This window comes from Njordella calcicola (assembly GCF_056494125.1).
Map to the genome: position 1 here is coordinate 2,825,903 of NZ_CM151396.1, position 230,686 is coordinate 3,056,588.

The 230,686-nt window shown below is 51.6% G+C and carries 184 protein-coding genes, 23 tRNA genes and 2 pseudogenes (1 of these 209 only partly in view); 96 read left to right on the forward strand and 113 right to left on the reverse strand.

Going from position 1 to position 230,686, the window contains the following annotated elements:
• Window positions 1-197: 197 nt before the first annotated feature.
• The 6 genes from SH302x_RS10540 to SH302x_RS10565 all read right to left on the reverse strand — a co-directional run bounded on the left by SH302x_RS10540 (window position 198) and on the right by SH302x_RS10565 (window position 9,337).
• Window positions 198-1,400 carry a DUF1559 domain-containing protein gene (locus SH302x_RS10540; protein ID WP_479368674.1) on the reverse strand — a complete coding sequence of 401 codons (1,203 nt, stop codon included), beginning with the start codon at window positions 1,398-1,400 and terminating at the stop codon, window positions 198-200.
• Between the two features lie 496 nt (window positions 1,401-1,896).
• Entirely contained in the window at window positions 1,897-3,450 is a 1,554-nt protein-coding gene (locus SH302x_RS10545) for a sigma-54 interaction domain-containing protein (RefSeq protein ID WP_479368675.1), read from the reverse strand.
• 15 nt (window positions 3,451-3,465) lie between these two features.
• Window positions 3,466-4,071 (reverse strand): hypothetical protein, encoded by a 606-nt coding sequence (locus SH302x_RS10550; protein ID WP_479368676.1) that lies wholly within the window; start codon window positions 4,069-4,071, stop codon window positions 3,466-3,468.
• A gap of 5 nt (window positions 4,072-4,076) precedes the next feature.
• Window positions 4,077-5,636, reverse strand: a complete 1,560-nt coding sequence (locus SH302x_RS10555) for an OprO/OprP family phosphate-selective porin (RefSeq protein WP_479368677.1) — start codon at window positions 5,634-5,636, stop codon at window positions 4,077-4,079.
• A gap of 249 nt (window positions 5,637-5,885) precedes the next feature.
• Window positions 5,886-9,023: a S8 family peptidase gene (locus SH302x_RS10560; RefSeq protein ID WP_479368678.1), complete on the reverse strand. Its 3,138-nt coding sequence runs from the start codon at window positions 9,021-9,023 to the stop codon at window positions 5,886-5,888.
• A gap of 50 nt (window positions 9,024-9,073) precedes the next feature.
• On the reverse strand, window positions 9,074-9,337 hold the full coding sequence (locus SH302x_RS10565; RefSeq protein WP_479368679.1) for a hypothetical protein: 264 nt from the start codon (window positions 9,335-9,337) through the stop codon (window positions 9,074-9,076).
• A gap of 85 nt (window positions 9,338-9,422) precedes the next feature.
• On the opposite strand from SH302x_RS10565, the gene SH302x_RS10570 reads away from it, so the two are divergent.
• Window positions 9,423-9,944, forward strand: a complete 522-nt coding sequence (locus SH302x_RS10570; protein ID WP_479368680.1) for a hypothetical protein — start codon at window positions 9,423-9,425, stop codon at window positions 9,942-9,944.
• A gap of 80 nt (window positions 9,945-10,024) precedes the next feature.
• Here the strand turns inward: SH302x_RS10570 and SH302x_RS10575 are convergent, their stop codons facing one another.
• Entirely contained in the window at window positions 10,025-10,648 is a 624-nt protein-coding gene (locus SH302x_RS10575; protein WP_479368681.1) for a DUF937 domain-containing protein, read from the reverse strand.
• Window positions 10,649-11,074: 426 nt separating this feature from the next.
• On the opposite strand from SH302x_RS10575, the gene SH302x_RS10580 reads away from it, so the two are divergent.
• From SH302x_RS10580 to topA, 7 genes are all read left to right on the forward strand, one after another.
• Window positions 11,075-12,148 carry a nucleoside hydrolase gene (locus SH302x_RS10580; RefSeq protein ID WP_479368682.1) on the forward strand — a complete coding sequence of 358 codons (1,074 nt, stop codon included), beginning with the start codon at window positions 11,075-11,077 and terminating at the stop codon, window positions 12,146-12,148.
• Window positions 12,145-13,059 (forward strand): ribokinase, encoded by a 915-nt coding sequence (gene rbsK, locus SH302x_RS10585; protein WP_479368683.1) that lies wholly within the window; start codon window positions 12,145-12,147, stop codon window positions 13,057-13,059. The genes SH302x_RS10580 and rbsK overlap by 4 nt, the downstream gene beginning before the upstream one ends.
• 49 nt (window positions 13,060-13,108) lie before the next feature.
• Window positions 13,109-14,089: a sugar ABC transporter substrate-binding protein gene (locus SH302x_RS10590; protein ID WP_479368684.1), complete on the forward strand. Its 981-nt coding sequence runs from the start codon at window positions 13,109-13,111 to the stop codon at window positions 14,087-14,089.
• A 33-nt stretch (window positions 14,090-14,122) separates the two neighbouring features.
• Window positions 14,123-15,787, forward strand: a complete 1,665-nt coding sequence (locus SH302x_RS10595; protein WP_479368685.1) for a sugar ABC transporter ATP-binding protein — start codon at window positions 14,123-14,125, stop codon at window positions 15,785-15,787.
• Window positions 15,784-16,734, forward strand: a complete 951-nt coding sequence (locus SH302x_RS10600) for an ABC transporter permease (protein WP_479368686.1) — start codon at window positions 15,784-15,786, stop codon at window positions 16,732-16,734. Before SH302x_RS10595 ends, SH302x_RS10600 begins: the two co-directional genes overlap by 4 nt.
• A 27-nt stretch (window positions 16,735-16,761) precedes the next feature.
• Complete coding sequence (locus SH302x_RS10605) at window positions 16,762-17,226, forward strand: gamma-glutamylcyclotransferase family protein (protein WP_479368687.1); 465 nt, start codon at window positions 16,762-16,764, stop codon at window positions 17,224-17,226.
• Window positions 17,227-17,452: 226 nt separating this feature from the next.
• The gene (gene topA / locus SH302x_RS10610) at window positions 17,453-20,212 is read left to right on the forward strand and encodes a type I DNA topoisomerase (protein WP_479368688.1); all 2,760 of its coding nucleotides are present in this window, start codon (window positions 17,453-17,455) and stop codon (window positions 20,210-20,212) included.
• A 152-nt stretch (window positions 20,213-20,364) separates the two neighbouring features.
• Here the strand turns inward: topA and SH302x_RS10615 are convergent, their stop codons facing one another.
• The 10 genes from SH302x_RS10615 to SH302x_RS10660 all read right to left on the reverse strand — a co-directional run bounded on the left by SH302x_RS10615 (window position 20,365) and on the right by SH302x_RS10660 (window position 33,227).
• Complete coding sequence (locus SH302x_RS10615) at window positions 20,365-21,600, reverse strand: CpaE/TadZ family protein (protein WP_479368689.1); 1,236 nt, start codon at window positions 21,598-21,600, stop codon at window positions 20,365-20,367.
• Window positions 21,601-21,645: 45 nt separating this feature from the next.
• Complete coding sequence (locus tag SH302x_RS10620; protein WP_479368690.1) at window positions 21,646-23,133, reverse strand: type II and III secretion system protein family protein; 1,488 nt, start codon at window positions 23,131-23,133, stop codon at window positions 21,646-21,648.
• A 192-nt stretch (window positions 23,134-23,325) separates the two neighbouring features.
• A complete protein-coding gene (gene cpaB, locus SH302x_RS10625) occupies window positions 23,326-24,381 on the reverse strand; it encodes a Flp pilus assembly protein CpaB (RefSeq protein WP_479368691.1) in 1,056 nt (351 codons plus the stop codon).
• A gap of 323 nt (window positions 24,382-24,704) precedes the next feature.
• Complete coding sequence (locus SH302x_RS10630; RefSeq protein WP_479368692.1) at window positions 24,705-25,160, reverse strand: chemotaxis protein CheX; 456 nt, start codon at window positions 25,158-25,160, stop codon at window positions 24,705-24,707.
• A 57-nt stretch (window positions 25,161-25,217) separates the two neighbouring features.
• A complete protein-coding gene (locus SH302x_RS10635; protein WP_479368693.1) occupies window positions 25,218-26,042 on the reverse strand; it encodes a CheR family methyltransferase in 825 nt (274 codons plus the stop codon).
• An 81-nt stretch (window positions 26,043-26,123) separates the two neighbouring features.
• Window positions 26,124-27,257, reverse strand: a complete 1,134-nt coding sequence (locus SH302x_RS10640) for a protein-glutamate methylesterase/protein-glutamine glutaminase (RefSeq protein WP_479368694.1) — start codon at window positions 27,255-27,257, stop codon at window positions 26,124-26,126.
• Window position 27,258: 1 nt separating this feature from the next.
• Window positions 27,259-27,627, reverse strand: coding sequence for a response regulator (locus tag SH302x_RS10645; RefSeq protein ID WP_479368695.1), 369 nt, complete (start codon window positions 27,625-27,627; stop codon window positions 27,259-27,261).
• 190 nt (window positions 27,628-27,817) lie between these two features.
• Window positions 27,818-29,902 (reverse strand): methyl-accepting chemotaxis protein, encoded by a 2,085-nt coding sequence (locus SH302x_RS10650; protein WP_479368696.1) that lies wholly within the window; start codon window positions 29,900-29,902, stop codon window positions 27,818-27,820.
• 53 nt (window positions 29,903-29,955) lie between these two features.
• Window positions 29,956-30,393: a chemotaxis protein CheW gene (locus SH302x_RS10655; protein ID WP_479368697.1), complete on the reverse strand. Its 438-nt coding sequence runs from the start codon at window positions 30,391-30,393 to the stop codon at window positions 29,956-29,958.
• A 92-nt stretch (window positions 30,394-30,485) separates the two neighbouring features.
• The gene (locus tag SH302x_RS10660) at window positions 30,486-33,227 is read right to left on the reverse strand and encodes a chemotaxis protein CheW (RefSeq protein WP_479368698.1); all 2,742 of its coding nucleotides are present in this window, start codon (window positions 33,225-33,227) and stop codon (window positions 30,486-30,488) included.
• Window positions 33,228-33,681: 454 nt separating this feature from the next.
• Here SH302x_RS10660 and SH302x_RS10665 point away from each other — a divergent pair, with 454 nt between their 5' ends.
• From SH302x_RS10665 to SH302x_RS10680, 4 genes are all read left to right on the forward strand, one after another.
• Window positions 33,682-34,056, forward strand: a complete 375-nt coding sequence (locus SH302x_RS10665; protein ID WP_479368699.1) for a response regulator — start codon at window positions 33,682-33,684, stop codon at window positions 34,054-34,056.
• A 60-nt stretch (window positions 34,057-34,116) separates the two neighbouring features.
• Window positions 34,117-34,608, forward strand: coding sequence for a chemotaxis protein CheX (locus SH302x_RS10670; RefSeq protein WP_479368700.1), 492 nt, complete (start codon window positions 34,117-34,119; stop codon window positions 34,606-34,608).
• Between the two features lie 278 nt (window positions 34,609-34,886).
• On the forward strand, window positions 34,887-36,557 hold the full coding sequence (locus SH302x_RS10675; RefSeq protein ID WP_479368701.1) for a TlpA family protein disulfide reductase: 1,671 nt from the start codon (window positions 34,887-34,889) through the stop codon (window positions 36,555-36,557).
• Window positions 36,558-36,632: 75 nt separating this feature from the next.
• Window positions 36,633-37,925 (forward strand): glutamate-5-semialdehyde dehydrogenase, encoded by a 1,293-nt coding sequence (locus tag SH302x_RS10680; RefSeq protein ID WP_479368702.1) that lies wholly within the window; start codon window positions 36,633-36,635, stop codon window positions 37,923-37,925.
• 85 nt (window positions 37,926-38,010) lie between these two features.
• On the opposite strand, the gene SH302x_RS10685 is transcribed toward SH302x_RS10680, so the two are convergent.
• Entirely contained in the window at window positions 38,011-38,637 is a 627-nt protein-coding gene (locus SH302x_RS10685; RefSeq protein WP_479368703.1) for a 3-keto-disaccharide hydrolase, read from the reverse strand.
• A gap of 480 nt (window positions 38,638-39,117) precedes the next feature.
• Here SH302x_RS10685 and SH302x_RS10690 point away from each other — a divergent pair, with 480 nt between their 5' ends.
• Window positions 39,118-39,900: an RNase H family protein gene (locus SH302x_RS10690; protein ID WP_479368704.1), complete on the forward strand. Its 783-nt coding sequence runs from the start codon at window positions 39,118-39,120 to the stop codon at window positions 39,898-39,900.
• Between the two features lie 75 nt (window positions 39,901-39,975).
• Complete coding sequence (glgB, locus tag SH302x_RS10695; protein WP_479369262.1) at window positions 39,976-42,240, forward strand: 1,4-alpha-glucan branching protein GlgB; 2,265 nt, start codon at window positions 39,976-39,978, stop codon at window positions 42,238-42,240.
• Between the two features lie 312 nt (window positions 42,241-42,552).
• Here glgB and SH302x_RS10700 read toward each other — a convergent pair whose 3' ends face one another.
• Complete coding sequence (locus SH302x_RS10700) at window positions 42,553-42,921, reverse strand: Rid family hydrolase (protein ID WP_479368705.1); 369 nt, start codon at window positions 42,919-42,921, stop codon at window positions 42,553-42,555.
• Between the two features lie 125 nt (window positions 42,922-43,046).
• On the opposite strand from SH302x_RS10700, the gene SH302x_RS10705 reads away from it, so the two are divergent.
• The 4 genes from SH302x_RS10705 (at window position 43,047) to SH302x_RS10720 (ending at window position 49,870) form a co-directional block, all read left to right on the forward strand.
• Window positions 43,047-44,540, forward strand: a complete 1,494-nt coding sequence (locus SH302x_RS10705) for a hypothetical protein (protein WP_479368706.1) — start codon at window positions 43,047-43,049, stop codon at window positions 44,538-44,540.
• A gap of 468 nt (window positions 44,541-45,008) precedes the next feature.
• Window positions 45,009-46,625, forward strand: a complete 1,617-nt coding sequence (locus SH302x_RS10710; RefSeq protein ID WP_479368707.1) for a PQQ-binding-like beta-propeller repeat protein — start codon at window positions 45,009-45,011, stop codon at window positions 46,623-46,625.
• A gap of 55 nt (window positions 46,626-46,680) precedes the next feature.
• The gene (locus SH302x_RS10715; RefSeq protein WP_479368708.1) at window positions 46,681-48,711 is read left to right on the forward strand and encodes a hypothetical protein; all 2,031 of its coding nucleotides are present in this window, start codon (window positions 46,681-46,683) and stop codon (window positions 48,709-48,711) included.
• Window positions 48,712-48,760: 49 nt separating this feature from the next.
• Window positions 48,761-49,870, forward strand: a complete 1,110-nt coding sequence (locus tag SH302x_RS10720) for a leucine-rich repeat domain-containing protein (RefSeq protein ID WP_479368709.1) — start codon at window positions 48,761-48,763, stop codon at window positions 49,868-49,870.
• Window positions 49,871-50,020: 150 nt separating this feature from the next.
• Here SH302x_RS10720 and nadA read toward each other — a convergent pair whose 3' ends face one another.
• Window positions 50,021-51,163, reverse strand: coding sequence for a quinolinate synthase NadA (gene nadA, locus SH302x_RS10725; RefSeq protein ID WP_479368710.1), 1,143 nt, complete (start codon window positions 51,161-51,163; stop codon window positions 50,021-50,023).
• A gap of 366 nt (window positions 51,164-51,529) precedes the next feature.
• Between nadA and SH302x_RS10730 the strand changes: the two genes are divergently transcribed.
• From SH302x_RS10730 to SH302x_RS10775, 10 genes are all read left to right on the forward strand, one after another.
• A complete protein-coding gene (locus SH302x_RS10730; protein WP_479368711.1) occupies window positions 51,530-51,718 on the forward strand; it encodes a DUF1328 domain-containing protein in 189 nt (62 codons plus the stop codon).
• 181 nt (window positions 51,719-51,899) lie between these two features.
• Window positions 51,900-52,436: a sigma-70 family RNA polymerase sigma factor gene (locus SH302x_RS10735; protein WP_479368712.1), complete on the forward strand. Its 537-nt coding sequence runs from the start codon at window positions 51,900-51,902 to the stop codon at window positions 52,434-52,436.
• On the forward strand, window positions 52,429-54,075 hold the full coding sequence (locus SH302x_RS10740) for a FecR family protein (protein WP_479368713.1): 1,647 nt from the start codon (window positions 52,429-52,431) through the stop codon (window positions 54,073-54,075). The genes SH302x_RS10735 and SH302x_RS10740 overlap by 8 nt, the downstream gene beginning before the upstream one ends.
• Window positions 54,076-54,082: 7 nt before the next feature.
• On the forward strand, window positions 54,083-57,289 hold the full coding sequence (locus SH302x_RS10745; RefSeq protein ID WP_479368714.1) for a DUF1549 domain-containing protein: 3,207 nt from the start codon (window positions 54,083-54,085) through the stop codon (window positions 57,287-57,289).
• Window positions 57,290-57,305: 16 nt separating this feature from the next.
• Window positions 57,306-58,766, forward strand: coding sequence for a DUF1501 domain-containing protein (locus tag SH302x_RS10750; RefSeq protein WP_479368715.1), 1,461 nt, complete (start codon window positions 57,306-57,308; stop codon window positions 58,764-58,766).
• 16 nt (window positions 58,767-58,782) lie between these two features.
• Window positions 58,783-62,115: a DUF6797 domain-containing protein gene (locus SH302x_RS10755; protein ID WP_479368716.1), complete on the forward strand. Its 3,333-nt coding sequence runs from the start codon at window positions 58,783-58,785 to the stop codon at window positions 62,113-62,115.
• Between the two features lie 103 nt (window positions 62,116-62,218).
• Window positions 62,219-63,544 carry an ATP-binding protein gene (locus SH302x_RS10760; RefSeq protein ID WP_479368717.1) on the forward strand — a complete coding sequence of 442 codons (1,326 nt, stop codon included), beginning with the start codon at window positions 62,219-62,221 and terminating at the stop codon, window positions 63,542-63,544.
• A 3-nt stretch (window positions 63,545-63,547) separates the two neighbouring features.
• Window positions 63,548-64,999: a sigma-54-dependent transcriptional regulator gene (locus SH302x_RS10765; protein ID WP_479368718.1), complete on the forward strand. Its 1,452-nt coding sequence runs from the start codon at window positions 63,548-63,550 to the stop codon at window positions 64,997-64,999.
• 144 nt (window positions 65,000-65,143) lie between these two features.
• Window positions 65,144-66,358 (forward strand): FG-GAP repeat domain-containing protein, encoded by a 1,215-nt coding sequence (locus SH302x_RS10770; RefSeq protein WP_479368719.1) that lies wholly within the window; start codon window positions 65,144-65,146, stop codon window positions 66,356-66,358.
• Between the two features lie 287 nt (window positions 66,359-66,645).
• Window positions 66,646-68,508 carry a GMC family oxidoreductase N-terminal domain-containing protein gene (locus tag SH302x_RS10775; protein WP_479368720.1) on the forward strand — a complete coding sequence of 621 codons (1,863 nt, stop codon included), beginning with the start codon at window positions 66,646-66,648 and terminating at the stop codon, window positions 68,506-68,508.
• Between the two features lie 238 nt (window positions 68,509-68,746).
• Here SH302x_RS10775 and SH302x_RS10780 read toward each other — a convergent pair whose 3' ends face one another.
• Entirely contained in the window at window positions 68,747-69,673 is a 927-nt protein-coding gene (locus SH302x_RS10780; RefSeq protein ID WP_479368721.1) for a DUF4142 domain-containing protein, read from the reverse strand.
• A 364-nt stretch (window positions 69,674-70,037) separates the two neighbouring features.
• Window positions 70,038-71,792 (reverse strand): alpha/beta hydrolase, encoded by a 1,755-nt coding sequence (locus SH302x_RS10785; RefSeq protein WP_479368722.1) that lies wholly within the window; start codon window positions 71,790-71,792, stop codon window positions 70,038-70,040.
• Window positions 71,793-71,920: 128 nt separating this feature from the next.
• Between SH302x_RS10785 and SH302x_RS10790 the strand changes: the two genes are divergently transcribed.
• Entirely contained in the window at window positions 71,921-73,825 is a 1,905-nt protein-coding gene (locus SH302x_RS10790) for a glycerophosphodiester phosphodiesterase family protein (protein WP_479368723.1), read from the forward strand.
• 61 nt (window positions 73,826-73,886) lie between these two features.
• Here the strand turns inward: SH302x_RS10790 and SH302x_RS10795 are convergent, their stop codons facing one another.
• Window positions 73,887-74,870: a hypothetical protein gene (locus tag SH302x_RS10795; RefSeq protein ID WP_479368724.1), complete on the reverse strand. Its 984-nt coding sequence runs from the start codon at window positions 74,868-74,870 to the stop codon at window positions 73,887-73,889.
• A gap of 335 nt (window positions 74,871-75,205) precedes the next feature.
• Here SH302x_RS10795 and SH302x_RS10800 point away from each other — a divergent pair, with 335 nt between their 5' ends.
• From SH302x_RS10800 to SH302x_RS10825, 6 genes are all read left to right on the forward strand, one after another.
• On the forward strand, window positions 75,206-75,922 hold the full coding sequence (locus SH302x_RS10800) for a MotA/TolQ/ExbB proton channel family protein (RefSeq protein ID WP_479368725.1): 717 nt from the start codon (window positions 75,206-75,208) through the stop codon (window positions 75,920-75,922).
• Window positions 75,923-76,080: 158 nt separating this feature from the next.
• Complete coding sequence (locus SH302x_RS10805; protein WP_479368726.1) at window positions 76,081-76,251, forward strand: hypothetical protein; 171 nt, start codon at window positions 76,081-76,083, stop codon at window positions 76,249-76,251.
• A gap of 416 nt (window positions 76,252-76,667) precedes the next feature.
• The gene (locus SH302x_RS10810) at window positions 76,668-76,883 is read left to right on the forward strand and encodes a helix-turn-helix domain-containing protein (RefSeq protein ID WP_479368727.1); all 216 of its coding nucleotides are present in this window, start codon (window positions 76,668-76,670) and stop codon (window positions 76,881-76,883) included.
• Between the two features lie 54 nt (window positions 76,884-76,937).
• Window positions 76,938-77,783: a type I restriction-modification system subunit M N-terminal domain-containing protein gene (locus SH302x_RS10815; RefSeq protein WP_479368728.1), complete on the forward strand. Its 846-nt coding sequence runs from the start codon at window positions 76,938-76,940 to the stop codon at window positions 77,781-77,783.
• Window positions 77,780-78,979 carry a PDDEXK nuclease domain-containing protein gene (locus SH302x_RS10820; RefSeq protein WP_479368729.1) on the forward strand — a complete coding sequence of 400 codons (1,200 nt, stop codon included), beginning with the start codon at window positions 77,780-77,782 and terminating at the stop codon, window positions 78,977-78,979. Before SH302x_RS10815 ends, SH302x_RS10820 begins: the two co-directional genes overlap by 4 nt.
• A gap of 43 nt (window positions 78,980-79,022) precedes the next feature.
• Window positions 79,023-79,571: a DUF3037 domain-containing protein gene (locus SH302x_RS10825; RefSeq protein ID WP_479369263.1), complete on the forward strand. Its 549-nt coding sequence runs from the start codon at window positions 79,023-79,025 to the stop codon at window positions 79,569-79,571.
• 231 nt (window positions 79,572-79,802) lie between these two features.
• Here the strand turns inward: SH302x_RS10825 and SH302x_RS10830 are convergent, their stop codons facing one another.
• The 3 genes from SH302x_RS10830 to SH302x_RS10840 form a co-directional block, all read right to left on the reverse strand.
• Window positions 79,803-82,769, reverse strand: coding sequence for an O-antigen ligase family protein (locus SH302x_RS10830; protein ID WP_479368730.1), 2,967 nt, complete (start codon window positions 82,767-82,769; stop codon window positions 79,803-79,805).
• A 234-nt stretch (window positions 82,770-83,003) separates the two neighbouring features.
• On the reverse strand, window positions 83,004-84,620 hold the full coding sequence (locus SH302x_RS10835; protein ID WP_479368731.1) for an aspartate:alanine exchanger family transporter: 1,617 nt from the start codon (window positions 84,618-84,620) through the stop codon (window positions 83,004-83,006).
• A gap of 54 nt (window positions 84,621-84,674) precedes the next feature.
• Window positions 84,675-85,058, reverse strand: a complete 384-nt coding sequence (locus SH302x_RS10840; protein ID WP_479368732.1) for a group I truncated hemoglobin — start codon at window positions 85,056-85,058, stop codon at window positions 84,675-84,677.
• A 383-nt stretch (window positions 85,059-85,441) separates the two neighbouring features.
• Here SH302x_RS10840 and SH302x_RS10845 point away from each other — a divergent pair, with 383 nt between their 5' ends.
• The 4 genes from SH302x_RS10845 to SH302x_RS10860 all read left to right on the forward strand — a co-directional run bounded on the left by SH302x_RS10845 (window position 85,442) and on the right by SH302x_RS10860 (window position 89,328).
• Window positions 85,442-86,806, forward strand: a complete 1,365-nt coding sequence (locus SH302x_RS10845; protein ID WP_479368733.1) for a hypothetical protein — start codon at window positions 85,442-85,444, stop codon at window positions 86,804-86,806.
• A gap of 303 nt (window positions 86,807-87,109) precedes the next feature.
• On the forward strand, window positions 87,110-87,868 hold the full coding sequence (tpiA, locus tag SH302x_RS10850) for a triose-phosphate isomerase (protein ID WP_479368734.1): 759 nt from the start codon (window positions 87,110-87,112) through the stop codon (window positions 87,866-87,868).
• A gap of 31 nt (window positions 87,869-87,899) precedes the next feature.
• Window positions 87,900-88,307, forward strand: a complete 408-nt coding sequence (locus SH302x_RS10855) for a nucleotide pyrophosphohydrolase (protein WP_479368735.1) — start codon at window positions 87,900-87,902, stop codon at window positions 88,305-88,307.
• Window positions 88,308-88,449: 142 nt separating this feature from the next.
• Window positions 88,450-89,328 (forward strand): hypothetical protein, encoded by an 879-nt coding sequence (locus SH302x_RS10860; protein WP_479368736.1) that lies wholly within the window; start codon window positions 88,450-88,452, stop codon window positions 89,326-89,328.
• A gap of 149 nt (window positions 89,329-89,477) precedes the next feature.
• On the opposite strand, the gene SH302x_RS10865 is transcribed toward SH302x_RS10860, so the two are convergent.
• The 3 genes from SH302x_RS10865 to SH302x_RS10875 form a co-directional block, all read right to left on the reverse strand.
• On the reverse strand, window positions 89,478-93,734 hold the full coding sequence (locus tag SH302x_RS10865; protein ID WP_479368737.1) for a PAS domain-containing protein: 4,257 nt from the start codon (window positions 93,732-93,734) through the stop codon (window positions 89,478-89,480).
• 310 nt (window positions 93,735-94,044) lie between these two features.
• Window positions 94,045-96,399, reverse strand: coding sequence for a hypothetical protein (locus SH302x_RS10870; protein ID WP_479368738.1), 2,355 nt, complete (start codon window positions 96,397-96,399; stop codon window positions 94,045-94,047).
• 217 nt (window positions 96,400-96,616) lie between these two features.
• Entirely contained in the window at window positions 96,617-97,564 is a 948-nt protein-coding gene (locus SH302x_RS10875) for a universal stress protein (protein ID WP_479368739.1), read from the reverse strand.
• Between the two features lie 766 nt (window positions 97,565-98,330).
• On the opposite strand from SH302x_RS10875, the gene SH302x_RS10880 reads away from it, so the two are divergent.
• From SH302x_RS10880 to SH302x_RS10895, 4 genes are all read left to right on the forward strand, one after another.
• The gene (locus tag SH302x_RS10880) at window positions 98,331-98,633 is read left to right on the forward strand and encodes a hypothetical protein (protein ID WP_479368740.1); all 303 of its coding nucleotides are present in this window, start codon (window positions 98,331-98,333) and stop codon (window positions 98,631-98,633) included.
• 162 nt (window positions 98,634-98,795) lie between these two features.
• Window positions 98,796-102,011, forward strand: a complete 3,216-nt coding sequence (locus SH302x_RS10885) for a putative inorganic carbon transporter subunit DabA (protein ID WP_479368741.1) — start codon at window positions 98,796-98,798, stop codon at window positions 102,009-102,011.
• Complete coding sequence (locus SH302x_RS10890; RefSeq protein WP_479368742.1) at window positions 102,008-103,390, forward strand: proton-conducting transporter transmembrane domain-containing protein; 1,383 nt, start codon at window positions 102,008-102,010, stop codon at window positions 103,388-103,390. Before SH302x_RS10885 ends, SH302x_RS10890 begins: the two co-directional genes overlap by 4 nt.
• A complete protein-coding gene (locus tag SH302x_RS10895; RefSeq protein ID WP_479368743.1) occupies window positions 103,387-104,829 on the forward strand; it encodes a proton-conducting transporter transmembrane domain-containing protein in 1,443 nt (480 codons plus the stop codon). Before SH302x_RS10890 ends, SH302x_RS10895 begins: the two co-directional genes overlap by 4 nt.
• Before the next feature lie 139 nt (window positions 104,830-104,968).
• Here SH302x_RS10895 and SH302x_RS10900 read toward each other — a convergent pair whose 3' ends face one another.
• Together SH302x_RS10900 and SH302x_RS10905 are read right to left on the reverse strand one after the other, a co-directional pair.
• Window positions 104,969-105,994 (reverse strand): zinc-binding dehydrogenase, encoded by a 1,026-nt coding sequence (locus tag SH302x_RS10900; RefSeq protein WP_479368744.1) that lies wholly within the window; start codon window positions 105,992-105,994, stop codon window positions 104,969-104,971.
• A gap of 12 nt (window positions 105,995-106,006) precedes the next feature.
• Window positions 106,007-106,699 (reverse strand): orotidine 5'-phosphate decarboxylase / HUMPS family protein, encoded by a 693-nt coding sequence (locus SH302x_RS10905; protein ID WP_479368745.1) that lies wholly within the window; start codon window positions 106,697-106,699, stop codon window positions 106,007-106,009.
• 447 nt (window positions 106,700-107,146) lie between these two features.
• Here SH302x_RS10905 and SH302x_RS10910 point away from each other — a divergent pair, with 447 nt between their 5' ends.
• Together SH302x_RS10910 and SH302x_RS10915 are read left to right on the forward strand one after the other, a co-directional pair.
• Complete coding sequence (locus tag SH302x_RS10910; protein WP_479368746.1) at window positions 107,147-109,039, forward strand: RHS repeat-associated core domain-containing protein; 1,893 nt, start codon at window positions 107,147-107,149, stop codon at window positions 109,037-109,039.
• 3 nt (window positions 109,040-109,042) lie between these two features.
• Complete coding sequence (locus SH302x_RS10915) at window positions 109,043-109,495, forward strand: PDZ domain-containing protein (protein ID WP_479368747.1); 453 nt, start codon at window positions 109,043-109,045, stop codon at window positions 109,493-109,495.
• A 1,432-nt stretch (window positions 109,496-110,927) separates the two neighbouring features.
• Here the strand turns inward: SH302x_RS10915 and SH302x_RS10920 are convergent.
• Window positions 110,928-111,104, reverse strand: coding sequence for a hypothetical protein (locus SH302x_RS10920; RefSeq protein WP_479368748.1), 177 nt, complete (start codon window positions 111,102-111,104; stop codon window positions 110,928-110,930).
• Window positions 111,105-111,392: 288 nt separating this feature from the next.
• Between SH302x_RS10920 and SH302x_RS10925 the strand changes: the two genes are divergently transcribed.
• Window positions 111,393-111,896, forward strand: coding sequence for a SixA phosphatase family protein (locus SH302x_RS10925; protein ID WP_479368749.1), 504 nt, complete (start codon window positions 111,393-111,395; stop codon window positions 111,894-111,896).
• A 31-nt stretch (window positions 111,897-111,927) separates the two neighbouring features.
• A complete protein-coding gene (locus SH302x_RS10930) occupies window positions 111,928-112,632 on the forward strand; it encodes a metallophosphoesterase family protein (protein WP_479368750.1) in 705 nt (234 codons plus the stop codon).
• Here the strand turns inward: SH302x_RS10930 and SH302x_RS10935 are convergent.
• The 16 genes from SH302x_RS10935 to SH302x_RS11010 form a co-directional block, all read right to left on the reverse strand.
• On the reverse strand, window positions 112,607-114,145 hold the full coding sequence (locus SH302x_RS10935) for a family 43 glycosylhydrolase (RefSeq protein WP_479368751.1): 1,539 nt from the start codon (window positions 114,143-114,145) through the stop codon (window positions 112,607-112,609). The genes SH302x_RS10930 and SH302x_RS10935 overlap by 26 nt on opposite strands.
• Window positions 114,146-114,776: 631 nt before the next feature.
• Window positions 114,777-115,328: a hypothetical protein gene (locus SH302x_RS10940; RefSeq protein ID WP_479368752.1), complete on the reverse strand. Its 552-nt coding sequence runs from the start codon at window positions 115,326-115,328 to the stop codon at window positions 114,777-114,779.
• Between the two features lie 9 nt (window positions 115,329-115,337).
• Entirely contained in the window at window positions 115,338-116,129 is a 792-nt protein-coding gene (gene purQ / locus SH302x_RS10945; protein ID WP_479368753.1) for a phosphoribosylformylglycinamidine synthase I, read from the reverse strand.
• Window positions 116,130-116,205: 76 nt separating this feature from the next.
• Window positions 116,206-118,785 (reverse strand): ATP-dependent RNA helicase, encoded by a 2,580-nt coding sequence (locus SH302x_RS10950; protein WP_479368754.1) that lies wholly within the window; start codon window positions 118,783-118,785, stop codon window positions 116,206-116,208.
• 229 nt (window positions 118,786-119,014) lie between these two features.
• On the reverse strand, window positions 119,015-119,668 hold the full coding sequence (locus SH302x_RS10955; protein WP_479368755.1) for a septation protein SpoVG family protein: 654 nt from the start codon (window positions 119,666-119,668) through the stop codon (window positions 119,015-119,017).
• 39 nt (window positions 119,669-119,707) lie between these two features.
• Complete coding sequence (gene ispE, locus SH302x_RS10960; protein WP_479368756.1) at window positions 119,708-120,706, reverse strand: 4-(cytidine 5'-diphospho)-2-C-methyl-D-erythritol kinase; 999 nt, start codon at window positions 120,704-120,706, stop codon at window positions 119,708-119,710.
• A 35-nt stretch (window positions 120,707-120,741) separates the two neighbouring features.
• Window positions 120,742-121,452, reverse strand: coding sequence for a BamJ family beta-barrel-assembly machinery protein (gene bamJ / locus SH302x_RS10965; protein ID WP_479368757.1), 711 nt, complete (start codon window positions 121,450-121,452; stop codon window positions 120,742-120,744).
• Between the two features lie 179 nt (window positions 121,453-121,631).
• Window positions 121,632-121,817 carry a hypothetical protein gene (locus SH302x_RS10970; protein ID WP_479368758.1) on the reverse strand — a complete coding sequence of 62 codons (186 nt, stop codon included), beginning with the start codon at window positions 121,815-121,817 and terminating at the stop codon, window positions 121,632-121,634.
• Window positions 121,818-121,984: 167 nt separating this feature from the next.
• Window positions 121,985-122,440, reverse strand: a complete 456-nt coding sequence (locus SH302x_RS10975; protein WP_479368759.1) for a hypothetical protein — start codon at window positions 122,438-122,440, stop codon at window positions 121,985-121,987.
• Window positions 122,441-122,627: 187 nt separating this feature from the next.
• Window positions 122,628-124,199: a hypothetical protein gene (locus SH302x_RS10980; protein ID WP_479368760.1), complete on the reverse strand. Its 1,572-nt coding sequence runs from the start codon at window positions 124,197-124,199 to the stop codon at window positions 122,628-122,630.
• Between the two features lie 131 nt (window positions 124,200-124,330).
• Window positions 124,331-125,494 (reverse strand): baeRF3 domain-containing protein, encoded by a 1,164-nt coding sequence (locus tag SH302x_RS10985; protein WP_479368761.1) that lies wholly within the window; start codon window positions 125,492-125,494, stop codon window positions 124,331-124,333.
• A gap of 62 nt (window positions 125,495-125,556) precedes the next feature.
• Window positions 125,557-125,907 (reverse strand): HPF/RaiA family ribosome-associated protein, encoded by a 351-nt coding sequence (locus SH302x_RS10990; RefSeq protein WP_479368762.1) that lies wholly within the window; start codon window positions 125,905-125,907, stop codon window positions 125,557-125,559.
• Window positions 125,908-126,387: 480 nt separating this feature from the next.
• Complete coding sequence (locus tag SH302x_RS10995) at window positions 126,388-127,671, reverse strand: nickel pincer cofactor-dependent isomerase, group 22 (protein WP_479368763.1); 1,284 nt, start codon at window positions 127,669-127,671, stop codon at window positions 126,388-126,390.
• A 218-nt stretch (window positions 127,672-127,889) separates the two neighbouring features.
• Complete coding sequence (locus tag SH302x_RS11000) at window positions 127,890-128,057, reverse strand: hypothetical protein (protein ID WP_479368764.1); 168 nt, start codon at window positions 128,055-128,057, stop codon at window positions 127,890-127,892.
• A gap of 15 nt (window positions 128,058-128,072) precedes the next feature.
• A complete protein-coding gene (locus tag SH302x_RS11005; RefSeq protein ID WP_479368765.1) occupies window positions 128,073-128,636 on the reverse strand; it encodes an RNA 2'-phosphotransferase in 564 nt (187 codons plus the stop codon).
• Window positions 128,599-129,162 (reverse strand): DEAD/DEAH box helicase, encoded by a 564-nt coding sequence (locus SH302x_RS11010; protein ID WP_479368766.1) that lies wholly within the window; start codon window positions 129,160-129,162, stop codon window positions 128,599-128,601. The genes SH302x_RS11005 and SH302x_RS11010 overlap by 38 nt, the downstream gene beginning before the upstream one ends.
• Before the next feature lie 800 nt (window positions 129,163-129,962).
• On the opposite strand from SH302x_RS11010, the gene SH302x_RS11015 reads away from it, so the two are divergent.
• From SH302x_RS11015 to SH302x_RS11065, 11 genes are all read left to right on the forward strand, one after another.
• Window positions 129,963-130,481 carry a hypothetical protein gene (locus tag SH302x_RS11015; RefSeq protein WP_479368767.1) on the forward strand — a complete coding sequence of 173 codons (519 nt, stop codon included), beginning with the start codon at window positions 129,963-129,965 and terminating at the stop codon, window positions 130,479-130,481.
• 6 nt (window positions 130,482-130,487) lie between these two features.
• The gene (locus SH302x_RS11020) at window positions 130,488-131,624 is read left to right on the forward strand and encodes a DEAD/DEAH box helicase (protein WP_479368768.1); all 1,137 of its coding nucleotides are present in this window, start codon (window positions 130,488-130,490) and stop codon (window positions 131,622-131,624) included.
• 93 nt (window positions 131,625-131,717) lie between these two features.
• Window positions 131,718-132,542, forward strand: coding sequence for a hypothetical protein (locus SH302x_RS11025; RefSeq protein WP_479368769.1), 825 nt, complete (start codon window positions 131,718-131,720; stop codon window positions 132,540-132,542).
• Between the two features lie 108 nt (window positions 132,543-132,650).
• A complete protein-coding gene (dinD, locus tag SH302x_RS11030; protein WP_479368770.1) occupies window positions 132,651-133,490 on the forward strand; it encodes a DNA damage-inducible protein D in 840 nt (279 codons plus the stop codon).
• Window positions 133,491-133,562: 72 nt separating this feature from the next.
• Entirely contained in the window at window positions 133,563-133,790 is a 228-nt protein-coding gene (locus tag SH302x_RS11035) for a hypothetical protein (protein WP_479368771.1), read from the forward strand.
• A 75-nt stretch (window positions 133,791-133,865) separates the two neighbouring features.
• Entirely contained in the window at window positions 133,866-134,024 is a 159-nt protein-coding gene (locus tag SH302x_RS11040; protein ID WP_479368772.1) for a hypothetical protein, read from the forward strand.
• Window positions 134,025-134,270: 246 nt separating this feature from the next.
• Entirely contained in the window at window positions 134,271-134,657 is a 387-nt protein-coding gene (locus SH302x_RS11045; RefSeq protein WP_479368773.1) for a hypothetical protein, read from the forward strand.
• Window positions 134,658-134,754: 97 nt separating this feature from the next.
• Entirely contained in the window at window positions 134,755-135,138 is a 384-nt protein-coding gene (locus SH302x_RS11050; RefSeq protein WP_479368774.1) for a BlaI/MecI/CopY family transcriptional regulator, read from the forward strand.
• Window positions 135,135-137,213, forward strand: coding sequence for a M56 family metallopeptidase (locus SH302x_RS11055; protein WP_479368775.1), 2,079 nt, complete (start codon window positions 135,135-135,137; stop codon window positions 137,211-137,213). Before SH302x_RS11050 ends, SH302x_RS11055 begins: the two co-directional genes overlap by 4 nt.
• A gap of 439 nt (window positions 137,214-137,652) precedes the next feature.
• Window positions 137,653-138,051, forward strand: a complete 399-nt coding sequence (locus SH302x_RS11060; protein WP_479368776.1) for an ArsR/SmtB family transcription factor — start codon at window positions 137,653-137,655, stop codon at window positions 138,049-138,051.
• Entirely contained in the window at window positions 138,048-139,190 is a 1,143-nt protein-coding gene (locus SH302x_RS11065) for a cysteine desulfurase family protein (protein ID WP_479368777.1), read from the forward strand. Before SH302x_RS11060 ends, SH302x_RS11065 begins: the two co-directional genes overlap by 4 nt.
• Before the next feature lie 46 nt (window positions 139,191-139,236).
• On the opposite strand, the gene SH302x_RS11070 is transcribed toward SH302x_RS11065, so the two are convergent.
• From SH302x_RS11070 to SH302x_RS11100, 7 genes are all read right to left on the reverse strand, one after another.
• Complete coding sequence (locus SH302x_RS11070; RefSeq protein ID WP_479368778.1) at window positions 139,237-139,857, reverse strand: YdeI/OmpD-associated family protein; 621 nt, start codon at window positions 139,855-139,857, stop codon at window positions 139,237-139,239.
• 103 nt (window positions 139,858-139,960) lie between these two features.
• On the reverse strand, window positions 139,961-143,443 hold the full coding sequence (locus tag SH302x_RS11075; RefSeq protein WP_479368779.1) for an MASE1 domain-containing protein: 3,483 nt from the start codon (window positions 143,441-143,443) through the stop codon (window positions 139,961-139,963).
• A gap of 75 nt (window positions 143,444-143,518) precedes the next feature.
• Window positions 143,519-143,767, reverse strand: a complete 249-nt coding sequence (locus SH302x_RS11080; protein WP_479368780.1) for a hypothetical protein — start codon at window positions 143,765-143,767, stop codon at window positions 143,519-143,521.
• Between the two features lie 469 nt (window positions 143,768-144,236).
• A complete protein-coding gene (gene tcmP / locus SH302x_RS11085; protein WP_479368781.1) occupies window positions 144,237-145,385 on the reverse strand; it encodes a three-Cys-motif partner protein TcmP in 1,149 nt (382 codons plus the stop codon).
• A gap of 5 nt (window positions 145,386-145,390) precedes the next feature.
• Window positions 145,391-146,194 carry a DUF5131 family protein gene (locus SH302x_RS11090; RefSeq protein WP_479368782.1) on the reverse strand — a complete coding sequence of 268 codons (804 nt, stop codon included), beginning with the start codon at window positions 146,192-146,194 and terminating at the stop codon, window positions 145,391-145,393.
• Window positions 146,195-146,321: 127 nt separating this feature from the next.
• Window positions 146,322-146,621: a hypothetical protein gene (locus SH302x_RS11095; RefSeq protein ID WP_479368783.1), complete on the reverse strand. Its 300-nt coding sequence runs from the start codon at window positions 146,619-146,621 to the stop codon at window positions 146,322-146,324.
• 77 nt (window positions 146,622-146,698) lie between these two features.
• Window positions 146,699-150,529 (reverse strand): protein kinase domain-containing protein, encoded by a 3,831-nt coding sequence (locus SH302x_RS11100; protein WP_479368784.1) that lies wholly within the window; start codon window positions 150,527-150,529, stop codon window positions 146,699-146,701.
• A 123-nt stretch (window positions 150,530-150,652) separates the two neighbouring features.
• Between SH302x_RS11100 and SH302x_RS11105 the strand changes: the two genes are divergently transcribed.
• On the forward strand, window positions 150,653-150,958 hold the full coding sequence (locus tag SH302x_RS11105) for a hypothetical protein (RefSeq protein ID WP_479368785.1): 306 nt from the start codon (window positions 150,653-150,655) through the stop codon (window positions 150,956-150,958).
• 197 nt (window positions 150,959-151,155) lie between these two features.
• On the opposite strand, the gene SH302x_RS11110 is transcribed toward SH302x_RS11105, so the two are convergent.
• Window positions 151,156-151,719: an ECF-type sigma factor gene (locus SH302x_RS11110; RefSeq protein WP_479368786.1), complete on the reverse strand. Its 564-nt coding sequence runs from the start codon at window positions 151,717-151,719 to the stop codon at window positions 151,156-151,158.
• A gap of 368 nt (window positions 151,720-152,087) precedes the next feature.
• Here SH302x_RS11110 and SH302x_RS11115 point away from each other — a divergent pair, with 368 nt between their 5' ends.
• Together SH302x_RS11115 and SH302x_RS11120 are read left to right on the forward strand one after the other, a co-directional pair.
• On the forward strand, window positions 152,088-155,357 hold the full coding sequence (locus SH302x_RS11115; protein WP_479368787.1) for a CHAT domain-containing protein: 3,270 nt from the start codon (window positions 152,088-152,090) through the stop codon (window positions 155,355-155,357).
• Between the two features lie 139 nt (window positions 155,358-155,496).
• Window positions 155,497-158,286, forward strand: coding sequence for a CHAT domain-containing tetratricopeptide repeat protein (locus SH302x_RS11120; protein WP_479368788.1), 2,790 nt, complete (start codon window positions 155,497-155,499; stop codon window positions 158,284-158,286).
• A 21-nt stretch (window positions 158,287-158,307) separates the two neighbouring features.
• On the opposite strand, the gene SH302x_RS11125 is transcribed toward SH302x_RS11120, so the two are convergent.
• Both SH302x_RS11125 and SH302x_RS11130 read right to left on the reverse strand, forming a co-directional pair.
• A complete protein-coding gene (locus tag SH302x_RS11125) occupies window positions 158,308-158,709 on the reverse strand; it encodes a hypothetical protein (RefSeq protein ID WP_479368789.1) in 402 nt (133 codons plus the stop codon).
• A 111-nt stretch (window positions 158,710-158,820) separates the two neighbouring features.
• The gene (locus SH302x_RS11130; protein WP_479368790.1) at window positions 158,821-159,585 is read right to left on the reverse strand and encodes a hypothetical protein; all 765 of its coding nucleotides are present in this window, start codon (window positions 159,583-159,585) and stop codon (window positions 158,821-158,823) included.
• Between the two features lie 387 nt (window positions 159,586-159,972).
• Between SH302x_RS11130 and SH302x_RS11135 the strand changes: the two genes are divergently transcribed.
• The 4 genes from SH302x_RS11135 (at window position 159,973) to SH302x_RS11150 (ending at window position 162,934) form a co-directional block, all read left to right on the forward strand.
• Window positions 159,973-160,377, forward strand: a complete 405-nt coding sequence (locus SH302x_RS11135; RefSeq protein ID WP_479368791.1) for a hypothetical protein — start codon at window positions 159,973-159,975, stop codon at window positions 160,375-160,377.
• Window positions 160,378-160,572: 195 nt separating this feature from the next.
• On the forward strand, window positions 160,573-161,466 hold the full coding sequence (asd, locus tag SH302x_RS11140; protein WP_479368792.1) for an archaetidylserine decarboxylase: 894 nt from the start codon (window positions 160,573-160,575) through the stop codon (window positions 161,464-161,466).
• A gap of 290 nt (window positions 161,467-161,756) precedes the next feature.
• Window positions 161,757-162,752: a hypothetical protein gene (locus SH302x_RS11145; protein ID WP_479368793.1), complete on the forward strand. Its 996-nt coding sequence runs from the start codon at window positions 161,757-161,759 to the stop codon at window positions 162,750-162,752.
• Window positions 162,749-162,934, forward strand: coding sequence for a hypothetical protein (locus tag SH302x_RS11150; RefSeq protein WP_479368794.1), 186 nt, complete (start codon window positions 162,749-162,751; stop codon window positions 162,932-162,934). The genes SH302x_RS11145 and SH302x_RS11150 overlap by 4 nt, the downstream gene beginning before the upstream one ends.
• A gap of 164 nt (window positions 162,935-163,098) precedes the next feature.
• Here SH302x_RS11150 and SH302x_RS11155 read toward each other — a convergent pair whose 3' ends face one another.
• On the reverse strand, window positions 163,099-164,619 hold the full coding sequence (locus SH302x_RS11155) for a hypothetical protein (protein ID WP_479368795.1): 1,521 nt from the start codon (window positions 164,617-164,619) through the stop codon (window positions 163,099-163,101).
• Complete coding sequence (locus tag SH302x_RS11160) at window positions 164,612-164,809, reverse strand: hypothetical protein (protein WP_479368796.1); 198 nt, start codon at window positions 164,807-164,809, stop codon at window positions 164,612-164,614. The genes SH302x_RS11155 and SH302x_RS11160 overlap by 8 nt, the downstream gene beginning before the upstream one ends.
• Before the next feature lie 142 nt (window positions 164,810-164,951).
• Here SH302x_RS11160 and SH302x_RS11165 point away from each other — a divergent pair, with 142 nt between their 5' ends.
• Both SH302x_RS11165 and SH302x_RS11170 read left to right on the forward strand, forming a co-directional pair.
• A complete protein-coding gene (locus tag SH302x_RS11165) occupies window positions 164,952-166,121 on the forward strand; it encodes an ISL3 family transposase (protein ID WP_479368797.1) in 1,170 nt (389 codons plus the stop codon).
• A 35-nt stretch (window positions 166,122-166,156) separates the two neighbouring features.
• Complete coding sequence (locus SH302x_RS11170) at window positions 166,157-167,389, forward strand: ISL3 family transposase (protein WP_479363897.1); 1,233 nt, start codon at window positions 166,157-166,159, stop codon at window positions 167,387-167,389.
• Window positions 167,390-167,511: 122 nt separating this feature from the next.
• Here the strand turns inward: SH302x_RS11170 and SH302x_RS11175 are convergent, their stop codons facing one another.
• The 10 genes and pseudogenes from SH302x_RS11175 to SH302x_RS11220 form a co-directional block, all read right to left on the reverse strand.
• Window positions 167,512-167,994: a hypothetical protein gene (locus tag SH302x_RS11175; RefSeq protein WP_479368798.1), complete on the reverse strand. Its 483-nt coding sequence runs from the start codon at window positions 167,992-167,994 to the stop codon at window positions 167,512-167,514.
• A gap of 142 nt (window positions 167,995-168,136) precedes the next feature.
• Window positions 168,137-168,850: a hypothetical protein gene (locus tag SH302x_RS11180; RefSeq protein ID WP_479368799.1), complete on the reverse strand. Its 714-nt coding sequence runs from the start codon at window positions 168,848-168,850 to the stop codon at window positions 168,137-168,139.
• Window positions 168,851-168,970: 120 nt separating this feature from the next.
• Window positions 168,971-169,375: a hypothetical protein gene (locus SH302x_RS11185; RefSeq protein ID WP_479368800.1), complete on the reverse strand. Its 405-nt coding sequence runs from the start codon at window positions 169,373-169,375 to the stop codon at window positions 168,971-168,973.
• A 110-nt stretch (window positions 169,376-169,485) separates the two neighbouring features.
• Entirely contained in the window at window positions 169,486-170,169 is a 684-nt protein-coding gene (locus SH302x_RS11190) for a hypothetical protein (RefSeq protein ID WP_479368801.1), read from the reverse strand.
• Window positions 170,170-170,969: 800 nt separating this feature from the next.
• Window positions 170,970-171,260: pseudogene (locus tag SH302x_RS11195) on the reverse strand (macro domain-containing protein); the annotation flags it as partial.
• Window positions 171,261-171,302: 42 nt separating this feature from the next.
• Entirely contained in the window at window positions 171,303-171,626 is a 324-nt protein-coding gene (locus tag SH302x_RS11200) for a hypothetical protein (RefSeq protein WP_479368802.1), read from the reverse strand.
• A gap of 290 nt (window positions 171,627-171,916) precedes the next feature.
• The gene (tnpC, locus tag SH302x_RS11205) at window positions 171,917-173,659 is read right to left on the reverse strand and encodes an IS66 family transposase (protein WP_479363298.1); all 1,743 of its coding nucleotides are present in this window, start codon (window positions 173,657-173,659) and stop codon (window positions 171,917-171,919) included.
• A gap of 72 nt (window positions 173,660-173,731) precedes the next feature.
• On the reverse strand, window positions 173,732-174,121 hold the full coding sequence (tnpB, locus tag SH302x_RS11210; protein WP_479363297.1) for an IS66 family insertion sequence element accessory protein TnpB: 390 nt from the start codon (window positions 174,119-174,121) through the stop codon (window positions 173,732-173,734).
• 26 nt (window positions 174,122-174,147) lie between these two features.
• On the reverse strand, window positions 174,148-174,531 hold the full coding sequence (gene tnpA, locus SH302x_RS11215) for an IS66 family insertion sequence element accessory protein TnpA (protein WP_479364062.1): 384 nt from the start codon (window positions 174,529-174,531) through the stop codon (window positions 174,148-174,150).
• Between the two features lie 84 nt (window positions 174,532-174,615).
• The gene (locus SH302x_RS11220) at window positions 174,616-175,074 is read right to left on the reverse strand and encodes a hypothetical protein (RefSeq protein WP_479368803.1); all 459 of its coding nucleotides are present in this window, start codon (window positions 175,072-175,074) and stop codon (window positions 174,616-174,618) included.
• Between the two features lie 667 nt (window positions 175,075-175,741).
• Between SH302x_RS11220 and SH302x_RS11225 the strand changes: the two genes are divergently transcribed.
• The 3 genes from SH302x_RS11225 (at window position 175,742) to SH302x_RS11235 (ending at window position 177,919) form a co-directional block, all read left to right on the forward strand.
• The gene (locus SH302x_RS11225; protein WP_479368804.1) at window positions 175,742-176,317 is read left to right on the forward strand and encodes a hypothetical protein; all 576 of its coding nucleotides are present in this window, start codon (window positions 175,742-175,744) and stop codon (window positions 176,315-176,317) included.
• 23 nt (window positions 176,318-176,340) lie between these two features.
• Window positions 176,341-176,676 carry a hypothetical protein gene (locus SH302x_RS11230; RefSeq protein ID WP_479368805.1) on the forward strand — a complete coding sequence of 112 codons (336 nt, stop codon included), beginning with the start codon at window positions 176,341-176,343 and terminating at the stop codon, window positions 176,674-176,676.
• A gap of 229 nt (window positions 176,677-176,905) precedes the next feature.
• A complete protein-coding gene (locus SH302x_RS11235; RefSeq protein WP_479368806.1) occupies window positions 176,906-177,919 on the forward strand; it encodes a DUF1214 domain-containing protein in 1,014 nt (337 codons plus the stop codon).
• A 43-nt stretch (window positions 177,920-177,962) separates the two neighbouring features.
• Here the strand turns inward: SH302x_RS11235 and SH302x_RS11240 are convergent, their stop codons facing one another.
• Both SH302x_RS11240 and SH302x_RS11245 read right to left on the reverse strand, forming a co-directional pair.
• Window positions 177,963-178,172, reverse strand: a complete 210-nt coding sequence (locus SH302x_RS11240; RefSeq protein ID WP_479368807.1) for a hypothetical protein — start codon at window positions 178,170-178,172, stop codon at window positions 177,963-177,965.
• Window positions 178,169-178,561 carry a histidine phosphatase family protein gene (locus SH302x_RS11245; RefSeq protein ID WP_479368808.1) on the reverse strand — a complete coding sequence of 131 codons (393 nt, stop codon included), beginning with the start codon at window positions 178,559-178,561 and terminating at the stop codon, window positions 178,169-178,171. Before SH302x_RS11245 ends, SH302x_RS11240 begins: the two co-directional genes overlap by 4 nt.
• Here SH302x_RS11245 and SH302x_RS11250 point away from each other — a divergent pair.
• Window positions 178,555-178,812: a hypothetical protein gene (locus SH302x_RS11250; RefSeq protein ID WP_479368809.1), complete on the forward strand. Its 258-nt coding sequence runs from the start codon at window positions 178,555-178,557 to the stop codon at window positions 178,810-178,812. The genes SH302x_RS11245 and SH302x_RS11250 overlap by 7 nt on opposite strands.
• 44 nt (window positions 178,813-178,856) lie before the next feature.
• On the opposite strand, the gene SH302x_RS11255 is transcribed toward SH302x_RS11250, so the two are convergent.
• The gene (locus SH302x_RS11255; RefSeq protein WP_479368810.1) at window positions 178,857-182,858 is read right to left on the reverse strand and encodes a protein kinase domain-containing protein; all 4,002 of its coding nucleotides are present in this window, start codon (window positions 182,856-182,858) and stop codon (window positions 178,857-178,859) included.
• Window positions 182,859-183,043: 185 nt separating this feature from the next.
• On the reverse strand, window positions 183,044-183,649 hold the full coding sequence (locus tag SH302x_RS11260) for an ECF-type sigma factor (RefSeq protein WP_479368811.1): 606 nt from the start codon (window positions 183,647-183,649) through the stop codon (window positions 183,044-183,046).
• A 241-nt stretch (window positions 183,650-183,890) separates the two neighbouring features.
• Between SH302x_RS11260 and SH302x_RS11265 the strand changes: the two genes are divergently transcribed.
• Window positions 183,891-184,592, forward strand: coding sequence for a hypothetical protein (locus SH302x_RS11265; protein ID WP_479368812.1), 702 nt, complete (start codon window positions 183,891-183,893; stop codon window positions 184,590-184,592).
• 826 nt (window positions 184,593-185,418) lie between these two features.
• Here SH302x_RS11265 and SH302x_RS11270 read toward each other — a convergent pair.
• The 5 genes from SH302x_RS11270 to SH302x_RS11290 all read right to left on the reverse strand — a co-directional run bounded on the left by SH302x_RS11270 (window position 185,419) and on the right by SH302x_RS11290 (window position 187,925).
• Window positions 185,419-185,492, reverse strand: a tRNA-Thr gene (locus tag SH302x_RS11270).
• 154 nt (window positions 185,493-185,646) lie between these two features.
• Window positions 185,647-185,880 carry a hypothetical protein gene (locus SH302x_RS11275; RefSeq protein ID WP_479368813.1) on the reverse strand — a complete coding sequence of 78 codons (234 nt, stop codon included), beginning with the start codon at window positions 185,878-185,880 and terminating at the stop codon, window positions 185,647-185,649.
• Window positions 185,881-185,995: 115 nt separating this feature from the next.
• Window positions 185,996-186,373 (reverse strand): ATP-binding protein, encoded by a 378-nt coding sequence (locus SH302x_RS11280; protein ID WP_479369264.1) that lies wholly within the window; start codon window positions 186,371-186,373, stop codon window positions 185,996-185,998.
• A gap of 693 nt (window positions 186,374-187,066) precedes the next feature.
• A complete protein-coding gene (locus tag SH302x_RS11285) occupies window positions 187,067-187,432 on the reverse strand; it encodes a DUF6992 family protein (protein ID WP_479368814.1) in 366 nt (121 codons plus the stop codon).
• 280 nt (window positions 187,433-187,712) lie between these two features.
• On the reverse strand, window positions 187,713-187,925 hold the full coding sequence (locus SH302x_RS11290; RefSeq protein WP_479368815.1) for a hypothetical protein: 213 nt from the start codon (window positions 187,923-187,925) through the stop codon (window positions 187,713-187,715).
• 341 nt (window positions 187,926-188,266) lie between these two features.
• Between SH302x_RS11290 and SH302x_RS11295 the strand changes: the two genes are divergently transcribed.
• On the forward strand, window positions 188,267-188,674 hold the full coding sequence (locus SH302x_RS11295) for a hypothetical protein (RefSeq protein WP_479368816.1): 408 nt from the start codon (window positions 188,267-188,269) through the stop codon (window positions 188,672-188,674).
• Between the two features lie 39 nt (window positions 188,675-188,713).
• Here the strand turns inward: SH302x_RS11295 and SH302x_RS11300 are convergent, their stop codons facing one another.
• Entirely contained in the window at window positions 188,714-190,336 is a 1,623-nt protein-coding gene (locus tag SH302x_RS11300) for a hypothetical protein (RefSeq protein WP_479368817.1), read from the reverse strand.
• 495 nt (window positions 190,337-190,831) lie between these two features.
• Window positions 190,832-191,185, reverse strand: a complete 354-nt coding sequence (locus SH302x_RS11305; RefSeq protein WP_479368818.1) for a hypothetical protein — start codon at window positions 191,183-191,185, stop codon at window positions 190,832-190,834.
• 129 nt (window positions 191,186-191,314) lie between these two features.
• On the opposite strand from SH302x_RS11305, the gene SH302x_RS11310 reads away from it, so the two are divergent.
• Together SH302x_RS11310 and SH302x_RS11315 are read left to right on the forward strand one after the other, a co-directional pair.
• Entirely contained in the window at window positions 191,315-191,773 is a 459-nt protein-coding gene (locus SH302x_RS11310) for a nucleotidyltransferase family protein (protein ID WP_479368819.1), read from the forward strand.
• A complete protein-coding gene (locus SH302x_RS11315; protein ID WP_479368820.1) occupies window positions 191,760-191,990 on the forward strand; it encodes a hypothetical protein in 231 nt (76 codons plus the stop codon). Before SH302x_RS11310 ends, SH302x_RS11315 begins: the two co-directional genes overlap by 14 nt.
• A 370-nt stretch (window positions 191,991-192,360) precedes the next feature.
• Here the strand turns inward: SH302x_RS11315 and SH302x_RS11320 are convergent.
• The 4 genes from SH302x_RS11320 to SH302x_RS11335 form a co-directional block, all read right to left on the reverse strand.
• A tRNA-Thr gene (locus tag SH302x_RS11320) sits at window positions 192,361-192,434 on the reverse strand.
• 133 nt (window positions 192,435-192,567) lie between these two features.
• A complete protein-coding gene (locus SH302x_RS11325; protein WP_479368821.1) occupies window positions 192,568-193,557 on the reverse strand; it encodes a hypothetical protein in 990 nt (329 codons plus the stop codon).
• Window positions 193,558-193,680: 123 nt separating this feature from the next.
• Window positions 193,681-194,322 (reverse strand): HNH endonuclease, encoded by a 642-nt coding sequence (locus SH302x_RS11330; RefSeq protein ID WP_479368822.1) that lies wholly within the window; start codon window positions 194,320-194,322, stop codon window positions 193,681-193,683.
• Between the two features lie 527 nt (window positions 194,323-194,849).
• Window positions 194,850-194,921: transfer RNA gene (locus tag SH302x_RS11335), tRNA-Arg, on the reverse strand.
• A 126-nt stretch (window positions 194,922-195,047) separates the two neighbouring features.
• Between SH302x_RS11335 and SH302x_RS11340 the strand changes: the two genes are divergently transcribed.
• Complete coding sequence (locus tag SH302x_RS11340; protein WP_479368823.1) at window positions 195,048-195,815, forward strand: hypothetical protein; 768 nt, start codon at window positions 195,048-195,050, stop codon at window positions 195,813-195,815.
• A gap of 131 nt (window positions 195,816-195,946) precedes the next feature.
• Here the strand turns inward: SH302x_RS11340 and SH302x_RS11345 are convergent.
• The 14 genes from SH302x_RS11345 to SH302x_RS11410 all read right to left on the reverse strand — a co-directional run bounded on the left by SH302x_RS11345 (window position 195,947) and on the right by SH302x_RS11410 (window position 197,779).
• Window positions 195,947-196,017: transfer RNA gene (locus SH302x_RS11345), tRNA-Ala, on the reverse strand.
• A 93-nt stretch (window positions 196,018-196,110) separates the two neighbouring features.
• A tRNA-Val gene (locus SH302x_RS11350) sits at window positions 196,111-196,183 on the reverse strand.
• An 11-nt stretch (window positions 196,184-196,194) separates the two neighbouring features.
• A tRNA-Leu gene (locus SH302x_RS11355) sits at window positions 196,195-196,270 on the reverse strand.
• Between the two features lie 170 nt (window positions 196,271-196,440).
• Window positions 196,441-196,523: transfer RNA gene (locus SH302x_RS11360), tRNA-Leu, on the reverse strand.
• 9 nt (window positions 196,524-196,532) lie between these two features.
• Window positions 196,533-196,606: transfer RNA gene (locus SH302x_RS11365), tRNA-OTHER, on the reverse strand.
• Between the two features lie 13 nt (window positions 196,607-196,619).
• Window positions 196,620-196,704, reverse strand: a tRNA-Tyr gene (locus SH302x_RS11370).
• Between the two features lie 14 nt (window positions 196,705-196,718).
• Window positions 196,719-196,792: transfer RNA gene (locus SH302x_RS11375), tRNA-Leu, on the reverse strand.
• A 9-nt stretch (window positions 196,793-196,801) separates the two neighbouring features.
• Window positions 196,802-196,875: transfer RNA gene (locus SH302x_RS11380), tRNA-Leu, on the reverse strand.
• A gap of 181 nt (window positions 196,876-197,056) precedes the next feature.
• Window positions 197,057-197,129: transfer RNA gene (locus tag SH302x_RS11385), tRNA-Leu, on the reverse strand.
• 72 nt (window positions 197,130-197,201) lie between these two features.
• Window positions 197,202-197,274, reverse strand: a tRNA-Val gene (locus SH302x_RS11390).
• A gap of 111 nt (window positions 197,275-197,385) precedes the next feature.
• Window positions 197,386-197,458 (reverse strand) — tRNA-Asp (locus SH302x_RS11395).
• Window positions 197,459-197,471: 13 nt separating this feature from the next.
• Window positions 197,472-197,544: transfer RNA gene (locus tag SH302x_RS11400), tRNA-His, on the reverse strand.
• A 2-nt stretch (window positions 197,545-197,546) separates the two neighbouring features.
• Window positions 197,547-197,620 (reverse strand) — tRNA-Gln (locus tag SH302x_RS11405).
• A gap of 84 nt (window positions 197,621-197,704) precedes the next feature.
• A tRNA-Asn gene (locus SH302x_RS11410) sits at window positions 197,705-197,779 on the reverse strand.
• A 47-nt stretch (window positions 197,780-197,826) separates the two neighbouring features.
• On the opposite strand from SH302x_RS11410, the gene SH302x_RS11415 reads away from it, so the two are divergent.
• Complete coding sequence (locus tag SH302x_RS11415) at window positions 197,827-198,186, forward strand: four helix bundle protein (protein ID WP_479368824.1); 360 nt, start codon at window positions 197,827-197,829, stop codon at window positions 198,184-198,186.
• A gap of 18 nt (window positions 198,187-198,204) precedes the next feature.
• On the opposite strand, the gene SH302x_RS11420 is transcribed toward SH302x_RS11415, so the two are convergent.
• The 6 genes from SH302x_RS11420 to SH302x_RS11445 form a co-directional block, all read right to left on the reverse strand.
• A tRNA-Gly gene (locus SH302x_RS11420) sits at window positions 198,205-198,275 on the reverse strand.
• A 114-nt stretch (window positions 198,276-198,389) separates the two neighbouring features.
• A tRNA-Lys gene (locus SH302x_RS11425) sits at window positions 198,390-198,462 on the reverse strand.
• A 96-nt stretch (window positions 198,463-198,558) separates the two neighbouring features.
• Window positions 198,559-198,631, reverse strand: a tRNA-Ile gene (locus SH302x_RS11430).
• Between the two features lie 7 nt (window positions 198,632-198,638).
• A tRNA-Lys gene (locus tag SH302x_RS11435) sits at window positions 198,639-198,710 on the reverse strand.
• A 421-nt stretch (window positions 198,711-199,131) separates the two neighbouring features.
• Window positions 199,132-199,204: transfer RNA gene (locus SH302x_RS11440), tRNA-Glu, on the reverse strand.
• A gap of 161 nt (window positions 199,205-199,365) precedes the next feature.
• Window positions 199,366-199,437 (reverse strand) — tRNA-Phe (locus SH302x_RS11445).
• A gap of 578 nt (window positions 199,438-200,015) precedes the next feature.
• On the opposite strand from SH302x_RS11445, the gene SH302x_RS11450 reads away from it, so the two are divergent.
• Window positions 200,016-200,315: a hypothetical protein gene (locus SH302x_RS11450; RefSeq protein ID WP_479368825.1), complete on the forward strand. Its 300-nt coding sequence runs from the start codon at window positions 200,016-200,018 to the stop codon at window positions 200,313-200,315.
• Between the two features lie 623 nt (window positions 200,316-200,938).
• Here the strand turns inward: SH302x_RS11450 and SH302x_RS11455 are convergent.
• Entirely contained in the window at window positions 200,939-201,094 is a 156-nt protein-coding gene (locus SH302x_RS11455) for a hypothetical protein (RefSeq protein ID WP_479368826.1), read from the reverse strand.
• A 571-nt stretch (window positions 201,095-201,665) separates the two neighbouring features.
• Between SH302x_RS11455 and SH302x_RS11460 the strand changes: the two genes are divergently transcribed.
• The 5 genes from SH302x_RS11460 (at window position 201,666) to SH302x_RS11480 (ending at window position 209,918) form a co-directional block, all read left to right on the forward strand.
• Window positions 201,666-205,136 carry a chemotaxis protein CheB gene (locus SH302x_RS11460; RefSeq protein ID WP_479368827.1) on the forward strand — a complete coding sequence of 1,157 codons (3,471 nt, stop codon included), beginning with the start codon at window positions 201,666-201,668 and terminating at the stop codon, window positions 205,134-205,136.
• Window positions 205,133-208,114, forward strand: a complete 2,982-nt coding sequence (locus tag SH302x_RS11465; protein WP_479368828.1) for a PAS domain-containing protein — start codon at window positions 205,133-205,135, stop codon at window positions 208,112-208,114. Before SH302x_RS11460 ends, SH302x_RS11465 begins: the two co-directional genes overlap by 4 nt.
• Window positions 208,115-208,393: 279 nt before the next feature.
• On the forward strand, window positions 208,394-209,326 hold the full coding sequence (locus tag SH302x_RS11470; protein WP_479368829.1) for a PA4780 family RIO1-like protein kinase: 933 nt from the start codon (window positions 208,394-208,396) through the stop codon (window positions 209,324-209,326).
• A gap of 41 nt (window positions 209,327-209,367) precedes the next feature.
• A complete protein-coding gene (locus SH302x_RS11475; RefSeq protein ID WP_479368830.1) occupies window positions 209,368-209,697 on the forward strand; it encodes a hypothetical protein in 330 nt (109 codons plus the stop codon).
• Window positions 209,698-209,720: 23 nt separating this feature from the next.
• Entirely contained in the window at window positions 209,721-209,918 is a 198-nt protein-coding gene (locus SH302x_RS11480; protein WP_479368831.1) for a hypothetical protein, read from the forward strand.
• 415 nt (window positions 209,919-210,333) lie between these two features.
• Here the strand turns inward: SH302x_RS11480 and SH302x_RS11485 are convergent, their stop codons facing one another.
• Together SH302x_RS11485 and SH302x_RS11490 are read right to left on the reverse strand one after the other, a co-directional pair.
• A complete protein-coding gene (locus SH302x_RS11485; protein WP_479369265.1) occupies window positions 210,334-210,825 on the reverse strand; it encodes a transposase zinc-binding domain-containing protein in 492 nt (163 codons plus the stop codon).
• Between the two features lie 349 nt (window positions 210,826-211,174).
• Window positions 211,175-211,357 carry a transposase zinc-binding domain-containing protein gene (locus SH302x_RS11490; protein WP_479369266.1) on the reverse strand — a complete coding sequence of 61 codons (183 nt, stop codon included), beginning with the start codon at window positions 211,355-211,357 and terminating at the stop codon, window positions 211,175-211,177.
• Window positions 211,358-211,522: 165 nt separating this feature from the next.
• Between SH302x_RS11490 and SH302x_RS11495 the strand changes: the two genes are divergently transcribed.
• Window positions 211,523-211,747 carry a hypothetical protein gene (locus SH302x_RS11495; protein ID WP_479368832.1) on the forward strand — a complete coding sequence of 75 codons (225 nt, stop codon included), beginning with the start codon at window positions 211,523-211,525 and terminating at the stop codon, window positions 211,745-211,747.
• 265 nt (window positions 211,748-212,012) lie between these two features.
• On the opposite strand, the gene SH302x_RS11500 is transcribed toward SH302x_RS11495, so the two are convergent.
• Window positions 212,013-213,077 carry a LysR family transcriptional regulator gene (locus tag SH302x_RS11500; RefSeq protein ID WP_479368833.1) on the reverse strand — a complete coding sequence of 355 codons (1,065 nt, stop codon included), beginning with the start codon at window positions 213,075-213,077 and terminating at the stop codon, window positions 212,013-212,015.
• A 57-nt stretch (window positions 213,078-213,134) separates the two neighbouring features.
• On the opposite strand from SH302x_RS11500, the pseudogene SH302x_RS11505 reads away from it, so the two are divergent.
• From SH302x_RS11505 to SH302x_RS11535, 7 genes and pseudogenes are all read left to right on the forward strand, one after another.
• Window positions 213,135-214,728 (forward strand): annotated as a pseudogene (locus tag SH302x_RS11505) (arylsulfatase).
• Between the two features lie 72 nt (window positions 214,729-214,800).
• The gene (locus SH302x_RS11510; protein WP_479368834.1) at window positions 214,801-215,787 is read left to right on the forward strand and encodes an HAD family hydrolase; all 987 of its coding nucleotides are present in this window, start codon (window positions 214,801-214,803) and stop codon (window positions 215,785-215,787) included.
• Window positions 215,788-215,821: 34 nt separating this feature from the next.
• Window positions 215,822-216,814: an HlyD family secretion protein gene (locus SH302x_RS11515; protein WP_479368835.1), complete on the forward strand. Its 993-nt coding sequence runs from the start codon at window positions 215,822-215,824 to the stop codon at window positions 216,812-216,814.
• Between the two features lie 35 nt (window positions 216,815-216,849).
• On the forward strand, window positions 216,850-217,422 hold the full coding sequence (locus SH302x_RS11520; RefSeq protein WP_479368836.1) for an HlyD family secretion protein: 573 nt from the start codon (window positions 216,850-216,852) through the stop codon (window positions 217,420-217,422).
• Window positions 217,423-217,648: 226 nt separating this feature from the next.
• Window positions 217,649-218,476 (forward strand): DUF2887 domain-containing protein, encoded by an 828-nt coding sequence (locus SH302x_RS11525; RefSeq protein WP_479368837.1) that lies wholly within the window; start codon window positions 217,649-217,651, stop codon window positions 218,474-218,476.
• Between the two features lie 257 nt (window positions 218,477-218,733).
• Window positions 218,734-219,585: a DUF2887 domain-containing protein gene (locus tag SH302x_RS11530; protein WP_479368838.1), complete on the forward strand. Its 852-nt coding sequence runs from the start codon at window positions 218,734-218,736 to the stop codon at window positions 219,583-219,585.
• A 256-nt stretch (window positions 219,586-219,841) separates the two neighbouring features.
• Window positions 219,842-220,645: a DUF2887 domain-containing protein gene (locus SH302x_RS11535; RefSeq protein WP_479368839.1), complete on the forward strand. Its 804-nt coding sequence runs from the start codon at window positions 219,842-219,844 to the stop codon at window positions 220,643-220,645.
• 217 nt (window positions 220,646-220,862) lie between these two features.
• Here the strand turns inward: SH302x_RS11535 and SH302x_RS11540 are convergent, their stop codons facing one another.
• Both SH302x_RS11540 and SH302x_RS11545 read right to left on the reverse strand, forming a co-directional pair.
• Window positions 220,863-221,414 (reverse strand): ATPase, encoded by a 552-nt coding sequence (locus tag SH302x_RS11540; RefSeq protein WP_479368840.1) that lies wholly within the window; start codon window positions 221,412-221,414, stop codon window positions 220,863-220,865.
• Complete coding sequence (locus SH302x_RS11545) at window positions 221,411-221,788, reverse strand: TA system antitoxin ParD family protein (RefSeq protein WP_479368841.1); 378 nt, start codon at window positions 221,786-221,788, stop codon at window positions 221,411-221,413. Before SH302x_RS11545 ends, SH302x_RS11540 begins: the two co-directional genes overlap by 4 nt.
• Between SH302x_RS11545 and SH302x_RS11550 the strand changes: the two genes are divergently transcribed.
• On the forward strand, window positions 221,787-222,014 hold the full coding sequence (locus tag SH302x_RS11550) for a hypothetical protein (RefSeq protein ID WP_479368842.1): 228 nt from the start codon (window positions 221,787-221,789) through the stop codon (window positions 222,012-222,014). The genes SH302x_RS11545 and SH302x_RS11550 overlap by 2 nt on opposite strands.
• 226 nt (window positions 222,015-222,240) lie before the next feature.
• On the opposite strand, the gene SH302x_RS11555 is transcribed toward SH302x_RS11550, so the two are convergent.
• Together SH302x_RS11555 and SH302x_RS11560 are read right to left on the reverse strand one after the other, a co-directional pair.
• Window positions 222,241-223,038 (reverse strand): nucleotidyltransferase domain-containing protein, encoded by a 798-nt coding sequence (locus SH302x_RS11555; protein WP_479368843.1) that lies wholly within the window; start codon window positions 223,036-223,038, stop codon window positions 222,241-222,243.
• Complete coding sequence (locus SH302x_RS11560) at window positions 223,035-223,961, reverse strand: nucleotidyltransferase domain-containing protein (RefSeq protein WP_479368844.1); 927 nt, start codon at window positions 223,959-223,961, stop codon at window positions 223,035-223,037. The genes SH302x_RS11555 and SH302x_RS11560 overlap by 4 nt, the downstream gene beginning before the upstream one ends.
• A 304-nt stretch (window positions 223,962-224,265) precedes the next feature.
• Here SH302x_RS11560 and SH302x_RS11565 point away from each other — a divergent pair, with 304 nt between their 5' ends.
• The 4 genes from SH302x_RS11565 to SH302x_RS11580 form a co-directional block, all read left to right on the forward strand.
• Window positions 224,266-225,702, forward strand: a complete 1,437-nt coding sequence (locus SH302x_RS11565) for a hypothetical protein (protein WP_479368845.1) — start codon at window positions 224,266-224,268, stop codon at window positions 225,700-225,702.
• A 689-nt stretch (window positions 225,703-226,391) separates the two neighbouring features.
• On the forward strand, window positions 226,392-227,837 hold the full coding sequence (locus tag SH302x_RS11570; RefSeq protein WP_479368846.1) for an SWIM zinc finger family protein: 1,446 nt from the start codon (window positions 226,392-226,394) through the stop codon (window positions 227,835-227,837).
• A gap of 146 nt (window positions 227,838-227,983) precedes the next feature.
• Window positions 227,984-229,783, forward strand: coding sequence for a HEAT repeat domain-containing protein (locus SH302x_RS11575; protein ID WP_479368847.1), 1,800 nt, complete (start codon window positions 227,984-227,986; stop codon window positions 229,781-229,783).
• Between the two features lie 54 nt (window positions 229,784-229,837).
• Window positions 229,838-230,686 carry the 5' portion of an ATP-binding protein gene (locus tag SH302x_RS11580; RefSeq protein WP_479368848.1) on the forward strand. The gene runs 276 nt beyond the window's last position, so 849 of the gene's 1,125 nt are visible here — the first part of the coding sequence; its start codon is at window positions 229,838-229,840; its stop codon lies beyond the right edge, outside the window.

Below are 230,686 nucleotides of genomic sequence, written 5' to 3' on the forward strand. Positions count from 1 at the left end.
AATGATTTATTCCTAATGAATGTTAGTTCTTATTTGATCTATTGAGAGACGGTCTCAAATTCCTATCGTCTTCAGCATCGTTCGCTCGCGAATGCTGTATATCCATAAGTGCGGCCTGCAGAGTTTGCAGGCCGCATCAATTTGACTGGTTACAGAACGATGCTCAAGCTTCGAACTGCAGGTTGCGCCAGTCTCTACTACTGAAAAGCTCGTCCGATACTTGGCTCAATGCCGCCACTGTTGCGGCTGTTGAGTGCACCGGCTACGCCGATGTCAATCTCTTGATCCAAGAATTTCACCGAACCATCGCCCAACAAGACGTGCAGTCCACCTGGATGGAACGAGTATGGTTGGCTTGAACCCTCGGTGCCATAAGGAATAGCAATTGCCGTCGTGCCAGGGCCATTGACTCTGGCTAAGCGGTTTGGCGGAGCCGTCGCGAACCCAGTTGCAACATACGGATCGTTTTCATGATCGAAACCATTGGTACGATTGATGTACAATCCAGGTAACTGAGTCCCTTCCTTGTTGGAACCTTCCAACAGAATGTCCGACGCTGGTCTGGCCCAACCGCCACCATTGGTGTGGTGAGCATACAAATCATCACTTACTAAGTTTCCATTACGGTAGATGAAAGGTCGCCCCGCAGACTCCCAGATAGCAATCGTGTTCGAAAGACCATCGGTAATCTCCTTGAAACTCAATTGCGAGTTCTTCGGAAAGAAGCCGTTAGTAATCTTCTCACCGGACGACGTCGGCGCTGAACTGGAACGAATCACAATAGGAGTTGCCAGCGTCTCACCGAAGTACTCCAACGCCGGCGAGTTCCCTACGGATGCAGCATAGTCACCCGTTGCAGCTATGCCTTGCCAGGTCGTCACACTACCTTTGAACTGATCTGGATTATGATCAAGTAGATTGTTGTGACGGGGTGCTGAAGGGCATTGCAACACCGGCAATTGCGTCGGAGTAACGCCTGGATTAATTGTCAGCCGTTGAAAAGCATCCGCAAAATCTGCTGGCGGTGTCGAATTATTGACCGTTGGATTGATCGATGGTCCACCGATGACATTACGGAAATGGCTCCAGTTCACAGACGAGTCGTATTGGCTGTACAAAGTCGTTTGCTCAAGATATGGCAAGAGTTGTACGTACAGGCCATAACGCACGGTCGATGCTGCAGAAGGACGACCACTGCTTGGCAGTTTGTTTCTCGCAGAGTGGAACGAATGGATGGCTAAACCCACTTGCCGTAGATTGCTTTGGCAATTGGAACGACGAGCAGCTTCTCGAGCGGTTTGCACCGCCGGCAGTAACAAGCCTGCTAGAATTCCGATGATCGTGATGACCACCAATAGCTCTACTAATGTAAAGCCTTTTCGATAACGAAACTTCGACATAATTATTTTCCTTGAGGTACTCGAGCACAGGCTGGCCACTACTGGGCCGCCAGATGCATAACAGTAAATTGAATCGAGATACTTCCACCCACGGATTGAGTGAGGCAGAAGCAATGAAGCGGCTCCTCCATGCGAAATTTTGGTCAGAGCCTTGAACAACACTTGTAAGCCGCCCGTATGTCAGGTCAGCCAGCAGACGCAGATCGTCTACTAAGAACAACAACAGCCAGCGTTATCGCTTAGCGATAAACGGAACTGGCAAAACACCACCTTCCCTGAAATACCTTCCACAATCAAGCTCTCCCGGCTAACGCACTTACAACACGGAGATGGTCGCTCAACGGCGAGTCTCTCTAACCACCATGACCCACTTAAAAGCGAATGGTGTGCCAATGACTAAATCGCGAACTATTCGCCAGAAGAACCGTTAAAACAAGCAAATACGATATGGCGACTGGTAAATGTGATAGATGGCTGGGGAATAGCCTAGATAGAATTAGTCTTCGTCGTCGCGATATTTCGTCCAATCGACACCCAGTTTGCGCATGCGAGCTCGCAGCGTGTGAGGATTGATTTTGAGCAAAGCAGCCGCGCCCTTGCGGCCTTCGACTCGACCGTGAACCAGTTGCAACACGCTTTCAATGTGCTGTTTGGCGACTTCATCCAGGGATAAAACCTGATCCAGTCGCTTGGTTCCTGCCGGAATCGAAATCGGCTTGGGAGATGCGACTTCTAGTTTTCCGTATCCCAAGGCGGTATCGACATCGAGTGATCTTCCGCCGCCCAGGATGACAGCCCTGTCGATGACCGCGCCCAGTTCTCGGATATTTCCTGGCCAATCGTAGCTCTGCAACGCTTGGAGGTTACGTTCAGTTGCGGCCACATAGGGCAAGCCGAATCGATGTGCGGCTCGCTCGGCAAAATGTTCGACCAAGGGAGGGATGTCATCGCGTCGTTCACGCAATGGCGGTAGCAGAATGGGGAACACCGCCAAACGATACCATAAGTCCTCACGAAACTTCCCTTCGCGAACCATGCTCGCTAATTCCCGGTGCGTGGCGGCGACCACCCGCACGCTGACATGGATAGGGTGGTTGCCCCCTACTCGTTCAACAAAGCCATCTTGCAGGACCCGCAGGAATCGAACTTGAGCTTCCAGCGGCAATTCGCCAATCTCGTCTAGAAACAGGGTGCCGCCATCGGCCCGCTCAAACCAACCTTGGCGAGACTGCTCCGCGCCGGTAAAACTGCCTTTCTCGTGACCAAACAGTTGTGAGTCAATCAGTTCAGCAGGAATCGCTCCGCAATTGACACGAATAAACGGCCCTTGCTGGAACTTCCCTCGTACGTGAAGTGCCCTTGCAATCAGTTCTTTGCCCGTTCCCGTTTCGCCGAGGATCAACACGGGGACATCGGAACCGGCGACCAACGAAACTCGCTCCATCACCATCCGCAGCCCGTTCTGCTCGCCGACAATGATATCTGTCAGTTCCTTCCGCCCCAGCTTTTGCAGCAACGCTCCTCGATCCGATTCGGCAGCGGCCCGCAAAGTTGTTATCTCATGTACGTGCAGATCATTGTCCAGCGCAACCGAAAACGGTTCGCGCAAAGCCGTCAATGTTTTGATCTGATCGCTAGTAAACGCCTCTTCCGATTTCGGGCAGACAATCAAGACACCTTTGGACCCATACCGGCCGCTTAACGGAATTAGCAAACTGGAAGAGTCGACGGAATCGGGTAACAGCAATTTGGCTAGCCCGGTGGCTCGTTTCTTCACCTCCAGCGACTGCGACTGTTGGCACCAATCTTCAATGCGTCGCGTTTCTGATTTTGTGAGGAGAACTCGATCCTCTGCCAGCTTTCTGCTCTTGCCGGTCATTTCTCCAGCGATCGTAAAGATCGATTCGGGTGAACTGCCCAAGCGGCGAACGAGGATCTGGCTGATCGGGACGCGTTTGGCGACGAGTTTCGAGATTGCAACTGTCGAGTCGTGCAGTTCGATATGCTTACAAGCTTCCCGCCAAATCTCGATCAGAAAGGAATCTTGCATACGGTACTGACGGTTCTATTGACGGATGACGGGTTCAATGAAATCAATCCCTGTGAGCTTCGGAGGCTTGGGGACTTCTAATTCTGCTGATATTTCTATCGCTTTTTCTTTCGCCCGGCAACTCTCACATAAATCTTCCACAACCCACTTGAAACCCTTCACCGTCTTCGTCTCGGTGCTCTTCATCAGCTTCTTTCGCGTGTGGATTTGAGCATGTGAGCTAGGGAACCAGTCGCGCCACACTAGCGACGCAGGTTTGCTTTTGACATTCTCCGCCTTGTTGGCTACGCAATCATTGCACGCTGGTTCACAGTGCATGCAGCCAACATGGCCAGGACCTGAAATGCAAAAGTCTTCTTCTGCAATTCCCCAGCATACCGTGCTCACCTTACGCTCTTGTTCCACAAGTTTGCAAACCTTTCGACATCCATCGGAGCAACCGCACTGGCAACAAGCATGAGGTTTTCGTCCCAGCAATGTGCTCAAATGTTGACTCAGTTCGTCACAGAAGCCTTGAGCGTAAAGCGGCCCACCGGCGCCAATCCATGCCGAACTTGCTACTAGAAGTACGACGAAAGGACTAGCAAGGTAGAAGGGGTTCATCTTTGAAATATTAAACATTAACGTCACCAATTGAAGTCGAAGCGCATGCCCAGGATATCGCCTTCAACGGCAGCGAAGGTCGTGTCCTCGGTCGTATAAGGGTGAATCCAATCGAACATGCAACGCACGCGGTCATTCCAGTACCAATTGAAACCAAACGACATGTCGTTGTATTGGCCAGCACTCACATTGTTCAGATCAAGATGTGACCAACGCGCCTTCAATTCAATCGCCCCCCAACTTATTCCGGCTGGAGTGATGAAGAAATTGGAGTGTGGAACGTTTCGGCCGAACTGCGCTCCATGTTGTCCAAATTTTTCATAGGTCCGTGATTCGCCGGTCACAAAGTAGCTGATGTGTGCATAGGTCCCATTGACAGTTGGCGACTGGCCATCCAATTGATTGATGGTCGTAAGGAAGGATTCTGTTTGCAAAGTCACACGGCCTACGACAAAAGCATTTTCCAAGTTGATTGTCGTATAGTCTTCGGCAGCAAGGACGCCGCTGTCGATCAATCGAACGCCTTCTCGGATCTGAGGCCTAGCCCGGAATCGAACTCGATTATCGCTATCGTGTGTGTACATTACGCCGAAGCCAGTATGCCACAAGTAACGTCCATTTGTGGTTTCGTCGTAATAGGGCAAATAGACGACTCGACCGCTCACGCGATAGCCTTGGTTGTCATCGATCTTTTCTTTTAAGCCTTCACTAACACTGTCGATAAAAAAACCAGTGGCCCAAGACAATCGCTCGTCCTGGGTGCTATTGTAGATCGCAAAGCCAACTTCACGATCCGCCGCGAAAATACCTTGGGTCGGAATCGATCGTTCTAGAAAAATGTTAAACGTGTCGTTGGTAACCTGCTCGAGACTGAAGGGCACAAAGAAGTTTCCAAAACGCAGACGCCCAATCAATGGTATCTCATTCATGGTTAGGTAAGCGTCTTTAACATCGGGCGAGATGACGTTTCCGATAGGGCTTTCACCGATCGACTCGGGCTCCAATGTCATTTGCAAACGAAAGTCCAGCACACCGTAGCCTTTGCCGTCGGCCAATAATCGCAAACGCCGGAACTCGGTGTAGTTGCGAGAATCAGGGATCGCATCGTCCGCTTTGGCCCAAGTGACAAAGTCTGTTTGAACATGCCCGCCCAGGCGAACTTCCCATTTGTCATTGGAAAGGTCAGTCCACTTCTTCTCTTGCTTCGTAGCATCCTCTTTAGCCGGCGCAGAGCTCGCCTTTTTCTTGCGTTGCTCTTCAGCGACTTCCAACAATCGCAGGCGTTCTTTCAGTTGGTCTAACTCGTCAAGTTGGATACTGTCTAGACTCGCTGAATCCGTTGCAGTTTCCTGGGACGCAGCATGATCCTCAAAGACGAGATACGGGGCCGCGCTTACCGTCGGATGAGCCAGTTCGGATTCCCATGGAGGTAAGCTGCCATATCTAAGCGGTTGCTGCAGCGAGAGTTGCTCGCCCGCGTGGATGTATGTGGCAGCAAGCAACAGTCCCCATGTCCAGCCCAATGCACAGCCTAGCGCTAGCGTTATTCGCTGCGTGCTAGTTGTTCGATGCGATGGGAGCATGTGCTGGTTTTCCTGCAAGAGATAAGAACGCCATAGCTAGCGTACGACAAGGAGCTCTCCTCTGGTGGACCAGTCAAAGAATTCGATTCTTCCGTTTATACCGATTCTTCCATCGGCTAGCTGGAGTAACAAATCGAAGCAAAATCTCAGCGAGTACCAACAATTCAAACCTGGATTCAAGCTGATGTTGTGCAGCTTGGTCAGATTGCGCAGCTTCGCATTTGTCGGCCAAGGTATTCAGCCCACCGCCTAGCCTTGAGCATCCAGATCTTCAAAGAATTTTCGCAAGCTGACGGCTTCCCGCTCCTTGTCCATCAGTCCAAGTGTAACCGGATCCACGGCCTGGATTGCGACTATATCGTCCGTCAACTCCGTAAGCCAACGCGACTGATGCAAAGTGGAGGACTGAAAGTTGTCCTCTGGGGCTGTTGCACTTTCGAACTGACTTAACCCTGGACCCTCATTACGCTCGGTCCCCAGCGCTGCGTGCAGATTGTTGGTATTGCCCACACCGGAAAACTCGACTGCCTGACGCAGATCGGTTCGCAAGTCCTTGATCTCGCCTAACACGTTGTGCAGCGCTGACTCACCGTCGGTTAATGCAGAATCGGTTGCCAGCACTGGAGGATTCGAGCTTTCGATGGTTTCGGGCTGAGCTGCAGTTGCTACGGTACTGAACTGCAGGAAAGCGGTTTGTACGGTGTTGAATCCGCGTGCAGTGCGAGCCCATTGTTCGTGTTGAAACGCAATGAAATCGCTTCCGATATGGTTGGTGGCATTCTGTGGGGAAAAGATCGATGCGGTATCATGGCCGCCGGCGGACGATATCGATTCAACTGATTCAAAGAACCTTGTATAGGCAAAATAGTTTGTGCCAACGATCGAAGCACTATCGCCGTTGGTTGCGAAATGATCGTTGCCCACTGAATCGTAAAGGACTGCGGTGTCGAAGCCGCCAGCAGTTCCGTACGCATAGACTCGCTCGAAACCGGTTACGAAATTAAAATATCCTGGTCCACGCATACTCGTGAACTGAGGCCGAATGCTTAGATAATCATCACCTGCAGAATCGAACAGATAAGCTTGGTCATTCCCGCCACGCGAAGCATCGATATAAAGTCGTTCGGCTTGTGTCACTACAAATCGATAGCCTACGCCGTCCATTTCAAATCGATTAGGGCGAATCGTCAGTTGGTCATTGCCGTCGGTATCAAAAGCATAGACGCGATCGGGGCCGCTGATTCCATTGAATTCGACATACTCTGATCCAGTCCAATCGACGCGCAAGCCATTGGACACCAGCGAACCGTGGTTGCTATACATGTGCACGGTCTCGGCCGCTGCACTGCCAGTGATGAGCAACCGATCAGCCCCACCGCTTTGGTTAATCATCAGCGAACTGATTGCACCGTTGGCGTATCGGTACTCGATGGCTCCAACGCCGACCCTGATGCCAGCGGAGAGATCTAACGTCACCTGGTCGTTGCCATTGGTTCCCTGGACCGTCAAGTTCGATCCAACTAGGTTCACAGCGTTGACGATATCCATCCGAGCGGTCCCGGCGGCGAAGTTGGTTTGGACCAGAAATCGAGTCGATGCGGGTGCCTGATGATCAATTCGCAGGATGCCATTTTCCACTGTTGTATCTACATCCAACGCTCGGCCGTCGCTGGCAAAAAGCCGCAGTGAATTGAGCGAATGGTTGCCGCTGACTTGAATGGACAGCAACCCATTGTTGGTGGTTTGTATCGCATAGAGCCCGCCTGCGGTCGCATTGAACGTATCGATGTCCACTGCGCCCAGTTCAACGGGAGTACCGATAGGTCCAGTATTTTGCTGTACCGGAGCGAAATCCCAATCAATTCTAAAGCGGCCAATTTGATTATTATCGGTGATCCCGAATGAATAGCTTTGGCCAGCCTCCACATTGAGCGTAACACTTCCGCTTGCATTCTGCGTAAATTGCTGCGAGCCGTTCCACAGAATCCACTGCGAGTCGGTCAATCGCGATGAATCAAAGCTCATTTCCAAAATGCCTGATTGCACGGCAGTCCAGCGATAGACGTCGACGTCGCCAATCTGATTGATGAAACCATCGATAGAACCACTGGCCTGCGAACTGGTTTGCAACTGGAAAGCGGACTGCAGAGTGTTCCCAACGTCATCGTCGGGAATGATCGAGTCCAGTGCCCTGAGGATGTTTAGGCGGCTGTAGGTACTGTTCGTGATCGAATCGAAGATCGAATCTGCGGTGGAGAATAAAGTGTGACGAATCGCATCCACGGTAACATTGTTGATGCCGACGATTTCGTACGCTTCACGAATAAGCGCCGCAGCACCCGCCACATAGGGGGCTGAGAAACTGGTTCCATTGACATTGGTGTAATCGTTCGCAATGTCATCGCTGCCCAACATAAAGTCAGGGACTGTGCTTGAGATGTTGCGTCCCGGAGCAGCCAAGGTGTCGGAGTCTCGTTGGCTGAAATCGGACAGTTGACCGTTGGCATCGACGGATGCGACTGGCAAAACAAATGGACTGGATGCAGGATAAGCGGTACCCGGTGTACGGTACTTTGAGAACGCGTTACCTGCGGATGCAATAACGAGGATTCCTTCATCGCGCAACATCTGCAATTCGTCTTCGAGAATAGCTCCGATTGGTGGGCTGGATGTATTGTGATCAATGCCCAGAGACAAGTTGACGATCTTGATTGGGTTTTCAAAGCTGTTGCGGTTATTGTAGATCCATCGCAACGCGGACTCGACCGCTTGGATCGAACCTCGGCCCATATCATCAAAAACGCGTAACGCTACGAAGTCGACATCCGGTGCAACACCAGTGGCGGAGCTGCCGACGACTCCGGCGACTGCTGTGCCATGATAGCCAGCGGGAGCATCGTCATAAGGATTGTTATCATTTTCAGCGAAATCGTATCCTCCGACAACTCGGAAATTTGGCCCATAACCAGCACCCAGATGAACGTGGTCATAAGCGATACCGGTATCGATAATCGCAACCGTCTGACCGGCTCCGCGCAAGCCGAATAGCTGGCGAGCAGTAGTCAGGCCAGTCAATGAATGTGCTGGAGTATTTTGAGCAGTGACCGTGGTTGCATGATTTTGGATATCATACATCGCTTGCTGGGCAAGTGGGTCAGAGCTGGTTAGCAAGTGGGTCTGAATTTCCCATGGTTCATCCACAATCGGTGTCGCTACGGGCGGTTCGATGTCATGCTGCTGCAGCAGTTCCTGCATGCTGTCGACCAGCGGCACAGCGGAAAACGCTAGTCGTTGTTCGCACAGGGTAATGCTGGAGAGCGGCAGCGGTTCCAGAAGTTGGGGCGCAAAAATGCGAGCTAGCCAGCGGATGATCTTTCTTACGAACATAAATCGAGCGACGCGATACCTCGGCGAAGTTTCTTTTATTCCCTCGAAAGCTAGGTTGCAGAACCATCGCCTGTGATGGGATCGCTGCGCTTTCGCGGTACGTCGCCTTGGAAATAGGCGGAAGAATCGATACGACCGATAGGATTGCTACTAACATCCAATTCTTGCCAGTGCCAGCCGATCTGCGCATGTCCGGGACTGAGGAGGAGCTTCAAGTTAGGCAAGTTGCATCGGACCGGGAGGACTGGCGAGTTCGTTGCGGTCAAAACGATTCTATTGATGTAAATCTTCTCGCGGGGTCGATGAAGCTCCAATCACAAGCTCTCACATCTATGACCACACCTCAAGGTAGCTTCTTCCGCCAACTTTCCTCGTTGCCATTTACGCTCGTTTGGTGAAATGATGAACTGGTTTCAACGCTTCTATTGGACAAAACTGTCAAAGCCTGCCGCAGACCGTGCGTTGTGGAAGCACTTGATTGAGAATCGAGTTTCCTCGATCTTGCAGTTAGGCATGGGCGACGGTTTGCAAACGACGAAGATTTTGCAACTGGTCCGCAGTGAGACGCCAGATGTTGCGCTGCGATTTGCGGGCGTTGATCTATTTGAATCGGCCAGCCAACCGCAAGCGCATATGAAGTTGAAGGATGCACATCGCCTGTGCGCAGAATCGGGAGTCAAAGCGCATTTGATTCCTGGCGAGCTAGCCAATGCTTTGCCTCGCGTAGCGGTTACGATTCTGCCGAGCGATTTGGTGGTGATCAATCAACCGTTTGCGGAAGGGTCGCGCGACTATGCGGCGATGACAGCTTGGTTGCCGCGATTGGTACATCCAACATCGGTCGTCTTTGCTCAGAACAGCCAAGGCAGCTTGGTCAAGGTTCAAATCACCGCGGCTTGCCAAAGCCGACAAGCTGCGTAGAGATTGGTAAACGCCGCAATCGGAACTGCGCAGCAGAAGCTGTGCTGCGCCTTGGTCAGTTATGAAGCACTTAGGGATCTCTATTTCGAGAACAGTTTGCCCATACCCAGCTTCATGATGTCGGCTAGGTCAAAGTCGCCGTCGCCATCTTGATCCAGCAATCGGCCAATCATCGACCCGCCACCAGACTTCGTAATTTCTGCGCGCTCTTGTTGCAGCACATCGTCAACGTCGTTGGTGCTAGACGCTTTGGCGCGACTGGCCAGGGCGCTCATGACCATGGGACCAACGACGGCCATCAGCATACCGATTTGCTTGCTGCTCAAACCGCTGGATTTACCGATCGACTGTTCGACACGATCCTGCTTTTGGCCAAAAAGGCCACCGAGCATATCAGCGATGCCGCCTCCGCCACCAGCGCCGCCAAGTTGCGATTTGAGAATCGATCCGATATCAAACCCGCCCGCTGGTTGCGATGAATTGGTTGCTCCGAGCGAGTCGGAGGAAACGCCCAGTTTGCGACACAAGTCGTCGACGGTTGTTCCCTTGGTCGATTGCCGTCCGAGCGCTTCGATCATCGTAGGAATCGCGGCCGACAACGCGGTTTCTGTTTGTTGGCGGTCTGCACCAATTTGTGTCGCGATTTGATCGATTTTTCCGCCGCTTACTTGGCTCAAGATCATATCCAGCATACTACTACTCATAGTAGATTTCCTTCCAAAATAAAGTTGACGAGGTGTACGCGGCAACTGATGCACGCGGTGGTCCGGCGTTTCTCAGCGACCTGATTGCCGTCGACGGTCCACTCCCTGTTTTAGGACAGAATTTAGTTATAGGGGAACCCGCAGAGAAAGGAATCGATCTAGGGCACATCTGTACAAAATTAATCAGAACTTTTTGGTCGAGTAACCCGACGTTCCAAAGCAATTCCCAACAATTACCACCCGACTGAACGCTGCCTGCGCGTTGGTAACAACGGTTCTCGATAATTTGATTTGCGGTCATGACCTGTGCAGATCTGACAAAACCTGGGCAGCATGGCGTCCTCCCGTCGTCTAAAGCACGGCCAGTGGCTAAAGTGAAGGTTTCGAGCTCAGTTATTGATAATTGTTCTCTTGAGGGGCCTATCGATGGGACGACGGTGTTATTTTCGATTCAGCGTATTGCTCTTTTTCGCAGTGCTTGCGATCTACGCAGTACGGTTCACCAGTGCCGTTGCGGCTGAACCGGTGCGATTGATTTTCGATACCGACATTGGTAACGACGTCGATGACGTTCTGGCATTGGGTATGATTCATGCCTTGCAAGCGCGTGGTGAATGCGAATTGCTGGCGGTGACCATTACCAAGGACCATGAACTGGCTGCCCCGTTTGTCGATGCGGTCAATACATTCTACGGTCGAGGTGAGATTCCAATCGGAGTTTGCCGAACGTCCGGTGTCACGCCTGACGAAGGTCGCTTCAACGGGTTGGCCAAAGCGATGGACGATGGCCAACTGCGATATCCGCATGATTTAGACAGCGGCAAAGACGCGCCTCAAGCGGTTGCGTTGTTGCGAAAGACTCTTGCGCAAGCGGAAGATCAGTCTGTCGTGATCGCTCAAGTGGGATTTTCAACGAATCTTGCGGATCTTCTTGAAACCACTGGGGATGAATACAGTTCGCTCAGTGGGGTAGAACTAGTCCGCCAAAAAGTAAAGCTGATTTCGCTCATGGCCGGTGCCTTTGAGCAGATCAGGAACGACAAAGGACAACTGTACGACCACAAAGAGTATAACATCCAGATGGATATCAGATCCTGTCAAAAGCTCGCGCGGCGGACACCTGTCCCGATGGTCTGGAGCGGGTTTGAAATTGGGCTCGCATTGACCTATCCTCATGAGAGCATCGAACAAGATTACCGCTACGTGGTGCATCATCCGCTGGCGCAAGCCTATTACGCATACCAACCTCCACCGCATGACCGTCCGACATGGGACCTTACCAGCGTGCTTTTCGCTGTTCGTCCCCAGCGAGATTACTTCGATCTTTCGGAAGCTGGAGAGGTTCTCGTAGCCGATGATGCGCTGACAACTTTTGAACCCAATGAGAACGGTAAGCATCGATATTTGAAATTGAACGAGCAGCAAAAGATTCGGACTCGCGAGGCACTTGTCCAACTATCCAGCCAACCTCCGGTACCCGTAGCGAAGAAGCTTCAATGATGCGTCGGCCTAGAGTATGTGTTTGCGGCTCTATCAATATGGACTTGGTTGTGCAAACGCCGAAACTGCCGCTGCCAGGTGAAACGATTTTGGCAGACCAAGTCACCGAAGTTCCTGGTGGTAAAGGGGCTAACCAAGCGGTGAGTGCTGCGCGTTTAGGAGCTGACGTTGCGATGATTGCTTGCGTTGGAGACGACAACTTTGGCCAGCTATTGCGAGCGAATCTTGTTGCGGAGCATGTGCAGGATCGATTTATCGAAACAGTAGCGGGCGCAAGTGGTTTAGCCATCGTGGCGGTCGACCATCAAGGAGAAAACTCCATCTTGGTCGTCCCGGGTGCTAATGGACAAGTCCAGCTAACAGATGCTGCCCATTCGGCGATCGCGGAATGTGATATCGTAGTCTTGCAGTTGGAGATTCCGGTAAAGACAGTGCTCGATATCATTTCGGTAGCGACCAAGCAAAGCAAGTATGTGCTGCTCAATCCAGCGCCTGTGCCAAGCCAATGGGATTCGCGATTGTTTGCTGTGGATCTGATTTGCCCCAATCATACCGAAGCGCAGAAGATTCTGGGCATGCAGATCGTCACAACGACGGACGCACTCGACGCGGTAAAACAGTTACGCCATCTCGGTGCAAAGGCGGCGGTCATAACCTTGGGCAGCCAAGGTGCGGTGGTTGCCACGTCGGAAGAATCGATGTGGATACCTCCTTTCGAAGTGCACGCGGTCGATACGACGGCCGCTGGCGATGCCTTTGTCGGTGCGTTAGCATTTCAATTAAGTCAAAGCGTCGACTTGCCAACTGCCGCTCGGTTTGCGAGTGCTGCTGGGGCTCATGCGGCAACCATCTCCGGTGCCCAGCCCTCTTTGCCGATGCTTGCTGATGTACAACGCTTTATTGCAAACTAGGCTGCCCCCTTCCTGAAGCAAAGTCCCCTCTCCGAATAAAATTTAAATCATGCAAAAACTCGCCTCAACTGCTCGATTACTTTGTTGTATTTGTATGGTATCCCTGGTGTTGCTGGGGTGCAGTTCCAATTCCAACAACGCTCCCAATGCCAGCACTGACACAGCGCCGTCATCGCAGAAGCCAAAAGTGGCTTTGGTGATGAAGTCGCTGGCCAACGAGTTTTTTTCGACTATGGCCGATGGCGCAAGCAAGCATCAAGCGGAGAATGCGGACAAGTATGACTTGGTCGTCAATGGGATCAAAGATGAACGAGACCTCAGTCGCCAAGCTGCCTTGGTGGACGAGATGGTGGCGTCGGGAGTTCAAGCGATTGTCATAGCTCCGGCGGATTCGAAGGCTTTGATTCCGGCGCTGCGTAGAGCTCAAAAGGCAGGTTTAGTCGTGATCAACATTGATAACAAACTAGACGACGAGATCCTGGCTCAGGAAAATATGAAAGTGCCCTTTGTCGGCCCAAACAATCAGACCGGTGCTAAAGCTGTCGGCGAATATCTGGCTCAGAAATTACAGCCGGGCGATCAAGTGGTCATCTTGGAAGGCATCCGCACCAGCTTCAATGGCACGCAGCGGCGACTTGGTTTCGAACAATCGATGCAAGCTGCGGGTATAAACATCGTCGATAGCCAAAGTGCTCAGTGGGAGATGAATCAAGCGAACACAATCGCAGCTTCCATGTTGAGTGAACATCCTGAGGTCAAAGCGATCTTGGCTGCCAACGATTCGATGGCCTTAGGGGCAATTGCTGCGGTCAAGGCAGCTAACAAAACCGATCAGGTGTTGATCGTGGGATTTGATAATATCACCGCCGCCAAAGCCGCGATTGATGAAGGTAAAATGCTGGCAACTGCCGATCAACATGGCGATCAGCTCGCGATCTACGGGATTGAGTATGCGCTTGCATTGCTGAGCGATCCAAATGCAGTAGTCGCAGATAAAGAGACGCCCGTTGATCTTATCGTCAAGCAGTAAGTCAAGCGGCGGGTAAAGGCCAACAGCAACCTTATGACTGCTCTCGATCCAGTACTGACTGTTGAATCATTGTCGAAAGACTTTGCAAGTCGAGTGGTTGACGGCGTTACCCTTTCGTTTCACGCGGGCGAAATCCACGCCTTGCTTGGTGCGAACGGCGCGGGCAAAAGTACGCTGTGTCGCATGTTGTCGGGCTTGTTGGTGCCAACCTCAGGCTCGATGCGTTTGAGCGATGAAGATTACCGCCCGCAAAGGAAGTCGGAGGCAGAGCAGCGCGGCGTGCAGATTGTGCAGCAAGAGCTCACACTGTTTCCAACTCTGGACGTCGCTCAAAATCTTTTTCTCAATCGACTGCCCAACAAGTTTGGTTGGCTGCAGATCAAACGTCTTCACCATGCAGCGCGAGAGGTGCTGGATCGCTTTGGGTTGACCTCGTTGGACACACGCAGCTTGGTGAGTGAGTTAGGAGTTGGGCAGCAGCAGATGGTAGAGATTGCAGCGAATTTGTATCGCCAATGTAAGGTACTGATTCTGGATGAACCGACCGCGACTCTGACATCGCGCGAGATTGATATGCTGTTCGATCGTTTGCAAGAGGCTAAGCAACGCGGCGTTGCGATCCTTTACATTAGTCATCGTTTGGAGGAAATCACGCGACTGACAGACCGCGCCAGCTTTTTGCGCGATGGCAGACTAATCGGAACTTACTTAACCGGCGACCTCGATCACGAGCGTATGATCGAACTCATGACACCGGAAATGCCGGTAATCGGTCGCGGGGCAGCAAGCTCGGTAGCTGCGGTGCCCTCCCCTGCCAGCAAGAATAGGCTGCATAGTTCGGAGGTAGCGATGCGGGTGATGAACGTTACGAGGCTGCCACTGGTGCATGACGTGAGTTTCGAAGTCCTGCGCGGCGAAGTGTTGGGTATTGCTGGCTTGGTAGGCTCAGGACGTACAGAACTGTTGCGTGCAGTTTACGGCGCGGATCGTGCGACTTCTGGAGCAATCGATATTCCGCCTAGTGGTCAGCGAGAATTGTTTCGATCTCCGCGCGAGGCGGTGGCCAATGGCGTGGTTATGATCACCGAAGATCGCAAGGACAATGGGCTGCTGTTGAGTCAAGCGATCGTGGATAACATTGTGGTGGCGAAAATCGCTCAGCGGCAGTATCCGGCTGAACAAACTGGCGAAGGTAGATTAACCAAGGGACAGCGAGCGATACGCCATGCTCGATCTGGTTTGCCCAACGCGAGCAACGGTTGGGGATGGTACCGCCGACGCACTGCAGTGGACATCGCGGCACAGTATCGTGAACGACTGAGTATTCGCTGCAACGATGAATGGCAGAGTGCTGAAACGCTCAGCGGCGGCAATCAGCAGAAGGTTGTTTTATCCAAGTGGTTGTATGTCGGCGCGGATGTTTTCTTACTCGATGAACCAACTCGTGGTATCGACATTTCTGCACGAAGGCAAATCTATAATTTGATGAAGCAGTTGTGCGACCAAGGCAAAGCGATTGTGATGGTAAGCAGTGATATGGAAGAGTTGTTGCAAGTATGCGATCGAATCGGAGTCATGTCGAATGGGTATTGGGTGGGTGAGTTTTCTGGAGATGGGATCTCCGTAAGTGCACTTACAGAAGCCATGTTTTCGCGATACTCGCAGCGAAGTGTTCAACAGACTGGCAGCCCGAGATGAATCGTCAAATTCCTTGGTTACGTGCTATGTGGCAATATGGAGGCTTGTTGCTCGCGTTATTGATGCTGGTGGCAATCTTCAGTCTGCGGAGCAATAAATTTTTTAGTCTCACGACAGTAGCAACGATCGCTAATTCGATCCCCGATCTTACCGTCGTGGCCGTTGGGATGACCTTTGTGTTAATCATAGGTGGTATTGATTTGTCGGTTGGATCGGTCCTTGCGCTATGTTCCGGAGTACTTGCGGTACTGATGATCGACTACCATTGGTCGCTGTGGTTGGCGGCGGTAGGTTGCATGGCTAGCGGAGCAGCTTGCGGGTTGTTTAACGGAGTTGTGAGTGGCTATTTTAAGATCCCTTCGTTCATCGTTACGTTGGGCATGTTGGAGATGGCTCGGGGCGGCGCGTCCTTGGTGACCGCTTCACAGTCCAAGTATATTGGCAGTCGAGTTGAGTGGCTTGCCGAACCGATTACGGGAATGTTTGTGTCGCCGGCGTTTTTGCTTGCAGTTACGGTCGTTGTGGTTGGCCAAGTGATCTTGCATCGAACTGTGTTGGGGCGACTGGTGACAGCGATTGGAACCAATGCGGAGACTGCTCGAATGTCCGGTGTGGCCGTGTTGCCATACGTGGTCACTGTTTTTGGCATGAGCGGACTATTGTGTGGTGTGGGGGCGATCTTGCAAACTTCGCGATTGGCGACAGCGGATCCAAATGCGGGCAATGGCTTGGAGTTGGCGGCGATTGCAGCCTGTGTCATTGGCGGAACCAGCTTGCGCGGCGGGCAGGGCTCGGTGGTTAGCACTTTTTTTGGCGTGTTGATCGTTTCTGTGCTACAAACAGGCTTAGCTCAGTTGGGCGTGTCGGACCCCATGAAACGCATTGTGACCGGTGGCGTCATCGTGGTGGCGGTCCTTATCGATTCTTTGCGTCATCGAAAACGGTGAAGCAGTCCAATTCAGATAGTTGCAGCGATGGAAGTACAATACAACTCTTTGTTTGTTTATGGCTCACTGATGGGCGGTCAATCGAACTGTTCGGTGTGGCCGTTTGCGGCTCAAAGGATCGAACCCGGAACGATCGCCGCGGAAATGTACGATTTGGGGCCTTACCCAGGCATCGTCGCAGGGCAAGGACGAGTGCTTGGGGAATTGCACTGCATCGCACCGGAGCATTGGACTTCCACCATGGAAACGTTGGATTATTTCGAGGAGTACTGGCCACATGCACCGGAAAACAGTCTATATATCAGACAGTTGGTGCAAGTGACGACGCGGAATGAAACGGTCCACGCGTGGGCGTACTTTCTGGCACGCAGTAGTCTGGTGCTTCAATTAGGCAATGTCTATGCAAGCGTTCCGAGCAACGCTGATTTCTGGGGAACGCCTTGTTCCTCGTGGCGCAATCATGTCGCAGTCAGAAGCGACACGGGCCGCTAGGTGTCTTGACATTTTGGGCAAAATTTTCAAAACCACAAGCGCTTGAAGGTCCAGAATTTTCAGCTCCAAGTGGAACTTCTCCAGCAAGACATGGTAGACGTAACGATTAGGATCGCTTATAGAAGCATACTTGAAAACGTTCAAGGGAGCCGATCCAGGTCGCTTGCGACTACCGGCCGTTGTGGGAATGAGTGGCGGTTTTAGGATATAAGTAGTTCAATAATCAATGAGTGTTGCTAACAAAAAAGCTCTTGTGATCGTCGAATCACCAGCCAAGGCCAAGACGATCGCCAAATACCTGGGAAAAGGGTACAAGGTCGAGGCCTCGATTGGGCATATCCGCGATTTACCCGGCGGGCGAAAAGATCTCCCGGAGAAATACAAGTCGGAACCTTGGGCTTATTTGTGCGTCAATGTTGATCAAAATTTTGAACCGGTCTACGTTGTACCGCCCGAAAAGAAGAAACAAGTCTCGCGCTTGAAGGAAGCTTTGAAGGACGCAGACGAATTGTATCTGGCGACGGACGAAGACCGCGAAGGGGAAGCGATCTCGTGGCATTTGCATGAGGTTCTCAAACCTAAGGTGCCTGTGCATCGTTTGGTGTTTCATGAAATCACGAAGGAAGCGATCCAGAACGCTCTGCAGACGACGCGACAGATCGATGTCGGATTAGTCAAAGCGCAAGAAACGCGTCGCATCTTGGATCGCCTGTATGGCTACGATGTGTCTCAGTTGCTGTGGCGCAAGATCGCTCGCAATTTGTCGGCGGGGCGGGTACAGAGTGTCGCGGTACGTTTAATTGTCGATCGTGAACGCGATCGTATGGCGTTTCATTCCGCAACCTATTTTGATTTGAATGCGGATTTTTCGACGCGAACTGGCGCGAAATTTACAGCCAGCTTGATGGAATACAATGGCCAGAAATTACCGGTCGGGAAGGACTTTGATTCCGCGACGGGCAAGCTCAAAGATGACAAGTTCTTGTTGCTTGATCAAGCGGCTGCTGAATCGCTAAGGGATAAGATTCGCAACGGCAAGTTTCGTGTGAAATCGGTCGATGTGAAGCCATTTGTCGAGCGTCCAAAGCCGCCCTTCACAACCAGCACGCTGCAACAGGAAGCGGGCCGCAAGCTGGGCTTTACTGCCAAACAAACCATGCGGACCGCGCAGAGCTTGTATGAGAACGGCTACATCACTTACATGCGTACCGACTCCACTACGTTGGCCAAGGTGGCGGTGGATGCGGCACGAACTTTGGTTCGTTCACAGTACGGCGAGACGTTCTTGCATCCTTCCGAACGGACTTATGCGACCAAGGTGAAAAATGCGCAGGAGGCTCACGAAGCGATTCGACCTGCAGGGCATCCTTTCCAGTTGCCTGAGTCACTGCGTGGGGAATTGAATTACGATCAGTTTCGTTTGTTTGAGCTGATTTGGAAACGGACGATCGCTTCGCAAATGGCCGACGCTCGCAAACGTCGTGTAACCGTGATCGTCGAGGGCGAAGGGGCCTTGTTCCAAGCCTCCGGAACAAGCATTGAATTCGAAGGCTTCTTGCGAGCTTACGTGGAAGGCAGCGATGATCCCGAAGCCGAACTGGCTCAGAAAGAAAAACTGCTGCCGGATTTATCCCAAGATGAATCGCTGGATGTCGCCGAGATGCGTTCGCTGTCTCATACCACGCAGCCCCCTGCAAGGTTTACCGAAGCTTCGCTGACAGCCGCACTGGAAGAACGCGGGATCGGTCGCCCAAGTACGTATGCATCGATTATCGAAACGATTCAATATCGAGATTATGTATTTAAGAAAGGCCCCGCGCTGGTTCCCAGTTGGACGGCCTTTGCGGTCATTCGATTGTTGGAGGAGAATTTTTCGAACTTGGTGAACTACCAATTCACGGCTCAGATGGAAGACCACCTGGACGAGATTAGTCGCCAAGAACGCGAGAATCAGACTTACCTGCAAGAGTTTTACTTCGGCAGTACAGCGGATGGCGCCGCAGTTGGAGATCCCAAGGTCGGTGGCCTGAAGCCTCTGCTGGAAAGCAAGATTGAAGAGATTGACCCGCGCGAAGCCTGCTCGTATCTAATCGGCAAACCTGCGGCGGGCGAATTTCAGGAAGACATTCTGGTCCGCGTCGGTAAGTTTGGTCCGTTTCTAGAGCAAGGCGCTCGCAAGGCGAGCATACCGCCGGATCTTGCGCCCGACGAGATCAATGTCGAAACCGCTTTGCAGCTACTGGATCAGCAAGCCGCTGGTGACCAACCGCTGGGCATCGATCCCAAATCGGGCCATTCGATTTTCGTTAAGATCGGGCGCTATGGGCCCTATGTGCAATTAGGCGTCAAAGACGAAGATGGGTATCGCATCGCTTCGATTCCTAAAGAGCAACCGCCAGAAGAAGTCACCGTCGAACTTGCCTTGCGGTATCTTTCTTTGCCGCGCGAGTTAGGCGAACATCCCGATGGAACTAAGCTGACGGCTGCGATTGGTCGATTCGGTCCCTACGTAAAGAAGGGGTCCGAATTCCGTTCGATTCCCAAGCATATTGACGTCTACGAGATTACGTTGGAGCAGGCAGTCGAACTGGTCAACTCGCCGAAAGTCGGCCGCGGTGGACGGGTCGCGACGCCGCCAGTGAAAACGTTTGCAGAGTCACCGATCACTGGAAAAGCGATCGAAATTCGCGATGGCAAATACGGCATGTATGTCACCGATGGGGAAACCAACGCCACGTTGCCTAAGGATTCAAATCCGGAGGAGTTCACTTTCGAGCAGGCGGTTGCGTTACTAGCCGAGCGAGCTGCCGCTGCGCCGAAAAAAGGCAAGTCTGCCAAGAGCGCGAAGAAGGCGGCGAAAAAGGCTGCGAAGAAAGCGTCAAAGAAGGGCGCTAAAAAGGCGTCCAAAAAGGTCACCAAAAAATCATCTGCGAACGCGAGCCAAGCGGAAGTAGACCAAGACTCATACGAGGAAGACGATCAATAACCGCCTCCCTCGCCACACGTCGATTGGCTAAGGCAACTGCTCAGAATAATTGTACCAACGGACATCTTTGTCCGTTGAAGTATCGACTGACTTGGAAGTCCGTCGTACGGTACTCCAATTTCGAGCGATTGCCTAAGTAGATAACAACCACGCTACTTCTTGGCTTTTGAGCGACCGTTGAAGAATGACATCCAACTGGCACTGCCTGCGACGACCTTGTTTTGTGCATCAGTGTCATTGGCTTCATCTTCCGCGCCATCGGTGCTGAGCAATCGAGTTAGCTCGAGGATCGACAATGTTATCGGCGCTTTGGGTGCTTGCATGATCAAAGGCACGCCATTGTTGCGCATCTCAATCATGGTGCGGTAGTCATTCGGCACTTGATGGAACACATCGCGTCCCAACGTCTCCCGCGCTTTCTTCAAGCTGATTTGTCCGCTGTCCAAACCCATTCGGTTCACTACGACTTTAACTTTGTCGCGAATGTGCTCCATCTCTTGGAAGCTCATCAGCAACCGCACCATGTTTCGCAAGCATGGCAAATCCAGTTGTACGATCAACAGGACTTCATCGGCCAATTCAAGTGCTGTTTGATCGACCAGCGTGAAGGATTTAGAAATATCGAGAACCACGTGCGAGAACGATGCTCGCAACAGTCCGAAGACGCGACGAATGCTTTCCGATGTGATTTCAGCGCAGTCCTGCAGTTGCACTGGTCGGGGCAGCAGATGCAAACCAGAGGAATGCTTTGTTAAACTTTTTCTTAACAGTTGGAAGTCCAATCGCGCGACGTTCTCGGTCACGTCCAACAGGCTAAAGTCAGGTATCGAGTCGAGGAACACGTCCGCATCGCCCAACGCTAAATCCAAGTCGACCAACACCACGGAGTTCGCCGGGTTGGAAGCTAGATTGCAGCCAATGTTAATCGCAATGGAAGTGCAGCCGACGCCGCCGGTGGCTCCGGCCACGGCAATCATTTGGCAGTTACGCGACTTGCCGTGAGTGCTGCCGAAGCGTGCATCTTGAATACGTCGTAATGCGGAGGCCAATTCTTCCAGGTTGATTGGCAACGTTAAAAATTCTTTCGCTCCCGCACGCATCGCTCGCAGGATCGTAGGGCCTTCTAAATTTTTCGAAACAACGATCAAATCGCAGTCAGGCGTATCATGTCGCAGCTTTTCAATCAGCTTCAAAGCCTTGTCGCTATCCGAATCGATATTCAAAATACCGATATCCGGCGTAGCTTCGCTAACGACATCGGCAAAGAACTCATACCGCGAGCACTCGGCTTCTAACCAAACGATGTCCAATCCTAGTAAGATGGACTTCATTCGCTCGCGCGTATCGTCTTTTGGATCGACGATTGCTAGACGCAGAATGTTACTCATAAATCCTCAATGGTTTGCTTGCGATGATTCAATATCTGAAAAGACTTATCTAAAACCTTGCTGGCCCATGTCCGCAGGGTAGAACTGTGTCGAGCCTTGGACAGGATGTGAGATCTGCATGGCTGGCACCCCACTCATGGGCTCTTGGCAATTTTCATTGCAAGTGTTGGGAACTTCGATATAACCGCGAAGGTAAAGCTCTTTGTCGTTTGGCGAGACTGAGTTATGTCCTGGCCATGTTTGCGGAACTTCTGCCGGATCCATTCCTGCGGCAAAGTCCGGCGTGACCGTGATCAGCAATTCCACTTCGTTCTGGACTTCGCGGACATCGCGGAACATCACGCCCAGGTAAGGAATGTCCGACAACAATGGGATACCGGTCACGCGTGCTTCGGTACGGACTTGCAACAACCCAGCCAGGGCCAGTGTTTGTCCGGCTCGCATGTCGACGCCCGTTTCAACGTAGCGCGAACGCAGGCCTGGCACACTGATACCATTGACGGTCACCGATCGCGAATCATCCACTTCGCTGATCATCGGGCGGACTTCCAAGTGGATCATGCCGTCACCGCGGACCTTGGCGACGAAGTCCAGGCGTGTTCCGAACTCGCGAAACTCGACGCCGACTTGTCCCAGACCGGCTGGGACTAATACGGGAAACTCACCACCGCTGTTGAAAGATGCTGGGCGGCCGTCGACGGCCGTCAAAGTTGGATCGGCGAGCACTTTCACGAGGTTATTCTGTTTTAACAGTCGCAGATAGGAGAAGAAGGAGTTGCCACCGTTGACCACTCCTACCTTGAACGTTTCATTCCCAGCAGATGCGATAGCGCCGGTTGTGCCCCCTGGCGACAATAGACCGCTGACAGACTGTTGCACGAAATCATCACCAAAGCCCAGGCCCCAGTCGACGCCAGCCTGGCGAAGCTTGGTGCGCGACACTTCCATGATCTGCACATGCAGCATGACCGTATGCACACCTAGAACTTCGATGCGGTTGATGACGGTGGGATAGTATTGTTGAGCGATTTGGACTGCGGAGGCCACATGGATGTCGGAAACAACGCTGCCGCTCAGAATAACTGCGTTCTGAATGGGGCGGACCGAGATGGCGGATGAAGGGAATTCTGTGCGCAGAATCGACTCGAGCTCGCGTGCGTCCCCGATAACCGTAATCTGGACGTTATACACATTGCCATCGGGCCCATAGAGGTCCACTTGGCTGAAGCCGGTCGCTTTGGCTGACACCAACATTTGATCGCGACTAACAGGCTTCACTTCTAACAGAGCGTCGTTGTGGACATTAGCGCGAGTGATGTCGCCGTTGACCTTCAAGATTTGGCTTGAATTGATGATCATCTCCAGCCGCGACTCGCGTTCTTGGATGGTGACCAATCCCTGCTGAGGCTTGGATAAATCCATTCGGCCAGCTTGGTTTGCGTTCTGAGCCCAGGCCGGCTTACCGGTCAAGGTGATCAGCGCAATCATTGCCAGTGCGATTGATAGGCAGCGAGGCAAAACACTTTTCTTCATCACCATTCACGTCCCTGTGAATCGTAACCAGTTCAACGGCACAGAACCGGCCACTTGTTTATATTGCAATAACTGACGTGCGAAACCCTCGCCGCTTGTTTAGCAATTCCCCTTGGTCTTCCTTCCACGGTTGCGAGAAATGCTGGCTCACTTGAGTGAATGCCAGCAATTCGACAGCAGATCGCGCTAAGACTATGGGGTTTCCAGACTAGGATCGGCTAATGCGGGTGCCGAGTTGAAGTCGCTTTCTGTCCAATCTCGATTAGTTGGATCCCAACCAGTATTGGTCCCGGTAAACTTTCCGGGTGGGGTCGAGTTTGACTTGCCAAGAACCGCTGGAGGCATAGCGCCAACCTTGGCTCCCACTTCGACTGGCAACTCGTCGTCGTGCCAACGGTACTCATGCGCGATACCGCCGCTGTAGATTACCATTGAGTGTTGTTCTCGTTCAGCGACCGGTTCGGCGGGAACGCTAACAAACTTTTCAATGGCTGGTGGAGCTGGAATTGGTGGAGCAACGCCGTCGGGCAAAGATTGGCCACGGACGCTGTTCTCGACCCACGATAAGAACTCGGTGCCGTTGTCTGTCGAGCTATCGTCTTGCTCAGTTACATTTAAGCCGCATAAAGCCATTCTGAGTTTGCCGAGATTGGCGGCCGTAGTCAAAGCTTCATATTGGCTATCCTTGATCAGCAACTGTGCAGTTCGCGCAGAACGCTTTGCGGAATCTTCCATTTCGCGGACAGCCACACCATCGACCATCAAGACCGTTACATTTTGCAGTACACGCAGCGATCGCGTTTGCGAGATAGTGCTGCTTTTTTGGAAGTAGCCGAAAACGTCGACGTGGTCACCTGGGCGAATGTAATCGCTATCGCCGATCGGAATATCAAATACTTTGTAGCCGGCCGGAATCTTCGTCGAAACGAAATCCACGCTATTGATAATCTTGCGTTCCAATAGTGGTTCGCCAGCATACAAAGGTTGATTCGTGAATTTGCCTTCGACGTCCTTTAGCGACGTTACCGCTCCCTTTGGAACTCGATCAGCAGGCCACTTTTCCGCTTTAAAGCGTTCTCCGGTAATCTTGGCACCGTGAACGAGATTCTCCGACGCAACCAAAATTTCGGTCAGTGCGACTTGAGGGGCTGGGCCTGTTTGAGAATTCATCAGTTGCGTACCAGCAACTGCTGCAAGAGTGCCGCAGCCAAGTGCGAGCATGAGTAAAAATATCAGTTTGGTGTTCATTCGTGGACGTCTTTCTGAGTCGATTGACTGAAACGTGCTCCGCTGATTTGCATCGATGAAATCGATTCATTGACCAATCAGAGGTTTACCGCGCGTCCGTGCGAATGTGATCCTGTACGGGATCGGTAGCTATCACCAGCCTAGCTTACAAGACACCACAGAGTGATGTTTGGTAAGAAACAAGTGTGAATAGCTATCTAGCCGTCTTCCCTGTATCGAAGATCCATTCCAGTAAACTTTTGAATTTCCTAGCACACGGCCACAGACTTCGCAGACGCTAAAGTCTTCGTGACACGTTCAACTGATTTAAGCTGCGAGCGGCATTAGTTCAATTGGTCGTCCGCTTCCAACAACAAGATGTTTAACGGCTCGTTGTTGCAGAGCATTGGAATGCAGTTGACCGCATGCCATCCAGTGCTGGGCTTAATGTCGATATCTTTCTTGGCGACGCAGGGGATGGAAAGTACCGAAGGACCAGCCACTTGGCTCTTGATGTTTCCACCGATCATGTTGGTGATCTCTGAGAGAACATCGATTAAATCCATCATCACAAGATCATCGGCTGGCATGGCTAGCATGGCGGCGCCGATTTGACGTACGAGTTCTTCATTGGTCTGCACAATGACCGAGCCACGCCAAGCGCCATTGATCTTGACGCAACCGAACATCGGTTCTTCAATCTCAGTTCTGGGTTGGTCTGACACAGTCGCATCAATATTGACCATCGTGGCCATAACGCTTTGAGTGATGGATACGATATCGTCGTTACTTGGTAGCACGGTAAATCTCCGTTTTGGATTTGAAAGTTGAATTGCGAACTGGAAAGTAGAGTCTTGCTAAAGTTGATAGGCGACAGCTTTTTGAACTGCCACACGTTTGAAGGTGCTGGTCAGTCCCAAAGTCGTCTCCGCTCCTCCGAGGAACAGATAGCCATCAGGTTGAATCACTTGTTGGACTTTAGACAAGATCTTTGCTTTTGTTTCTGTGTCAAAGTAGATCAAGACATTCCGCAGAAAGACAATATCTACTTTAGGCATGACAGGAAACGGTTCGATTAAGTTGATCACTCGAAAGCTGACCAACTTGCGAATTTCTTCTTTGATCTGCCAGTTCAGGCCTTGCTTGGTAAAGTTTTTAAGCAGCATCGGCATGGGCAGACCGCGGTTGACTTCGGTTTGATTGAAGATCCCGCTTTTGGCTTTATCAAGAATCTGAGTTGAAAGGTCACTGGCGATCAGTTGAACGTTCCAGCCGGATAGCTGTGGAAAGTTATCCCGGAGCAGCATGGCGATCGAGTAGATCTCTTGGCCGCTTGAACAGGCGTTGGACCAGATTGTAAGCTTGCGCTCACTGGCTCGTTTGAGAATCAACTCGGGAATCAGTTGAGCTTTGAGTGCTTCGAAAGGATGCAGATCTCGGAAGAAACTAGTCTCGTTGGTCGTCATCGCTTCAACGATTTGTTGAATAATGCGGCGATCGTTGGTAGCGCGGACTTTGTCCACGAGTTGCTGAACGTTTGTTAGCCCATGCTCGCGAGCCACGGGTGATAATCGAGCTTCGATTAGATAGGTCTTGGACTCCTGCAATACAATGGCAGATTTTTCGAGGACTAATTTGCGTATGTATTCGAACGCAGGAGCGTCAATCGTTGCGGTGGTCATGGTGAATCCGATAACTTTCTGTTTATCTATACGATCAAGGGTCGATTATTTATTCTTCTTAGTCGGCTTCTGTTGAGCGTGTTAGCACTTTGCCATCGCGTTGCAGTTTGCATCGCGGCTGGGTGTTCTTCCAACACTGCAAGCTTTTGTGATCTCTTCAGCAATCCTGTTAAGCGGCAGGACTTGGTCGGCCAGCCCTGCATTGGCGACGGCCGCCGGCATGCCCCAGACGATGCTGGACTTTTCATCTTGAGCCATGGTGCGGCCGCCATTCAATTTGACGGTTTGGCAACCGCGCATCCCATCTTGGCCCATGCCGGTTAGTACGACAGCCAGGACATTGGCACCATAGATCTCTGCCGCCGATCGGAATAAGACGTCGACCGCTGGTCGACACGAATTCTCGGGTGTACCCTTGCTGAGTTGTGTTTTAATTGCGGTACCTTCGCGAACGATGGTCATGTGGAAGTCGCCTGGTGCAAGCCAAACACCTCCTTCATGCACGGTCTCGCCTTGTTGGCTTTCGAAGACTTGCAATTTGCTGAGTTGGTTCAGCCGATCTGCCAAGTGCTTGGTAAAGATGGGCGGCATATGCTGGACGATGAAGACCGGCACCGGTAATGACTGAGGTAGAGCTGGTATCACCGTCTGCAACGCGTTTGGGCCGCCGGTGGAAACGCCGATCACGACAGCATCGATACGGTTGGTTTTGAGTTGTGTGCTGTTTTGGTTTGCGTTTGGCTGCGCAAGCGGTCTGGGCAATCGTGGAACAGCGAGTGCTGGAGGCGCATTGGTATCACGAAACCATGAACACAGTCCTTTGATCTTTGGAACAAGTTCGTTTCGCACATTCTGCATCGCTTCGGTTACGCTTCCGACGTTGGCCGGCTTAGTAACGTAATCACTGGCACCACGAGAGAGTGCCTCGAGCGTTGCTTCTGCTCCACGCTGCGTCAAAGTACTGAACATGATCACTGGCAACTTTGGATACTGCTTGCGTAGTTCCAACAAGGTTGCCAACCCGTCCATTTCCGGCATTTCGATATCCAGTGTAATCACGTCTGGATTCAGTTGCGGGATCTTCGCTAAAGCGATCTTTCCATTTGCCGCCACTCCTACGACGTCAATCGCGGGATCGCTGCTGATGGAATCAGACAGTAATCTGCGGATCACGGTAGAGTCGTCGACGACGAGTACTTTGATTTTTCGAAACACTTTATACACCTACGCCGAGGATCTGCAGCTTTTCCATGATCGTTTCACGATCAAATGGTTTCATGACATATTCGTTGACACCTGCGACAAACGCAGCGGCCATTCGTTCCATTTCGGTTTCAGTGGTAACCATCATCAAAGGCAGGTCGCCATACTCGCTCTTGGCTCGCACCGCTTTGATAAATTCGAGTCCATTCATTTCAGGCATGTTCCAGTCGACAAGAGCGATATCTGGTTTGCCAAACTCATCGAGTTTTTGCAACGCATCAAGTCCGTTGCACGCTTCGGTAACTTCGAAGCCTATATCTCTCAGCATCTCGCCGATGATTCGTCGTATGGCTCGAGAGTCGTCAATTACTAGGGCTCGCATGGTCTGCTTTCTGTAAAAAATTTAACATTGACGTAATTGGATGAGGATCGTGTCCCTGAGCGGTCGGGGTTCAAAGGCCGCTGGGGGAGACAATCCAGTCTAGGTCACGAATATGGGATTGTCGGAGAGCTCGCCGTCCATTCCGCCTCGAGCGATTAGGCTCGAGGCGGAAGGTCGACAGCGGAGTTAACTACACGTTTTGGTAGCTGTTGTTGTTACGCGGCTTTGAGTCACGAGCGTTGGACCGCCCGGAGTTCACGTGGGTGCTCAACTGGTCCTTCTGGAACTTGAATCGATTGACCAATTGCTGCAGTTCCGAAGCCATGCGGCTTAGTTCAACAGCCGCTTCCTGACTGTTGCTTGCACCTTGCGAGGTGCTTTGAGCAGCCGAGGCAACCGCGGTAATATTCTCAGCGATTTCACTGGATCCCTTCGAAGCTTCCGAAACGTTACGTCCCATTTCGTTTGCAGTTGCAGTTTGTTCTTCAACAGCACTTGCAATCGTATTGGAGATGTCGTTGATCTGATTGATCACTTCGCTGATCTGGCGAATGGCATCGACGGCCCCCGTTGTATCAGCTTGAATCGCTTCGATCTTATGGCTGATATCTTCGGTTGCTTTCGCAGTTTCTTTCGCCAATTCTTTGACTTCGTTGGCCACAACGGCGAATCCCTTGCCAGCTTCGCCAGCTCGTGCGGCTTCAATCGTAGCGTTCAAAGCCAACAGGTTCGTTTGCTCGGCGATCGAAGTGATCACTTTCACAACCTTACCGATTTCGGCCGAGCTTTCGCCCAGTTTGCCGATGGTGGCATTCGTGATATTCGCAACGTTGACTGCTTGTTGGGAAACGCGAGCTGCATCCGAAGCGTTCTTCGCGATCTCGCGGATCGCCATGTTCATTTCTTCGACGCCGGTAGCGACAGTTGAAACGTTCGTACTCACTTGTTCGGATGCTGCAGATACCAGCACAGCTTGCGTGGAGGTTTCTTGAGCGTTACCGCTCATCTGCGAACTGACGGCCGAAAGTTCTTCGGATGCACCGGCTAGTGCCGTTGCGTTCTCCGCGATCGAGGAGATACTGCCTCGCAGGTCATGGAAGAAGTGATCCAAGCTTTGAGCCATATGACCGATTGCATCGTCGCCAGTAACTTCGATATCCCGAGTCAAATCACCCTTGGAAGCGGCCTCAACCACTTCGAGGATATGGTTGACTTTGCGTCGCAATTCGAATTCAGCATGCTTAATCGGCGTGATATCGCTTGCGAATTTGACGACTTTAATCACCTTGCCACTTGAGTCGGTAATCGGGTTGTAACTTGCGTTGATCCAGATGCTACGGTTGCCCTTAGCAAAACGCTCGAATTCGCCGCTGCGGAACTGACCGCTCGCAAGGCTAGGCCAGAATTCCGAGTACTCTCGCGACGAACGGTATTCATCATGAACGAACATGCTGTGATGTCGACCTTTGATCTCGTCCAGCGTGTAGCCTAAGGCACCTAGGAAATTCGCATTGGCAGTAAGGATCTTACCGGTCGGGTCAAACTCGATCACGGCTTGGGAGCGGTCCAAGGCCTTAATTTGCCCTGCATAATCAAAGTTAATTAACTCCTGTGCGGCAATACCCTTGCGGAGCCACAACGTAAAGCCAATTAAACTGGAGATTACTGCCAAGCCGATCAGGAACAGTGCGCGAGTGCGCGAAACTACGGTCGCAGTAGCGAGTGCTTGGTCCGCTGCTTCAATTTCCTTGTTGCGTTCGACGGTTGCGTTGATCGCGGCAAAGTGGTCGTTGAAAGCGTCCGTTAATTCGTTCGCAATCAAGCTGTCGATGGTCTTCTTGTCCATCCGCTTAGCGGCTGGAATCAGTTCCTTGTCAAAAGTTGCAAAGAAGTCTCGCGCGGCTGACTGAGCCTTACCCAGGAACGCATCCTTGAGTCGAGCATCTTCTATCGAACCTGTCCAGTTTGCTAGAGACGCATTGAATTCGTCTTTCAGGCGGTTGTAGCGCGTGATCAACTCGTTGACCGTATTGGAATCTTGTGCTTCGCGAAACTGGCGAGACACCAAATACGATTCGATAATGAACGCTGGTGGTGGCAGAATGTCTGCCATCAAGTCTTTATCCGCAACAATCTTGTTGTATTGCGGACCATCAATCTTAATGGTATTCAATGTGTTGTAAGCAACACATGCAAATAACATGAATCCTCCGGCAAATACACCGGCCAACAGAAGCAGCTTGCCTGTCATCGACAGGTTGCGAAACATAGACATGAAAAAACCTCGGTAAAGAAGTGGAAAGGGAGTTTGTACGGAGAAGTGGATGATTATTCGTTAGAAGACAAATTTACTGCTTCACTTGTGTTGAGAACCAGAAGCAGTTTTTGGTTCAGTTTGTACGCGCCGCTGATCAAGTCGCAGGCAGCTCCAATCGCCGTTTCCGGCGGTAGTTCAAAAATATCATCAGATACTTCAATCACATCACCGATGCGATCAACTAGCAAACTGACTGCACCATCGTCGCTGCGTACTACAACGTTCATTGGCAGCTTGGACTTACAACGTTCTGGCATTCCAAGTCGTTTGCGCATATCAATCGCTGTCACAATCTGACCACGCAGATTGATCAAGCCACGCACGCATTCGGGCGTTAGTTGAACTGTTGTCATCTCTTGGTATCGAATGACTTCCTGAACGGATTGTGCATCGACGCCAAAATATTGATCGTCAAGATAGAACGTGCAAAGCTGTCTTAGGGCTACCATGATGAATGCTTAGATTCTGTAGATGTACGGGGTTTGCGTGGATGTTGAAATTGGGCACGCGAGACGAAATATGGACTCGCATGCGGCTGAAACTACGAATTCTCGAATAGGGATGGATCAACTTGCCGCATGACAGCCGAAAGGTCCAGCATGTCGGTCACGTGTTCGGAAATGATTGCCGATCCCAGAAGGCCTGGTTGGCCGTTGGAACGCGTAAAGCGAACGCAGGTATCGACAATGTCGATGATTCGATCGACGACTACTCCCACGCATCGATTGCCTTCGGAGTAAACAACAATGTCCATATCGTTACTGGCAAAGTTCTCCATACTTGCAATGCCTAGCGCGGAACTCAGCCGAATCAGCGGCAGGATCTCTCCACGATACTGAATCACTTCCTGGTGGTTAGAATGTTCAACTTCCGACTTGCTCAGCTTCTCAAGGCGGGTCACTTGCGAGAGCGGCATGGAGCAACGCGCCGACTCACCAACTCCAACGACTAGCAACGTTTCGCTTTGATTTGATTTCACTGCTGAACGGTCGCTATGGTCATTCATCGACCGGTCACGATTTTGCGAGATGACGTGTGCATTGTGAGCTAGTCCCAGGACGTCCATAATGAGTGCCACTTTGCCGTCACCCATAATGGTAGTTCCAGAGTAGACAGGAATTCCTTTGAGTTGTTTGCTTAGCGGCTTGACGACGATCTCTTCGGAGTCGTTGATGCGATCGACAACCAAGCCAAACTGCTGATCGTCGGCCCGCAATACCACAATGTTCAATGAGTCAGAATTCGCTCGCATCGAAGCGTGGTCGCCGGACTTGAGCACTTCGCACAAGTAGACCAATGGCAGCAGTCTGTCTCGCAGGCGATAGACAGGAGCTCCTTGGATCCACTCGATTTGATCGATAGCATCTTGGCCATCTAATCGAACCAGTTCCAGGAGATTGACTTGAGGAATGGCATACCGATTGGAATCGTTGGTTACGATCAACGCAGGGATGATTGCCAAGGTCAAAGGGATCTTGATTTTGATCGTGGTCCCGTAACCCGGTTGAGTTTGTAGATCGACGGTTCCACCAATCTTTTCGATATTGGTCTTCACCACGTCCATGCCGACGCCACGGCCTGACACGTTGGATACTTTTTCGGCGGTTGAGAAGCCTGGCAGGAAGATCAACTGAGCGATTTCCCTTTCGCCCAATCGGGCTGCATGTTCTGCGGTAATCAGGCTCTTTTCGATTGCTTTAGCGCGAATGCGTTCCAAATTCAATCCTGCGCCATCATCGGAGATCTCGATATTGACTTGGCCGCCTTCATGGTAGGCTCGCAGGGTGAGGCAACCCTCTGCATTCTTCCCATTCTTGACGCGTACGTCAGGCTTCTCGATCCCGTGATCCACAGTGTTGCGGACCAAGTGAGTCAGCGGGTCTTTAATCGCTTCGATAATGGTTTTATCAAGTTCGGTTTCCTTGCCTTCCATTTCAATGCGAACTTGCTTCTCGCATATGACAGCCAGATCGCGTACCAAGCGGGGGAACTTGCTCCAAACGTTTCCGATGGGTTGCATGCGTGTCTTCATGACACTTTCCTGCAGTTCCGTCGTGATAATGTTCAAGCGTTGGGAAGTAGCGTGTAGTACGTTGTCGTCGAAGCCGTTGCTGAACTGCAAAACTTGATTGCGTGCGAGCACCAGTTCACCGACGCAGGTCATCAGTTTGTCCAGTAACGATACATCAACTCGAATAGAGCTCTCCGCAATACTTGAGTCCTGCCCAGTCGCCTTCACTGCGGACTGATCCTTGGTCTGCGAGCTAGCTGCTGTGTCGTTCTGCTGCGCTACGATCGGCGAAGCTGGAACCGATGGCGTTGGTTCTAGGTTTGATGGCGAAACGGCGGGTGCAGGAGAACCAGCGTTCTTCGCTGGCGTCTTCTGAGTGCTCTTGCCGCGGGATGCTGCTTTCTTCGAAGTCGATTTGCCACCGGTGGACGTAGAAACTTGTTGGCTCTGCAATTCATGCAACTTGTTCGTCAGTTCCAAATAGTCATTTGTGCCTTCCCCTTGGCTATCTTCAACGCTTTTGAGCATCTCTCGCACGGCGTCGATCGTGCTAAATAAGGCGGCACCGATTTCGTCAGCAAACGTGATCTGTCCAGAGCGAATCAAGCCCAACAAGTCTTCGGCTGCATGTGTCAGTTTCTCAAGCCGAGAGAAGCCCAAGAATCCACTGGTTCCTTTGATGGTGTGTATATTACGGAAAACGCTGTTGATGATTTCGGAATCATTCGCGTTTCGCTCTAGTTTCATCAAGTCTCGCTCAAGCTGTTCAAGGTTGTCGAAACTCTCGACCAAGAACTCTCGCAGAGCGTCTTGCGACAGACCCGCAACCGGCGACTGGGCTGCTGCACTCTCTTCCTGACCGCCAATGCCGGGCGCATCGAGTTGTTCGCCATGCAGGATGCGTTCCAAGGCTGCGACATGCTCCGCGACGTCCATTTCGTTGGAGGTTTCAATGGAGTCAAGCAGGTTCTTCAGGCGATCGGTTGCTCGTAGTAGAACGTTGATGACTTCAGAGGTTGGGCGCAGGTCTTTGTTGCGCAGTCGATTGAGCACTTCCTCTTCGCGGTGCGCCAGGCTTTCTAATGTGGAGAGACCCATGAAGCCCGCTGCACCTTTGATCGAGTGCACTGCACGAAAAACGTTATTGACCAATCCCACATCCATGAGGTCTCCTTGCTCTTCCAAAGTGAGCAATTTGCTTTCAACATCCGAAAGATGCTCTTGCGACTCAACTACAAACTCTTTCAGTAGTTCAGCGTCCTCAAAACTCATTACTAGTTTCCTAAAGCTTAAGAGCGAGACCAATAACCGGACGCTGATAGATCGTGCGTCCAGTAGAATAATTTTGCCGCAGAAACATAGATTCACATTTGCGACTAAACAAAGATCTACGATTGCTTTAACCTTAACCTTTAGGAAATTCTTTCGGATTGCCACACCACTGGACAGTCTGTAGGGGTTATGCCGACAGTCGACTGAGGAATAAGTCGCAATTTCTAAGGGCAACCCCGTATTTTGTTAAACGTAAGATGCATTCGTTGGAGTGACGCAACCGCTCCATAGAGAGCCAACGCCGCCGTACAATGTCGATAAGGATTCACTCAACGCTAGATGGTCGCAAATCATGCAAAAAATAATTCGCCAAATTCTATTTACAACCTAGAAAGAGTAATAGCTGCGAAGATTCAGCAGTCCAACAGAACAACCCCTTTCCAGGAAGATCAAAATGAAAGTACTACTTGTCGACGACTCCGGTGTTATGCGAAAGATCATTGCGCGTGCTCTACACAGCCTCTGGATTGATGAAGTGGTTGAAGCTGCTGACGGAGTCGAAGCGCTCGCTGTGTTCGGCAATGGCGAAGGCTTTGATTTGGTGTTAACTGATTGGAACATGCCGAACATGAACGGATTGGAACTTGTTACTGCCATCCGAGCTGCTGGGCACACTCTGCCAATCATGATGATCACGACGGAGACAGAAAAGGGCCAAGTAATCAAGGCCATCAGTGCAGGCGTTAATGACTATTTGGTCAAACCGTTTGATAACGAGATGCTGACTCAAAAGCTAGAACGCGTGCTCCCCAACACGCAAGCAAACTAGTCCTCTTGACTTTATGAACCAAAGCCAGTGAGGACTGGCGACTGAACTTCGGAGTTTCCTATGTCGTTATGTGTTGATGCGCAAGCTGAGTTAATCGAAAAATTTGACAAGTCGGTCCAAGAAGTAATCCTGACCATGATAGGCCAGCGAGTCGAGTTTCTGGAGCAGATGGAATTCGAAGATACAATTAAACCGGGAAGTTTTGCCGATGGTGCCATGACCGTTGTCCTGGGACTGGTCGGTGGACTGCAAGGGATCATCTGTATAAGCTTGGCGGATCAAGCGGCCATCGAGTGGACGCGTGGCTTAATTGAACACGAGACTGCAGAAGTGGATCAGACAGTGATCGATGCAGTAGGCGAGCTAGGAAACATTGTCGTCGGCACCGCTAAGCGTCAATTGACCGATTACAATCTTTCGATGTCATTGCCCAGCGTCATACGCGGCGGTCGAAAATCGGTTGTTTTTCCATCATCAACCAAGCCGATTCGTCGCTTGTATAAGTTTGCGGGGCATGAATTGGCTTTGACCCTTGCGTTGAGCATGTCGTAAGAATCGTTTCGATTCGGCATCGCAAGAACGATTTGGATCGCGTAGAATCAGGATTGTTTTGAATAATCCCGATTCTGCGACAGTGGGTATGATAGCGAGCGGGCAGGTCAAAATACCTGCGAGCCCCCCTGTCAGAGGATTCCAAGTCATTCTGGCTGACGTATCGAAAAATGAATCTTTCAACTAAGTATTCTTCAGTTCTCTTGATAGGCCTTTTGTCGTTGAAGAGCGTTGGCTGTAACCGTTCAACGGAACCGCCCTCCGATGAATCCGTATTGTTGAATGTACAGCCCGAATCACCGAGCACTTCGCTGACAGATGGTAGAGGCTCACCGGAGCTTACAGAATCGACTCCGACGTTTTCTGAATCCAATAGCGTACGGGCGTCTTTGACGGACCGTACGGATTCCGCTCCACCAGCAGCGACTAGCAATCCGGTGCGCGCTTCCCTCTCGGATCAGTCTGCGATGGCGAATGCGACGCAACCAAGCGCGGCTCCTAGCTCCGCTGGTTCTGCCGATGGCCCGGCGCCTTCAACGCAAGAGGGGGCTGTCATCGATGTACCAACCGCAGGGGATTCTGACGCATCGGCACTGAACACCCGTGTCGACTATCTAGCGTTGACGTTGCCTTCATCGGAACAGTCGCAGAGCTGGCGTCCCAAAGATTGGATTAACTTTATTGCCAAAGTCGATCGTGGATTGCAATCGTTGCTGTTAGATCAACAAGCGAACAACGTCTCGCAAAGTGATTTTGTCGCACAGGCGCGACGACTGAGCGAACTGAAGCTTGACAGCTCCGAGGCATTATTAAACATAGCGACTAGCCCGTTGGATCAAGAGCTTGGCATTCTCGGCAAGATGGAAGCTTTATCGCAACTTGCAGGGCTGGGGGATCGCTTGCGAGCTAATGAACTCCTGGCATTCGCCTCCGAGAACTCGACATTTAAGTCGCCGGAGGTTGCGAGACAAGCTGCGCTGGTGCTTTTAGGATTCTCACTAAACGACCTCAGCGGCGGATCGGGGCAGCCCGAAGTCATACTTGAACAAGTCAACGCCGTGTTGGCAGATCGCAGCCGCCTAAGGCTGCCAGAATTTAAGATGATGGATCAAGTTGTCACTATTTTGAAGCGCAACAATATGACGGATGTTGCTGACCAAGTTACCCAAAAGACCATTGAAGCGTTTCGAACCAATAGCGATCCCAATATTGCTTATACAATCTGGCAGATGGAGATGGCAGACAACGCAAGCTTTGAAAGCGTGCTTTCCGCCATTCGGGCCAATCGTCCAGAACCAGGAGTGTTGGTTAAAGCAATCGACAGCTACTTGCAGAGTAATCGATCGGATTGGGCGTTTTTGTGGCTAGCTGGCGAAATCAAGAACCTTGAGTTCGCCGGGCATTTTGATAGTGCCGGAGCGATCGCGGATATCATCGATCAGAACACTAATAACTTTGCTTCGCAGAAGTTGCGAGAGTTAGCGTTTCAAGAAGTTGACGCTTACAAGACCCACGCCGCGATGCTTGGCCAGCCTTTGGTGCTCAGCGAACTGGCGGATCTGCAAGGGCAACCATTTGACTTGCGAAGCTTGCAAGGAAAAGTGGTACTGGTCTCGTACTGGGCCAGTTGGTGCAGCACCTGTCGGGCTGAGTTTCCGGAGTTGCGAGCCATCTATGAACAGTACAAAGCAGATGGCTTTGAGATCGTCGGCATCAACCTGGACGACACAGACTCCGCCATGGCGGGAGTACTTCAAGTCGTCGACTTGCCGTGGATCAATGTCCGCAGTAGCAATCCAAGTCGGATTGGAATTGCTACTTTGGCCGCTCAGCAAGTTGGCTTGCGAGCAACTCCATTTTCGATACTTTTGGACCGCGACGGAAAAGTGCTAGGGCTGCAAACACACGGCGAAGATCTAAAATCTCGCTTGGCCGCATTATTCCGCTAAGCTTATCCACGTTCCGCTTAGCTTATCAGAGGTGTTAAGCTGCTGAAACTATTTTCTGTTATTACCTGAAAAACAATGTCCACTTTAGAATCAGAAACTTTGGCTGCCACTTGCGAACTCACGCAGTTGTGCCAGCAGATTGCCAGCTCCGCGAAAGAGGCCTCGCAGAGGTTATCGCTGGCGTCGACCGAGGCCAAGAATCAATATCTGCTGGATGCGGCTGACCAGTTGCAGGAAAATTCGTCAGCAATTATCCAGGCCAATCAGGAAGACTTAAAGAACGCGCCGACCTATGGGCTATCGGACGCTGCGATAGACCGATTGCGACTGGACCAAGCGAGAATTGCGGATATCGCCCAAGGCATTCGCGTTGTCGCTAGTCTCCCTGATCCGGTTGGCGAGACCTTGGAGGCATTTCGGCGACCTAATGGACTGTCGATCACTAAGGTCCGTGTCCCCTTGGGCGTGGTGTTCTTCATCTACGAATCTAGGCCTAACGTCACTGCCGATGCGGCTGCAATCTGCCTGAAAAGCGGTAATGCGGTGGTTCTGCGAGGCGGGAAGGAAGCGCTGCACAGCAGTCAAGCGATCGTGCGAGTGATGCAAGCAGCTCTTGCCCAGCATTCGTTACCGGAATCGGCGATCCAGTTGGTTCCGACAACGGACAGAAACGCGGTTGGACATTTTTTGCGCATGCGTGACTACATTGATGTTACGATCCCACGTGGTGGCAAATCCTTGATTGAACGCGTGGTTCGCGAAGCAGAAATGCCTGTGATCAAACATTTTGACGGTGTATGCCATGTCTACGTCGATCGGTCTGCCGATTTCGAAATGGCTTTGAAGATTATCCAGAACAGCAAGTGCCAACGGATGGGAGTTTGCAATGCAATGGAGTCGCTTGTCGTTCATTCAGAGATTGCGGCAGATTTTCTGCCTCGACTGTTTCAGCACTTGAGCGATTACTCAATGACTTATCATGCTGACGCCCGCGCGGTTAAGCTGCTGCCAGGATCGAAGCTTGGCACGGAGTCGAATTGGTCTACTGAGTATCTTGGCCCTGAAATGTCGGTGGTCGTCGTCGATGGCACTGCGGAGGCTATTTCGCACATCAACAGGTATGGTTCAGGCCATACCGATACGATCATTAGCAATGATTATCGCGCGGTGGAGACTTTCTTGCACGCGGTAGATTCTTCTGCTGTGATGGTCAATGCTTCAACACGTTTTAACGATGGCGGCCAGTTTGGCTTTGGCGCGGAGATCGGAATCAGCACCGACAAGTTTCATGCGCGAGGACCCTGTGGTCTGCGTGAGCTGACCAGTTACAAGTACATTGTGCGTGGCGACGGACAAGTTCGCGCTTAGTATATCGGGTAGCAGGCACACTCTGTGTGCCGTCCGCAGAAGTGTTTTTTGTTACGGCACACGGAGTGTGCCTACTACCTTGGGCTCACTCGGAAAGATCGCGAATCCAAATGTCTTTGAAACGCATCCGACCTTCTCCTCCGGAGTGAAGCTGCAAGGCAATAACACCTTCCGAAGCTTTCGGGGACGGATAAGTGAAATCAAGAATCTGTACGCCATTCAAGTTCACCACATAACGCTTTCCTTCCACTTGGATAAGCATATCATTCCAGTCGTTGGGCCGAATGACCGTTTCCAAATGAGGAGCAGGCCAAGCGATCCAGCCTTTATCGTCGCCATATAAGCCGCCAGTGTGATGCCCGATCACTCGATCGATTTCGATTTGGCGACCCGCAGTAACCTTCGCTGTACCAGGCTCGAACGACGTGTGCAGATAAACTCCACTGTTACCGTCGGCTTCGCATTTAAATCTCAGTGACAAATGAAAGCTACGGTATGTTTTCTCAGTAGCTAAGTAGCCGTACTCTTTTGTGATGCCCTCTCCGTAGATCGCTCCATCTTCTACCACCCATTTTTCCTGACCGACCTCGGTCCACCCCGTTAGATCTTTCCCATTGAACAGCGGCTGCCAAGCTGCATCGAACCGCGACGCATCTTGTCCAAACAGCGGCTGCGAGAAACACATGGCCAAAACGATCAGAAGCTTCTTCATGGAGGGTACCTTTTGGGGTGGGAGGGGCCGGATCTACCGGAATGCAGGACTTTGATTATAGCGGAAAGCTTCACCGTGTGCATAACGAGCAGCCGGGATCGTCCGTCTTGATCGACGCAGCAATGCATCGCCCCGCGTTTTTTGTACCTGTAGCAGTATCGCGGCCCGTTGGGCACGTGGTAAAACGACGCTTAACCCGTTTCGCCTGCGAATGAAACGTAAAGATGTGTAGAGACCAATGCCCGAATCGGGAGGGTGAAGAAGCCGGACGGCACACGGAGTGAGCCTAGTACAAGCTTCAGCAAAAATTCCGTAGTCTTGCCATTCGGTATAAGCGGCGCATCTGGAATCGAAGGAAAGCTTTTCGCCATCGCTTAGGTCAAGTTTTCCGACCTGACAAATATAAGCGTGTATTTATTGCTTAGCGACAACCAAGCGAATCAACGAATCACTTCGTTCCACCCTCTAGCAAGCTTGACGATGACTGTAAGGAAGCCCCATTTTCTGTTGTTCTGCGATGCCTCAGCCAACGCTAGAGGTGTGGCATCCGCAACTGGCACTCCAACGCGTTGCAAATGGCGATGCGTTGTCGATGACCTTGGCCAGCAACGTCGGGTCGAGATCGCAGACAATGAATCTGAATCTTCGCCCGAACGCAGCTCGCTAGTTGCTGTCGTACGCGGCTTAGAAGCACTGGAACAACCTAGCCAAGTGACTTTGGTGACGTCCAGTCCCTATGTCAACAAAGGTCTGCGCTACGGCCTGAAAGAATGGCGTGAGAACAATTATCAGTGGGAACACTTTGGTAGCCAACAACCTATTCGCAACGCCGACCTCTGGCGTCGTGTTGATCAAGCGTTGCAGTTCCACAATGTCGACTGTCGCTTGATTGAAAACTCCCATAGCGCCGCTGAATCGTTGAGCATCGAATCAGCCCCCATGAGTACGACGGCAAACGGTAATAAAATCTTCCGCGTCGACGCAGCTCATCCCGAACATATCCGCAGCCAACCTGCTGCTTCCAGTGCAAGAAGGCGGTCTACAAGCGGGCTGTTGGCAGTTCCTCGGTCAGCGTTTCTGCACGCTAGCGCTGCAACGAAAACAGGCGTTCGCTGGATACTAGCGGCCGTTTACCACACGCTGTGCATCCCAGAACAGACAATTTATGCGATCGAAACGATCGTCGATTTCCTTGGCAGCCTGCTGCACAGAACGATTCCTGTGCAACGGTCTGCTCATCGACTGCTGAACAAATCCATGTAGTCGTATTTGAATTCATCTAAATGCTATTTCGCACCCATTAGAACGGAGCTATACACGGTGTCTTCCACTTCCCTGATGCTTTCCAGCAACGCTACGTCGGATTCCTTTCGTCTAAGTTTAAATCAATTAGATTCGCTTTTACGAGGGGAGATGAAGAACCCCTCGGACGTTTTGGGGCCTCGTCGTGTCCAGGTCGACGGCAAAGAAGCGATCGGAGTGCGTGCTTATTTGCCCGATTTCCAGCAAGCTTGGCTGCTGGATGTGCGGCGAAATATCCAACGCCCCATGCGACGTGTGCACCCACAAGGAATTTTTGAGGGATTCTTGGACCCATCGGCGGTTGTGCCAAGTGACGGCATTGTCGACAATGCTCAGAATCCAGTCCCTTACCGACTGCGTGTTGCAAGTTCCGATGGAAAGATCACCGAGATGCACGACCCTTATTCCACCACATCATTCATTTCCGATTTTGACAAGCATTTGTTCAATTCCGGACGCCACTGGGAATTGTACAAAAGACTGGGCGCTCATCTGCGTACCATCGATGGCGTTGAAGGCGTGAATTTTTCCGTCTGGGCACCTAACGCTCAGAGCGTGCAGGTGGTGGGAGATTTCAATTGCTGGGACGGACGTTCGCATGCAATGAATAAACACATTCCCGCCGGCATTTGGGAACTTTTTGTGCCCAACATTGGACAGGGCATGAAGTACAAGTTCCGCGTGCGCACTTGCGATGGACAAACTATCGACAAGACGGACCCGTTTGGCTTTTTTGCTGAATTGCCGCCCCGCACGGCTTCGATCGTCCAGTCGCTGGATCAATATAAGTGGCAAGATGACCAATGGATGCAGCGTCGTGCAGAAGAGAACCAACTGGAAAAGCCGATCTCGGTTTACGAAGTTCACTTGGGTTCGTGGAAAAAGCGCGAAGGCGGCGTGCATGGCTGGATGAATTATCGCGATTTGGCTCACGAGCTAGTCGCGTATTGCCATGAGATGGGTTTCACTCACTTGGAACTTCTGCCAGTCTCCGAGCATCCTTTCACGGGATCATGGGGATATCAGACCGTCGGCTACTTTAGTGTGACCAGCCGTTACGGGACGCCTGAAGACTTCATGTACTTCGTGGACTACTGCCATCGGCATGGCATCGGCGTGATTCTGGATTGGGTGCCCGCTCACTTCCCCAAAGATGGACATGGCCTTCGTCGCTTTGATGGCACTGCGTTGTTCGAACATGAGGACCCGCGCCAGGGCGAGCATCCGGATTGGGGTACGATGATCTTCAATTACGGTCGCAACGAAGTTGCGAACTTCTTGATCGCCAACGCGTTGTTTTGGTTGGACAAGTACCATATCGACGGGTTGCGAGTCGACGCGGTCGCTTCGATGTTGTACTTGGACTACTCACGCAAGGAAGGCGAATGGATTCCGAATCGTTACGGCGGACGCGAGAATTTGGAAGCGATCCAACTGCTCAAGGATTTTAATGAACAAGCCCACTCGCAGTATCCGGGCGTGTTGACAATCGCGGAAGAATCGACCGCGTGGCCTGGAGTTTCGCGGCCAACATATGCCAACGGTTTAGGTTTTTCGTTGAAGTGGAACATGGGGTGGATGAACGATACGTTGCGTTATATTCGCCACGAGCCGGTGCATCGCAAGTTTCATCAAAATGAACTGACCTTCAGCATGGTGTATGCGTTTACGGAGAATTTTTCGCTGCCGCTTTCGCATGATGAAGTGGTGCATGGTAAGGGTTCATTGATCGCTCAGATGGCGGGCGATCTATGGCAGAAGTTTGCGAATTTGCGTTTGCTGTATTCGTATATGTGGACGCATCCTGGCAAGAAGCTGCTGTTCATGGGCTGCGAACTCGCACAATGGCACGAGTGGAATTATGACGCGGAGCTGCAGTGGGATTTATTGCAGTGGGATTCGCATCGCGGAATTCAAAAGTTGATCGCGGACTTGAATCGTGTGTTGCAGAACGAGAAGGCGTTGCATCAAGTGGATTTTGACGGCAGCGGCTTTGAGTGGATCGATTGTATGGATGCGGACTCGAGCACGATTTCGTTCATGCGAAAGTCGAAGATGGACAATGACTTCGTAATTGTCTGTTGTAACTTTACGCCGGTGGTTCGTCGTTACCGAATGGGAGTTCCGCGAGCTGGATTCTACCGTGAAGTGTTTAACAGCGATTCGTCGCATTACGGCGGTAGCAACGTTGGCAACTTCCCTGGGATCAATGCGGATACGAACCACGGTTGCCATGGTCGCCCGCATTCGATTGAGCTGAATTTGCCACCGCTGGCGACTGTCATTTTCAAGCCAGAGTAGCTTGAAGTGGCTTAGGGCGGCTGGTCGCTGCCGGAACTGCGCGAATCCCAATTGAATGACGGATGATTGGGATGGTGTTGTTGGACTTTGTTGAACCGCCTGGGCATCGCCCTGCGGTTGTTGCAACAGCGGTGACAACGCGGCCCGATGGGCACGCGGTTAAACGAATGCGATGCCAGATCATCGAGTGTGTGGGCTACGAACAAGGCTCCTTCCTCGGGCGCTCGCGGAACTCGCGGCCGACCCTCCTGAATCGGGAGCGTGAAGCAGCGCGTACGTTGTTCCGGCGCTGGCGGGGGGCTTTACTTGTTGTTACTGGCCTACGAACTCCCGAGGCGGGAGGGCTGCTTCAATGACTAGCTCTATCCCGTAACCAGCTTGCAGGCCCGCTTGGACACACGCTCGCACCGGAGCGTGCCCGAGCGGAAACCAAATGTCCCATTGCGTATTTAATTCCCCTACATACTTCAAGTCCGCCAAAAATATTAGCACTTGCAAGACACAGGTGCGGTCGCCGCCAATCCGCTGTAGCGTCGCATCCATCTGCGCCAGTACTTGGACGGCCTGCCGCGAAAAATCAGCCTCAGCGTCCTCGGGCACTTCTACCCACCGGGCAACGCCGTTGTGGACCACAACATCCGACCAGCGATTGGTTACGCCAAAACGTTGAATCTCTATCATGCCGGTTTATCCGCGCCCTATGCTTTTGTGGTTTCAAAGTATACTCTGAGTGACGTAGAGGAAGGATTCGGGCAGGCTCGGGCTTCCTCTTCAACTCGCTCAATCAACTTGGCTCTACATCTTAAATGACCGAACAAGAATTTCTCCAACACCATCAGCTCACTCGCAATCCGTTTGCGGACGAGGACGCTCAAACCGATGCGGTCTTCAAGGGCCATTGTATCTCGGCAGCTTTCCACCCCGCTTGGAGCAAGGTTTATGGCGACCCGATTGAACCTGCCACTGCCATTGTGCTGGGTGCCAAAGGTTCTGGCAAGACGGCGATGCGATTGCAGTTGATCAAACATCTCAGCCAACATAATCAGGATAACCCTGACCAACGGGTGTTCTTCGTCGAGTACGATGACTTTAACCGTTACCTGGGACCCCTGGAAGCGACTTTATCAAAACGAGTCCGCGGAAATCCGGAGAAGGTTTTACAGTCGGTTCGGCTGTGGGATCACATGGATGCAATCTTGTGTGAAGCGGTCACAAAGTTGGTGGATCGCGCGTTGGAAGTGAAATCGGAGAATGCCGTCGAAATTCCAATCGAGCCGCGCGCTATTGCGGCGTTGGATCGGTCGCAAAAGCGTGACCTGCTGATGCTAGCGGCTTGTTATGATCAATCGCGGCAGGGAACGTTTTGGAATCGCTGGCTGACGTTGCGGCGCAAATTGAAGTTCACTAACCTTTCGTCCTGGCGCAGTTGGGCCATTGGCATGGCAGTGATGGTGATGGCCATCATCGTTGCTTACCTCTTGGCTCGCGGCGATATCTTATCGGCTCGCAGCGCGATCATCTTCGGTGTCGTGCTTACAATTGCTGGCTGGGCTTACTATCTTGCACGCTTTGCGGGACACTTCTGGCTTGCACGCAACGTTGTCACATCTGTTCGGGTTGGCCGACGAGAGACGCGGTCGCTGCGCAAAGCGTTGATGCAGATACCAGCCGAGGAACTTGCTGCTCAGCCGCTACCAACGGCCAAGCGTACGGATGATCGATATTCGATGTTGGAAAAGCTGCAATCGCTGTTGCGTACACTTGGTTTCAGCGGCTTGATCGTGTTGATCGATCGCGTCGATGAACCGGAGCTGGTCAATGGGCAGCCTGAGCGGATGAAGTTTCTGGTGTGGCCGCTGCTGGACAATAAGCTTTTGAAGCATAGTGGCCTGGGGCTGAAGATGTTGCTGCCTTCGGACTTGCAGTATTACCTTGATCGCGAAACGCGTGAGTTTGACGAGCGAGCGCGATTGGATAAGCAGAACGTAATCCGCAATTTTGATTGGACGGGTGAATCGCTGTACGAGCTCCTAACCGCTCGCATGGCGGCATGTGCGATGCCGGGTGCCGCGCCGACCATCCGTCAAATGATCGACCCCGCGATCTCCGACCAGCGGCTGATTTCGTCGTTTCAATCGTTGCGGACTCCGCGCTCGCTGTTCCGTTTCCTGTTCCGTTTGTTGGTCGAGCACTGCAAGCGTTCTCGTGGGGCTGACCAGCAGTTTGCGATTGCGAGCGATTTGTATGAATCGACGCTGGCGGTCTACCAAAGCGAATCCGAGCGAGCGAACATCAGTTGACAGATGGTGCCCCAAGCTAACTCGTCAGGCTGGAGGCAAAGGTCAAAGGATTCGCCGACGCAAGTAGCGTCAGACATAGGCCGGAATAAGGAAAGCCAAACGCAGTACTGGAACATCGGTCGCCGGAAACTAGTCGACGTTGTAAACTCGATAGGATTCTACTTGATTGGCTTTGCACGGTTCCGGCAAGAACAGATCGACCTTGTTATTGGCCTACGTGACGACTTGCGGACGGCACACGGAGTGTGCCTACTAATAGCGCGTACGCCTACGGCAAAGGGTAGGATCAAGAACAAAATTGGCGGAATCGGAGCAGCTAAGTGCCTGAAATGGGAGATTTTAGGGAGCAGAATTCGATTTCGAGGGGAATTCCAAGTACAATTAGGCGTCCGTGGACCGTGGTAGGTCAGCTTTTGCCACGGTATTCACCGGTCCGCTTTTCAAAGATTTCGTCAGCCGAGGCTTCTGATGGTCCGTATTGCCACAAGTTTCCTAATCCTCCAACTTGGTTGTTCCGTCGCGTTTGCTCAGCAAGCCGGGCCGGCGCTTACTAGTGCTCGTTCGGTTCATCAAGGTTGGCTGGAATCGACCGGTCAATCACTGGGACAAATGCCCACCGAACGCGAAGCTGCGAGATTAGGCCTGACCATTAGTTGGTTGAAATCGGCGGAAAGCTACCAGCCCAACTATGGCGATCCCGGCGCAGCGATTTGGCCTGATCGTGTGGAACAAGAATCCTATATTGTCTTGCGGGCAGGCAACCGAGTCGTTGCGACCATTGACGCTCAGCAACGCAACGTCGATTATGCGCGTTACGGTTTTTATGACGTGAATCGCGGCGACAAGCCCACAATGCTGGGCATCGAAGGAGCTCGCAAGGTCGCTGCTCAGATCACCAAGGAATACAAACTACTCGGCCGCAGCATCACTTCCGAAGAAGTCGTCAAACCGAAAACATATCTCACCGTTGTGTCTGACAAGGGCAGCGTGCAGATGTTTGATGCCGAATCAGGCAAGAAGCTGTGGGGAGCTTCCGTTGGTGACGGGAGCTTACCTGTCGTCGGACCCGCAATCGATAACGAAATGGTGGCCGTGCTCAATGGTGCTGAAGCGATCATCCTGAATAAAGCCGACGGAAAGATCCTCACGCGATCCAAGCTCGCTGCTAGCGTTTCAACAATGCCAATCGCGGTCGGGAATTCAATCTTTGTACCACAAGTCAACGGAATGTTGGAAGCGTATGACCTGGACGCATTGGATGCTAGCAAGGCTTCTTTGCGATTTTCACATGCGATGGAGCATTCGCCGGTCGCGTCTGCCGACGGAAACTTTATTGTGTGGCCAATCAAGAACTACTTGTATGTGGCTCGTTACATGAACGACAGGCTCGAACTGTGGACGCGACTGCAAACGCTGGGTGACATTAGCAATTCTGCCATCGCTTTATCTGACGGATTCATCGTTGCAACCAAAGATGGTACCGTGATTCGAATCAATAACGAACGGCGTAACAATATGATTTGGCGCGAGAACGTGGGCTTCTCGGTGGTAACTCGTCCAATCACCAACGGCGACGTGGTACTGGTTGTATCTTCCAGCGGCAAAGTGATCTGCTTGGACATCGCGACAGGCAAGGCTCGTTGGACTGCAAGCGTAGCGGGTGTGGATGTTCCGATCGCTATCGGCAAGAAAAACGCTTACTTCCAAGACCTCATTGGTGGTTTGGTCGCCGTATCGCTGGAAGACGGACACGTCGAAGGTCGTATCGTCAAAGGACTAGCCGCTGGAATCCGAAACGACTACAGCGATCGCCTGTACTTGCGAGGCCGCGATGGCCGCCTGATGTGCCTGCACGAGCAAGAGTTGACGATGCCATTATTCCACCCCATGGTTGACGTGATGCGTGGCGCTGCGGCTCCTAAAGAAGAAAAGGTGGAGGAAGCAGCGGATACTCAGCCGGCTCCTACTCCTGACACTGACACTGAAATGCCAGATTCCAATCCGTTTGGCGCTGGCGACAATCCCTTCGGCGGCGACAATCCCTTCGGCGCTGGTGGAGATGATAGCAACCCGTTTGGTCCTTAGTTTGTTATACTGTCAACATTAGTCTAAGCACCACCTGTTTTGTGGAGTGGCCTGAATGTTGATAGGTTGGAAATCAAACGTTAGCACATGGCAGCGGCTTCTAAGTTGTCTGATCATCGGCTGCTTCGTTGCGACTCCCACGCTACGATCTGAAACCCACGACCGAATCGTAGCCCAGTGGGTTCTACTAGCTGGCGGCACAGTCCAGTTGGCTGGCCATTCGTCGCCGATTGAATCGGCCAGCGACCTGCCGACAGATGACTTTCAGTTGTCTGAGGTGAATCTGGTTGGCACCAATATCTTGCCGCCAGATCTGCAGCGACTATCGCAACTGAAGCAGCTTCACGCTCTCTATCTTCCTGGCCCCATGTGGAACACGCGAGCGGGTTCCAGCGAGAATTATAGTCGTGAACTCAAGCACCTTGCGGCACTGCATACGTTACGAGAGTTAGCGTTTAGCTACACGTACTTGGAAGGTATTAAGTTTGATGACGCCGGGGTCGAAGAGCTTATCCCGTTAGGGCGAACGCTGCAGAAGCTGAGCTTGGAGAACACCGCCGTCAAAGGTCGCCATCTTGGGGCTTTCCAAAGCCTGAAGGGATTGGATTTGGCGTCTTGCCCCATCGATGATAAAGGGATGCAGGAGATCGGCCTGCTGACTCAATTGCAGGAATTGCTGCTGACCGATGCCCTGATCAGCGATAAAGGCGTCGCTCAAATTGCAGGTCACACCAACCTTGTGCGATTGGACTTAAGCGGCACGGATATCACCGACGTAGGATTCAACCAGTTGTCGAAACTGACTGGTCTGCGGATGCTGAATCTTCAAGGCACCCGCGTCACCGATGCAGCCGTTGCGACGATTGCTGCCTTCGCCGAACTGGAAGAGTTGAATGTCTACGGCACCAAGATTAGCAACGTTGGTATGGACGCGATTGCGAAGCTACCGAATCTGAAATCCATCGACTTGCGGTACACTCGTGTCACCAACGCAGGTACCGATGTGCTGCGACAATCTAGTCCCGATTGTGAAATCAAATTTGTCGATCTAGCCGTACGATCCACGATCCCTGAACAAGCTAACCAGGTGCTGATGGGGGGGGCAGACGCAGAGATCGCGGAGTGGATTTCTGTTCTGGGCGGGCGCGCCGATATGTCAGATGGCCAGTTGCAATCAATATCTTTGTCTGCGACCAGCGTCACCGATTCGCTGCTGGTAAACCTTGCAGGCCTTTCGCATTTGCGATCTCTGGACTTAAGCCATACAGAGATTGGAGATTTAGGATTGACTCACTTGCAGCAGCTTACCAGCTTGCGTGAACTCGACTTGCGAGGCACTTCTACCACCGACGCTGGGTTGGAACATTTGAAGTATCTCAAGCAGTTGCAACGGGTCAATCTCAGCCACACTTACGTGACAGGCCAAGGCATAGACGCACTGAAACTCACAGATCTCAAAGATCTGTCGCTGTCGAATTGCCCCGTCAATAACGCAGGACTCGTGGTACTTGCATCGCTGTCGCAACTCCAGCGACTTCAACTTGCCTATAGCGACATCAGCGATGCAGGCTTGCAGCACTTGTCCGCGATGTCTGCGTTGCGAACGCTGGATCTTGCCGGCAACGACCTTGGTAATACGGGCATGGAAGCATTGGCCGGATTGACGGGTTTAGAGGAATTGCTGTTGAGCTATACGAAGGTTGGTGACAAAGGGCTCGCCAAACTCGAAGCATTGTCGAACTTGCGAGTCTTGACCATCGGGAACACGAGAATCAGTAACGCGGGGATGCAGTCGGTGGGCAAGCTATCGCGGTTGCAAGTGCTGGATTTGGATTACACGGAAATCAGCGATCAGGGGCTGGAGTCGATCACCCAGCTTATTCAGTTGCAGGACGTTTCGTTAGACAGCGCAAACATCAGTGACCAAAGTTTCGCAGTCTTTGCTGGTCTGCCGCAACTGCGACGATTGAACTTGTACCATACGTTCTATACCGCCGTAGGGGTTGAAAAGATCAAAGACGCTGTCCCAATGTGCGAGATTATCTTCGACCCAAGTTCCAGTGATCCCAAGCGGCGGCGAAGCTAAAGGAATGTCCAGTGCCCAAGACTATTTTAAGTCGAATTGGAAACATGCTATGCGTCGACTGCTAATTCTATTGAGTTTTGCTTTCACCAGTGGCATAGCGTTGCCTTCGCCAATGCGCGCTGAGCAAACGGAGGCAGCACGTAACGCGGCGATTGTGGCATGGATAGAAACGCTGGGTGGCAAGTATAGTGCTGCGGATGGGGAACTGCGCAGGGTCAACTTGCGGCACACTTGGGTATCAGACATCGATTTGAAGCGGGTTGGTGCAATCCCGTCGCTCGAATCGATCGATCTGGGTTACACCAAGGTGACTGATGAAGGGCTTGAGTATCTGAAACCGCTGAAGCATGTTCAAGAGTTGAACTTACCTTATGCGGAAAATGTATCCGACTTGGGGATTGCGCATCTGAAAGACTGGTCACTCAAGACCTTGAATGCCCGTGGTACCAAGGTTACCAGTTCTTTGTTCGAACATATTTCCAAGATGCGGGATCTTGAGTCGTTGGACGTATCGTTCAGTCGCGTGAATGACGATCATTTTGAGAGCTTGGCGGAGCTTCCGAAACTGACTCATCTGGTGATTGGCGGAAACAAGATGAGTGGTGCCGCGTTTCCGCTGCTAAAACTGCTGCCACAACTCCAACGCCTGGACCTAAGTGGCCAGCAACGCACCGACTCGGGGCTGTGGAGTGTTAGCGTAACAGATCTGAACATCAACCAGCTTGCAGGATTGTCGAATCTAAAAGAACTGCATCTCGCTGATGCATCGATGTCAGATCGCGGGTTGTCGCAATTGAACCAGTTGGTTGCTTTAGAAGCGCTGAATCTGCGTCGAACGAAAGTCAGCAGTCAGGGCATCGCGAGGCTTAGTATGCTGAGTGACCTGCGGCACCTGATGCTTGGTTATTGCCCAAGCATCGACGATGGCATCTTTGAGGCGTGTCAAAATTGGCCCAAGCTCGAGGTGCTTGAATTGCAAGAGACCTCGATCACTAGCGCTGGGTTGGCAGGCTTTACTCCGCCAGCAAGCTTAAGAAGTTTGCAGATAGGCGAGACGAACTTGGAGGCAGGGGAAGTCACTAAATTTCAAGAGCGTTATCCCGGTGTTGTGGTGGTCTGGTGGCCTAAGGAAGTCGCGGTGACGGTTGTAGGTCGGTAGCAAGCAAAGTCTCCGCCAGGGCCGCAACTTCGATCGCTTGGAACGATTCAACGTTGCCAACGCAATCGGACATCGATCGATTGGCGATGCGCAGTTCCGGCAATTAGAGTAGCGAACTTGTTCCGGCCTACGCAGCAAGCCGTGGCAGGCTTATTTCTTTTGGCTGACGTCTAGCATGCGCTCCAACGCGACAATCGACCATTTGGCAATCTCTGGGTCGACTTCGATTTTGTTGACGATGGTGCCAGCTTCCAAGTTCTCTAAGGACCAGCAGAGATGAGCCAAATCGATGCGGTACATCGTGGCACACATACAAACTACCGGCGATAGAAAATGTATTTCTTGCTCTGGGTGTTCTGCTTTCAGTCGGTTGACCAGATGCAATTCAGTTCCAATAGCCCATTTCGTTCCCGCGGCTGCAGCTCGCACCGTTTCAATAATGCGGCTGGTGGAACCGGAGACGTCGGCAATATCATTGACTTCTTGTGGACACTCCGGATGCACTAGAATCTTGATACCGGGAATCCGCTCGCGAAGCTGCTTCACATGCGCTGAGGTAAACATCTGGTGAACGCTGCAATGGCCCTTCCATAAAATGACTTTGCTTGACTTGATGCGGTCTTCAGTATTCCCCCCCAGGGTTTCCGCAAAGGGATCGAACACTGGCATTTGTTCGTTGGTAATTCCCATCGTCAATGCCGTGTTGCGACCTAGGTGTTGGTCTGGGAAAAAGAAGACGCGACTGGTGCGAGCAAAAGCCCACTCCAAAACGGCTCGTGCATTGCTGCTAGTGCAAACGATCCCACCATGCCGACCGCAGAACGCTTTTAAGGAGGCAGCCGAATTGATATAGGTAACCGGAGTTATGTCGTTGGTGTCAATGGCTTCGCCCAATTGGTCCCATGCATCTTCGACTTGTCGAATCGCTGCCATGTCTGCCATCGAACAGCCGGCTGCCATGTCGGGCAGTACTACATCGACGCGTTGACCGCTACGTTGTTGAATCTTCTCGTCGCGGTTGGACAGGATATCTGCGGTCTCGGCCATAAAGTGTACGCCGCAAAAGACGATGTATTTGCAATCGGTCCGCTCGGCAGCCATCTTGCTGAGCTGATAGGAATCGCCGGTCAAGTCTGCGTGAGCGATCACTTCATCTTGTTGGTAGTGGTGTCCCAGAATAATTAGCTTGCCTCCTAGTCGCTCTTTGACATTGGCGATGCGTTGATTCAGTTCCGCATTTGAAAGCGAACGATAGGGGGCAAACGGGAAACTTTCAATCGTTTGAATAGCCATAGGTTTATCGTGCAAATTGCGAGGGAATCGGAGAGCAAATTCGGGTTGTCCACTGGCTGAAGCGCAGACCGCCACAGCTACTAGGCTTTATTTCTAAAGGGGGCTGACCCTTTGGAGGCTAACGGATCTCCATGGGGAAACTGGCTTGCTGGAGAGAGTCAGCCCCCTTTAGAAGCAGGCCCTAGTATCGCATAAGCCCTAAGTTTTGCGAGTGCATTTTGAGCTGGGGCATGGGGCTTTCCGCAAATGGTTCAGGCCGCTTTTTAACGCACATTCAGAGGGCGCAGTTGTAAGGCTGAAACGGAACGAGATGTGCTTTTCCCTTGGCTGTTCACTTTTGAATCAATCCACTTACTGGAGAACATCATGGACTTACTTGGATTCGCGATTGTCGCATTAATTGTGTCGTTGGTCGCAGGTGCACTAGGCTTTTCCGGAGTCGCGGGCGCCTCGGCAGCTTTGGCAAAACTCGCCTTTGGAATATTCTTGGTCATTGCCATCGTGCTGTTTCTAATGATCGTCTTGGGCATCGGGGCTGTCGCTGCGGTTGTATGAGACGAACTTTTTTGCATCCCGCTCGATCGAGCTCGTCCGGTTGAGGGCTGATCTGGAATGCGGACGAGATACTGATAAACATCACTTTGAGTTTTCACTTGGAAAAATTTGGAATTTGTGGCACGATCTGCAATTAGCAAGGGAATAATAGCATCTAGTTCCTTGATCTATCCAAGTGGAAATGATGCAAACCGAGCGATCGCAACTGATTGTCCGCCTTCTTACTCAGCACCATGAGGCGCTATTTCGCTATATTTTCGCGTTGCTGGGAGATCGCGATCAGACCAACGATGTCTTGCAGGAAACTTCGGTCGCGCTATTTGAAAAATGTGAACAATACGATGCGACTAGGCCATTTCTCGCTTGGGCTTATCGATTCGCATATCTTGAGGTTCTGAAATGGCGGCAGAAGAATCGATCGCAACCGTTGGTTCTCGACGACGACGTGATCGAACTGCTTTCCAATGAACGTCAAAGGCTTGAGCCCTTGCTCGCCCAGCGACTGGAAATACTGCCCGAGTGTTTTAAGCTACTGCCAGATCGCGACCGGCAAACGTTGCGGGCTCGCTACTTTGAAAATGTCCGCGTCGATCAGTTAGCGTTAAATTTGAATGTGAGTCGGCGGACTCTCTTCCGCGAACTGGAGCGTATTCGAAAGCTTTTGATGGATTGTATCAATTCGAAGTTAGTCCACCGGGAGGTTTCACCGCATGGGTAACCTGAACGATCAAGAGCTTGATGCCTTAGTCGCTCGCTGGATCGATGGCGAGATAGACGAGCAGGCCCAAGCTCAATTAAATTTTCTCCTGCGTGATAGCGCTGATAGTCGCGTTCGTTTCCACGAACTCATGGACGTCCAGGCCGCTGTGTATGACTTAGTTGCTCCCTCTGGTTTGCATGACGGACAGCAGTCCACGCCGCAACCCGTTCAATCGGCTGCTTCAATCTCGGGCGGAAGCGTTTCTTCTACGAGGTCAACCGCGATAGCCCTAGCACTGGCTGCCACCATCCTGATCGCGGTGGGAGGCTACTTCTTTCTTGTCGAAGATAAAAAGCACGACGCTGGAAGGATTGGAGTAAATCGGCCGATGACTGTACGTCCATCTCAAGTGCACGTCACAGAGGTTTCATCAGCCGAGTACTTTGATGGTGGACCGACACAGGCTGGAGCTATTGTTGATTGGAACCGTGAGTTTGCGCTAACAAGCGGGATGGTCAAACTGGTGTTCGGTAATGGTGCTGAAGTGATTTTGGAAGGCCCCACCGTCTTTACGATTCATAGCGACGAACGTTTGCAGGTCGCTCAAGGACGTTGCAGTGTCTATGCACCGCCGGGGGCGGAAGGGTTTCAAGTGGATACGCCCGAAACAAAGGTCATCGACTTGGGGACACGGTTTAGTTTGAGTGTAAATGAAATTGGGCAAACAGAAGTACAAGTGATCGATGGCGTTGCCGAGGTGCTTGACAGTGACGGAGTCTCCGCTTTTCAGCGAAAAAAGCTGACTGTCGGTCAAGCCGAACGCTTCGGTCGCGATTTGGATGCTTTTGGTGAGAAGATTGAGTTTCGGCCAAACGCATATCAAAGTGAACTACCGGACCGCGTTATTAGCTATCGTTGCGAGCATACCGACAAACCGTCGGTGGATCTTGTGTCAATCACGATGCAACGAGGAGGCAAGAAGACTGAGTATCCCGTCGCTGCGTTGATTGGGGTCGAAATCATACACTTTATCGCACCCGGTGATGTGATGAATGTAATTAGCCCGCTCCGAGATGGTGTTCAGGTTCGCGAATTGCTGGAAGATAATCGTTGCCTGGCCAGCGGTTTAATTAACCCGGGTGGATCTCCCGTCGCATTGGCTGCGGACCCAGTGTTGCAATCCGCAAACAACTCGGATGTAGAATTGCTAACGCCAGGCATGGGGTTGCGATTTCGCCGCCCCGTGATCAATGCTCCTGGGCAAGACGTGGTTTTGTTTGAAGTGCAGTCCAAGGTCGAACCGCACTTGGGCGATGGATTTCATGTCAGCCCGCTTCAATTTCGGCCTGGCTTAAAGAGTCATACCATCAAGCGATATGACATTACGCTTAAGTCCCCACATGCCTTGCCGACTATTCCATTCCAACTACCGGTCTTTGAGAACAATAACAATATCGCAAACCAGTTCTTGGGAAATGCGATCAGCTTTCGTAAGCCTGCTCTGCCATTTTTCGCAATCGCGGTTGGCATTGATCTGAGCGACTTGGGGTTTGCAATAGGCGAAGCAGTTGATGGGATCTTTCTTCAAGATGACGAAGATGACATGCGTCGCTTCGACCCGGTTTTTATCGCGGGACTGCCTGAGTTAATCGAGTAGGGAGACAATGAGAATTAGTTTTGCATTTTTATTGTGCTTGAGTTTCTATGTCGCTGCGCAGTTAGGGGTTACCCAAGCTGAACCGCCTGATTCGGAACACGCAGCTTTCTTCGAGCGAGAAGTTCGTCCGCTGCTGGTCGAACGCTGTATGGAATGCCATGGCCAAGAAGTACAAAAGGGTGGCCTGCGGCTTGATAGCCGCGAGGGACTAATCGCTGGCGGTGAGTCGGGTGAAGCGATTTTGCTGGAGCATCCGGAGCAAAGCTTGCTGATCGAAGCGATCAATTATGAATCCTTTGAAATGCCACCTAGTGGCAAGTTATCGGAACGTGAAATCCATGTTCTAACCACATGGATCAAATTGGGGGCTCCTTGGCCCGGCTCTAATGTTGACGCACCGATTCGAAAGAAGGAGCTTTTCGACGAACAAGATCGTCAATGGTGGGCGGTACAACCGGTTCAGCGACCGGCAGTACCAGAACCTTCATCGGAGCTAGCTGGATGGTCAATCAATCCAATCGATGCCTTCATTGTTGATCGTATGGCGCAACAAGAATTGAAGCCTGCTCCCATGGCCGACAAGCAGACTTTGGTCCGTCGCGTCTATTTGGATGTCACTGGTTTGCCACCTAGTCCAGAGCAGATACAGGCTTTTCTGGATGATAGATCACCTGATGCCTATGAGCGGTTGATCGATCAACTACTTGCTTCGAAAGAGCATGCGGAACATGCCGCACGAGCTTGGCTGGACCTTGTGCGATACGCAGATAGCGATGGTTATCGAGCCGATGGTTATCGGCCCGATGCATGGCGTTATCGCGATTATGTGATCCGATCTTTTCGCGACGACAAACCTTACGATCGATTTCTACAAGAGCAGATTGCGGGCGACGAACTGTTTCCGCAGGATACGGATTCGCAAGTTGCATTAGGATACCTGCGGCACTGGGTCTATGAGTGGAATATTCGTGACGCGAGGACTCAATGGCAGACCATTTTGGATGACCTGACGGATACTACTGCCGATGTATTTTTGGGGCTTGGGCTTCAATGTGCTAAGTGTCACAATCATAAGTTCGACCCGCTGCTGCAGAAAGATTACTATCGACTACAAGCTTGCTTTGCTCCGCTTTATCCGATCGAAGTTACCGTTGCCGACGAGGATGCCCAGCAGCAGTACAGCCAGCAACATGACGCGTGGCTGCAAGCGACGGCAACGATTCGCGCGGAGATCGATGCGATTGAACAGCCCTACCGTGACAAATACAGAAACATTGCGATCGATCGCTTCCCCGATGATTTGATCAAAGTTGCTCGCATGCCGGCGGCGGTACGTGGACCACTTGAGGCACAGCTTAACTATCTCATTGAACGTCAAGTGCAAGCGGAGTACGATCGGCTGGATCAATATCTAACGACACAGGATAAAGACACGGTCATCGCACTGCGCCGCAAGCTCAAGGACTATGATCATTTGAAGCCGCAACCGTTGCCGCAGGCGATGGCCGTGCGAGATGTGGGGCTGAGGGCACCCCCGACCGTTATGCCTAAGCGGAAGGAGGTGATTGTTGAACCGGGAATTCCATCGATCCTATCTCAGAGCGATCTTTCGACTTCATCGTATGAGCTAGAGGCATCGACGGGGCGACGCGCAGCATTGGCTCATTGGCTCTCCGAACCTTCGAATCCGCTTTCCACGCGTGTAATTGTGAATCGTATCTGGCAGTGGCATTTCGGACGAGGAATAGCAGCCAATGCGAGCGACTTTGGGCGTTTAGGCGGACCACCCACACATCCAGAGTTGCTCGACTGGATGACGACCTATTTCATTGGAAACGACTGGAGCATCCGCAAGCTTCGTCGATTAATTTTATTGTCGGCAACCTATCGACAATCGACGACTCATCCGCAATTTGCAACTTACCAGCAAATTGATCCGGCTAACACGTATTATTGGCGACGCGACACGCTGCGACTTTCGGCAGAGCAGATTCGCGATTCCATTTTGGCTGTAACCGGACAGCTTCGCAATTACGACGGCGGCCCGGGCAAGTTAAGCGATGACAAATGTCGATCGATCTACACGCGGATTATGCGTAACTCGCCGGATCCGTTGCTTGATAGCTTTGATTTGCCGCAGTTCTTTTCTAGTAATTCAACGCGAAACACGACAACGACGGCCGTGCAGTCCTTGATGATGTTCAATAGTGAAGCGATGGTCGCTCACGCGCGTGCACTGGCACTAGAGGTGCAAGGTTATTCTCAAGATCCAGCCCAACAGATTCAACTCATTTGGCAGCGTATGTTCGGTCGCTATGCGTCTGAAGGTGAGCTCATAGAATCGCTAGAGTTCCTGGCCGCGCAACAAACACTGATTGAGAGTAATCATTCCAGGCCGCAAGCCGGTACGATTGATACGGCGAAACTACCTTACCGGGATGGGCAAGCGATCAAAGTTTCCTTAGACGATGATCGATCGCAGTTTTCAGTCCCGCATCACAAATCGTTGAATGTGAGTGACTTTACGATTGAATCGTTTTTCCTGCTGAGATCCATTTCACAAGATGGTGCTGTGCGAACGGTCGCTGGAAAATGGGATGGAAATAGTAAGACCGCAGGTTGGCGATTTGGTGTCACGGGTGCAGGCTCGCGTCGCAAGCCGCAGACTTTGGTTTTACAACTCTTCGGGCAACGGTCCGATAGCGGATTCGGCGAACAGGCAATCTTTTCGGACCAACATATTGAAATCAATACGCCTTACTATGCAGCGGTCAGTTTTACTCCAGCCACGAAAGATCAAGCAGGTACCGCCGTCTTCTATTTGAAGAATCTGGCTAACGATGACGAACCGCTCATGGTCGCTCAGATCAATCATGATATGACGGGTGGGCTTGATAATGAGGTCGCGTTCTGCATTGGCGGCCGCCTTGGACGAGATCGGCAATCGTTTGATGGGATCATCGATGACGTGCGGCTTGTAGGCAAATCGCTATCACCTAGCGAGATTCTTTACACGGTCGAACGAAACGTTAGTGAGGCTATTGGATATTGGCAATTTGAAGTTGTCCCGGGCATGATGAAGAACACCCTTGGCGACCAACTTGAATTGCAACCCAGCGGAATGAACATCACCCATTTGACGGACGAACAGGCTGCTTTGACAGATTTTGTGCATGCCTTGTTGAATTCAAATGAGTTTCTCTACAATTACTAACCACAAGCTTAAGCAAATGATCCATACTTCGATACCAGCCAATCGCCGAGAGTTTCTCACCCGCAGCGGCGCGGGATTTGGTGCGTTAGCGCTAGCGGCTATCCAAAGCAAAGTGCGAGCTGTCGCAGCAGATACGGATGCTGGTTCTAAGCCAGCTTTAGGTCGATCGACAAACTCCAACCCACTCGCCGCTCGGGAAGCTCATCACCGCCAAACGGCTAAGAGGGTGATCTTTTTGTTTATGGAAGGAGGGCCAAGCCACTTGGACCTGTTCGATCCGAAGCCGCTGTTGAATAAGCTGGCCGGTCAACCGATTCCCGATAGTTTTGGATCGGTGATTACCGCGATGGGAGAAGCGAAATCGCCGTTATTGGAATGCAAACGAACTTGGAAGCAGCACGGTGAAAGCGGACTATGGATCTCTGATTGGCTACCGCATCTCGCAGAGTGTGCAGACGATCTCGCAGTCATTCGATCTTGCGTCGCAGACGGAATCAATCATTCGGCGGGTGTTTGCCAAATGAACTCCTGCTCTATTCTCAGCGGTCGTCCCTCGTTGGGAAGCTGGGTTTCTTATGGACTTGGAACGGAGAACGAGAACCTGCCAGCATTTGTGGTTATGCAAGACAACAATTCTCAAGTTGTTAATGGACCAAGAAATTGGAGTGCTGGATTTATGCCTGCGGTTTATCAAGGGACGCGATTGAGCGAAGGAACCCAGCCGATTGCTTTTCTGAATTCACCTGAGAGTATCTCCGACAGCCGCCAACGTTCTAAACTGTCGTTTCTTAACCAACTTAATTCACGCTTTGCCCACGCTCATCCAGAGCAAAGCGAACTGGAAGCGAGGATCGCCAGCTATGAACTGGCGTTTCGAATGCAGGCCGATGCCCCTGAAGCGATCGATATCAGCGACGAGACAGCTCAAACTCTGGAGATGTACGGTATTAACGAAAAGGAGACCAACTCTTACGGCCGACTGTGCTTATTGGGCAGGCGATTGGCTGAACGCGGTGTTCGCTTTATACAGCTTTACAGTGGCGCTGGCAGCAAATGGGATTCACACGATAATATCGAGCGGAACCATGGCAATTTATGTCGCGGTATGGATAAACCTGTCGCAGGACTGCTGAAAGATTTAAAGCTTCGAGGTATGCTAGATGAAACGTTAGTTGTTTGGGGAGGCGAATTCGGGCGAACGCCGATGAGCGAAAAGGGAAATGGTCGTGATCACAACCCGACCGGCTTTACCATGTGGATGGCTGGCGGCGGAGTAAAAGGTGGGCAAGTGATCGGCGAAACAGATGATCTGGGGTTGCATGCTACAATTGATCGAGCGCACGTGCATGACTTGCATTCAAGCATCCTACATTTAATGGGCATCGACAACATGGAATTAACGTTCACGCATAAAGGACGCCCCGAACGGCCGACGATTAACGAAGGAAAGTTTATCTCACGGCTTGTAACTGGCTGAACGGTTGCGAGCGTCCGTGAAATCACGTTGGCTGCTGGCGTATGAGGACTTCGCATTGTTCAGATTTCAGAACGTTTGGCTGGGTATTGCTCTGACTTTCTTGAGCGGGATGTGCGGTGCTAATTCGCTGCTCGCTTTTGACGGCTCGTTGGAAAAGCAGTTGAAATCCAGCTCCTATGAGCAGCTTGCTGCCCAAGCAAACTTGATTGGCGATGCTAGTCGTGGGGCAATTGTGTTTCATCAAGCGTCGATGGCTTGTACGCAGTGCCATGCAGTCGATCGGTTGCCGAAAGCTGGCAGTCTTGGGCCTTCCCTCACAGCCTACGAGCAGAAGCCGTCGGACCGTGAGCTTGTCGAGTCGGTTCTTGATCCCTCCCGAACGATTCGCCGTGGTTTTGAAACGTTCCAAGTTTTGACCAGCGCTGGGGCCGTCGTGTCGGGCTTGATGCATGAACGTACTGATTCCCAGTTGACGCTTCGTGCGGCTGATGGAGTACTGGTTACAATCCAGCAAGACGACGTTGAACAACTCGTGCAGCAGCCGCTCTCATTAATGCCGGCTGGCCAAGTGATTCAGCTAACGAGCCAGCAGCAGTTCTTGGATTTGATCCGGTACCTCATTGAGATTCGCGACGGCGGTTCTGCCAGGGCTGCAGAGCTGAAACCCTCGGAGGCTCTGCTGGCCGTGAAAGTCGCCGACTATGAAGCCCACATCGATCATGCGTCGTTGATCCGCGCCGCAAACGAGGACGCTTTCGAACGTGGGCAAGCGATTTACATGCGAGTTTGCGCCAATTGCCATGGCACCAAGGATCAAGCGGGTTCATTGCCCACGTCGCTGCGTTTCGCTGAAGGTAAGTTCAAAAATGGCAGTGACCCTTGGTCGATGTATAAAACACTGACGCATGGTTTCGGTTTCATGCCCGCTCAAACTTGGATGGTCCCTTCGCAGAAGTATGATGTGATCCACTATATTCGCCAAGCGTACGTGCTGCCTTACAATACGGAACAATGGACAACGATTGACGAAACATATCTATCTTCGCTACCTGTCGGCGATTCGCTGGGACCAGAACCTGCATCCATCGAGACTTGGAGTGCGATGGATTATGGCAACCATTTGACGCATTGCTATGAGACTCCAGGCCCACGACTCAACATCGCTTACAAAGGCGTTGCGATTCGTTTAGACCATGGTCCGGGCGGTGTGGCGCGTGGCCATCAATGGATGATCTTTGATACCGACACATTGCGAATGTCGGCCGGTTGGCACGACCAAGGCAACAGCAACGCTCCTCAATTTATTGACTGGCGCGGTATCCAGTTCAATGGACAGCATAATGTCCATCCACGTATCTCAGGACAAATCGATTTTCAAAATGCGATTGGCCCAGGTTGGGCTAACCCTGTCGATGGTCGATGGGATGACAACCAACGTGTTCCCGGTCGCGATGGACGTAATTACGGGCCGCTGCCACGCAGTTGGGCGAAGTTTCAAGGGCTGTATAATTACGATAGTAAAGTCGTCTTAAAGTACGCGGTTGGGAATCGCGACATTCTAGAGATGCCCAGCAGTTTGAGCCGACCGGTCGAGGGATTGTCGCACCCTTATTTGCGTTATCTTGCAGTGAAACCTGGTACCGATCCATTGAAGTTGCGAGTTGCAGATACGGAGGATGCCGCTATCGCTGCGCGGGTCAACAACGGCTTGCATTCGGCGGTACGGGTGAGTGAGTTGATGGCTGGCGTTTTCGCGGCGCCATCGATTGCTGAATGGTCGGTAGAAGCGGGTAGTTTGGTGCTCACAATTCCTGCATCGGACCGCCCGCTGGAGATTGTGCTTTGGGTAGGCAAAACGCAAGCAGCGTCGCTGGACGAGCTCGCGATGCTGCCGATCGTACAAAGGATCGAAAGTCGATTGGCTGAGGTTGCCGTCAGTTTGGAAGCGTTAACACACGGCGGCCCCACGCATTGGCCTACTCAGCCACAAACACAAATCATGACGGATTTTGATAGTGAAGCGTTCACTGTCGAGACGTTGGAATCACCGACGAACAACCCTTGGCTAGCGCAAACCAGATTCGCCGGGCTTGATTTTTACCCTGATGGCCGTTTGGCGGTTTGCACTTGGGATGGAGATGTGTGGCTGGTGACAGTGGACTCGGAGCCACGTAAACTGAACTGGCAACGGATCGCGTCGGGACTGTACCAACCATTGGGGCTGAAGATTGTCGACGATTTGATTCACATCACGTGCCGTGATCAACTGGCGGTGTTGCATGACCTTAATGGCGATCGCGAAATCGACTTTATCGAATGCTTGAACAACGATCATCAAGTGACGGAGCACTTCCACGAATTCGCGATGGGTTTACAAGTCGATGGGGAGGGGAACTTTTACTATGCCAAATCCGCTCGGCATGCCCTGCCTGCGGTCGTGCCACATCACGGAACATTGTTAAAAGTCAGCCGCGATGGATCGAGAACTGAGATTGTGGCCAATGGGTTTCGCGCAGCCAATGGCGTATGTTTAAATCCTGATGGGACTTTTGTTGTAACCGACCAAGAAGGGCATTGGAATCCAAAGAATCGAATCAATTGGGTAAAGCCCTCGTCATCTAGCCAACCTCGTTTCTACGGCAACATGTTTGGTTACCACAACGTTTTGGATGCCTCCGATTCCGCAATGGAACCGCCGCTGTGCTGGATAACCAATAAGTTTGATCGCTCTCCTGGCGAGTTGTTGTGGATCAATAGCCCGAAATGGGGAGCGATGGACGGAGCGTTATTGAACTTGTCGTATGGTACCGGCAAGATCTTCCAGGTTTTGCATGAAGAAATCGACGGCGTCAAGCAAGGCGGTATGATTCAGTTGCCTATCCCCAGTTTTCCAACCGGAGTTATGCGAGGTCGATTGCAGCCGTCCAGCGATGACTTGTATGTTTGCGGTATGTTTGCATGGGCTGGTGACGCGACGCACCCGGGTGGGCTTCATCGAATCATTCCTAAAACGACAGATCCGGGACTGCCCATGTTGCTGCATGCCAATCAAGCTGGCGTACAACTGCGTTTTGCACAGCCAATCGATCCTGGTTCCTTGAAGGCAGTCGACGTATCCATACAAACCTGGTCACTCAAGAGAACAGCGAACTATGGTTCGGAACATTTCGATGTGCAGCAGCTTGAGGTGGATGATTTGCGATTGCTGGATGATGGCGTAACGGTTCAAGTTTATGTGGAAGGCTTGCAGCCGACATGGTGCATGGAGATCCAGTATGCCTTCACTGCCACGTCGGGGCGCAGAATCGAAGGCACCATTCACAATACGATCCATCGGTTAGCGAAATAACAAACTAGGCTTGATTTTGCAACACATCAGCAGGTCTTTATTCGGTTGGCAATGGTCCCTTCGCCGGCAATTTATGTTGCCGATGGGCGTGACGATCTTAGTTGTGTCGGCGTTAATCACCATTGCTTCTTGGCAAGCGGCTCACTGGGCTGCGACGCGGAGCACGTTGTTGAAGCTTGAAAACATCGATCAGCTTTGCCGCGAAGCTCAGTACCCATTGACGGAGAATGTGGTCAAGCAAATCTCTAAAATCTCTGGCGTAGAACTCGTCTTGCTAGACCAAGCCAACGTCGTCGCGGCCACATCGTTGTTGGAGATTAACCGATCGAATTTTTATCGCCAGCTCTCGCGGTCGGAAGATCTGCAGCAACTCAAGGTGGGCCAACGAGTATTTGACTATATCGTCACGGAGGGGACTCAGAACGTGTCTAACCAAGACTATCGAGCGATGGTCTTGTTGGTCGATCACACCCTGCGAGCCCAAGCGACACAGCGAGCGTTGTGGCCACCAGCGATCACTGGACTTGTTTCGTTAGCGGCGATGGCCTGCGTGGCAGCCTGGTTGTCGGCTCGGCTTGCTCGTCGAATCGAACGCTTGGAAAGCCAAGTCGATCGAATCGCCGGGGGGGGCTATGATGTCGTCCAAGTTTCAGGGCCTCAAGATGCGATCGCTCGATTGTCACAGTCAGTCAACAAGATGAGTCAGCAGCTAGCGTCTGCTCATGAGAAGATTGCTCGGGCTGAACACGCTCGAGTGATCAACCTAGTGGCAAGTGGGATGGCACATCAGCTTCGCAATTCACTGACGGGTGCGATTTTGCTGATTCAAACCTGCCAACGCACGGAGCGCTTGGAACAATCCGAAGAGTTGGAGATGGCGCTGACGCAATTGAAGCTCGCTCAAGAATCGTTACGGCGGCTGCTGGCTTCGACGCCGGATAATACGTTAGCGGATTACGAACGCATGTCCGTTGCAGCGATTCACCGAACAATCCAATCGTATGTACAGCCATATGCGCAACATCACCGCGTCGATTTTCAGCTAGATTCGGCGGACACTTACGACACCGTGGAGTTAACGCAAGGGTCAGCCCTGGTGAGCGCCTTATTGAACTTGATTATGAATGCGGTGGAAGCCACTGGTTCTGGGGGCAATGTTGTGTGTAGCCTGGAGATGCCAGCCGGTTTAAGCGACAAACAATCGCAATTGATATGGCGAGTCAGCGACGACGGGCCAGGACCGGCATCGCATATTGCTGGTACCATGATGGAACCCTTTGTGACTTCAAAAAACGAAGGAGCTGGATTAGGATTACCGATGGCTCAACGCGTAGCGCAGCAGTTGGGCGGCGTCTTGCAGTGGAAGCGGGATGGAGAAACGACTGTGTTCGAGCTTTCGGTGCCAATTGAGGTGGCGACTAAAGGATAATCAATGAGTCTTGTTTGGATTGTCGATGATGAACCAGCGATCTGTTTCGCGTTGCGGAAGAGCTTGGCCGCGCAGGGACAAGAGGTTCGTGTATTCTCCGATGCAGAATCACTTCTACAAGCGATCTCTCACAACTCGCAAAAGCCAGATGCGATCCTATTGGACATTCGCTTGCCTGGTATCAGCGGCTTGGAGGCGCTCCAACGGATACACACCAAGTACGCAGAGTTACCGGTAATTGTCATGACGGCGTTTGGTGATCTGCAGACGGCGGTCAGTGCGATTCAAGGCAAGGCATTCGAATATTTGACAAAGCCATTTGATCTCGACGCAGCGTTGCAAACGGTCAATCGCGCTTTGGCTCAGCGCAGCATTCAGACGGCAGCGTACGACGATCAGCTCGCAAACCAGTTGCAGAACGACCTGCTGTTGGGCAGTTCTTTGGCCATGCAGTTGGTTTATAAGCAGATTGCGATTGCCGCCAGCCACGATGCGACGGTGCTTATTGAAGGCGAACAAGGGACTGGAAAGAGTGTGGTGGCGGCGATGATACATCGATTTAGCCATCGAGCGACGATGCCATTGCTTTCGACATATCCAGTACTTGAACGCTCGTATGATTTGGAAGCGGAATTGTTTGGATCGCGGGCCAACGAGATTACGCCAGGAACGTTGCTGAGATCAGGGCTAATGGAATTAGTTGGCGCGGGCACGTTGGTCATTGAAGAGATCGGGACAGTTCCGTTAAATATTCAGATCAAACTCGTACATGCTATCGAGACCTCCAGTTACGTCGCTTTACTCGATTCGCAGACGCGCCAGTTGCAGGCAAGATTGCTTTTTACTTCGACTCAACCGCTTGAGCACTTAATCGTTGAAGGAGATTTGACGGACCAACTGCGAACGCATCTGGAAGTCTACCGCGTTTCTCTGCCTCCTTTACGCCAGCGACGTGAAGATATCGCTGCAATGGCGCAAGCGTTTCTCAAGAGCAGCGCTCCCAGCCATGACTTGCGATTGTCCCAGGGGGCTTTGAGAGAGTTGGAGCGGCGGCCATGGGTCGGCAATGTGCGTGAGTTGCGTCAAACCATCCAACGAGCGGTAATGAAAGCGACCGGGGCGATTATTCAAGTCGAAGATCTGCCAGCTAGCGATCCTCAGGATAATCAAGTTCCCGGTCACGCTAGTAGCGCGGCCAGCAGTCAACTTTCCGAATCAGTTCGAAGCTGGTTTTCAGAGCGAGCAAAAACGCCGGCGGCATCAACTAGCGGCGATTCAAGCGACGCGTTCGAAGGCACGGGTTTGTTGCATGAAGAGTTGCTGGCGGTGGTCGAACCGCCGCTGATTCAGGAAGCTCTCGAGCATCTGTCAGGCAATCGTGCGGCCGTTGCAGCACTGCTAGGCTTGCATCGTTCGACACTTCGACAAAAAATGAAGCGATACGGTATTGAGTAAGCCTTCGCGGACTAAGAACGTGTTTTAAATACGGGGCTAACCCTTCTTCCATAGGCTCAAACCCTTTTTTAAACACGTTGTTACAGGTGAGTAAAACTGAGCTACAATGAAAGCCCCACCCCGAAAACACCTTAGGATCCCGCCATGCGAATACGAACTCTCCGCTTCACCTGTCTTCTGAGCGCCGTGTTAGCGGCTGCTTGTACTGCTCCGGTTGTTGCTCAGCACCCAATTGCATTTGATGTTCGAGTTCTGACAATCGATTCCAATGAAGGCTGTGATATTGCCGACGTTGACGGTGATGGACTGCTGGATGTTATTGCAGGACGAAATTGGTATCGCAATGGTGATTGGATTCCGAGGCCTGTGCGTTTGATAGAAGATCGTGACGGCTATGTTCGCAGCAATGGTGAGTGGGCGTATGACGTCAATCACGATGGGCATGTAGATATAATCTCGATGGACTTTGTGCAGCGAACCGTTTACTGGTACGAGAATCCGGGGCCTGAAGGGCTGCAACGAGGCCTAGTCTGGACGCAGCATGCATTGGTGGATACGGGATACGAAACCAATGAGACCAGCTACTTGATCGATATCAATCAGGATGGCACGCCAGAGTGGATTTCCGATCAATGGAACAAGTCGAATCCTTTAATGGTCTGGTCCTTTGGCAATAGACCTGCCTCGGGGGCCGAGACCGTTGCTGCAGACACCAAGGCCGCGGCAAAGCCCACGTTGAGTGGACATCGGATTGGAGATTCGACAGGGCATGGTATCGGCTTTGGCGACCTGAACAACGATGGTCGCATGGACATCATGGTTGGTACAGGTTGGTACGAAGGCCCCGAAGGCGATCCCCTGACGCAGCGTTGGAGGTTTCATGCAAGTTGGGATGTGCAAGGAGCTTGTCCAATGATCATTCATGATTTCAATGGCGATAAGATTAGTGACGTGATCGTTAGCAAAGCGCATGGCTTTGGGATTCATTTCTGGAAAGGCTTAGGGAATGATGCGAGTGGCGAGCCTCAGTTTGAAGAGCAGTTGATTGATGAGAGTTACTCGCAGGCGCACTGTTTGCATCTCGTGGACCTGGATGGTGATGGAAAGCCTGAGTTGGTAACTGGCAAGCGAGTTCGAGCGCACAATGGTCGAGATCCCGGTGGGACTCGGCCGCCGATCATGAAGTATTATGTTTGGAACCAGAAGTCAGGCAGTTTTGATGATTATGTTATCGATCAAGGGTCTGTCGGAATTGGGCTGCAGATTCGAACTGCTGATCTGGATGGCGACGGCGATATGGACATCGTGGTGGCTGGGAAAGAGGGGACACAGATTCTGTTTAGCAGGTTAAAGAAATAGGTAATAGCGCCATAGCGTTAGGCGGCTTAAGTTTGTCGTCCCGCCCAGTTCGTAGTCTAAGTTTGAGGCGGCAGTGCGTGTTAAGTTGTACTGCTTAGCGAATCTCTGCTCATTCTCCGCATTACTCACGTCGCATGGATAACGTCCAAGTACACATCTGTGCGGTTCCGATGGTGAGGGTAAGAAGTTTTGTTCCTGCTGACTCAGCGTGTTGCTACTTCTTGATCGTTGCCTTTTCCCTCAGGATGCGGTTTCTACTTCAAACTTAAAACTGCATGGATGCTGGAATGCGTAAAGCGTCGGATCAACTTAATCGGCGACAAATCCTGGGTAGTATCGCTGGCGCAACGTCCGCAGCGGTTGCTGCCAAATCTTCGTCTGCGCAGCCAAACGACAGCATTCCGAGTTTCGCTTTGGTTCGTCCGAAAGATTCGATCCATAAACAGCGAGCGCGTGCGGATTATCACCAAAGCATGCGAGAGTTCGGTGGTTCGCTATCATCTACGATTCCGCCAGACCTAGCGGCTGGGAATCAAGGCCAGTTCCACTTCGACGTAATGATTGTAGGTTCAGGCTACGGGGCGTCCATTATGGCAGCTAGGTTGGCTCAACGCATGCGGCCTGGCGTTCGGTTAGGCATGATGGAGCGCGGGACCGAATGGCGTCCGGGCGACTTTCCCGATACGTTGGGAGATGCGGCCAAGCAGGCAAGGTTAAAGCCGTTGGGGCTTAACCGGCGAACTTTGCAAAACCCGACTGGTCTGTACAACATTGTTCAGACCGACGAACTGATGATCATCGCAGGCAGCGGATTGGGCGGCTGTTCGTTGGTTAACGCCAATGTTGCCTTGAAGCCCGACCGCGAGGTGTTCATGCAGCATCAATGGCCGTTAGCACTTCAAGATCGCGATGCGCTGGAACCCTATTACGAGCGTTCGGCCTGGGAACTGGGTGTTCAATACGACATCATCGATCTTTCCAAGAAGATGCGAGCGCAGCGACTGGCTGCCGAACGCTTGTCGGATCTGGGTTGCCATTTCGAGGCGGCGGGACTCACGATCACTCGGCACAGTCTGGGGCAACATTTACCGATCCTTAATCGCCAAAACGTGCTGCAGCGAAGTTGTATCGACTGCGGCGACTGCATGATCGGTTGTAACGTGGGTGCGAAGAACACATTGGCGATGAACTATCTGCCTGTTGCAAGGCGGCATGGTGCCCAGCTATTTACGCATTGTGAAGTTCGTCAAATTCATCGTCGCCACAATCATTATGTTATCGAGTACTTGCATCATGATCGCGGTCCGGCTGGTGATGTTTATACTACCCGTCGCTTTGTAACTACGCGCATGATTGTTCTGGGAGCTGGCAGCTTGGGTTCCACCGAGATATTGCTGCGTTCGCAGGATAGTGGGCTGTGCTGCTCTCCGTCCTTGGGACACCACTGGACCGCGAATGGAGACGCATTAGGCTTCGTCGACAATTCCACTTTATCGCCGTCGGCCGCAGGAACCGCTGCTTATACAACCAAGCAATGCGGACCAGGACCAACGATCCAAAGCAACCTGACGTATCCTTATCGTCCCCGTTTGCACGACCGAGTTCTGATCCAGGAAGGAGCAATCGCAAGCGTCTATACCAAGATTGTGCAGGGACTGTTTTTAGATTTGAAGCAAGAGTCAACCTTGCCGTTGCTAGGTATGGGGCATGATGGCCAGTTAGGGCGTGTCGTGTTGCATGAAGATGGAAACGCCAATGTCCTGTGGCCTGGATTGCTGAAAAGTGCATACCGGGAAAAGATCCGGCAGGAGTTTGCGTTGGTCGCGAAAGCTCATGGCGGCAAGTATCGACATTTGCATCCGCCGCACGATCGCATGATCACTGTGCATCCATTGGGCGGTTGCTCGATGAGCGATGACCCTCGGCATGGAGTGGTGGATCACCGCGGGCGTGTTTATGATCTGAGCAGCGGCGGTGATTTGGATTCCAGAGGCGATTACATGACGTATCCTGGATTGTATGTGTGTGATGGGTCCATGTATCCCACTGCGATTGCAGTGAATCCATTCTTTACAATCGCTGCGATGGCTGAACGCAATGCGCAACTTCTGGTGATGCAACCGGAGTTCGCGGAGCTGTTTGAGCTGTGACGCGAGCTGAGTCCGCCTGAAGGCGGTACTACGAACTGAGTCCGCCTGAAGACGGGAGTGAGAGCTACGAAGTTTTGTTTCAGCGAACGGTGTTGCTGTTCAACGCGATGGCTTATTGCGGCTTGTGGTGGTCGGCTGAGGTTCGCTCGATGCGCGTCAAAAAAAAAGCGGGCGTTGATAGACTCAACGCCCGCTCTTAGGATTCACTAATCTAGAAGACGGTACACACCAAGTCGGCTTAGCGATCGTCTTTCAGTTTGTTAGCAATCGATTTCGCTTTTTCTAAATGCTGCTTGGCTTCGTCTTTCGCTTCGCGGACCAAGGTTTGGAACTCTTGATCGCCATGGTTTTCGAAAGCCTTCAGTTCGGCCAGCATTCCCATGTGGGCAACGATCTGTTGTCCTGTGAACGCCATATCAAACTCAGAACCTTTGTGATTCTGCAGCATTTCTTTCGTCATTTGTTGCTGGTTCTCGCAAACTTCCTCCATGATGGAGACTAGTTTCGAGTCGACGCCACGGCCATCGCTCCAGCTCTTGCTAGATGAGTCGCCAGCGGTGTTTTGGTTTACTTGCAAGCTATTTTGCTGCGGTTGGTTGCCGCCAGCTTGTGCTTGGTTGCCCAATTGGTTCGCTGGATTGTTGGAGTTCAAATTTCGGTTGTCCGAGCCCGTCTGTGGAGAGCGGTCTTGGTTATCCTTATTGGAAGACCCCTTTGCGCTTTCCAGCTTGCTAACGAGCTTGGAATGTGAATCGACCATCTTCTGCGCGAAGTCTTTCACTTCTTGGCTTTGCGCATGTTGTTGCGCTAGCTTGGCAATTTCAATCTCGCCTTTATTTTTTTGGATTAAGGCTTTGGTCAAGATCTTTTGAACATCTTGTGACTGCTGCCCATCGCGTTGTTGCGTGTTACTGCCAACATTGCTGCTGGAAGGTTGACCTGCATTTGGAAGTGTGGTGGAAGGCACTGTAGTACCCGGTGTTGTTTGCAAGCCTTGTGTCGAAGGCTGTGTTTGCAGGTTGCGGGTATCCTGTCCTTGGTTGCCTGGTTGGATCAAACGATTGTCTTGAACTGTCTGACCTGGCTTGAATTCTTGAGCGGGTGCCAAGCTAGTAAAGCCTGCGATACAGCATGAGCACAATGTGAAAATCAGTTGCTTCTTCATGAGTCTACCTCTTTATGAAACGTAATGTTTGGAAACGACATGGTAGGCTTACTAGTGCAATGGCAATACCGTTCCAACCTAAAGCTTCGATTTAGTCGATAAACGATGGTACACAAGCAGAAGTCGCTTATACACTGTGATCCCACGAGCGATTACGTATGTGCTTCGTGTGGTCTAGCTCAAGACATGTGGGATGGTGATGGTAGGTGATTGAACGATAGCGATCGTCAATGCGACGAAAGCGCTCTCGGGTGGCAGGCATTCGAACAGTTTCTTATCGCTAGATTAAGAATAGGTGAAGCGAGACTCTGTGAGCATCCATCGGTTCACACTCAATGGTACGTTGAGCAACTAGTCGTGAAGTTCAGCGAGCGGGCGACACAGCCGTTGATTCAGCGAAACGCCAGAACACAGGCTCTGCTTTCCCCGCAACTTCTTGTAACCATTGTCTTTGAAGGGGCGAGGTCCCCAGTTCGATCAATGCGCGAATGTCTTTGATCAACGTTTCCTTGCTACCATAGTAGGAATGGCCGAGCATGCTGGTGTCGATCTGCGAGACATCGACCGTAACGATACCTTGAAACGTCCGCATGTCTTGGCTGGAGAGGCCAAGCCGCGCGACTTTGTGAACGGCCATCGAAGCCAATAGTGCTCGATCACCAGAAGATGTATAGAGCGTAACTTGGTTGGCCGCTTGATGGATGGGCACGCGATAACGAGTTTCAAATTGACCAACGTCCACATCTGGTGCCGCGAGAACGACTTGGTCTAGCATGGGCTGAGCGGACGGGTATCGCAAAGTAAGCCTTTCGACGGCCCCCAGCAGAACTCGGTTGCCCATACTATGCACAATGACATGCACTCGCTGGGCTTGTGTGCGCTCATGGATACCCAATAGCAGTTTTTCCAGGTGTACTACGCTCCATTCCGCGTTCTCTTGGTCCGTTAGATAGCCGGTGAGTCGGCCTGTTGAAGGCCAAGAGTACAGCATCGGTACGCCGTCGAACTCGATATCAGATGCGAGCTGCGCGGTTCTGAGCAACGCGTCCTCGAACGCTACGTTGTATCCGTGAATAAAAACTAACACGGAAGAACGCCGAGCTTCTTCGACGCTATTCTTCATAGAGGAAAAGAAGTTCTCTTCGTCAAGCGGTTCCATTTGCCGAACCATCACATGTTTGTCAGCCGACTCTTTGAACTCAAACAGCAACGCACTGGGACGCTCGACTTTTCCGGTTTCATGATTGGGAGGCAGCGTGACAAGCGCTCGACCGTAGTTCATCGGATCGCGGCCGGACTGATCATTGCGTAGTCCACTGAAGATCACTCCACCTAAGCTCGACAATCGGTCCGCCTGATAGTATCGTTGCAAGGTCTTGATGGAGACGATGCCGCACAGCAGCAAGCACCCTAAAGTTGCGAATCCCCACAACCAACGTGGCCGCAAATTGATGAAGCCGAGAACGGCGACGACGGTACCGATGATCGTGATGAACATTGGGACCAAGACAGGGTACCAGAAGCTGAATGACCACGGCACGATTTCGCGTCGATCGGTGGCATAGTACAGTTCGACCTTGCTGCGATCCACAGGCGGCAAGTCCGCATGTGATTCAGCGGCGGCGACCATTGGACCGCTGGCTAGTTCCTCTGTTGACATTTCCGGAGGTGCCGCGAACTGCAATTCGTTCTCGGCGGTCGTACTAGGCAAGCTCCCTCGTCGCTCAGCATAGCTCGGTGCAGCGATTTCGAACGCACCACTTGGTTTGTCCAACGTCAGCGAACCCGTTGCAGTGGTCGCTGGTGTCGAATTGCTATCGAATGCAAATGGGATCAATTCGCTTTGAGGAGCCGTTGGCGGGACCACTTTGCTGGCGGATGGCACAACGCCGACCAAGTCCGCTTGGTGTACAGGCTTGCTGGCCACCGCTTCGTCTGCCACCATAGGAGCTTCGATCGAAGACTGGCTCGTTTTCTCGGGCTGGGACGCGTAAGGCAGCATCAATCCACCCGCGGCCACCGTTGCAGCCGCTCCGGCCACCCAGATTGCGACCGCTCGTCCCATTCGACTTAGCTGACGCTTGGTTATACTACGCGAGCAGGTTGAGTTTATCATCATGATTATTGAAAGACCAAGCGTTCAAGACTGGCGTTCATTCAGAACATGTTTCGACGCAATAGCCTGCATTTGTCGACAGACCGGCGTGGTACTCTATAACGGTTATGTCGGTTGAGTGGGAGGCTGGGATGAGCATTCCCAGAAAGAATTTTGAGAAACGCGGAGAATTATTGAAGATGGAGCACTATCAGTTTCTGACAGCGGCATGGCAACGGATGCGCGGCTGCTTGCCCAGTCTGGTGGTGACCGATGTCGTGTACAAAACGCTTTCGTTTATTGTGCTCACACCGCTCTTTTCCTTGCTGGTCCGAGGAGTGCTGTCGGTCGGTGGCAGCGACGTATTATCGGATATTGATATCGCGATGTTCTTTGCCGGACCCTATGGCGTATTGAGCGTGATTCTATTAGGTTCGGTTTGGTTTAGCTTAATAGCGCTCGAACAAGCCTCCTTGCTGTCGATCTTGTCCACGAAAGTTTGTCAAAGGCGGCTGCATGTGGTCCGCGCGTTACGATTTTCGTTTTCTCGATCGGTGGCCATCTTACGTGTGACACGCCGCTTGGTCACTTCGACCCTGATCGCGGTCGCGCCGATTTTCATCGTGGCGGGGTTGGTTTACTATTGGTTATTGACTGAGTTCGATATCAACTTCTACTTGAAGGAACGTCCAACGGAGTTCAAGGTGGCTGTTGGGATTGGAGCGATACTCAGCGTAATTCTCGGCTGGGTTCTGTTGCGACTGCTATCCAGTTGGTATTTTGCGTTGCCCTTGGTTTTGTTTGAAGAGGTGCCTCCGAATAAAGCGATGGCACAAAGTCGACGGCTGGTTCGCGATAAGCGCTGGCAAGTGATCGCTTGGATTGGCATGTGGCTAGCAATCGTCGGTATCTTGAATCTTGCAGGTATCTTGGTTGTAGCGGGCGCGACGCAGTTGCTGGTGCCAGCGCGGGTCAGTTCTCTTGCGATTTTAGCTAGCCAGATAGGGCTGCTCATCTTTATTACTGCCGCGATTGGCTTTGTTGTGAACATCTTCACGGCGATTACATTTGCGGGCTTGCTGTTTCAAGGCTACAAGACACTGAACTCGGTCAGCGATAGCTATTTGGATCATCTACCGGTGCAAAGCCCAAGCGGCGTACTGGCGAATTACCGGCTTACACGTCCTAGGGTTACGGCCATTCTACTCATTGGCACAATGTGTTCCGCACTGTTGGGTTTTACCAGTTTAAGCACCATTCAGATCAATGATAATGTGGATGTCATGGCACATCGCGGAGCGTCGATCGCGGCACCAGAGAATACTCTGGCAGCAGTTCAGCAAGCGATTTTGGATGGCGCTCACTGGGTCGAGATCGATGTCCAGGAAACCGCAGATGGCGAGGTTGTGGTGATCCACGATAGCGACTTTATGAAGCTCGCGGGCAACCCCATCAAGATCTGGGACGCAACCTACGAAATGCTGCAAGACATTGACATTGGCAGTTGGCGCGGCGAACAATTTAGCGACCAGCGGGTGCCGACGCTGCGTCAAGTCCTTGAGGCTTGTCGTGGCAAAATCGGAGTGATGATTGAATTGAAGTATTATGGCCGAGATCAGCAGTTAGAAGAACGCGTGATCCAAATTGTCGAAGAGACGCAGATGACCAACCGCGTAATGATCATGTCGCTCAAGCCATCAGGGATCCAAAAGGTGAAACGGCTAAGGCCCAATTGGAAATGCGGTCTCTTGCTGTCTGTTGCTGTTGGGAACATCCAGCGAATTGATGCCGACTTTCTTGCGGTTAATGCTCAGTTTGTCGATCGTGCTTTCGTTCGACGTGTTCATAATGCAAAGAAGGAAGTCTTTGTATGGACGGTCAACGATGCCGCCACGATGTCGGTCATGATGAACCGTGGGGTCGATGGCATTCTTACCGATCGCCCTGATCTGGCTCGCAGCGTGTTGAGCCACCGCGCCGAGATGAGTAACGCCGAGCGACTGCTGGCCGAAGTGGCGATTCGGCTGGGCGTTCAACAAAGAATTGATCCGCAATAACCGTTCAGGCTGCCGCTGACACGCGGTTGCAGCAGCTCAAGCAAGCTTTAAGCTGAAAGCCTTATCGGCTCGCAGTGCGCGCCGAATAGAGCACGAAGGCTTTAGGGTCATCGATGATGAATGGCGTGCTCCAAGTACGTCCGTCTTCTTTATTGACCGAATTGTAGAAGAACGTTCGGACTCGTTCGCAACGATATCCGTAGGGGAACGACGAAGTAACATAGTCATCGCGAGTTAGATCGCCGACGCCGGGACGTGCAAAATAGTGAACCATACCATCTGCGGAGAAAGACAAACCTAAAGTCCACCAGCCCATTTGGGGGATATCGGGTCCTCGCACATCGCCACCATTTTGATTGGCACGGACTCGGAAGTAAGCGTGACGTTCCATTTTGCCTTCTTGATTCTTGCGATATTCCATCAAGATGAACAAGCCAGGCCAATAGATTTCGTTTTCCTCTTTAGGTCCCGCGAAAATGAATTTCCCCTTCTCCATCTTGGTCGTTTCAATAGCCGAGCGGAATGAGAAGTGAGGGCCGACGCGGTTCTCCCACTCGTCCAGCGGCGGCATATAGACGCGAGTGGTAAAGCTGGGGCACTGAGCCGCAGGAATCGGCCCGCCGGTTCGATATTGAACGTTCGCAATAAAATCGTCTTGTTGAACTTCGTTGCTGATTTTCCCTGGTACGCCTGTCAGACGTGACTGCAGCAGCAATGCGCCTTCGCTGCCGATCAAGCCGCCCGGCGGGGTAGGAACACGTTTCACGATATCTGGATAGCCACGTTTTGCCCCTTCAAACCAACGCCCGTTTGCACTTTTGCCCAGTGGCAAACGTTGTTGTTTATCGATCTCTTCACTGCTCTTGAGACCGTTGGGATGAAAGATCCAATTTGGGTCTTCGAAGTCGTCGCCGCATTGCGTAAGTTGTTGTCCGCTACCGGGCACGACTACGTTCGATGGAGGCGCGGCAAACGTGATACTGACAAGACCGCCCGCCGTAAGCGAAGCGATCGAGCGAAACAACCTTTGGCACAAGCGGTTCATTGGGCAACCTTCCTTGGTTTTGGAAATCGGCGCGAGAAGAATTAGATTCAATTTACGTATCGGTCCAAAAGCTATCGGCCTGTGCGAACAATTGTTTCAATCGATAAGGACGCTCCATTTTGCCCTGTTTGCCATCCAGGCCGATACAGGTCAAGCAAGCAAGGGGCAAGCGTCGGAATCTTTATTCGAGGCGACACGAAAGGCGAAGGAGAAGTCGGCGGGAATGCAGCGAACTGGTCCTGTAAGCCGGGCAACTTCTCAGGTAAAATCTCGCCAGGTTATTTTATGGACAACCAAAACCCGTTTCGCCTCCTCGCTTTGAAGACAGCTCACTCGTGATACAACCCTTGGTTCTCATCGCTCAAGCTTCCTCGCCCGAAGGCGAATCGTTTTTGCAGATCATCTTCAGCGGTGGCTTGTTCGGTATCGGTATCATGATCGTGCTGATCTCGCTGTCGCTGTTAGCTGGTTACCTCGTGATCGATCAATCGATGGCGCTGCGACGCCAAGAAGTCATCCCGGATGATTTCACGGAAGCGGTGCGTCAATTGCTGGCTCAAGGGCGTTTAAAGGAAGCCGATCAGTTATGTCGACAAAAGCCATCGCCGTTGGCTTTCATTGTTGCCAGCGGGATATCGGAGGTCGAATTTGGTTGGCCTGCGGTGGAGAAGGCGATGGAGGAATCGACGGCCGAGCAGGCGTCGCGATTGTATCGACGCATCGAGTATTTATCCGTGCTGGGGAATATCGCGCCGATGCTGGGTTTGTTGGGGACCGTTGGCGGGATGATCGTCGCGTTTCGTCAAGTTGCCGTGTCGCAGGGAACCGCAGGGGCTGGCGATCTCGCTCAAGGTATTTACTCTGCGCTGGTCACGACGGTCGCTGGATTGTTGATCGCAATCCCGTCGCTGGCTGCGTTCGCTTTGCTGCGAAATCGTTTAGATCAGTTGGTTGCTGAAGCGGTCTACACAGCTCAACAAGTATTTCAGCCGATCCGCAGGCGATTACCCGGTGCCTTGCCTCCTCGCACGCCGACCGCTCCAAAGCAGTAGTGGTAAGGCGAATGGCAGTAACTATTTTACCGTAATGGGACTCGGCAGAATTCCATTTACACTCCGGGGATTCTGGCGAATCCCACTACACTGGGTACGTTCTCGGCCGCTCGCCTAATCGAAACTCATTTGCCCTTCAAGCCGCTGGAGTGCTCAGCGTGAAGAATCCTACTTTGGTTTACAATATGGTTGTTGTGGCCTTGCTGGCGGCTTTGGCGTTACGGTTGGTTTTGGTGGCGGTCTTGGTAGCCATGTTCGTGCTCCCTTGTTTTGCGATCTGCGTTTCGCGTTGGCGACGTTGCCAACGTTGGTCACACAGTTACCTCTGAAGGGAAACCGCATCCAGCCGATTCATGGAAGAATTCGGTCGGTTTTCGAGACGATGGTACCTGCCCCCATAGAGCCGTCGAGTTCGCTACAATAGCGAACTATGGCAAGTGAGGCGTCCATGTCAATCGTGGCCTCAGACTATCAATTGACTTGAAACGTTTTGCCAGAAAATTCAACTGTCCGTCGAGTGCATGACCAAATGTGTCACAAGGGACCTTTAGTCTCTCCGCGATGCGAATCCCACGTGGTTCACCCGTTGGCAAGTAGATCTGGATCGTCTAAGCGGTTGCAGTAGTCACCTCGGCCCCTATCGGTAGGAAAAATGAAGCGAGCTAGCATATCCGAACCGTGCAGGGTTTGCTAGACTGAGCGGCTTTGCTCAGAAGCGTATCGCGATCTGGAGATCACAACGAAAATGCCGAAACTAACTGAATACCTGCACACAGCAGCGGCGGCCGAATACATCGGTGTCGCTCAGAACACGCTTCGCAAATGGGCGGCGCGCGGTGACATTCCAATGCACCGGAATCCAGCCAACGGATATCGACTGTTCAAGCGATCTGACTTGGACACGTTTTTGACGAAGACGGCCAAGCCAGTTAGGCCATTGAAGATCAATCATCCAAAATGAAGGGTTGCCGCAGACTCAGCCCAAGAACTAACAACTCACAATTGGTCTCAACAAATGGCTCTCTCGCTATACAAACCCAAACTCGACAACCTCGCATCCGACATCTGGAAATCGGCCGAGCGGCTGCGGGGAAAGTTCAAGTCCTACGAGTGTCAAAGCGTCATTCTGCCCATCATCGTCATCCGCCGTTTGGAGTGCATGCTGATCGATGCCCGGAAGCAGTTCGAAAAGGAACCGAAATCGGTTGGCAACAAACGGCATCGTATCACCGACACCCACCGCGCGTGGATCGAGAAGCGTTACACCAAAGGTTGGGCCAAAGGTTACGCCGACGAGCAAGTCAAAATCTTCCGTCGCGAAGAGTTCGCTTACCACAAGGTCAGCGTCGTCTTCTGGCAGACCGATGCGCACGACCAACCCGCCATCATCACCGAGCCTTACGAGAAGACCTTCACCGCCGCGAACGTGAAGAAGGAACAGGACTTCCACGAGAGCGATCTGACCTTTCGCGTGCGGGTGAAAGCCAAGGGCAAAGAGAAGGCCATCGAGTTCACCGTCAAGGCGAAGGACAACGCATCCAAGAAGTTCAAGGAAGCCTTGGCCGACGCCGACGAAACACTTTCTGTTGAATGGACGCACCGGCACTACGTGCAGGACGATGAATACATCCCGCACGGCGAGGACATTGCGGCCTTCCTGAAACGTGAAATCGCCAAGCCGATCATTCGCTGGGAGGAGACCAAGGATAAAGCGACCGGCGAGCCGATTCTCGGCTATGAAATCCTGCCAAACAAATACTTCTACCGCTACCAAGCACCCACGCCCGCCGACGAATTGCTCGCCGAGTTCTGGGGACTGGAAAAGGAGGCCGAGAAAATGCTGAAAGGGTTGGCGAAATGAAACAGAAGAAAAAGAGCACTCCATCTGACCTGGTGATCAGTGACGACTACCGACAGTTCATCGAGGAGCTGAAAAACCGCGTCGCAAACGCCCGCATCTCCGCAGCCCGGCGGCTGAATCAGGACTTGATCTTGCTGTATTGGGACATCGGTCGAGGGATTGTCGAGAAGCAAAAATCGCTGGGCTGGGGCGAATCCGTTGTGGAGACGGTTGCTGTCGATTTACGGCGGGCTTTTCCCTCGATGACCGGATTCTCCCCGCGTAATGTCTGGGATATGCGACGTCTTTATGAAGCTTACGCAAATCTCGAATTTTTGGAACAAACTGTTCCAGGAAGTAAGCAGCCCAACTCAAGCCTAATTCTGCGACAACCTGTCGCAGAATTGAGTGGATCCAAAAAAAGGCCAAAACCTGATCGCTACTTTGATAGCGATGCGACGATTCAATTTCTGCGACAACTTGTTTCAGAAATTCCCTGGGGGCAAAACCTGCTCATCCTGAACAAGCTCACCGATCCCGCCGCCCGTCTTTGGTATCTCCGCGCCACCGCCCATTTCGGCTGGTCGCGGAATTTGCTGCTCAACCAAATCAAGGCAAACGCTTTCGAACGTGCCGTATCGGAGAAGAAAACGCACAACTTCGATCTGGCCTTGCCGGAGCACTTTGCCGAGCAAGCCGACGAGATGCTGAAGAGTTCTTATAGCCTCGAATTTCTTGGGCTGAAACGGGCAGTGCGGGAACGGGAACTCGAAGACCGCCTGATCTCGCGGCTGCAAGCCTTTCTGCTGGAACTGGGTTACGGCTTCTGCTTCGTGGGTCGGCAGCACCGCGTCGCCGTCGGGAAAAAAGAGTACTTCATCGACCTGCTGTTCTACCATCGTTTCCTCAAAGCGCTAATCGCCTTCGATCTGAAAGTCGGCCCCTTCGAGCCGGAGTACGCGGGCAAGATGGATTTCTATTTGAATGTGCTCAACGATCAGGAACGCGGGCCCGATGATCAGCCTTCCATCGGCATCATCCTGTGTGCGGAGAAGGACGATGTGGAAGTCGAGTACGCACTGCGATCCAAGGCCAATCCCATCGGCGTCGCGGTTTACGAGCTACAGTCGAAACTGCCCGGCGACCTGAAAGGCAAACTGCCAACCGCCAAACAACTCGCCGATGTCGTGCGGGTGGAAATGGACGGTGGGAAGTGAATAACAGCCAGAAAATCAAGCGCAGTGTTAGTCGAATAGTCTGATTCAATTTCGCCCGGACGCAGCACGACTTGAAGTCGCCAACATTGGGGTAGCATTGTTTTGCGCACAGCAAGAGTTCTTTGGAGTGAAGCTATCCAATGAAAATCGCCGCATCAGCCAGATGTTTGGACGTGGCGACCGGGATTTCGTTCGCTTGCGAACCAGCAAGGATGCACTCGAAGAATGTTTGCTCGATTCGAAGCGATCGATACGTAATATCGAGGATCTCGACAAACTTGCGTCATTGCAAGTAAATCAGATTCGTATGACAAAGTTCATGCCTTGCCGCGTGACACCTGCACCAAATGAAGATCTAACGCGACTGTTCGACGAGCTCGTCGGAACGAAGCCTACCCCAACAAGCCAAGACACGAAGTTGTTTCCGACTCTTGAATCGCTTTTTACACGAATCGAGTCCGAGGGACGTGCTGTGCTCAACTACAGTACGAAACTCCCCGTATTTGGTCAAGAATTCAAAGTCCCTTTCGCACTCCAAAACGGTGCATTCCATTTGTTGCAGCCTGTAACATTTGCAGCAGATATCCATTGAACTACTCAGCTTGCGACTGAACTGGCGAAAATAGAAGCCAAAACTTTTGAATTTCTGACGCTCATGGCTCCGCTTGGCAACTGTGGCAAACCTTATCTTTCTATGTGTAGGAATTCCCGGAAGCCCGTCCAAAGGACGAGTTCGAGTTTAAGATTTCCCGGATACGACCGCGACGAAAGTCGTAATTGGAAAACGCCCCAGGTCAACGCGAGCGGTCTGCTCAGTTGGCACTTATTGCTTTCGAGCTCGTTCCAGCATTTGCGACAAGTTCTTGAGTCGGGGGTCATCGCCGATGGAGAATCGCAGGTTATCCAGCTCGTCCGAAGCGAACTCCAAATCACCTGCTGCAATGGCGGTGGCGACGATGTCGATGCGCAGCGTTGCATCACCGGCTTTGCGTCGCGAAGCTTCCTTCAAAAAGCTCAAGGCAGCCTGCAGGTCCCCTCTGCCCTTCGCAATTTGAGCTAGATAGAGGGAGCGATTCGGATCCAAACGTGGCATTTTCTCTGCGGCCTGTTCGGCTCGACTGATAAGCCTCTCATGTGTGATGGGAAAACTCTTTTTGTTAATCACATTGCTCACACCCAGCAGTTGAGCGGGATCGTCGTTGAACAGGTCGATTGGGATTTGGTCATCGGGATACCACTCAGTCAACAACTTAGCAATACGAGTCGCCATGCCGCGGTTACCCTGCAGGGTCGAAGCAAGTAGCTTAAGAGCTTGTTCTTGTCGGCCGCTGGCATGCTCGATAGCCGCAATTTGGATCTGAAAGCTTGGTCGATGCACTGAGATGCGATGTAGTCGATTGGCCAGCAACGCAAGTTCTTCTTCTTGCGCGTCGAAGCTGAGCAGATAGATGCCGTAACTGATTCGCCAGTCGAGCGGGCTGTTCACGACGGCTTGTCGTAACAAGTCGCGTGTCTTTTGCCAACGAGCCTTTTGCCGAGGAGAGACGAAGAATTCATCCACCTTCTCGGGATCGTCAGCCAGTTTCGCGAGACTGATGTGCGTTATCGTCGGAGTGGACAGCGAAGCCGCTTGGCTGCGGGGCACTTTCAAGGCCGCTTCCAAATCGTCGGCCCGCGTACGTTGGTATTCGTTCAAGACAGCAAACGCAATAATTCGAAGCGCATCAGGTGCATTCTGTAAATCCTTGCTGCTCTTGCCCCAGATGCCAGCAGTCAAGACGCTAGGATTTGCCGCACGTTTTGCAGCCGGCAGTCGAATTTGCCGCGAAGTCCACAGTCGCATTCGATCGCCGCGGGCCAGCAGGTCCAGCGAAGGAAGCGAATAGCACATGCTGACACACAGCAAGATCATCGTTGTGACGGCGAGTACAATACTGCCTTGTACCGGCATGCCAGCAGCGTTCAATTGCCGCAGGGACGTGGAGTTCTCTGCAGCAATGGATCGTAGTGAAGTGCCCGCTGGAGTAGGAGCTGAGCCTTCCGTTGGTGCAGGCTCGACAGCTTGACTCACATCGCGCAAGCGGCGAGTAGATCGACTGGATGAACTACTACGAGAGGAACTGCGTGAGCGACGGCTCGAAGTTCGCGAGCTCGATCGCTGCGTATCCTCCAATTCGGAACTCCCGTATAACGCTCCTAAAAGCAGCGCTGCTGTCACAAAGCACGCTGGTATGATCATTGAGAAATCGAAGAAGCTGTGCAAGCCGACCGAAAGGAACAACGCTAAACTAGCGACGCGAGCGGCGCCCAGTCGGACCATGCGATGATCGGCTTGGTTCAAGTTCGACTTGGGCCACATCAAATAAATGAACGTTGCTAACATTCCCAAAATCGCTAGCACGCCAACCCAGCCCAAGCCTACGACGGACTCCCAATATAAACTTTCTGCATTGTAAAACCAGACATTGGAAGACTGGGTTTGGAATGGCAAGTGAGCGTAGTGGAAAGTCCCCAGCCCGCTGCCAGTCGACATGAAGAATGCCGATGCTGAAGCCGCAAAGCTCCAGATCAAGCGCCGTCCCATCTCGAAATCCTCATCCCAAATCGACTTATCCAATCGCTCTCGCAATCGGTCATCAAGCTCGAACCAAAAGAGGAAAGACGCTCCTACGGCGAGTATGATCGCTGCCACGATCACGCGGCCAAAGCTGACGCCGCTGCCAGTCGACATCAAAAAGACCGCTCCGACGGCTACTACCGCGCCAATGGAAGCTCCTCGCGATGCTGTAGAAAACACTGAGGCCATGAGGAATGCAGATGCCATGACCGTTGCAATCTGCAAAGTGGTTAATTGACCAATCGATAGCTCGATTCGACTGAGCACTTTTTCCCAGCCCGATGCCTGCATGTTCGCATAGCGTTGGTCCACTCGTTGGCGACTGCCTTTGCTGAAAGCCCAAGCGGTCAAACCCAAGGACGCGGATAGGCAGATATTGAGATAACAACCACCTGAGTTCCGCGATACGAATGGCCCAAAGGTTGAACCTTTACCTAGCCCCAAAGAGTTCGCACTGTTCCATGACAGCAAGCTAGCCACGCCAAACATTGCCACCGCAACGCCGACAATGGTCACGCCGCCTAAAACCCAAGGCAAACCATTGTTGCTAGAAAAGTAAACGCGTCCAAACCAGATAAGTGCTCCAACCAACGCGATCATACCGATGGCGGCCTTGGTATGCAGTGGCTCGATGCTCCATGCCAGTTTGTGCGACTTCAGCTCCTCGGGCAAGAACGTATTGATGACTGCGTCTGAATGCGGTTTCAAATCAAGTCGCTGCTGCACGGACGGAATTGCTTCACCTAAATAAAGCCGTTGCAGGCGAATGGAATTTGGCCCCGTGTCTCCACCTTCGATGCTATAAAGCGGAAGCGCCTGGACGAAACTCCACGCCGCAATGATCAAGAACAAAAACGTTGGCAATGGAGGGAAAACGTTGACGATTTCCCGCGGCGATTTGGTCGTTTCGCGGCTAACACCCGATTTAGGACGCTGAGCCAGATACTTCCAAATTACTCCTATTCCCGCTAGCACGCAGACCATGATCGAAGCCATCAAATAGACATGCTGCGAAGTCCAATCCACCGTACCGTAGTACCAAGGAACCGTGGCGACAAGAACTAGCAACAAGAGCCGAAAAAACAGCAAGAACTTATCGACTGGCTCGGTCCGCTCAGCCTTCGAAGATCGATCCTTCCGCAGCCAGGAGGATTTGTAGTCAAAGTTCGACACTATATTTTCGAGTTTGGACGCAAGAGGATGGGGCAGCACGTACCGCGACAGGAATACATTTGTTCGCTACTTTAGTTTAACCCGTGAAAGGTGACTAGTCCCGCTTAAAGTGGGCATAGGCACACAGTTTAGGTGCTAATGGCGTTGGCGTTGAGCGAGTTGTAACTATTGTGACGATCCATAAAAGATGCCCAGACCGCACAGTTTTCGGAAAACCACACCGGCCGGCAGCAGTTACGCAAGCGCTAACAGAATCGCTTGCGCCAACAATATTTTTAAGACCATCGCCAGCGGATAGACCGAAGCGTAACCCACATTGGGGGAATCATTACCCGCCTGTTGTGTTCCAAACGAAAGCAGGGCTGGCTGCGTTTGGATTCCCGCGACGACCCCTAGCATCACGCTCATCGGGATGCGCAGCAAACGGTGACCAATCAGAAGGACAGCCGTTATCGAGACAAATACAATGAGCCAAGAGATCAGCATCAAGGCCCAACCTCCTGATAGCAGTGTTGTCACAAATGCGTTACCAGCTCGCGTTCCAACGCCAGCCAAAAACATCACCATGCCGATTTGTCGAAGGGTAAGGTTGGCACTATATGGCAATGTCCATACCAACGGACCGCTGCGTCCCGCCCAGCCCAAGACCAACGCTACGATCAATGGCCCACCTGCAATACCCAGCTTCAATTCAAAACCCTCGGGAGCTGGCATCGGAATCTGTCCCAACACAAATCCAATCAGCAAACCTAGGCTTAGCGAAAAGAAATCAATCTCACTCAATGCCTTATAAGAATCGCCCAGATAAGCGGACAACGATTTCATGTTCGCTTTAGGTGCCACTACACGCAATCGATCGCCTGGTTCCAAGATAAATTCCGCAGTGGCAAGGTAATCGTGATCACCACGACGTACGCGAGTCACGATCGCTTCGAATTTTTGAATCAGATCAAGATCTTTGATCCGACGCCCGAAGTGTTCATTCTTCGATAAGAAGATTCTCCGGTTGTCATAATGTCCGCGATCTTCGCCCAGTACGATGTCGGGTTCAACCCGTCCCAAAAACTCGACGACCGGAGCTACATCTTCCTCTGTCCCGATGACGCTGACTAAGTCTCCTTGATTAAGGCACGTATTGCGGTGCACCAATGATTCTTCCTCACCACGCAACCGGCGTCCCAGCAATGATCGCCAACCGTTCCCCGCAAACAACACGCCGATTGGCAGTTGTCCAAGGTCTGTGCGTTCCACTCGCACCGTTAGATTCTTGATCTCTTCGCCTGCGGCCCCTAAGGCGATCAAACTTTTCGCTTCGCTGGCGAAATCAGTCTTCAACAACTTAGTCACCAGTCGAATTGAGACAATCACTGCGATGATGCTCATGGGATAAGCGATCGAATAACCTACGATCGGTTCTGCGATCGCCAGTTCGTCACCTCCACGGTGCGAAATCATTTCCGTCAAAGCGGCTAGGGCGGGCGTGTTTGTGAGGCAACCAGCAAACAGACCAGCCGCTGTGGAAGCCGACAACGGCATGAGCTTGGCCGTCAAAACAATCGCGATGGCGATCAGCACGATCATCGCGGATGTGACAATGAGGCTGGGGATACCATTCTTCAAAGTGCGAAAGAATGTTGGCCCGCAGCTCAAACCGACTGTGTACACAAAGAGTACCAAGCCGAACTCGTACAAGTCAGTAGGTATGCGCAGGCTAGGATCGATTGCTCCAGCAATTAGTCCTACGAAGAGAACCGTGGAGATACCTAAAGTGCGTCGAATGATCGGAATTCGTTCCAAGCAGCAACCTACTGCTACGACCAAGAACAGCAACCACAGTGGTTGTTCCTTCATGGATTCGATCATTGAATAAGCAAACTCTCCATAATGTTCGACATCGCCAGGCCGCTAACCTCCGACGCCAAAGTCTCCGGTTACGTTTCCTGCATAAGTACCCAGCCGTATCAGGACCTCGTCCGCGTCCTTGGGGTCCATACCATGTTCGTGCAGTGTCTCGAGCAGATGTTGGCAAAACAGGGTGAAGTCTTGGCGACGGATGCCGCGGCCATGATGAGCGGCGATCAGCTTGCGACTTGGATATTCCACCGGTCCACCCATCGCGATCGCGAAGAACTCGTGCTGCATCTTGATCAGTTTAGAAATATCCGACTTTTCAAAAAAAGGTGCCAGTTGAGCGTCGCTTAGTACGCGTTGATAAAACGCCTGCAACATTTCCTGGACCTTTTCTTCGCCGCCCATGCGTTCGTAAAGAGAACTTGTCGGTTGATTCATCAGTCTGACCTTTCTGCGAAATGCATCGTGATGCACTTTGATGGAGATGCAAGATAATAAAGAATGCGGACAAATTGCAATCTTCAAGCCTGCATTTTACCGATTCGTGCTGGCCGTCAATTCGTCGATCCCTAAACTGCCATCAGCTTGACTGCCGCTTAAGCGTCCTAGCGATAGTCTAGCGACCCACTGTGTGCCATTAAGCGATAACGTCTCAAGCTTATGCGCAGCTTAAAATTTTTTCTTCATTTCTAGCTGGGGGCCAGAACTACGCCCCCAATTGGCTTGTTCCACTGCAGCTTAGGATTCGCAGGCTAGACTGCAATAAGTTATAGTACGCTTACACCACGTTCCGCCCGTCATCCCCGCCAAACTTGTCCTTTATGTCCAACTCTCTATTTCCCTATGCTGGTCCCTTGTCCCCTCAAGCACGCTGGGGATTGGTGTTCGTCCTCGCGATTGCCCAGAGCTTGATTGGGGCTGGAACAGCGTTCAAGGCTGTTGCGGAAGACGCATTCCTTAGCCAATTGATTGGTCTTGGGACGGAGATGGTGCGCAAAGAATCGCTTCGAATCGATTTTCGCCCTTTGATATCCGCCGATAAAGCAGACTCTGGCCTCGAATCGCAAATAGAAGTCCAGTTGATGCTGGATGTGGAAAACGTTTCGGCCAGCAAAAGCTTGCCACTGGAGATTTTGAAACCCGTCCAAGCGACACTTTCACGACTGCAACTGGACAGCAAGAGCATCAGCTTTGAAGCGTTCGCTATGAACGCCAGCGAGTTAGAAGCAGAGTACGGGTTGCTTTGGGAACAGTCCGAAGAAGTTCACCGATGCCGCTTTGAAACCTTGATAGCACCAGGCAAACACCGGTTGGAGCTGACACTTCGGATCCCTGTTCTCAGTCGGACAGCAAGTCGGTATCGCTTTCGATATGTCAAGCTGGCGGAAGCGGGCAACCTTGCAACACCGTTGCAATTGTTGGTCTATACGCCGGATCACTGGCAGACGGAAGTGGATGGAGAATTGGTCTCCAGTAAGCCGAAGTACGAAAACGATTTTCGATCGCTGCGCGGCCAAGATACAATCGAGATCGTCGCCATTAAGAATCACCTTTGGGAGCTTGCAAGCACCATTGCGGCCGACACCAAGATTTATGAATTTGATCGTCGTTTCTCGATCACGGGCTGGTTGTTTCACGCGGCAGTCATTGTCATGAGTTGCTTGTCTGCGATCGTCGTCTGGTTTCAGGGTGGCAAGCCCATCGCCTACATGAGCCTCCTGAGTTGCGGCATGTTATCCGTGCTTGGGCTGACGGCCGGATTTGCATTGCCCGCCAGTTCCAACCAGATGCGAGTTGTACGGCAGCAAGACCACGACCAACTGATCATGCTTGCCAATCGACTGCTGCTCATGCAATGGGCGACGGCGGCCGACGAGCCCGCGCCCTACTTGCTGAGTTTGATGCGACAGGGAAGTTTGAACGGGATGGCCACGTGCTTTCGGACCGAATCGTCTGCGAACAAAACCAGTGCGCAGGAGAATGCTCGCGAGCAGTACTATGTAGTGCTGCGCGATGGCCCAGAGTCGCTGAGTTTGTATCAGTTGCAGCAGACTGACGATGGGCAAATGCGAGCAGCGCTGCTCGCGACCGATCCGGTGCCTACGAACCTTGCCACCAAACAGCGAATTGAGCCCCGCGAGATTTCGCCGACCGACTCAATCTTGTTAGAGCAGTTGTTGAAGTAAAAAAGGGGGACGTTTGGCCCTCTTGGCAGCTACGGCGTCCGATTAGGATTGTCGAAGCGAATCAATCTGCTATGTTTTGCGGTCTAGACTGTTTACTGAACCACTCCAGGCGAATTTGCCGTTCAACGCTAAATCGTTCTACCAATCCGCTCGCGGAATTGTTTCGCAAACCGATTGCTGCTGTCATACGAAACTCGTAATTCAGCTGCTGACGTTTAGACGACTTGTTCAACGATAACGCCGACCAACAACGGCCAGAACATTTCTGCTATTCGCCTCCATCGATAGAAAGTAAGAGCTGCCGTGAAGCGATATTTGATTGCCGGAAACTGGAAGATGAATTTGTCCAAGGATGGAGCGTTAGCCTTGGTCCACGGAATTCTGGACCAATTAAAAGTCAGCGAGTCCGTTGGAGTCGCGGTTTGTCCTCCAGCGGTTTATCTACATGCGGTCGCCGCTGCAGTGCGAGGCAGTCAAATCGGTTTGGGTGGGCAGAACCTGTATCCTAAAGCGGACGGTGCGTTTACCGGTGAGATCAGCGGCCCCATGTTGGTCGATATTGGTTGCCAATACGTGATCCTTGGTCACAGCGAACGACGCGCGATTTTCAAAGAGACAGATGCCTTCATCAACGAGAAGGTCTTTGCTGCTTTCGAAAATAATCTAACCCCGATCGTCTGTGTCGGCGAAACTTTGGAAGAACGCGAAGCTGGCAAGACCGAGGCCGTCGTGGAATGCCAATGCACCGGTTCTTTGGCGAATCTGACAGCAGAACAGATGGCTAAAACAGTGATCGCTTATGAACCGGTATGGGCCATTGGCACCGGCAAAACTGCCTCGCCTGCTCAAGCCGAAGAGGTGCATGCGTTTATTCGAAACTGGCTGGCTAGCAAATTCGGCAAAGCGATTGCCGATAACGTCATTATTCAGTACGGTGGCAGCGTGAAAGCGGACAACGCCGTAGAGCTTCTAGGCCAGCCAAATATCAATGGCGCACTGGTCGGTGGGGCGGCGCTGAAGGCGGACAGCTTCGTTGCCATCTGCCATGCCGCAGTCAGTTAATTCAGTCTACTACAATTGGGATGCATCTGCCATGAACGAACAGTCGAACGACCAAACAACCAGTGTGGAAGCACTGAAGAATCTAGTCGCTGCTTTTGTGGCTGATCGGCAATGGGAAGTTTTCCATACGCCAAAGAACCTCGCAAGTTCGATTTGCATTGAAGCAGCGGAACTGGCCGAGCATTTTCAGTGGCTGACGGCCGAACAATCATTGGAAGCAGTGCGTGCGGTTGGAAAGGATCATCCCATCGCTCAAGAGCTGGCCGATGTGCTCGCTTATGTTCTGGCCATGGCGAATGTCACAGGGATTGATCTATCTGCGGCTTTGCAGTCGAAGATGCAGCAGAACGCGTTCAAATATCCGATTCCCAATCTATCGAATACCCAGCTAGATAGCTCCGCGGACGAATCGCGTTTCCCCAGTATGGATGGCGGCTGATTTTAGCCATCAATAATGAAGTGAACGAAGATATATCTCCATCGTTTGCCGATTGGCTTTGGAGCGACGGTGCCAACTGAGGCACAGAATTTGTCGCAATCACAGCTTGTCCAGTTCGCTCAGTCCGTTAAGGTAGCCTCTTATGAGATTGAACTGGAAACCTAGTTTGAGAGCGTCTGCATTCAACGCCGCTCGTCAAATCGTACTGCAAAATAGTACCGCCCTGGAACTGTGCACCGCTCAGATGGTGGAGTCTGCGCGGTCGCTACACAATGTTTGCCATGCGTTGGATCTATCGGATCCATGGACTGCTTGGAGCAATCTGATTGCACTGGCGGATGCACATGCCGATTGCGACACCGTCATTCGGCATTGGCTCAAACCGCTGGTAACTCCTTTTTCTGACAGCGAATTGAAAGCTACTTGTGCGGCGTTTCGCAGCATCGAGTTGGAGTTTCGGACTTTGCTGCCGCAAGCGGAAGGGCAACTGCAGTATCGCACTGGCCCGCTGATGCAGCAGTGGGATGGCTACGGTTCTGGGCTGATGGCTCATTTGAAACGACTCACCGGTGTGAACGTAACAAGCGGTGAAGTCCAAGTGCTAGCGGTCCACCCGATCGTCAATGGCGATGGCTTTGTCGCCGTGGATCAAAATGCGGCAATTATCGAAGCGGTTTTTGTGAACCCTATCCCCGAGCTTCCTGAGGTCATTCGTTTGGCTTGGCTGGTCGCTCAAGTTCAATTCGCCAAGCAACTTGCCACGGATGTTGTCGACCGACGCAGTCGCAACGTCACCGCATTAGCACTGTTGCCAGCGGTATTGGCGGCCAGCGAAGTGGTCGAGTTGACGCGGTGCGATATGGCAACCTTGCAACTGGCGCTCGACCAATTTGCTCCACGCCAACCCGAACGCAAGAACTTAAGTGAGCTTCTGATGCACTGGTGGGAAACTTTCTTGCAGACCAAGCCACAGTGGTCCATCGGCATGCTGGCCTTGGATCGTGCGCTTGAGAACAAGTAACGCTTGACGTTCCTCGCTTTGAATATGCCCGAAGTCTGCATAAGCTAACGTTGCCAAGGGGTACCGGCGGCGACTGCATGCGCGACAAGCGAATGATGGGCGAACTGGTAAAGCTAAACTCCATCAATCTCGCATGCGCTTGCTGCAGATCAATCGTTGCGGAAACTGTTACGCAACTGATGCAGCGTTTTCAACAGTGCGTCGCGATCAATCGGCTTGGATAAAAAAGCCGTGCAGCCAGCGGCCAAGCAATTATCGGCATCCCCGTCCATCGCGTTCGCTGTCAATGCAATGATGGGGGTGGTAACGCCGTTGCGACGCAGTTCCTTAGTGGCGTCGTAGCCGTTCATGGTAGGCATCTGCATGTCCATCAAGATTGCGCTGTACGGTTGCTGGCGCTGGACGGCACTGGTCACCATCAGCACGCCGTCTTTTCCATTCTCTGCGGTCTCGACTTGCCCGCCGACTTGCTCTATGAAACGCTGAGCCAAAAAGCGGATGTCGCGACGGTCATCAACTATTAAATACTTTCCACCTAGTCGTTGATTGCGCCAATCAAGCATGTCGGGCAGGTCTGCATCTTGTTCAACCGCCTGCAGTGGATCGATCGCAATGTGAGGTTTAACCGACAGCGTGAATGTACTGCCGACTCCCGGTTGGCTGCTGACTTGGATATCGCCGCCCAACATGCGGGCCAATCGTCGGCTGATAGCCAGTCCCAGTCCAGTGCCTCCGAAGGACCTCGTGTTTGATGCGTCCAATTGGGTGAATGGTTGGAACAGCTTATCAATATCTGCAGGTTCGATTCCTATGCCAGTATCGGTGATTGCAAATTCCAGCACATCTCGAGTTGAAGCGTAGCGTACCAGCAATTGGACGCGGCCTTGATCGGTAAACTTGATCGCGTTACCAATGAGATTGAGCAGGATTTGTCGCAAACGTTTGGCGTCGATCTCTATCAGTTCCGGCAAAGGGCCCTCATAGATGGTTTGGAGTTCGACATTCTTCTCTTCAGCGCGTACCTTGAGCAATGAAATCGAATCATCGATCAGATGTTGCAACGAGACACGTTCGATCTCGATTTCCATTTTGCCAGCGTCGATCTTCGACAGGTCTAAGATGTCGTTGATGATATCGAGCAGATAGCGACCGTTGCGAGAGATGGTTTCGATGTACTCGCGGCGCTCTGCATCGGAATAACTTTCTTGTAACAATTCCGAGTAGCCCAAGATAGCGGTCATTGGAGTACGGATTTCGTGACTCATGTTGGCCAGGAACTCGCCGCGTGCCCGATTGGCCGCTTCGGCTTGGATTCGCGCTTCCTCTAGCGTTGCTTCGTGAAGCTTGCGATCCGTGATGTCGATCGCCGCCAAGATGGAATGGTCGGGGCACAGCACACCGTTGCTGTCGGGGCAAAAGTAAACTTGCTTGCGGACTTGCAACCAACGTACGGAACCGTTGGAATGAACCACGCGATGTTCGAGGGCCAATGAGCCGTCGCTGTCGGGGTTGGTAACACGAGCAATCTCTGCACGCAGCATTGGGAGATCGGCTGGATGAAAGCGTTGGTAGACTTCCGCGCGCTTTAGCGGTTGGTTCGCTGGCAAGTCGTACAGTTTGGCGGCTGCTTCGTCGAGTGTCACGGAGTCGGTAGCATAGTCGCAGATCAGAACGCCTAAGTTGACTAGTTCGACGGCTAAGCGAAGCTGGCTTTCGCTTTTGCCCAGTGCGCGGACAAAGCGTGAACGTTCCACGGCATCCCAAATTTGATCAGCAGCTTTTCGGACAAAGCGCACTTCCTCATCGGCCCACTGGCGAGCGGAAGCATGGTTCACAAAGAACGCCGCTTGCCAACGCCCATCGCGCACGATTGGTGCACCGATCAATGCCTTCGTATCGATGTCTGCGAATTTCGAATCTTCGACAAACGGATGCAACGTCGCGTCGGCGATGCTGATGGTCATTCCGCAACGGATAATCGAAGCGTACTTGCTGCCAATCGCGCTGATTGGCATGGAACCTCGTAGTAAAGGCAGTTTGCCGTCGGTCCAGCCTTGACCAAACTCAATGGTCTTCTCGTCATGGATTTCCATAAAGCCAACGCGGTTGGCTCCCAAGTGTTGACCGATGGCTTGCGCTGCGTTGGCTAACATCGTCTGCTCGTCTTGCACTTGGCGACTCGCTTGCAAGAGGTCCAGCAGCAGCGTTTGCCGCTGCTCGTTTTGCCGCAGCGCAGTTTCAGCTCGCTTAAGCTGCGTGGTCTCATAAAAGTAACACACCACACCAAAGCGATCGTCAGGCATGAGGATTCGTTCCAGTTGCCAGTGGTAGGATTCCACATCTTCGGTGTTGGCTCGCTGCTGCGTTGACTCTGTGGACTCATAAGGTTCACCCGTACGCAGCGTGTGATAGAAGCGGTTGATCGCTTCGGATGCGAATGGTTCAGCCCAGACCTCACGCAGGATCTCGGAAAGGTCGCGGCCCAGCAGTGGCGTAACACCAGCGAAAAGCCGTTCAGCACCTTTACTCAATCGTTGCAAGCAGAAATCCGCATCGATCAGATAGACGCCAAAGGGCGCGTTCTGTACAAGATTCAAGAAAGTGGTGTGCGAGCGTTTGATGGATTCTTCCGCCGCGATACGCTGCGTATCATCTACCGCAGCATAGCAAAAGCGATCGCGATCACCGCCACCAGGTCCAAGGTATGATACGGTGACATTCAGCCACGATGTTGTCGATTCATGATCCGCTTGCCCAGGTTTCGAATAGGGATGAATAAAGCTCGATGTATGTTTGCTGCGTTGAGCATTGCGATAATGGCGGCACCACAATGCAATCGAATCCTCAGGTACACCAAGATCACGCCCTGCCCATTTACCTACCGTTTGAAGGTGGCCTAGGCCAAAGAACTTTTCGGCAGCAAGATTGTCGATCATGTGCAGAATATCGGAATCGTCGGCGGGCAATTCTACGACTCCCATCGCCGTTGGAGTACTATCCAAGAAAGCTCGGAGCTCATGTTCTGACTGCTGGATATGCGCCATAGCAGATTTAATTGAACTGACGTCGCGAGCGATCCCAGCCACACGCAGCGGTGCATCTTCATCTAAGCTGATCAGCGTTCCTTTATCAGCGATCCAGATCACTTCACCCGACGCGCGAACGATCCGGTATTCGACTTCATAGCTCTGCGTCGTCGGATTAGTGATCCAGCGTTCGAAAGCTGCATGAACGTGTGGGCGATCATCAGGATGAATCGCGGAGGTCCACAGACGTGGGTTCTTGTATAGCTCTTGAGCGGAGAATCCCCAAACTTTCTCAAACGCCGGGCTAACGTACTCCACCTTTTCAGGCGAAATCTGAGTCATCCAGAATACGTCATTCGTATTGTCAGCGATCTGCGTGAGGCGTTCCTCGCTGATGCGCAACTGCCGCTCGATCCGCTTTTGTTCGGAGATATCTTGATTCATACCGACCCAGCCCCGCAGCACTCCATACTGCCCAGTCAATGGCACAATGCGAACGGATGTCCACCGCCACTGTCCTGATACATGCCAGAGTCGATACTCGGTGCTAATCGACTTGCGCTTATCAATCGCTTGATGCCATACCGCTTGAATGATCGAACGGTCGTCTGCATGAATGGCGTTCATCCAACCAAACCCACAGTACTCCTCAAAAGTTTGACCGGTAAAAGCCCGCCAGGATGGAGAATCTTCGACTGCAGCGCCCAGAGGATTGCGAGTCCAGACCAATTGAGAAGAGGCTTCGACCAGCGCGCGAAAGCGTTCTTCGTCGTGCTTGCGTTCAATCGCTTGCCACAGTAAACCAGCTACCGTTTCTATGAACTGGCTATCTTGTTTTGAAAACTTGACGTACTCCTGCGAGTGTGTTCCCAAGACACCCCACGGCCTCTCCGATGGACCAATAATGACACTAACACCGCTGACAACGCGGTGCATATGCAACACTTCCGGTCCCTTGAAGCGTGTTTCTTTCGCGAGGTTTTCCACAATGACCGAACCACGAGACTTGAGCGTAAAACCGGCTTGCGAGTTCTCATGTGCGTTGACTTTCGCATTCCCCACAAGCCCTTCTTGCCAGCCGACGCCCGCCACTAATAACAGTTCATTGCCATCAGCGGTAAGCTTAAGGATCTTGGTCATCTCGTTCTGCAATGTCTCAGACACTTTGCGAACGACTAAGTCGAACAGTTCGCCTAGATTGTTGAATACCAGTGCGGCTTGTGCAATTTCTGCAAGGGCAGCCGTCTGTTGTTGGCGAATTCTATTTTCTTGACCTGCGATCTGCAGAGACTGGACTTCTGCTTCCAGTTGTTGGATTCGAGCGAGCAGTCCAGCGGGATCTGTTTCGAAATCTCCACTGCTTCGAAAGTCATCCGACATAAAGTGTGATTCAGACGAAAGAGGTTTGGCGCGAGGAAGCGAACAGGGAAGGTTGGTATTCATTTATTCTAACCAGCAGCAGAAGATACGAAAGTTGCAATGTGTTGCTGCGTCTGGGCGCTGGATGATTGCGCATAACATACCTAGTATTGAAATGAAACCTAAGAAATCCCTATTTCTGGCTGACTTTGTCGTTAAACGGAGAAGCTGTTTCGCACTTATTGAAAGTTGGAAAACTGCCTGCGACTTTCCACACGTCCGCTACTTGATTCGGATTCCTGTGGCTTGGCAGATCGATGCGCTTACATCGCTATGATTGCGTCATCTGCTCGTGCAACCGTTCAAGCGTTGAGTTCATGCGCTGTGAAAACTGAGTGTTCAACGTCAGATGAGGGCGCAGCAGATGGTGCGTTGCACCCGAGACGGTGGTGGTGGATGGCAACAATGGCCGAACCTCTCCGCTAAACTCCAACTTCGGCATATCGGCCGCAGTAGGTCTTGGCCGCGCGAACTGGTCGCAAGTAATTGCAAATAGATCGCTGGTCTGCTTCCAAGCGGCTTGCCCCTCGGCAAGATTCGGAAACTGACCGTCTTGCAGCAAGAAGATGCCAGCGCTTGCCACACCGGCTAACATCAGCTCTTTGGCTGTGGCAAAGACAAGCACATGCGACGTGCCAAAGTCTAATGGAATCGTGATGACAGCTAAGATCGGAGCAAATATCAATGTTGCCGGAGCCACGCCGGTATAGAGCTTCTTCTTCCAAGACATCTGTTTCCAGATCATCGCTGTCGCTTGATCCAACGCGTGATCGTCCAGTCTTGCGTGTGATTCCGCTTGGAACCGCTGAATAATCTGTTCAGCCACTTTACTCAGTTCATCTTCCTCGATTGGACCGATCAAAATCGGCAGGTCGCCGTGACGGTCCGCATCACGCAAAGCTTTGGCCAGTCGCGGAGCTGTCATGATCGAGCTATCGTCGCCCTTGCGAATCTTCGCGCGAATCCATTCCACCGGTTCGCTCATCACGCGGCTCAGCGACGGCAAGCCGGGAATGCGACTGGTTAGCTCTTTGGCCGACGCCGAAGCACTGCTGGACCACCGTCCAATCACTTGCGAAGGCTTTGCCCACCAAGGCGCAGTCCGCTCCAACGACTCTTTCATCTGCTGAATGATGTCTTGTGATAACTGCAATCGGATCGTCGCTTTGTCCTTGGTTGTGTGCGAACTGAATTGCAAGATCGCTTGCGCAAAAACGCCGTACAAGCGCCGCGTCTGAGCGTATGTTTGGTGCAATTCGCTTTCGATGTCTGTGCAGCAGGCCTTCAAACGCTGCGTCGCAGCGATCACGGCGGAAGACTTCAAGTTATCCACCATCTGACTCGGGTCCAAACGACTGCTTAAATTCAACAAGTAATCTTTGTTATCGATTACCTCGCTTTTTTGAAAACTGCTGTCTGCATCAATCGACACGAAAATCGGCAATGGCTCAGTCGTTAAAAAACTACCTGCCAAGTTTGTCGCAGCGGCTTCGAACTTTTGATCCGTGGGGGGGGCTAAGCTTTGCATGCCTATCGCTTGAGGTGTTGACCGCTGTTGCCAGGCGCGAGGCAAGCTTGGCAAGCGATGCGTAGGATCGGGACCTCGAAAGTCATACGCAAGATAGGCCCCAGTCAACTGGTTCGACGGAAAATGCCTTTCAACTTCCAATCGAATTTCTTCAGCACTGTATCGCTTGGGGACTCGATTGATTGCGACGAAGTTTTTAATACGGTCCATCGAGCGATGCGTCGACTGTATCAACTGTTGTAGAACTTGATCACCAATCATGTTCGATTGAGCCACGACGATCAGCCCAGAAGCCAATCTCAACGCTTCCATCAATATCTTGCCGCGTTGGTCCGCAATCGTTTCCAAGGAGCGATGCTTCCGAGGCAGGCGCTGCGAGTTCAAGGGGCTCGGTGCATGTTGCTCCTCAACTAGTGAATCGGCCGATGTGATATTACCGAAGATGCCACGCTGAATGTCCGGGCAATCCATCAGACCAATCCCTAACTCATCCAGCAAAGGATCGGTGGCAATCAAGGGCACATGAAACAGATCTTCCGACGACACGTGGTCATCGATCAGCGCTGTCGCCTTTGGTACACCTGGTACCGGACGGCCATTGTATTGCGAATGAGCGATCTCGGGGGAATCGCTCAGCATTTCTCCCGGCCGACCGAAAACGTTGAGAACCTGCTGCAAGATGCCTTCCCAAATTTCCGTGTTGGAGCGCCAGCTCTCGGGCAGCCAAATTACAAATCGATGCGTGCCCGCTTCATCACTGCCACCCAGGAGCACGCGGGACCGACCCTGCGGTGACAGAAAGCCAGCGACTAGACTGCTTTTGCCAGAATTTAACAACCCGCAAACGGCCACGATTGGGGACGATGGGTGCTGCGATAGCGAACGCAGGCGATCAACTTCCTGCTTGGCTGCGCGAGCTCGGTCGGCAATCTCCATCCAGCGCTGATCATGGCGCGAGCCAGGTTGCGCAAGCAACTCCAGCGTTTGCCAAAACGAATAAGAATTCTTCGGTGCCGTCGCTTGTTGAGTGCACTCTAGTCCCACGTCGGTGCTAGCAAGCACGCGTTCTAGTTGGTCAATGACGTGTTGAGCGATCAAGGATTACGGCCATTCATGTTGCAGTACCAAAGAATGCACTCGGTGGAACAGAGCGCATTTAGGCAACCGCTTGAAATTGAATTACCGTCCAACGGACTTCCAAGTCCGTCGATTCTTCAACTGACAAGGATGTCCGTTGGTACATTTTCTCAGCGCAGTTGCCTTTCACTACCACAGAATCATAGCCGCAATCGTTGGCTGCCACAAACGCTGATCGTTAGGCAGTTGCAATATCGCCCGCGGAAACCGGCTCTTGCGCGGCCGTTGGCTGTGCTGCGGACGAAGGTCGCGAGACGCGATTTCGCGCAATCCAGATTCCGCACGGAGCATGCCGCAAGACATATCGCGAAACGCTGCCCATCAGCAACCGCCCTAAAAAGCCTTTCGGGGTTTCTCCCATCACGATGAGGTCCGCTTGGCTCGCTTCGGCAAATTGCACTAGGCCTTCTCCGACGCTAGGACTGCTTAACGAATGCGTTTCAATCTTCGCTTTCGGAATTCGAATCTTTGCCGCTGCCGCTTGTAAAGCGTTCGCAACGCGTTGATCTAATTCCGTGTCGGCTGGCAATTCGCCAAAGAAGCTGACATAGCTGGGCGAAATAGAAACCAAATTCACTTCGGCACCAGCCCCCCAGTTGGTTTCGCAGAACTCCTCTAAAGCCGCGTGGGCCGGAGCGGAAGCATTATAAGCAATCGCGACGCGCAATGGTCGCTCTTGCTCCTTCAAACCCGTCGATCGAACCACCAGTACACTGCAATGAGCATGCGTCGCAACATAGTCACTGACGCTGCCCAGCACCATGCGAGCGATTGCAGAATGGCCGCTCGCACCGATGACAATCAAATCCACACTCTCGTCCTCAGCGACCTTCACCAGCGTCGAACCGATGGGGCCTTGAAGCATTAAATGTTCGGTGCTGACATGTGCGCCTTCAAACATCGCTGCAATCCGCGCTGCAGACTTCTTGGCCAACTCTTGTTGCTGCAACGTAAGGTCAACCGTCCAGCACTCCGACTCATAAGCTGGATACGCATAATCAGGTGGATTTACTACCGTCGCAATGCTGATATGAAGCTTGCTCCCATGCGGCATTCGGGACACCAGCCACGCTGCGTCTTCCGCTGATTTCGAACCGTCGGTGGCAATTAGTAAACGTTGCATCATCTATTCTCCCAGATCGAAGGACTACCGCCAGTGAGTCGACAACGCGGCCGACTGCAGTTGGAAAGAGCAACCCAAGTGCCAACTTGGTCGTTGACGACTTCTGTTCCTGCAAAGCGAGGATGATTGCTCGGTTTTTACGAGTCATTTTGGTGTGCGGACCTTAAGTAATGCATTCCTTACTTCGCAAACTTTCGTTCCATAACTTAACGGATGAGTGCGATTTGGCACGATTTGCAGATAGAGTGTGCGTTATGGTCGCGACCATAATTCGGCTTTGTATAGGCGACCTGTTCAGTGCGAGCGGCGTTATCGGCGAGAGCTACTGCAATCGGGAGACAGTGGTTTGTCGTACAACCTTTAGGCGGAATTCCTTTGAGTTTCTTCACAGGCGCTTCCGCCCAAAGTCGGTATTACGAACAAAAATTGAACGGGATTGACTGCAAGCGAAATTCGATGTCCGCACGTCGAAACGCAAACGCTTGTGCCTCGTTCTGTTTCTGTCAAAGCCATGCGATTTGCCAGTTCAAGTTGTCTAACGAAAATTCCTGGCGTATGCGTCGTTCCGCTATCGTTTTGACGCTTAGTCAAGCAGCGTTGCATTCACCTCGCGTCGTTGAACCACTTGCCAAACGAACATGGGCATACGCCGAACGACGGCTCGGTCGCTTGATAATCGCTAGCCGCGCGCCAGCGCGGTTCCCGCTTGTCGGCGAGGAATCCTGGTAAAGCTAGTTGATTTGAAAAATGCGGATGTTACACTTCTGGCATGCATCTGCGATTGCTACTTTCGATTCTGCTTATTCTTTCTACAGCCGCCTCCAGTTTGGTGGTCCGCGGTGGAGTGGCGATTCGAGACTTCGTCAGCGAGTCGGAACTGGTGCTTCTGGAATCAGTGAAACAATTGGGTGAAGAGTCTTCGCCGACGGATCATCTCTCCTTTGCAACTTGTTCGGATCAAGCTTTATTGCCGGTAGGTTTCTGCGGCTATACTTCATCGACCGAACAACCGTCCACCGCGATGCTTGCTTTGCAATCGCATCTATGCCGTGGCCCACCTCTCGCGAACTAATACACTTCAGTACTTGAACTGATTTGAAACTTTGACTGCAGCAGTACCAAGGTACTTGCGCGCAATAGGTAATCTTCGTTCGTCCCTCTCACCAGCCAGATCGCGAAAAACAGTTTCGCGCTGCAATCGTTGTTCGCTCGTGCACTTCCCAACCGAATTCAAATGGTTATCGAACTTACAAAGCTACAAGAGATCGTGATCGCATCGGCCGCGCTGTTGCCGCGCCAGGGACCTATTACCAAATTCGCGTTTCTGAACCCACTGCAAGGTTTAGAACACCTTCATTTCGATCAAGTGATGCAGGACGTCCGTGAACTGTATGGCAATGAAGCTTATCTCGACGAAGATCGATATCGGGAAGAACTGAAAACCGGACGCATCACCAGAGATGAATTGCAAGAAGTGCTTGCCGGATCTCTTGCTGGTCAAGCAAATGTCTCCATAGCAGGCCTCACGCCTCGCATTGATCTGCGACTTGCCTTGTTAATCCACCCGTTCCATTTTGGTCATCGACGTGAACTCGCTTGGGTCCTATCCGAAACAGAGGCGCTTTATCGGTTCCGGAGCGATGTTGATTCCGTTCATCGCCAAACGAATCTTGCCGCCTTCAGACTCTGGACGCAAAATGACACTACGGCCAAGAATGTTAGTGCCTTTGCCAAGTTCGCTTTGGGAACAAAACAGAAGCGAACAAGCGAGCATCGCTGGGAAGCATATTACTTGCATGTGCTTTGGCAAGTGATCTTTGATGGCATCGAGTCCGCTCCGCCAAATGCCTCCCAAGCAGCTCATTGTTCGTCGGCGGTATGCAATGCGGAAGTATCCTTGGTCGATTCTTGCGTTACAGCGAATAACGTTCCCGCTGAGGCAAACGGTGATCAACAGGCAAAAGTCTTTCGCACGACGCCATACGCCAGGGATGCTCGCGTCGACGAGATGATGATACGTTTTACTGCCGCATTTTTGGATCAAGGTTATGCAGCCAATGCACTGCCCAATCGTGAGCGCGGCTATTGGAACAGCTTTTGCGCGATGTACAGTAGAGCAGCGCCTTGGTCGCCAAGATGGCAGAAGGCCTTGGCCACCAAGCTCAATGAATATACCGGTCAAGGTTTGTCGGAGTTGGATGTGCTTCAATCCACAATACGCGAACGAGGGCTCGACCTTCCAGAGGCCCATCGGTACATCACTGCGACATTGCTGTCGCTACGGGGCTTCGCCGGTATGATCTGGCAAACAGAGACACGTCCGGACTTGTTCAGGCGTGCGTCGCCTCCGGGCACCTTAACCGAGTTTTTAGCAGTCCGAATTGTACTGCAACAAGTCGCCAGCGAGTTCCCGCACGAGCGTCGTGGACCAACGAAAGGAACTGTAAGGGATGACGGCTCCGATGTAAGTACGACGGAGCTTCGCAGTCGCGAACAATTAGCATTCTTGGTCTTCGAACTTGCGCAGGTGATGAACTGGACGCCCATGTCGCTAATTGAGCTTACTTCGACGCAGTGGACGGAGTTGCGAGCGGAACTTGAGCAGTTCAATGACTTAACCCGACGGCGCACATTCCATGCTGCCTTTGAACGGAAGCTAGCCAAGGCCGCGTTGAATGCGTTTGCTGAGCGAGTTGCGTTGCCGCCAAGGCGCCCTGAGTCGGCTACGCTGCAAGTTGTGTGTTGCATCGATGCTCGCGAGGAGTCGCTGCGACGCCATCTTGAGGAACTGGATGTGACGGTCGAAACGTTTGGTATCGCTGGGTTCTTTGGAGTTCCCATGTATTATCGCGGAGCTGGTGATGCCGGATTCTCCGCGCTTTGCCCAATCATGATGACACCCAAACATTGGGTCATTGAAGAAGCGGTCTACTCGCTGGAAGACTCGGGGCGAAAGCGAGCTCGAGCGCGACGGTTGCTGGGTACCGCGCAGCGAGGTTTTCAATCACAGTCGCGCGGGTCCGTAGGCGGCGCGATTTTTTCAACCATGGTTGGACCGCTAGCCACGGTGCCGATGCTCAGCCGGATTTTGATGCCGCGGCTCACCGCTCGTATGCAACATACAGCGCGGCAATTTATCGCCCCGCCCGTCGTGACGCGGTTGAGGATTGAACGCGACGCGGCTTGCGCGGCCTGCCCGCCGAAATCAACCCTCGCTACTTCAAAGAGCGAAGCGGAAAAACTGCAGCAAGATGTCGCCGATGAGGAGACGCAGGAAGATGGGATTGGATTCACCATCGAGGAAATGACACAGCTTGCCGCAAAAGCTCTTAGGGATATCGGTTTGACGACGAACTTTGCGCCGCTCATCCTCATGCTGGGACATGGTTCCGGCTGTGTCAACAACCCGCATGAGTCCGCCTATCATTGCGGAGCCTGTGCAGGTAACGCTGGAGGCCCCAATGCCAGAGCGTTGGCGATGATGCTGAATGATTTGCGAGTCAGACGGCGACTGCAAGCAGCGGGAATTGAGATACCTGACGAGACGTACTTTATCGGTGCGTTACACAACACCGCCACCGAAGAGATGATGTTCTATGATTTAGAACTTTTGCCGACTCGAAAGATCAAGCAACTGCGACGGGCAAGCATGCTGTTGGCAGAAGCCGCTAAACGCAATGCGCACGAACGTTGTCGTCGCTTTGAATCGGCCAAGCTGGACTTGAGCCTTGATGAAGCTCTATTACACGTGCAAAATCGCAGCGAGGATCTCGCTCAAACACGTCCCGAATACGGCAACGGCAGCAATGCCATCTGCTTTGTCGGTCGACGTTCACGAATACGCGGCTTATATCTCGATCGTCGGTCATTTCTAATGTCGTACGACCCCAGCCAAGACAATGCGGATGCCTCCACACTTGCTGGCATCCTGTCGGCGGTGGTGCCAGTCTGCGAAGGTATCAATCTTTTGTATTCCCTGTCCGCGATCGATCCCAGCGGTTGGGGGTCTGGAACGAAATTGCCTCACAACATCACATCGCTGCTCGGTGTGATGGACGGAGCGGCCAGCGATCTTCGGCCCGGGTTGCCTTGGCAAGGCGTCGACATTCATGAACCGGTGCGACTGCTGTTCATCATCGAGTCGCAGCCAGCCACGATACTGCGGCTGATGAGTCAGAATGAAACGCTGAAGCACATCTTTCAAAATCATTGGGCTCATCTCGCGGTCCTTGATCCCGAATCGAGCCAGTTTCATCGCTATAGCAAAGACCACTTCGTCCCGTACTGCCCGCAAGCAAACGGTCCACAAAACGAGTTCGCGCAACCTTTAACAACCTCACAACAATGGTACGCGGGGAAACGGCATCACCTTCCTTTTGCCGTAATCTTTCCTGAAGACGAACGCGTCACTGGGCAACAGCAAGCTGACTCCGGCGAGGTGACGCTATGAGTATGTTCTACCTTTGTGGAGTGATCGTAGTTGCTGCGCCGCTGCTGCTGGTGTTGCTGCTAGGGGCGACGTCGCTGCTGGGAGTAAAGCTTGGCGAGCGGAATACGGGCTGGTTAACGCAAGTCCTCGTGACCGTCGCGTTGCTTGCAGCAGTCAGCTTGTTGATCGGGATGCTGTGGACCGACCAAGTCGAAATCGTAGTTGAACTTGGTCGTTGGGTTGACATCCCGACCGAGCATTTCCATTTTACAGTGAAGTTTCTGTTCGATCGATTGTCGGTACCCTTCGTGATATTGTCGTTGGCATTGTGCGGCATCATCGGTGCCTTCGCCAGTCGTTATTTGCATCGCGATGAAGGGTACACACGATTTTTCCTGTTGTATGTCATCTTCTTGCTTGGCATGGTCGTGTCTTCGGTTGCAGGAACGATTGAAACGATGTTCTTGGGCTGGGAGTTGGTCGGATTGTCATCCGCACTGTTGGTGGCCTTCTTTCAAAACAGACTCAATCCAGTGACCAATGGATTGCGAGTGTGGGGAATCTATCGATTTGCAGATGGCGCTTTTCTGCTCGCTGCATTGGTGCTTCACCACCTTACCGGCGGCGGAGATTTGGCTTTGATGATGGGCCCCACCCCCTGGCCTGATAGCGTCAACGCCATCACGCCGGGGCAGGCGTTGGTGGTAGGTTCGCTCCTGTTAGTCGCCGCAGCGGGCAAATCCGCGTTGGTTCCGTTCTGCGGCTGGCTTCCTCGAGCGATGGAGGGGCCAACGCCATCCAGTGCGATTTTTTATGGAGCGTTATCGGTACACCTGGGAGCATACTTGCTCTTGCGAGTTAGTCCGATGATTGATCAATCACAAGTGTTGCAGTATCTGATCGTTGTTGTCGGCGTGCTGTCGGCGATCTATGCTGCGATTGTGGGACGCGTTCAAACAGATGTGAAGAGTGCCCTAGCGTTCGCTTCGTTGCTGCAGGTCAGCATCATTGTCATCGAGATTGGGCTTGGTCTGCGATATCTAGCTCTGATTCACATCATCGGTCATGCCTCTATGCGAACGTTACAACTTCTGCGAGCTCCATCCTTGCTACGGGATATGCGGCAGTCGGAAGATAATCTGGGACAAGCGATAGGCTGGCAATCGCATCGACATCATGTAACAGATATGCCTGCTTGGAAAGTAAGTGTTTATCGGTTTGGCCTTGAGCGAGGTTATCTCGATCACTTGATCGACGATGTCGTCGTCCAACCCGTAGTGAGGATATTTCTAACGCTCAGCAAGTTGGAAAGTGGTTGGCTAAGGTGGCTAGCGGCCGAGCAGACCAAGGAGCGACGCATTTCCAAGGAACCCGCGGAATCCCAGGAGCGGCCATCATGAGTAGTTTACATTTTCCGTGGCTAGAATTATCCATCCTGTTGCCATTGCTGGCTGCAATAGGCTGCTGGCTTGCACGAGATCCGTCGGTCGCAAGGCGTATCGCGGTGGCCACCAGCGGCATCACGCTGTTGCTCACGTTGGGCGAGTCGTTCGACTTTGGAACGTTGGGGACGTTTGCCGCTCAAGATCGAAACAGTTTTATCCTGTGGTTATTTGGACGCGAGTACTTCGTGATCGACGAACTGACAGCACCCTTACTGCCCAAAGTTGCTTTGGTCTTTGCGTTGACCCTTATTGCAACGATGCGAGGCAAGACGCAACGTTTTTCTTTTGCCCTTACCATGCTTTCCGAATCGATCATCTTGGCGATTCTTAGTTGCTCCTATGTGCCCCTTCTGATCGGGCTACTGGTGCTGAGCGTTATTCCGCCGGTGCTGGAAATGCGGGCTCGCGGTGAATCGAGTCGTGTCTTCGTGATCTACAGCCTAACCCATCTGGGTCTGTTGGCCGCCGGCTATGCTTTGCACAGTGCGTGGGGCAACCAATCTGCGTGGATCGCCGAAGTGGCCGCTGGAATGTTAGTACTATCGGCGATGATCCGAGCTGGGATTTTTCCAGTCCACTCCTGGATACTTGATCTGTTCGATCGAGCGTCATTTGGAACCGCTTTACTGTATCTGGCCCCCATGACTGGAGCTTATGTCGTCATGCGGACTGTATTGCCGGTAGTCTCGGTTTGGGCGCTGCATGGCATTGCAATTCTTTCCCTGCTGACAGCTTTGTTTGCGGCGGGCATGGCGTTAGTCCAACAAGATGCACGGCGTTTCTTTGCTTATCTGTTCATCAGCCATTCTTCGTTGGTTCTAACCGGTCTAGAGATCGCAAACCCCATCGGAATGACGGGCGCTCTGTGCATTTGGCTGGAGACCGGAGTCGCGTTGAGCGGATTTGCGTTGACCATCCGCGCGGTAGAGTCACGCATCGGCCGTATTTCGTTCGCCGAGTATCATGGTTTATTCGACCACATGCCTTACCTCGGTTCCTTGTTCTTGCTGACGGGACTGGCTTCTATCGGTTTCCCGGGAGGTTTAGCCTTTGTTGCCATGGAGTTGCTGGTGGAAGGCACCGTTGCCGTGTATCCAATCGTGGGTTCAATCATTGTATTAACAGCGGCCCTCAACGGCATTGCAGTGATGCGAGCGTACTTTCGCATCTTCACTGGTCGGCGGCATGTGGCGACGATCTCGCTCCATGCACGTCCCGCGGAACGATTGGTCGCGATTGTGCTCAGCATCCTAATCTTGGGCTCGGGCATCTGGCTAAGTATGGCAATTCGGTCAAGGATGCATGCAGTCGAATCGCTGTTGAAGATACGGCAAGCGAGCGGTATCGATGCTAGCAGTTTCGACAGCCAGTCCGATGCAAAGTCGCATGAGTAATCGCGATTGGCGGCGACGTGAGCTTTCGCAATATCCATTTTTTCGCGTGATCCCGCATCGCTGTAGGAGCCCACTTGTTTCCAATGGAAGTCGATGCTGCCACAGGCGGTACTACGAACGAGACCAAACGTCGTGCAAATCAAATAGGCGTCAGCACCGATTTTACAACCTCACCTTTATGCATTTTCTCGAATGCTTCGTGCCACTGCGTGATCGGCCAGACGCCTCCCAAGATTGGCTGGACATTCAACTGTCCACTGGCCAGCAGCGCGATCACGCGTTCCCAGATTGGCCAGTTGTGACTGAAGCTGCCTTGGAGCGTTACGTTCTTTTGGACCAATGGGTCGACGTTGAAGCCCAGCGGTTGCGGTCCCCAACCAACCTTGGAAATCCAACCTGCAGGACGAACAATGTCAATCGCGATCTTCAGTGTGATGCTCGCGCCGGCTGCATCAATCACGCCATCGCACCCTAATCCGTCGCGTTGCAACGCCCAGGGTTTGGGATCACCAATGATGCCTTCGCAACCATACTGCTTGGCAATTTCCAGCCGATGCTTGTCGGATTCTAGCCCCACAAGTGCGACTTCCGCACCACACAACCTGGCCATCGCGGCACACAAGATCCCGATGGTGCCAGGACCTAAGACAACGATTCGGTCGCCCGGTTCGATGCGAGCATTCTTGACTACGGCATTGTACGCAACACAACATGGCTCCGTCAGACAAGCAAACTCAAACGGCAAACTATCTGGTATCGCATGTAAGATGCGCGCTGGCACGCGAACATACTTCGTCATCGCGCCGTTGACGCCATAACCGAACCCTTTACGGGTAGGGTCTAAATTGTAGAGGCCTTTGCGCGACATCGGGTTACGCTGGTCAATAATGGCCGCCGTTTCGCTTACGACACGATCGCCTTCTTGCCAACCATCGACGTTAGCGCCCAGTTCCACGATTCGACCACCGAACTCATGGCCAAGCACCACGGGATAGTTCACGGGCCACGAATGGTCCGCTGTCCATTGATGCAAGTCGCTGCCACACACGCCCACATTGGCGACTTCCAATAACACATCGTCTGGCCCAATCGAGGGTCGTTCGATTTCGCGGATTTCGACCGATCCCTTTTCGGGCGCAAAGTTAACTACGGCTGCTGATTTCATATTGATGGGGAATTAGTTCGTTTGTTGGGAATGGATCGCGTTACAAATCAACCGTAATGAAGACTCCAAGTCGCCGTCGGCCGTTTTGAACGAGTCCGCGTCAATCGTGAGCGGAGCTCCAAGTACGACCAGCGGAGCACCATATGCCGGACACTGAATCGCTTGTTCGAGGCTTAAACCTCCGACGGCTTGAACGGGGACACCGACTGCTTGCACAACCTGCCGCAACTGATCCAGCGGGCTGGGCATTCGCAGGCCCCGGGCAGCGATGCCGCGGCGTTCATCATAACCGATATGATGCACGATATAGTCGCAGCCCAAATCTTCCAACCATTTTGCACCAGCGACCATATCGGGACAAACCATGTTGTCCCCCATTACTTTGACGCCACAATCTCGACCTGCTTTCACCACGCAGCGGATGGTTTCCTCATGAGCTCGAGCCATGACGACCACGTGCGTTGCGCCCGCACCGGCCATCATCTCCGCTTCGAGATATCCGCCGTCCATCGTTTTTAGATCCGCGACGATAGGCGTGTCAGGGAACGCTTGTCGCAGCGCTCGGATGCCATGCAACCCTTCTGCCAAGATCAGAGGCGTACCAGCTTCAAGCCAATCCACGCCAGCTCGGATGGCCATTTGAGCCGTTTCGAGGGCTTCGGTGATATTTGTTAGATCCAAAGAAATTTGTACGATTGGCTTCATCGTGAACCTGGCGGGAATGAGTGCTCTCTCTCAACGGCACCTGATTCTAGCGAACTGTACGAAGTTGTTGAACCATGCTAGTTGCAGGATCTGCAGCCAGCGCCACACCGGCTAGCGTAAGAGCAACGTCTTCGTTGAGCCGTCAGCCGTAGGCGTGCGCGTTCTGGGGTAGGCCGGTAACAAGGTCGCTAATGCTGTTGCCGGAACTGCGCAAAGCCAATTGATGAACGCCGTTTGGGTTAGTCAAGCGTTATCTCGCATGACGCAGTTACGAAAGTTTCGGTGCATTTACCGAAAACTTTCTAGAGTTTTGTTGACACACGGTTTTGCGACCTTTAGAACCAAACGTCAACGACGCTTCGTTCCAATTCGTCATTAGGTGGCCCAGGTTTCACGGACACGGTTGTGTCTAATTTTCGATAAAGCAAAGGGGTCAGGACTCATTGATTGTCACAAACCAACTCACCTATAAGATCCGTGGTGCTGGATCGCGATTATGACGCAGTCGGTAACAGGATACGCTTGGCTGCAAACTTTGGCGGCACATTCACTGCCGCTAGCAACCTATCGCCAACGGACCCAAGCACGGTAACCGGCGGAGTCAAGGGCTTCGTATATGACCCAACAGACCAACTGGTGGGTGTCGATGTGGCGGGCTTCTTGGGACGCAGAACCAGCGGCAGCTTTATCAATACCAGCCCACCGGCCAATGTCCTGGATCTCGATTACGATGCGACAGGAAACCGGCTGAGCAGTACCGGGCAATCACAAAGCGCGGCTGGCAGCCACAATCGCCTGAGCACCGATGGGACTTATAATTATCTCTACGACAACGAAGGGAACACGATTCGTCGAACCAAGATCTCTAATGGTAATGTCCGCGAGATGGCTTGGGATCATCGCAATCGCTTGGTTTCGGTGACCGATCGAGTGAGCCTGGGCGGCGCTATCCAGAAGAGCGTTCAATATGTTTACGATGCGTTTGATAACAAAGTCGGTAAGCTTTTGGATGCGGATGGCAACGGGACGATTGATTCGGAGACGGCTTGGGTTTACAGTGAAGGCCATGCGCTGCTGCAATTCAGAGATACCGATGGGGTGGGCAGTGCGCAGAATCTCAGGTTATCGAATCGTTATTTGTATGCGGATATTGTCGACATGCTATTGGCGGACGAGCAGTTCTTGACCAACAATGGTCCGCTGTTAAGTGCAACATCCGCTAGCGGTACTGCTGGCACGACGCTCTGGCCGCTAACCGATCACTTGGTCAGTGTGCGAGATGTGGTCGATAACAGCAAAGTTGTTCGGCAGCATGTGAACTATGATGCGTTTGGTAACCGCATCAGTGAAGTCTATCGCAATGCAAGTGGCACTGTGATCGGAGCGGGCACTCCTGGCAGTATCCAGATGCTCTTTGGCTTTACTGGTCGAGACTGGGACACCGACAGTGAGCTACAATACAACCGCGCCCGCTGGTTCGATCCCAAGACCGGCAGATGGCTCAGCCAAGACCCCATCTCCTTCGCCGCTGGTGATACCAACCTTTATCGGTATGTGGGGAACGATGCAACCAATGCGACAGATCCGAGTGGACTAGTTGAAACTGTCGTAGAAGAACCTGGACTTGTGAATGGCAGGCCGGGCGTCTGGCGACAAACAATGACGTATGATCGCAAATGGATTTTGATCTACCCATATATCGACAACCTGTCATACGGGCCAAGAGAGTTCATTCCTAGCGACTTAGACGTTGGTGGACTCGGCGGAAGTTTGCTCAAAGGACGATACAAGAACGTAGCATCGGGAGCTGAGTTCTGTGAGCAAGGAATATACCAGGCTGGCGTGACTGGTTTCATAATAGGCGGGATATTCATTCCTGGACCTGAGGACTTGATTCTAGCCGCAGCCTTCTCAAAGCACGGGATCAGTGTGTTGCGAGAAGGTGCTAACGTCATTATTACACAGTATGGGAAACGCCTCAGTGGTTCGAAACTAGACGAAGCAATTGAGCTCGTCGAGAAGGAGGCGAAGTCCGTTCAAGAAACACTTGCAAAAAGTGGATCCACCTACAAGGCGTACAAGAATTACAATAGCGCTATGACAGATGCTTTGTCTTGGCTCAAGAGTCGAGGATTTAAAGCAGAGCAGAAGTTCAAGAGTAAGTGGTCTGACTGCCCAAATGGAATGACAGACTCATCAAAAACGATTGGCTATCGTATCGAGTTTGATGAAACGATTGGTGCGCACATCAATGTGTTCGCAGGAAAAGAAAAAGGACCGCACTTCGTTTTCCCTGCGACTGAATCAGAATTGAAGTCTCTATTGCAACAGCTATTTTAAAATATGACTAGTGAAACCGAACTACAAGCGGAACTGAAAGTTACTTTAGGAGCCAGCGGCTTCACGATTCTGGGTAACGATGAAACCCTATTTCTACAGCTAAAGTCGCTTCTTCCAATGGGGCTGACTGGCCCGAATTTCTCGCGGCTTCCGCTGCACGAGAGGTTGTATTTCCCAGGCGATCAGCAGATTAAAGATCATCATTTAACTGCATACTTGCAACTGGTTTTTCGTCGATATAAGGAATTCATCCCAGTTGAAAATGCTGAGTGGTTGATTGCCGGTGACGGATTTACAGAAAATTCATACCAAATCTCGAAGGAAGATTTGATTCCTGGACTGGAGGTTTTTCTGACATATCCGCATGCTGTAATAGTGGTCCCTTCGAGTCTGCGATCCGGCGTTTACTTTGGATTGGATTGGTCGGCTGACATTTTTGCTTTGGGTAGAACTTAAGCCGGAGTGCGACATCCGCTAGCGGTACTGCTGGTACAACGCTCTGGCCGCTGACAGATCACTTGGGCAGCGTGCGCGATGTTGTCGATAACAGTAAAGTTGTTCGGCAGCATGTTTAGCACACCAATCCTATTGCGACACGTTGGGGCAAGCCCAACGGTCGCTCAGTTCTCGCGATCTCAGAATAATTTGCCTTGGTCTTCTGTCTTTCAAATGCTCCCGGCTTGTCCGGGAGATGTTTGCGTTTCTTGCTAAAGAGCGATGTTGACTAGCGAGGAACCGAACGATCCACTGGGCAAGCCAGTGGGATTCCCGTTGTAGCGGGCTCTTTGGTGTAGCGAGAAACCCAATGATCCACTGGACAAGCCAGTGGGATTTGGATCGCGCTGCGGTGCAAGCATCGATGCGAAACTGGGCCTTGTGCCCAGTCTTCGCAATAGGATTGGTGCGCGAAGAGTGACCGAATTTCTTTTGGCAGGAGAATCAGGGCAGTAGAATAGAATCCATGACCATTCTCCTGCCCCCATTCTCTTGCCCAGACTTTGCAATTGGATTGGTGCGCTAAAGCATGACGTGCGAGCATGTGCGTTTGGGGCTTGCCCCCGTAGGACACCGCTTTGGTGTTCTAGACAGCGTGTCCTCAATGATACCCCTCTGCTGCTGGTGCCAGTCGCCTTCGGCGACTGGCACCAGCAAGGGCGGGCGGGGACGTGGACGAACTTAGCACACCAATCCTATTGCGACACGTTGGGGCAAGCCCAACGGTCGCTCAGAGCGCGCGATCTCAGAACAATGTGCCTTGGTCTTCTGTCTTTCAAATGCTCCCGGCTTGTCCGGGAGATACTTCCGCTTCTCGCTACACGGGTCGGCCCCCCTGGATCCTAAAGCTAATGCTCCCGGCTTGTCCGGGAGAGGTTTGCGTTTCTTGCTAAAGAGCGATGTTGACTAGCGAGGAACCGAACGATCCACCGGACGAGCCAGTGGGATTCCCGTTCTGGCGGGCTCTTTGGTGTAGCGAGAAACCCAACCATTCACTGGGCAAGCCAGTAGGATTTGGATCGCGCTGCGCTGCAAGCATCGATGCGCATCTGTGCCTTGTGCCCTGTCTTCGCAATAGGATTGCTGCGCGAAGAGCGACCGAATTTCTTTTGGCAGCAGAATCAGGGCAGTAGAATAGAATCCATGACCATTCTCCTGCCCCCATTCTCTTGCCCAGACTTCGCAATTGGATTGGTGCGCTAAAGCATGACGCGCGAGCATGTGCGTTCGGGGCTTGTCCCCGACGGACACCGCTTTGGTGTTCTAGACAGCGTGCCTGGTGTCGTCGCAGCGTGGTTGTTACGGGCCGAATTGCGGTCGGATTTTTGGTCGAATTGATACGGTAGAGAATATAAGAAGTTTGAAGTGGGAATTTTGAAGACTGAAGACTGCTTTAGAAGTCCGTCAGATCGACTTGGTTTTGCCAGTGCGGTTGCAGCAAGACACGATTGACGATGTCGATGTCAATCGTGCGGCCAGAGGAAGCCCTAACCGTTTCGAGCATCGCCGACAGGCATAGGTTGCGACAACGGCGCAGGTCACCATCGGCACAGCGAACAAATAGTTCCATCGCGCCAGCGGTGAACGTACTTGTTACCGGACTACGGCTTAGATGGATTTCGTTTAACCGCGTTGGGCATCGCCCCGCGTTTGGTGTGCAGATCCATTGTGACGCGGCCCGCTGGGCACGCGGTTAAACGACGCTTACTCGCTACTGACTATGGATTAAACTTAGAAATGTTTAGACACCATTGGTCAAAGTAGGGTGAAGCTAGCTCGCAGGAGTGGTTACAATGCTGCCACCAAAATAAATTAGGCCCAACGTCCTTTTAACTCCTGCAACCTATGAAAGTTGATTATGAATAGCGTTGTCATTGTGCTGATGCGGCATGCAAAAAGTTCGTGGGATGACGAAGCACTCACCGACTTTGAAAGGCCACTGAACGATCGAGGACGAAATGCAGCTCCGGTTATGGCTAACTTTCTGCACCTGCAAGGCTGGCTGCCTGACCAGATTCTCAGCAGCCCATCAAGCCGCACACGCCAAACCGTTCAACTTATGCAGCAACATTGGGACTCTGACCGTACAACCCTGTGGCAACAAGAACTGTATCTAGCCCCACCGCAAACGATCTTTGAAACACTCCTAAGCCACTGGCGGAGCGGTACGACGTTAGTCCTGGGCCATAATCCGGGTATGGAAATCGCCTGCAGCATCTTGGCTGGCGGCGCAATCGCTATGCCTACGGCCGCCGTCTGTGTCTTGAAGTGGAAGCTTGATGCGCCACCTTCGTCAGTCAAAGACTTTTCCGCCGCAAGCTTTCAGTTGCTCACCCATACGACTCCAAAGTCGTTAGGATAACTCACGGCCTCGAACAATTCGTTGAAACAATATGAACATTTGGTTTATCTCCGACTCGCACGCGTGGCATGAGAATTTACGCATCCCGGAAAATATCGATGTCGTCATCCATTGCGGTGACGAATCGAACTCCGGCGATCCATACTACAATGTCCTAGAAGCCCATGACTTCTTTCAGTGGTATTGCAAGTTACCTATCGAAACCAAAATCTTCACGCCAGGCAACCATTCCACGGCTATCGAACAAGGTTTGCTTACCGCCGAACATTATCCCGACGTACAGTTTTTGATCCACCAGCAAACGGTTGTCAAAGGCTTGAAGATTTTCGGCTCACCGTACACGCCAGAGTTCTTCGATTGGGCTTATATGAAGCCGCGTGAAGATTTGGATCGCGTTTGGAGTACGATTCCGGACGACATAGACATTTTGATCACACATGGACCGCCCAAAGGTATCTTGGATGTTACGAAAGACATGGACACGCGGCAGCCCATTCATGTCGGTTCCAAATCGCTGACACGGCACGTCGAGAATCGTATCAAGCCTTTAATTCATGCGTTCGGGCATATCCATGATGAGCGTGATATCGTCAACTTTGGCGTAAGGCAACGCCACGGCATCGCCTTTATCAACTGCTCGTGTTGCGATCTGAGCGTGAAGCTGCGGAACCACGGCGTCGTGGTAGCCGTCGATCCAATCACCAAGCAACTTAATTGGTTACCCCAAACAACGTGAGCTCAGTCACTGCGGGTGTGATGCCCGGCGGCCACTGCAGAATGACTAGCTTCGCTCTCGATCCAACAGTCGGTTGGCACTCCAGGTAATCCACCAACAAGTCTTTGTCGTTTTGGCTGCGGTCGACAATCGTAGTCCACTGTTGGTTTTCGGCTTGCAGTTCGATGCGATAGCGAATCGGGCCCGGCAGGATGCCTTGGGCGGTGTCCAAGCCGACGTCTCGCCAGATCACCCGCACAGCATGAATCGTAGCCGGGAGCATGAACTCCGTGGTTAGCGTAGGCTGCAAATCCTCGCTGTCAGGCTGCCACCATGTCCGTAGCTCGTTGTCGACGGCAAAGCGACCTTCCAGGTTCCCTGCGTTCGACGAACCGATAGTTCGCAGATCAGGATTCATCGGCAGCCAGCCTGTGTTGCTGGCGGCAGACTCGCTATGTGGCGTTTGATCCAGTCGTTGCGGAAGCGATGTCGCGGGGGTGACATACAGTTCTCCATTGGCATCGATCCCGGCGCGGTCCATCCCTAGCCGTCTTTCAAAAGCGTGCACGACACTGGCGCGGACTGAATAGAATGCCCAAAGCTCGTCGTTCGGACCAGCGACAATCGCTCCGTGGGCACTACCTGTGATAAGTCCATCTATCGAACGCAAGATCGGATTGTTCTGCTGCGGTGTAAAGGGGCCCAGCGGCGACGATCCGACGTAGCAGCCAACCGCGTACGTCCTGTTTTCTGTACCACCGGCGCAGTAGGTCAAGTAGTATTTGCCATCGCGCTTTAGCATCCAAGCACCCTCCACCCAGCCTACTCGCGGATTCTGATTCCACTGGCCAACCGATTGCCACGGGAATGTGACCGGGTCAAATGGGATAAGTTCTTGTGGCGTACCAAGCACTTTGGTTGGATCGTTGCTGTCCAGTTCCACGCCCCAGATACCGCCGGTCGGACTGCATCCCCAATAATAGAACAGGCGTTGGTCTTCATCGGAGTACAACATGGGGTCGATAAAGTCGGGCCAATGCGGTTGCCTTTCCAGATCAATCGTACCCAACTCTTTAAAAGGTCCCAACGGGTTATCTGCAACATAGATGGGTGAGTTGCTGGCCATGAGCAAAAAGCGATTCTTGTGTCGAACGATCGTGGGGGCATAGCCCAAGTCTCGAACATTCAGCGGATGATGTTGCCAAGTTGCCCCACGATCTTGGCTGACCCAAGCCATATCGACCGAAGGGTACAGATACCATTTGTCTTCGAACCATAAAGCAGACACGTCGGCCAGCTCACGAAACTGCTGTTTGTACCCTAGCCTCCACATCCAATCGGGCCCAGTGTCCTCTGCTTTCAAGTCCCGAGCGAACCGTCCGATCGGATAATTGGGTAGCGGCAATGGATTGCAGTAAGTGGTTGGTTGTCGAGTCTCTTGCGCCACCAGTTGCAGTGTCGAAGCCAACAGGAAAGTCGAAACAAAGAAGTTGCGCAGAAGATTCGCCATGCCACCGCCCTTTAGTAGACACATTGATAAATAGAGATCGCGTAGTCGAATCAGTGTACTCGAAACAGCCGTAGGCCGGAACAAGGTTGCTTGTGCTGTTGCCGGAACTGCGCAAAGCCAATTGATGATCGCCGTTTGTGTTAGTCAAGTATTATCAGCGAAAGCGACCGAAGTTCCGGCGCATACGTTGGCTTTGCTTGTTACCGGCCTACGGCTCAGATGGGCATCGTTTAACCGCGTTGGGCATCGCCCCGCGTTTGCTGTTCCTAACGTCAGTGACGCGGCCCGCTGGGCACGCGGTTAAACGAAGAACGCGTACGCCTGACGGCTGACGGTTAAACGAAGACGCTGGCTTTACTTGTTACCGGCCTACGACTCAGATGGGCATCGTTTAACCGCGTTGGGCATCGCCCCGCGTTTGGTGTGCCCAACGTCAGTGACGCGGCCCGTTGGGCACGCGGTTAAACGAAGAACGCGTACGCCTGACGGCTGACGGTTAAACGAAGGACGCGTACGCCTGACGGCTGACGGTTAAACGAAGAACGCGTACGCCTGACGGCTGACGGTTAAACGAAGACGTCGGCTTTGCTTGTTACCGGCCTACGACCCTCACGAGACGGGAGAGTGAAGAACGCGAACGGTTTACAGCAGGACGCTACTTCTTTTCGATCGAAGCGACCATCTTCTCAACGCCTTCTTTCAGCGTTTCCACCAAGTCGTTGGGGCCCGTCAACTTAATAAAGATCTTGCCTTCTTGGTTCGCTTCAATAATCACTCCCAACATACGATGATTCTCAAGTTTGGTCGAAGCCCCTGGAGCAAACGGACCGCCCATCGTTTGCACAAACGTGCCTGTGATATCGACCACGTGGACTTTGCAACCACTAATGTCTTTGGTTTCAATCTTTGCGTCGTCTTTCTTCGCGCCATCGAACTGCCCAACCCAACGATCGATGTTCGCGTCCACCGAACCGGTCGCTTGCATGATCGTCACGCGAGCTTGCTGCTCCCCCTCAGCCGGTGCCACAAACTCATGCTCAATCATACTGATCTTCGGCTTGACAGCCTTCCACTCCGCCGGCTTCATCGCGACCACTTTGCCGCCAGCCATCTCGATCTTCTCGTTCTCTTTGGCGGTTGCAATCGAAGCGACAAAGCAGCAGGCCAAAAGCAGTGCCGATACGGAACCAAAAGTTTTCGTCTTCATATCCAAACCTCAATTAAAAAACTGAACAGCGTTCTGGAAAATCTTAAACCCATCGCCATGCTCTGGCTGCGACTGCCGACGCGTCCAGAACGGGTGATGCGTGGCAAACAAATGTCGTTCGGGATGTGGCATCAGACCAAAGATCCGGCCACTTTCGTCACACAGACCAGCTACATTTCGCTGGGCTCCGTTCGGATTTTGCGGAAACGGCAACATCTGGTCGCTGAGCACTCCATCGGTATCAGTATAACGCAGCACCAACTGCCCCGACTCCTCTAGAGCGTCTGCGGTTTCCTGATCCCGCATGACCAGACGACCTTCGGCATGGGCGATTGGCAAATACATCGTGTCGATATCGTTCAAAAACGGGCTGGTCGGATGGCTGACTTTCAGATTCACCCAGCGATCCTCGAAGCGGCCTTGATTGTTCCAAGTCAGCGTCGCGGCGGGCGATTGCGGTGGCGCATCAAAGAATATTCCCAGCCGCATCAGCACTTGGAACCCGTTGCAGATGCCCAATACCAAGCGATCTTCTTCGACAAATTGAGCGAGCATGTCTGCTAGCGATGTTTGCAGTTCCGTGGCCAGAATGCGGCCGGCTGCGATATCGTCGCCATAGCTGAACCCGCCAGGAATACACAAAATCTGAAACTTACTGGCCCACATCGGTCGCTCGATCAATTGCTGCACATGCACGCGGCAGACTTCTGCACCAGCCATCTCAAAGGCAAAGGCTGTCTCTTGGTCACAATTGGTGCCAGGGGCTCGTAAAATTAGTACTTTAACTTTGTTGGTCGTCATCAGTTTAAGATTGGGATATGGATGTCTTCACTACGCTGCTAGCGTGCAAGGAACTATTAGAATCGAAGTTCCCCGTTCACGGAAGCGGTGCCAGCGGGTCGTCGGGCCAAGCGTGTTTGGGGTAGCGTCGCTTCAGCTCCTTTTTGCAGACCTCGTAACCGCTGGCCCAAAAACTAGCCAAATCATTGGTAATTTGCTGGGTACGCATGTTCGGTGCCAAAAGATGGAGTTGCACGGGCACTTTGCCGTCCACAATACGCGGGTTTTCCTTTAGGCCGAACGCGTCCTGAATCTTGATCGCCAGCAGCGGTTGTTCTCCTGTATAGTCGATCGCAAAAGCTCGCCCTTTTGGTGTGTTTATTCTCGCTGGACATAAGCGATGCAAAGCCGCAGACTGTTCTGCCGTTAAAGATCCAGCCACATACGAACTCCAGTCCGCAGACTTGATTTGGTCTAACGAGTTGACGTTGCGACAAATCGATTCACAAATCGTCTGCAATCGCGCGGTGTCGATTTCAGCGATCTGCAACGACGGCGCGTGCTTGGCTAAAAATCGTAGTCGGCCAATCAGATTTTGCAGATCGCGATCGTCATGTGGAAAACATCGCTGCCAATCCGCCAATGCAGCTTTGGCTAAGATAGCCGCCGCGGCAGTTCGATCCGTGACAGCCGTCGGCGACTGATCCAGCATCAGATCGATCCAGTAAGTGCGACGACGACACTGGACGGCTTTATGAGTCGGTGAATAAAACAGTTCGTCGACAGTCGTTAAGTTATCGCCGCTCAGCCATTGCCGCTGGATGCCGCTGGCCTTGCGGACATTGGCGTCGACTCCGGACGCTTCCGCTTCTAAACATAGAAACAAATCGTGATTCACCACGCCGCTTTCGGAAGCCAGCTTGACCCCTTTGCCGCCGACCATCAATGCTCGCTCTTGCCCTGGCGCTCTGCGCTTGGCCAACCGATCAGGAAAAGCGGCAAGCAACGCTTGTGGCAAGCGGTCTGCGTTTGCCGTGGAAGCTGCATCCTGCGTCGCTCCAGAAGCGTCTGAGTGCGATTCCAATTCGCGCCGAATCTGCTCAGCGACCTTCGCAATGGTTTGCAACGAGTTGCGATGGATTTCACCGAACTTGGTCATCGCGTTGCCGGTCGATTGGAATTCCGCGATCGCTTCCAGTTGCTCGGATACGTCACAAGGCCAGCGTCGCGGCTCCTGAGCAGCGGGTTGCTCTTTGCGCAACGCGTTCGGATTACGACTGCCTTTGATTGCGTTCGCTGCGCTGCGCTGATTATTCGAGCTGCGTATAAATGGCTCACGCTCGGATAGCACTGCGGCTGCCCATGCGGCTTGCTGTGCGATTCCCAACTGCCGTCCAGCAACCGCCAATCGCGCCAATCGAGGATGGAGTGGCAAGCTAGCCATTTGAGCTCCGATGGCCGTGAGTTGGCCTGCATGCGTCGCGGCAAGATACTCTAGCAAGCGAGCGGCAGATTGTAAGTTCGCTTCACGCGGTTGATCCAGCCATGGCAATTGTTGGACTTGCGGCTCGTTCCACGCATGCAGTTGCAGCAACGCGCTTGCAAAATCCACGCGATGCAGTTCAGGCTCCAGATAAGCTGGCTTTGCACGTTGGCTCGCGTCGCTCCATAATCGATACGCGACGCCAGGTGCCACACGTCCCGCTCGACCAGCGCGTTGATCGGCCGAAGCACGACAAATCGGCTCTAGCTCCAAACGATCCAAGCCAGTGGCAGGGTCGTACCGCAGGACTCTCGCCAAGCCGCTATCGATTACGATGCGGATGCCGTCTATCGTAAGCGATGTCTCCGCGATATTGGTGGCCAGGATCACGCGTCGTTTTGACGAAGCCGGACGTACTGCATAGCTTTGCTGCTCCATCGTCATTGCTCCAAAGAGCGGAATGATTTCGATGTCACGTGGCAGAGTGTTTTGGAGTTGTGACTGCGTTTGGAAGATCTCGCCTTTACCGGGCAAGAAAACCAGTGCGTCCCCATCGTGTCTTGAGACTGCTTCGGCCGTAAGACTAGCCACCGAAATCGAAAGTTTCTCGCGAGGGTTCGCCGGCGCGTAACGAATGTCGATGGGAAACATGCGGCCCTCGGCACTTAAGACGGGCACGCCTTGCAATTGCTGGCTGATCGATTGCGCAGAGATGGTCGCACTCATGATGACGATCCGTAAATCTGGACGAATCGTTGACTGAATATGACGACACATCGCCAGCAGTAGGTCGCTGTCCAAAGATCGCTCATGGAACTCATCAAAAATGATGACGCTGATTTGGTCCAGCGAAATGTCGTCGCTCAGCATGCGGCGTACGATGCCTTCGGTCGCTACCAGTAGCTTCGTGGAGCCTTTGTAGCGTGAATCGAAGCGAATCGAATAACCGACTTGTTCGCCCAGCGAACATTGCATCTCGTCGGCGATTCGAGCCGCAACGCTTTGCACCGCGATGCGGCGTGGTTGCAGCAGTACGATTCGACGCTGGTCCGAAGCGAACTTTTCAAGCAGCGCGGGTGGAACGCGAGTGGTTTTACCGCTACCCGGTGGCGCTTCGACAATGACGATAGGTGATTTGACGAGAGCTTCGCAGATTTGCGGCAGCAGGGAGTCGACGGGTAGCGGTGGAAGCATTCAGCGGAATCAGCAATAGTGGAAGTGTACTCGCGGCGGCAATAAATGTACCACGAACCTACGCTTGGCTTCCAGTACGTTGCATTGTTCGTTTGTAGTACCGCGTTTGTAGTACCGCCTTTAGGCGGAAAGTCTTTATAAGATCGATTCCGCCTGAAGGCGGTACTACGAACGAGAGATCCCGCCTGAAGGCGGTACTACGAACTTGTCGTGATGCGTAGAGGGCTTATTACAAGATGCCTTTACCGAACGAGCTATCGTCGGGCGGCTGCTGCTTTTCAAGCGATCGTTCGTCTTTGGTGGAATCAAGGTGGGGTTGTCGCGCGGCATCCGCACCAGGATCTGCAGAATCGATTCGCTTCCAATTGCCAACATCCGGTAATACCATTTCATCTGCCGCGGCATCATTAGCAGCCGCGGGCGCTTCATCGGTCGCCGGTACAGGTCGACTGCCTTCGGAATACTCATCATCATAACGTGACTTGTAGCCAGGCAACTTCGCTCGTTCAAGCTCCGCACGATACTCGTTGACTACGGCCACTTGGATGATATCGCGACAACCTTGATTAATCGGGTGAGCAATATCTGCGTACAACTTGTTGGCATTCGCGTCGCTATCACTATTGCTGCGCGGCGCAGAAGCACCCTTCAGCCGCAGCCCGCATTGGTTGCAGAAATTACTGCGAATATGGTTCTTGTATCCGCACTTGCTGCAGCGCTCCGTCAGCTTGCGAGATGGCATCGCCACGAAAGGGCCATTAGAACCTTCGATGATCTTTAAATCACGCACGACAAAGCAGTTGTCGATGGTGATTGAACAAAAGGCGCGAAGGCGGTCTTCCGATTCTTCCATCAATTTGATTCGAACCTCGGTAATCTCCATACCCGACACCACCCTTACTTGTCATTCATTTCGCTAACTCTAATGCTGGTTCGACGAAACTTGCCGCAGTTCGTCAATTTGCTCCGCAATCGATTTAGTTTTCCAATTTTTCGCGACGTATGTAAAACAGCCTAACTCCCGATCAATCTTTCGTTGCAATTGCTCTAAATGGTGTTGATCCCCGGCGGCAACAAAGGACGATCCGCTGCCGGACATCACGAAGTGCACCCCTGGATCGAACTCGTTTAGCCTATCATGAAATTCCTCAAGCGCCGGGTACGCTCGTATGGCTGCCCGGTACAATCGATTAAATCGCACTTGATTCCCATCGACATCGCCTCCCGAGGTACTCCCCTGAAAGAACGCGGTCGCTTGATTTTTTGTCGGAACATGTCCTGCATCCAACTGCAAATTGCGAAAAACCGTCGCGGTATTGCACCCCAACGGCGGGCAGCAGACAAGCCAACAGCAATCATGGATAAGCGGAAACGCTGTCACCAGTTCACCTCTACCACGGCAAAAACCGGCCCATTTCCCGTCGGAAAAGCCCTCCGTGAAAAAATTAACATCGGAACCCAATTGCGCTGCGAGCTTACCAACCAGCTCCAAATCACATTGTCCCGTCCAAATCCATTGAGCCGCGATGAGAGCCGCTGCGGCGTCACTACTACCACCACCAAGTCCAGATTGAACTGGGATCGTTTTCCTTAACTTAACCGCTATCCCTTTGCGAATCTTCAGTTCATTGGAGAGCAAATCTAGAGCCCTCCAAACCAAGTTATCTCGGTGGTCTCCCAACAAGCTCCCGTTATACCCGATTTGGTCGCAAATCCAAGCGGAATTTGCCGTAACTTCAAGCTGGAAGTGGTTTTCTGAAATCGGCTGGAACCACAGCTCGTCGCACAAGTTCAACGCGATCATGATGGTCTCCAAATCATGGAAACCATCGTCTCGGCGTTTCAATACTTCAAGAAACGGATTGATCTTGCAAGGTGCAAGGACCTTAATCGCTCCGCCTTGCTCAAGCTGTAGTTGCATTGCGTTAAGTGTTCGCGAAAGTACTCCGCGAGAGCTTACTTCACGTCCAACAACTCAACTTCGAAAATCAAAGCTTCGTTGGGCCCGATCGCGCCCGGGCTGCCATTTACGCCATAAGCCAATTCAGGCGGAATGAACAGTTTCCACTTGTCGCCGACCCGCATGCGCTGCAACGCTTCAGTCCAGCCGGGAATGACTCGGTTCACAGGGAAACTCGCTGGCTCGCCACGCTTGATCGACGAATCGAAAATGGTGCCGTCAATCAACGTGCCTTCATAATGGACAGTCACGTTCGATGTCTGCTTGGGCTGCGCTCCATTCCCCTTCTTCAGCTCCATGACTTGCAATCCGCTGGGCAACGTTTGCACGCCGTCCTTGGACTTGTTGGCGTCCAAGTAAGCTTTAGAACGCGCTAGATTCTCTTTTGCAACCGACTCCGCTCGCTCCATCAGTCGCTTTTCGATCGCTTCCCCAGCCGCTTGCAATTCTTCTTGCGTTAGCTTCGGTTCCGCTTTCTTCAAAGCGTCGGTAATGCCAGCAAAAAAGTCGCCCGTCTTGATATCTTCGACGCTGAATCCAGCTTGGGCCAGCGAGCTTCCGATATTCAGGCCAACTGCGTAACTAATAGGGTCGGCAGGTTTGGCCGCGGGAGCTTGTGCGTTCAAAGTGTGATCACGATCTAAAAACAAAGGCAGAATCAGTAGAGCTGACAAACCAGCAAACATCGGTAGGAAATAGCGAGGCATAGATAATCCTATGAGGCGGGACGCGCTGAGTAAAATCCATCAGCGAACCGCTTTAGCCGCCGAGGTAACAATGTTTTAATTGTTCCGGCAGATTGGATTTGAGGCAATGACAGTTTCCGAATTTTCTCCTTCGGAAACCCTGCGAAAATGAAGAAATCTGCCCCAATACCGCTTAATCCCTAAGCTTTGACGTCGATTTGCGTCGCATCCTGCATTTGCACAACCTGCTCAATCAACTCCACAACCGCTTCGCCTTGCTCGCGCTGCGCCTGTAGAGTTTTGGCGGCCACGGCGGCGTCCACATTGTTGCGGTTAGTCGCATTTTGGACCGCCGAGACACTTGAAATTACACTTGATACGTCCATCTCGCGACCGCCTTTGTGTGCCGATTACAACGCAGGAACCGGGTAACGCTGCTTGGCCCCTCGCTCTGCTGCGATACGCTTCGGTCGAATCGAACAGTTGCCTGCACGAAAAGTGATTCTGCCAGCACAGCTTACGATAGCTGCAACAACTCGAGTATCGCTACAACCTACTCACGAACCCGATTGAGGCTAATGTCCCAGTAGTAACCGTCGCTATCGATCAGCTTCCCATAGTGCTCGCCACGTTCATTGAACTCCACTCGGACCGATGCGGTCGCAAAGACTGTGAGTTGGCCGGTGCGATTGCGAGCGTGCAGTTTCACAAAATCAAACTTGGTGAACTTCGGCCGCTTGCCCGGCCCCGGCGTGATCTTGCCTACTTCGCGAGTAAACTCTTTCTGCTCCGAATCTTCCACTTGGTAGATTACAAAATTCATGACGCGAATTCGCGTCCGTAACGCTTCTCGATTTGGGTTTCCTTTGGCTGGCTTTAAGCCAACTGACCAGATCGCGCCTTCAATTACACCGACTTCGTCCGCTGAAGTTCGAATAGCTGATTGCGAACCCAATACAAGATAAAGCGCCAACAAACAAACGACTGGCTTGGTAAGCAAAGGGAACATTGGAATGCTCTCTTAAATTGGAGGGGGGATTCAATACAGGAAGCTTCAGTTTAATGACTGCTTGCTGCGGCGTAAATCAGCCACCGTAAAGATGCGGCACGTTGGAATTCAAAACCCAACCATAGGTCGACTTTGACGCAATCGCCCTATGCACTGAACATCAGGAACCTGCTCGGCCTTGCGCTGCTCAAACTTGCAAAGCGGACTGGATGCGTTGGATCAATCCGTTGTCCTTGTCACCAGCCCCGGGTAGCAGGTAAGCCGCAGCGCTCAGGTAAGCGTTCCGGAATTTGGGACTGGTCGCACGGTAGTCTTCAAAGACCGCCGAACTGAATTTGTAGTCGTGCGAATCGGTGCCCTTCATAAAGACATAACGTCTGGCTGATTTAATGACCTCTTCGGCCGCTACGCCTGCGTCTAACATCGATAACATCATTGCTCTTGCCTGCTTGCGATCCGAACTGACGGTGGTGAACAATGTTTCTAAAGAGTGTTCTTCCGGTTGCTCAGATTCTGCTTGCAAGTTGATTGTGTCCGTACCCACCTTTCCGCGATCCTTCATCGCTGTGCGAAAGTAAGGTATGAACGCGGCGTTCTGAAGTAGCAGTTGAGCTCGCAACTCATTCGACTTGGCCGTCTGAAACGCATAGTGCAACGCATTGGTAGCCGTCGCCGAATGCAAGGAAACAATGCCAGGCTGTTGCATTAACATTTCCGCCGAAGACAAGAAGATCGCATCAAAAACCGACTGAGTTGAAATGCCCTTGGACAACAGTTCGGCTGTCACTCCAACGGCTGCTGTAGGGTCCGCCGCGCGCAGTGTGGTAAGCAATTCAAGCGTGGCGGCTTCGTCATCTTTACCGAACATCATCTGCGGTTTGAAATCAGCCGTCGCCGTTTGCGTCGCTTTCCAAGAGCGGTCGGCATAATGATCTGCTTCCGCCGGGCTGGATTCGCCATGATGATTCAGCAGCGCGTAGGCAAGTGATCGATAGATAGGTTCGGCATGCTGGACGCCGATATAATGCAATGTTCGGAAGCTGTTCGCGACATAGATTGCTTTGTGGCCAATGTTCCGGAAATCTCGACAGCCATACTGAGCGAACAAGTCGAACGCTTGATGAGTGCTCATCGTGCGCGCCACAGCCGCCGCTGCCACATCCGCCGCATCGACGTCCCATCGCTCCATCGCGTCGATGAAAGCACGTCGCGCGCGATGGCTGGGCGGTACTTTCGATTCGTCGACCGCTGCCATCGTCCAATCACCTTCCTTGGCATCTTGAGCTTGCGCAGATTTGAAGTAATCGATGGCCCAAAAGATCGGCAACCATCGTTCGGAATCGGGCGAAGCGAGACTGGCGAGGTGCGCGGAGTTGACCACCAACACTGCATGGAACTTGAAGCCAACGGATGGACGTGGCTGGACATTGCGAATGCCCGCCAGCAAGATCGCCGCGACAATTTCCGGATAGCTTGTTCCGCCTCGTATCTTTTCCGCGAACGCTTGGAGGACTTTATCGCGAGGTGTTTCCTCAAGCAGCCGCACCAACGGTTCGATGTCTGGCGAGAACTGTACCATCGCCGTCGGCAGCTTCGCTTCCTGAGCACTAACCGCTGGTATCCGGTTGAGGAAGCCTAGTTGAGGTAATGAGAATAGCGCTAGCCCACCTGCTCCTTGCGAGAGAAACCGACGTCGCGAGCTGTCTGCGTCGCTGTCGCTAATTCTAGTAGGAGTGTGGGTCGATTGATTCCGGATCATAACTGCCCTCATGATCGTTGAAGCATTGAGATACTCGGTCGACACCTATTGTGCGGCCGCAAGCTTCATTGTACCACAGTCTGCCCTGCCCTGCGGTGATAAGTTAATGCGGTTCAGCGCGAGCCGTCGACTCAGTAGCGATAGATCGCTGCAGCACCAGTCGCACTTGGAAGTTGACATCTAGGCAACACAACCACCTCACCACCCATACGAATCGTCAGCTCCGCCAAATCATCTAACACATCATCCAATAGCGGGCGAGCTTCGTCGGTCTGCGTGACGTGACCACTGACGGAATCGACGCTTCCGAACACTTGCTTGTCGCCATCAATCAATAAAATCCCCACTCGCCCAGCAACGATCGCTTGGCCAATCTCATCAAGTTCTGTTGCACCCAAGGATTTTGCGTTAGCAAGCTGAAAGTCGTCGACACATTTCGCGATACGTTGCTGATGAAAGGGTTCAATGGCGGTCCACGCAGCGGACTGCAAATCTTCGATGGCCATCGACCATGGATTCGCCTTGATACCTTCCGCAACTAAATATGGATTCTGGCACACCTTACGAAACGGCGTATGGTACTCCGGCAACGCAGCCAAAATTAACGGTAATCCAGAGCGACGTGAATGATGCTCCGTGATCCCTTTCGCTACGATGCGGAAAAACCGATCGCGATCGTTGTCGACTTCCTCCTTCTTGTCACCATGTCCATGCACAGAAGGTGCGGCGCTCGAGCCAGCCGATCGACTCGCTCCAGCTCCATACGAAGCGACCGTCAAATGGGGTTCCGTCAACTCATCGCCTAACGCATCGATAATGTTGGCAGGAAACTCCGTCAACTCAACCTCGTCCAACCTATCACGGTTGCCTTCGTATAGTTTCGACTCATGACGATTCAATGCCAAAACTTGAAATCGATCGGTCGATTGCAGGATACGAAGCAACGGTTTCAAATGAAAACTAGTTGAGACAACTTGCAACTCAGGAACTGAGCCCTGCAAGTTGATCACTTCAAAGGTGTCGTTGGAAGCGAGAATCGCAAGCCCCTCGGTGCGATGGTTCCAAAACTGGCTATCATGCACCAAATCCTCAAGCTTTTCAAACACAACGGACAGTTGCCGAAGTATCGACTTGTCTTCCAACGATCGCCGAAGCTCCTTCAGCAAGTTTCGATAACGAATAGGATCTTGTTGATTCTCTGGGTGAGCACGATGCGTTGGTTGATAGATGGATACACATGGGCCATCATGCTCGGAAAGCAGACTGGCAAACTGGTCCTTATTGAATGAAATCATGACGCTACCTGGATAGGAGTAAAAGGGGAACCGTTTCGACAACCGCAGGAAACGGTTGCCTTCTACTCGTACTCACCAGCAAACGACGTGCGGCCTTTTTTGTTTTCCAACTTTCCTAGACTGCTATCCAAAGATCGTAGCACTTTGTCGCATGCTGCACTGACCGCTTGATCGACTGTTCCCGCATCTGCACTGACCGTGATCGGTTTCTGACCAGCTAGCCGAGCTTCAATCTTGCAGCGAATATCATCATCCGCGGTTTTCTGGCTACTGTTTTGGTCAGACACGTGCACTTCAACTCTGGTAATTCGCTCGCTGTATCTCCTCAGTGAATCGCGAACGTCTAACTCAATTTCTGCAATCATTTCAGCGGAGACGTCAATATTTTTATCGGAGTTGACTTGGATTTGCATGCGCAAAGCTTTCAAAAGTAGTACTGATCGTGAAGCGAACCAAACTTCGGTTGTGGTCTGCAAGTGAAGCAAGCAATGTTCATGCCACAGCGCTTACCACATTTTGCCATTCGTTGATGTACGGTTAGTGTTTTGGATTAGTTCGCTTCCGTCCGCTGTTTTTCAACGCGTTATTGCTTTGACCGACCCCCTCGTTTAACCGTCAACCGCTAGGCGTACGCGTACTCCTTCGTTTAACCGCGTGCCCAGCGGGCCGCGTTACATTGGATCTGCCCCACCAGACGCGGGGCAATGCCCAACGCGGTTAAACGAAGCCCGTCTGAGCCGTAGGCCGGTAACAAGCAGAGCCAACGCATGCGCCGGAACTTCGGTCGCTTGATCCCTTGCCATATCACGAACCGACCCAGCCCGTTGATGATTGGCTTTGCGCAGTTCCGGCAACAGCATAGCGACCTTGTTACCGGTCTACGTACGCCTTAGTCAAGCTAGATTACCGTCACGATCAAACTCCATCTCGCCGAGCGTTGATAACGCAAGAATTCCTCGACGCGGTTCGACTTGCTGCCAAAGCGACTCTGAAACCTGCATCTCCGACACGGCAAGCGTATCTTGGATCCTTACCACGCGAGCATTCTGCGGGGCCTCCAGCGGCAGCGAAACCAGCATACGCTCGATCGCTTCCCGATCGGTCTCAAAAGCAATCGGGACCTTGGCACTTTGCGGTGTTAGCGCGGTCAATGCATTGATGTTCGTCTTATTGCGGTCCATCTCTGCCACCAATCGCGTTGTAGTAACGTCAGCTAGGCCAATACCAATCGCGTTGCCATGTGTTTCAGGAGTCAGCCCTCGGACGAAGATGCGTCGAATGAATGGCACGCTATGATCGCCGCGCATCGGCAAACTATTGTAACCGTGAATACTTCGATTCACGACGTTGGGATCCAGACCCGCACCGCTGATGTTCTTGCCAATAAAGTCGACAATCAATAGATCAATCTCTTCGAATGGCAACAACGGCATCAACGCCCTAGCCTCCACCAACAAATCATCTTCAGCGGTCGCAATTTCGTCACGATCAATCGCAACTAGTCGCGCTGTTTCATGCTGCTGATTTTCAATGATGGCGATGCCGCCTAGGACGGGAGCTTGCTGCACAACCACCTGCGACATGCTGCGAATCACTTTTTCGTAGCCATGTTGAGTTGCCGCCAAATGCATGGCCGTCGCCCCCGCCCGCTTGCCAAGTCCGATTACGGACATTTTGATCAGACCGCTTCCGAGCGTACCGAAGAAGTCGGTGTGGGGTTTGATACGGTTGATCAATAAGATGCCGTCGGCCGCCAGCGCATCATTGCTGCAGACAACGCGTACGCCTTGGTCCGTGGTGCCAACTTGAGTCACATCCAACGACGCTTTGACGGGAACTTGCATCGACGCTTCCGTAATGCCATAACTGGCAAGCACTTCGATTTGTCCCTCTGGAGTTGCACCGCCATGGCTTCCCATGGCTGGTATGATGAACGGCTTAGCTCCTAGCAGATGAAGCTGATGGAGAACTTGAGCTACAATCTGCTTTAAGTTAGTGATGCCGCGACTGCCAACCCCAACCGCAATGGAATCCCCCTGTTTGATCCTCGGTTTCAGTTTCGTAAACTCCCGAGCCAACGTTTGATCGATATCTACGGTGACTGTTGGAGCGAACTGTTGTTGGATGCGAATCATTTTCGGCAGGGTAATATACATCGTCGCACCATAGATCAGCATTGAGGTGTTGTTGGTTCCATGTATTACAATGTAGCTGTACCTACAGAATTGGCCAGCAGTGGACCTTCAGTCCATCGGACCACGGCCATTTACTCCAATGTCGCTTTTCGTATCTTCGCATGCGCAACCACCACATCAACCCCAACGGGGTTGTACATTCATCATGTTGAACCCCGTTGGGGTTCACGCGTGACGGGTGCCATAGTGAAACAAAGTTGTCAGGAGTCTTTACTGGGTAAGTTGCATACTTGAGGGAGTCCGCGTGGTGGTAAGGTCGATTCGAGACCGAAGAGCCGCCACAGAATGATGTTCCGATTCCACGCGTTGACGATCGATTCGACATCTTGGTCCAACAAGTCCCCGGTGGTCATTTCAACGGTTGCCATAAGTCGATCGACTTCTCAGGCATCCAACGGGAACTCAATGAAAGAAACAGGCACAGCATCCGTTAGCCAAACACCATTGGCCGACAGGTAAAACGAGTGGCCATTTTCGTGCATAGTTTTCGCTTGAACCAACAAAATAACAGGCTGCCCGCGCCGAGCACCGACCTTCTTGGCTGTTTCTAACTCCGCAGACAAATGCACATGGTTGCGAGAGCGTTTGAGCAGACCTTGTTCGCGAATACTATTCAGAAAGGCTGCAACCGTCCCATGGTAGAGGACGGTTGGAGGCGTTACCGGTTCAAGATTCAGCTCAACGTCTGGAACGGAATGCCCTTGGTTGGCGCGAATCCTTAGTCCTTCATCACTGAGTGAGAACCGCTTCTTCTCGCACGACGCGACGACCTCATGCAGCAGCTCAAGCGACAATTGCTTTCCTGCGCGATTAGCATTTTGAATCAGTTCATCGATCGGCAGCCACCCTTCTGGATCAAGCTGCATGCCCACAACTTCCGGCTGATGCCGAAGCACGAGGCTCAGGAATTTACTGATGGAGGTGAGACTGTTTTTTGCTGTCGCCATTGAGTATCTGCGTTCGGCAATCTTTTGTGGATTCCATGTATGCGGTGGTAACTAGTAGCATTCTACTGTTTTTCAGGCAGGAGGAACTAGCCGGCTTAAACAAGACCGTGTCGACTTCCGGGATGTTGACTCCTTCGTTATACAGATCAACAACGAAGATGAGGTTCACGTTGCGATCACGCAGCTTCTGCTGAGCGGAGTGTTGTTCATCATCATTCGATTGAGCCGACAGGGCAATCGACGCAACGCCGTTATCATTGAAGAACCTTGCGATGAACTCGGCATGGGCAACACTGACGCAAAAGGCTAACCCCCGAACGTCTGCAAGATTCAGGACCGTATCGCAGAGCTTTTTAAGCACCAGCTTTGCTCGGATATCGTTGCCGGTGTAAAGCCGATCCAAATCATCGACGCGACAACCTCCACGCTGCCAAGCAAGACCAGGGAGGTCGACTGAATCAGCGACGCCAAAATACTGAAACGGACATAGCAAACGACGATTGATCGCATCGCGCAGCCGGATCAAAATACAGAACCAGAACGGAATGTGACTCCTCCGAAACCTCCGGCGCGAGCGCTACCAGACGCGGATCACCCAATCGGGCAATCTCCGCTTCAATAGCCTTTGTCGGTAAATGGTCGTAAAGCCCCGGTTCCATAAGTCTTTTCTAAGTTCATTTGCAAATTCCGTAGTTGGGTTTCATTGAATCAACCTCTTCCAAATGCCCGTTTAGGCTCAACGATACCATGTTGGCGGTACCGGAAACTTTGGTCCCGACGGATGGACTGTTATCAAAGCGGCTCGCTCGGAATGCTAGGGGTTGACCTCAAACCGATTTCAGGCAAATCGTCTACCTTTGTTAGACTCCATTCCACCAGTGCGTGAATAGGAGTTAAGCGTGGTAAGAGACGTTGCTAATGAACGAACGTATGAAGACCGGAGATCCATTTGTAAAATCTATAAGGGGTTAGCCGCACCGGCATTGTAGATGTTATCCGAAACAAAAGTCACTACCATGCTATCAATACTTTTCGAGTTTCGATAAACTTCCTTCGGAATAGTGGGGGATCATCATCCATAAAATTTTGACCCGCTCGAAGTATTGCTTTCGCTAACGCGTAGGCAATTTGCAGCGGGATGGTGATGTCTACCTAGCTTGGTTTTTAATTACTGCAACAGCGAGAATGGCACGGCGCGTATGCATCCAACGAATCACTTGACGGTATATGCTGCGAAAAAAACAGGAAGCCCAATTAATTCATACCCTAGGAACTAGCAACCCGGAATCGAGACGAAAACATTAGACGCAGGGAATGTAAAGCGCGATGTCCAACCCTTTCTTTGATCAGCCGATTCTCAATTCGCCTTATGCCTATCCTTCTAGGCACTGGGAACTCGACGAAACGGGTCAGCCAACGCAGCAGATCAGAGAATCCCGACGGATTGCCTCGTTCATCATGCACATCCCAAAACCGAAAAAGCGTCGTGGCGGCAACGATGCATCGAAAACGAAGCAAAGTGAGATGGTCTTTGCCGACGACAAAGGATTGTCGACCGAGAAGCAGCAATACGATCCAAACCCAATCATCAACGAACTACGCCGGGAAATAGATAAGTGGCGACAGATTGATAATCCGGCCAACTGGAAAGTCACGCCCGAAACCGCACGTTTGCTTCAACATTGGCGTGGCGATCACTTCAGCAGCGTTCGGCCCTTCTTTTGTCAGGTCGAAGCAGCCGAAGTAGCGATCTGGCTAACCGAGGTCGCTGGTCCAGAGCTAAACACGACCGAAACCGAAGGCCAGATGATCAAACGCGTCATGCCCGAGTTAATGGGCATGTGAAACGTTATGGTCATCAACGACGAAGCGCATCACTGCTATCGAGAAAAACCGCCAGAGGAATCCGAAGAAGCAGACCCGCAAGGCAAAGACGAAAAGGACGAAGCCGAGGAAAACCGTGCAGTGGCTCGGCTGTGGATCAACGGCATCGAAGCCGTGAACCGAACGATGGGAGTCAGCCGCATCATGGACTTGTCCGCCACGCCCTTCTTCCTTCGCGGCAGCGGATACGCTGAAGGCACTTTGTTCCCGTGGACGATGAGCGACTTTTCGCTGATGGACGCCATTGAAAGTGGCATCGTCAAACTGCCGCGAGTACCTATCGCCGACAACCTACCGGGCGGCAAAATGCCAATGTACAGAAACTTGTGGGAGCACATCCGCAACGACATGCCCAAGGCCGGACGCAGCAAAGGAACGGACCTTCAAGATCACGTCATCCCTGGGCCGCTCGCAACGGCGCTCGAAGCCCTCTACGGGCACTACGAAAAAACATTTCAATTGTGGAAAGATGGCGGGATTGACGTTCCGCCATGCTTCATCGTCATCTGCAACAACACCTCATCCTCCAAAGTCGTTTATGACTACATCTCCGGTTACTATCGCACGCACGCCGACGGTACCGGGACGCCGGTGGCTGGCGCGCTCAAGCTATTCCAAAATTTCGACCCCGACAACTTCGAACCCTATCCGCAACCACGAACGCTGCTGATCGACAGTGGTCAACTTGAATCCGGCGAAGGGCTGCATGCCGATTTTCGACAATTTAACTCCGATGCAATTGATCAGTTCCGCAAAGAGATTGTCCAACGCACTGGCGATCGCCAAAAAGCGGACAACATCCGCGACGAGGAGATCCTTCGCGAAGTAATGAACACAGTCGGCAAGAAAGGGCGACTGGGCGAGTCGATACGTTGTGTAGTCTCCGTGTCGATGCTAACTGAAGGTTGGGACGCAAACACGGTGACACACGTGCTGGGCGTTCGTAGTTTCACAACACAATTGCTTTGCGAACAAGTTATCGGCCGCGCGTTGCGCCGGCAGTCGTACGAACTGAACGCCGACAATAAGTTCGACGTCGAATACGCCGATGTCCTCGGCATCCCGTTCGACTTCAACGCTAAACCCGTTGTGGCCCCTGCTTAAAAACCTCGCGAGACTATCCAAGTCAAAGCCGTTCGGCCAGAACGTGACGCATTAGAAATTCGGTTCCCGCGAGTTGGCGGCTATCGCGTCGATTTGCCCAACGAGAACATCGAAGCCGAATTCACCGACGACCACCGCATGGTCATCACGCCACAGATGGTCGGTGCAACCGAGACGCGCAACAGCGGCATCATTGGCGAGCAAATCGATCTGAACCTTGTTCACACCGGCAATGTGCGTCACAACAAGATCGTTTACACGCTGACCGACCGAATGATCGATGTCGAGTGGCGCAAGCCGGGCGAGAACAAACGCATCGATCTGTTTTTTCCCATGAAGCGGATCGTCAATCGATGGCTCAAGGAATGTACCGAGTTTCAAGGGAAGACTTATCCCGCACAACTTCTGTACCAGTCGCTCGCCGATCAAGCTTGCAAGAAAATCAGTGCCGCGATCGTCAACGCCCATCAAGGCACCAGCCAAATCAAAGCGATGCTCGATGCCTACAATCCATCGGGCAGCACGCGGTTCGTCAACTTCACCACCTCAAAAACCGACCGCTGGCAAACCAGCGTCGATCGATGCCACGTCAACTGGGTCGTGCTTGACAGTGATTGGGAAGCCGAGTTCTGTCGTATCGCTGAAAAACACCCATCGGTGCGAGCTTATGTCAAGAACCACGGACTCGGGTTCGAAGTCCCCTATCGCTACCGCGGCGAAGATGCCCGCGAGAAAGCCAACACCATGAAGACGTACTGGATACCCGGCGTCAACAACCTTGGAACCTTTGGACGCTGGGCGTTCGCAGAGTTCACTGAGGTGTACCAGATGGATGCCGACTTCGAGGAACAAGTAGCCGGCCGGTTCGACCAAATGATTGACGAAGCAATTCGGAGCCATGAGGTCGCTTTCCCGTGAGCGTGACCAATGCCCGACACACAAGATCAAAGCGGGAGCCGGCCATCAACGAGCTGATCGACATCCTATTCATCCAATCATTAACAGGGCACAATCGAGGACATCTCAATGAAATCAGAATTGGTTGAAACACTGACCAGCACTTTCGAGGCTCACGCCCAGCAGACCGAGAACGGTATCGAATTCTGGCTCGCTCGGGATTTGCAGCATTTGCTGGGATATGCCGAGTGGCGAAACTTTTTGACCGTCGTCTCGAAAGCCAAGACAGCCTGCGAAGTCTCGGAAAATCCCGTGCCAAACCATTTTGTTGACGTCAACAAAATGGTCGAAATCGGCTCTGGAAGCCAGCGGGAAATCGACGATGTGATGTTGACTCGCTACGCATGCTATCTGATCGCTCAAAACGGCGATCCGAGAAAGCAGGAAATCGCCTTTGCCCAAACCTACTTCGCGATTCAAACCCGTCGTGCCGAGCTGATTCAACAGCGAATGCTGGAATGCGAGCGAGTCGCTGCCCGGCGAAAACTCACTGAGACCGAAAAAGAGCTTTCGTCGGTGATCTACGAACAGACGGGCGAGAATCGAAATTTCGGTTTGATCCGCAGCAAGGGCGACACCGCTTTATTCGGGCGTTCCACAGAGCAGATGAAATCGCATTGGCAAGTTCCCGTCAATCGCCCGCTTGCCGATTTTGCTCCCACGATCATCTTGAAAGCAAAAGACTTTGCTACCGAGATCACGATTCACAATGCACGACAACACAAGATGGATACAGAAAGTGAAATCTCGCAAGAGCACATCACGAATAACTCGGCCGTCCGCAACACGTTGCTTGAACGGGGCATTCGCCCAGAATCACTACCGCCCGCCGAGGATGTCAAGAAAGTAGAGCGACGACTAGCGTCGGACGAGAAGAAAGCGTTGAAAGATCCCGATTCCCTGGAATAACCACGTCCTTCTCCTCAGTGCCGGCAGTTAACCCTTTTCACTATTCAAACTTCACCTTTCAAACTTTTCTCCATGGCCAAAAAAGCATCACGGACGACCGAGACCAAGAAAACCGTTGGGACGCTGCGGCATGCTGACAGCAAGCGGACAAACATTCCGACCGCCGAGCAGCAGTCGGTGATGGAGAACGAGGAAAAGTACTCGGTCCGCGTCGCTTACGAACGCCGCAACCGCGACCTCGATCCGCAGTTGGTCTGGCGTGGCAAGGACGAGCAAGACGCTGGGCCGCTAAGACCGTAAGCCAAATCATCAACGACTAATATCGAGAACTCACTCGACGAAGCACTCTTCCGTCGATTCGATGATGTCTTTGAAATGCCGTTACCCAGCAAAAATGAGATTGAGCAGTTGCTGTCGCTAACGCTGTCTGGCGTCGAGCGTGCGAAAGACATTCGCTGGGCTGACATCGTGAATCAATTGACGGGTGTGTCAAATACTCTGATCACATGGGGTCGGAACACTAATCCTCTCTAATCGCCAATAATAAAGAACAACAGTAGGACCGTGGTCGTTTTGGATTAGTGTGAATTAGCGTCGATTAGTGTTCCTGCTTCCTGTTCGCTTGAATCGCAAAACTCTGTATCTGGCGATTGGGTTGGCATCCCCGTAGCTTCAGCAAATACGCGTTCCGATCATTTCCGATTGCAGGCAACGTTAGGTATACCAGTTGAAGTTACAGTTACTGGCGGTCCAAACTATCTACCAGTGCCAAACAAGCACGTGAGATTTAGTACGCCTCACACGTTTAACTGGAAAGAAGGCGGAGAGACCCGCTACGGAGAGGGCGGTCGTCGGTGGTCGCTAACGACGGACGAGAACGGTCAATGCGTTGCCAAAGCGCAAGCAGGCAATCTAACCATAAGCTGCAGCATGGGAAGCGGTTTTGTCGAGCAAGAGATCGAGGTTTCCAAGAGTGAGGATTGTAAAGCGACTTTGCATTTCGAAGTGCTTGGGAAACAGAAAATCCAAGGCCAGTTAGTCGGCGATCAATCGGCTCTTCAGAACGCCACAGTTTATTTGACTCAAGCGAATGCGTTATGGATTGTCGATCCGATCGTTGTGACAACATCTGCCGATGGGACTCTCTCGTCTGCTAATCTTGACTGAGTTCAGAAATCGCCATTGACGTTCAATCGTTTACGTGTGTAATCTCACTTTTCCGATTACAGGTGTAATCTTTGCGGACAGGTTGAAGGAGGCTCGCATGCAAATTTCGGATGCTGAATGGGTTGTAATGAACTTGATCTGGAGTTCCTCTCCGATCGAGGCGGCGGAAGTCATCGAGCAGATCGCCGCCGACAATGGTTGGAGTGCGGCAACAGTAAAAACCATGCTACATCGATTGGTTCGCAAGGGAGCATTGGCGACAGAGCAGAACGGGAAGAAGTATCTGTACGCGCCCGCGGTGCGCAGAGATGCCTGCGTGCGGCAAGCAAGTCGTTCGTTCCTCGAGCGTGTCTTCGGAGGTGACGCTACACCTGCACTGCTCCACTTTGTGAAGGCAGCCAAGTTGACTGCCAAGGACATTGGAGAAATTAGAGCGCTACTCGACAAGAAAACAAACCGAAACGAAGGAGAGCAGGGATGAACGTTGAATTGATAGATCGATGGTTTGAAGTTGCGACAACGTGGTTCTGGTTGCTTATGCTCGCAACCTGGAGAGCACTACCGATCCTGATTCTAGTGGCAGGAATCAGATTGACGTTTCGCCGAAGGTTGAATCCGTCGTTGTATGCCTTGTTACTGACGATTATTGTGATCAGGCTGTTAATGCCGATTTCGATAGGGAGCCCGCTCAGTTTGCATAAGCCCATCGACAATTGGTTGATGAACGAATCTGCGGCATCGGTCAACCGATTGCATGACGCTGAGGCTCGTGATAATCCGGCTGGAATCTTATATGGTACTGTACCAACTACCGATGCCGCTGTGACGCAGTGGTATCCAACAGAAGCAATAGTGCAACCTTCCCAGAGCTTTAATGATGCATGGCACTTCATTTTCCTCGCAGCTCTGGCGATCGCGATTTCGGTATCGGTGTGGCTACTTTTTCTTAGCGTCATCTCACACATTCGCTTCGCGCTCAAGCTTCGCTCTTGCCGATTACTGGAAGATCAAAGACTTGTTGATTTGTTGCTTCGTGAGTGCGACTCTTTAGCGGTTGGCCGGCGTCCGGTTGTCCGCGAAGTGACTTCTATTGCGGCACCAGCAGTCTTTGGACTGTTTCGACACACGATCTGCTTGCCCCCACGTCTCACCGAAACGTTAAGCGAAAAGGAACTGCGGTGGGTCATTCGCCACGAATTAGCGCACATTCGCCGATACGATGTTCCGGTATCGATCATCGCTTCGATGGCCAGTGCATTCCATTGGTTCAACCCCATCGTCTGGTTGATCGTAAGCCGACTGCGGTCTGCGATGGAGGCCGCTGCTGATCGATTGGCTTCGCAGAGCATGACGCAAAGCGAAACTGTGGCCTATGGAGATCTTTTGCTGAGATTTGCTGAGAGCAAGGTTGTAGGGAAGCCGCAGCCCACACTTGGACTTATTTCCATCGCGTCTGGAAAAGACCTCAAAAAGCGAGTCGAGTTGTTGGTCCAAAATCGTAAACCCTTTGGATTTTCAGCCAAGATCTTGTCCGCAGGTATTGTAACGGCAATCGCTGGTATGGGCCTGACCGACGCGCGAGAAGCTTCAGATCGAAAGATGCCTGCACTGCATCTAGTCACCAGCGATTCAATCGATCTGGACATAGAGCCGATGTGGAATGACCCATGGGTTGTTCAGGAAAATGAAGGTCCATCGTTCGTTGCAACCTATGATGTCACCCCCATTTTTGCAACGATGCCAGAATCTCTAGCGGGAAGTAATAAAACGGCCGAGGAACAGTTGATATCTTGGCTTCCACTTTCTCCCTCTGTGAAAGGCCGATTTCATGTGGCGGGTTCAACGCTTTCGGCAGACCTGAACGCTCGCCAACATCAACTGTTGAAACGAACGCTCGAGATATGGAAAGAAGGTGAACCAAAGCAGATTAGCATCGAAGCCAGGTTCATTAAGACCAACACTCAGACAGCTAGTTCCATCGATTGGGCCGGAAACAGGATTGATGGTCTGACCGTCAAGGGCCTGGGGCCAGCCATTGCTGCTCGCATCGACGAACCAAAGTTAGCACAACTGGTTCGAACAGTATCGTCACATCCTAGCGGAAATATCATGTTTGCGCCAAAAGTAACCCTTTTCGACGGCCAAACTGCTGGTATAGCGGATCAGGTACAGCGTCCGTTTGTTACCGGAGTTGATCCAAAATCTGATGGCAGGATGCAGCCAATTGTGTCGGTCGTGGACGAAGGGCTAACGTTGGTCCTCACGCCGAGCAGCAGCGAAGACGACAGCATCACCTTGGACTTTAAGGTCAAGGCATCCAGCGTTGGCAAGGTCTCTTATGCGAACCTGCCAATAAAGCCTGCGAACGAAGCGGAGCCTCAATTCACGGTGCAAGTACCAGCAACCGAACAGTACGAAGTAAGCTCATCGGTAAAGCTCGCGGCAGGAGAATCGATTGTCGTGGCGATTCCTCGAGTGTTTGACAATGCACCAGGTGCCGACGCCGAAACCACAGTCATTGTTGCATTGACCCCAAGAGTTATAAAACAGGAATAACACACTGAGTCCGAATCGGCGCATTAGCTTGGCTTAACGAGTTCATTACTAATTGTCGTCCACGCTGCCCGCTGGACTGCGCAGTTCAGCATGGCAGCGATGGGACGCAGTTGTTTCTCGTGGATCTCGAGCTTGCCTTTGGTAGCCGGCAGATTGAGTAGCAATACCTGGATGTCGGGCGCGAGTTGATTGAGTGCCCTAATCTAGCTGATGCGTGGCTGGGTAACGTGGGCGCGCCAGGTCGATGGTGTCCGAAGACTCACCGGTGCGGATCATTTCGACGAAGCGGATGGCGAGGGCGATGGCCATGGACTTGGAACTGCGAGGCACGCGGTTTTTCAGTGCGCTGTCCGGTCTATAAGAATCCCTGCTTGTGTGAGTCTTCAAAGGCAGTAAGATTGTATTCGGATATGCGAATACAACAACTTGGAGAAAGATCTTGACGGAGATCGACACGAAATCAGCCACGGTGCTGCTGCGAGCCTTTGCGCACCCCACACGACTTGCCATTTTGCAAGAACTCTCTGGCGGTCCCAAGTGCGTCACTGACCTGGAAGACCTGCTCCCGGTTCGTCAAGCGAACCTATCCCAACATTTGGCGTTACTGAGGCACACACAGTTGGTCGACTTTGCACAAGATGCCCAAACGCGTTGTTACTACCTCGCCAGACCAAAGTTGACTGGACTATTGCTCGAGGAACTCGCACGCAACGAAGTCCCCGTGTCGAAATCAACTGAGCAAATCAAAGCCGAGAAAGCCAAGCTCGAGGCCAAGCAAGCCGCAACACCGAAGAATCCAAAGCAAGCGCGCAAACGTACTGTGAGAGCGCGTGGATGAGCCTGCCAATCTATCTGGATTACAACGCGACCACTCCACTTTCAGAGCTGGTCAAAGTCGAGTTGCTGAGATTGCTTCAACTCGATCTCGGAAACCCATCCAGTCGTCACTGGGCAGGAGCGCCCGCTGCCGAGATCGTCGAGCTATCGAGGATTCGCATCGCCTCGCTCATCGGTTGCGATCCCACCGAGCTCATCTTCACATCCGGCGGTACTGAAGCCAACAACCACGCAATTAAGGGCGTGTTTTTCGCGAACCGTCAACGACTGAAACAGCCGCACTTCATCATCAGCTCCGTCGAGCACCCTGCTGTCACAGAGCCGCTGAGATTTCTTGAAACCCTTGGGGCTCGCGTGACTCGAGTGCCCGTTGATGAATATGGCCTTGTTGATCCTGCCGATGTGCAGCGAGCCATAGAGCCGCAGACCGTTCTCATTTCGATCATGCTTGCCAACAACGAAGTGGGAACAATCCAGCCTATTGAAGAGATCGCTGCCATTGCGCGGACTCACGGTGCTCTGATCCATACCGATGCAGCGCAAGCGGTCGGCAAGATTCCCGTCGACGTTGAATCGATGGGTGTTGACATGCTGTCGATCGCTGGACACAAGCTTTACGCTCCGCAAGGCATTGGTGCGTTGTACGTTCGTGAAGGAATTGAGCTATCTTCCTTCATGCACGGCGCGGGGCACGAAGGCGGCCGACGCGCGGGAACTGAAAACATCCTCGAGATTGCTGCCCTCGGCGTCGCTTGCCAGGAGGCCGCAGATTGGATTGACGACGGTCGCATCGAAAACCTGCGAGACTACTTTTGGAAGCGACTGCAGGAAGAATTCGGTGAGCGAGTCCATTTGAACGGTCACCCCATCAAACGGCTGCCTAATACGCTGAACGTCAGCTTCGACGGCGTCGCTGGGCACGACCTGCTGGCACATTTGCCGTTCTTGGCAGCGTCCACGGGTTCCGCTTGCCACGCCGGCAAACAGCATTTGAGTCCCGTACTGACCGCAATGGGGCTGACCTCGGAAAGGTGTTTGGGTGCGGTGCGTTTCAGCCTTGGCCGATCGAGCTGCAAAGCAGAACTCGAACAAGTCATGTCGGCCTTGAGTGCGTGGCTGTCAAACTCTTCGATTCAATGATCCAATGAAAGGCCCCATTCACTGCGCGAAGACTCGAGGCAAGCATTCAGTGAAAGGTTTCTCCTCGCTCCAGCATGGCAATGAACTCATCGATCTTCCTGCGTTTCGTTTCAGCCTTTTTCACGTTATGAAGTCGATAGTAAAATGCGTAACGATCAGCTCGCGTCAGTGTTGCGTAGAACTTGCTTGCTTTCTTTGATTTTGCCAACGCGGCAAGAAACTCAGCGGACTCCTCAAAAGTGGAGCTCGAAGCATAAGCGGCATCCCATCGTCCGTCTGCCTTGGCCAGCTCAACAGCCGCGTATCCAGCCGGCTGCATGAGCCCTTCCTGCGTGAGTCGTTCAATATGCTTTTTATTGACCTGAGACCAAACGCTTCGTTTCCCGCGAGGCGTAAACTTGTGAATCCAACAAACGTCGTTTCCCTTCCTAACTGGCCCATCGATCCAGCCGTAGCACAACGCGACATCGAGTGCCTGCGAGTAAGTGATACTTTGGTATCCACTCGCAACTTTGAAGAATTGAATCCATACGCCTTGATGTTCCGCATGATGTTTGCGCAGCCAACTGGCGAACTGCTTTGGTGTCGCAAAGGCGATCACGGGCTTACCATCCGGCGAGATTACTTCCGCGAGGTCATTTGTGGGCTTGAGCGACTTCTTGGCCATGAATAAGTAGCTTGTCAAAGGGCTAATGCAAAAATAAATGTTCTGTTCGACAAGGCGGTAAAGCATTTCTGCTTCGCGTCTGGATTAACAGGAATCGCCGCATCTAAAACTGGGCCGTCTTCCGGTTCAGCGTCATCACTATCTTGTCGACCAGTAGCCTGGAATTGATGGGCTTGCTTAAGAAGTCATCGCATCCACAGTCAATGCATCGTCTCATTTCACTTTCCATTGCGTCCGCAGTGAGTGCGATGATGGGGCCGTAGTAGCCGCATTCGCGTAGGCGTTTAGAGGTTTCGAAACCGTCCATGATTGGCATTTGCATATCGAGCAAGATCGCATGAGGCGAATCCCCAGATTGCAGAGACTCGATGACTTTTTCCAGAGCAATCGATCCATCTTCTGCTTCGATGGTGGTGTCGCCTTCTTTCGCCAACAGTGCGGTAACTAGAAAGCGTATATCGCGTCGATCATCCACACAAAGGACTTTCTTACCATCAAGCCTCGATGAATTTGGCTTCAATGCCTCCGATTCCTCAATATTCGGCAATCTCGGATTGCTCAAATCAGATTCTCCCGAAGAGTTGATTGCGATGGAAACTGTGAACACGCTTCCTCGGTCAAGTTCGCTGGAAACGGTTATGTCACCACCAAGCATCTTTGCCAACCTTCGACTTATCTCCAGTCCTAGTCCCGTACCGCCAAACCGGCGTGCAATAGTAGCGTCTCCTTGAGCGAACGGCTGAAACAAATTGTGAACCTGTTCCTCAGTCATTCCAATTCCAGTATCGGAAACTGCCAGACGTAGCGTCGAACGAGAATGGTCACTAGAGAAATGTATGCTTAGCTTCACCTCACCAGTTTCTGTGAACTTAATCGCATTGCCGATCAGATTGATGAGGATCTGCTTTATTCGCTTCGAGTCGCTTTCGATAAGTCGGGGGATTTGTGTTTCATATTCGACGGCAAGCTTGAGCTGCTTCTCCTCCGCTCGTACCTGCATTGAAATCCGCACATCTTCGATCAGGCGTTCCAACGCAAAACGCTCACAGGAAATATCGAACTTACCTGCCTCAAGTTTGGATAGGTCAAGCAGGTCGTTGATGATCTCCTGTAAATACAGTCCGTTACGCAATATCGTTTGCAGATACCCCTTCGCTTGCGGATCGCCTACATGTTGGTTGAGAAGCTCCGTGTACCCCAATATGGATGTCATCGGAGTGCGAATCTCATGGCTGATGTTCGCCACGAACATGCTCTTGGCGGCATTTGCTTGCTCGGCTGCGCGACGCGCGTCATTCAAAGACTGTTCGAAGTCACGTTGGCTAGTGATGTCGAGCAATGTACCCATGACCTGCACCGGCCGCCAGATTCCATCAAGTCGACTACATATTGTCTTGGTCTGAAGTCTCACCCAACGCACTTCGCCATCTGGGCGTACAATACGGTGCTCATGAATTGCCGAGTTATCTCCACAATCCGTCTGTTGCATTTTTTCCCAATGGTGAGTCAGGGATTCAACGTCGTCAGGATGAATGAAGGGAGGAACGATCCCAGGCAATAGGCCGAAATCATGTTCTTCCGGATATCCGACAATGGATTTCAACTCCGGCGAGAGGTAAACCTGCCCTTTCTCGAAGTCCACGTGAAGAAGACCAAAGCCCGCTGCTGAAGCAGCCATCGATAGTCTTTCAGAACTAAGCTTTAGTTGCTTCTCAAAGTCTTTTCGCTCTGTGATATCTACCGTACACCCGACCATCTTAAATGCTCTGCCACTTGTATCCCGTGAGAAAACGGCTCGATCTTCCACGTAAAGCCACCGGCCATCCTTGTGTCGGACACGGTACACCGCACTCGGAATTTCGTCCTCTGATGTGTGGAGGCCAAGTCGCTGAGAAATGGGCCAGTCCTCTGGATGGATTTGCTGTTGCCACCACTCGGCTGTTGGAGCGACTTCGTCCGTGTGATAGCCAAGCACTTCATAGAGGCCCCGCGATCGCTCTACACGACCGGTTGCTAAATCGTATTCGTAGATGATTCCGTTGACGGCATCAGCGGCTAGCCGGAAACGTTCTTCGCTCCGGCTTAAGTTTTCCTCGAAACGTTTCCTCGTCGAAATGTCCTGATCGATACCTCGTGCGATCTCACCTTCAATGACACCTGTCGATAGAATCCAGCAGTCTGTCCCGTCATGCTTGACGATGCGAAATTCAATCGCGAATGGTCCACTATGCGTGGCCGCAGTTTCCCTCTCTGACTTTGCCCGTTGGCGATCATCTTGGTGGATGAGATTGGTGAAGTCTGTCCAACTTGGCGGTCGAGTCCCTGGTCGTAGGCCGTAGAGCGCATGCATCTCTGGGCACCAAAACGATTCGTGCGTGGTCAAGTTGTATTCCCAAGCTCCGGCGTGCGCCGCCGCCAAAGCGAGATTCAATCGCTCTTCGGCTTTTCGCACATCTTTAGTGCGTTCGGCAATTCGCAGTTCTAAGTCTCGATTCAGCCGTTCGAGAGCTTGATATGCCTTTTGCCGCTGAGAAGAGAGCGTCGCGGTGAGCAGTGCTGAAATTGCGGTGATGCCCAGAAAGACTTGGAGCATTACAATTCGCTCATGTTCGTCTTGTGGCAATGCAGCAAATTCGCCCACCCCTGCCACTGTGTAAAATGCGGTGATTAGAGTCACAACGGAAACCGCTAGAGCAGCTCCGGCTATCTGAAATCGCGTTGCAGCCCACAGCACCAGAGGCAAGGTCAATAAGGCGGTTGGCAGCCAGTTCCAAAATGCCAAAGTGCCAACTGCAATGAGGGCCACACCGATAAGTATTGCTTCGTAGGCGAGTTTCCTGTCAATTCTTGCTCGACCTCGCCAGGCTCTTATTGCTGATATCGCTAGCGGCGTTGAAACCAATAGACCGCTTCCATCGCCAAGCCATACGTGCGGCCAGGCGACCAGAAATGGATGCCTTCCGCGTAATGCATCGGCCGTCGCAATGATCGTTGCACCCACTATCGGGGCTACCATCGCGCCAAGAAAGACGAAGATGCCGGCATCTGTTGGCGTTTCAATGCTGAAGGGCCGCCCGAGAAAGCGACGAAGCAGCCAGGCCGCTGTGACTGCTTCAAGGGTGTTCGCGGCAAAGAATAAAAACGCAAAAGCCAGTGGATTGTGAAACCATATCTCATTGCATGCGAGTTCTGCGAGGCAACCTCCCAGGATATAGATCGGCCATCGCTTGGTCGGATTGAGTAGGAGTACGGCGAGGAACGCGCCGGCCGGCGGCCAAAATACGATACTCACACCTGGAATGAGCGCCAGTCCGTTTCCAAAGCCTGCGAGTACAAAGTAAGCAGCAGCGAACAGACCTACGTGGGCTGGATGGGGACGGCGAGGCAACAATCCGACGCGATGCACAATCAGCCAAGCCGCCGCCAGGATGGCTGCAACAATCAGCACAACGAACTTGGCTGCGTCTTGTCCCAGCGTTTCAATTCCTACCCGCACCGAGACGATTGCCGCACACGTCAGCAGAAGAGCTACTCCATATTGAACATGCAGGGAACGCTTGTTCGGAGCAGGGGCTGATATGTTCATAGTCGCCCTACTGCAAAGGTGGAGTGCCGAAGTAACGGAAAAACTGAGTAATGTTTTAACACGGGGAAAACGCGGTTACCACCCGTTAATAGCACCTACAGAGGGGAAAGCCTGTTCGATGCCGCTCAGGTGAAGGCCCGGTGAGCTGTTATCAGGCCTGCTGAGCGAATCTTGATATGGAGAGATGGCAATGTCCCCTTGCCCGCGGGGAAAACTTGCAACTTGGGACAGCGTTCGCGGAACTTCATCACCGCTGGAAAGAAATCTCGCAGTCAAGAAGCGCCAAGCGACGCGGATTCGAATGACGACGACAGCGAGGTTCATCAAGATGTCCACCATCACTTGGCGCCCAAACGGTACAGAGGAGTTGCGCTTCAAACGGTACAGGTTGAAGCAAGCAGGCTGATGCAGTCCTATGATGCGTTATATTCCCAAAGAAACACATCAGCGAGCACTGTATGGCATTTCAACTATCAATGGTTAAGTCGTTAGAAATCAAGAGTTTACGTCAAAGCGGCATGAGCCAACAGGCGATTGCTAACGCCCTGCGAATCTCTCGCGGAGCGGTAGTTCGCCACTTAGCCACCGAAAATGCAAACAGTACCGAAGCGCCAACCGGGTCGCAGACCTCAAACAGTACCAAAGCGCCAACCGGGTCGCAGACCTGCTTCCAGGCAGCCCGCTGATCGTTCCAGTTGAGGATTGCTGCGATGGGACAAAGACACCTCAAGCCACGGCGAGGTGTAGTTGCATAAGTGACGATAAACCACTTGGCAAGATTTATCATGCGCGACTATCGAAGGAATTTGATTCTACTTCCCGCGCCGTACTTTGGAACGCGCTGATTCTCGTCCAGTCCCAATAGCTCCAGTCGCCCTTTTTTGACCATATCCGTCAGATAAGAGTTGATGTCGCTTGGCCATATCAGAGGCGACCTCAATGAGATTGCCCAAAGCTCGTCGTAAGACGCAATCCCCTTCGACTCGACATACGCGAGCAATCTCGCTGCATTCGATTCGAGATACCGTTCCCGCAGTCCATCAAAATAGTCGTTATTGTGCAAGTCCACCGCTGGGAACAAATCCTTCTGTCCTTTCGATTCGCGTTTGCGTTTCGCAGCTAATGCGCGTGCTTCTTCCATGTCGGCCATCGCTTTCCGTTCAGCCTCTTTGAACACCTGGATGCCGCGATGATGCCGTGTAAGATAAACTAAATGAAAGTGACGACGTGCTTTCTCGGGGTGCAAAACAAGTGACGAACTCGCAAAGTTAAAATTTCCTGCTCGTTGAACACGATCGACGTATTCGTTGAGTAGTAAGTTATCGCGTTCCTCTCCAATCACTCCAGAGAATTTTCTCGCGACGTTTTCTTCGCCATAGAGGTCATCAATCGTCCTCTGTATACCAGGCTGTGGATGATCAGCAAAACGTCGGATAAACTCCAACATAAAAGTAATCAAGACTTCTCCCGGCACCTGCATTAATAGGGGCCGAATCGTTTCGAGCGGAATACTCCATCCTTTAGGGTCAATCAAGAAGAATGGAAAGGTGTTTCGATCCGCGCCTACAAATCGAATTATCTGATCGATTGAGTCTTCAAATCTGGCATTGATCGTTTCAATTTCAACATCTTCCACGGACGCTGCAAATCCCTTGAGCTTTCGGTAGGATTCAGGGTCCATCTCGATGAACAAACAACGAAGGCGAATGTTCTTTCCCAACTCTTGCTTAGCAGCCTTCAGTTGATTGATCGCAATAGAGAAAGATGTGTCCGATAAATCTGAAGACCGTTCGGCCCACGGGCCAGAGTAGCAATCTACATATGTTATCGAATCACTCCATGAGCCGATTATGTAAGCGAAACGCTGCAAGTAGCGATCGAGTACTCGATGCTTGACTAAGGTTTGCTCTCGACCATCGTACAAATCATCTAGTTCGCTCATATTGTTTACGACAGTACTTGAAGTTCACTTATTTCATCGATCCAGCGAAGCCGTTCGCTGTCAGCCATTACCCTTCGGTTTGCTGGAATTGGTGGCATTTCGTCGTAAGTACGACCATCCAACATTCGCCCCGCATCTTTCTTTCGCATCCCTCCCCATTGCTTGAAGAAGAATGGTACCTTCTTCTTTGCACATAGATCGCGAATTTCTATGACCCAACTTTTTTCGATCGGTCGCGCTCCCGCTCCGCTTTCGCCACCGACTATTACCCAGTTGATTCTGTCTATGTTGAAACTTCCCAGTTGCTCGAGCAAGGGTTCAACGGAAAGAAACTTGACGGCAGCGTTCGACTCGCGCAATAATTCGACGCGAGGAAGTCCGTGCTTCTTGTTCTCTACACTTACGCCCCACCAGATGTGCTTGTCATTAGCAACAAATTGCAAGCTGGATTTTAGCATGCTGCAAAGTCGGTCGGCACGCTTGGTGAGCACTTGAAACGTATGCCAATCGGCAAGTTGCATTGTCTTTGCGACTGACACAATAAAGTCGTCGGGAACATCAGGATGAAACAAATCGCTCATGGAGTTCACGAAGATTTGCTTTGAGGTTTTCCATCGCAGTGGTTCGGCAAGCTTTTCGGGAACCAGTCTTAGATCGAACCCTTGTTCGTACGGATGTCCGGGCACTCCACGAAATCGCTCTGCAAACGTCTTCGCGTAGCACTTCGCACAACCTGGACTAATCTGCGTGCAACCTCGAACAGGATTCCAAGTTGCGTCGGTCCATTCGATGTTTGACTGTTGGCTCATAACACCCCTTTGTCACTGTTTGATTCGGTGTCCTGGTCGATTGACGAATAACACCTCAGTCTGGATTGTCCCTAATCTCGGGGAAAATTGATAGAGCAGCGTAACGGTACGGGATCAGTGGCTATTGCTAGCACTCGCGATTGTGTCCGCGTTGTTGCTCATTATTACCAGCAAAACAAACTGTTGCTTGATATTTCATGCCAAGCCGCCCTTTGTTCCTCTCAGCGGAGCATGGCTGCGATCGGACGCAGCGTTTCTCGTGAATCTCGGGTTTGCCTTTCGTTACCTGCAAGTTGAGCAGGGCTTCCTGGACGTCCGGTGCGAGTTGATTAAACGCCATGATCTGGCTCAGTCGTACCATCAGCGCCATCGCGGTCAGCAGAGTAAACTGCAAAATCGGATCGTGAAGGAATGCGATCAGCCGCATGATTTGAAACAATCAGGCGAAAGCTCAGCAATTGAAAACTATTTCGCTTCCGATTGGTAATCTCGAGAACAGATCCATTAATCGTCTGACTTTCCCGGGGTATCGTTTAAGTTTGGATAACGCAAGAGAACTTCGTCGAGTTGCTGCTGGTCACCATTGATTCGGAATGCTTCTGCCAATCTCGCGAAGCCGTCTTGTAACTGCTTCTGCTCAAGTAAAGCTGATTGGTCTGAAGCAGAAATACGAAAACGACCGAGGTTGGTGAATTCCGGAGGATCTGCCTGAAAGCGGAATTCAAATTCTATTTCCTCGCCTATTTCACTAGTGTTCTTGGGCTCGACTTCAAAGATAGCCTCGTGTGGAACCCCTTGGCCTTTGTCGGGCGCCCAAGCTGCAAAATTCCAGTATCCATCCTTGTTGATTGGATGGTCTAAATGGGATTGGTCGGACCATGCACGATGAAAAGAAAGTTGCTTCACCGTTGCATCCTCACCAGGACGAATCAAGTTTGCATTGAACGTAAACACAAAATTGCCTGTTTCAAAAGCTGGTTGTTCGCCTCTACCGGGGCCTCTCAGAGGCAACGAACTGTGTGGCAGTGCTTCAATTCGCAAGCTGCTAATCGCCGGAAGCGGATTCTTGCACCTGACTCGATAAATGTCACCATTGACATTCGGTCCACTGACCAAGATTGAGGAGTCCTCCAACAACTGGAAATCAGCATTTGCGTCGGACGTCATGGATGTGGGGACTAGCACAGTCCATGTTGGCCGATAGGTTGCAAGTATGACATCTGCTAGGCGTCCTGCAAGTTGCTCGTTGTCTGGCTCTCGTTGGTACTCAAAGGCTAAATACTTTCGAAGTGCTTCTAGTCTGACCGCTTCAACTTGCAACCATAGCTTCTGTATAGATTGCTGTTCTTCTAACGGCAACTCTTCGATGGACAAGAAATCTCTTATCGGTGAAAGTTCAGAACATGTTCGCCACGACTCAAGAGTATCAGATATCAATTTTGCTTGAGCTTCGTCACAGGTAGCCAAACTGACTTCGAAAAAATCGACAACTTCTCTCATCCAATTGATTGCATCTTGTCGCAATTGCACTCGCTCGTATTGCGTCAGCGAGGCCGCTCTACTGCCTGATCCAATACTGGCCTCGATGGCTGCCATTGCTCCAGTTGAGCGTACCGTAATGGCTTCAAGCTGAGATAAGTCAGTAAGCTCGCCCACAAGAGCACGAAATTCATTTGCCGATTGCGAGAAACGGCGATTCACAAAGTTCAGCATTGCGGCAGCGATTTTAGCGTCCTGCTGCCCCGAATCAGCAGGCGAAGTATTGTCCCCCGATCGGCTCGCGACGCTTCGCATCAGCTCAATATTTCGTAATTCGAGGGCCAATTGACGATCTGTCGGATCAATGCCAACCGCTTTTCTAAGAGATTGTTCCGCCAACAATAAATGCCCTCGCCTGAGCAAGGCGATACCTAGTGTCTTATGAAAGGACGCATTGGCGGGAGTAATCTTTGACGCGTGCGTATAAGCCACGATAGCTTCATCCATTCTGCCGTTTGCCGACAACGAATCCCCAATTCGAATTAGGTCATTTGCCACCAGTACTGCCTCGTTGAACTGTTCTTGTTCGACAAGTAAGTCCCCAAGTTCTCGGCGTGCGACAACATCTGTCGCGTCTACCGCTATCGCTTCGCGATAAGCAGCAATCGAACCATCGATATTGTCTGATTTCCTGTTTGCTCGGGCTACACATAGGTGGCCCCAGCTTTGTGTGTGGTTGATCCGTACGGCCTGTCTACCTTCTTCGGCAGCTTGCTCAAAGTAACCTTGCTCGAGAAGTAGTTCTGAAAGATTCGTACGTACATAAAAATCGTCGGGAGCGGTTTCTGTCAAGTTACTGAAAACTCGAATGGACTCTTTAAAATCGCCAGAGTATTTGAGGTGTAATGCCAAATCCATCGCTGCCCCAACGCTGCGCGGTCTGGCACTCAAGACCGCGCGAGAGAACGCGACTGCTTCTGTATCGCGGCCTGCTTGAGATAGGCTTCGACCCAACTCTAGGTTTGTCCAGAAGTCACCTTGATCGCGGACTTGCGCCTGCCTTAGCAGATCGATGGATGGTCCAAGCCTGCCTGAACTTCGTAAGGCGACGCCAAGAGCCACGAGATAGGATGCAGGTTGTTCCAGAAATATTTCAGGGGTTACAAGGCTTTCCAACTCTTCGATGTCCCCTCCCGCAATGGCAGCTCGAAGTCTGCGTCGCCAATCATTGTCGTCAGCTAAATTGGCAATCTCAAGCAGCTTCGCTCGGCGATCACGGTGGGCAGGGGTAGCCCGAGCCCACAAGTCAATCGCGACCAGTAAATCGTCACGTATTGGTGACTCCATAACTCGCTTCGCTGCTTCCTCCGATGGCCAACTTAGTATGGGAAACCCCATTTCTTCAAAAGCCTGCGCGTAGCGATCATCGGTACCGGCGAGGTCAAAGTTGGTTGAGTCACCATGGGACCTTTGAAGGCGCATGTCATCAAAAGTCTCGCGTGTCAGTTGATTACGTTTGGCCAAACTCAACATTCTTTCGGCAGAGCTCGCCTCAGATTTCACCTGCTCTAATGTTTTATTAACTCGCTCCACCGTGCCATCTAGCACCTCTCCTTTGCGGACGAAGTCCATTGCCTTATTTGCTTCCGCAACGGTCAAGACCCATTTCTTTGCACTCTCTTCCTGTGTAGCGGCATCAGCCTCCGATCGTAACTTAAAGACGTTGTCTAAAGTCTGATTGACAAAATCTGTATTGGATTGCTTACGAGCCAATTCCCGTTGGGCGAACCAAGAGCCAGCTCCCAAGGCGGAAACTGCAAAAATAAGCAAGCTGGCCGCAAGGGCAACTAAAGATTGAAAACGACTCTTTTGTGCGATGGCTGTCTTTCGAGCCTCTTTGGCTCGCGCGGTTTCGGCCGCCATTTCCAATTCCGCTTGTCGTAGTCGTTCTTTGGTCGAGGCAAAGTAAAGCTGCAAACGTTCAACGATTGCGCCCGCATGGCGAAGCCTCTGGTCAAGATCTGGTTGCAGGCAATCCAAGGCAATCTTTATCAGTTCACTGTCCGCCCCGCAATGCTCCAAACGATTCCTACACGGCTGGAGATCTGCGTTCGACGCGGAGACAAGCAGTTGTATCCCAGAGTTTCCGACGTAGGCTGGTTTACCCGTGAGAATCTCACACAAGATTGCACCAAGCGAGAATACATCTGCTCGCTCATCTAACTCCTCGATTCTGCCACGAGCTTGCTCAGGAGCCATATAGGCCGGCGTTCCAAGTACGGTACCTACGATGGTATCTGGTCCGCTGGAAATGTCTCCCAAGTGTGTTGCATGTGGAGTACTGCTTGTTTTGTGAAAAGGTTCTAAATCGGCGATGGAAGAATGACCATAATCGGAGGAGGATGAGATCTTCTTTGCTAACCCCCAATCCACTATTTGGACTTTGCCAAAGTAGCCGACCATAATATTGCTTGGCTTCAAATCGCGATGAATAATACCACGGCTATGGGCGTAAGCGATCGCTTGACAGGTTTGCTCAAATACAACTAAGTAACGCGATTGATCCCCTGATGGGTCAGATCGATTGTCTAACTCCTTTGAAAGAGTAATACCATCAATCAACGGCATGCCAAAAAAAGGACTTCCATCTTCCAATCTGCCCAACTCATACACAGTCGAGATACCAGGATGCTGCAACTGTCCGACGATTTGAGCCTCTTCAACAAATCGCCGTTCCATTTCGGGCACGGCTAGATGCTGTTTTAGTAACACCTTAATTGCGATGTCTCGATTTAAGTCAAGATCCTTAGCTTTGATGATTGCGCCCATTCCCCCGCGCGCAATTTCCTCAATCATTCGGTATCGAGTCGTCTGCGATTCCGACTTTGATTCCGCGACGGGATTACTGATGAGACCGGAACCTCCAGCGAATGGAAAGACTCCTCCGGGGAGCAATGGTTTCAGATTGGTGTACTGGGAATGGTATTCGTTAATAAGAGCAGTGTCCGATTCTTCCTGCCAAGGAAGCAAGCCTGGAGCGGGATTCTTGAGGAAATCACCAGCAGACTCATGCGACTGAACCAATCCGACCACGCAGGCGCGCAGATGAAGATCATCACCGCATTGAATGTCAATAAAACGATTTCACACATCCACCGAATCAAGTTCAATGCAGCGAGCGAAAATGTCGTTTGCAATTGGATTCCAGTCAGCCAAGACATGCTTTCTTTAAAGTATTTGACGGTGGCAGCACCAAGATGGAGGCTTGTGCATCGTCAACGCTAAAAATAGGGGGTGGAGTCTTTGGTACGCGGACGTCCGGCCGGCACTTTCCGCGGATTGCGAGCAAGACGCTCGCGAACCGACCCTAAAATTAAGCTGGGAAGACGCACTAGTGTCCAAATGCGAATGCACGGTACATCAAAATACAATGCGAGATTGAGAGACTTGCTGCACCGCGCTTTTTCTAAGTTCTAGAACGGTTATCGACTTTCGCTGATTTTTTGGTGCAACCATGCTCTAGCCACAGTCCAAATTCGATCCGCTGTCCGCCTACTAATCCCCATTATGGCAGCCGCTTCCTGATGTTGAAGTCCCCCAAAATAGCGAAGCATTACCAGTTGATGTGATTGAGGGTCATGTTCCTTGAGTGACTCTAATGCTTCGCTAACCGAGAGAATCTCATCGTTTTCGCAGTTTGTTGCAACGTCTTGAGAGGCACTTAACTCAAGAATGCTTCTACCGCCGCCATGTTTCACGCATTTTTTCTTCCGAGCACGTTCAACCAGTATTCGGCGCATGGCCTCTGCGGCAGCTGCGAAAAAGTGTCCTCGGGAGTCCCAACGCTGCTGTACCTCTTGGTCAACCAGCCGAAGATAGGCTTCGTGTACAAGCGCAGTCCCTTGCAATGAGATTTCGGCGCCTTCATGAGCGATCTTTGCGGAAGCAAGTCTCCTCAGCTCATCATAAACCAACGCCAATAGGTCCTCAGCGGCTGACGGATCGCCGTTCTCTAAAGATTGTAGAAGGACAGTGGTTTGGCTCATTGCAGCCTCGCAAAAGTAAACTTTCATCGACCGTAACAGTATAGTCGCACATAGCCTGGATATAAAAGGTTTCGGCAAATAATTCCGTACCTGAGCAGGTAATTGTTTCGGTCTATGTCGGAAGTGCGTTATAGCTAGTTGCCATGCCCGAAGATCATCCAATTTGGATTTCCTAAAAAATCCTCGGTGCACCAAGGACGCTTATTTCGCATTGGTTGAATGTGAGGGACGGCATCCAGTATATCAAATACTTTGATGGTATCCGGTTATTGGAATATGCCCCACACACAGTAAATTCGCTGCTTGAATTGGGTACGATGCGACCCAGCAGCAGAATCTCGACCAAGACTTTGGGTGCGACTCCGAGAATGAGTTCGAAGTGTACAATCTCTGACTGCTTAGTGATCCTGGCGAGCACATTCGCATGCTTCCTGCAGCAGAATCTACCGCTGAATGCTCAAAACCCAGAGACGGTCCTTATCCGTTTGGATAACTCAGGCGAAATCTCTACGGAACGCGTGGGCCGCACCTCGTTTAGGCTCCGACCGTCGGATCAAGGAATCGTCGTGTGGGCTAGCCAATTCTCAGAAGGCTGGCAGTACATTCAAAACGGAGGGAGTTGGTCTCTGCCGACCAGCAGAACGAATGAACAGGCGACCTTCGAATCGCTCCAGCGTTCACGAGGATCGCAAGTCGGCGCGAGCAGGGCATTTAGCAGTCAAGCAACCACTCAACTGGATCAGCTTTTAGGGCAGGCCGTGGTTCGCGGCGCCAGTTTCCTTACGCCGCCCAGCGGCTATGTGCTCGATGGTCGAATCACAGTTCGCAGGAAGCCCCTCCCTGAAGTGCCGCACTATCCATCTGCAACGGCTCATCTTCGTCGTGGAAATGTGGAGATCGCAACGTTGGTTTTTGGCGAAGGCCAACAGAAGCTTTCTTACGAGGAACTCACTGAAATCACAAAAGAGTTCCCCGAAGGCCTCCCGGCCGGCGAGTATTCATTAACAATGGACGGCAGCTCTGCATCCGCTCTTTTTACGGTAGAAGAAACAGATTGGCGTGATGAAGTGTTGGCGGTTCCCAATCAATTGGCGGAGTTATTGGGATCCGATGCTGACCCACTTGTTGTGCAAATCAAAGTCGAGCAGTTACTGTCGCAAATGGACGAAGATGGAAACGCGATTTTGTACTTGGCCGATGCGCTGGACGTGCTCGAGTTGCAGTTGAAGAATGGGTTAAGTTCGCATTTGGTCGCTATTAAGGATTCCATCGAAATGCGGCTATCGGGTGGAGTTCAGTCGAACAGTCTGCCGGCGGCCGCAAGCTTCGATACGACGGGTGAAGCGAGCATCGAATCTGCAAAAAAACTGATCGCATCTGGCAGTTGGAAGCTTGCATCAGCGGAACTTGACCATGCGGCTTTTGGGGATAATAAGCGGTTGAATGGACTTCGCGAGCTTTACCGTGCGGTGATTCTTGCAGAATCCGGAATTGGAAGTGAAGCTGCAGCAAAACAGCTTTTTCTCTCGGCGATACGTTCGTTGCAAGGCTGTGAAGCTATCGACCTATTTCGTGCGCATAACAACTTTGCAAACTTTCTTCTCGATATAGCGCAAGATCAATTAAACAACCATGCATTTCAAATTGCGTCAGGTGGTAAGCATTCGCTGACTAGCATGCTGACCAATTGGGCAGAAGCCAAAAAGCACTACGACATCAGTGCTAAACTGCTTACCACAGACGACATCCAGCAACTGGCTGCTCTTAATGTGAACAAATCAAGGTTGTATGCTCTTCTCGGAGACGTCGTACGAACACTGGATGGAACCAACCTTGAATCCAGGCAATTTCTAGCGGGTGAGAACGCCGCGTCGCTCAAGGCAAAAGTACTATCTGAAAGTGTTTGTGCACTTGGCATTGATCAAGAGATCGACAGGAATGTTCTGGCATCGGCAGAAGAGATCCAGGCCCATATCGCCTTTCGAAATAGAGACTTCAGCGAATGCTTGGTGCACGCGAATGCTGCTTTGCGAGCGTACTTAGAGGCAGGATCTCTAGCCGGTGTGGAAGGGGTTCATAGGCTGCTTGGACTCTGCTATCTGCGAGCGAACGAATTCAAGCCAGAAGACAGCGACGTCGCCGGTTCGCAAAAGCAAGCGTTGAAACATTTCTTGATTTCGCATGAGTTGTCGGAATTACTTCGCAGCCGAATTCCTGTGGACCAGATTGGTAAAAGTCAAGCTGGCTTCTTTGCGCGGCGAACCTACGTGAACGAAAAAATTATCGAGCTACTCATTGCGAACGATCAACGTGCTGAAGCACTGGAGTACGCAGAGTTAGCCAAAGCAAGATCTCTTCAGGACTTGTTGACACTTGACAACTTGAGTTCACTGAAAAAGCCGATTGAAAGCGATCGATCACTGGGCGATACCCTGAAAGATTGGCCGAAGGATATTGCAGCACTTGAGTATTTCCTCGGGTCCGAAAAAACTTGGCTCTTCTTGATCAACACCGACGGTAAGGTCCAGGCTTTTGACCTGTTAGGCGGCAAGACGCAGACACGTACCCTCATCTCGAACGTGAGACGCTTCCTGGACACAACCGAATCGTATGCGACGCGAATGCGGACCCGACTGCTTGCGGGCAAAGGGTTCGACCATTCCTGGCAGGCAGAACTGCACGAATTCTATACGACGCTCATGCCAGAAGGAGTCTTGCAAGAACTGCAAAAGGCCAAAACGATCATCGTAGTACCGCACCATGTCTTGCACTACTTCCCATTCGCAGCCTTGGTCACGAAACTCGATAATCGAGAGCGAACTGCATTCGAAATGGTGCAGCCGCAATTTTTGATTGATGAAGAATTCGAGCTAGTACATGTCCCTTCGCTCCACGTTTGGGATTTGTTGCGATCTCGCCCAATGGAATCCTTCCGACAAGTATCTGCAGTTGGGATTGTTAGCTTCCCAGGCGCTCCAGAATTGCCAGGCGTTGCCAGCGATCTTGCCAATTTGAAAAGCGCATTTGGGAACAGCTTTACCAAGTCGCTATTTGGGGAAGAAGCGACAGAAAGAAATGTCGAATCACTATTGGGACAACCTGGCTTGCTTCTGTTTGCCACACACGGAAATAACGTAGCTGACGACCCCCTGTCCAGTTATTTGCTTTTACAGCCAGACGAAGAACATGAAGGTCGACTGACCGCGAGAGAACTATTTGAAATGCCGGTCGGAAGCGATCTCATTGTGATGAGTGCTTGCTACAGCGGGTTGGCCGACCGGTCTCCGTTGCCTGGGGACGATCTGTTTGGCATCCAGCGAGCCATGCTCCAATCCGGGGCTCGGACTATCGTGTCAGGATTATGGGATGTCTTTGATGGGACAGCACCCGAAATCAATAAAGAATTCTTTGCAAGACTTGCGCAAGGTGCTGCTGTTCCCGAGGCTTTGGCTGAATCACAACGCCAGTTCTTGAAAACACGTCGCAGCACCGAAGGCGACCCCTTTCTGCATCCGTATTTCTGGGCCGTCTACACGGTCGCCGGCGACGAACGAACCGCGTTTCATTCCAACACAGTACCAAACCCTTCTTTAAGCATTCCCGTTACACCTCAAGCCACCGTTTCACCTGCGGAGTAAACAATGAAGATCTTGAATATCAACCTGCTAAGGGCTGCCATACTGGGCGTTTGCTTGGCTACGCCTACCTACACCTTTGCGCAGACCAATCCTGGTTCTCAATCCAACCCGGATGCCTCCGTCAAACAAGCTCGTCAGTTTGCTGAAAGCTATTGCGCTACAGACAGAAGCGAAGTATGCCGAGTCTGTAGAAAAGCTCTCGGAATGTTTGTCAATTCGTCAAGAGATTTTGGGCCAGGACGATCGACTAACCTCAGCAGCTATGACTTGGCTAGGACATGTCTATTGGGGGCTTGGGAAGTACTCAGAAGCAGAGAATCTCTACAATAAGTCGATCGCAGTCAATCATGCAAAGCTTGGTTTGAATCACCCAACCAGCTTAAATTGCGTCAACCTACTTGCGGTTTTGTACAAAGACCTTGGTGACTATGAGAAAGCAAGGCCACTGTATGAACAGTGCCTATTGGGGCGTACGCAACTGTTCGGAAATGAACATAGAACTACTGCCGAAAGCATTAACAACCTCGCCGTGCTCGATATGTGGATGGGGAAATACGCGGAGGCTGAACGTAGGTTTCAAGAAAGCCTTCGCATCACGAAACTTCTAGTAGGCAACGAGCATCCCGAAACCGCTACTTGCCTTCACAACCTTGCATTGCTCTATTCGATGATGGGTGACTACGCTAAAGCCAAACCCATGCTTGAGCAAGCCTTGGGTATTGACCAGAGAATTCTCAGAAGCGACTCTTTGGACACAATTCAAATCGAGAGTAGCCTCGGGTTGTTATTGATCGCGGAAAAGGAGTTCGACCTGGCAAAAGAGCTTTTAGAGGAATGCTTGAGAAAGGCCGAGGCTGTTGCGGGTGTTGAGCACACGATCGCCGTTGCGATCCGTGATGAATTGGCCCTGCTTCTTCTCAGCCTGGGTGATTCCACGGCAGCCGACGAACTCATTCGCAAGAATATTGAAATTAAGGAATCGTCGTTAGGTTTTAATAGCGTGAGCGTTGCGACCAGCTATTTCAACTTAGGAACGCTCGCTCACAATGCAGGTCGATTGAACGACGCAAAAAAGGAGCTGGAGCATGCTTTTAAGTTGCAACGCGACGTCCTTGGTTTAGAGCATATTGATACGGCCGCCACCTTAAAGCAGATTGGTCTTGTTGAGTTTGCTCTCGGCAATACGCTGGAAGCTAAATCCCAAATTGAGGAAAGCTTAACGATTCATCGGAAGATCCTAGACGAAACTGCTATCGTTCAAACCGAACGCCAGCAGCTAATCATGAGTCAAAGTTTGCGGAGTGCGCTTGATGATTGGTTGACCGTTACTGACGATGAAACGGCATATGACGAGGTTTTGCATTGGAAGGGGAGCGTATTTATTCGTCAACGTGCGTTAAAAGCGATACAGCAAAAGCCTGAATTGCAAGGTGTCGTTGAAAACCTTCGAAGTGCCAGTAGTCGTTTAGCAAGAATTGCATTGAGTACTTCGATCGTAGGCGAGGCACGCTTTGAGCAACTTCGCAAGATGGGCGAAGAACGCGAACTATTCGAGCAAGAACTAGCTCGCCAAAGCATTGATTTCAAGAATGCAGCGGCTATTGACGAGTTCGCAACAGAAGAACTTCAGAAACTTATTCCGGCCAAGACAGCTTTAGTCGACTACTTTGAATACGACCGGTATGTTCGAGAATCTGAAGGCCGAAACGATCCTCATCGCGAGCGAACTCTGGTCGCATTTATAATCCAACGCGATCGAAAGCCCGAGCGTTTGGAATTGGGGGCAGCGGAACCGATCGAAGAACTAGTCGAAAAGTATCGGGTACTGCTTCAAGACAAATACGGCACAAACGTGGTTGGATCGATGGTGGCTAAAGAGCTACGCAATCGAATTTGGGAACCAATCGAAGCGGCTTTGGATGGAGTTGAAACCGTCCTGGTTTCGCCAGATGGAACTCTGGGGAAACTTCCGTTTGCAGCTATTCCAGGCCGACTTCCGGAAACCTACCTGCTCGAAGACTATACTCTCGCAGTGCTGGCTGTTCCCCAAGCACTAGCGATTCCTGCCGCTAAAAAAGCAACTGCGAGTATGTTAATTGCCAGCGGAATCGATTATTCCCCTGAGCCATCCTCGGATCTTGTGATCGAAGTGACGGGAACAGATCGAGTTGGAAATCTTCGCCAGTGGCAGAATCTTGCTCGAACAGACAGCGAAGGGCTTTTTATCAAAGATCGCTTTAACGAAAATTATCCCAAAGTGGAATCAGTGCTACTAAGAGGAGCAAATGCATCCGAGTCTGAAGTCCGGAGAATTGCGCCTGAATGCAGGTTCCTGCATTTCGCGACACATGGTTTTTTTGCGGCTCCTGATGCTTCCTCTGCAATCGCACTGCGTAATGATTCTGATCGCGGTTCACATGCATCGGAAGAACATCGATTTATCGGCGAACACCCGGGACTCATGTCTGGCATCGTGCTATCCGGTGCAAACGCTCCGCCGGATGATGGCAATGATGGGATTTTAACAGCGTTAGAAATATCCGATATGAATTTGTCGAAAGTCAGGCTGGCCGTGTTGAGTGCTTGTGAGACTGGATTGGGACGAGTCGCCGATGGAGAGGGATTATTGGGTCTCCAGCGGGCATTCCAAATCGCTGGTGCAGACTCCGTCGTGGCCTCACTTTGGGCTGTTGACGATGAATATACAGGAAGCCTAATGGAAGGCTTCTATCGGAACTACTGGATGAAAACTCCGCCAGGACAGCCAGTGCTTTCGACGGCACAATGCCTGCGAGATGCACAGCTTTCGATACTCAACAAGAATTTGAATCGCGGCAGACCTGTGGGCAAGCAAGCTATTGCCAATGAGAATCCAAGAACAGCACCGTACTATTGGGCCGCTTTTGTGCTGAGTGGAGATTGGCGGTAGACTCAGCAATCACTACTTCAGCTAAAACAACACGGAATATTCCGCGCGTATCATGTCTCGATACCAAACATCGTTGGTTAATGCACGACCATATCCAACATAAAGGCTATCGTCTGGTGTACTCAATCGCATGCCTACCTTGAGGTTTACGATTGTGTCGCCTCTTGCGCTGGCATAGTCCTCTAGAAACGCTGGATTCAAAACACCTGGCGACGATTCAATTGGTTCAAATGGAGTCAAAGTCCGCTGCTTCAAGCCATCTAGAATTGTCCAGCCAACGAATTCGGTCACTAGTGTTGCGCGAAGCGGGCTACATCGACACGTTGATTGATAGATGTCGTAACCTGTCCCCAGCCCATATCGCAAGATCGTACCGGAATAGTTTCGAATCGTTCCTCCAGGACCGCCTAAATCCGCAGCCAAAGGAAACTCTTCTTTGGATGCCCCTATCGGAATCCAAGTCCTGAATTCTCCCAAGAATGTCAGGCGGTCGCGATTGCGTTGATATAGTATACCGGGCTCCAAAGAGACATGTTAAGTCCCTAAACCTTTGCCGCCATCGCCGCTTGGAAAATAACCGCGAAATTGAAAGGTCAGCCAACGATTGTTATCTGCAATTAACGCCTGCCTAAAGCCAGCGCGTATATCACTAAGTCCTGCGGTATTGTCGTTCGCAACAGGATTGATGAATCGGATTGGGACCTCAAGAAAGACGGAAGTACTTTCACTTGCGGCAAGCTCAAGATATAGCTCGAGTTCTTGATAATCGACACTCGACTCAGGCTTCACAGGTCCCGGAGCATTCGGAAAGCAACCGCATTGTGGATAGAAGAACTCAGCTCGGTCCGGAAACGGGTTGTCGTAAGCGGAATCGAATCGCAGTCGAGCCTTGTTGCTTACGATCGCAGGATCGATGTATCCACCGATGGCAACCATACCGATGCCAGTAGCTGGACCTGATGCTCGACCAACCGCACGACCTAGATCAAATACATATGGTGCTTCAGGGGTTGGCCGATTTCCAAACTGAAATGGGGAGTTAGTTTGTGGGAATGGAACCGGCGCGTTTGTCGTGGCTCCTGGAGCCATTGTAGTTGGCGCCGTTTGCTGGCTTTGGTTTTGTGCAACAAATGTCGCCTTGGTCACGCTCGCAGATGAAACGCGTTGGTCGTAGCCGAGCTGCTGACCTAGGACAGGTTTTGCATCGGCAATGAATGAAAACGCGAGAAGAACCGTCGATATATTGAAGGTGCTACGAAGTGCGACTATACAGTAGTGTGGTATTGGCTGACTTAGCATCTCTGGCCTCAATTTGGTCTGCGCCGGTCAGCGCGTTCTATATTCGGAAGTACTACTGCTCCCCCAAAGGTCTATCGGGTGTGGTTTCTACTACTGTTAGCGGTATTGACGATTAAATCGATAATCCTGAGAAACAGGCCGCAAAGTTTTCCCTAAATACCAATACCTAACTTTGAATCAACACAACACGAGTTAGATGGATTGAAAGCTTTGCCCAATCGGCAAATAGTGGATCTTGAATGTGTCAGCTACGATCTGGTATCCACTACCTATCAATTTCGCAGACCAAGTCAGCTTCCATAAGATCATAGTTGAAGATTCCTTGCTAAGATATCAGCCGAAGGAATCGGTTCGACTTTATCTGAGGAATCAAGATCGCAGTTGGTTATGGGCATTATCCCCTCGTTAGGAATGTTCGCGTTGAAGTATGGACTGCGTATCGCGGAAGAATCGCTAAGTCATGCGGAAATGCAACGCAAGGCAAAGCAAGCGGAGAAAGATGTCCGAACGCAATTCAAGGGATCGAATGCAGAATGCTTTACCAATCCTATCCTTGCCATTTTAGCTCGAGCGTTGATCACTACCGAAGATCAGTTTGACCCGATGTTGGAGCTGCACAGCCATATGCAGTCAGAGCAACCCAGGGAACATAGCCGCTGGATGGCCTTGACAAGTTCTGCGATCTTAGATGTATTTGATGAAGCCACAAAATCTTCACAACAAGCCAGTAGAGCAGGACTTGGAAAAGAGGATCTCCGGTTCATCGAACTGCTGCGTGCTATCGCAAAGTGATCGTCTCGAACTTCCATCAAGTTACCATCGCTGGATCCCCGGCTGAGCATGGCTCCATGATAAACCAGCTGAGAATGACAGACGTTACCAATCTCGTTGGCTTGACGAATAGCTCGCCCCCTCTTGCACTTTCCCTCGAACTGAGCAACAAAGTCACAATCTTGTTCAGGTTCTTTCCCAGCGGCCACATTAAACATGGATGATATCGTCTACTACGACCGTTACCGCAAAGAAGCGTGCGTTGAAAAAATCTACGGCGACAAAGCTCTTCGCTGGACATACGGCACGCTGAGCGGACGAATCGCTCTGAATGTCTTGGTCAAGCGAGCTTTGTTTTCACATTGGTACGGCTGGAAGATGGATCGCGCTACCACGCGAAAGAAGATCTTGCCATTTATCAAGGACTATGAGCTTGATGCGACTGAGTTTGTGCGTGACGTCAAAGACTTCGCGAACTTCAACGAGTTCTTTTATCGTCAGCTCAAGCCAGAAGCCAGGCCGATCGCCGCTGATCCTTCAGCGATCGTGTTCCCTGCGGATGGCCGACATATGTGCGTACCAGACCTTTCGCGGTGCAAAGGGTTGTTCGTCAAAGGTGAAATGTTCGACTTGGCCACCTTACTTGAAGATATGGATCTGGCGAATCAATACGCTCAGGGGAGTCTGCTGTTATCGCGACTGTGCCCGGTTGACTACCACCGTTTTCACTTTCCAATTGAGGGTGTCCCAAGCACAACGCGACTGATCAATGGCCCACTATACTCCGTGAACCCGATCGCACTTTGTCAGAACATTCGTATCCTTACAACCAACAAGCGATGCTTGACCGAGTTGCAAACGGAGTCTGTTGGAAAAGTCCTGCTCATGGAAATTGGAGCGACTTGTGTGGGAAGTATTTGTCAAACGTACTCCGCCGGCGCGCGGGTCGCTAAGGGGAGCGAGAAAGGCTATTTTCGTTTTGGAGGTTCATCAACGATCACTATTTTTGAACCCGGCCGGATTCAGTTTGACCAAGACCTTGTCGAAAACTCCGAACAGCATCGCGAACTGTATGCCAAAGTCGGCGACCATATGGGAACGTTATCTTAAGCGGCAAAAACAACATGAAGTCAATCAGCAACCTCTTGGTCTGGCAAAGAGCCAGGGCAACATGGATTCGCTGAAGCAAGTGGACCAAGATGCTACGGACCACTTATAGAACTGCCTAAGAAGTTTTGCGAGTCGCGCTCTTGTTGCTGTTGTCAACCAATGCCAAAATACTTGCGTATCGGTGCTTGATGTCCTGTCGGTTCTAGCTTTAAAAAAGACAAAATCCGGCAAGAGTATTGGCACATGGGAGTGGTGTGGATGATCGACAAAGAATCTCAGGGAGAGCGTCGATGAAAAGTGGAATTTTGCGAACAACCAAGCCAGATGATTTTCTGAAGTCAGCGTTCAGTACAGCCTCTTCAACAGTGGCACAATTCGCAAATAAGCTCTTTGGCTTCGATGAAGTCTACGATAAAAACAAGACACGAGTATCGCTCAGCGAAGCCACCTTGGCCACCGAAGACGATGTTAGAGAGCTAGCGTTTGTCGTTGCACCATCGCTTGCTGGCTCTATTGGATATGCGTGGCAACGTCTGGAAGCCTTCGCAATCGCTTTGCCTGGTTGGGCGATAGGCGAACCCATCGTGGAAACCAATCGAGCCATCTGGTTGCGTGACCTGCTGCGTGAGTTGGCTCGCTTTGAGTTGCCGACAGAACAAGCAGGTGCCGTGCTGTGGCTTGCGATTCACTGTGGTTCCTTTGTGGAGAAGCAAAGCGCTGTATTTGCCGCTCTGAAAGCTGCCGTGATGGGTAGTGGGAGATACAACCTAAGCTCGACCGGATGCGATCATGTCGGCCGTTGGCTGGCCTGTGAACTTGCCAAGAAGGATCGCGACGCAGAGAATTTGCTAGACACATTGCGATTGGTTGGAACTGGTCGGCATCCTGCGCTAGCTTCTGATATTCGTTGTGTGCCGTCACCACATGTCGCGAGAGCACTTGCGCTTTGTGGTCGCAAAGACGCACACGAAGTACTTTACGAGACGATCACTGCGGATCGCGGAGACGTCGAGCTAACGTTGACAGCAACCGTGCAAGCAACTGCTGCGGCCGCTGAAGAGTTTTCCGTTTATCCCCATGTCTTGCCGACCGTTCGCCTCAAGCGTTCCAACAAGTCGACCGTGCGATTGTTCGTGTCGAACAGTTGGAGCCGACTGAGGAGGGGAAGAGAATTATCCGGCATGTTGGCGTCCGAATCGCTAATGAAGACCAAGCGTTTCGCATCTTACAAGCGCATGGTTGGCGTGACGATCGTGAATGCCACGTGCTTAGCAGGACTTTCATGAGTGAATCCCAGGGTGAAATCACGGCGAATCTTGTTGATTCCATGTTCTCCAGCGGCAGCCTTGGAGCACTTAAGTTTTGGGGGCCTGACGGAAGCGAACTGGACATCAAGGATGTACCTTCGATCATTCTTAGCGAGGCGATTCGCGATATCGACCGAACCGTCAGCGGTACGCAGGCATAAGTATTTCGATTTAAAATCCGCCAAGCCATGCCTTAAGAATTATAAAGGAATCAGCTCGCCTGCCGACTCGTATTGACCACCGGCACGGCTGGAGTCAAAAGTGACCGAGCTATGCTATACAGTTACGTTGATCCGCTTTGCCGATTTCCCAGCTTAGATTTGCGTTAGTCTTTTAAGTTTGCTCGCAGCCAGATCCATTCGTGTGTCACGGTTTCCATATCAATCTGGATTGCTTCAAAAACGGGCCCCCCTGGAAGCGCTGGTTTGTTGAACTGTGGGATGTTGGAATCAATGGAAACGGAAATACTTGGCGTCATTTCGCGAGGTATCTGGATTCCAAATGCAACCGGTAAACCTTGAAATAGATTCATGCTGCTTCGTCCCACAATCTGCAGTGGCAACGCCTCATCGGTGCGCCATTGCAGAAAATGATTGCTCGATAAATCATGCGCTAGTTCGATCTTCGCACGTCGAAGCGATGGATCCTCCGAAGCATCTTCATCGCCTGCATCTATGGTCTTCAAATCATCGGGTGCAATCCAAGCTTGATCGCCGTCCTTTAGCATTCGCCACAAGTGATGGCTGCCACCGCGTATGTGAAGCCGCCAAAGAACAATCTGATCATTCGCTGGGGTATCAGCCAGACGTAAACCAACTTCATCAGGCCTATTGGTATCCCATTTCAATTCAACTACCGGATTCAGTTCGTCTGGAACGTTGGACACTGCGTGAAGAAAAGCATTTTGAGTTGTCAGTCTGGGATCGGCTTGCCATTGCAACTTGTCGTTTCCAGTCGCATCGTTGCGAACTTCCCAATGAGGAAGTGGTTGGCTCAGACTTGAAAGCTTCCGCCCATCGCTTGCGACAAATTCAGCTTCAATCCATAACACCGGGTCCGATGACTCGAGGCTTGGTCGAGTGAACTGCCAATCATACTTTGAATTTATCGCTTTGAACCGGAATCCGTCACTGAGCCCGATTCCTTTATATGTTGGATCGTTCGGCAATCCCAAAAACGGTGAATCTTTTGGATAGTCAACTTCAGCCTGATCAATCCATAGTCGGTAGCCGAGATGGGTAACGAAATTATCGCGTTGGCCGTTAAAATAGTTGTTAGGTCCAAAAACGCGCCTAGGCAGATAGCTTTGTCCTCCTAGTTGCAAAGGTGCGGGCAATCGCTTCCACCGCCCCGGCCAACTGATGCTGCTAGCTGACGACCATCCGCCCGGCAGCCAATCGCTGCCCATCTCTTTTTCGATCACCGCTTTGCCATCTACGTAGACGACATACTTAAAATCTTCGCTTGGCGAATCGCCCGCATGCAATGTCACTCGATGTGGGCCGGCTGAAAGCGGCGTACTACCAACAATCGGCGGAATGCTTTCGTCTGACAGCGGCCCAATGCCTAGCCGCAGGACATACTCTTTGCCAACTGGGACAAATACTTGCCATGAATAAAAATCATCCGCCACGCGGGGCAACGAGAACTCCGCTAGTGTGCGGTTGAGCGATGCGGGGACATGACTAGAAAGAGATAACAGCTCTTGCCGCTGCTGGGACAACGAATGATTTTTCCGATATGCCAAGACCAATGCAATCGTGACCGCAATCAAAGCCGTGAGCTTTAGCAAATACCCCAGCGAGAAGGCAAAGACAGCGGTTCGAGCAGGCTTGGCTTCACTCATCGCCCAACTCCTTTGCTAACCAATTCGGATCGAAGTCAGGAGGCATTATGCCTTTCCGTAACTGTTCAAAATGATCTTTGCGAGACTTTGGGTAAATTACGAAGAGCCCACCTTTGTAAGTTTTCAGTTTATTGCCTGCATCTTCTTTTTCTTGAGCCGATTCTGGATTGTACATTTTTAGGATGGGCAAGATGGAATCCTTATCAAAGGAACGCGGAGCTTGCTCACTTTTTACCAGTTGCTGGATGACAAGTGCACTGATGTCGGCCGAGGTTCTTCGTGGAATTTAGTGGGTAGGTGCGTAGATTTGGCCGTTAGCGTATTCTTTGTCTATGAAAGAAGCAACTACTACTCACTATCATGCGTTACTTGGTTTGGACGACAACTGGAGCGTGCAATCGGTTGATTTTCGCCCTGCTGAGAAGGCCGTAGACATTCACATCAATCATACCGGAACAACTCTGCGTTGTCCTCGCTGTGATGCCGCCTGCTCACAAGCCGATCTTGCCCCTGAGCGAACTTGGAGGCATTTGGATACGATGCAATTTGTGACTCGCATCCACGCCTTGGTTCCCAGAAGCAAATGCTCTCAGTGCGGCGTGTTGACCATAGCGATTCCATGGGCCCAAAGGCACGGACGTTTTACGCTTATGTTTGAACAAGTTGCCATTGAAGTCATTCAAGCTTGCTCATCGCTCTCAGCGGCCGCTAAGCTACTGGGAATAGATTGGGCGGCAACTAATGGCATCATGCAGCGTGCGGTGGAGCGTGGGCTCCAACGCCGAAACATGGACGAAATTGAGCATGTTGGTATCGATGAAAAGAACTTTGGTAAAGGGCAGGATTACGTTTCGGTCTTGACCGACTTGGATCAGCACCGCGTGCTAGAAGTTGTTCCTCAGCGGACGCAGCAGTCTGCAGAAAAGCTATTAAAAACCTTGCCCGAAACACAAAGAGCGAAGATCAAAGCGGTTGCCGCTGATATGTGGAAGGCATTCCTAGCTGCCATCAGGGAAGTGTATCCAAACGCTGCTATTGTGCACGACAAATTCCACGTCAGTAAGTACCTTGGAGAAGCAGTTGATCTTGTCCGCCGCCAGGAGAGTCGATTGCTTGCCGAGAGAGGTGATGAGCGACTCAAGGGCACTAGGCAACTACTGCTATTTGCACGTGAGAAATTGTCGGAGGCGGATCGAAACTATCTCTACCAGTTGCAGCATTCGGACATCAAAACAGGTCGAGCATGGTCGCTTAAGGAGAATTTCAGGCACTTCTGGGAATGTGCCGATCGAGACACTGCTGAGATGACGTTCGCTGGCTGGTACGGATGGGCCACACGCTGCCAAATCAAACCGATGGTGAAAGTCGCCAAGATGCTCAAGAGGCACTATGAGGGTCTTATGGCCTACATAGACCATCGAATAACCAACGCGATCAGCGAAGGCTTCAACAGTCGTATCCAATCTATCAAAAGTTGGTTCTTCGTGGAATTTAGTGGGTAGGTGCGTAGATTTGGCCGTTAGCGTATTCTTTGTCTATGAAAGAAGCAACTACTACTCACTATCATGCGTTACTTGGTTTGGACGACAACTGGAGCGTGCAATCGGTTGATTTTCGCCCTGCTGAGAAGGCCGTAGACATTCACATCAATCATACCGGAACAACTCTGCGTTGTCCTCGCTGTGATGCCGCCTGCTCACAAGCCGATCTTGCCCCTGAGCGAACTTGGAGGCATTTGGATACGATGCAATTTGTGACTCGCATCCACGCCTTGGTTCCCAGAAGCAAATGCTCTCAGTGCGGCGTGTTGACCATAGCGATTCCATGGGCCCAAAGGCACGGACGTTTTACGCTTATGTTTGAACAAGTTGCCATTGAAGTCATTCAAGCTTGCTCATCGCTCTCAGCGGCCGCTAAGCTACTGGGAATAGATTGGGCGGCAACTAATGGCATCATGCAGCGTGCGGTGGAGCGTGGGCTCCAACGCCGAAACATGGACGAAATTGAGCATGTTGGTATCGATGAAAAGAACTTTGGTAAAGGGCAGGATTACGTTTCGGTCTTGACCGACTTGGATCAGCACCGCGTGCTAGAAGTTGTTCCTCAGCGGACGCAGCAGTCTGCAGAAAAGCTATTAAAAACCTTGCCCGAACCACAAAGAGCGAAGATCAAAGCGGTTGCCGCTGATATGTGGAAGGCATTCCTAGCTGCCATCAGGGAAGTGTATCCAAACGCTGCTATTGTGCACGACAAATTCCACGTCAGTAAGTACCTTGGAGAAGCAGTTGATCTTGTCCGCCGCCAGGAGAGTCGATTGCTTGCCGAGAGAGGTGATGAGCGACTCAAGGGCACTAGGCAACTACTGCTATTTGCACGTGAGAAATTGTCGGAGGCGGATCGAAACTATCTCTACCAGTTGCAGCATTCGGACATCAAAACAGGTCGAGCATGGTCGCTTAAGGAGAATTTCAGGCACTTCTGGGAATGTACCGATCGAGACACTGCTGAGATGACGTTCGCTGGCTGGTACGGATGGGCCACACGCTGCCAAATCAAACCGATGGTGAAAGTCGCCAAGATGCTCAAGAGGCACTATGAGGGTCTTATGGCCTACATAGACCATCGAATAACCAACGCGATCAGCGAAGGCTTCAACAGTCGTATCCAATCCATCAAAAGTTCAGCTCGCGGATTTCGCAACTTCGACAACTACCGTACTCGGATCCTGTTCTTTTGCGGTAAACTCAACCTCGACTTGGAAATCCCTTAATCACTAAATTCCACGAAGAACCCAAAAGTTCAGCTCGCGGATTTCGCAACTTCGACAACTACCGTACTCGGATCCTGTTCTTTTGCGGTAAACTCAACCTCGACTTGGAAATCCCTTAAACACTAAATTCCACGAAGAACCTCGGCCGACAGTAATTCATTCCACGACGTAGTTCCACTCGAACCGCCTAAAGAGTGGAACACGACCAATTGCTCGCCCTTCTTTTGGAAACTCACCGTCATCAATTCATGAATCGCTTCGGGTTTTGGCATGCCATAGCTCGAGCCATAGCCACCGTCAAAATAGATTCCTTGTTCGGCGATGTTGCCGCTGCCGTTCATTTCAATGAAATCGTATCCTGGAGGCAGGTAGCAGCGAAATTGCCAAACTCCGGAAAGATGTCGAGCGATCTCGGGCGGAACATCAGGACTCTTTATTTCAGTTAGATAGACACGATTGGGATCCGTGATCGTCATCTTACCCAGTTCAGCTTCTAGGCGGCTGATATCGGCGGCCAGATCCACGTTGGCCGTCGCAAAATAACCAACGCCAATGCAGCCTGCAATGAAATACAGCAGAGTAAAGAGTCGGATCGCGTACGTCATATCGTCTGAGCCACGGTGAAGTTTGGCTGACCAATATAGCACAACATGGATTGTCGCACTTGGTCTTCCTGCATGCTATGTCTTGTGAGACAGGCTCGGTTAACCGCACGCCTCTTTCGATCGGCACGTTCGCACCATAAAGTTAGTAATCGTTCAAGACGATCATTCCATCGTTGGCACTGTTAAACTTTGAGAAACTATTTACATAGTCGTCATACATTGCGACCAACTCAGCACAGCCTGTATCAGCGATTCCTGTCTCCCACTTCGAAAGTTCATCCTTCAAGACGGTCACTTCTTCAGGGCTATGAAGGCCGTACCACGGGCATGCGTAGTCATCTTCAAACTGCATCATATCTTCATTGCAACCCGTCCATGTAGCGTGACGATACGGTTTGTTTCCGAAGTAATAGAACGGAAGCTTCTTCTTTGGCATTTTCGAATTGATTTGAAAGTATGCCGTTCCAGTTTCTTCAATGCGCCCGTAATCTATTGTCATCTGTCCCGCAAAAACCAGGGCCAATTCAGAAGCAAGTCCTTCATCAGCAGTAAGCTTCGCCTGCAAACCCGCCTCACGCAATTCTTTGTTAAAAAACAGCGAATGGAGAAGATTGTGTCGCAAGATAGATGTTGCATTTGCGACATCCGGATACCACGAGCTTGCGGTGAATAAGTCACTGATCTTTTCTGTCAATTGGTCAACGTTGCTGCCTTTAGCGTCCATTAGCTTCAGCTTTTTACCCGTCTTACTTGTCGCAAGCAATTGGGCAATCTTTCCGTGTATAGCTGGATCAGGCTGATCAGTCAGCCTTTCGAAAGTGGACCAATCAAAGCAATATACAATCAAGCCAGCCATTCAATACTCCAATTGCAAACGACTATCATCACCTGGTTGCCGCCAAGAGACTTTTCAAGAAGCGGCCGGTCGACAACTCGGTTTCATTTCTTGTTCGCACCTAGCGAGGCTTTGTCTTTCTCAATCACCATCGATTGATTCTACCAAATAACCAAGTGCTTTTGCCGCACGTTGAGCCAACGAGCGGTGTCTGCGCGCCGATACACACGGACCAAAGTAGAGTTCAAGCCGATGATTGTAACATGCAATTGTACGAAACCATTCTTCTGCGTCGTCATCGATAACAACCGCTATGGACAGTGCGTCCGCCCACCGTTCCTCAAGTTCTTCGATGGAAGTAGATTCAGCGTCCCCCAGTCCGACGTCGAGCAACGCGCGTTGTTTCGCGAGAAGTTCATCTTTCAATCTTCGGGCCGCTTCAGCGTTTATATTAACGTGCGCAAATGCATCACGAAATCGCTCTGCAACTTCGCTGGGAGCGAGCCATTTGTTACCGTTGTACGGTACGAGAAAATAGATTTGCATGACTAAACCTATAACGAGCTACGCACATCACCAAGCACGCGAACTTGATGTGCTTTTGTCAATGCGCCGTGATCGCGTGCTTCGGTCGATGTGATGTATATCCGAGAGCTTTACTCCAGCCCAAAGTCTTGTTTTATGGGCATTGGGCCTTTTTTATCTGAACGCCATTGCTCTAGTGCCTGTCGATAACGATCTGACTTGAGTGCACGCTCGCGCGACGCTTTTATCTCACCCTGCCTTGCCTTCTCTTGTTCACTCATTTCACCCTCAAACCTTACAATCTGGAAGAGAAGCGGTTGATCGGTGAGATTCTCCACCGCGATCTCCCAAGGCGGATGCCCAGTAATCCACGGATGGACTCGGAATACGCCAATACCTTTGTTGTCAAATTTGTCATTGGTAACTTCAATCAATCCGATATTAGGCGTTCCTGCTTCGCTCTTGCCGACTCGCTCAATCAGTTCTTTTGGTGCATCAACGTATAGAAACATGTTCACTTTCCGATTTTCGATTTCTTCCAGCACATACTGGCGACGCTCATGTGGCTGGAACACTCGAAGATCGACAACTGTGTCATTAGGCTCAAGTAAGAAGGGACCAAAATTCGCGCGGAGCAAATCGGCACGTGCATCGATATCGAAGTCAGCAGACGCCGGGTTCGACATGACGGCAAGTGCTTCGTTTGCGGTACCTGCTGTTCGCGAGGCCATCTCTCGCGATTCTTGGACAGGGGATTTTTCGCAGCCGAGCAATAACAGACCCAACAGCAGACTAAAGCGGAGCGAAGTATTCATAGGCAACCAAATGTGACTTCGTAGTGAGATAACGTTACGGAACGAATCGTCGGCACGTTGATCTCTCACTAGGACAAACGCACCGCTGCCGAATTTCGCTCATCCAATGATTGTACAAAGAATTTAAACATCGGCTTGAAGGTGAACAATAAATGAGCCTTGTTGAATAGGAGCTTGCTTTGGGTAATGCTTAAAAATGGAGTAGCGTATGTGTAACTCGCCCGCCTGGCTCGTCGCACATGAAGCCAACTCCTTCTCCAAAGTCACAGAACGTCGCTTCTTCAGGAATCCACCACGCAAGGTAACCGACAAGTACTGCACGTACGAACTTCGGTGACTTCAGGATACAGGCGGTAATGGGTGTGTAAACCGCCTCATAAGCGTGTTGTGCCCAGCCACGTGGAGCATTTGAAATGGAGTGTCGTGCAAACAGCCAAGTTGCTGGACCGTACGAAACGAAAAGGATCAGTATCCATACGAATACTACCGTGGTCGTCCGCCTCCAGGCCTTAGGAAAGAGAGGGTCCTTGATAAAGAAACTCAGAATAGTCGCAAGGAATGTCGCGACAAGACTAAGGAAAAGCGTAAACTCGCCGTAACGCATGACAGATACAATTAAGCACGCAATTAGGGTTGTTAAAATACCCAAAGTGTAAAGGTTGAATCGCAGTTGTAATCGCATTTACCTAAACCGCCTCGACCAATGATACGTATCCGCAGACCGGCGCGGTACGCGTTGACTGGAAAACCCACTCACAGCTTCGTTCCCCTGCATCTTTGAGTACCGGACAATTCTGACCTCACCATCGAATTGGCATATAGTCTATTCGTTTTCGATGATTGATTGTAATGATGATTGATTGTACCTTCGTTGCTCTGCCACCCCCAGACCCAGCGCCGATCAACGGAAGTGCAAGCGATTTGTATCCACGGTTCTGGGAAATCGAAACCGCGTTTCGGACCAAATCGCGAATAGAGTACTTCGATGATCGCCACAGTATATTGATGCCTGCGACGTGGATGATCGAATGGAATGGCAGCGTTCCACACGACGTCTCAACGGCTTGTCCGAGCGGAATGGCTCCTAATCGGCTGAGTTCGCGAAGCGGATTAGCGCACTGATCGGCAACTTCCTAACGAGGGTCAGTCATTTTCTCTGTTGCATTCAATTCTTTAGGTTCACTGTTCCTTACAGCCTGCTCATACTTCTCGATAATCGATTTCCAATGAGGCATCCATTTTGCTTGGCACCATTCTTCGTAAATTCGAAAGCATGAGACAAGAAGCAACGCAATAAACATCATCAACATGTTACTTTGAGATGCGGCAAAGCAAGCAACGCAAAATCCGCCCATAAGATATCCCCACATGTAGGAGTTCGAGGCAGCCGTTGCTCTGGAAGATTTCGCAAAGCTGACCAAGTACTGTTCGTCATCTGTAAAGTTAGGAAGTGGCATCAGGCTCTTGTAAAACTAAAGTATGAATTGATTAACGAGTACGATTGAGTTCAATGAATCGGAGCAGTTGGTGTAACGCAGATCAGAACAGAAATTCAAGCACTTCAGTGCACGTACGCCCAAGGCGGACGTGAGCTTGCTCAAAAAATGATGCCCCCCGTTTTCGGTCCATGACATTTATTTGTCACGGTTTCCGTTGGAGTTTGTAAAATGGTGTCGTTTTGTTTTCCGGGAAGATGATTATGTCTTGCGGTTTCTCAGTAAGCGTCCACCACAACCAGTTGTTGGGGTTAGTTGGATTGGCCCTGGGTTTGCTGTCGCTTGAGCTTGGCGGAGATGATTCTGCGGGCTCGTGTTATCTGCTTGCGGTCTGATTTATAGCGGCTTTCCTCTGCCCGGTACTCGCGAATCGCTTCGGGATGCTCCTGCTTCCATACGTCCGGCAAAAGTTTCTCGTATTGAGTCTCGCCTGCTAGTACGCGATCCAAAATGTCCTTCAAGTACTGCCAGACATCCAAGTGGTGACGTTTGGCACTGCTCACAATGCTCATCAACCTAGCCACCCGCTCGCCAGATTCCACGTTGCCAACAAACAACCAGTTCTTCCGTCCCAATGCCACCTGACGCATCAACTGCTCTACGCGATTGTTGTCGATCGGAATCTGGCCATGCGCCGTGTAGATCGTCAGAGCATCCCAGTGGTTACGGATATATCCCAACGCTCCTGCCATGTCCGACTTGGGAAACAATTGCCCTTCATCCAAACTATCAATGTACTTCTTCATCGCCTCCAACAACGGTACCGCATAACGCTGACGATGCTCCACTCGTGATTCCGCATTCATCCCCTGCTCGCGCGCGTTCACATCGTAAAGCCCCTGCAGCATATCCAACAGCTTTTGCCGATACGGATTCTCCTTGGACACCTCGTAAACCTTACGACGCGCATGCGCCCAACAAGCCGCGAACTGCAAGCGATCGCGGTTATCAAGCACCACGGCTTCATTTCCTGAGAAACAATCACCTTGAATAATACAGCGACTCTCTCGAAAGAATTCATCCGGGCCATCCCGGTGACGCGATATCCGAAAGTCAAAGATGTTATAGGGCGCTTGATCTAGACCCCGATAAGCCCACATCTTCCCTATCAAGCTATCTTCACCCTTGCCTTTCGCTTCACGCATCTTCTCGATCAACCGCTGCGTCTTCAGGTCACCGGGTTTAACCTTCGGCTCCTCCTCTGGCATCAGCATTCGACAACTGCTTTCATCCAGTCCGACTGCGGAGTCCTTCTGCACACGCCTGGCCATGAACATGAAGAACCCAAGCAACGCAAAGTCCACTTGCACCATCAGATTCTGCAATGTCGAACGACTGGGCGTCCAACCACTGCTGGCAAAGACATCCGTCTGACGATACAGCGGAAGATGCAAGTCAAGCTTCTGAGCGACCACCACCGCACCGATACTCGAATCGTATTTGTTACCCTCAACCAATCCGGTTGGTCGCTCGGCAGAAACGATTCCATGCTCTTTGCAACATGGGCAGCCATACTTGGGGTTCTCGATCACTCGCTTATAAAGCTTGGCTGGTTCATAAACCAAGGTTTCGGTCCTATCGACACCGATCATCGCCATGGGACCATGCTCTGGACAGATGCGATCTTGCTCTGGAACATCGCGAAGTTCCTTCACTTCAGGAAGGTGCGACGGGAGCGATTCATTGCGTTTCTTCTTGGCTTTGGGCGTGCTTTTGGATTGAGCGTCATCCAGAACCTTTTGTGCTTCGGCCTCCGCTTCTTGCCGAGCTTGCTCAAGTTCTTCTTGCGAATCGAAGGGGAGCCAAGGAGTCGCACCGGGCGAAATATGCTTCTCTTTTTTCTTGTGCATGTTGGCAAGCATCGCTGCCAACTTGCGGTACTCTGTCTCGAACCATTGGAGCTTGGCCTTGAGTTGCTCGTTCTCTTTCTGCAGCAATTCGATTGCCGAGAGAGGCTTGTCAGATGGATGATTATTCGAGGTCGCGTCTTGCATACTTATTGAACGCATGAAGCCCTAAAGTGGTTCCGCAATATCTTCAAAAAAGAGTAACTTGATAAAGAGATTTTACAAGCCTGATGACGAGGTAGTATTGTTGCTAACATGAGCCTGCACCGAGAATCGTTTTCGACGCTTGATGTTGGAGACATCGATGCCACTGAGCAACATGGAAAGCTGAGCGTGATCAATGACTAGGCTCTTGGACTGGCTTGAAGTAAGTGGCACCTGGATGGTACCAGCTTCTAATCTTTTCATGAAGATGGCGAGCCCATCTCGATCCCACCAGAGTATCTTGACGCGATCACGACGACGATTGATGAACATGAAATAATCACCAAGTCGAATATCGCGTTGAAAGTTGGCTTGGACGATGGCGTGCAGGCCATCGTAGGAACGTCTCATGTCGACCGCTTGCATGTAGAGGTAGACCCGAGTGGTTGAGGCGACAGCGAGCATAGACGGAATCAATAAGTTGCGGATGGCTAATTGCGAACAATGAGTTGCTGGAAACCGGCGTCTAGATGATCGCCGGAGTTGTCATGCTGTCGAGCGGCCCATGTCAACAAAGTCTCGACAGCGCTGGAGGAATCAGAGCGGCAAAGGATCTTGATGCCACGTGTTTCGATGGTGAAGTGAAGCGTATTGTTGCTTGAATCGGATTGCGTTTGGCTTGGTGACGTTGCGCTAAGAGTTGTTGGATTAGGATTAAGGGCTGTTGGACTGGAGTGAAGCTTCTTTCTCCAATAGTTGAAGACATGGAACGAAAGGTTTTCATTTCGACAGAACTGAGCGATGCTAAGACCCGACGACTGAAAACGTAGGAGTCGTTGAGCCCAGAGTTGGGACTTGGAAAGATCACGAGTCATGCTGTAGGTTCCTGGCATAGAGGTTTCGGCAACCCCATCGGTCGCCGCTATCAAACCCTACCCTCCAAATCAAGCCCCCGCCGACTAAAAACCCACTGGTTCTGATGTACGCTTACGTTTCTCAAGGTTTGCAAAGTAGTCAGGGAGCGGTAAGAGTGACTCTAAGTACTCCAAGAGTTTCTTTCCTCCGAGAACTCTAAGTTCGTTCTCCTCCGCCCATGTCATACAGAGCCCACAAATCGTTTTCGCACCTTGATTCTCTATGCTGATTGCATAGGCAGGATAGTGTCCGCAGAAGGGAACATTGTCATCGCTCGTGAGTTCGGACTTTGCAAGTGCAACAACCTTCTGAGACTCCGAAGCCGTCAGTATTCTCTTGCCTATCACATCAGTCGATTTGTTGCCCCAGGCTATTGGGAAGGTATCGCCGGTATTGATCACAACGCGTGGGTCCAGCAAGCGCAAAGTCACGACCGGTTCATCAGCGAATGTTGGTAGGCGTGCAAAGATAACCAGAATCAGAAGTAGAAATGTTCGAATCATATCACTCTCAGTATGACGAAAAAACAAATGTGAGTTGGTGGTTTGGATTACGAGCCATTCGATTCAAGTCTGGCGGCTTAACTCCATGATTTCGGGTCTCGCAAAAAGACTGCTGTCACAATCTTGTCGCCCCAAGCCAGTATTGAAAGAGGCTTGGCTTGCTTTTGTTCGCTGAGTTGTATTTGAGATAAATTGAGCGAGCGGTCAATTGCAACATGGGCGCAGACTTCGTTCCCTTGGGTGACACCCTGTAAATCGGATCACGGAGAGGGACGTATTGGCAACTGAGATGCGCATAAAGTTCCTAGCGGGTTTCCTTGCTGACCGCATCGTTGACATTTTACAGCCCCTGATCGCAGTCGTGTTGCCGCCAGAAGCATGACGGATCTTGTTTTCTTCCAAATAGCACTGCGGCCAACGCCTTAGCAAACCGCACGCATCGGTAGAGGGACGCAAGCTAAGCCCGCAATCGTCGTCTTCCTGGTCATGATCGAGACTGATGACCTGGACCATCCCCTTTCAAAGCAGTTCAATCGCCTTCACTGGCCAATAGAAACCAGTCCAACTCTCAGGCGCCATTCGCTCATGGAAATAGACTTTTGAAATGTTCCTTTCGATCACCGATTTGGTACAATGTGAACTCAAATTGGTAATGAGGGAAAACAAGATGGCATGGCGACCCACGCGGCTTTTTCAAACCGGCGAACTAGACAACACCCAGCGAGGCTGGACGATTGGTTGGCTGCAACTTGACGGCTTCAGCGATCGCTTGCAGTTGAAACTTGCTGGCAATTGTCACCCCGATCTGGCCGGATGGAAGTTTCGGATTCATCGCATCGAGCCGGAATTGCTTGACAGCGATTCTGTTGACAACAAAGACGCTCCATTTGACTTTTCCAGAATCAGCCTGGATCAGTCTGGACATGTCGGCGACATCACTGCCGACCAGATGATCAAACATTTTGACCTTCCCGACGGCGAGTGGGTTCGTCGCTTATTCGCCGGCGAGAACCCGCCGTTCACTTGGCGTAAATGTCTCTACTTGGAGTGGTTCAGTAACGCCAACGGTCGCGTGGTCATCCAGAGCACGCGGCTAGAAGTCGAACGACTCGGGGAGCGAGCGTTTGAGTTGACCGAAGAGGAATGGAAAGAGCAGGCCAAGCATAACGCGGAAGAGCTCAGCCATTTCATGGCCCAACTGGGTGATGCCATGCGAACCAACGAACCCGGCGAGGAATCATGAGAGATCACCCGGATCGAATTTCAATGAATGATTGTCGTCCCGGTTGGCTTTACCGAGTCTACTCGCGAAACCTGAACCTCGGTGTTTACCGAGCGGAAGACCACGGGTTCGTCGGCATTCGACATAAGCTTGGCAGAAGGTATCTATTCGCTGAGTTTCACTGGGACATCGGCCCACCGCACGGCACCGCCAATCCGCTGGAAGCAATCTGCGAATGCCCAATCGAACGACTCGATGAATATTTCCGTCACGATTCTGGGCCAGGTGATTCTGCGCCAGGTATTGATCCAAACCTTGAGCTCTTCAAGTGGATCGAAGAGCAAGGCCGGCGACTCGGGATCAGCCCTGAGAGCTGTTAACGCGCTCGCTCGCGGTCGAAATGATCGTGGTTGCCGCGAATGCTTTCCTGCCCCATGGACAGCAATCGTCGGTACGCCAAACTCAGGTGATTGTCTACGAGCAAGTTCGATTCGCATTAAACTCGTAAAATGCACCATGTCGCAATGACGACTCCACTTTTGGCCGAGGCTCGCGGCACTGCATCCCCGGCGCTATCCTGTCAATTCCCTAACAGCACTTGCAACATCCATGAAGCAGCACATACACAATCTGGTAGTAATCGTCGCGAATCTCGCGCTCTGTCTCGGACTGGCCACCGCCGCGGAGAAAGTCACGGTAGAGAACTACATTCGTGCCGAAACCGATTTGACCTTCGGTCGCTACGTCAAACAGAATGCATTCGGCAAGTTCCTACACATCCGCATGCCCGTGCCGATCGACAAGCAAGACGTGATCCGAATGAATCGCGACACGCTCTACTCCGCTGCCATCATTGACCTTACCGAGCCAGCCACGATCGTCAAGCCTGAGCGTGATGGGCGGTTCCAGTCGATGCTTGTGATCAACCAGGATCACTCAATGCTGCCGGTCGAGCATGGCTCGGGTGAGTTCACACTAACGAAAGAGATAGTTGGTACTCGCTACGCGGCCGTACTCATCCGCACCTTTGTCAACCCAGCAGATCCCGCAGATGTGAAGGCGGCAAACGACCTGCAGGACAGGCTTCAGATCCGGCAAAAATCTATTGGAACGTTTGCGGTGCCGAACTGGGATGAAGCTTCACTAAAAGTAGTCCGCGATGCGCTCAATATACTCGCTGCTACCTTACCGGATTTCAAAGGCATGTTCGGCGACGCCACGAAGCTCGATCCGATCCGTCATTTGCTTGGCACGGCCGCTGGCTGGGGCGGCAATCCTGATGCCGCAGCCGCCTATGAGAGTGTTGTTCCTGACCAGAATGACGGGAAGACCCCCTATAGGCTAACTGTGAAGGATGTCCCAGTCGATGGTTTTTGGTCCATCACCGTCTATAACAAGGATGGATATATGGAGAAAAACGACGAGGATGCCTATTCCTTCAACAATGTGACGGCGAGAAAGAATGCGGACAACTCGATCACGATCAATTTTGGCGGCGGCCCCGATGCTCTCAATAACCTGCCGATCACTGCAGGCTGGAACTATACAGTGCGCATGTATCAGCCACAGCCAGAAATCATCAACGGCTCATGGAGGTTTCCCAAGGCACAGCCGGTAGAGTGAATGGCGAGTTCAAGAGCTGGCTTTTTTTCCAGCGCACCTCGGGTCAACTATCGTCCTTGGCCTGGGGCTGCATCTTCGACACTACCCGATGCTCGTCAATTTGCGCAAGCACGTCCATTACGATCGCGTCTTGTTTTCCGGCGTGTAGTACTGAGTAGACCGCAGGCAACTTGTTGTCAAACTGAGCGTCCACCACACTGCCGCGGATTGACATGACTGAGCCGTAGTTCGCAGAAGTGTTGTCATTGTTCATGGGGTATCTGTCGGTAGGGTTGCATGTTTAATATTGAAGTTTCCATTTGTGTTACTTTGATTAACCAAACGAACCTCGCCTCCCTCATTTTCCCATCTATCAATTGCCAATCCCTTTTTAGGATCGGAATTCCTGCTGCCAAAAGCATCAAGTGAGACCGAGTTCCATGGGGCAATTGCAGGTTCCTCAATCCGGTCATGCCCGTACGCAAGTACGCTGATCGAACCTGTGTTGAGTAACAGGCGTTGACCATATTCAATCGACAACCCGATCCAACGTGCGGCCAGAACGCGGCCGAAATGGCTGTGGGAAAACAATGCAACATTGCCATTCAATGTCACCAATTTTGCGATCAAACGATCCGCACGAGAAGGAATGGTGTTTGGCATTTCACCATGAGGACAAGCAACACGCCACGTGTCAGTGCCGTGTCGAGCATGTCGTTTGCTTCGACGGATACCGAGCCGATGAGCTGGTTGATGAAAATCAGCCGTCCGTTTGGACCGTCTACGGAACTTCGTCGGCTGGGCCGACGACGTTCGCTTCGATTCGACTTTCGCTGGGCACTCGCGCAGCCGCTCAAATCGATGAATTGCGAATCAGCGATTCCTGGAACGCTGCCGTCGATCTCGCCAAATGATGACGAGGATATGCAACACGACGAACTGGTGACCGTTTGGACTGCTATCGGGGGGTACGTGGGGCTGCATCCGTGCCGCCGGAAATGCTAAGGGATTCCTTCACAATTGCAGGGAGAAACGCGGCCGCAGAGCGATCGTACTTTTCGAATTGGTCAACGAGCTTTTGATAAGCGTTCTGCAGGTCGTCACGGAACTTGCTTTGATCCGATGCGTGCATAAAGAGCAAAGCAAAATGGAAGGTCGCCGCATACCAATTTTCTGCCGTGGTGGCTGCCGTCGCCTGGTCGTGATGCCACTGGAGATCAAATTGAGCTTTCGCTGCACGGTAGTTACCTTGACGTGCCGTGTTCTTGTATTCGAGATCAACAAGAAGCAGGTTGTTCCTGTCGGCATTGATTAGCCAGCGACCGTCCGGAGAAACCTGTGTATGCCTGGCAGGTGGATCAAAGCTTCCGTCTGAGTCATGTTGTTTTGTTGCCAAGTCCCAGAACATTTTTTCATTTCTGGATTCCGAATAAATCTGACTGCCGTCATCGCTAAAGCTGAAGTGGACGACGGTATCGGTGTGCCCGAATAACGTTGTGACTTCGTGTTCGATGGGTGCGTTAAATAACTTGATCAATCCGTCGACCGCACCAGCGGCGACTTGCAAGCCATCCGGACTAAACGCAATTCCGAAAAAGCCCTGAGGACTTTTCTCGATGGTGAAGACCTCTCGACCTGTTTGAGTATTCCACAGCTTTATCGCACGGTCGAAACTTGTCGATGCGATGCGTTTGCCGTCGGGACTGTACGCAATCCCGGTCACTCCTGCCACATGTCCTTTCATGCAGTAGATCTGCTTGCCAGACTGAGCGTCCCAGATGCATATCGTTTGATCATTGCTCGAGGATGCGATTTGTTTGCCATCGGGGCTGAATGCAACGTCGACAATACTCTCGAGATGGCCGCTGAGCGACATGATCTCCTGGCCCGATTGTGTGTCCCAGACTTTGATCGTCAGATCATCGGATGCAGAAGCAACGCGAGTGCCGTTGGGACTCAAGGCAACGCCATTGATCCGTCCCTTATGTCCTTTGAACGTTGAGATCGCTTTGCCCGAATCGATTTCCCAAAGTTTGACCGTCTGGTCCTGGCCGGCTGAGACAACGTGATTGCTGTCGTGACTAAAGGCAACTGTGTTGATCAGGCCCTCATGCCCCTTCAAGGACTTCAGGTTCGCACCTGTTCGCCCATCAAGAATCTTCACGGCATTGTCGTCGCCGACGAATACAATGTACGCGTCGTTTGGACTGAAGGCGACACAATGCGCCGCTGGCTCTGCGGCAGGTTGAGCACTATTTATACTGGTGATTGTCCGCCCCGTCTCTACCTCCGATAATCGAAAAGTGCGATCCAGCCCCACCGATGCGATGCGTGTCCCGTCATGGCTAAAGGCAACGCCATTCACCTTGGAGTGATGAGCTCGATGGGAGAGCTGTTTCTGTCCGGTGCGAGCGTCCCACAACTTCAGAGTTGTGTCCGAGCCAACTGATGCCAACCGTGCGCCGTTAGGGCTGAAGGCGACTTCCTTCACTTCGTCGCTATGACCAACCAGTGCCATGATCTCCGTCCCGGAACGGACCTCCCAAACCCGAATCTGGCGGTCTCCCGAGGCGGATGCGATTCGAGTGCCGTCGGGGCTAAACGTCAAATCGTTAATCCACCCTGCCTTTGCATCCGCCGTCCAGAGTGACTCAGTCAGTTCAGCGTCCCAAAGGGTCACGATATCGTAAGACCCGACGGCGATGTACATGCCATCTGGACTGAAGGCAACGCTATGTGCCCACTGCGCGCGGTCGGATTGACTTGCGAGCTCTTGACCTGTCGTGGCATCCCAAAGAAAGACTGTCGAATTGCCACAGGACACTATGTGTGTCCCGTCAGGACTAAATGCGACAGACAGGATGGTTCCCGTGATTTTGAAATCGGACAAGCCTCGTCCGGAACTTGTGTCCCATCGCCTGACGTTGCCGTCGAGACCCACCGAACTCAGTTGGTCGCCATTCGCGCCGAACGCGACTCCAACGACGGGACTTTCGTGACCCTCGAGTGTTGCGAGTGTCTGCCCCGATCGCGCATCCCAGATCCTGACAGTCTTGTCATCAAAACCTGCTGATGCAATGCGTGATCCATCAGGACTGTAAACAACCTTGACCACTCGTCCACGATGTCCCCACAGAGTGCTGATTTCCCGGCCCGAGTTAGCATCCCAGAGTTTGATTCTTTGGTCGTCACTCGCCGTGGCGACTTGTGTTCCGTCGGGGCTATAGGCAACGCCCTGCACCCGCTTCCAATGCCCATAACAGGTGATGTCACTTCCATCGAATTGTTGGTTGCAATAATTCCATTCGAAGGTTGCGCGGTATTCATCTGGAATCTCGCGAAGCAAATCTTTTGCGTCGCGCGCTCGTCTGGACTCCCAGCGAGCGGTGGCAAGCTGGAATTTGGCGACGGCTTCTGAATTGCGGACGCGTTGTGATTCGGCTGTCGCTCGTTCTTCTGCCTCAATGGCTTTCCCGCGTTGATCATTTGCTTCGCGAGTCTTGTCTTCCGCGAGTCTGGTTTTCCGGTTCGCTTCAATCAGTCCATAGGTCGTACCGGCGAAACCGACCGCTAAAACAAAACTGATCGCAAGCATGGCAGCCACAAGTCCGCGATTTCGTCGGGCGAACTTCTGAAGCTGATACCATGTCGATGGTGGCCGCGCCGTCACTATTTCGCCCGTCAAGTAGTTGGACAGGTCCTGGCCAAGATCATCCGCCGTCTGGTACCGGCGAGTGCGATCCTTCTCCAGAGCTTTCATCACGACCCAGTCGAGTTCGCCTCGCAGAAGTTGATGAAGTCGGGTGGGATGCAACTTTCGCAGTTCGCCGACCGCTGAATTCACTTCGCCCGATGACGAGCTCAAACGGTGGCTGGGGCGAGGCGGGTCTTCCTCACGGATTAGTTCGAGAATCTTCAACAGAGCGTTTCGACCCAGTGTTTCTTTATCCACTGGAGTCGAGCCCGTCAGCAACTCATACAGAATAACACCGAGTGAATAGACGTCCGTTCGAGTGTCAATATCCAGTGCACGCACGCCCTTCAACTCAGCCTGCTCAGGCGACATGTATTGAACCGTACCGACGATCCTGCCAAACTCTGTCTGCATGGTCATGTCGGTCAATAGCCTGTCCTGTGCGACGGCTTTCGCCAAGCCAAAGTCGATCACCTTCGTAACCGCTTCACCGTCAATGACCGTAACCAGAACGTTTGACGGCTTTAGATCGCGATGAATAATTCCCTTCTGATGAGCGTGCTGAACGGCTTTGCAAACCTGAACGAACAGTTTCAGTCGCTCGTCGACACTCAGCTTGTTGTCGTCGCAGTATTGGGTGATCGAAATTCCGTCGACCAGTTCCATCACGAAGTACGGACGACAGTCGTCCGTAGTACCGGCATCAAGCACTCGTGCGATGTTGGGATGATCCATCATCGCGAGAGCTTGTTTCTCGGCATCAAACCGAGCGATCACATCTTTCGAGCTCAACTCGGATTTGATCAGCTTCAGGGCCACCCGACGTTTCACAGGCTTGTCCTGTTCGGCAAGCCAGACGACGCCCATGCCACCTTGGCCGATTTGTCTAATCAGGCGAAAGTTGGCTAGGACGGGGGGCACGTTGACTGGTAGTGAAATGGTGCCGTGATCACTTGGAAACTGCGTTGCTCCGTCGCGAGTGAACACGGCGGCAACTACACGTTCCTGTTGCGGGAATCGCTGAAGGTATTCCTCTTTTCGAGGTACATCACCTTGCTTGGTGCGATGTTCCACTTCCATGGCCAACAGTTCCGCGAGCAGTCCTTCGCGAGCAGCCTCCGGAGCATCTGCCAGAAAGTTCTCAATGCGCGGAGCATCTCCCTTCACTAACTCCTGGTCGAAACGGTCACAAAGAGCGTCGATTTCAGCGAGTTGCTGATCCGTCAGAGCGAAGTAGGCTGGGTTTCTGATTGAAGGGTCGTCCAATGCGCAAAAAGATGGATAGGCAGTATGGAGTTGTCACTATCTTCTAATGGTCGAACAGCGGCAAACACCGACAAGGCAACGCAATTTGGCAAAAAGATTTGTGGACAAAAAATGAGGCCGCAGCAAATGTTCTCGCAAATTGTCTTTCCCCGTCTTTTTGCCGATCCATGTTTTTGCCGGTCTCATCACTGCTCGCCGTCATGCAGTCCCGCCTCGATCCAGATACGGCGAATTCGCTCGAGCTTTCGTTCGATGGTCCTTTCTGTGCAATTCAGTTCGCTGGCAATTTCGGCGTTCGTGGCTCCCTGAAACTTGAGCAACACAATCTGCTTCATCTTCTCGTCAGGAATAGCATCGAGCAGTTGGGCACAGCTTTCCGCGACTTCGGCCAGCACAGCGGGCGTTTGCTGGTTTCCAACGATCGCGTTGATCCCTGCGTCACCGAATCCAGCAAAACCAGATTCACCACGTACGGTGCCCCCGCCTCGCTTCTGCCGTTTCAAGTACCGCCGTTGTGCGGAGATTTTTCGAGACGTGATGACGGCCAGCAGACCCCATAAAGCATCTCGATTCTCGGCGCCAATTCGACCATCGGCCAGGCCGCGACACAGACTGTCAAACGCACTGTTCGCTGCGTCATTCTCGTCATAATGCCGACGGATCTGCCGGTCGAGTTTCTGCTGCGCAAACTCGTGCAGTCGTTGGGAAATGTGCCGCCACAGTTGTTCAGCGGCCTGATCATTCCCATCTGAAAGCTGGTCAATCCAGGCCGTGACCGATTGGCTATCCATTTTTTATTTCTAGAAAGGGGCGATACGCATACCAAATTGTAGGGACACAATGGCTTGTAACGAAGCGTAGCAGCACAATTGCTGCGGGAATTTCCAGAAATGCCTGAAGAAATCTATTTCGCAACCTGTCGGGCTTCCGTCTCGGTTGAACATCTAGGGTGTGGGGCCTGCTCGGTTCAGTCGGCCCGCAAGCAGCCACATCGGCTCTGAATTCCATCAACTTGAACCGCTGGAGAATACAATGAACAGAAGAATCGCTCTTGCAGCCATGGCACTCTTAACAACGATGTCGTTTGCCTATGGTGCCGACCCCAATTACGAGACGCTTGTAGGAAAATGGGAGCTTGACTTTCCGAAGAACGACTTTCATTACGTCGAGATTACTGAGGCAAAAAACGGCGAGCCTGGTCCTTACGTCTGGACCAATAAAGCTGGTAAACGTTGGCCTTGTTCGGCTGGGCACATCCAACCGCCGAACAATGGACCGAAGACTTATACGATAACTTTCGGAGAAGAATCTCCCTACGCTGGTCACGTACTCCACCTCCTACGCGATTCCAGCGGCAAGCTGGTGTTTTTGAAAGAGTATGCGAAAGGCTCGGACAAAGATTTTCAAACATGGGTTATTCGTAGAGCTGAGGGCCACTACGAAGGGCTTGCGGGAAGTTATAAGGAGAAGTCTGGGGGGGAGATGATGATTAGGAAGTCGGATGATGCAAAAAGAGAAGCCGGACCGTGGAGATTTGTGCTGAAGGGGAACGGTGATTGGGCTTGTGATGAGGGGCAGGAGAGCCTAGGGGAAGGAAAGCCAACAGTTTTCTTTATCAAGTTCGCTGAAGGGCCCTTCAAAGGTGAGCGATATAACATCGTACGCAGTGAGGACGGTAAGGTGAAGGAGTTGCAACTAGTTGGTGGCAGCAATGCAATCTGGGTAAAGCAGTAGTGCCCCGTAGTTGTCCCTTCCGTAGTGGGAAGTTCAAGTGATCAGGGAAGGCTAAGGGAAACGGTATCACGAACCCTTGTTGCAGAGGAAGTGGTACGCTCCAAGTGCCTTCGCCCCCTCGGCATCACAAGCGTCGCAGCCAAGAGCTGCGACGCTTCTTGCGTTTTGTCTCGGCTCAAGTTCGTCGGCGCAAAGTGTAGCGAGAAACGTAACGATCTCCCGGGCGAGCCGGGAGCATTTGAAATCTCGCTGGGTTTCTTATTTATCACGGTCACTTGACCGAATAAACGCGGAGCCATGCCCAACGCGGTGAAACGACATATCGGCAGGCATGGTCGCTCCTTTTTCTACATTTGCCTCGGCGACGAAACCATACGAAAAACCCGCAGGTCGGTGGAACGTCCTGCATCTTCTGAAAATCAGCAACAATTCTTTTAGAATGAGCACTCCGCATTATTCAAAGAAACAACCGACGAAGTGTGACCAGAGCGCCATGACGACGTGCGTCATTCGATAGTTCCCACTATCTCGGCAAGGGTGGTGGATGTACTCCGAGTCGGCAGTCGGTTGTTTGATTGAAAAGGACTGACGAAGTGAGAATCAGATCGTTCTAAACATTGCTCTACCAACTGAGCTACAGCGTCATTGCAGACGCTGATGAGATTCAAACTCACGACACATGTAATCCGATTTGGCGGTCAGTCAAAAAGACTTGCCGCAACGGTTCTCCATTGCGACGCGTCAGAAAAATGCAACCGAACGAATGAGTGGTTTAGATCCCTCGCTTTGGTAAAGATGTAGTCCAAACCGGCAGTTCAGCTGCAAGAGCCGATGACTGGATTTGCACCAGAATGGACCTGTTTACAAAACAGGTGTCTTTCTCAATCGAGCCACATCGGCACAGTAGTCCACTCGGAGTTTAATCTCGACTGACTGTATAATGACATTCAATGCCAAGGAAGGTTCGCATTCATTTACACCAGTGCCCTACTTTGTTTCGAAGCATTTCGCTCATAGTATGCAAACGCTTGGCAGTGCGATCGCGAGCTGTTCACTAGAACGTCTCCCATAGATCAGTGCTTAAGTATTTGAGTCCAGAATCGCAGCAGAGAACCGCGATCGTTTTTCCGCGATGGTGCAATTGATCCGCCCGGAAAGCTTGACGTTCCTTTACTATTCGTGCGGTTACCCGTTCTACTACTTCAAGGTCTGCGCCCGAGACTTGACCTGGAGTCGAATCACTTGTTTGATCGACCAGTACAACCTCAGCACCAAGGGATGACATCATGCGAGCTCGCTCAATTGTCAATTGGCGCTTGAAACAGTACAGGTCGTTTGCGCTTCAAACGGTACCATTTTCTGTTGTGGGTCCATCCAGCGTTGCACTGGTACTGTTTGATACTCTATTCTTCGGCCGCATTGCCGGTTGGCGCTTTGGTACTGTTTGAACTTTTTTCAGTTTTATCCAGACGGTAACTTTTACCCGTGATCTGAAACAGCTCCGCGCGGTGTAAGAACCGATCCAGAATCGCTGTCGCACTGGGCACGTCTCCAATCAGCTTGCCCCAATCATCCAGCGGACTATTGCTCGTCATCATCGTGCCGCGGAGCTCATGGCGACGCATGATGATCTCGAACAAGTATTCCCCAGACCGTTTGGGCAATTGCTTCATGCCCATATCATCAATGATCAATAGGTCCGGTTTCAGATATCGCTGCACTAGTTTCTCATGGCCATCCATCGCTTCGTCGTGCAGGAAGTCGCGCACGCAATCAAAGATCGATCTATAGTAACGATTAAAGAGACAATTTCATACTGTTTGCCAATAGAACTTGTATGCGATTTAGGCAGCGCAAAGACAAGCAGTAACACTTCGTAAAACCGATGAACCGGTGCTGACATCCTCTTCGAAATTGCTAATCGCTCCAGCAATCGCGCAATTGTGTACCCGACTGCGTGGAATTAACAGACATTAGTGCTAACCGGCACAATCTAATGGGGACAACACACTTGGCCGATTCTTTTCCGCGAATGACGTTAATGCTATGACTGCACAAAACATCCAAACTTGGCCCGAGCAAGCGATCGACCGCTACGATAAGTGACTGGTCGAGACGCTGAGATCACGTACGCGTTCGATGATTGCTTGCCATTTGACCTCAATCAATTGGTCGATTATCTCAGCTTGCTCAATAACAGCTTAGAGCTTCGTGTCAGCGGAGTTTGTGTTGCAAAGGTAGGCGGCGATATAGCAGTGCACCGTCTTTCTCGCGTGCACGCGCCGGGGCTAGCAGTGCACTCGACTTCGTGCATACCAACAACGGTTGTAATCGTACCATTTCCTGGTGCTAAGTCTCGGTTTAGCTGACACCTAGCGTCCTGGAGCACGCCACGACAAACGATTATGAGGCAGCAGTCTGGATTGCGAACGTGAAACGATGATTTACCAGGGAGGCGTTGCCTGGCAGCGGGATTAGTTCGACAGACGTAAGTAGAACACCGCATCGATCACTGCAAGCGGAATCGCCGAGGCGAGAACGCCCCAACCGAAACCCTTGATGAGGGCTTTGGTCCGGGTCGCCAGTAAAATGCCGGTCGGAAGGTAAATGAGTTGTAGCAGCAGGTTGATCCCAAGCACCCAGCGTAGTTCGTCCGGGGCCATGGGTTCCTGCAGTAGCGACGGCCACACGATGAGCCCATCGAGTAGCCCCCAAAGCCCGAGCATTAGCCAGAAACCGCGAGCCCAATCGCCAGGTTTACGAAATAGAGCGACTGTGGCAGCGCCGAGAGAGAGGAGAGCTAGAGCAAAAATCGCAGCGACAAGTTGTTGGTGGATCATGGGACTTCGTTGATCGGGGGGCAAAAATCGTTACCCTTGAACCGTGACGAAACTCGTTGGCACAACATTATTCACAAGTTCGATCGCCGCCCTGTGAAAAAAGGTTGCTCCGACTATTTCGTCCGGTTTAGGTTTTCATGCGAACGATCGTGTGACGCTATGATGACTCGACCGAAGGCCTAATTTGAGATCGTATCAACATGGCGATGTTCTTGGTGATAATTTTCCCGGTCCACGTTGTGGCCCAGTTTCTAATCCATTTCGTGTGAGTATGTCTTTGTCAGTATTGCGAGTGACCGATTCGATACCGAGTTTTCGCAAAACGAACCAAGCGGTTCTTCTCGCGTTCCGTTAGACTAATGCGATCGGGCAAGCGACTGCGAAGGGGCTGGTTTTCCGCCTTGAGATAGCTCATTTGGCTCGCGAGTTCCTTCTCGGAGGAGCGAGCGATGACAAGTAGAAGTGACGTGTAGACGTTGCGGAAGCTAGCCATCGCGAAATGCAGATTTTTCTCGAGAAATCATGGGTGGATCGCACTTTTTGCACACCGAAGACTATCTCTAGAGTAGTTGCGAAGGGGCGCGGTCATCAACGCTCGTTACCGGCCAAAGTACTCTGTTCGAACCTTTTCTGTTAATTCCAAGGTTCGGATCTCGCATTGTGTTTGCGAGTGAAACGAGTTCGAGAAAAGTCTACGAACTCGTTTCAGGTTGCAAGAGCGACCGAACGGGTCTCGAACTGGCGTAAGTTCTTGTTTTGAAGAGCATTAGATCGAAGCGCAAAAGAGAGTACAGTATTGTTACGAAGAGGGTTGCGCACGGGGAGGGCCCGAGCATGAACGAGAAAATCCAAGTAGGAGCTACTTTTCACAAGAAGCGCGTTGGCAAGCACATCGCGATGGTCGAAGGCCCTGTTCCTGTCGCTATGGAGCGCCCCAGAGGCCGCTTGCCACGCATCACTCGCTACATGGCACTCGCAATCTACTACGAAGACCTTATCCGCCAAGGCCATGTCCACGACTATGCAGAGATCGCGACGCTTGGCCACGTCACTCGTGCCAGGGTAACTCAAATCATGAACTTAAGGTTGCTGGCACCGAATATTCAGGAGCAACTTCTTGACTTACCTAGAACATATTCTAAAGGCATTTTCGTCGGACTTAGGGAGTTACAGCCCGTTGCATTGGTTAAGGATTGGGAGAAACAAAAACAGGAGTTTACCAAGCTGATCAACCATCGCTAATGCTAGCGCAATCCGTCAAGTTCACTTCTTTGCAAACCTCTATGACGAGAGAAGCGGGCATGACTTGGTGACAACCTTATTCCCCAGCCATTGTTTTTTAACTGGAATATCAACACCAACGCCGGCACGAACTGGCCCATGTACGATATCGAGCGATCGCCCCTGTACTTGGATCGATGATACTTGGAGTGTTCGCCACCCCAAGGGAAGCTCAACGGCGATTAGTTGGTTTAGCTCCAGTTTTTGGCCAGCCATAAGTTCAATGCAAATCAGATTCTTCTTGTCCAAGACTCTGTAAATGCTGCCCAATACTGAAACCACTGAGGACCTGACAGAACCGTAATCTGCAGAGATTATTTTTCGAGCCTCACTTACGGATTGAATGTCGAAGACGCAGGCTAGGTACGCGCGATTCAACAAATCCTCAATAGCTAGCGATATAAATTTCTCACTGACGACCGGAAGCGCTTTTATGGAATTGCGATACACAACTAATCCGTAAGCAGCTCCATACTTGTCGTTAAGTGTCTCGAGCCGATGATGAATCGCGTTGCTCAATTCAGCATCGAGTACATTAGCGATAAACACAAACCACAATCGTCCTGAGTAATTGAACATGAATCTTTCGCGTTCTTGGTCCTCCATCAAAAGATCAAGTGGAGCATCCTCAACGGAGAAGCCCATCCAAGCTAAAGAAGCGTGAACTACATATTCAAAATCTGATTCCTTGAAAGCCAATACAAGGAGTTCTGCCAAAATGGCGTCCACAATACTGTCACGCATCGTGACTCTGCTTATCGCTTCAGAATCATCTTCATGCAAATCCAGGTCTAGCATGTCCTCTGGCGGACCTGGAAATGTAGGAAACGGTATTACTTGGCTGTACGCTTGGTCTAATGCGTAGCCACGTCTTATCGTCTTGTCGAGGTTGGGGTTACCAGAGATGCATCTGGCCAACCATGACATCGTCTCAATGATCTTCAGTGCGCTGCCGCGTTGAACGCTAGGTACCTTACCCTCGTGAACTAGTTTGTTTCGCATTCGGCGAACATGATCCAGTTCGCTTGATAATCGAACCCGATTTACTTCGGGCGAGTATGGATGGATCAGCGGGCCCGGAATTCTTTCACCGGTCAACAGTTGATAGGCTCGAAGCTTATCATAGAAACCGTCTTCCTCGATCCTTATTTGAATTGCGCGAGCGTCATAGCCAATGCTTTCGAATACTTTTGCTAGACGATTGTCAAGTATCACTTCAATTGCTGTAACCATGTTGACGATGGTCTGGTTGTATTGACGTCTGTAGAAAGAGGACCATGCGTCGAGAAGAACACGATCTTCGGAATTGAGAGTGTGCGTCAGGTCTATTTTGGAGCACTTGTAGTTCGGTGATGAGGTTCCGCCCCAGTTTCCCACGCGCGGAAGCCAGTCCTCAAGCAGGTATTGTTGCAAATTCAACTGATGGTATCCACCGTTTGGCTTTCTCATTTGCCATAGTGGGCAGTCCCATTCTGAAACTCGATTGACAAACGGATCGTTAGAGGCTGCTCGATAGCTATCGACAATCCTATTGATGAGAGGGAACAAGTCGTGAGCGAATGCGCGAAGGTATTGATTAGCTCGGTTTGCTAAAGGGCCTTCTTCGTCAAGCGCATTAACCATGTTTGCATTGAGTTAAAGAGGGACTTCAATTGTCGTTCGCCAATTTCGATAGTGAAATGCTCGGTCTTCGGATTGTCGCTCAAGCCATGGCACAAAGTGAGGTTGCGGCATGAGGGCAAGTAGATTCTGACCCGATCGTTCGACTGAGCGTGTTACGTATACTCCGACCAGGTCATTGTGCAGAGTGAGGCGAAAATCTACTTGCCGAAATTGAGTATCAATTTGTTGAGACGGAGTCGCCAACCAGAATGGCAGCTCTAGGTAGAACACCACTGGGACTATGCGGTCCATTGAACCATCATGAGGGTTAGGAGCTTCGTTTAACATCGACTGTCTTATTCCAATAGAAACCAGTGCAAATCAGAGTCAAAATAGTATAGCTGACTCAGGTACTCAACTTTATCTCGATCAATGCAAAAAGCCCGCGAGCCGGAAATTCGACCCGCGGGTGTTAAGTTTCAGTATACCGCAGTTGGACCGGAGACCAATCCGCGTTTACAGTTCGATCGCTTCGACTTCAGCGACGAATCGCTGGTTATTGTCGGCGAGGAACGCGCTGATCACGTTGAACACCGAGTCACTGAAGCCTCCGATGTTCATGATGTCAGCTCGCTCGCAAGCCTGAACCGTCTGGTACGGCTGCAAGTAAATGTTGACTAGCTTCGGAGCAGCATCCTTGCCTGCCAGCTTGCGCTGGTTGGCGACGAAGGCTTCCCAAGCCGTCATCACACCGGTCGAACCGTGCCGTCCTGTTCCGACCCAGCTCTCGTTATCGCTATTGATGTATAAGATGCGTGGAAGGATGGAAGGTTCGCGAAGACAAGCATGAAAGTGTCGCCACGAAAACAAATTGGATTACTTGCAGATTTTGTTCTTCACATTCACGTCACGATCGTCGACACTGCTGATAACACTGGCTGCTTCCGGGACAGTGTATTAAGCAGAATTCTTGTCACAGAAATCATATATCGAGTTACAGTGCAAACACTTGAATCCGAACTCCGAGAATTGATACGGCTTTTCAACGAAGAACGTATCGACTACGCATTGTGTGGTGGTATGGCAGTTGCCATTCACGGGTTTCCTCGCTTCACCAAAAATATCGACTTCTGGATTCCGCCGGATTCGTTAGACCGAGCTAGATCTGCTGCAGCATCATTGGGTTTCCTTGACGATTCCGGCAAAATTCCATTTCCTGATTCCGAAGTCTACCGTATCTTAAAGTTAGAAGGTCCTGAGTATAGGATTCTTGATCTACTGGTACCCAAAAGACTAGACACGGTGGCATGGAGTCAACGCCAATGGTTTGACTGGAACGGTCTTCCTCTGTGTGTTGTATCGCGGGAAGGACTCGTAGAAATGAAGCGTGCCGCTGGACGAGATATCGACCGTTTAGATATTAAGCAACTAGGATTTGACCCCGATGAGCATTCGTAACATCGACAATCACGTAACTACAAATGCAGCAAGGGTGGACATGTCCAGCGCCGGTATCACTAGCCGATTGCGAGAAGTGAGTGAGCTTCATCAACTGGGGCAATCTCTGGCAAAACTGAAACCGTTGCCGGAATCTGCGAAGCTACCGCTCGCCGACAAAATAGAAAGTAGCTCGCCCTCACAGTCATTCGTCGACGACGAGCACAGCCGCAATTGATAGTTTAAAATCAACCGACGAAGTGTGACCAGAGCGCCATGACGACGTACGTCATTTGATAGTTCCCACTATCGCGGCAAGGGTGGTGGATGTACTCCGAATCGGCAGTCGGTTGTTTGACTGAAAATGATCGACGAAGTGAAAATCAGATCGTTCTAGACATTGCTCTACCAACTGAGCTACAGCGTCGTTGCAGACGCTGATGAGACTCGAACTCACGACAAATGTAATCCGATTTGGCAGTCAGCCAAAAAGACTCGCCGCAACAGTTTCCCACTGCGACGAGCCCAAAAAGACAATCGAACGAATGAGTGGTTTAGATCCTTCGCTTTGGTAAAGATGTAGTCTAAACCGGCAGTTCAGTTGCCAGAGCCGATGACTGGATTCGCGCCAGCATGGACCTGTTTACAAGACAGGTGCCTTTCTCAGTCGAGCCACATCGGCAGGTCAGCAGGAACGCAGTGATTCGAACACTGTCCATCGGTTTTGGAGGCCGAGTCCGCTCCCAGGCGAACATTCCTGTGCACTCTTGGGAAGACGCGGCGAGCAAAAAAAGGATCGCCTGATTTTGCAAAACTTAATTAATGCGCGTGTATGCACCGGGGCGTGTTGGCGGAAGTCGGCCACCTTCGATCATGTTGAACGTCAATAGACAATTAATCGGGTGTTTCTTTGCGGTCAGCAAATCTGCGACCCAGGCTCCAGGCTGTAGTACCAAACGGCGTTCCGGGCAGCAAATGCATATCATGCTCTCAGTCTTAGCGTACGTTAATCGGCGCCATTCCCAGCCCATCCCCCTTCGAAAGCACTCACCAATTTCCGTGCCCAGTTCTACAGCAGCATCCTTTATCGCTTCCGCTGGCAGCTTGCCTTGGCCTCGAACAACCTCGATTTCAGCCTCAACTATTTCTAGCCGACGACTGGCCTTCATTGCTTTGGTGATACCCAGGCGACTCTCCACAGACTTTGCAATTTGTTGCAGTTCGCGTGATTCTTCAGGACTCAACGCGTCGTCCGATGTCTTCGTCTTTTTCGTCCTCTCAGTAATGCTTGGAGCTTTCTTCTCCCAGTCGTGCGGAACCAAGGTAATGTCCTTGACCAGTCCCTTGAAAATTGGATGGTCCAGCAACGTCCCTGACCTCGCGAGGAATCGAAATATTACGGCAAACTTTTTCGCACGATAGATCCGTATAACTTCGCCCTTGGAAAGTGCAAATGCGTCGCTCTCCCATTCATCCCCGAAGCACTTGATGTCCAACATGCCATCGTCGAAAAGCTGCCCATCAGAAATTTTGATCCGACGGCTCTTCCGGCCGCGTGTGTACCAATCGAGACGCTCGGCTAGCTCACTCGCTCCACTCGGTAGCCTGTAGACTTCGATGCGAAGCAGGTTTCTATCGTCCCAAGGCGCTTTGAGGTCACAAAAGAAGGTTGCACCAACGAATCGTGCCGTGCCTTCCCAGACGACATGGCTTAATCGCCATCTGTGTCCGTTCGCAATGGCAAGGCAGCCCAAGTTAAATTGCTGCGGTAACGCTGCACCCTGAAGGTCAAAGCTATCGTTCATGTCGTCGCCTACGATTTCCGTGCACGAAGTTGAGAAGCGTGATTGTAGCCCAACTTTGTGCCTGGGAAAAGACGAGAAGGGCGTTGGCTGGATTTTTTACTCCAGCCAACGCGAAAACTTTGCCTAATCTTCGAGCTCTACTATCCAGTAGGCTTCGCTAATGAACTTAGACCAGCTCTTCACGCGATTCATTCGATCGGCGTAGATCGGCTTCCAAGCTGGACGTACTGGCTCCTTGCGGAGTTTCATGTGCGCCTGAGCCGGAGTACGGTCAGCCTTTCTCGAATTGCAGTCGATGCAAGCCAAAACACAGTTCGTCCAAGTTGACAAGCCACCTTGAGCACGCGGGACAACGTGGTCAATCGTGAGCTCTTCGCTGCCAGGCTGCTTTCCACAGTATTGGCAGGTCATCTTGTCACGCTTGAAAACGTTTCTGCGGCTGAAGGTAACCTTCTGCGTCGGCATTGCATCGAACTTGGTCAATGCAATGACCTCTGGGATACGAATCCGCTGGCGTACCGACTGGATGAACGGCTCGTCGCGATCGGGTACAAGCCGGCTCCAGTCACTCCAGTCGTACAACTGGTAATCGACGGGATCGACGATCTTGGCCGAATCGTTCCAAAGCATGATCAGGGCACGCGCAACCGTCGCCACGTTGATCGGCTGCCAGTTGCGGTTCAGCACCAACGTTGGCCGCTGAAGCGATGGGCTCAAGCCGATATGGGTTCTATATGGATCGAGGGTTGCTGCGATAGTGCTCATGCTTAGTCCATGGACGGTGTCCGTCAAAAAGGGTTTGCGAAACGTCAGTTACAAGAACAGCTCCAGCGTTCTTTGGTTCAGTGAAAATGAAAAACACTTGACGAATTTGTGACCAGAGATATTCCCCCGACGGACGCTGAGCGACCGTCAAGGTTCCGGCCCGTTGTTGAGTCAACGAGTGGACCGGGCGGGAATCGAACCTGCTAAGCCATGTACTCCAAATCGGCAGTCAAGTGTTGTACGAAAAAACGATCGACGAAGTTATGTGTCAGAGGATTTACAGCGCTCTATCCAGGCTGAGCTACGGCGCAGTGATTTGCATCAAAGTCGCGCCGGTGGGATTCGAACCCACGACATCCGGCTCCCTAAGCATGTACTCCAACTCGGCAGTCGATCGTTGTATTGTTGGCGACGAGGTATTTAAGCCAGACTAGCTCCGGAAGGGAATCGAACCCAACGACAAATTACTTCGCCTTCAATTCTCATTTGACCGGCCCATATGTAGTCCAACTTGTCAGTCACCAAAGTAGCTCGACCAGGAATCGAACCTGGAACTTCTCATTAGAAGCGAGAGATGATGTCCGCTTCACCATCGAGCCATGACCGGCTACTAGATTGCTTTCAGCTGAACTGCACCGTATACTGAAACGTAAAATCGGCCCGATGAGAGAAAATTATTTCCAACTCTAGTTTCGACGATTCCTGCCAATTTAGCCGGTGATTCTATGAATTTCGCTGTTGCAAGAATATGCGGTTACGTCGCCCGCACGTTACTGATTTGCTTATGGATTGGCCCACCGATCTTGGCAGAACGTTACGATCGAAAGCCTGGTTTCATGGGGGATATCTTTTCGTCCGAATTCGATCGCAAACTGCGAGAGCATCGATTATACGTCAAAAAGAGCACGATCCAACTTAACGTAGTTGAGTCCGACGGCAAGTTGATTGAAGAGGTTAAAGTTGACTACATTATCGAAGGGTTTCCGAATGAAGCAGTCGAGATTAGTGCGGTTGGAAGTAACGTAAAGGTATTGATTAATGATGTGGAATCCCAGGTTAATCGTCGAATCGAAACCATCGTAGAACTTCAAAAGCAGTTCAGTATTGAGATCGAGGACGAGTTCGACTTTCACCAATATGACTACACCAAAGTGACACTGAACACCTTCGTACTTGAGCTCAGTGACACAAAGCCGATAGAGTTGACGATCATCTACAAGGATTCAAGGGAGAATTTCTACGAGAGCTACGTTGATCCGTATCTCGAAAAGCAAGGCGAATTTAAGTTCTGGCTTAATCCATCAATTCAGAATCAAGTCGAATTGAAAGTGTCAAAACCCAAAAAGTATCGATTCAACTTCGTAACCAAATTCTATGCCGTTGAGTTGAAAAGAGGTAACAAGCTAATTTTTGGTGACGCGGACGACTTTGTTTTTCAACGAGACACCGCTACTCCCCCTTTCATCTGGTTTTGGATGCTACATCGTCCTTGAAAGTAGCGGTGCTTCGAAAACTTCTTTGCAAGGCGGAAGGCATGGGAGTTGAACCCACACAACTATTACATTGCACTGTTTAGCAAACAGGCCCGGCAAACCGTATCCGGCTACCTTCCGAATTAACAAAGTGGAGTCACCGAGATTCGAACTCGGGTCCTTGCCATGCCATGGCAATGTCTTCCCGCTGGACCATGACCCCATCTCATACAAAGGTTCGTTCGAGAATCGAACTCGATCTTCGTTCTTACCAAGAACGCGTGCTCCCGGAACACTTACAAACCATTACTACCAGTGATCGCGGAAGGAATCGAACCTTCGATTTCCTGCGTGTCATGCAGGTGTCTTAGCCGCTGGACCACGCGATCATCAAACAAGGTGGTTGAGACAGGAGTCGAACCTGCAAAATCACTTGGCTCTCGACCAAGTCGCTTTTCCGGTTTGCGTACTCAACCATATAAATGGCGGGTCCAGGAGTCGCACCTGGCCGTCCGAGCTTATGAGGCTCAGCCGAGCACTGGGCAGTGACTCCGTTGTAACGGGCCGCAAGTTGCAAGCCCCGGAATCGAACCGGGTTACCGACCTTATGAAAGTCAGCTCAGTCCCAACTAGCCTGCAATAAAAGTCACGAAGAGGAGAATCGAACTCCTACGCCTTGATGGCACGACGTTCTGAGCATCGCGTGTCTACCAGTTCCACCACATCGTGATTAAGCAGTGACTCGGACCGGAATCGAACCGGTGAACGCCAGCTTGAGGGGCTGACTGCAAATACCAACATCGCACCGAGCCATGTTCACATCAGTGGGCCGAGAAGGAATCGAACCTACATTGCTCATCGACGAGCGACCGTTTTACAGACGGCATGGACTCCCAAGTCCAATCGACCCATGTAACTATCGAGTGACGCAGGCGGGATTCGAACCCGCAATCGCGAAGGTTTAAGCTTCGCCGCTGTACCAGTTCGCGTACCACGTCATACACCAGTGGTGAGGGTGGGACTCGAACCCACAAACACTGAGGTTTGAGCTCAGCCGCTATACCAATTAGCGCACCGCACCATGCTTAAAAGTAGCTCGCCAAGGAATCGAACCTTGTCTAACAGTTTCGAAGACTGTCGTGCGAATCCATCACACTCGCAAGCCATGTTGTTCATCAGTGTCCATGTCAGGAATCGAACCTGATCTTCGACCTTCGCAGGGTCGCGTGCGTATCCACTACACTTCACAGACATATTCACAGTGGTGCAGGTGGGATTCGAACCCACAAACACTTGCTTCTAAAACAAGCCGCTCAGCCGTTGGCGTACCACACCGAAAGAAGTTTGAAGTGTGAAGTTCGAAGTGTGAAATTCAAACTTCCAACTTCACAATTCACACTTCAAAAGTAGTCCTGGACAGACTCGAACCGTCGATCTACTGGGTGTAAACCAGGTGCCTTCGCCGCTGGGCCACAGGACTATTTGTTTCAATCAAAACGGAAGACCAGGGACTCGAACCCCGAAGCGCGTTAACGCCAGCTGTTTTCAAGACAGCGCCCTAATCCAGCCGGATGTCTTCCATACGAATAAGCGCCCTTGACGAGGATCGAACTCGCCACGACTTGATCGACAGTCAAGCTCCACCACCAGATGGATTCAAGGGCTTCAATGTTGAAGGGTGACCGATCGGAATTGAACCGACATAAACTTGGTTCACAGCCAAGTTCCTGAACCAATACAGGACGGCCACAGCACCGGAGGCAGGAATCGAACCTGCGAGCTTCTGGTTCAGAGCCAGACGCAACGACCAACAGTTGCTACTCCGGAGTATTTGATCAGGCTTCAGGAATCAGGCTTCAGACTTCAGTAAAGTCTGAAGCCTGATAACTGAAACCTGAAGTCTGGCGAAGCTCCGGCGGCAGGAATCGAACCTGCGTCTGGGCGATTAACAGTCGCCTTCCCGTACCAACACAGGACCCACCGGAATAAAATCAGGTTTCAGACTTCAGTATTCAGGTTTCAGGAGAACACGATGCGAGACTATCACAAACTGCGTGCATTTGAGTTGGCGGATCAGCTTGCTTTAGCGATTTACAAGTGCACAAAGTCATTTCCAAAGGAAGAGATGTTTGGGCTTACTTCCCAAATTCGACGGGCTGCAGTGTCTGCTCCATCGAATATCGTTGAGGGCTGTGCAAAATCTTCGCAAGCCGACTACGCGAGGTTTCTTGAGATCGCCTATGGTTCGGTATGCGAAGTGGAATACCAGCTATCACTGGCCGAACGCCTTGGGTATCTCGATCCACAAACGGGCAATGAAACCACTGCGATTGCCAATGAGACAGGTCGTGTACTTAACGGATTGCTTCGTTCCCTGAAGTCTGACTCCTGAAGCCTGAAGTCTGACCAAAGCGTCCAGCGAGAATCGAACTCGCAATTCCTCCTTGGCAAGGAGATGGGTTACCACTACACCATGGACGCTTTTTGTTGGCTCAACCAAATTGTCAAAGATCGGATCAGGCTTCAGGAATCAGACTTCAGGCCTCAGTGCATTTACTGAACCCTGACTTCTGAAACCTGATACCTTCTTGTCAGTGGGATCGGTGGGCATCGAACCCACATCGGCCGGTTTAAGAGACCGGTGCATTACCTTGTCTGCCACAATCCCGTTGCAAGCTGTAAGGCATAAGGTGTAAGGCTTAAGCCGGACAGATTCATTGTCGTTATCTACTTATCACTTACTCCTTATTGCTCAATGCTTGAATCGGCGTGGAAGGAATCGAACCTTCTACTCACGTCTTATAAGGACGCCGCTCTCACCACTGAGCTACACGCCGTGATGAGTGAGGCCGGTGGGATTCGAACCCACGCTTTGCGGATTAAAAGTCCGCTGTGCTACCGCTACACCACAACCTCTAAGCAGGCTATAGGCTGTAGGCGTTTAGACTGTAGGTTGATGATGTAACGCATTGCTTTGTGTCCTAGTATTAGTTCTTCCTATAGGCTACAGCCTAAACAGCTACAGCCTATTACCAGTGGTAGCCCTGAGAATTGAACTCAGCGCGATCCGCTTATCAGACGGATATGGGCTCCAGCCCTCAACTACCTAATCAGACTTCAGGGATCAGACTTCAGGGATCAGATACCAAAAACTGAAGCCAGAAACCTGATACCTGAATCCTGAGGAGTGGACCTGCAGGGAATCGAACCCTGTCACCTTGATTGCAAATCAAAGCTCCGTTCCTACGGACAAGCCCGTGATCAGTCTTCAGGAGTCAGACTTCAGGCTTCAGTGATTTACCTGAAACCTGACGCCTGGTACCTGATTCCTGCTTAGTGACTCGTGTGGGATTTGAACCCGACCTAGCTGGCTTGAAAGACCAGTGACCTCACCAGAAGTCGAACGAGCCGTGTTTGTTTGCTTAGGTGCGCACCTCTAGCGCAGTTGTTCTCATGTGAGTTTCATGTTCCGTTCGTCAGAGAGTAGTGAGTTGATAGTACACCGCAGTAAACGTCCGCGTTTTCTCTACTTTCAACTTTCTCTTGTCTACTGCTCTGCTGCTTGCAGCAGCGGACTGGGAGGCGCTCGAATCCTCGTATGCGGTTCTTCAGACCGCCGCTATACCGTCTCAGCTACCAGTCCGTGAACAGTCTTCAGGAGTCAGTCTTCAGGCTTCAGGCTTCAGCAAATACGGCCAAACTTATTTCCTGAAGTCTGAAACCTGATACCTGACGTCTGATGAAGGCGCGAAAAAACCCGGTGTCACTTTGGGGTAACACCGGGCTGGCCAACGTTTGCTTCGTTAGTACGGCCGAGTGTTACCTCCGATGTGGATGTAAGGGGAGCGCATTCGCGTCTTGCGACACGAGACAACCCTCATATCCATTAAATCGTTCGGTACTCAGCCGTATTGAAGTCATGATCTCGTATCCAGTGATTGATTGCTTTTCAGATTCCTTGTTCCGCGACCACAATCGTCGCGTGTCGCAGAGATAGACGCTCATGTCTTGCAGTGGTTCGCAGAAAATTCTCATTCCCCAAAATATTTGCAGGACTAGCTTGTCAATACATCAAACGCCTCTCACCGCAAAAAGTATCCTTGTCCCGAGCGAATCTCCGAGATTTTTTTGCTTTCCTGAATTAGCTCCACGACCCTGACCAGACTTGTCACGACGGCGTGGATACTGCGTGCAGTCTTATTTCTCACTATGGAGGCTGCGATGCAAAGGCTTTGGGATGTTTCAGAAAAGACGCTGCAAACTCAAGCACGAAAGATTATTGACATCATGCTGGAGGCAGACGGATGTCCGGACCTGATTCGATGTCGCCTCAATATTGAGTTGGGCGAACACTCCGTATTGCTGCAATCGGACGTGATCGTCATCGAAGCGGCAATGATTGACTTCGAAGAGTTCAACTTCGACAAACAACTTTCGAGCAATCTTCGTTGGGTAGAAGCCGACCCACGCTTCCTGGATTGGGCCAGCGCAACCAGGCGAGCCAGACCGTATCAACAGTAGCCTAGCTATCCGGGCACGTAGCGACCGAGGTTCAGCACGCCGCCATGCTGGGTGAACGATCGTGGCCAATTCGTTCAGCGCAGAACCAAGGTTCTTTGCGAAGCGAATGAGGCGATTCTTATTACGTTGAGTTAGACTAATACGATTGGGAACGCGGCTGCGGAGGATCTGGTTTTCCGCCTTGAGGTAACTGACTTGGCGAGCTAGTTCCTTGTTCGTGGAGCCAGCGATTACGAGCATGAGTGAAGTGTAGACGTTGCGGAAGCTAGCCATCGCGAAATGCAGTGATTCCTAGAGAAATCATGGGTGGATCGCACTTTTTGCACACCGAGTGGAAGCTCTAGAGTAGTCGAACCTTCTATGTATTCAACCTTTAGATCGGCTCGAAAGTTTGAGCTTCGAGCAAAGTCGAAGTTGTGTAGTTCGTGACCTGCATCGAATCACGACCGAACCGGTCTCGAACGGATCCGACTGTTAAGCAGATTTTCCGTAACGCGGCACGCTCAACAAGACCGACCGAATCGGTCTCGAACTCCATAGGCCCATAATCTTTTAGTGCTTACGAAATCGACCTGTTAGAGAAGTTTCCTTATTAGACATTCGGTCCGGGGAGCTAGCCATTTCTAAACGTTCGTACTGGTGTTGAGTATCACGCAATCCTCTCGATCGACATGTAAGAACAGTACATGTGATTGGATCAAATTGGAATACTGATACGCAATATGAGCCGTGCAGTCGAGATAATCGTCCGCCACGTCCGTCGCAGCCAAGACGGGCATCGAATTGATTTCTAAGATAGTCAGTTTCCGCGATTGTGCGTCAGCATGGGTAGTGAACGTATCTGAGGGCTTTAGAACTGCGATTGGCAGCTATCCCATTGAGTGTCGGCTGACCATCAACCAATTGAGTTTATGTTGCACACAATTGCACCCGCTGTTTGACTTGGGAAAACTGATACAGATGGTTACGCACTACCGTGCCCCGAACCTTTAACTACAGCCAAGCCATCCATGTTGGGCTGCAACGCTGCCAAAGTCCGACCGATCGGACGTTCATCCAGAGTGCGATTATGCTCAGTTTTTGGCGTTTTCAAGAATCTGATGAGGACGCTCGCTACATGCCGGTGACGCGGTGGATTAGATACGATATCTTGAACGAAACGATTAGAGTGAGGCTGTTTGAAAGAGATACGATTCTGTCGGGACAGCCTTTCGATATTTCACCTGAGTCAACTACCTGCAGTTGTTTAAGAACTTTTTTTCAACGAATGCCACCGTTGTTGCCAGTAGCGGAATCAATGTCGTCCCATTTTTAAGCGAGCTTTTTGGGCCACGAATTTTAGGATTATGCATGTCGGATGGTAGGCAGGTCGGCGATAAAGAGACGAACCAATATCACGTGACAAGCGACACCGAATCGACGCATTGCGGTTTTCCGATTGTTGGAATTGGTGCTTCTGCTGGCGGACTTCGGGCGTTTGAAGCCTTCTTTTCTGGTATGCCACCCAACTCGCAACCAGGGATGGCTTTTGTGTTGGTGCAACATTTGGCACCCGATCATCACAGCATCTTGGTCGAGCTTATTGGGCGGTATACCACGCTGACGGTGCTGCAAGTCGAAGACGGGATGCCGGTGCAGCCCAATCACGTCTATATCATTCCACCCAACTATGACATGGCGTTGCTCAATGGCACGCTACAACTACTAGAGCCGACGTTACCACGAGGGCAGCGACTGCCAATTGACTTTTTCTTTCGGTCACTCGCACAAGATCAACAGGAACGATCAATCGGAATCGTGCTCTCCGGAACCGGTACCGATGGAACACAGGGCATTCGAGCTATAAAAGCAGAATCCGGAATGGTGATGGTACAAAGCGTCGAGAGTTCGGAGTTCGATGGAATGCCGCGGAGTGTTCTGGCCACCGGTCTAGCGGACTATGAGCTTACCCCCGCTGAAATGCCCGCGCAATTGCTCGCATATGCTTCACGGGCATTCCAGAAACCCGTTGGAGAGGATGATCATTTCGAGCCCAAGTCGGAATCTTTGCTTAAGAAGATTTTCGTATTGCTGCGAGCCCAAACGGGACACGATTTTTCGTTGTACAAGCCCAGCACAATCCATCGTCGTATCCAGCGGCGAATGGCAGTCCAACATATAGAAACGATCCGCGATTATGTGAGGTACCTTCAAGAAAGCCCAGGCGAAGTGGAGGCGTTGTTCCGCGACATCATGATCGGGGTGACTTCCTTCTTTCGCGACCCGGATGTTTTTGATGTACTCGAGAGTCAAATAATTCCGATGCTTTTTAAGCACAAGTCAGCCGCCAAGAACTTAGTTCGTATATGGATCAGCGGTTGCTCAACGGGCGAAGAAGCATACTCGATCGCAATCCTCATCCGCGAATACATAGAAGCGAACAAGTCTAGCTGCTCAGTTCAAATCTTTGCAACGGATCTCGACAGCCGCGCGATCGCCACGGCTAGGGCTGGCCAGTATCCTGCGAGCATCGCTTCGGACGTCAAGGCAGAACGCTTAGCTCGCTTCTTTTCATTAGATCCAATCGGACAAGTCTATCGTGTTCGCAAAAGTATCCGCGAGATGCTGGTCTTTTCCGAGCATGATGTGATTCGAGATCCACCGTTCTCCAGGCTTGATCTGATCAGTTGTCGAAATTTGCTGATCTATTTGGGTGCTGAACTACAGAAGAAATTGATGCCCCTGTTTCATTTTGCACTTACGCATAACGGTGTACTTTTGCTGGGAACGAGCGAAGGCATCGGCGATTTCGGAAATCTGTTCCAAGTGATCGATCGCAATGCGAAGCTTTATCAGCGAAAAGAAGACTTCATCGCGACGACGCAAAGGTCCCCTGGTGTAATCTCGCTGTTCAAAATGACCGCTTCAGAATCGCCCAGCTCAATGGCTAACGTTGTGATGATGCCTGAATTCTCCTCAAAGTTGCCACTGCGAGATATCTTGGAGAAATCGTTGATGCAGCTAGTTGCGCCAACGGCAGCGCTGGTCAATGCACAAGGCGACATACTCTACCTTCGCGGGCGATCTGGTATGTACCTGGAGCTTGCAGCCGGTGAATCGGGCGTCAACAATATTTTAAAAATGGCACGCGAAGGCCTGCAGCAACCGCTCGCAATGGCGATGAGTCGCACCGTGATTTCGCAAGAGCCAACGACCGTCAACAATGTACTGGTCCGTACCAACGGGCATTTCACCCGCGTCGACGTTGGAGTTTATGCCATAGCCGCGAACGCGGTGGTAGAAGCGAACCTAGAAAATAAGCCTTCCTCGCATTACATAGTCATCATCAAGGAATCCAGAGATGCGGACAAACCAAAGATCGGTCAACCAACAGCGAACGATTCTCTCCCCGTAATCGATGCACTTGATCCCGTTCGCTCAACGCTTTCCGACGCCGACGAACGAATTTCTGCGCTTTTGGAAGAGTTGCATGCGCGTGATGAATACTTGCAGAGTGCCCGCGAGCAACTGGAAAGCTCCAATGAAGAGCTCAAGTCATCCAATGAGGAGATGCAATCGATCAATGAAGAGATGCAATCCACCAACGAGGAACTTGAAACCTCAAAAGAAGAACTGCAGTCGGTCAATGAAGAGTTGGCTACTGTCAATATGGAATTAAACGCGAAGCTCAATGATCTTTCGCAACTGAACAATGACATGAATAATCTTCTGTCAGGCTCCGGCATTGCAACTATTTTCGTCGACCATCAATTACGAATCCTGCGATTTACTCCAGCCGCATGTTCGATTATCAACTTGATACTAAGCGATGTAGGCCGACCTATCGCTCATACAGTGTCCAACTTTGTGAATTACACAAGTCTGGTTGAGGACGCTCAAGAGGTACTAGATACCTTGGTCACGAAAGTGATCGATGTGCAAACCAACGATAAAAAATGGTATGTCATGCGGATGCAACCCTATCGCACGGTCGACCATGTGATTGAAGGCGCCGTCATCAATTTTGCGGATGTTACTTCGCTCAAGAAGACCCAGTCCGAGCTGGAGGCGGACAAAGCGGTACTCCAATTCAGATCAACGCTGCTCAACGCAATTGGCGAAGCGGTAATCGCTACGGACCTGCAAGGCGAAATTTTGTATTGGAACGAAGCGGCCGAGCGCATCTATGGATGGAAATCCATCGAGGTCATCGGCAAGAATGTACTGGATGTGACACCAAGTGCTGACAGCAAAATGCAGGCATCGGCGATCATGACTGCCCTAAAGAATGGCCTGAATTGGACTGGTGAGTTTTTGGTTCGACACCGCGATGGTCGTGAGTTCCCGATAAAAACCACCAATACGTCTATTTTGGACGAACAAGGAAATTTAACAGGCATCATCGGAGTTTCCAGCGACATTTCGCTGCGTAAAAATGCCGAAGAATCGCTGCGCCGCTCCAACGAACTCGCTCGTCTGGCAGTCGTAGTGCGGGATTCGCGCGACGCGATCACTGTCCAAGAGTTGGACGGTCGTATTATTGCCTGGAACCCAGCCGCAGTGAAATTTTTCGGTTGGACAGAGGCCGAAGCACTTACGATGAACGCTCGCGATCGCGTTCCTCTGTCCGATCAGCAAGATGCTTTGATGAAGGAGTATGAGCTGAGCCAAGCTCAAGTTCTTGAACCCTATCGTACAAAGCGACTTACGAAAAGTGGTTCGACTGTGGAAGTCTGGATCACGGCCACTGCCTTGCTGAATGAACAGGGGCATATGCATGCGATTGCGACCACAGAGCGATTGTGCCCGATCAGTGAAACGGAACTGAACCAAAACTCATGACCCAAAATTCTGATCAAAATGCAAAAGCAAACACGACTGCTCAGGACTTACGGCAGCAGGCCGAAGCAATCTTTGCCGAACAATCGCGATCATCTGCAGCAACAAGTTCGACCGCTGCCTCCCAAAGTCTATCGCTCCAAGATTCCGTGCGTCTCGTTCATGAGTTGCAAGTTTATCAGATCGAATTGGAGCTCCAAAACGAAGAGTTGCGACGCGCGCAGAACGAATTGGATGCCACGAGAGCTCGCTACTTCGATCTCTACGAACTTGCGCCAACTGGCTATTGTGTCATTTGCGAAAAGGGCCTTATTGAGGAATCCAATCTCACGACCGCTTCGTTATTGGAAGTCGATCGTGGCCAATTGATCAAGCAGCCGATCAGTCGATTCGTTCTCAAGGACGATCAAGATACTTTCTACCGCAACCACCGCGAAATTCTGAAATCGGAGCAACCTCGCTCCTATGAATTGCGAATGGTCAAGTCGGACGGAAAGTTGGTCTGGGTGCAATGGTCTTGTATCGCAATTGAAGACAACGAAGGGCAACTAAAAATCCGAATTGGCATCAGCGACATTTCGGACCGAAAGCTTATCGAAGAGAAACTTCAAACGAGGAACGCATTTTTTGAAGTGATTGCGAATTCACCACTTGATGGGATTTTGGTGGTCGATAGCGAAGGGAAAAAAATTCATCAAAATGCGAGAGTTCAAGAGTTATGGGATATCCCATTAGATATCGCCCGTAATCCCGACGATTTTGTGCAGTTGCAGTATGTTCGTCACCGAACTAAAGACCCGCAAGCTTTTGCGGAGCGAGTTGCATACATCGTTGCCCGCCCCGAACTTACCATTCGCGAAGAGATAGAGTTAATTGATGGCACTGTTCTGGATCGCTACACAGCCCCCGTTCGAGGCGAAGGCGGATGCATCTACGGACGCATCTGGACATTCCGAGATATTACCGAACAGAAACGCGCTCAACGGCTGCAGGAAGATGCCCTGGACCGATTGAAAAAAATATCTAGTCGCATACCCGGTATCGTCTATCAATTTCGAGTTCGGACCGACGGTTCGTCAAGCATGCCTTATGCCAGCGACGGACTCTATTGCATTTTCCGAGTCCGACCGGATGAAGTCGTCCACGATGCTTCAGCAATATTCGCCGCGATCCACCCAGATGACCTCGAAAACGTTCAGGCAGCAATCCAAGCCTCCATGGAGAAACTGACACCATTTAACTTGGACTTCCGATTGTGCTATCAAGACAGAACAGTGCGCTGGCTTACCGCCAGTTCCATTCCTGAAAGAGAAACAGACGGCTCGACTCTTTGGCATGGTTATATGGGTGACGTGACAGGCGCCCGTGAAGCTGCGATTGAACTTCATGAAGCGAAAACTCGATTAGAGGACGCTCAATCAATCGCTCGACTAGGAAACTGGTCCTATGACGTTGCCACAACCAAGAGTCGCTGGTCCAAGCAGCTCTATAGCATTTTTGGCTTCGATGAAGCGAACGGTGAGCCTTCGTACCAAGAGATTTTGGACACCTTCGATCCAGAGGACGCCGTAACGCTCGATAAAGCTCTAAAAAAGGCAAGTGTAGACGGAAAGCCCTACTCGTTAGTGATTCGAATTCGCCGGCCTCATACCGAGATCCGGTATATACGCTGCGAAGGTAGAGCGAAACGAGATTCGGTTGGCAAAATCGTTGGTCTGTACGGGACTTCGATGGATGTTACCGCCGAAGTCGAGCGCGAGCAGGCATTGCAAGTTGCTCGCAACCAAGCCGACACTGCGAACCGCGCGAAAAGTGAATTTCTTGCCAATATGAGTCACGAAATTCGTACGCCGCTGACCGCCATTCTTGGATTTGCTGAAATGCTACGGGAAGAGGGTAACCCAGAAGATGCGTCGAATCAAAAGATGCACGCAATCGATACGATTGCTAACGCTGGACAACATCTGCTGACAATAATAAATGATGTCTTGGATCTTTCAAAAATCGAAGCTGAGAAGACAACGATAAAGGTCGTCGAAACGCCATTGATCGACGTCCTGCGTGAGGTGCAACGTTTGCTTGCGCCAAAGGCACATGGCAAGGGGGTGACTATGGAAACAAAACTTTCCACCGCTATTCCCGAATGGATTCTCAGTGACTCAACTCGCTTGCGTCAGATTCTGATGAATCTCGTTGGAAATGCGGCCAAGTTCACTGAGAATGGCTCGATCATCATCGATGCTAGCGTTGCTGAGGCTTCCGACAGTACGACCCTCGTCATCGACATCGAAGACTCAGGGCCGGGTATCACCAGCGAGCAATCGCAGATGCTCTTTCACGCGTTTGAACAAGCCGACAGCACCCTCAGAAGAAAGCACGGTGGCACGGGGCTGGGACTGGCTATCAGTCGCCGCTTAGCCAGGCTTATGGGGGGCGACGTATCGCTTGTGCGAACGCAAGTTGGCCGCGGTTCCTGCTTTCGCTTAAGCTTGCCGCTACAACTTGCAAACAACACCAAACTTGTTGCGAGGATCGAACCGGTAGCGATCGCAGCGGTGAATCCCAACCCTGAAAAGGTCGCGGTCCTAGGACGCATTCTGCTGGCCGAAGATGGGCTCGACAACCAAAGGCTGATCTCGTTTCTACTAAAGAAAGCCGGCGCGACTGTCGACACTGCCGATGATGGGCAAATGGCGATGGAAATGTTGGATGAGGCCAGCATCGAAAACTCGCCATACGACTTGCTGCTGACAGATTTACAGATGCCGAGAATAGACGGCTACATGCTCGTGCGATCCCTCAGGGCACAGGGCGTAAAGATGCCGATTATCGCTTTGACCGCACATGCACTCGCGGAGGATCGACAGAAGTGTCTCGATGCCGGCTGCGACGACTATTTGAGCAAGCCTATTGATCGAGATTTACTGCTTGCCATTTGCGCAAAATGGATCACGGCCGGTCGGCTCAGCCGTATGCAATAGGTAATGTTGCTGCAGCGTGTGGCTTAATCGCGTGGGCACTGCCCCGCGTTCTACTACATGCATCGACGCGGCCCAAGTACCCGATCGAACACATCAAAGTACGCAACTTCACACTTGGCAAAATCACACTGCTGCAAGAAACAGACCGCCAGCACACCAGTTCTCTAATGCGAATTTTAACGCGGATCGTCGAGCCCGTCGTGAACATCAAAGAAAGACTCTTTGCGACAAATGCGTCATGATGTTACTCTATGCATATAACAACGTGTAGCCGCTGAAATGTTGTCCTTCGTCAGGGACTCGGCCGTCTGGTTATCCACCTATCATTTTCTGCGGAAGCTGCCCTGCTTCCGATTTGGCACGATTTTGAAAGTCCCTAAGCGAATTAAATCCCTCATCGAAGACGGGTTGGTCGACGAAGTCTTGAGCACCTTGATGAGCGGCAAAGAGGCACAGGTTTTTCTTGTCCGCTGTGGCGACGAAATTCGTTGTGCTAAGGTGTACAAGGATGTGGTCAATCGCAGTTTCAAGAACGCGGTGAATTACCAAGAGGGCCGCAGTATTCGGAACAGCCGCCGGCAAAGGGCGATCGACAATCGTTCTAAGTTTGGCAGGGACGAACAGGAAGTCGTTTGGCAACGGGCCGAAGTAGACGCGTTATACAAACTTGCTGATGCCGGTGTCCGAGTCCCCAAGGCGTACGGTTTGTTCGATGGTGTGCTATTGATGGAATTGATCACCGATGGGAAAGGCGGCATAGCACCACGTTTGAACGACATCAACTTGTCGGCCAGCCAAGCGGTGCGAGATCATGCCACGGTCATGAACTATGTGCTGCGAATGTTATGTGTCGGATTGATTCACGGCGATCTTTCGGAATTCAATATCCTGCAAGATGAGAGGGGCCCCGTCATCATCGACTTCCCACAGGTCGTTAATGCGGCAGGGAACAATAACGCGAAATCCATGTTACAGCGTGACGTTAGTAATATCACCCAATACTACGCACAGTATGCTCCGGAGCTCGCGGAAACTCACTACGCGGAAGAAATGTGGGAACTGCACGAAAAAAGTGAACTCTCCGCCGATCTGAAACTGACTGGCAAATTCGAATTTTCAACGAAGGGAGCCGACGTCGGCTCTGTCTTAAACATGATCGACTTGGCCTACGAAGACGAAATGGATCGGCGGGACCGATTGGAAAACGGTTAGAAAGTGCCCTGGCCCCAAATCGTATGCTGTACAAGGAAGTTGTGAAACGCAAACGCTTACCGCCCAAACGTTCGGCTGCGCTGGCCAGCGCAGCGGCGGAGATTGCAACTGCTCTGCCAGTAGACGCCCTAGGCAGCGACGATGATCTGCGTCAATGTGCGGCCGTGGCGGCAATCGACGCGGATGTGGAAGATGATTCTGGCCTTGCGGATAGTCCGCGAATTGAGTTGCCGCAACGCTCGCGGCGTTTGGGGGTCGGCAAGGAAATCGGATATGCGATCTACGTGCATCGGGACTACGAAGATCGGCTGGGGCGTCGGTGCAGTGGGCCAAGCGGCATCTGCCAGAAGATTATGTGTATACGGTGGTGAGGCTGAATCAGCGGAATGATGCGGTGTCGTTTATCTGGTGTCCGGACTTTAATGTCGAGCATGAGTCGGCGATTGCGGCGATTGTGGTCGTGAGTGCCGAGGGGGTCGCTCAGCGGCGTTGGTTGCCGGCGGATCCGTATTTCTATCATCACAAGTGGCTGCTACTTTGCGGATCGCAGCTTAAACCTTTGCTGAAAAATGCCGGTTGTGCCAAGCAATAGTCCAACAATAAGTGCCGAGGAAGGCTCTGGAATGGACACAATGTCTACCCGTATGTTATCTAACGCCGCATCGTCGGTGGTCGCGAAATCTACCTGGACTAGGTTGTCGACCTCCCACGTGAGTAATGTCATATTTGTCAGACCTGCGAAAGTGGTCGTCACTGATCCTCCCCCAAGCAAATAGCCGGTTAAAGTCAGATCAACGGTCGAAGCTGATGCTATTGGACTTCGGCCTGCTATGAAGTCAATTAAGGAAAACGAGCCTGCTGTTGACGTTAAACTCAGCCGATTGTCCTCTTGGAACCCCAACCAGTTGGAATTCCAAGTACTTGAAGAAAGCGCGCCTGGAGTGAATATTGCGGCGGAGTGTAAAGGTGTCAGGAACCGTTTATGTCGAATCGGGAGTGTAAAGGTGTCAGGAACCGTTTATGTCGAATCGATTGATTCGGTTCCTGCCACCTTTTCCGCCACCACAATTGTGCGAAGCACCCCAAGGGCCTCGTAGGCAATTGACTCCTGACACCTTTTCGACTTCGTGTGGCGCAGTGAAGACGACGTGATAGTACTTGGTGTCCAGCTCCCAGGACTGGATCGTATCGAGCCATTTCTTACGCTTGAGCCAACCGCAGTTGGGGCAATGACGATTGGAGCATGGCGAATACAGAATGCGTTTGGAATCACACTGGCCGCAGCGGAACCAACTGGAACCATACGCACCAGAACGACATTCGAGGATCTTGTCCAGCGCATGCCGCGCGTATCGTGGAATAGAATCATCGTACAAGCACGCTTTGCCATAGTGGCGCAGAGCTGCAAGTACATTCTCGCTGGGTTCGCCTGGTAAGCGATGGTTCAGCGAGCAGAAGATCCAGAACTCGTGCGTTAGGAACCAAGTGCTCGAGGTCAGGGCAACAGAATGGGGGCAGGAGAATGGTCATATCGCTCTTAGCGCACCAATCCCATGGCGAAGACTGGGCACAAGGCCCAGCTTCACTTTCCAAACGCAGCGTCATTTGTTGTGTGAAGGTGATCCATGAGCGACCGTTGGGCTTGCCCCAACGCGTCGCAACAGGATTGGTGTGCTAAGCCTCGTGCCACCCCCCCACCCCTTTTCCGGTTGGCCGCTCAGCGGCCAACCAAAAATGATCGGTAAGTGTGAGGCGTTTGCTCTTAGCGCACCAATCCTATTGCGAAGACTGGGCACAAGGCCCAGCTTCGCTTTCCCAATGCCGCTGCTTCGCAGCTCTGACGGGTGCCTAATGCATTTGCATTCGCCTTCCTCCGAATAGCTCGGTCAGTTCGTGTGGCGCAGTGAAGACGACGTGATAGTACTTGGTGTCTAGCTCCCAAGACTGGATCGTATCGAGCCATTTCTTACGCTTGAGCCAGCCGCAGTTGGGGCAATGACGGTTGGAGCATGGCGGATACAGAATGCGTATGTCTTTGCCAGCAGTGGTTGGCGGTGCGAAAAAAGTCGAATGAACGGGAACTCAGATGCTAGGAATACACCGCAAGAGTTGGGAGTTTCGCCAGAGTTGCCTTCAAAATAGTTGTTCATTCATCCTCTCGCGGTTCTCTTTTCTCTCGCGGTGAAAAAAAGGCGAATGATCTGGCAGTACTTGGAGGATATTTTGCATCGCGTACTAGCAGGCGAGACTCAATACGAAAAGCTTTTGCCGGACGTATGGAAGCAGGAGCATCCCGAAGCGATTCGCCAGTACCGGGCAGAGGAAGGCCGCTATAAATCAGACCGCAAGCAGATAACGCGAGCCCGCAGGATCATCTCCGCCAAACTCAAGCGCCAGCAAACCCAGGGCCAATCCAACTAACCCCAACAACTGATTGTGGTGAACGCTTACGTTCATTTCGCCAATGCTTGAGCACAATCGATATCAGTCGGCTTATCAGCGCCGATCGCAAGACAGGACGAAAGTGGTAGGGGGCCTGCCGCTGCCTTCTGACCTTTAACCTGTGGATCGACGTCCAGCCCGCCAAAATCGCAAGAGTCGCATACAACCCCAACGATTCGTACAGCACCTGAGTGCTGCCCAAGGAAGGTGTCACAACTCATTTAGGAACCGCCACACGTTCGGATTAGTCAGTGACGTGGCTCGCATCGGTTATTGCTTGGATGATGCGAACCAACTCTTGTGCTAGTGGTGATAAACTGCGTTCACTCAGCCTGACGATTCCTGCCTGCGTAGTTAGTGTTGGCCCGTCGACGGGGAGAATGAATAAACGTCCCTCAGCGACCTCCTCGCGAATTGTGTCTGATAATGCCGCACTCACTAGATTACCCGACATCACCATACGCTTGAGCATCGAGTAGCTTTCGCATTGAATGTTGGGCATCGGTCTTTGTGTTCCCTCCAATTCCTCATATTCTTTTTTGGCCGCGGCAAACCACCGGACCGCCCAGATCGGCATGCGTGGCGTTGCCAGTGGATATTCAAGCAGATCCTTTTGCGACAGCCTGGAACGATCCATAAGAGGATGTCCAACTCGACAAAACCAGACGAGCTCCTGCTTCGGAAGGGGAATACATTCGACTCGTTTGTCGTCGGCTCGCTCAGAGATGTCTGCGACAAAAAAATCAATCTCGTTGCCCAGCAGCCATTCAGAAAGTTGCTGCCAATGATCGACCCGCACATTCACTTGAGTGTGCGGGTGATTCTCGGCAAAATTCGCAATCGCGCGGGCAAGGTACGATTCCGACATCGCCGGACCCACGCCAATTGTCACCGTCCCTACCTGCAAACCTAGGAAAAGTTCAACTGACCGACGTAATTCTGCAATTTCGATCAGGATGCTCTTGGCACGTGTGATGACATCATTTCCAAGCGCGGTGGGGGTTATTCGGGATCGAGAACGATCGAAAAGCGATCCGCCGATCTGTTTTTCCAACCGCTGGATCGATTTTGTCAGTGCCGGCTGGCTCAGGCCAACCGCCGCCGCCGCCCGCCCGAAGTGACGGTGCTCTTCCAGGCTGAGCAGATTTTGCAAGTCCCGCAAATCGTACATGGTGGTGGCCGCGTATTCCTGTAGTAAATCGAACGATTCGTCTGGGTTATCGAAGAAGTCTCTTAAATTACCCTGGGGAATATTGCGAAGCAACCCGGATACGTCATACTGGTAGCTTGTTGCGGCAAACCGCAGCATACTCTTGGCGGACCTAAACAAAAGTCTCTTTTTCACCATCGACTTGGAGCAACTGGAATGACGTCGAAATATGGCAAGTGGTTAAGCACACTTGCGTTAGCTATCACTTGGTTTGGAGCCGCGCAAGCGAGTGCCCAAAGCGAATCCAAGGCAAGTAAACCGAACATACTCGTGATCTGGGGCGATGATATCGGCACTTGGAACATCAGCCACAACAACCGTGGCATGATGGGCTACAAGACGCCCAACATTGACCGCATTGCAAGAGAAGGCGTCGCCTTTACTGATTACTACGCTCAGCAAAGCTGCACCGCAGGCCGCGCGGCCTTCATCAGCGGCTCCGCGCCAGTACGATCGGGCATGACAAAAGTTGGTATGCCCGGCGCGAAAGAAGGTTGGCAGAAGACCGATGTCACTATGGCCACAGTGCTCAAGAGCCAGGGCTATGCGACTGGCCAGTTTGGAAAGAACCATCAGGGTGACCGCGACGAGCATCTGCCCACGATGCACGGGTTCGATGAATTCTTAGGAACCCTCTATCACTTGAATGCAGAGGAAGAGCCAGAAAACCGCGACTATCCTGGTGACATGAAGTTGGCCAATGGCAAAACCTTTCGTGAGCAGTTCGGACCGCGGGGGTGTGTTGAAGTGCAAGGCGGACGGCAAGGGTGGCCAAACGATCGAAAATCTCGGCCCGCTCACGAAGAAACGCATGGAGACCATTGACGATGAAAGCATAGCAGCAGCCAAGGACTTCATCACACGACAAGCCAAAGCGGGGCAACCGTTCTTCTGCTGGTGGAACGGAACACGAATGCACTTCCGCACGCATGTGAAGGAGGAGCATATCGGCCTCTCAGGGCAAGATGAATACGGTGACGGCATGGTCGAACACGACATGCACGTCGGTGAACTACTGAAGCTGATCGACGAGTTGGGTCTTGCCGACAACACGATCGTCCAGTATTCGACCGACAACGGCCCACACTACAACACGTGGCCTGATGCTGGTACGACTCCGTTTCGTGGAGAGAAGAACTCCAACTGGGAAGGCGCCTTCCGTGTGCCATGTTTCGTCAAGTGGCCTGGCCACTTCCCTGCAGGGACGACGCTCAACGGGATCGTCTCCCACGAAGATTGGCTCCCCACCTTCGCGGCTGCTGCTGGTGCACCGGACGTGAAGGAAAAGTTACTTAAGGGAGTAGAGCTCAATGGCCGCAGTTATAAGAACCATATCGACGGCTACAATCAGCTCGACTACCTCAGTGGCAAAGTCGACGAATCTCCGCGCCAGGAGTTTATCTATCTGAACGACGGTGCCGAAGTGGTTGCGATTCGTGTAGGTGATTGGAAGGCGGCGTACTTGGAAAACCGCGCCCATCAATTAGATGTCTGGCGTGAGCCTTTCGTTCACTTGCGTCTGCCGCTGCTTTTCAACCTCCGCCGTGATCCATTCGAGAAATCTCAACATAACTCGAACACTTATCACGACTGGATGATTGACCGCGCGTTCGTGCTGGTGCCCTTGCAGGCGGTAGCGAGCAAGTTCCTGATGACGTTGAAGGAGTTTCCTCCAAGCCAGCGGCCAGGCGACTGGAGCCTTGATTCGCTCGAACGGCAGATCAAAGGCATGACAACCGCCGGCGAATAAGTCTCGCCTGTAATTCGACAACTGACGGGCCGCTCATCGGTGAGTGGCCCGTTTTTAATTGGAACCAAATTTATGCACCACATGATACTCGCTCTTTCCGTTGCCTTTGTACTGAGTGCGACACAGTCCGTCCTCGCACAGGACTCGCTTCCCTCGTGGAATGACACTTCGCCGAAGCGAGCCATCATTGCTTTTGTTGAGAAGGTTACTAAAGAGGGCTCTCCAGAGTTCGTCGCCCCTTCCGATCGTGTCGCGGTATTCGATAACGACGGTACCTTATGGTGCGAAAATCCCGTCCCATTCCAAGTCGCGTTTGTGTTGGACGAGCTCAAGCGACGTGCACCACTTGAACCGGCATTGAATGCTGACCCCATGGTTCAAGCAGCTTTGGCTGGCGACTTGGGAAAGCTTCTCGAAGGGAAGCATCACGATGGACTGATGCGAATTCTTGCTCTCACTCATACGGGGATGACAACCGAAGAGTTTAGTACTCGAGTCAACGACTGGTTCAAGGTCGCCAAACACCCACGTTTTGGAAAAGCCTATACCGATCTGACTTATCAACCAATGCAAGAACTGCTGCGTTATCTTCGAGCTAACAGATTCAAGACCTTCATCGTCTCCGGTGGTGGTGCCGATTTCATGCGAGTCTTTTCGGACGAAGTGTATGGCATTCCGTCCGAAAATGTGGTCGGCTCGACAGGCCAAGTGAAGTTCGAGTTTCGCGAAGGTAAGCCAGTGTTACTAAAAACGCTCGATCATCTATTCGTCGATGACAAGGAGGGTAAGCCAGTCGGAATCCACCAGTTCATTGGTCGTCGTCCGATTGCATGTTTCGGCAACAGCGACGGCGATCAAGCGATGCTCGAATACACCACGATCGGGAACCCCAGGCCCAGCTTTGGACTGATCGTGCATCACACCGACGCCGATCGCGAGTATGCCTACGATGCAAACCCAAAGAGCAGCGGCAAACTTACCACGGCGCTCGATGCTGTAAACAAGCACGCTTGGACCGTCGTGGATATGAAAGCAGACTGGAAATCAGTCTGGAAATAAAAGAATCGACGTTCACTCATCGAGGGCCATTGAGATGCTGTTGCTGATTTTGCTTTTCTATGTTCTGCCTGTGTACTTGGTGTTTTTTCATTTCAAGTGGATTCCGTTGACGCCACTATGGAAGTTTATACTTCCCCTTCCTCCTATCTTCGCGATGGTGTTTGTTTGGTTTGCCATTGGGCGTTACGCCCCGATTGTCTCGGATGCTTACGTTCAAGCCCCGGTTGTCCAGTTGGCTCCGCAAGTCGCCGGGGTCGTCTCCCAAGTGTTGGTGGATGACAATTCGTTGGTCAAGAAAGGAACGCCGCTCTTTCAGATTGACCCGGCGCCCTTTCAATATCGTACGGACCAAGCACGTGCGAAAATGTTCGAAGCCAAAGAGCAAACCATCAGCTCGATCGCAACGCTCTATGCCGCCACTGAGTCGCTGAGTCGAGCAGAGACAGGCCTTGTCGCTGCTCGCAGTGGTGTTGAAAGCGCCGAAGCAGAGGTGGCTCTTGCGCAAGCGTCGATCGAACGGGTTCAAGCTCAAGTCAAGCTGGCCGATGCGGATGTTGAGCGAGCTGCCAAACTGATCGAAGGTCGGGCCATCTCTCAAGAAGAATACGATGAACGGTTGCAAGCTCAATCCGTTTATCGTGCCGAGTTAGAAGAGGCCAAGCAACGAGAAATCAAAGGCCGAGCGCGCGTAAACGTAGCGACGACCCAGGTTCTGGCTGCGGAAGCCGGCATTCGTGAGGCAAGAGCCCAACGAGCCAAGGCGATGTCCACGATTGCCCCAGCCGAGATGCTGCAAAAGGCTATCGATCGGCTTGAAGCTGACCTAGCGGACATTCAGAAAGCCGAATCCGACGGAGGCACCTTCTCAGCACAGGTGAAAGAGCTCGAGGCAGAAATTGTTCGATTCAAAAAATATCTTGTTGAAGCCCAACTGCTTGCCCCAGCACTTCAAGGAAAACTAGCTCCGGTCGTTCAAGCGGAGAGCGCACTCAAACAGGCCGAGTACGACGAAGCCAAACAACCGTAATCGCGCCAGTTGACGGTATTGTTACGAATCTTCATTTGACCGCAGGTACTTATGTCGGTCCAGGCAAACCGATGATGACGTTGATCGACACGAGTTCCTGGCGACTGGTTGCTCCCGTTCCGGAGAACTGGCTGTCTAGAATCAAAGTTGGCGATGATGTCCAGATCGCACTCCGAAACTATCCAATGGGCTTCCGCCAAGGAAAAGTCTTGCACATCGGGCGTGGAGTTCTATCTGGACAGGGAGTACCTGGGGGAACGCTGCCGGATACTCAAAGTCGCATGGGACGCCAGCTTGATACGCCGGAAATGGGGCAAGACTTCCAAATCATTGTCACGCTGGCTGATGACCAACCGGATCAGCCGCTACGTGTGGGAGCGACCGGACGCGCTGTGATCTTTGCTGACGGGGGCCTTATAGGAATCAACCAAGTCGCAACACTTATCCTCACCATCACCAGCTTCATGGATCAGTTTTTCCCCAAGCCACCGCTATTCACCCTATTGGTTGCGGTCACGCTGATCCTCGCAATGGTCGCGTTGTTGCAGTTCATCCGAACATCGCACAAAGCTGTCGGCGAAGCACAGACGCCGCAAGCTAAGCGTTGACTTCAGCCTGGGTAGATGGCAGCGTTAGCCCCTCGTATTTTTCAAGGATTCTCACGCAAAGGCGCGAAGCTCGCAAAGCGAAAGCAAAGTAGGTCTTTGCGAGCTTTACGCCTTTGCGTGAACATGCATTTCCGTTGGTTTGCGCAGTAGTTGGTTCTGTGGAGCTTAAAGCTGCTACAATTCGGACGTGCGATGGAGCAGTGAAACTCGGCGACAGAATTCGAGCATGAAGACCGACAAACAGATCTTCCAGATTTTTCAGGCTCAACCGCAGTGGGTGTTTTTGCTCGCCGGTCAACCATCCCCCGGCGAGTGCAGGTTTGAGTCGATCACGATCAAGGCAATCGAAACCCACTGCGACGGAGTCTTGGTTCCTGATGCGGACGACGAGGAGCTGACCGTCGTTGAAATCCAAGGTTACAGCGACGGTGGGATTTACGGGCGATTGGTGATCGAAATGGCGTTGGTTCAGCGTCAGAACCCTGGCAGAAAAGTCCAAGGCATCATTCTGTTTCTGGACGAGTCGCTCGATTCTAAAACGGAACCTTGGACCAGGATCGTGCGTTCCATCTCGCTGCGGGAGTCGATTTCTCAAGTGCAAAAGAGCGATCCGCATCATCCGCTGGTGGCCGTGTTCAGCCCACTGCTGATCGAAAGCGAAGAAATCTTGGAACGCGAAGCGGCACCGTGCTATAATTGGATCCAGAGCAGTGGACTTCCGGAAGCGGTCCGCAAAACGCTCGCGGAAGTGTTTATCAATTGGCTCGAGCAACGTTTCAGCGACAAAGGGAAAGTGGAGATCGAACAAATGCTAGTTGGCCAACTGCCGGACCTTCGTGAAACCCAATCCGGAAAAGACTTGATCGCTATTGGTAAAGCTGAGGGTAAGGCAGAAGGCAAAGCGGAAGGGCTTCTAAAGCTGCTGGAGATCCGCTTTGGTGATGTTCCGGCGGCTTTGCGCGAGAGCATTCAAAAGGTCGATAGCGATGAACGAATCGATTCGCTTTACGAGTTAGCGTTGAAAATTTCGAAGCTTGGCGATTTCAAGCTCTAGGCACTTGGGCCTTGCGCTGGGTACTTGAAGGCAGCGTGGTAGATCGGGCGGCAAGTTGCCTTCGTATGGTGCCAGCCATTTTGCACGCGTTACTCGCCAACGGCCAATCGTAGCTCTGAGCCGAATTGTGGTCGTGCTTTTTCCAGGTGCGCAGGAAGGTAGAGAGGCTGATCGGCTAGCCACCATTTGCGTGGCTCAAAAACTGCTACAATTCGGACGTGCGATGGTGCAGTGAAACTCGGCGATAGAATTCGAGCATGAAGACCGACAAGCAGATCTTCCAGATTTTTCAGGCTCAACCGCAGTGGGTGTTTTTGCTGGCCGGTCAACCGTCCCCCGGCGAGTGCAGGTTTGAGTCGATCACGATCAAGGCAATCGAAACCCACTGCGACGGAGTCTTGGTTCCCGATGCGGACGAAGAGGAGCTGACCGTCGTTGAAATCCAAGGCTACAGCGACGGTGGGATTTACGAGCGGTTGGTGATCGAGATGGCGTTGGTTCAGCGTCAGAACGCGGGGCGCGAAGTCCAAGGCATCATTCTGTTTCTGGACGAGTCGCTCGATCCGAAAACTGAACCTTGGACCAGGATCGTGCGTTCTATCTCGCTGCGCGAGTCGATTTCTCAAGTGCAAAAGAGCGATCCGCACCATCCGCTGGTGGCCGTGTTCAGCCCACTGCTGACCGAAAGCGAAGAAATCTTGGAACGCGAAGCGGCACCGTGCTATAATTGGATTCAGAGCAGTGAACTTCCCGAAGCAGTCCGCAAAACGCTCGCGGAAGTGTTCATCAATTGGCTCGAGCAACGTTTCAGTGACAAAGGGAAAGTGGAGATCGAACAAATGCTAGTCGGACAACTGCCTGACCTTCGTGAAACCCAATCTGGAAAAGACTTGATCGCTATTGGCAAAGCGGAAGGCAAAGCTGAAGGCAAAGCTGAAGGCAAGGCTGAAGGCAAGGCTGAAGGGCTTTTGAAGTTATTGGAGATCCGCTTTGACGAAGTTCCCGCAGCCTTGCGCGAGAGCATTCGAAAGGTCGATAGCGATGAACGAATTGATTCGCTTTACGAGTTAGCGTTGAAAATTTCGAAGCTTGGCGATTTCAAGCTCTAGGCACTTGGGCCTTGCGCTGGGTACTTGAAGGCAGCGTGGTAGATCGGGCGGCAAGTTGCCTTCGTATGGTGCCAGCCATTTTGCACGCGTTACTCGCCAACGGCCAATCGTAGCTCTGAGCCGAATTGTGGTCGTGCTTTTTCCAGGTGCGCAGGAAGGTAGAGAGGCTGATCGGCTAGCCACCATTTGCGTGGCTTAAAACTGCTACAATTTGGACATGCGATGGTGCAGTGAAACTCGGCGATAGAATTCGAGCATGAAGACCGACAAGCAGATCTTCCAGATTTTTCAGGCTCAACCGCAGTGGGTGTTTTTGCTCGCCGGTCAACCGTCCCCCGGCGAGTGCAGGTTTGAGTCGATCACGATCAAGGCAATCGAAACCCACTGCGACGGAGTCTTGGTTCCCGATGCGGACGAAGAGGAGCTGACCGTCGTTGAAATCCAAGGCTACAGCGACGGTGGGATCTACGAGCGACTGGTGATCGAGATGGCGTTGGTTCAGCGTCAAAACGCTGGCAGAAAAGTCCAAGGCATCATCTTATTTCTGGACGAGTCGCTCGATCCTAAAACGGAACCTTGGACCAGGATCGCGCGTTCTATCTCGCTGCGCGAGTCGATTTCTCAAGTGCAAAAGAGCGATCCGCACCATCCGCTGGTGGCCGTGTTCAGCCCACTGCTGACCGAAAGCGAAGAAATCTTGGAACGCGAAGCGGCACCGTGCTATAATTGGATTCAGAGCAGTGAACTTCCCGAAGCAGTCCGCAAAACGCTCGCGGAAGTGTTCATCAATTGGCTCGAGCAACGTTTCAGTGACAAAGGGAAAGTGGAGATCGAACAAATGCTAGTCGGACAACTGCCTGACCTTCGTGAAACCCAATCTGGAAAAGACTTGATCGCTATTGGCAAAGCGGAAGGGCTTCTAAAGTTGTTGGAGATCCGCTTTGGTGATGTTCCGGCGGCGGTACGCGAGGGCATTCGAAAGGTCGATAGCGATGAACGAATCGATTCGCTTTACGAACTCGCATTGAAGATCTCGCAGCTTAGCGATTTCAAGCTCTAACTAACAGTCTGCGAATAACTTCCGGACTTGCATTCGCTCCCAAAGCCCGACGCGACGCGTAAGCGAGGGATTTCATTCGAAATGGGTGTAGATTTGGGATACAAGCGTCGACAGCAGGATGCACCACTCGACGATTGACATGGTAGGTCGCCTTATGCCCATTCATTGAGTGCCGGCAGGATAGATCAACGATTCGGTCACGTTGCATTTGCTCCGTTTACAACTTCGAGATGCTTTTCCCGTTCTCGTACAGTCCAACGAGTTTGTATGGCTGGGTAAGGTCGTCGTTACTGTAAACTATGACGTAGGGCAGACGCTCAATGGCAAGCTTCAAGTTCGCTCGAGTTCGCTTAAATCTTGTTCGGAGTTTCTCATCAGGAACGTCGTGACCTCCTTGGCTCGCTCGCATCGCAACTCGCTGAATCGAACGCTCGGGACTATCGATCTGGATGAAGATGAGAACCACTGTGTAACCGAGAGCAGCATAGGCAGCGAACTGGTCGACTTTCTCACCGACTGGATCGGATAGTACTGTCTCAAAGATGAAGCTCTCTCGCTGGGCAACGAGTGCTGATCGCAAGGACGAAGCTAACGCGGCTGCTTCGTACGCGTTCACACTGAGTGATTGCGTCAATACATCCGCGTTGACAAATCGCAGTCCAGAGTCTGCCAGAAAGCTTTCGTAAAACGTCGACTTGCCAGCACCGTTCGAACCAGCCAAGACAATGACGATGGGACGCGTGTCGAGAAACTCAAACGGCAGGCTCAACGGTCAACCCCGTGTGCTTTGAACTCGCGACCGACGAAGCGACCCACTGTTTCTGTTCCGTCTTCCTCGATGCGGCAGATTAGATCCGGGCGATCTGGCAACGGCTTGTAGTGCGGATAGGGACGCTTCTTGAGAGTAGCCTCTAGCCGTTTGCGACCTTTGGCGGTTTCGACCTCCGACAAAAGTTGCGATAGCGGCCGCTCTCCTCCGGACATCTGCAACGCAAGAGCTTGATCACCGCGCAGCAGAGGCTCGATCGACTTTCCAAGTCCCGCCCAGAATTCGATCTGGCCGGCGATACTTCGCTGCGAAAACGGAACGACCGCTCGAGCATCGTCGACAAGTTCATCCGAAAGTTTGACTGGCTGTCCCATGTTATGCCTCCGATCCAAGGGTAGCATTTTGCTACCTGCGTGTCAAGGCGAGGAGCGTTTGCGCATGGCACTCGGGCTATACAAAGCATCACTGGCAATTGCTCGAGAGGGGATTCGCAATCGATTCCCAGAAGCCAACGATGCGGAAGTCGAGGAAAGACTGCGGGAGCGGATTCGAGCGGGGTATAAAATTGAGGCTTCGCGACAGACGCCGATGGAGCACTGACAATACATGTTCATTTATTTCGTTTGACGAGCCGCTTCCAAAGCACCCGTTGCTTCTCCTAATTGGCAATGATTGCGATCGAACGAACCTCTCGTTCGCAGAAGCGGGGGACGTGGTCGGTGGTGGGTTCAAGGTTGAGGATCGCTTGCTGGATGTCGGGGGCGAAGTTGTACCACAACCGAGACTTGACACTTTCGATCTCGCTCAACCCCGGTTGTTACCAAATTCAGCGGCTCGATTGAAAACTGGTGAGACCGAGCGATGCCAATCGGCCATCTCTCAATCGCAGCCGGACAAGTACATCATTCAGCGCAGCGCGGCCTGATGGCATTTCTGGCAAAGTCGATTCTTCGTAGGATCGTTCCAACTCTTTGGTTAGTCGCTCGTACTCGCGTTGATAGAACTCCATGTCGGCCGCGTCCAAAACACCTTTCTCCGCTCCGGTCTGCTTTCGATGGATCAGTTCACTCAGGTAGCTCAGCTTTGCAGACTCGTTGAGTATACACAAGTTGGCTTGAACTTCACCAGTCTTCATCAAGTGAATCCCCGTCAACAAAACTCGGAACGTGTAAAGTAGCGGTTTGACCCGCGGTGGAGACTCCTTTTCAAAAAGTCTCCATTGGGTTGCTGCAAAGCCAAGGTAGTGATGCGCATGATGCCGAGTGATACAGTTGGTTGCGATCGACTTGAGCTCTTCATGCTCCGGAGTAGTGAACACGACGAGAGGGGACAGAAGCTGTTCCAGCACATAGCCATTCCGCTTTAGCATCAGACCAAAGAACTTCGCGGCATCGTGCGTAACTAAATCAATCTCCAAGCCATCGTAGATTCCCTCTTTCTCAAGAGTCAATTGGCCGTCGTCCAGGCTCAAAACGGTTTGGAGCGGAAGCAAATGCACGCCGCGCAAATCGAAATCGGAATCAGGCGATGGGAATCCGTACAAGTGAGCACCGCTGATCGTGGCGAACACGAGCGGAAATGGATGCGACCGCACATGCGTCATCATCTTTTCATAATCGATCATGGTAATTCCTTCTGCATGGCGAGTTTTCTAGCGTGGATCAAGAATCCATTGACTCGTTCATAGTCGGGACGATCAGGTAAAGTAGTGTGCTGAAACGCCTCTTCGAATTCAACTTGAAGTCGCTTGCGCCAAGCGTCAGCCTCTGCGAAGGGAACTTCACCTCGTTTAATCTCAAGTAGCCGGTCTCGCTGCTGGCCTACTTCCACTGTGACTTTTCCTTCGCGAAGCGCATCGATTCCTGAAATCAACAAGCGAATCAGGTGCATCACATGCTTCCACTTAACTCGTCCCTGATTTCGAATGTCCGTTTGCATCTTCTTGAATTGAGATGCAACATAGCCCGAGTAGGTCTGGAACACAAGCTTTGACAGGAACGCCTCGCGCATGGCAAGTAATTCGTTGGCCACAGGTGTCGCGAACTCGATGATTGGAGAATAGAGACACTCCAGCACATTCGGGTTCGCTTTGAGTGCGAGAACGATAAACTTTTGCAGCTCCCAATAGGCTTCTTGAGTTTCCTCGTTTTCCAATTGTTCTGGAACTCCATAAAGTGACCAGTGCAGTTCGGCAGGCGGCAAGTAAATGCCACGACGATCCGTATCGGATTGGTCATCCTCCAATCCGTAGGCACGCGAGCCGATCACACAGCGATAGATGACACGCTCGTTAAGATCGATCATCGACGGTTCAGCGCTGCCTATATGATCGCGTTTAAATTCCGACAGCCGAATCAACTGATCGTGGTGCACGGCCGACTCGAACCCATCGTTAAACTTCACTCGATAAGCATGCGTTCGATCGATTGGCGATCGCACAATGACTCCAACCGATCCGGCCGGATGTGCAACTCGACGATTAGTGTGGTAAGTGTCCTTTTGTACGACGACTTGAGTGCCGACAGAATAGATCAATCCCTCTGGCAAAATTGTTCTCCTTTGCAGAACTTCTTCACAAGGCTCGTTTCCATGTGTTCTCGCCTATAATCTTCCAAACTTTGGAGGACGCATCAAGCCTATGAGCTGGCTGTACTGTTCAGCAAAAAAAAGAGAGCCTAGCCGGCATGCTAAACCGGCTCATTGAAGCTACGATAGTTACACAGAATGCATTCTGTTCAAAGTAGGTCCCATGTTCGCAAGATTCGAAGCAGACTTATCCCCGCCACGGTATGAACGGGGTTGAACCTCTCGTAGCCTAGCGTTTTTGCCAGCAAGCCAAAAGAGCGATAATATGAGTTCGATCAGATTACGACTAGCATTGTCCACTTTCTTATTCATTCAAGCTTTGGCCTTTTCTCAAGAAGACAGTAACACTCGCAATCTAAAGCTCAAACCTTCGTCGGAGCCCGTACCGATGTTGAAGTACCGGTTTTACAGACCGATCCATGAACTTAATAACAATCCGCCGGACGCATATTTCGAAGAAATCGCAAAAATACATCGATCTCTAAGCGACGAGGATTTAGCGCTGATTGATCATTTTCGCAAAAATTCATCGAAGGATTTTGGTGCACCAACCAAGGGATTACTGAGCAAGAAAAGCTTTCAAGACTTTTTAGAGCCGATGCATGATTTGGCATTGTGCTCTTTTGTAGAACGGCAAGCAACTTTTGCAGTTGAACCTCAGGATTATTGGGCAATGGAACTTCCTCAGTTGACGATTGCAAGAGACGCTGCGTATGTCCTCAAATGCAAGATTGAATCAACCGACTCTGTCGACGACCGAATTAACTACATCGCCGACGGTATTCGATTGGCAGAATATGTTGGTCAAGGTGCGACAGTTGTGCACAAACTAACTGGATATGCAATCTATGGATTGATGTTGGACTCGATTGAGTCGACGATGGTCGCTCATCAAAATGTCAACCTCTACTGGGCGATGACAAGTATTCCTCATCCGCTTCTAAAACTTTCAGACTCCTTCTGCAAAGAGTTTCACGTCCTCTTGAATGCCATAGAGGAACTGAGAGAGGAAAACGTAAGGCTAGCTGGGAAGGACAATCAATATTGGATCAGTCAGTACAACATTGTCACCGAAAAGCTTCTCAAGTTGACTGACGATGAACCGCCGTCGGAAATAAAGCTGCTTTTCACAATGCATTTGACGCAAGTTGAGAGTGTAAAACAACAATTGGAGTTATCTGGTATTGCTCGCGAAGAACTCGCGAAGATGCCATCCGCTCAAATCATTATGCTGGGATTTCGACAGACCTTGGTCAACGTTTGTCATGAAGTTGAAAAACTTGCATATCTGGATTTCAGCCAACTAGCTTTTGCAGCAGCGGAAGAACAGCGGATACTTGCAACATTTCGCGACGAATCTAGGAAAACCATTACTCCAGCCGGGCTGATGTTCTCATTGCTTCAACCCAATGTCTCAGCAACTCTTGCGAGGACTTGCCAAATAGAAACTCGGCTGCGCCAATTAATGACAATCGAAGCGATTCGGCTCCATGCTGCCAAGGCCTCTGAATTACCAAGGTCGCTCAACGAGTTGACGCAAGCTCCAGCGCAAAAACACCCATTAACAGGCAATCATTTCGATTACAAAATCGAGCCTATTGCGATTGGGGAGCAAACATTTCATCTGATCGACTCAGCCGATGTGGATGGCTACTCTGGCAAGTCGTATCAAGTTATTATGAGTTTACCCACAAACCAATGAGTAAGTAAGGTTCATACGAACCGCTGAACTACTAATCGCATAAGATGCCCGAGGCGTCATTTGAATTGTGGAAAGGCTCATTGGTCAACAATGACACCAATCAACTCGCGACCAACAAAGCGACCAACTGTTTCTCTTCCGTTTTCCTCGATGCGGCAGATCAGGTCGGGGTGGCCTGGCACTGGCTAGTAGTGCGGTTTGCATTGGTTAGTGTTCGTCATTGAATCGGACTTGTCCGAGTTGCGGGCAAAAAACATGAGTTTGAATGATTCCAGATCCCCAAATGCTCCTGAACTGGCGGTTCCGCTTCTTGATGACCAGGGAATCACGCTGATGAGAATACAAGGTTGGCTTGCTCTCGAATGCCATGCCGTCGCAGGAGTTTACCGCCGATGAAATGTATGAGGTAGTTGTCGAACAGTTCACCTCGTAACCGAACCTTCGCAAAGATAGTACTGGCTGTTGGAGAGGAACGCGAACTCTGGATGCATTCTGTTCGCACCGTTCGCTTGAGAGCGGTCCCTGTTTCCGATGCCGATGGCAGTGTATGAAACTCTGCGTTCCTGCTTGACACGGCGTTTGTCCTGGTATGAAAGCATAGACCTGCAACGAGCAACACGACGGTCTCAGCATTTGCTACAATCTTCTACCGCACATGATGGCGTAGGGTTTGAAAGGAACCGAGTGACATGATGGAAGTAGATGAAGGATTTGCAGTGAGTGCCGCTCCAAATAGCGAAGCGGCCAAGAACGGGCGAACTCTGGCGATGAAGAAGAGCTTCGTTAAGTTGCATGTTTCCGATGATGCAACTCTATTGTTTGGCTACTGCCAAGGAAGTGGCAAGACTCCCTATTTCTGCTCAGCAGACTTCGCCATTCCAGAGAAGCCGGTATATAGATGCAGTTGTCCAAGCAGGCAATTCCCGTGCAAACACAGTATCGGACTTTTGTTTTGCAAAGCGATGGGACATAGCTTCACCGCTGCAGAGGTTCCCGAAGAACTTGCCGCCAAACGCGAAAAGTCCAAGGCGATAATTGAGAAAAAAAAGGAGGCCAGCACTCAGCCTCGGCAAGTGAACAAGAGTGCTCTGACAAAGAAGATTCAAGCCCAGTTGAGTGGTATCGAATTGTTAGAGAAACTGCTCAAAGATGTAGTGCGAGTTGGGATTGGTAACATGAATGCCAAGACAGCAAGTGAGATTGAAGAGCAAGCCAAGCAGTTAGGAGACCTTTATTTGACAGGTGCCCAGGCGACGCTACGAAGCTACACTCGACTCTTTAAGAACCATCAAGGTGATGATCTATCGGCGGCTAATCGTGAATCGATCTTTAGCGACGCTTTCGATCAGCTTGGACGATTACATTCGCTAGTAGGCAAAGGTCGCAATTATCTGCAATCTCGGCTGCAAGATCCGGAACTAGCACCGGAAACCGAAACCGCTATCGCGGCCTGGCTGGGCCATGCATGGCAGCTACGTGAGTTATGCGATGCGGGACTCGTCGAACGCGAAGTGGAGCTGATTCAACTGAGTTATCATTCCCAGGATGATCACGCTCGCCAAGAAGTGGTGGAGACGGGTGTTTGGATGAATTTGACCTCAGGCGCTATCCAGCTTACCCAAAACTATCGCCCTTATCGATCGTTAAAGCACATTAAGAGCGAGGACAGTTTTTTTCAGATCGCTCAGATCAAAGAGTTGTGTCGGTATCCTGGAAACTGGAATTCGCGGGTTCGTTGGGATGGCATGTTGTCGCGTCCGATCGAAGCGGCTGATCTCAAGAAAGCGGCTAGCTTTGCCAAACACGACTATGCTTCGCTAATCAAAGAGATCAAGGGACATCTTAAAGCGCCGTTGGCTGACAAGTACCCGATCTGCGCTTTGCATGTTGCTCGGGCTGGCAAGGTTGCGGATGAGTTCGTCTTTGAAGATGTAACGGGCAATCGACTTGTTCTTTCCGACAGGGGCTTGAGCGACGAACCGCGAAGCTGTCATTTGCTGCAACTCTTACCGCCGCGTTTGATACAAGACCAAGTCTTTGTTGTTCGATTCCGTCATGACCTCGATGCGAAGCGACTTCAAGTGAAGCCACTGGCGATTATCACGGCGAATGAAGTGGTCCGTCTCACCCTGTAGAGTATGTATCCGACAGAAAATGTTTAGAACGCTTTTTAATTGGGGGCGAGACCTACTCCGACAAGGCGAAGTCCCAATGAAATCAAACTGCCTCCAAAGGGTCAGCCCCCATCTGAGAACACCTTGTTAGGGAAGGAATCTAGCAAATGAGTATTGCAGTACTACATCAAGTTTACGACGAGACTCGCAGGTTAGCGATTGCCGGCAGCTCCGTCGCGCCGGGCGATTTCCGCTTAAAGAAATTGATTCCAGTCTTAGAGCAAGCTGGAGTAAAGTCTCCGGTGTTTGCCAAGCTCGCGCAGTCTGCAAAGGCTCTTGTTGAAAGTTCGGAGTCGTCATCATCGACTGCTCTTTTGGAACTAGGAACTCTGATCACCTCAATACTTTATACCCAAGGCGAAACAGGAATCGAAGGAGAACTGCAACCGATCGACTCGATCGACTTGGGACTTTCGAAGACGCAGACTCCGGCCAAACTTCTGAAGCGTTTGCTTGAAGCGTTGACAACAAAAGGCTCTGGACGAATGGAGATCATTCGTGCTGCGCACGAACAAGGGTTATTTCAAGACTTGCGATTGATCCGTCCTGCTCTTCTGGCGTTGGATGATTCTTACTCGGAGATCGCTGACTTTGTGGCGAACGACATACTCCCGCTCTATGGTCCAGCCTTGGTGCCGGAACTGGAGGCTCAGTTTAATCCGAAGGGTGGCAGCGGCCATCCGCGTCGTTTACTGTTGATGCACAAGCTGGATCCTGAACGTTGTAAGGCACATGTACGCGCGGCACTCGACGCAGGCAATGCGGATATCAGGGTGGCGGCGATCGAGTGCATGGGAAGTTCATCCGAGGATCTTCCGTTCTTGCTGGAGCAACTGAAATCCAAAGCCAAGGACGTGCGACGCGCGGCCTTGGTAGCATTATCTCGAATGAGGTTGGAATCGGCCGATGTGGCGCTGATTCGCGAGATTGATGGTAAAGATCTGGATCTTGCTCGCGAAGCCCTAAAATTGAGTCAAAGTCCGGCCGTCCTAGCAACACTGCTCGATCGTACGAAGAGCCTGTTCAACGATCTCATAACGATTAAGACAAAAGCTAAATCGGCTGCGGACAAGCAAGTAGAAAGATTCATTAAGCTTCTCTCGTGCCTGGAAGAGCGTACCGACGCAGATGTCGAGGCGTTTCATTTGGAGCTTCTTGAATGCCTTGATCAGTTTAGGACCCTGAAGGGAAGCCCAAGCGGCGAAGACATTGTTCATACCTTGGCTACGAATTTGGCAAGGGGCTCCAATGGCATGAAGCAAGCCTTGTGTAAGGCACACGCAAAATTTGGTCCGGCAGTGACAGCCGATATCTTCTATGCAGCAGGCAAAGTTTGGAAGCCCGAAGTTGTCTTCAAGGAGTTAAGTCCTTATTTGGTAGCATTCGCTAATTCTGGCAAGAAGAAAAATCCGGATTCCCAGCGAGGCGAAACGATTGCAGCGATTCTGACAAACTCTCTCTTTCACCGATATGTGGGTAGAAGAAGCCCCCAACTCAGCATCGATAACTTATCAAAGAAGTGGCTAGAGTTATCGATCAAGCTGGACCTTTCTGATCTAATAACGAACCTTGCTCCGCTGGATAAGAAGCTTGCTCAACCTGCACTCCAAGCACTATTCGCTCGGAAGATCGAAGCTAAAACTAGTACGCAGGAATTCTGGGAGTTGAACAGAGTTTTGGAAGCGATGATCCAAATCGAACATCCGGCACTTGTCGACTCGGTAATCGAAGTCATCAAGAAGTTATCTGCTTCGCCCTCGCACTACGGAAATTGGATTTTGCGTCACATCAGTTCGTTACCTCCTAAAGAAGCGTTACCTCGATTGGAAGCTTTGCTTCCTACGCTTTCCGAAAAAATTGCAAGTACTGTTATCGAGTCAATCGTCGTGCTGAAGCAGATAAGCTAATAACGTGACGCCCGATTCATAACCTTTTTCGATTCATTATCGCCTCGATATTCCATGCCAAAAAAATTTATTAGCAGTGACACACAAGTAGCGAGCAGTTCGACTACTCAGAATGAATTACGACCTTCGGCCGAAGTGCTCTTTGCGCATGAGATTGCGGCACTTGTCGCCAACGAAACACACGAGGTTCCGCCAGGTTGGAAAATGTCGCCTCGTTCGGTGCATACGTATGTATGCGGTGGCCAGTCTGGTGGTGTCACGATTACTCCCAAGTATGTTGGCAATAGTCGCTTGGTAGAAGTTGCCATTGCGACGCTGGTAACAGATCGAGCGTTGTTGTTGATTGGCGAGCCGGGTACGGCCAAGAGTTGGCTTTCCGAACATCTGACGGCAGCCATCAACGGAGATTCATCGCTGGTCGTACAAGGGACTGCGGGGACAACGGAAGAACATGTACGCTACACTTGGAATTATGCCTTGCTGATCGCGCAAGGACCCAGCCATCAAGCGTTGATCAAGAGCCCCATCTATAGGGCGATGGAGGGTGGACGCATCGCTCGCTTTGAAGAGATCACGCGATGTGCATCGGAGGTACAAGATGCGATGATTTCACTTTTATCCGAAAAACGCATCTCGGTGCCAGAGTTAGCGGTCGAAGTTCCAGCCAACAAGGGTTTTTCAATCATCGCCACAGCAAACACTCGTGATCGTGGCGTGAATGATATGTCGGCTGCTCTTAAACGTCGCTTTAACATCATTGTTCTTCCAACGCCTAAGACACTCGAAACTGAAATTGAGATTGTACGTAAACGCGTGGGTGAACTTGCGTCGAACTTGCATTTGCGGTCTGAGTTACCCTCGGATGAAGCGATTGAGAAAGTCGTCACCATCTTTCGGGAGCTG

Excerpts from the sequence above, each read along its gene's own strand:
- SH302x_RS10540 (WP_479368674.1), bottom strand. The coding sequence starts at position 1,400 with ATGTCGAAGTTTCGTTATCGAAAAGGCTTTACATTAGTAGAGCTATTG.
- SH302x_RS10545 (WP_479368675.1), bottom strand. The coding sequence starts at position 3,450 with ATGCAAGATTCCTTTCTGATCGAGATTTGGCGGGAAGCTTGTAAGCAT.
- SH302x_RS10550 (WP_479368676.1), bottom strand. The coding sequence starts at position 4,071 with ATGTTTAATATTTCAAAGATGAACCCCTTCTACCTTGCTAGTCCTTTC.
- SH302x_RS10555 (WP_479368677.1), bottom strand. The coding sequence starts at position 5,636 with ATGCTCCCATCGCATCGAACAACTAGCACGCAGCGAATAACGCTAGCG.
- SH302x_RS10560 (WP_479368678.1), bottom strand. The coding sequence starts at position 9,023 with ATGTTCGTAAGAAAGATCATCCGCTGGCTAGCTCGCATTTTTGCGCCC.
- SH302x_RS10570 (WP_479368680.1), top strand. The coding sequence starts at position 9,423 with ATGATGAACTGGTTTCAACGCTTCTATTGGACAAAACTGTCAAAGCCT.
- SH302x_RS10575 (WP_479368681.1), bottom strand. The coding sequence starts at position 10,648 with ATGAGTAGTAGTATGCTGGATATGATCTTGAGCCAAGTAAGCGGCGGA.
- SH302x_RS10580 (WP_479368682.1), top strand. The coding sequence starts at position 11,075 with ATGGGACGACGGTGTTATTTTCGATTCAGCGTATTGCTCTTTTTCGCA.
- rbsK (WP_479368683.1), top strand. The coding sequence starts at position 12,145 with ATGATGCGTCGGCCTAGAGTATGTGTTTGCGGCTCTATCAATATGGAC.
- SH302x_RS10590 (WP_479368684.1), top strand. The coding sequence starts at position 13,109 with ATGCAAAAACTCGCCTCAACTGCTCGATTACTTTGTTGTATTTGTATG.
- SH302x_RS10595 (WP_479368685.1), top strand. The coding sequence starts at position 14,123 with ATGACTGCTCTCGATCCAGTACTGACTGTTGAATCATTGTCGAAAGAC.
- SH302x_RS10600 (WP_479368686.1), top strand. The coding sequence starts at position 15,784 with ATGAATCGTCAAATTCCTTGGTTACGTGCTATGTGGCAATATGGAGGC.
- SH302x_RS10605 (WP_479368687.1), top strand. The coding sequence starts at position 16,762 with ATGGAAGTACAATACAACTCTTTGTTTGTTTATGGCTCACTGATGGGC.
- topA (WP_479368688.1), top strand. The coding sequence starts at position 17,453 with ATGAGTGTTGCTAACAAAAAAGCTCTTGTGATCGTCGAATCACCAGCC.
- SH302x_RS10615 (WP_479368689.1), bottom strand. The coding sequence starts at position 21,600 with ATGAGTAACATTCTGCGTCTAGCAATCGTCGATCCAAAAGACGATACG.
- SH302x_RS10620 (WP_479368690.1), bottom strand. The coding sequence starts at position 23,133 with ATGAAGAAAAGTGTTTTGCCTCGCTGCCTATCAATCGCACTGGCAATG.
- cpaB (WP_479368691.1), bottom strand. The coding sequence starts at position 24,381 with ATGAACACCAAACTGATATTTTTACTCATGCTCGCACTTGGCTGCGGC.
- SH302x_RS10635 (WP_479368693.1), bottom strand. The coding sequence starts at position 26,042 with ATGACCACCGCAACGATTGACGCTCCTGCGTTCGAATACATACGCAAA.
- SH302x_RS10645 (WP_479368695.1), bottom strand. The coding sequence starts at position 27,627 with ATGCGAGCCCTAGTAATTGACGACTCTCGAGCCATACGACGAATCATC.
- SH302x_RS10650 (WP_479368696.1), bottom strand. The coding sequence starts at position 29,902 with ATGTCTATGTTTCGCAACCTGTCGATGACAGGCAAGCTGCTTCTGTTG.
- SH302x_RS10655 (WP_479368697.1), bottom strand. The coding sequence starts at position 30,393 with ATGGTAGCCCTAAGACAGCTTTGCACGTTCTATCTTGACGATCAATAT.
- SH302x_RS10660 (WP_479368698.1), bottom strand. The coding sequence starts at position 33,227 with ATGAGTTTTGAGGACGCTGAACTACTGAAAGAGTTTGTAGTTGAGTCG.
- SH302x_RS10665 (WP_479368699.1), top strand. The coding sequence starts at position 33,682 with ATGAAAGTACTACTTGTCGACGACTCCGGTGTTATGCGAAAGATCATT.
- SH302x_RS10670 (WP_479368700.1), top strand. The coding sequence starts at position 34,117 with ATGTCGTTATGTGTTGATGCGCAAGCTGAGTTAATCGAAAAATTTGAC.
- SH302x_RS10680 (WP_479368702.1), top strand. The coding sequence starts at position 36,633 with ATGTCCACTTTAGAATCAGAAACTTTGGCTGCCACTTGCGAACTCACG.
- SH302x_RS10685 (WP_479368703.1), bottom strand. The coding sequence starts at position 38,637 with ATGAAGAAGCTTCTGATCGTTTTGGCCATGTGTTTCTCGCAGCCGCTG.
- SH302x_RS10690 (WP_479368704.1), top strand. The coding sequence starts at position 39,118 with ATGACTGTAAGGAAGCCCCATTTTCTGTTGTTCTGCGATGCCTCAGCC.
- glgB (WP_479369262.1), top strand. The coding sequence starts at position 39,976 with ATGCTTTCCAGCAACGCTACGTCGGATTCCTTTCGTCTAAGTTTAAAT.
- SH302x_RS10700 (WP_479368705.1), bottom strand. The coding sequence starts at position 42,921 with ATGATAGAGATTCAACGTTTTGGCGTAACCAATCGCTGGTCGGATGTT.
- SH302x_RS10705 (WP_479368706.1), top strand. The coding sequence starts at position 43,047 with ATGACCGAACAAGAATTTCTCCAACACCATCAGCTCACTCGCAATCCG.
- SH302x_RS10710 (WP_479368707.1), top strand. The coding sequence starts at position 45,009 with ATGGTCCGTATTGCCACAAGTTTCCTAATCCTCCAACTTGGTTGTTCC.
- SH302x_RS10715 (WP_479368708.1), top strand. The coding sequence starts at position 46,681 with ATGTTGATAGGTTGGAAATCAAACGTTAGCACATGGCAGCGGCTTCTA.
- SH302x_RS10720 (WP_479368709.1), top strand. The coding sequence starts at position 48,761 with ATGCGTCGACTGCTAATTCTATTGAGTTTTGCTTTCACCAGTGGCATA.
- nadA (WP_479368710.1), bottom strand. The coding sequence starts at position 51,163 with ATGGCTATTCAAACGATTGAAAGTTTCCCGTTTGCCCCCTATCGTTCG.
- SH302x_RS10730 (WP_479368711.1), top strand. The coding sequence starts at position 51,530 with ATGGACTTACTTGGATTCGCGATTGTCGCATTAATTGTGTCGTTGGTC.
- SH302x_RS10735 (WP_479368712.1), top strand. The coding sequence starts at position 51,900 with ATGATGCAAACCGAGCGATCGCAACTGATTGTCCGCCTTCTTACTCAG.
- SH302x_RS10740 (WP_479368713.1), top strand. The coding sequence starts at position 52,429 with ATGGGTAACCTGAACGATCAAGAGCTTGATGCCTTAGTCGCTCGCTGG.
- SH302x_RS10745 (WP_479368714.1), top strand. The coding sequence starts at position 54,083 with ATGAGAATTAGTTTTGCATTTTTATTGTGCTTGAGTTTCTATGTCGCT.
- SH302x_RS10750 (WP_479368715.1), top strand. The coding sequence starts at position 57,306 with ATGATCCATACTTCGATACCAGCCAATCGCCGAGAGTTTCTCACCCGC.
- SH302x_RS10765 (WP_479368718.1), top strand. The coding sequence starts at position 63,548 with ATGAGTCTTGTTTGGATTGTCGATGATGAACCAGCGATCTGTTTCGCG.
- SH302x_RS10770 (WP_479368719.1), top strand. The coding sequence starts at position 65,144 with ATGCGAATACGAACTCTCCGCTTCACCTGTCTTCTGAGCGCCGTGTTA.
- SH302x_RS10775 (WP_479368720.1), top strand. The coding sequence starts at position 66,646 with ATGCGTAAAGCGTCGGATCAACTTAATCGGCGACAAATCCTGGGTAGT.
- SH302x_RS10780 (WP_479368721.1), bottom strand. The coding sequence starts at position 69,673 with ATGAAGAAGCAACTGATTTTCACATTGTGCTCATGCTGTATCGCAGGC.
- SH302x_RS10785 (WP_479368722.1), bottom strand. The coding sequence starts at position 71,792 with ATGATGATAAACTCAACCTGCTCGCGTAGTATAACCAAGCGTCAGCTA.
- SH302x_RS10790 (WP_479368723.1), top strand. The coding sequence starts at position 71,921 with ATGAGCATTCCCAGAAAGAATTTTGAGAAACGCGGAGAATTATTGAAG.
- SH302x_RS10795 (WP_479368724.1), bottom strand. The coding sequence starts at position 74,870 with ATGAACCGCTTGTGCCAAAGGTTGTTTCGCTCGATCGCTTCGCTTACG.
- SH302x_RS10810 (WP_479368727.1), top strand. The coding sequence starts at position 76,668 with ATGCCGAAACTAACTGAATACCTGCACACAGCAGCGGCGGCCGAATAC.
- SH302x_RS10815 (WP_479368728.1), top strand. The coding sequence starts at position 76,938 with ATGGCTCTCTCGCTATACAAACCCAAACTCGACAACCTCGCATCCGAC.
- SH302x_RS10820 (WP_479368729.1), top strand. The coding sequence starts at position 77,780 with ATGAAACAGAAGAAAAAGAGCACTCCATCTGACCTGGTGATCAGTGAC.
- SH302x_RS10835 (WP_479368731.1), bottom strand. The coding sequence starts at position 84,620 with ATGAAGGAACAACCACTGTGGTTGCTGTTCTTGGTCGTAGCAGTAGGT.
- SH302x_RS10840 (WP_479368732.1), bottom strand. The coding sequence starts at position 85,058 with ATGAATCAACCGACAAGTTCTCTTTACGAACGCATGGGCGGCGAAGAA.
- SH302x_RS10845 (WP_479368733.1), top strand. The coding sequence starts at position 85,442 with ATGTCCAACTCTCTATTTCCCTATGCTGGTCCCTTGTCCCCTCAAGCA.
- SH302x_RS10855 (WP_479368735.1), top strand. The coding sequence starts at position 87,900 with ATGAACGAACAGTCGAACGACCAAACAACCAGTGTGGAAGCACTGAAG.
- SH302x_RS10860 (WP_479368736.1), top strand. The coding sequence starts at position 88,450 with ATGAGATTGAACTGGAAACCTAGTTTGAGAGCGTCTGCATTCAACGCC.
- SH302x_RS10865 (WP_479368737.1), bottom strand. The coding sequence starts at position 93,734 with ATGTCGGATGACTTTCGAAGCAGTGGAGATTTCGAAACAGATCCCGCT.
- SH302x_RS10875 (WP_479368739.1), bottom strand. The coding sequence starts at position 97,564 with ATGATGCAACGTTTACTAATTGCCACCGACGGTTCGAAATCAGCGGAA.
- SH302x_RS10880 (WP_479368740.1), top strand. The coding sequence starts at position 98,331 with ATGCATCTGCGATTGCTACTTTCGATTCTGCTTATTCTTTCTACAGCC.
- SH302x_RS10885 (WP_479368741.1), top strand. The coding sequence starts at position 98,796 with ATGGTTATCGAACTTACAAAGCTACAAGAGATCGTGATCGCATCGGCC.
- SH302x_RS10890 (WP_479368742.1), top strand. The coding sequence starts at position 102,008 with ATGAGTATGTTCTACCTTTGTGGAGTGATCGTAGTTGCTGCGCCGCTG.
- SH302x_RS10895 (WP_479368743.1), top strand. The coding sequence starts at position 103,387 with ATGAGTAGTTTACATTTTCCGTGGCTAGAATTATCCATCCTGTTGCCA.
- SH302x_RS10900 (WP_479368744.1), bottom strand. The coding sequence starts at position 105,994 with ATGAAATCAGCAGCCGTAGTTAACTTTGCGCCCGAAAAGGGATCGGTC.
- SH302x_RS10905 (WP_479368745.1), bottom strand. The coding sequence starts at position 106,699 with ATGAAGCCAATCGTACAAATTTCTTTGGATCTAACAAATATCACCGAA.
- SH302x_RS10915 (WP_479368747.1), top strand. The coding sequence starts at position 109,043 with ATGACTAGTGAAACCGAACTACAAGCGGAACTGAAAGTTACTTTAGGA.
- SH302x_RS10920 (WP_479368748.1), bottom strand. The coding sequence starts at position 111,104 with ATGGAACTATTTGTTCGCTGTGCCGATGGTGACCTGCGCCGTTGTCGC.
- SH302x_RS10925 (WP_479368749.1), top strand. The coding sequence starts at position 111,393 with ATGAATAGCGTTGTCATTGTGCTGATGCGGCATGCAAAAAGTTCGTGG.
- SH302x_RS10930 (WP_479368750.1), top strand. The coding sequence starts at position 111,928 with ATGAACATTTGGTTTATCTCCGACTCGCACGCGTGGCATGAGAATTTA.
- SH302x_RS10935 (WP_479368751.1), bottom strand. The coding sequence starts at position 114,145 with ATGTGTCTACTAAAGGGCGGTGGCATGGCGAATCTTCTGCGCAACTTC.
- SH302x_RS10940 (WP_479368752.1), bottom strand. The coding sequence starts at position 115,328 with ATGAAGACGAAAACTTTTGGTTCCGTATCGGCACTGCTTTTGGCCTGC.
- purQ (WP_479368753.1), bottom strand. The coding sequence starts at position 116,129 with ATGACGACCAACAAAGTTAAAGTACTAATTTTACGAGCCCCTGGCACC.
- SH302x_RS10950 (WP_479368754.1), bottom strand. The coding sequence starts at position 118,785 with ATGCTTCCACCGCTACCCGTCGACTCCCTGCTGCCGCAAATCTGCGAA.
- SH302x_RS10955 (WP_479368755.1), bottom strand. The coding sequence starts at position 119,668 with ATGGAGATTACCGAGGTTCGAATCAAATTGATGGAAGAATCGGAAGAC.
- ispE (WP_479368756.1), bottom strand. The coding sequence starts at position 120,706 with ATGCAACTACAGCTTGAGCAAGGCGGAGCGATTAAGGTCCTTGCACCT.
- bamJ (WP_479368757.1), bottom strand. The coding sequence starts at position 121,452 with ATGCCTCGCTATTTCCTACCGATGTTTGCTGGTTTGTCAGCTCTACTG.
- SH302x_RS10970 (WP_479368758.1), bottom strand. The coding sequence starts at position 121,817 with ATGGACGTATCAAGTGTAATTTCAAGTGTCTCGGCGGTCCAAAATGCG.
- SH302x_RS10975 (WP_479368759.1), bottom strand. The coding sequence starts at position 122,440 with ATGTTCCCTTTGCTTACCAAGCCAGTCGTTTGTTTGTTGGCGCTTTAT.
- SH302x_RS10980 (WP_479368760.1), bottom strand. The coding sequence starts at position 124,199 with ATGATCCGGAATCAATCGACCCACACTCCTACTAGAATTAGCGACAGC.
- SH302x_RS10985 (WP_479368761.1), bottom strand. The coding sequence starts at position 125,494 with ATGATTTCATTCAATAAGGACCAGTTTGCCAGTCTGCTTTCCGAGCAT.
- SH302x_RS10990 (WP_479368762.1), bottom strand. The coding sequence starts at position 125,907 with ATGCAAATCCAAGTCAACTCCGATAAAAATATTGACGTCTCCGCTGAA.
- SH302x_RS10995 (WP_479368763.1), bottom strand. The coding sequence starts at position 127,671 with ATGCTGATCTATGGTGCGACGATGTATATTACCCTGCCGAAAATGATT.
- SH302x_RS11000 (WP_479368764.1), bottom strand. The coding sequence starts at position 128,057 with ATGGCAACCGTTGAAATGACCACCGGGGACTTGTTGGACCAAGATGTC.
- SH302x_RS11005 (WP_479368765.1), bottom strand. The coding sequence starts at position 128,636 with ATGGCGACAGCAAAAAACAGTCTCACCTCCATCAGTAAATTCCTGAGC.
- SH302x_RS11015 (WP_479368767.1), top strand. The coding sequence starts at position 129,963 with ATGTCCAACCCTTTCTTTGATCAGCCGATTCTCAATTCGCCTTATGCC.
- SH302x_RS11020 (WP_479368768.1), top strand. The coding sequence starts at position 130,488 with ATGGTCATCAACGACGAAGCGCATCACTGCTATCGAGAAAAACCGCCA.
- dinD (WP_479368770.1), top strand. The coding sequence starts at position 132,651 with ATGAAATCAGAATTGGTTGAAACACTGACCAGCACTTTCGAGGCTCAC.
- SH302x_RS11035 (WP_479368771.1), top strand. The coding sequence starts at position 133,563 with ATGGCCAAAAAAGCATCACGGACGACCGAGACCAAGAAAACCGTTGGG.
- SH302x_RS11040 (WP_479368772.1), top strand. The coding sequence starts at position 133,866 with ATGCCGTTACCCAGCAAAAATGAGATTGAGCAGTTGCTGTCGCTAACG.
- SH302x_RS11050 (WP_479368774.1), top strand. The coding sequence starts at position 134,755 with ATGCAAATTTCGGATGCTGAATGGGTTGTAATGAACTTGATCTGGAGT.
- SH302x_RS11055 (WP_479368775.1), top strand. The coding sequence starts at position 135,135 with ATGAACGTTGAATTGATAGATCGATGGTTTGAAGTTGCGACAACGTGG.
- SH302x_RS11065 (WP_479368777.1), top strand. The coding sequence starts at position 138,048 with ATGAGCCTGCCAATCTATCTGGATTACAACGCGACCACTCCACTTTCA.
- SH302x_RS11070 (WP_479368778.1), bottom strand. The coding sequence starts at position 139,857 with ATGGCCAAGAAGTCGCTCAAGCCCACAAATGACCTCGCGGAAGTAATC.
- SH302x_RS11075 (WP_479368779.1), bottom strand. The coding sequence starts at position 143,443 with ATGAACATATCAGCCCCTGCTCCGAACAAGCGTTCCCTGCATGTTCAA.
- SH302x_RS11080 (WP_479368780.1), bottom strand. The coding sequence starts at position 143,767 with ATGAACCTCGCTGTCGTCGTCATTCGAATCCGCGTCGCTTGGCGCTTC.
- tcmP (WP_479368781.1), bottom strand. The coding sequence starts at position 145,385 with ATGAGCGAACTAGATGATTTGTACGATGGTCGAGAGCAAACCTTAGTC.
- SH302x_RS11090 (WP_479368782.1), bottom strand. The coding sequence starts at position 146,194 with ATGAGCCAACAGTCAAACATCGAATGGACCGACGCAACTTGGAATCCT.
- SH302x_RS11095 (WP_479368783.1), bottom strand. The coding sequence starts at position 146,621 with ATGCGGCTGATCGCATTCCTTCACGATCCGATTTTGCAGTTTACTCTG.
- SH302x_RS11100 (WP_479368784.1), bottom strand. The coding sequence starts at position 150,529 with ATGATTGAGGAAATTGCGCGCGGGGGAATGGGCGCAATCATCAAAGCT.
- SH302x_RS11105 (WP_479368785.1), top strand. The coding sequence starts at position 150,653 with ATGGTATTCGTTAATAAGAGCAGTGTCCGATTCTTCCTGCCAAGGAAG.
- SH302x_RS11110 (WP_479368786.1), bottom strand. The coding sequence starts at position 151,719 with ATGAGCCAAACCACTGTCCTTCTACAATCTTTAGAGAACGGCGATCCG.
- SH302x_RS11115 (WP_479368787.1), top strand. The coding sequence starts at position 152,088 with ATGAGTTCGAAGTGTACAATCTCTGACTGCTTAGTGATCCTGGCGAGC.
- SH302x_RS11130 (WP_479368790.1), bottom strand. The coding sequence starts at position 159,585 with ATGCTAAGTCAGCCAATACCACACTACTGTATAGTCGCACTTCGTAGC.
- SH302x_RS11135 (WP_479368791.1), top strand. The coding sequence starts at position 159,973 with ATGGGCATTATCCCCTCGTTAGGAATGTTCGCGTTGAAGTATGGACTG.
- asd (WP_479368792.1), top strand. The coding sequence starts at position 160,573 with ATGGATGATATCGTCTACTACGACCGTTACCGCAAAGAAGCGTGCGTT.
- SH302x_RS11145 (WP_479368793.1), top strand. The coding sequence starts at position 161,757 with ATGAAAAGTGGAATTTTGCGAACAACCAAGCCAGATGATTTTCTGAAG.
- SH302x_RS11150 (WP_479368794.1), top strand. The coding sequence starts at position 162,749 with ATGAGTGAATCCCAGGGTGAAATCACGGCGAATCTTGTTGATTCCATG.
- SH302x_RS11155 (WP_479368795.1), bottom strand. The coding sequence starts at position 164,619 with ATGAGTGAAGCCAAGCCTGCTCGAACCGCTGTCTTTGCCTTCTCGCTG.
- SH302x_RS11165 (WP_479368797.1), top strand. The coding sequence starts at position 164,952 with ATGAAAGAAGCAACTACTACTCACTATCATGCGTTACTTGGTTTGGAC.
- SH302x_RS11170 (WP_479363897.1), top strand. The coding sequence starts at position 166,157 with ATGAAAGAAGCAACTACTACTCACTATCATGCGTTACTTGGTTTGGAC.
- SH302x_RS11175 (WP_479368798.1), bottom strand. The coding sequence starts at position 167,994 with ATGACGTACGCGATCCGACTCTTTACTCTGCTGTATTTCATTGCAGGC.
- SH302x_RS11180 (WP_479368799.1), bottom strand. The coding sequence starts at position 168,850 with ATGGCTGGCTTGATTGTATATTGCTTTGATTGGTCCACTTTCGAAAGG.
- SH302x_RS11185 (WP_479368800.1), bottom strand. The coding sequence starts at position 169,375 with ATGCAAATCTATTTTCTCGTACCGTACAACGGTAACAAATGGCTCGCT.
- SH302x_RS11190 (WP_479368801.1), bottom strand. The coding sequence starts at position 170,169 with ATGAATACTTCGCTCCGCTTTAGTCTGCTGTTGGGTCTGTTATTGCTC.
- SH302x_RS11200 (WP_479368802.1), bottom strand. The coding sequence starts at position 171,626 with ATGCCACTTCCTAACTTTACAGATGACGAACAGTACTTGGTCAGCTTT.
- tnpC (WP_479363298.1), bottom strand. The coding sequence starts at position 173,659 with ATGCAAGACGCGACCTCGAATAATCATCCATCTGACAAGCCTCTCTCG.
- tnpB (WP_479363297.1), bottom strand. The coding sequence starts at position 174,121 with ATGCTCGCTGTCGCCTCAACCACTCGGGTCTACCTCTACATGCAAGCG.
- tnpA (WP_479364062.1), bottom strand. The coding sequence starts at position 174,531 with ATGACTCGTGATCTTTCCAAGTCCCAACTCTGGGCTCAACGACTCCTA.
- SH302x_RS11220 (WP_479368803.1), bottom strand. The coding sequence starts at position 175,074 with ATGATTCGAACATTTCTACTTCTGATTCTGGTTATCTTTGCACGCCTA.
- SH302x_RS11225 (WP_479368804.1), top strand. The coding sequence starts at position 175,742 with ATGGCATGGCGACCCACGCGGCTTTTTCAAACCGGCGAACTAGACAAC.
- SH302x_RS11230 (WP_479368805.1), top strand. The coding sequence starts at position 176,341 with ATGAATGATTGTCGTCCCGGTTGGCTTTACCGAGTCTACTCGCGAAAC.
- SH302x_RS11235 (WP_479368806.1), top strand. The coding sequence starts at position 176,906 with ATGAAGCAGCACATACACAATCTGGTAGTAATCGTCGCGAATCTCGCG.
- SH302x_RS11240 (WP_479368807.1), bottom strand. The coding sequence starts at position 178,172 with ATGAACAATGACAACACTTCTGCGAACTACGGCTCAGTCATGTCAATC.
- SH302x_RS11245 (WP_479368808.1), bottom strand. The coding sequence starts at position 178,561 with ATGCCAAACACCATTCCTTCTCGTGCGGATCGTTTGATCGCAAAATTG.
- SH302x_RS11260 (WP_479368811.1), bottom strand. The coding sequence starts at position 183,649 with ATGGATAGCCAATCGGTCACGGCCTGGATTGACCAGCTTTCAGATGGG.
- SH302x_RS11265 (WP_479368812.1), top strand. The coding sequence starts at position 183,891 with ATGAACAGAAGAATCGCTCTTGCAGCCATGGCACTCTTAACAACGATG.
- SH302x_RS11275 (WP_479368813.1), bottom strand. The coding sequence starts at position 185,880 with ATGATGTCATCCCTTGGTGCTGAGGTTGTACTGGTCGATCAAACAAGT.
- SH302x_RS11285 (WP_479368814.1), bottom strand. The coding sequence starts at position 187,432 with ATGATCCACCAACAACTTGTCGCTGCGATTTTTGCTCTAGCTCTCCTC.
- SH302x_RS11290 (WP_479368815.1), bottom strand. The coding sequence starts at position 187,925 with ATGGCTAGCTTCCGCAACGTCTACACGTCACTTCTACTTGTCATCGCT.
- SH302x_RS11295 (WP_479368816.1), top strand. The coding sequence starts at position 188,267 with ATGAACGAGAAAATCCAAGTAGGAGCTACTTTTCACAAGAAGCGCGTT.
- SH302x_RS11300 (WP_479368817.1), bottom strand. The coding sequence starts at position 190,336 with ATGGTTAATGCGCTTGACGAAGAAGGCCCTTTAGCAAACCGAGCTAAT.
- SH302x_RS11315 (WP_479368820.1), top strand. The coding sequence starts at position 191,760 with ATGAGCATTCGTAACATCGACAATCACGTAACTACAAATGCAGCAAGG.
- SH302x_RS11325 (WP_479368821.1), bottom strand. The coding sequence starts at position 193,557 with ATGAACGATAGCTTTGACCTTCAGGGTGCAGCGTTACCGCAGCAATTT.
- SH302x_RS11330 (WP_479368822.1), bottom strand. The coding sequence starts at position 194,322 with ATGAGCACTATCGCAGCAACCCTCGATCCATATAGAACCCATATCGGC.
- SH302x_RS11340 (WP_479368823.1), top strand. The coding sequence starts at position 195,048 with ATGAATTTCGCTGTTGCAAGAATATGCGGTTACGTCGCCCGCACGTTA.
- SH302x_RS11415 (WP_479368824.1), top strand. The coding sequence starts at position 197,827 with ATGCGAGACTATCACAAACTGCGTGCATTTGAGTTGGCGGATCAGCTT.
- SH302x_RS11450 (WP_479368825.1), top strand. The coding sequence starts at position 200,016 with ATGCAAAGGCTTTGGGATGTTTCAGAAAAGACGCTGCAAACTCAAGCA.
- SH302x_RS11455 (WP_479368826.1), bottom strand. The coding sequence starts at position 201,094 with ATGCCCGTCTTGGCTGCGACGGACGTGGCGGACGATTATCTCGACTGC.
- SH302x_RS11460 (WP_479368827.1), top strand. The coding sequence starts at position 201,666 with ATGTCGGATGGTAGGCAGGTCGGCGATAAAGAGACGAACCAATATCAC.
- SH302x_RS11465 (WP_479368828.1), top strand. The coding sequence starts at position 205,133 with ATGACCCAAAATTCTGATCAAAATGCAAAAGCAAACACGACTGCTCAG.
- SH302x_RS11470 (WP_479368829.1), top strand. The coding sequence starts at position 208,394 with ATGTTGTCCTTCGTCAGGGACTCGGCCGTCTGGTTATCCACCTATCAT.
- SH302x_RS11495 (WP_479368832.1), top strand. The coding sequence starts at position 211,523 with ATGATCTGGCAGTACTTGGAGGATATTTTGCATCGCGTACTAGCAGGC.
- SH302x_RS11500 (WP_479368833.1), bottom strand. The coding sequence starts at position 213,077 with ATGCTGCGGTTTGCCGCAACAAGCTACCAGTATGACGTATCCGGGTTG.
- SH302x_RS11510 (WP_479368834.1), top strand. The coding sequence starts at position 214,801 with ATGCACCACATGATACTCGCTCTTTCCGTTGCCTTTGTACTGAGTGCG.
- SH302x_RS11515 (WP_479368835.1), top strand. The coding sequence starts at position 215,822 with ATGCTGTTGCTGATTTTGCTTTTCTATGTTCTGCCTGTGTACTTGGTG.
- SH302x_RS11525 (WP_479368837.1), top strand. The coding sequence starts at position 217,649 with ATGAAGACCGACAAACAGATCTTCCAGATTTTTCAGGCTCAACCGCAG.
- SH302x_RS11530 (WP_479368838.1), top strand. The coding sequence starts at position 218,734 with ATGAAGACCGACAAGCAGATCTTCCAGATTTTTCAGGCTCAACCGCAG.
- SH302x_RS11535 (WP_479368839.1), top strand. The coding sequence starts at position 219,842 with ATGAAGACCGACAAGCAGATCTTCCAGATTTTTCAGGCTCAACCGCAG.
- SH302x_RS11550 (WP_479368842.1), top strand. The coding sequence starts at position 221,787 with ATGTTATGCCTCCGATCCAAGGGTAGCATTTTGCTACCTGCGTGTCAA.
- SH302x_RS11545 (WP_479368841.1), bottom strand. The coding sequence starts at position 221,788 with ATGGGACAGCCAGTCAAACTTTCGGATGAACTTGTCGACGATGCTCGA.
- SH302x_RS11555 (WP_479368843.1), bottom strand. The coding sequence starts at position 223,038 with ATGATCGATTATGAAAAGATGATGACGCATGTGCGGTCGCATCCATTT.
- SH302x_RS11565 (WP_479368845.1), top strand. The coding sequence starts at position 224,266 with ATGAGTTCGATCAGATTACGACTAGCATTGTCCACTTTCTTATTCATT.
- SH302x_RS11570 (WP_479368846.1), top strand. The coding sequence starts at position 226,392 with ATGATGGAAGTAGATGAAGGATTTGCAGTGAGTGCCGCTCCAAATAGC.
- SH302x_RS11575 (WP_479368847.1), top strand. The coding sequence starts at position 227,984 with ATGAGTATTGCAGTACTACATCAAGTTTACGACGAGACTCGCAGGTTA.